Annotated in this window: 213 protein-coding genes and 4 tRNA genes (2 of these 217 running past the window's edge); 99 read left to right on the forward strand and 118 right to left on the reverse strand. The window is 39.6% G+C overall.

Features of this window, described 5'->3' with window-relative positions; genetic code table 11:
* On the reverse strand, positions 1-3,425 hold the 5' portion of the coding sequence (locus AAFN64_RS00940; protein WP_347758976.1) for an FG-GAP-like repeat-containing protein. The gene continues 3,790 nt to the left of window position 1, outside the view; 3,425 of the gene's 7,215 nt are visible here — the first part of the coding sequence; its start codon is at positions 3,423-3,425; the stop codon falls past the left edge of the window.
* 660 nt (positions 3,426-4,085) lie between these two features.
* On the opposite strand from AAFN64_RS00940, the gene AAFN64_RS00945 reads away from it, so the two are divergent.
* The gene (locus tag AAFN64_RS00945; RefSeq protein ID WP_300487843.1) at positions 4,086-4,301 is read left to right on the forward strand and encodes a hypothetical protein; all 216 of its coding nucleotides are present in this window, start codon (positions 4,086-4,088) and stop codon (positions 4,299-4,301) included.
* A 13-nt stretch (positions 4,302-4,314) separates the two neighbouring features.
* Here AAFN64_RS00945 and AAFN64_RS00950 read toward each other — a convergent pair whose 3' ends face one another.
* On the reverse strand, positions 4,315-4,905 hold the full coding sequence (locus AAFN64_RS00950; RefSeq protein WP_300487840.1) for a riboflavin synthase: 591 nt from the start codon (positions 4,903-4,905) through the stop codon (positions 4,315-4,317).
* Between the two features lie 58 nt (positions 4,906-4,963).
* Here AAFN64_RS00950 and pdxA point away from each other — a divergent pair, with 58 nt between their 5' ends.
* From pdxA to AAFN64_RS00990, 8 genes are all read left to right on the forward strand, one after another.
* Positions 4,964-6,013, forward strand: a complete 1,050-nt coding sequence (pdxA, locus tag AAFN64_RS00955) for a 4-hydroxythreonine-4-phosphate dehydrogenase PdxA (protein WP_347758978.1) — start codon at positions 4,964-4,966, stop codon at positions 6,011-6,013.
* A gap of 70 nt (positions 6,014-6,083) precedes the next feature.
* Positions 6,084-6,617, forward strand: a complete 534-nt coding sequence (locus AAFN64_RS00960; RefSeq protein WP_300487835.1) for a DUF177 domain-containing protein — start codon at positions 6,084-6,086, stop codon at positions 6,615-6,617.
* 9 nt (positions 6,618-6,626) lie between these two features.
* Entirely contained in the window at positions 6,627-6,821 is a 195-nt protein-coding gene (gene rpmF / locus AAFN64_RS00965; protein WP_136403440.1) for a 50S ribosomal protein L32, read from the forward strand.
* Positions 6,822-6,983: 162 nt separating this feature from the next.
* Positions 6,984-7,991 carry a beta-ketoacyl-ACP synthase III gene (locus AAFN64_RS00970; protein WP_347758981.1) on the forward strand — a complete coding sequence of 336 codons (1,008 nt, stop codon included), beginning with the start codon at positions 6,984-6,986 and terminating at the stop codon, positions 7,989-7,991.
* An 18-nt stretch (positions 7,992-8,009) separates the two neighbouring features.
* Positions 8,010-8,495 (forward strand): acetyl-CoA carboxylase biotin carboxyl carrier protein, encoded by a 486-nt coding sequence (accB, locus tag AAFN64_RS00975; protein ID WP_300487828.1) that lies wholly within the window; start codon positions 8,010-8,012, stop codon positions 8,493-8,495.
* A gap of 90 nt (positions 8,496-8,585) precedes the next feature.
* Positions 8,586-9,935 (forward strand): acetyl-CoA carboxylase biotin carboxylase subunit, encoded by a 1,350-nt coding sequence (gene accC / locus AAFN64_RS00980; protein ID WP_347758983.1) that lies wholly within the window; start codon positions 8,586-8,588, stop codon positions 9,933-9,935.
* A gap of 98 nt (positions 9,936-10,033) precedes the next feature.
* Positions 10,034-11,107 (forward strand): hypothetical protein, encoded by a 1,074-nt coding sequence (locus AAFN64_RS00985; protein ID WP_300487823.1) that lies wholly within the window; start codon positions 10,034-10,036, stop codon positions 11,105-11,107.
* Positions 11,107-11,682, forward strand: a complete 576-nt coding sequence (locus AAFN64_RS00990) for an outer membrane beta-barrel protein (protein WP_300487821.1) — start codon at positions 11,107-11,109, stop codon at positions 11,680-11,682. Before AAFN64_RS00985 ends, AAFN64_RS00990 begins: the two co-directional genes overlap by 1 nt.
* Positions 11,683-11,759: 77 nt before the next feature.
* Here AAFN64_RS00990 and AAFN64_RS00995 read toward each other — a convergent pair whose 3' ends face one another.
* The 5 genes from AAFN64_RS00995 to AAFN64_RS01015 all read right to left on the reverse strand — a co-directional run bounded on the left by AAFN64_RS00995 (position 11,760) and on the right by AAFN64_RS01015 (position 20,914).
* Entirely contained in the window at positions 11,760-12,956 is a 1,197-nt protein-coding gene (locus tag AAFN64_RS00995; protein ID WP_347758986.1) for a hypothetical protein, read from the reverse strand.
* Positions 12,957-13,083: 127 nt separating this feature from the next.
* The gene (locus AAFN64_RS01000) at positions 13,084-14,280 is read right to left on the reverse strand and encodes a C1 family peptidase (RefSeq protein ID WP_347758988.1); all 1,197 of its coding nucleotides are present in this window, start codon (positions 14,278-14,280) and stop codon (positions 13,084-13,086) included.
* A gap of 202 nt (positions 14,281-14,482) precedes the next feature.
* Positions 14,483-15,190, reverse strand: coding sequence for a hypothetical protein (locus AAFN64_RS01005; protein ID WP_347758990.1), 708 nt, complete (start codon positions 15,188-15,190; stop codon positions 14,483-14,485).
* Positions 15,191-15,523: 333 nt separating this feature from the next.
* Entirely contained in the window at positions 15,524-17,425 is a 1,902-nt protein-coding gene (locus AAFN64_RS01010; protein ID WP_347758992.1) for a S9 family peptidase, read from the reverse strand.
* A gap of 135 nt (positions 17,426-17,560) precedes the next feature.
* The gene (locus AAFN64_RS01015) at positions 17,561-20,914 is read right to left on the reverse strand and encodes a GEVED domain-containing protein (RefSeq protein WP_347758994.1); all 3,354 of its coding nucleotides are present in this window, start codon (positions 20,912-20,914) and stop codon (positions 17,561-17,563) included.
* A 259-nt stretch (positions 20,915-21,173) separates the two neighbouring features.
* On the opposite strand from AAFN64_RS01015, the gene AAFN64_RS01020 reads away from it, so the two are divergent.
* The 4 genes from AAFN64_RS01020 to mtgA are packed head-to-tail and all read left to right on the forward strand — an operon-like array spanning position 21,174 to position 25,255.
* Positions 21,174-22,676, forward strand: coding sequence for a dicarboxylate/amino acid:cation symporter (locus AAFN64_RS01020; protein ID WP_347758996.1), 1,503 nt, complete (start codon positions 21,174-21,176; stop codon positions 22,674-22,676).
* Between the two features lie 31 nt (positions 22,677-22,707).
* Positions 22,708-23,394, forward strand: a complete 687-nt coding sequence (locus AAFN64_RS01025) for a VTT domain-containing protein (protein WP_347758998.1) — start codon at positions 22,708-22,710, stop codon at positions 23,392-23,394.
* Positions 23,394-24,512 (forward strand): FAD-dependent oxidoreductase, encoded by a 1,119-nt coding sequence (locus AAFN64_RS01030; protein ID WP_347759000.1) that lies wholly within the window; start codon positions 23,394-23,396, stop codon positions 24,510-24,512. Before AAFN64_RS01025 ends, AAFN64_RS01030 begins: the two co-directional genes overlap by 1 nt.
* Positions 24,512-25,255, forward strand: a complete 744-nt coding sequence (gene mtgA, locus AAFN64_RS01035; protein ID WP_347759001.1) for a monofunctional biosynthetic peptidoglycan transglycosylase — start codon at positions 24,512-24,514, stop codon at positions 25,253-25,255. The genes AAFN64_RS01030 and mtgA overlap by 1 nt, the downstream gene beginning before the upstream one ends.
* A gap of 76 nt (positions 25,256-25,331) precedes the next feature.
* On the opposite strand, the gene AAFN64_RS01040 is transcribed toward mtgA, so the two are convergent.
* Positions 25,332-25,772, reverse strand: a complete 441-nt coding sequence (locus tag AAFN64_RS01040) for a DUF1842 domain-containing protein (protein WP_300487793.1) — start codon at positions 25,770-25,772, stop codon at positions 25,332-25,334.
* Between the two features lie 211 nt (positions 25,773-25,983).
* On the opposite strand from AAFN64_RS01040, the gene AAFN64_RS01045 reads away from it, so the two are divergent.
* Complete coding sequence (locus AAFN64_RS01045) at positions 25,984-26,787, forward strand: TIGR00266 family protein (protein WP_347759002.1); 804 nt, start codon at positions 25,984-25,986, stop codon at positions 26,785-26,787.
* Between the two features lie 92 nt (positions 26,788-26,879).
* On the opposite strand, the gene AAFN64_RS01050 is transcribed toward AAFN64_RS01045, so the two are convergent.
* From AAFN64_RS01050 to AAFN64_RS01095, 10 genes are all read right to left on the reverse strand, one after another.
* Positions 26,880-28,988 carry a prolyl oligopeptidase family serine peptidase gene (locus AAFN64_RS01050; RefSeq protein ID WP_347759885.1) on the reverse strand — a complete coding sequence of 703 codons (2,109 nt, stop codon included), beginning with the start codon at positions 28,986-28,988 and terminating at the stop codon, positions 26,880-26,882.
* A gap of 130 nt (positions 28,989-29,118) precedes the next feature.
* A complete protein-coding gene (locus AAFN64_RS01055; RefSeq protein WP_347759004.1) occupies positions 29,119-29,622 on the reverse strand; it encodes a DUF4625 domain-containing protein in 504 nt (167 codons plus the stop codon).
* Between the two features lie 62 nt (positions 29,623-29,684).
* Positions 29,685-30,005, reverse strand: a complete 321-nt coding sequence (locus AAFN64_RS01060) for a hypothetical protein (RefSeq protein ID WP_347759005.1) — start codon at positions 30,003-30,005, stop codon at positions 29,685-29,687.
* Positions 29,998-32,385, reverse strand: a complete 2,388-nt coding sequence (locus AAFN64_RS01065; RefSeq protein WP_347759006.1) for a TonB-dependent receptor — start codon at positions 32,383-32,385, stop codon at positions 29,998-30,000. Before AAFN64_RS01065 ends, AAFN64_RS01060 begins: the two co-directional genes overlap by 8 nt.
* 72 nt (positions 32,386-32,457) lie before the next feature.
* A complete protein-coding gene (locus AAFN64_RS01070) occupies positions 32,458-32,805 on the reverse strand; it encodes a hypothetical protein (RefSeq protein WP_300487778.1) in 348 nt (115 codons plus the stop codon).
* A 100-nt stretch (positions 32,806-32,905) separates the two neighbouring features.
* A complete protein-coding gene (locus AAFN64_RS01075) occupies positions 32,906-33,895 on the reverse strand; it encodes an aspartate-semialdehyde dehydrogenase (protein WP_300487775.1) in 990 nt (329 codons plus the stop codon).
* A 125-nt stretch (positions 33,896-34,020) separates the two neighbouring features.
* Positions 34,021-34,398 carry a large conductance mechanosensitive channel protein MscL gene (gene mscL / locus AAFN64_RS01080; RefSeq protein ID WP_300487773.1) on the reverse strand — a complete coding sequence of 126 codons (378 nt, stop codon included), beginning with the start codon at positions 34,396-34,398 and terminating at the stop codon, positions 34,021-34,023.
* 83 nt (positions 34,399-34,481) lie between these two features.
* Positions 34,482-36,914: a bifunctional UDP-N-acetylmuramoyl-tripeptide:D-alanyl-D-alanine ligase/alanine racemase gene (locus AAFN64_RS01085; protein WP_300487772.1), complete on the reverse strand. Its 2,433-nt coding sequence runs from the start codon at positions 36,912-36,914 to the stop codon at positions 34,482-34,484.
* A 49-nt stretch (positions 36,915-36,963) separates the two neighbouring features.
* Positions 36,964-37,203: a DUF6364 family protein gene (locus tag AAFN64_RS01090; RefSeq protein WP_347759007.1), complete on the reverse strand. Its 240-nt coding sequence runs from the start codon at positions 37,201-37,203 to the stop codon at positions 36,964-36,966.
* Between the two features lie 87 nt (positions 37,204-37,290).
* On the reverse strand, positions 37,291-37,914 hold the full coding sequence (locus tag AAFN64_RS01095; protein ID WP_300487770.1) for a thymidine kinase: 624 nt from the start codon (positions 37,912-37,914) through the stop codon (positions 37,291-37,293).
* Positions 37,915-38,018: 104 nt separating this feature from the next.
* On the opposite strand from AAFN64_RS01095, the gene AAFN64_RS01100 reads away from it, so the two are divergent.
* The 7 genes from AAFN64_RS01100 (at position 38,019) to AAFN64_RS01130 (ending at position 45,519) form a co-directional block, all read left to right on the forward strand.
* A complete protein-coding gene (locus AAFN64_RS01100; protein WP_347759008.1) occupies positions 38,019-39,041 on the forward strand; it encodes a hypothetical protein in 1,023 nt (340 codons plus the stop codon).
* Positions 39,042-39,113: 72 nt separating this feature from the next.
* The gene (gene rsmI / locus AAFN64_RS01105; RefSeq protein ID WP_347759009.1) at positions 39,114-39,791 is read left to right on the forward strand and encodes a 16S rRNA (cytidine(1402)-2'-O)-methyltransferase; all 678 of its coding nucleotides are present in this window, start codon (positions 39,114-39,116) and stop codon (positions 39,789-39,791) included.
* 6 nt (positions 39,792-39,797) lie between these two features.
* Positions 39,798-41,729 carry an AAA family ATPase gene (locus tag AAFN64_RS01110; RefSeq protein ID WP_347759010.1) on the forward strand — a complete coding sequence of 644 codons (1,932 nt, stop codon included), beginning with the start codon at positions 39,798-39,800 and terminating at the stop codon, positions 41,727-41,729.
* 10 nt (positions 41,730-41,739) lie between these two features.
* The gene (locus AAFN64_RS01115; protein ID WP_300487762.1) at positions 41,740-42,162 is read left to right on the forward strand and encodes an OsmC family protein; all 423 of its coding nucleotides are present in this window, start codon (positions 41,740-41,742) and stop codon (positions 42,160-42,162) included.
* 78 nt (positions 42,163-42,240) lie between these two features.
* Positions 42,241-43,938: a single-stranded-DNA-specific exonuclease RecJ gene (gene recJ, locus AAFN64_RS01120; RefSeq protein WP_347759011.1), complete on the forward strand. Its 1,698-nt coding sequence runs from the start codon at positions 42,241-42,243 to the stop codon at positions 43,936-43,938.
* A 66-nt stretch (positions 43,939-44,004) separates the two neighbouring features.
* Positions 44,005-45,018, forward strand: coding sequence for an LLM class flavin-dependent oxidoreductase (locus AAFN64_RS01125; protein WP_347759012.1), 1,014 nt, complete (start codon positions 44,005-44,007; stop codon positions 45,016-45,018).
* Between the two features lie 147 nt (positions 45,019-45,165).
* Entirely contained in the window at positions 45,166-45,519 is a 354-nt protein-coding gene (locus tag AAFN64_RS01130; RefSeq protein ID WP_300487754.1) for a hypothetical protein, read from the forward strand.
* On the opposite strand, the gene umuD is transcribed toward AAFN64_RS01130, so the two are convergent.
* The 25 genes from umuD to aspS all read right to left on the reverse strand — a co-directional run bounded on the left by umuD (position 45,516) and on the right by aspS (position 73,985).
* Complete coding sequence (gene umuD, locus AAFN64_RS01135; RefSeq protein ID WP_300487751.1) at positions 45,516-45,953, reverse strand: translesion error-prone DNA polymerase V autoproteolytic subunit; 438 nt, start codon at positions 45,951-45,953, stop codon at positions 45,516-45,518. The two genes, AAFN64_RS01130 and umuD, sit on opposite strands and share 4 nt — an antisense overlap.
* Entirely contained in the window at positions 45,944-47,212 is a 1,269-nt protein-coding gene (locus AAFN64_RS01140) for a Y-family DNA polymerase (protein WP_347759013.1), read from the reverse strand. Before AAFN64_RS01140 ends, umuD begins: the two co-directional genes overlap by 10 nt.
* Positions 47,213-47,257: 45 nt before the next feature.
* Entirely contained in the window at positions 47,258-47,650 is a 393-nt protein-coding gene (locus AAFN64_RS01145; protein ID WP_347759014.1) for a hypothetical protein, read from the reverse strand.
* A 16-nt stretch (positions 47,651-47,666) separates the two neighbouring features.
* The gene (locus AAFN64_RS01150; RefSeq protein ID WP_347759015.1) at positions 47,667-48,659 is read right to left on the reverse strand and encodes a hypothetical protein; all 993 of its coding nucleotides are present in this window, start codon (positions 48,657-48,659) and stop codon (positions 47,667-47,669) included.
* A 22-nt stretch (positions 48,660-48,681) separates the two neighbouring features.
* Complete coding sequence (locus AAFN64_RS01155; RefSeq protein WP_347759016.1) at positions 48,682-49,290, reverse strand: hypothetical protein; 609 nt, start codon at positions 49,288-49,290, stop codon at positions 48,682-48,684.
* Between the two features lie 94 nt (positions 49,291-49,384).
* On the reverse strand, positions 49,385-50,023 hold the full coding sequence (locus AAFN64_RS01160; RefSeq protein ID WP_347759017.1) for a hypothetical protein: 639 nt from the start codon (positions 50,021-50,023) through the stop codon (positions 49,385-49,387).
* 82 nt (positions 50,024-50,105) lie between these two features.
* On the reverse strand, positions 50,106-50,744 hold the full coding sequence (locus AAFN64_RS01165; RefSeq protein WP_347759018.1) for a hypothetical protein: 639 nt from the start codon (positions 50,742-50,744) through the stop codon (positions 50,106-50,108).
* Entirely contained in the window at positions 50,744-57,982 is a 7,239-nt protein-coding gene (locus tag AAFN64_RS01170) for an RHS repeat-associated core domain-containing protein (RefSeq protein ID WP_347759019.1), read from the reverse strand. The genes AAFN64_RS01165 and AAFN64_RS01170 overlap by 1 nt, the downstream gene beginning before the upstream one ends.
* Positions 57,983-58,051: 69 nt before the next feature.
* A complete protein-coding gene (locus AAFN64_RS01175; RefSeq protein WP_347759020.1) occupies positions 58,052-58,501 on the reverse strand; it encodes a T9SS type A sorting domain-containing protein in 450 nt (149 codons plus the stop codon).
* Between the two features lie 240 nt (positions 58,502-58,741).
* Positions 58,742-60,109: an NADH-quinone oxidoreductase subunit N gene (locus tag AAFN64_RS01180; RefSeq protein ID WP_347759021.1), complete on the reverse strand. Its 1,368-nt coding sequence runs from the start codon at positions 60,107-60,109 to the stop codon at positions 58,742-58,744.
* Between the two features lie 15 nt (positions 60,110-60,124).
* Positions 60,125-61,558, reverse strand: coding sequence for an NADH-quinone oxidoreductase subunit M (locus tag AAFN64_RS01185; protein ID WP_347759022.1), 1,434 nt, complete (start codon positions 61,556-61,558; stop codon positions 60,125-60,127).
* Positions 61,559-61,568: 10 nt separating this feature from the next.
* A complete protein-coding gene (gene nuoL / locus AAFN64_RS01190; RefSeq protein WP_300491719.1) occupies positions 61,569-63,455 on the reverse strand; it encodes an NADH-quinone oxidoreductase subunit L in 1,887 nt (628 codons plus the stop codon).
* 6 nt (positions 63,456-63,461) lie between these two features.
* The gene (gene nuoK, locus AAFN64_RS01195; protein ID WP_136403880.1) at positions 63,462-63,782 is read right to left on the reverse strand and encodes an NADH-quinone oxidoreductase subunit NuoK; all 321 of its coding nucleotides are present in this window, start codon (positions 63,780-63,782) and stop codon (positions 63,462-63,464) included.
* A gap of 6 nt (positions 63,783-63,788) precedes the next feature.
* On the reverse strand, positions 63,789-64,295 hold the full coding sequence (locus tag AAFN64_RS01200; protein WP_300491716.1) for an NADH-quinone oxidoreductase subunit J: 507 nt from the start codon (positions 64,293-64,295) through the stop codon (positions 63,789-63,791).
* Between the two features lie 2 nt (positions 64,296-64,297).
* Complete coding sequence (locus AAFN64_RS01205; protein ID WP_136403882.1) at positions 64,298-64,843, reverse strand: NADH-quinone oxidoreductase subunit I; 546 nt, start codon at positions 64,841-64,843, stop codon at positions 64,298-64,300.
* 15 nt (positions 64,844-64,858) lie between these two features.
* Complete coding sequence (nuoH, locus tag AAFN64_RS01210) at positions 64,859-65,890, reverse strand: NADH-quinone oxidoreductase subunit NuoH (protein ID WP_136403883.1); 1,032 nt, start codon at positions 65,888-65,890, stop codon at positions 64,859-64,861.
* A gap of 6 nt (positions 65,891-65,896) precedes the next feature.
* Entirely contained in the window at positions 65,897-66,925 is a 1,029-nt protein-coding gene (locus tag AAFN64_RS01215) for a 2Fe-2S iron-sulfur cluster-binding protein (protein ID WP_347759023.1), read from the reverse strand.
* Between the two features lie 16 nt (positions 66,926-66,941).
* Positions 66,942-68,309 carry an NADH-quinone oxidoreductase subunit NuoF gene (gene nuoF / locus AAFN64_RS01220; protein WP_300491709.1) on the reverse strand — a complete coding sequence of 456 codons (1,368 nt, stop codon included), beginning with the start codon at positions 68,307-68,309 and terminating at the stop codon, positions 66,942-66,944.
* Between the two features lie 4 nt (positions 68,310-68,313).
* Positions 68,314-68,844, reverse strand: coding sequence for an NAD(P)H-dependent oxidoreductase subunit E (locus tag AAFN64_RS01225; protein WP_347759024.1), 531 nt, complete (start codon positions 68,842-68,844; stop codon positions 68,314-68,316).
* 5 nt (positions 68,845-68,849) lie between these two features.
* Complete coding sequence (locus AAFN64_RS01230; protein ID WP_300491706.1) at positions 68,850-70,085, reverse strand: NADH-quinone oxidoreductase subunit D; 1,236 nt, start codon at positions 70,083-70,085, stop codon at positions 68,850-68,852.
* A 32-nt stretch (positions 70,086-70,117) separates the two neighbouring features.
* On the reverse strand, positions 70,118-70,639 hold the full coding sequence (locus tag AAFN64_RS01235; RefSeq protein ID WP_300491704.1) for an NADH-quinone oxidoreductase subunit C: 522 nt from the start codon (positions 70,637-70,639) through the stop codon (positions 70,118-70,120).
* A gap of 1 nt (position 70,640) precedes the next feature.
* Complete coding sequence (locus AAFN64_RS01240; protein ID WP_300491702.1) at positions 70,641-71,192, reverse strand: NADH-quinone oxidoreductase subunit B; 552 nt, start codon at positions 71,190-71,192, stop codon at positions 70,641-70,643.
* 64 nt (positions 71,193-71,256) lie between these two features.
* Positions 71,257-71,622 (reverse strand): NADH-quinone oxidoreductase subunit A, encoded by a 366-nt coding sequence (locus AAFN64_RS01245; RefSeq protein ID WP_136403890.1) that lies wholly within the window; start codon positions 71,620-71,622, stop codon positions 71,257-71,259.
* 237 nt (positions 71,623-71,859) lie between these two features.
* On the reverse strand, positions 71,860-72,060 hold the full coding sequence (locus tag AAFN64_RS01250; RefSeq protein WP_136403891.1) for a cold shock domain-containing protein: 201 nt from the start codon (positions 72,058-72,060) through the stop codon (positions 71,860-71,862).
* 173 nt (positions 72,061-72,233) lie between these two features.
* Positions 72,234-73,985, reverse strand: a complete 1,752-nt coding sequence (gene aspS / locus AAFN64_RS01255) for an aspartate--tRNA ligase (protein WP_347759025.1) — start codon at positions 73,983-73,985, stop codon at positions 72,234-72,236.
* 229 nt (positions 73,986-74,214) lie between these two features.
* Between aspS and AAFN64_RS01260 the strand changes: the two genes are divergently transcribed.
* Positions 74,215-74,562 carry a membrane-binding protein gene (locus tag AAFN64_RS01260; RefSeq protein WP_136403893.1) on the forward strand — a complete coding sequence of 116 codons (348 nt, stop codon included), beginning with the start codon at positions 74,215-74,217 and terminating at the stop codon, positions 74,560-74,562.
* Between the two features lie 126 nt (positions 74,563-74,688).
* On the opposite strand, the gene AAFN64_RS01265 is transcribed toward AAFN64_RS01260, so the two are convergent.
* The 4 genes from AAFN64_RS01265 to AAFN64_RS01280 are packed head-to-tail and all read right to left on the reverse strand — an operon-like array spanning position 74,689 to position 80,929.
* Positions 74,689-77,862, reverse strand: coding sequence for an efflux RND transporter permease subunit (locus tag AAFN64_RS01265; RefSeq protein ID WP_300491697.1), 3,174 nt, complete (start codon positions 77,860-77,862; stop codon positions 74,689-74,691).
* A gap of 48 nt (positions 77,863-77,910) precedes the next feature.
* Complete coding sequence (locus tag AAFN64_RS01270) at positions 77,911-78,975, reverse strand: efflux RND transporter periplasmic adaptor subunit (RefSeq protein WP_300491695.1); 1,065 nt, start codon at positions 78,973-78,975, stop codon at positions 77,911-77,913.
* 12 nt (positions 78,976-78,987) lie between these two features.
* Complete coding sequence (locus AAFN64_RS01275; RefSeq protein ID WP_347759026.1) at positions 78,988-80,322, reverse strand: TolC family protein; 1,335 nt, start codon at positions 80,320-80,322, stop codon at positions 78,988-78,990.
* A 7-nt stretch (positions 80,323-80,329) separates the two neighbouring features.
* Positions 80,330-80,929: a TetR/AcrR family transcriptional regulator gene (locus tag AAFN64_RS01280; protein WP_300491691.1), complete on the reverse strand. Its 600-nt coding sequence runs from the start codon at positions 80,927-80,929 to the stop codon at positions 80,330-80,332.
* 137 nt (positions 80,930-81,066) lie between these two features.
* Between AAFN64_RS01280 and AAFN64_RS01285 the strand changes: the two genes are divergently transcribed.
* Both AAFN64_RS01285 and AAFN64_RS01290 read left to right on the forward strand, forming a co-directional pair.
* Positions 81,067-82,041 (forward strand): polyprenyl synthetase family protein, encoded by a 975-nt coding sequence (locus tag AAFN64_RS01285; protein WP_347759027.1) that lies wholly within the window; start codon positions 81,067-81,069, stop codon positions 82,039-82,041.
* Between the two features lie 2 nt (positions 82,042-82,043).
* On the forward strand, positions 82,044-82,394 hold the full coding sequence (locus AAFN64_RS01290) for a hypothetical protein (protein WP_347759028.1): 351 nt from the start codon (positions 82,044-82,046) through the stop codon (positions 82,392-82,394).
* Here AAFN64_RS01290 and AAFN64_RS01295 read toward each other — a convergent pair.
* Positions 82,378-82,929 (reverse strand): hypothetical protein, encoded by a 552-nt coding sequence (locus AAFN64_RS01295; RefSeq protein ID WP_300491685.1) that lies wholly within the window; start codon positions 82,927-82,929, stop codon positions 82,378-82,380. The genes AAFN64_RS01290 and AAFN64_RS01295 overlap by 17 nt on opposite strands.
* Before the next feature lie 108 nt (positions 82,930-83,037).
* Between AAFN64_RS01295 and AAFN64_RS01300 the strand changes: the two genes are divergently transcribed.
* The 3 genes from AAFN64_RS01300 to AAFN64_RS01310 all read left to right on the forward strand — a co-directional run bounded on the left by AAFN64_RS01300 (position 83,038) and on the right by AAFN64_RS01310 (position 88,462).
* Complete coding sequence (locus AAFN64_RS01300) at positions 83,038-85,809, forward strand: 2-oxoglutarate dehydrogenase E1 component (RefSeq protein ID WP_347759029.1); 2,772 nt, start codon at positions 83,038-83,040, stop codon at positions 85,807-85,809.
* 55 nt (positions 85,810-85,864) lie between these two features.
* Entirely contained in the window at positions 85,865-87,085 is a 1,221-nt protein-coding gene (gene odhB / locus AAFN64_RS01305; RefSeq protein ID WP_347759030.1) for a 2-oxoglutarate dehydrogenase complex dihydrolipoyllysine-residue succinyltransferase, read from the forward strand.
* Positions 87,086-87,244: 159 nt separating this feature from the next.
* Positions 87,245-88,462, forward strand: coding sequence for a TCR/Tet family MFS transporter (locus AAFN64_RS01310; protein WP_347759031.1), 1,218 nt, complete (start codon positions 87,245-87,247; stop codon positions 88,460-88,462).
* 61 nt (positions 88,463-88,523) lie between these two features.
* On the opposite strand, the gene AAFN64_RS01315 is transcribed toward AAFN64_RS01310, so the two are convergent.
* The 4 genes from AAFN64_RS01315 to AAFN64_RS01330 all read right to left on the reverse strand — a co-directional run bounded on the left by AAFN64_RS01315 (position 88,524) and on the right by AAFN64_RS01330 (position 93,233).
* Positions 88,524-89,348, reverse strand: coding sequence for a hypothetical protein (locus AAFN64_RS01315; RefSeq protein ID WP_347759032.1), 825 nt, complete (start codon positions 89,346-89,348; stop codon positions 88,524-88,526).
* A 349-nt stretch (positions 89,349-89,697) separates the two neighbouring features.
* Entirely contained in the window at positions 89,698-91,041 is a 1,344-nt protein-coding gene (locus tag AAFN64_RS01320) for a T9SS type A sorting domain-containing protein (protein ID WP_347759033.1), read from the reverse strand.
* A 102-nt stretch (positions 91,042-91,143) separates the two neighbouring features.
* Positions 91,144-92,733, reverse strand: coding sequence for a T9SS type A sorting domain-containing protein (locus AAFN64_RS01325; RefSeq protein WP_347759034.1), 1,590 nt, complete (start codon positions 92,731-92,733; stop codon positions 91,144-91,146).
* A gap of 56 nt (positions 92,734-92,789) precedes the next feature.
* Entirely contained in the window at positions 92,790-93,233 is a 444-nt protein-coding gene (locus AAFN64_RS01330; protein WP_347759035.1) for a retropepsin-like aspartic protease, read from the reverse strand.
* Positions 93,234-93,299: 66 nt separating this feature from the next.
* On the opposite strand from AAFN64_RS01330, the gene AAFN64_RS01335 reads away from it, so the two are divergent.
* From AAFN64_RS01335 to AAFN64_RS01350, 4 genes are all read left to right on the forward strand, one after another.
* Entirely contained in the window at positions 93,300-94,067 is a 768-nt protein-coding gene (locus AAFN64_RS01335) for a TatD family hydrolase (protein ID WP_300491671.1), read from the forward strand.
* A 63-nt stretch (positions 94,068-94,130) separates the two neighbouring features.
* Positions 94,131-95,264, forward strand: coding sequence for a 1-acyl-sn-glycerol-3-phosphate acyltransferase (locus tag AAFN64_RS01340; protein WP_300491669.1), 1,134 nt, complete (start codon positions 94,131-94,133; stop codon positions 95,262-95,264).
* The gene (locus tag AAFN64_RS01345) at positions 95,257-96,285 is read left to right on the forward strand and encodes an asparaginase (protein WP_347759036.1); all 1,029 of its coding nucleotides are present in this window, start codon (positions 95,257-95,259) and stop codon (positions 96,283-96,285) included. The genes AAFN64_RS01340 and AAFN64_RS01345 overlap by 8 nt, the downstream gene beginning before the upstream one ends.
* Positions 96,286-96,348: 63 nt before the next feature.
* Positions 96,349-96,436 (forward strand) — tRNA-Ser (locus tag AAFN64_RS01350).
* Between the two features lie 199 nt (positions 96,437-96,635).
* On the opposite strand, the gene AAFN64_RS01355 is transcribed toward AAFN64_RS01350, so the two are convergent.
* The 19 genes from AAFN64_RS01355 to AAFN64_RS01445 form a co-directional block, all read right to left on the reverse strand.
* Entirely contained in the window at positions 96,636-97,259 is a 624-nt protein-coding gene (locus AAFN64_RS01355) for a DUF6705 family protein (RefSeq protein WP_347759037.1), read from the reverse strand.
* Between the two features lie 52 nt (positions 97,260-97,311).
* Positions 97,312-97,932: a DUF6705 family protein gene (locus AAFN64_RS01360; RefSeq protein ID WP_300485982.1), complete on the reverse strand. Its 621-nt coding sequence runs from the start codon at positions 97,930-97,932 to the stop codon at positions 97,312-97,314.
* A gap of 12 nt (positions 97,933-97,944) precedes the next feature.
* The gene (locus AAFN64_RS01365) at positions 97,945-99,456 is read right to left on the reverse strand and encodes a hypothetical protein (protein ID WP_347759038.1); all 1,512 of its coding nucleotides are present in this window, start codon (positions 99,454-99,456) and stop codon (positions 97,945-97,947) included.
* Between the two features lie 313 nt (positions 99,457-99,769).
* Positions 99,770-100,093: a hypothetical protein gene (locus AAFN64_RS01370; RefSeq protein WP_347759039.1), complete on the reverse strand. Its 324-nt coding sequence runs from the start codon at positions 100,091-100,093 to the stop codon at positions 99,770-99,772.
* A 77-nt stretch (positions 100,094-100,170) separates the two neighbouring features.
* Positions 100,171-100,689 carry a hypothetical protein gene (locus AAFN64_RS01375; RefSeq protein ID WP_347759040.1) on the reverse strand — a complete coding sequence of 173 codons (519 nt, stop codon included), beginning with the start codon at positions 100,687-100,689 and terminating at the stop codon, positions 100,171-100,173.
* Between the two features lie 153 nt (positions 100,690-100,842).
* Positions 100,843-101,592 carry a hypothetical protein gene (locus AAFN64_RS01380; protein WP_347759041.1) on the reverse strand — a complete coding sequence of 250 codons (750 nt, stop codon included), beginning with the start codon at positions 101,590-101,592 and terminating at the stop codon, positions 100,843-100,845.
* A gap of 2 nt (positions 101,593-101,594) precedes the next feature.
* Positions 101,595-102,269 (reverse strand): hypothetical protein, encoded by a 675-nt coding sequence (locus AAFN64_RS01385; RefSeq protein WP_347759042.1) that lies wholly within the window; start codon positions 102,267-102,269, stop codon positions 101,595-101,597.
* Positions 102,253-103,923: a hypothetical protein gene (locus AAFN64_RS01390; RefSeq protein ID WP_347759043.1), complete on the reverse strand. Its 1,671-nt coding sequence runs from the start codon at positions 103,921-103,923 to the stop codon at positions 102,253-102,255. The genes AAFN64_RS01385 and AAFN64_RS01390 overlap by 17 nt, the downstream gene beginning before the upstream one ends.
* Before the next feature lie 2 nt (positions 103,924-103,925).
* On the reverse strand, positions 103,926-104,540 hold the full coding sequence (locus tag AAFN64_RS01395; protein ID WP_347759044.1) for a hypothetical protein: 615 nt from the start codon (positions 104,538-104,540) through the stop codon (positions 103,926-103,928).
* Entirely contained in the window at positions 104,540-105,754 is a 1,215-nt protein-coding gene (locus tag AAFN64_RS01400; RefSeq protein ID WP_347759045.1) for an ankyrin repeat domain-containing protein, read from the reverse strand. The genes AAFN64_RS01395 and AAFN64_RS01400 overlap by 1 nt, the downstream gene beginning before the upstream one ends.
* 76 nt (positions 105,755-105,830) lie before the next feature.
* The gene (locus AAFN64_RS01405; RefSeq protein ID WP_347759046.1) at positions 105,831-106,376 is read right to left on the reverse strand and encodes a hypothetical protein; all 546 of its coding nucleotides are present in this window, start codon (positions 106,374-106,376) and stop codon (positions 105,831-105,833) included.
* Positions 106,377-106,826: 450 nt separating this feature from the next.
* Positions 106,827-107,591, reverse strand: a complete 765-nt coding sequence (locus AAFN64_RS01410) for a hypothetical protein (protein WP_347759047.1) — start codon at positions 107,589-107,591, stop codon at positions 106,827-106,829.
* 69 nt (positions 107,592-107,660) lie between these two features.
* A complete protein-coding gene (locus AAFN64_RS01415) occupies positions 107,661-108,251 on the reverse strand; it encodes a hypothetical protein (protein ID WP_347759048.1) in 591 nt (196 codons plus the stop codon).
* Positions 108,252-108,262: 11 nt separating this feature from the next.
* Positions 108,263-108,790: a hypothetical protein gene (locus tag AAFN64_RS01420; RefSeq protein WP_300486004.1), complete on the reverse strand. Its 528-nt coding sequence runs from the start codon at positions 108,788-108,790 to the stop codon at positions 108,263-108,265.
* Positions 108,791-108,884: 94 nt separating this feature from the next.
* Complete coding sequence (locus tag AAFN64_RS01425) at positions 108,885-109,352, reverse strand: hypothetical protein (RefSeq protein ID WP_347759049.1); 468 nt, start codon at positions 109,350-109,352, stop codon at positions 108,885-108,887.
* A gap of 70 nt (positions 109,353-109,422) precedes the next feature.
* Positions 109,423-110,157, reverse strand: a complete 735-nt coding sequence (locus AAFN64_RS01430; RefSeq protein ID WP_347759050.1) for an ATP-grasp domain-containing protein — start codon at positions 110,155-110,157, stop codon at positions 109,423-109,425.
* A gap of 54 nt (positions 110,158-110,211) precedes the next feature.
* On the reverse strand, positions 110,212-110,829 hold the full coding sequence (locus tag AAFN64_RS01435) for a class I SAM-dependent methyltransferase (protein ID WP_347759051.1): 618 nt from the start codon (positions 110,827-110,829) through the stop codon (positions 110,212-110,214).
* A gap of 79 nt (positions 110,830-110,908) precedes the next feature.
* Positions 110,909-111,337, reverse strand: coding sequence for a c-type cytochrome (locus AAFN64_RS01440; protein ID WP_347759052.1), 429 nt, complete (start codon positions 111,335-111,337; stop codon positions 110,909-110,911).
* A gap of 10 nt (positions 111,338-111,347) precedes the next feature.
* Positions 111,348-111,953: a hypothetical protein gene (locus AAFN64_RS01445; RefSeq protein WP_347759053.1), complete on the reverse strand. Its 606-nt coding sequence runs from the start codon at positions 111,951-111,953 to the stop codon at positions 111,348-111,350.
* A 406-nt stretch (positions 111,954-112,359) separates the two neighbouring features.
* Here AAFN64_RS01445 and AAFN64_RS01450 point away from each other — a divergent pair, with 406 nt between their 5' ends.
* The 11 genes from AAFN64_RS01450 (at position 112,360) to AAFN64_RS01500 (ending at position 124,406) form a co-directional block, all read left to right on the forward strand.
* Entirely contained in the window at positions 112,360-119,718 is a 7,359-nt protein-coding gene (locus tag AAFN64_RS01450) for an RHS repeat-associated core domain-containing protein (protein ID WP_347759054.1), read from the forward strand.
* A 1-nt stretch (position 119,719) separates the two neighbouring features.
* Positions 119,720-120,121 carry an SMI1/KNR4 family protein gene (locus AAFN64_RS01455; RefSeq protein WP_347759055.1) on the forward strand — a complete coding sequence of 134 codons (402 nt, stop codon included), beginning with the start codon at positions 119,720-119,722 and terminating at the stop codon, positions 120,119-120,121.
* 2 nt (positions 120,122-120,123) lie between these two features.
* Complete coding sequence (locus AAFN64_RS01460; RefSeq protein WP_347759056.1) at positions 120,124-120,489, forward strand: SMI1/KNR4 family protein; 366 nt, start codon at positions 120,124-120,126, stop codon at positions 120,487-120,489.
* A gap of 91 nt (positions 120,490-120,580) precedes the next feature.
* On the forward strand, positions 120,581-121,042 hold the full coding sequence (locus AAFN64_RS01465) for a hypothetical protein (protein WP_347759057.1): 462 nt from the start codon (positions 120,581-120,583) through the stop codon (positions 121,040-121,042).
* A 10-nt stretch (positions 121,043-121,052) separates the two neighbouring features.
* A complete protein-coding gene (locus AAFN64_RS01470) occupies positions 121,053-121,421 on the forward strand; it encodes a hypothetical protein (protein ID WP_347759058.1) in 369 nt (122 codons plus the stop codon).
* Positions 121,422-121,656: 235 nt separating this feature from the next.
* Entirely contained in the window at positions 121,657-122,097 is a 441-nt protein-coding gene (locus tag AAFN64_RS01475; protein ID WP_347759059.1) for a hypothetical protein, read from the forward strand.
* A 6-nt stretch (positions 122,098-122,103) separates the two neighbouring features.
* Positions 122,104-122,466: a hypothetical protein gene (locus AAFN64_RS01480; RefSeq protein WP_347759060.1), complete on the forward strand. Its 363-nt coding sequence runs from the start codon at positions 122,104-122,106 to the stop codon at positions 122,464-122,466.
* 80 nt (positions 122,467-122,546) lie between these two features.
* Positions 122,547-123,200, forward strand: coding sequence for a hypothetical protein (locus AAFN64_RS01485; protein WP_347759061.1), 654 nt, complete (start codon positions 122,547-122,549; stop codon positions 123,198-123,200).
* Between the two features lie 241 nt (positions 123,201-123,441).
* Positions 123,442-123,702, forward strand: a complete 261-nt coding sequence (locus tag AAFN64_RS01490) for a hypothetical protein (protein WP_347759062.1) — start codon at positions 123,442-123,444, stop codon at positions 123,700-123,702.
* Positions 123,703-123,707: 5 nt separating this feature from the next.
* The gene (locus AAFN64_RS01495; RefSeq protein WP_347759063.1) at positions 123,708-124,118 is read left to right on the forward strand and encodes a hypothetical protein; all 411 of its coding nucleotides are present in this window, start codon (positions 123,708-123,710) and stop codon (positions 124,116-124,118) included.
* A gap of 153 nt (positions 124,119-124,271) precedes the next feature.
* Complete coding sequence (locus tag AAFN64_RS01500; protein WP_347759064.1) at positions 124,272-124,406, forward strand: hypothetical protein; 135 nt, start codon at positions 124,272-124,274, stop codon at positions 124,404-124,406.
* A 45-nt stretch (positions 124,407-124,451) separates the two neighbouring features.
* On the opposite strand, the gene AAFN64_RS01505 is transcribed toward AAFN64_RS01500, so the two are convergent.
* The 4 genes from AAFN64_RS01505 to AAFN64_RS01520 form a co-directional block, all read right to left on the reverse strand.
* Positions 124,452-125,399 (reverse strand): tetratricopeptide repeat protein, encoded by a 948-nt coding sequence (locus tag AAFN64_RS01505; protein WP_347759065.1) that lies wholly within the window; start codon positions 125,397-125,399, stop codon positions 124,452-124,454.
* 267 nt (positions 125,400-125,666) lie between these two features.
* Positions 125,667-127,640: a tetratricopeptide repeat-containing sensor histidine kinase gene (locus AAFN64_RS01510; protein WP_300491075.1), complete on the reverse strand. Its 1,974-nt coding sequence runs from the start codon at positions 127,638-127,640 to the stop codon at positions 125,667-125,669.
* Positions 127,641-127,813: 173 nt separating this feature from the next.
* Positions 127,814-128,065 (reverse strand): hypothetical protein, encoded by a 252-nt coding sequence (locus AAFN64_RS01515; protein WP_300491072.1) that lies wholly within the window; start codon positions 128,063-128,065, stop codon positions 127,814-127,816.
* Positions 128,066-128,361: 296 nt separating this feature from the next.
* Positions 128,362-129,111 carry a LytTR family transcriptional regulator DNA-binding domain-containing protein gene (locus tag AAFN64_RS01520; RefSeq protein ID WP_347759066.1) on the reverse strand — a complete coding sequence of 250 codons (750 nt, stop codon included), beginning with the start codon at positions 129,109-129,111 and terminating at the stop codon, positions 128,362-128,364.
* Positions 129,112-129,172: 61 nt separating this feature from the next.
* Here AAFN64_RS01520 and AAFN64_RS01525 point away from each other — a divergent pair, with 61 nt between their 5' ends.
* Both AAFN64_RS01525 and AAFN64_RS01530 read left to right on the forward strand, forming a co-directional pair.
* On the forward strand, positions 129,173-129,847 hold the full coding sequence (locus AAFN64_RS01525) for a response regulator (RefSeq protein WP_300491066.1): 675 nt from the start codon (positions 129,173-129,175) through the stop codon (positions 129,845-129,847).
* 74 nt (positions 129,848-129,921) lie between these two features.
* Positions 129,922-130,626 carry a porin family protein gene (locus tag AAFN64_RS01530; protein WP_300491063.1) on the forward strand — a complete coding sequence of 235 codons (705 nt, stop codon included), beginning with the start codon at positions 129,922-129,924 and terminating at the stop codon, positions 130,624-130,626.
* On the opposite strand, the gene AAFN64_RS01535 is transcribed toward AAFN64_RS01530, so the two are convergent.
* From AAFN64_RS01535 to AAFN64_RS01560, 6 genes are all read right to left on the reverse strand, one after another.
* Entirely contained in the window at positions 130,621-131,235 is a 615-nt protein-coding gene (locus AAFN64_RS01535; RefSeq protein ID WP_300491060.1) for a hypothetical protein, read from the reverse strand. The two genes, AAFN64_RS01530 and AAFN64_RS01535, sit on opposite strands and share 6 nt — an antisense overlap.
* 27 nt (positions 131,236-131,262) lie before the next feature.
* Positions 131,263-132,726 (reverse strand): RNA polymerase factor sigma-54, encoded by a 1,464-nt coding sequence (gene rpoN / locus AAFN64_RS01540; RefSeq protein WP_300491058.1) that lies wholly within the window; start codon positions 132,724-132,726, stop codon positions 131,263-131,265.
* A 195-nt stretch (positions 132,727-132,921) separates the two neighbouring features.
* Positions 132,922-134,355, reverse strand: a complete 1,434-nt coding sequence (gene asnS, locus AAFN64_RS01545) for an asparagine--tRNA ligase (RefSeq protein WP_300491056.1) — start codon at positions 134,353-134,355, stop codon at positions 132,922-132,924.
* Between the two features lie 162 nt (positions 134,356-134,517).
* A complete protein-coding gene (frr, locus tag AAFN64_RS01550) occupies positions 134,518-135,081 on the reverse strand; it encodes a ribosome recycling factor (RefSeq protein WP_300491053.1) in 564 nt (187 codons plus the stop codon).
* A gap of 24 nt (positions 135,082-135,105) precedes the next feature.
* Entirely contained in the window at positions 135,106-135,813 is a 708-nt protein-coding gene (pyrH, locus tag AAFN64_RS01555) for a UMP kinase (protein ID WP_300491050.1), read from the reverse strand.
* A 109-nt stretch (positions 135,814-135,922) separates the two neighbouring features.
* The gene (locus tag AAFN64_RS01560; protein ID WP_300491047.1) at positions 135,923-136,702 is read right to left on the reverse strand and encodes a patatin-like phospholipase family protein; all 780 of its coding nucleotides are present in this window, start codon (positions 136,700-136,702) and stop codon (positions 135,923-135,925) included.
* Positions 136,703-136,813: 111 nt separating this feature from the next.
* Between AAFN64_RS01560 and AAFN64_RS01565 the strand changes: the two genes are divergently transcribed.
* Positions 136,814-137,413, forward strand: coding sequence for a thioredoxin family protein (locus tag AAFN64_RS01565; RefSeq protein WP_347759067.1), 600 nt, complete (start codon positions 136,814-136,816; stop codon positions 137,411-137,413).
* Between the two features lie 32 nt (positions 137,414-137,445).
* Here AAFN64_RS01565 and truB read toward each other — a convergent pair whose 3' ends face one another.
* From truB to AAFN64_RS01585, 4 genes are read right to left on the reverse strand one after another with little or no spacing between them, the layout of a single operon-like run.
* Positions 137,446-138,147, reverse strand: coding sequence for a tRNA pseudouridine(55) synthase TruB (gene truB / locus AAFN64_RS01570; RefSeq protein WP_300491042.1), 702 nt, complete (start codon positions 138,145-138,147; stop codon positions 137,446-137,448).
* Positions 138,147-138,965, reverse strand: coding sequence for an undecaprenyl-diphosphate phosphatase (locus AAFN64_RS01575; RefSeq protein WP_300491039.1), 819 nt, complete (start codon positions 138,963-138,965; stop codon positions 138,147-138,149). The genes truB and AAFN64_RS01575 overlap by 1 nt, the downstream gene beginning before the upstream one ends.
* Positions 138,965-139,225, reverse strand: a complete 261-nt coding sequence (locus AAFN64_RS01580) for a DUF3098 domain-containing protein (RefSeq protein ID WP_300491036.1) — start codon at positions 139,223-139,225, stop codon at positions 138,965-138,967. Before AAFN64_RS01580 ends, AAFN64_RS01575 begins: the two co-directional genes overlap by 1 nt.
* Before the next feature lie 22 nt (positions 139,226-139,247).
* Positions 139,248-140,123 carry a permease-like cell division protein FtsX gene (locus AAFN64_RS01585; protein ID WP_347759068.1) on the reverse strand — a complete coding sequence of 292 codons (876 nt, stop codon included), beginning with the start codon at positions 140,121-140,123 and terminating at the stop codon, positions 139,248-139,250.
* Between the two features lie 185 nt (positions 140,124-140,308).
* Here AAFN64_RS01585 and AAFN64_RS01590 point away from each other — a divergent pair, with 185 nt between their 5' ends.
* Both AAFN64_RS01590 and AAFN64_RS01595 read left to right on the forward strand, forming a co-directional pair.
* A complete protein-coding gene (locus tag AAFN64_RS01590; RefSeq protein ID WP_347759069.1) occupies positions 140,309-143,218 on the forward strand; it encodes a class I tRNA ligase family protein in 2,910 nt (969 codons plus the stop codon).
* Positions 143,219-143,316: 98 nt separating this feature from the next.
* A complete protein-coding gene (locus AAFN64_RS01595; RefSeq protein ID WP_347759070.1) occupies positions 143,317-144,012 on the forward strand; it encodes a zinc metallopeptidase in 696 nt (231 codons plus the stop codon).
* A 53-nt stretch (positions 144,013-144,065) separates the two neighbouring features.
* On the opposite strand, the gene AAFN64_RS01600 is transcribed toward AAFN64_RS01595, so the two are convergent.
* A complete protein-coding gene (locus tag AAFN64_RS01600) occupies positions 144,066-144,536 on the reverse strand; it encodes an Lrp/AsnC ligand binding domain-containing protein (protein WP_136403967.1) in 471 nt (156 codons plus the stop codon).
* Positions 144,537-144,622: 86 nt separating this feature from the next.
* Positions 144,623-145,975: a saccharopine dehydrogenase C-terminal domain-containing protein gene (locus tag AAFN64_RS01605; RefSeq protein WP_300491028.1), complete on the reverse strand. Its 1,353-nt coding sequence runs from the start codon at positions 145,973-145,975 to the stop codon at positions 144,623-144,625.
* A 129-nt stretch (positions 145,976-146,104) separates the two neighbouring features.
* On the opposite strand from AAFN64_RS01605, the gene AAFN64_RS01610 reads away from it, so the two are divergent.
* Positions 146,105-146,491, forward strand: coding sequence for a DUF423 domain-containing protein (locus AAFN64_RS01610; RefSeq protein ID WP_300491026.1), 387 nt, complete (start codon positions 146,105-146,107; stop codon positions 146,489-146,491).
* Positions 146,492-146,571: 80 nt separating this feature from the next.
* Complete coding sequence (gene pckA, locus AAFN64_RS01615; protein ID WP_300491024.1) at positions 146,572-148,185, forward strand: phosphoenolpyruvate carboxykinase (ATP); 1,614 nt, start codon at positions 146,572-146,574, stop codon at positions 148,183-148,185.
* 672 nt (positions 148,186-148,857) lie between these two features.
* Here pckA and AAFN64_RS01620 read toward each other — a convergent pair.
* On the reverse strand, positions 148,858-149,616 hold the full coding sequence (locus tag AAFN64_RS01620; RefSeq protein ID WP_136403971.1) for a uroporphyrinogen-III synthase: 759 nt from the start codon (positions 149,614-149,616) through the stop codon (positions 148,858-148,860).
* 20 nt (positions 149,617-149,636) lie between these two features.
* Positions 149,637-150,302, reverse strand: a complete 666-nt coding sequence (locus AAFN64_RS01625; RefSeq protein WP_300491023.1) for a DUF4271 domain-containing protein — start codon at positions 150,300-150,302, stop codon at positions 149,637-149,639.
* Between the two features lie 106 nt (positions 150,303-150,408).
* Between AAFN64_RS01625 and AAFN64_RS01630 the strand changes: the two genes are divergently transcribed.
* Genes AAFN64_RS01630 through AAFN64_RS01640 form a run of 3 tightly spaced genes read left to right on the forward strand, consistent with a single transcriptional unit; the run spans position 150,409 to position 152,874 of the window.
* Positions 150,409-151,131, forward strand: coding sequence for a polyprenol monophosphomannose synthase (locus tag AAFN64_RS01630; protein WP_300491021.1), 723 nt, complete (start codon positions 150,409-150,411; stop codon positions 151,129-151,131).
* 20 nt (positions 151,132-151,151) lie between these two features.
* Positions 151,152-152,492, forward strand: coding sequence for a dihydroorotase (locus tag AAFN64_RS01635; RefSeq protein ID WP_300491020.1), 1,341 nt, complete (start codon positions 151,152-151,154; stop codon positions 152,490-152,492).
* A 4-nt stretch (positions 152,493-152,496) separates the two neighbouring features.
* A complete protein-coding gene (locus AAFN64_RS01640; protein WP_347759071.1) occupies positions 152,497-152,874 on the forward strand; it encodes a DUF4296 domain-containing protein in 378 nt (125 codons plus the stop codon).
* Here AAFN64_RS01640 and AAFN64_RS01645 read toward each other — a convergent pair.
* A complete protein-coding gene (locus AAFN64_RS01645) occupies positions 152,852-153,865 on the reverse strand; it encodes an NAD-dependent epimerase/dehydratase family protein (protein ID WP_347759072.1) in 1,014 nt (337 codons plus the stop codon). The two genes, AAFN64_RS01640 and AAFN64_RS01645, sit on opposite strands and share 23 nt — an antisense overlap.
* Positions 153,866-153,988: 123 nt before the next feature.
* Between AAFN64_RS01645 and tyrS the strand changes: the two genes are divergently transcribed.
* Positions 153,989-155,281 carry a tyrosine--tRNA ligase gene (tyrS, locus tag AAFN64_RS01650; RefSeq protein ID WP_347759073.1) on the forward strand — a complete coding sequence of 431 codons (1,293 nt, stop codon included), beginning with the start codon at positions 153,989-153,991 and terminating at the stop codon, positions 155,279-155,281.
* Between the two features lie 31 nt (positions 155,282-155,312).
* Here the strand turns inward: tyrS and AAFN64_RS01655 are convergent, their stop codons facing one another.
* The 6 genes from AAFN64_RS01655 to AAFN64_RS01680 all read right to left on the reverse strand — a co-directional run bounded on the left by AAFN64_RS01655 (position 155,313) and on the right by AAFN64_RS01680 (position 163,025).
* Positions 155,313-156,293 (reverse strand): acyl transferase, encoded by a 981-nt coding sequence (locus AAFN64_RS01655; protein WP_347759074.1) that lies wholly within the window; start codon positions 156,291-156,293, stop codon positions 155,313-155,315.
* An 84-nt stretch (positions 156,294-156,377) separates the two neighbouring features.
* Positions 156,378-157,208, reverse strand: coding sequence for a T9SS type A sorting domain-containing protein (locus AAFN64_RS01660; protein WP_347759075.1), 831 nt, complete (start codon positions 157,206-157,208; stop codon positions 156,378-156,380).
* 136 nt (positions 157,209-157,344) lie between these two features.
* Positions 157,345-158,346 (reverse strand): T9SS type A sorting domain-containing protein, encoded by a 1,002-nt coding sequence (locus tag AAFN64_RS01665; protein ID WP_347759076.1) that lies wholly within the window; start codon positions 158,344-158,346, stop codon positions 157,345-157,347.
* A 111-nt stretch (positions 158,347-158,457) separates the two neighbouring features.
* Positions 158,458-158,784, reverse strand: coding sequence for a T9SS type A sorting domain-containing protein (locus AAFN64_RS01670; RefSeq protein WP_300490648.1), 327 nt, complete (start codon positions 158,782-158,784; stop codon positions 158,458-158,460).
* Positions 158,785-158,898: 114 nt separating this feature from the next.
* A complete protein-coding gene (locus AAFN64_RS01675; RefSeq protein ID WP_347759077.1) occupies positions 158,899-160,077 on the reverse strand; it encodes a hypothetical protein in 1,179 nt (392 codons plus the stop codon).
* A gap of 197 nt (positions 160,078-160,274) precedes the next feature.
* On the reverse strand, positions 160,275-163,025 hold the full coding sequence (locus AAFN64_RS01680) for a TonB-dependent receptor (RefSeq protein ID WP_347759078.1): 2,751 nt from the start codon (positions 163,023-163,025) through the stop codon (positions 160,275-160,277).
* A 196-nt stretch (positions 163,026-163,221) separates the two neighbouring features.
* Between AAFN64_RS01680 and AAFN64_RS01685 the strand changes: the two genes are divergently transcribed.
* Together AAFN64_RS01685 and AAFN64_RS01690 are read left to right on the forward strand one after the other, a co-directional pair.
* Positions 163,222-163,905 (forward strand): response regulator transcription factor, encoded by a 684-nt coding sequence (locus AAFN64_RS01685; RefSeq protein ID WP_300490640.1) that lies wholly within the window; start codon positions 163,222-163,224, stop codon positions 163,903-163,905.
* The gene (locus AAFN64_RS01690; protein WP_300490637.1) at positions 163,906-164,949 is read left to right on the forward strand and encodes an ATP-binding protein; all 1,044 of its coding nucleotides are present in this window, start codon (positions 163,906-163,908) and stop codon (positions 164,947-164,949) included.
* On the opposite strand, the gene AAFN64_RS01695 is transcribed toward AAFN64_RS01690, so the two are convergent.
* Positions 164,914-165,990 carry a glycosyltransferase gene (locus AAFN64_RS01695; protein WP_300490635.1) on the reverse strand — a complete coding sequence of 359 codons (1,077 nt, stop codon included), beginning with the start codon at positions 165,988-165,990 and terminating at the stop codon, positions 164,914-164,916. The genes AAFN64_RS01690 and AAFN64_RS01695 overlap by 36 nt on opposite strands.
* A 238-nt stretch (positions 165,991-166,228) precedes the next feature.
* Here AAFN64_RS01695 and trmB point away from each other — a divergent pair, with 238 nt between their 5' ends.
* Genes trmB through AAFN64_RS01710 form a run of 3 tightly spaced genes read left to right on the forward strand, consistent with a single transcriptional unit; the run spans position 166,229 to position 167,874 of the window.
* A complete protein-coding gene (trmB, locus tag AAFN64_RS01700; protein ID WP_300490633.1) occupies positions 166,229-166,903 on the forward strand; it encodes a tRNA (guanosine(46)-N7)-methyltransferase TrmB in 675 nt (224 codons plus the stop codon).
* Between the two features lie 12 nt (positions 166,904-166,915).
* Positions 166,916-167,542: a LysE family transporter gene (locus AAFN64_RS01705; RefSeq protein WP_300490630.1), complete on the forward strand. Its 627-nt coding sequence runs from the start codon at positions 166,916-166,918 to the stop codon at positions 167,540-167,542.
* On the forward strand, positions 167,542-167,874 hold the full coding sequence (locus AAFN64_RS01710; protein ID WP_300490627.1) for an MGMT family protein: 333 nt from the start codon (positions 167,542-167,544) through the stop codon (positions 167,872-167,874). The genes AAFN64_RS01705 and AAFN64_RS01710 overlap by 1 nt, the downstream gene beginning before the upstream one ends.
* A 2-nt stretch (positions 167,875-167,876) precedes the next feature.
* Here the strand turns inward: AAFN64_RS01710 and AAFN64_RS01715 are convergent, their stop codons facing one another.
* Both AAFN64_RS01715 and AAFN64_RS01720 read right to left on the reverse strand, forming a co-directional pair.
* Entirely contained in the window at positions 167,877-169,229 is a 1,353-nt protein-coding gene (locus AAFN64_RS01715; protein ID WP_347759079.1) for a HAMP domain-containing sensor histidine kinase, read from the reverse strand.
* An 11-nt stretch (positions 169,230-169,240) separates the two neighbouring features.
* On the reverse strand, positions 169,241-170,596 hold the full coding sequence (locus AAFN64_RS01720; protein WP_347759080.1) for a sigma-54 dependent transcriptional regulator: 1,356 nt from the start codon (positions 170,594-170,596) through the stop codon (positions 169,241-169,243).
* 147 nt (positions 170,597-170,743) lie between these two features.
* Here AAFN64_RS01720 and AAFN64_RS01725 point away from each other — a divergent pair, with 147 nt between their 5' ends.
* From AAFN64_RS01725 to AAFN64_RS01790, 14 genes are all read left to right on the forward strand, one after another.
* Positions 170,744-171,985: an efflux RND transporter periplasmic adaptor subunit gene (locus AAFN64_RS01725; protein WP_347759081.1), complete on the forward strand. Its 1,242-nt coding sequence runs from the start codon at positions 170,744-170,746 to the stop codon at positions 171,983-171,985.
* A gap of 122 nt (positions 171,986-172,107) precedes the next feature.
* Positions 172,108-172,821: an ABC transporter ATP-binding protein gene (locus AAFN64_RS01730; protein WP_136403996.1), complete on the forward strand. Its 714-nt coding sequence runs from the start codon at positions 172,108-172,110 to the stop codon at positions 172,819-172,821.
* A gap of 30 nt (positions 172,822-172,851) precedes the next feature.
* Positions 172,852-173,595 carry a head GIN domain-containing protein gene (locus tag AAFN64_RS01735; protein WP_347759082.1) on the forward strand — a complete coding sequence of 248 codons (744 nt, stop codon included), beginning with the start codon at positions 172,852-172,854 and terminating at the stop codon, positions 173,593-173,595.
* Between the two features lie 2 nt (positions 173,596-173,597).
* Entirely contained in the window at positions 173,598-176,000 is a 2,403-nt protein-coding gene (locus AAFN64_RS01740) for an ABC transporter permease (protein ID WP_347759083.1), read from the forward strand.
* A gap of 337 nt (positions 176,001-176,337) precedes the next feature.
* On the forward strand, positions 176,338-177,468 hold the full coding sequence (locus AAFN64_RS01745) for an Mrp/NBP35 family ATP-binding protein (protein ID WP_300490609.1): 1,131 nt from the start codon (positions 176,338-176,340) through the stop codon (positions 177,466-177,468).
* A 1-nt stretch (position 177,469) separates the two neighbouring features.
* Entirely contained in the window at positions 177,470-177,709 is a 240-nt protein-coding gene (locus tag AAFN64_RS01750; protein WP_256551594.1) for a NifU family protein, read from the forward strand.
* A gap of 172 nt (positions 177,710-177,881) precedes the next feature.
* Entirely contained in the window at positions 177,882-178,940 is a 1,059-nt protein-coding gene (locus AAFN64_RS01755) for an NAD(P)/FAD-dependent oxidoreductase (RefSeq protein WP_300490601.1), read from the forward strand.
* Between the two features lie 2 nt (positions 178,941-178,942).
* Entirely contained in the window at positions 178,943-179,272 is a 330-nt protein-coding gene (locus AAFN64_RS01760) for a 2Fe-2S iron-sulfur cluster-binding protein (RefSeq protein WP_300490598.1), read from the forward strand.
* A gap of 99 nt (positions 179,273-179,371) precedes the next feature.
* Positions 179,372-179,734 (forward strand): S-adenosylmethionine decarboxylase, encoded by a 363-nt coding sequence (locus tag AAFN64_RS01765; RefSeq protein ID WP_347759084.1) that lies wholly within the window; start codon positions 179,372-179,374, stop codon positions 179,732-179,734.
* Positions 179,735-179,737: 3 nt separating this feature from the next.
* Entirely contained in the window at positions 179,738-180,964 is a 1,227-nt protein-coding gene (locus AAFN64_RS01770; protein ID WP_347759085.1) for a DUF4178 domain-containing protein, read from the forward strand.
* Positions 180,965-181,177: 213 nt separating this feature from the next.
* A complete protein-coding gene (locus AAFN64_RS01775; protein WP_300490590.1) occupies positions 181,178-181,393 on the forward strand; it encodes a DUF350 domain-containing protein in 216 nt (71 codons plus the stop codon).
* Positions 181,386-182,903, forward strand: a complete 1,518-nt coding sequence (locus AAFN64_RS01780) for a polyamine aminopropyltransferase (protein WP_347759086.1) — start codon at positions 181,386-181,388, stop codon at positions 182,901-182,903. Before AAFN64_RS01775 ends, AAFN64_RS01780 begins: the two co-directional genes overlap by 8 nt.
* Positions 182,881-184,506: an FAD-dependent oxidoreductase gene (locus AAFN64_RS01785; RefSeq protein ID WP_347759087.1), complete on the forward strand. Its 1,626-nt coding sequence runs from the start codon at positions 182,881-182,883 to the stop codon at positions 184,504-184,506. The genes AAFN64_RS01780 and AAFN64_RS01785 overlap by 23 nt, the downstream gene beginning before the upstream one ends.
* A complete protein-coding gene (locus AAFN64_RS01790; RefSeq protein ID WP_347759088.1) occupies positions 184,484-185,500 on the forward strand; it encodes a hypothetical protein in 1,017 nt (338 codons plus the stop codon). The genes AAFN64_RS01785 and AAFN64_RS01790 overlap by 23 nt, the downstream gene beginning before the upstream one ends.
* Before the next feature lie 30 nt (positions 185,501-185,530).
* On the opposite strand, the gene AAFN64_RS01795 is transcribed toward AAFN64_RS01790, so the two are convergent.
* The 5 genes from AAFN64_RS01795 to AAFN64_RS01815 all read right to left on the reverse strand — a co-directional run bounded on the left by AAFN64_RS01795 (position 185,531) and on the right by AAFN64_RS01815 (position 189,687).
* A complete protein-coding gene (locus AAFN64_RS01795) occupies positions 185,531-186,316 on the reverse strand; it encodes a DUF3050 domain-containing protein (protein WP_347759089.1) in 786 nt (261 codons plus the stop codon).
* 164 nt (positions 186,317-186,480) lie between these two features.
* Positions 186,481-187,659, reverse strand: coding sequence for an acyl-CoA dehydrogenase family protein (locus AAFN64_RS01800; protein WP_300490575.1), 1,179 nt, complete (start codon positions 187,657-187,659; stop codon positions 186,481-186,483).
* A gap of 229 nt (positions 187,660-187,888) precedes the next feature.
* Complete coding sequence (locus tag AAFN64_RS01805) at positions 187,889-188,596, reverse strand: methyltransferase (RefSeq protein ID WP_347759090.1); 708 nt, start codon at positions 188,594-188,596, stop codon at positions 187,889-187,891.
* Between the two features lie 6 nt (positions 188,597-188,602).
* Positions 188,603-189,133 carry a ribosome maturation factor RimM gene (rimM, locus tag AAFN64_RS01810; protein WP_300490569.1) on the reverse strand — a complete coding sequence of 177 codons (531 nt, stop codon included), beginning with the start codon at positions 189,131-189,133 and terminating at the stop codon, positions 188,603-188,605.
* Positions 189,134-189,150: 17 nt separating this feature from the next.
* Positions 189,151-189,687 (reverse strand): 30S ribosomal protein S16, encoded by a 537-nt coding sequence (locus tag AAFN64_RS01815; protein WP_347759091.1) that lies wholly within the window; start codon positions 189,685-189,687, stop codon positions 189,151-189,153.
* 251 nt (positions 189,688-189,938) lie between these two features.
* Here AAFN64_RS01815 and AAFN64_RS01820 point away from each other — a divergent pair, with 251 nt between their 5' ends.
* The 6 genes from AAFN64_RS01820 to trxA all read left to right on the forward strand — a co-directional run bounded on the left by AAFN64_RS01820 (position 189,939) and on the right by trxA (position 199,882).
* Positions 189,939-190,622 (forward strand): DUF6252 family protein, encoded by a 684-nt coding sequence (locus AAFN64_RS01820; RefSeq protein ID WP_300490563.1) that lies wholly within the window; start codon positions 189,939-189,941, stop codon positions 190,620-190,622.
* 146 nt (positions 190,623-190,768) lie between these two features.
* Positions 190,769-192,127: a TolC family protein gene (locus AAFN64_RS01825; RefSeq protein WP_347759092.1), complete on the forward strand. Its 1,359-nt coding sequence runs from the start codon at positions 190,769-190,771 to the stop codon at positions 192,125-192,127.
* Positions 192,128-192,164: 37 nt separating this feature from the next.
* Positions 192,165-193,214: an HlyD family secretion protein gene (locus AAFN64_RS01830; RefSeq protein ID WP_347759093.1), complete on the forward strand. Its 1,050-nt coding sequence runs from the start codon at positions 192,165-192,167 to the stop codon at positions 193,212-193,214.
* 3 nt (positions 193,215-193,217) lie between these two features.
* The gene (locus tag AAFN64_RS01835; RefSeq protein WP_347759094.1) at positions 193,218-194,801 is read left to right on the forward strand and encodes an MFS transporter; all 1,584 of its coding nucleotides are present in this window, start codon (positions 193,218-193,220) and stop codon (positions 194,799-194,801) included.
* 101 nt (positions 194,802-194,902) lie between these two features.
* Entirely contained in the window at positions 194,903-199,405 is a 4,503-nt protein-coding gene (dnaE, locus tag AAFN64_RS01840; RefSeq protein ID WP_347759095.1) for a DNA polymerase III subunit alpha, read from the forward strand.
* A 159-nt stretch (positions 199,406-199,564) separates the two neighbouring features.
* Entirely contained in the window at positions 199,565-199,882 is a 318-nt protein-coding gene (trxA, locus tag AAFN64_RS01845; protein ID WP_136404020.1) for a thioredoxin, read from the forward strand.
* A 120-nt stretch (positions 199,883-200,002) separates the two neighbouring features.
* Here the strand turns inward: trxA and AAFN64_RS01850 are convergent, their stop codons facing one another.
* The 3 genes from AAFN64_RS01850 to AAFN64_RS01860 form a co-directional block, all read right to left on the reverse strand.
* On the reverse strand, positions 200,003-200,461 hold the full coding sequence (locus tag AAFN64_RS01850) for a hypothetical protein (RefSeq protein WP_347759096.1): 459 nt from the start codon (positions 200,459-200,461) through the stop codon (positions 200,003-200,005).
* Positions 200,462-200,839: 378 nt separating this feature from the next.
* Entirely contained in the window at positions 200,840-201,334 is a 495-nt protein-coding gene (locus AAFN64_RS01855; protein WP_347759097.1) for a hypothetical protein, read from the reverse strand.
* Entirely contained in the window at positions 201,331-202,191 is an 861-nt protein-coding gene (locus AAFN64_RS01860) for a hypothetical protein (protein ID WP_347759098.1), read from the reverse strand. Before AAFN64_RS01860 ends, AAFN64_RS01855 begins: the two co-directional genes overlap by 4 nt.
* A gap of 501 nt (positions 202,192-202,692) precedes the next feature.
* Between AAFN64_RS01860 and AAFN64_RS01865 the strand changes: the two genes are divergently transcribed.
* The 3 genes from AAFN64_RS01865 to AAFN64_RS01875 all read left to right on the forward strand — a co-directional run bounded on the left by AAFN64_RS01865 (position 202,693) and on the right by AAFN64_RS01875 (position 204,142).
* On the forward strand, positions 202,693-203,619 hold the full coding sequence (locus AAFN64_RS01865; RefSeq protein WP_347759099.1) for a DUF58 domain-containing protein: 927 nt from the start codon (positions 202,693-202,695) through the stop codon (positions 203,617-203,619).
* Between the two features lie 86 nt (positions 203,620-203,705).
* A tRNA-Asp gene (locus AAFN64_RS01870) sits at positions 203,706-203,782 on the forward strand.
* Positions 203,783-204,065: 283 nt separating this feature from the next.
* A tRNA-Asp gene (locus AAFN64_RS01875) sits at positions 204,066-204,142 on the forward strand.
* Positions 204,143-204,203: 61 nt separating this feature from the next.
* Here AAFN64_RS01875 and AAFN64_RS01880 read toward each other — a convergent pair.
* Both AAFN64_RS01880 and AAFN64_RS01885 read right to left on the reverse strand, forming a co-directional pair.
* On the reverse strand, positions 204,204-204,920 hold the full coding sequence (locus AAFN64_RS01880; RefSeq protein WP_347759100.1) for a S24 family peptidase: 717 nt from the start codon (positions 204,918-204,920) through the stop codon (positions 204,204-204,206).
* Between the two features lie 234 nt (positions 204,921-205,154).
* The gene (locus AAFN64_RS01885; RefSeq protein WP_347759101.1) at positions 205,155-205,319 is read right to left on the reverse strand and encodes a hypothetical protein; all 165 of its coding nucleotides are present in this window, start codon (positions 205,317-205,319) and stop codon (positions 205,155-205,157) included.
* Positions 205,320-205,510: 191 nt separating this feature from the next.
* Between AAFN64_RS01885 and AAFN64_RS01890 the strand changes: the two genes are divergently transcribed.
* From AAFN64_RS01890 to AAFN64_RS01905, 4 genes are all read left to right on the forward strand, one after another.
* Complete coding sequence (locus tag AAFN64_RS01890; protein ID WP_300485696.1) at positions 205,511-205,699, forward strand: hypothetical protein; 189 nt, start codon at positions 205,511-205,513, stop codon at positions 205,697-205,699.
* A gap of 413 nt (positions 205,700-206,112) precedes the next feature.
* A complete protein-coding gene (locus tag AAFN64_RS01895) occupies positions 206,113-207,582 on the forward strand; it encodes a tetratricopeptide repeat protein (RefSeq protein ID WP_347759102.1) in 1,470 nt (489 codons plus the stop codon).
* A gap of 10 nt (positions 207,583-207,592) precedes the next feature.
* Positions 207,593-209,056, forward strand: a complete 1,464-nt coding sequence (locus AAFN64_RS01900) for a tetratricopeptide repeat protein (protein ID WP_347759103.1) — start codon at positions 207,593-207,595, stop codon at positions 209,054-209,056.
* 113 nt (positions 209,057-209,169) lie between these two features.
* Entirely contained in the window at positions 209,170-210,612 is a 1,443-nt protein-coding gene (locus tag AAFN64_RS01905; RefSeq protein ID WP_347759104.1) for a T9SS type A sorting domain-containing protein, read from the forward strand.
* Between the two features lie 24 nt (positions 210,613-210,636).
* Here the strand turns inward: AAFN64_RS01905 and AAFN64_RS01910 are convergent, their stop codons facing one another.
* Positions 210,637-211,137 carry a DUF456 domain-containing protein gene (locus AAFN64_RS01910; protein WP_300485704.1) on the reverse strand — a complete coding sequence of 167 codons (501 nt, stop codon included), beginning with the start codon at positions 211,135-211,137 and terminating at the stop codon, positions 210,637-210,639.
* Positions 211,138-211,230: 93 nt separating this feature from the next.
* Between AAFN64_RS01910 and AAFN64_RS01915 the strand changes: the two genes are divergently transcribed.
* On the forward strand, positions 211,231-211,713 hold the full coding sequence (locus tag AAFN64_RS01915) for a hypothetical protein (RefSeq protein WP_347759105.1): 483 nt from the start codon (positions 211,231-211,233) through the stop codon (positions 211,711-211,713).
* Here the strand turns inward: AAFN64_RS01915 and AAFN64_RS01920 are convergent.
* Together AAFN64_RS01920 and AAFN64_RS01925 are read right to left on the reverse strand one after the other, a co-directional pair.
* Entirely contained in the window at positions 211,691-212,833 is a 1,143-nt protein-coding gene (locus AAFN64_RS01920) for a glycosyltransferase (RefSeq protein WP_347759106.1), read from the reverse strand. The two genes, AAFN64_RS01915 and AAFN64_RS01920, sit on opposite strands and share 23 nt — an antisense overlap.
* Positions 212,821-213,765, reverse strand: a complete 945-nt coding sequence (locus AAFN64_RS01925) for a hypothetical protein (protein ID WP_347759887.1) — start codon at positions 213,763-213,765, stop codon at positions 212,821-212,823. The genes AAFN64_RS01920 and AAFN64_RS01925 overlap by 13 nt, the downstream gene beginning before the upstream one ends.
* Positions 213,766-213,788: 23 nt before the next feature.
* Here AAFN64_RS01925 and ruvC point away from each other — a divergent pair, with 23 nt between their 5' ends.
* From ruvC to AAFN64_RS01960, 7 genes are all read left to right on the forward strand, one after another.
* Positions 213,789-214,343, forward strand: coding sequence for a crossover junction endodeoxyribonuclease RuvC (ruvC, locus tag AAFN64_RS01930; RefSeq protein WP_136402086.1), 555 nt, complete (start codon positions 213,789-213,791; stop codon positions 214,341-214,343).
* Between the two features lie 8 nt (positions 214,344-214,351).
* Complete coding sequence (gene hemW / locus AAFN64_RS01935) at positions 214,352-215,479, forward strand: radical SAM family heme chaperone HemW (RefSeq protein WP_347759107.1); 1,128 nt, start codon at positions 214,352-214,354, stop codon at positions 215,477-215,479.
* Positions 215,480-215,566: 87 nt separating this feature from the next.
* Entirely contained in the window at positions 215,567-216,334 is a 768-nt protein-coding gene (locus tag AAFN64_RS01940) for a cyclase family protein (protein WP_347759108.1), read from the forward strand.
* Positions 216,331-216,693 (forward strand): DUF4260 domain-containing protein, encoded by a 363-nt coding sequence (locus AAFN64_RS01945; protein WP_300485713.1) that lies wholly within the window; start codon positions 216,331-216,333, stop codon positions 216,691-216,693. The genes AAFN64_RS01940 and AAFN64_RS01945 overlap by 4 nt, the downstream gene beginning before the upstream one ends.
* A 1-nt stretch (position 216,694) precedes the next feature.
* Positions 216,695-217,066 carry an MmcQ/YjbR family DNA-binding protein gene (locus AAFN64_RS01950; protein WP_136402089.1) on the forward strand — a complete coding sequence of 124 codons (372 nt, stop codon included), beginning with the start codon at positions 216,695-216,697 and terminating at the stop codon, positions 217,064-217,066.
* Between the two features lie 81 nt (positions 217,067-217,147).
* A complete protein-coding gene (locus AAFN64_RS01955; protein WP_347759109.1) occupies positions 217,148-217,855 on the forward strand; it encodes a PH domain-containing protein in 708 nt (235 codons plus the stop codon).
* A gap of 12 nt (positions 217,856-217,867) precedes the next feature.
* The gene (locus AAFN64_RS01960) at positions 217,868-218,299 is read left to right on the forward strand and encodes a beta-hydroxyacyl-ACP dehydratase (RefSeq protein ID WP_300485718.1); all 432 of its coding nucleotides are present in this window, start codon (positions 217,868-217,870) and stop codon (positions 218,297-218,299) included.
* A gap of 35 nt (positions 218,300-218,334) precedes the next feature.
* On the opposite strand, the gene AAFN64_RS01965 is transcribed toward AAFN64_RS01960, so the two are convergent.
* From AAFN64_RS01965 to AAFN64_RS01975, 3 genes are all read right to left on the reverse strand, one after another.
* Positions 218,335-219,435: a DUF4407 domain-containing protein gene (locus AAFN64_RS01965; protein ID WP_347759110.1), complete on the reverse strand. Its 1,101-nt coding sequence runs from the start codon at positions 219,433-219,435 to the stop codon at positions 218,335-218,337.
* Positions 219,436-219,559: 124 nt separating this feature from the next.
* Positions 219,560-220,108, reverse strand: coding sequence for an rRNA adenine N-6-methyltransferase family protein (locus AAFN64_RS01970; RefSeq protein WP_347759111.1), 549 nt, complete (start codon positions 220,106-220,108; stop codon positions 219,560-219,562).
* 20 nt (positions 220,109-220,128) lie between these two features.
* Complete coding sequence (locus AAFN64_RS01975) at positions 220,129-221,517, reverse strand: dipeptidase (protein WP_300485724.1); 1,389 nt, start codon at positions 221,515-221,517, stop codon at positions 220,129-220,131.
* A gap of 139 nt (positions 221,518-221,656) precedes the next feature.
* On the opposite strand from AAFN64_RS01975, the gene AAFN64_RS01980 reads away from it, so the two are divergent.
* A tRNA-Leu gene (locus AAFN64_RS01980) sits at positions 221,657-221,737 on the forward strand.
* Positions 221,738-221,887: 150 nt separating this feature from the next.
* On the opposite strand, the gene AAFN64_RS01985 is transcribed toward AAFN64_RS01980, so the two are convergent.
* Complete coding sequence (locus tag AAFN64_RS01985; RefSeq protein WP_300485726.1) at positions 221,888-222,325, reverse strand: hypothetical protein; 438 nt, start codon at positions 222,323-222,325, stop codon at positions 221,888-221,890.
* A 93-nt stretch (positions 222,326-222,418) separates the two neighbouring features.
* Here AAFN64_RS01985 and AAFN64_RS01990 point away from each other — a divergent pair, with 93 nt between their 5' ends.
* The 5 genes from AAFN64_RS01990 (at position 222,419) to AAFN64_RS02010 (ending at position 229,733) form a co-directional block, all read left to right on the forward strand.
* The gene (locus AAFN64_RS01990; RefSeq protein WP_347759112.1) at positions 222,419-223,099 is read left to right on the forward strand and encodes a glycerophosphodiester phosphodiesterase family protein; all 681 of its coding nucleotides are present in this window, start codon (positions 222,419-222,421) and stop codon (positions 223,097-223,099) included.
* Positions 223,096-224,310, forward strand: a complete 1,215-nt coding sequence (locus AAFN64_RS01995; RefSeq protein WP_347759113.1) for an NAD(P)/FAD-dependent oxidoreductase — start codon at positions 223,096-223,098, stop codon at positions 224,308-224,310. Before AAFN64_RS01990 ends, AAFN64_RS01995 begins: the two co-directional genes overlap by 4 nt.
* A gap of 70 nt (positions 224,311-224,380) precedes the next feature.
* Positions 224,381-226,945 carry a LytTR family transcriptional regulator DNA-binding domain-containing protein gene (locus tag AAFN64_RS02000; protein WP_347759114.1) on the forward strand — a complete coding sequence of 855 codons (2,565 nt, stop codon included), beginning with the start codon at positions 224,381-224,383 and terminating at the stop codon, positions 226,943-226,945.
* Between the two features lie 182 nt (positions 226,946-227,127).
* Positions 227,128-228,279, forward strand: coding sequence for a T9SS type A sorting domain-containing protein (locus tag AAFN64_RS02005; protein ID WP_347759115.1), 1,152 nt, complete (start codon positions 227,128-227,130; stop codon positions 228,277-228,279).
* Positions 228,280-228,542: 263 nt separating this feature from the next.
* Positions 228,543-229,733 (forward strand): T9SS type A sorting domain-containing protein, encoded by a 1,191-nt coding sequence (locus AAFN64_RS02010; protein ID WP_347759116.1) that lies wholly within the window; start codon positions 228,543-228,545, stop codon positions 229,731-229,733.
* A gap of 71 nt (positions 229,734-229,804) precedes the next feature.
* Here the strand turns inward: AAFN64_RS02010 and AAFN64_RS02015 are convergent, their stop codons facing one another.
* Entirely contained in the window at positions 229,805-230,326 is a 522-nt protein-coding gene (locus tag AAFN64_RS02015) for a hypothetical protein (protein ID WP_300486290.1), read from the reverse strand.
* Positions 230,327-230,343: 17 nt separating this feature from the next.
* On the reverse strand, positions 230,344-230,686 hold the 3' portion of the coding sequence (locus AAFN64_RS02020) for an OmpA family protein (protein ID WP_347759117.1). 572 nt of this gene lie beyond the right edge of the window; the window shows 343 of its 915 coding nt (coding positions 573-915); the start codon falls outside the window, past its right edge; the stop codon is at positions 230,344-230,346.

Below are 230,686 nucleotides of genomic sequence, written 5' to 3' on the forward strand. Positions count from 1 at the left end.
CCGAAAACTTTTACAAGTGCTTTTTCATCGACACCCGAATAGATAAAAGTAGTGTTGAAATAATCAGTTGCTTTTGTTTTTCGTCCCCAAAGATCATATTCATTGGTTAGGGTTCTGCCATCAGGAGTTGTAATGCTTACGGGTAATCCATTCAGGTCGTTATAGGTATATATTGTATTCAGTCCTTCTATATCGGTACTTTTTGTGATAAAACGACCGCTCGTGTCATATTCTGTACTATTAATTCGGGGTGCCATCCCGTTTGCTGTCAGTGTTTTTTTGGTGATATTTCCGAACGTATCGTATTCATAACGTGTTGTCACATAATCGGTATTGTGTCCTTTGGTTTTGATTTCCGATACTAAATTATTGGCCGTATAGGTGTATATTTCTTCTGTGTTCATTTGACCATCGCCATAGGTTTCGGTATTCTTTTGGGTAGGACGACCAATGCTATACGGAGTTCCTTGTGGCTGGTTGAAATATTTCAAAGTAACCACCGCTTTTTTGTCAACCGTATTTCCTCGTTTGTTAACAGTGGTATTGGTTAACAGGTTATTGAAATCATCATAGGTGGCGACTATTTCGGTTGTGGTGCCTTTCAGACTGTTTATAGTAGTTGAGGTGTCTGTCTTAATTTTAAACACCTTATTGGGAAGCAGTGTACTGGAATACGTATTGGTCGATTTAATGATAAATGATGTCGGAGTAAAATGCGCCGATGGGATAGCCAATCCGGTAACGGTATAGCTTTCGGATAAAGCGCCGCGCTTGGAAATATCGAATTTCGAAATAGTGGAAATGACTGCATTATTGTCGTTATACCAATTGGTGTTCATGGTGGATCGGAAGCCTAAAAAACCCAATCCATCGACGTTATATACCGCGCCACAATATTTATAATCCTGTTTTTTATATTCGTTTTTACTTTGTCGCTCCAGTCGGGAGACTACCGAAATAGAAGGTGCATTGCTGATATCGGCATTCGGATAGTTTTCGATGTTGGGACTATCGTTATATACAAGGTCAAAAGTGTTGGTGTCCGGAGCTATCAGCGGATGGTAGGTGATGCGGTCTTGTACGCCATTACCAAGTGTTATTGAATTTAATTTGGTGTCTTTTGCGTTAGATTTGGCTGTTTTAAAATTAAAAATGTTGTTTTTAGAGATAAAACTGATATCCTGACTGTTGTTGATTTTGTCAAAGCTGATAAAAGCCGGAAGAGAATATCGGTCGACAGTTGACGAAGCAGGAGTTGAGGCACTACCGGCGGGAGCAAAATTGGTGCTGGTGTTTTTATAATATTGAACCGTAATAGAGGCTTTTCCGGAGTTACCACAGCCGATATTCTCCACATACAGTAAGTCTGTTTTTCCGTCTAAATTAAAATCGGTTGGAATAATATGACGGACAAAAGAGCAATCATTTTCCTGTGTACTCGGGTTATACGGAATGCTGTAATTGTGCTTGGATTTTATAAAGGATATGCCTGTCGAGGAATATTTAACAAAGTTATGACCGTTACCGGTTGGAAGTATAAAATCTGCTTTTCCATCGCCATTATAGTCACCCATAAGGATTGGGTAATTCAAATTAATACTACTATCAGCATAGGTAGATAATTGAATTAACCGGTTGTTGTCGTTAAGCGTATATATGGTCACTTTTCCGGAATCGAAAACCAGTATGTCCGATTTACCATCGCCATTATAATCCACAACTCGAATAATGCTATAGTCGGTCATTGCCAATTGTCCGGCATTATTCACAAAGTCATTCGTTAATCGCTTATCCAGATTCACAAAATAAGAACCTCCTCCTAAACGTACCCGATCATAAGTGTTATGTTCGTATGTTTGGGTATAGGAGATCGATTTTTCAACAGCAATAAGATCGGTAAGTCCGTCACCATTAAAATCGCCACTTAAAAAAACTTTAGGAATGTTTACAACGATTCGTTCCTCGGTCGGTTTGTTAGGAATTGATCTGAATTTTCGAAACAGGAACGAATCCTGAAAAGAAAGTTCTTTGCTATAATATTGTTCATTGTTGTAGTAAATAAGCTCTGGAAATACGTACGACTTGCGGTACTGAAAATACACCGGAGAAGCCGTTCCTGCCGCGTAGGTGCTGAAAGTTGTTGTATTGTCGGATGGATTGGTTTTAATTAATGTCCAGGCTTGTGTTTGCATTAATTTGTAGCCATAGGAAGAACTCCCGCCCAGCCATGAAACCGGGACGATTTCATCGAAAGATTCGGGTACGGGTATTTCTGATCCGATGTTATACTGGCTTTCCTGAAAGTCGGTAAACAGCCAGTATTTTTTTTGGGTATCCGATCCGGAAGTCGGATACAGAATAATATCTGTCTTCCCATCACCATTAAAATCTCCGGTAACAGTTGCCGCATTTTTGTAGCTTATATTGTTTACCGATAAGTTTGTTGTAATTGGATTGTAAGTAAGAGTGTCGGGTGTGTCATCATAGGTAAAAACAGTAGGATTCCGACTTTTAACAATGCCTCCGTATTCTGAGGACTCCGTAATACTGGCTAGCCTTTCATAACCTAATGAATTGATATCATGGGTTAAGGTGTATTTTCTATAATGATAATCGGAAAAATTGGTTGGGTGTATCAGTATATAATTTAGTATATAGGCTTCTGTAAAAGGAATTCCGCCGATATAGGCATTTTCGGAACGATTTCTTTTTTTATAATCAAAATAGATCGTATTGTATCCCGGATTCGAGCCAATAGCACCATAGCTTATTCTCATGATGCGGGAAATGTTTAAAAACTTGGCGTAAGAATAGTTGATGCGGATACCCTGAGGGTTTTCCCAATAGTCGATAGACCATTTTATTTCCGATCGCGATTCGAGGTGGTTGCCATACTGAGCTTTTGAACCGTCAGGGTATTCTACCAGAAAATACTGAGGGCCATAGGTAGCACCTAATGGAGAAACACCAAAAGAGGTCACTTTTGTAGTCGAAAAATTTTCGGTTTCATATACCGTTCCATTGGCGCCATAAGTGCCGGAGGTACCATTTTTAATCACTAACCGCTGACCATCGAGCGCAAAACGATCCAGGTGATCAAAGTCGACAGGATCAAAAATTCCGTCATGATATTTGGTGGATGGAATTCGGGTAATGGACGAGAGTCCGGAAACCGACCAGCCATAACCGGCGATATTATTTCCGCTCTGACTGTCGTACGACAAGCTGATTTGAGGGACAATATCCTTTATTCCGGGTAATACTTCGATAGGAATCGTATAGTTTGCTGCACCGGACAGGGACACTGATAGTCTTCCTGCGGTGATGCCCACTTCGGATATCCCCTTGTGTGGTGTTTGTGATGCAGCTGGAATAAGCATAAATAAGGCTGATAGCATAAGGAAAGGTGCAATTTTTTTTGCCATAATTGAATGGTATTGAATCGAAAAATCAACAGAAAATTCACTTAACAGGAGAGAGGGAAGATGTGTGATGAACACATAAATGTTTATGGTTCCGAACTGTTTCTTCGAAAGATTAAAAACTAAATAGCGAGGAGAATTATTTATTCCTGCATTTTTAAACAGTTGTTATGGAGTTGGGAATGGAAAATTAAAGTTGCCTTTTTAGATTGGCCAAAAAGTGATCTTTCTTTCCAGTTTAACGAACGTTTTGTCTCGGTTTTTTTGCGAGAATAAACTGATCATATAATGTCTAAAAAGTAAAAAAAGAAAATAGGTGTTAGAAGTATTAATGAAAATAGAGGTATTGTAGCATTTTTTTGAAAGGAAACACTTTAAAGCTAGAAGTGTCGTTTGTAAAATAATAGCTCTCCTGGGACATAAATAAGTCTTGTTGGGACAATTAGTCTAATTTTTGCAGATAAACAGAAAAAACGGAGTATTGGTCTATTTTTTTAAGGAAAAAGATTGTTTTGTTAAAAAAACTTGCTACATTCGTGTCCTGCAGAACTACTGGAAGAAAGGCCTTTTTTCTGTGTGAAATTTGCGATTATTTCAAATAGATTAACAATTTCTTGTAAAATATTTTTTATTCACGTTAAGAATATTTTTTATTTTTGCCAAATGAAAAACAGCTTTATAAAAATAGGAGTCTTTTCCTATTTCATTTTAAATACACTGTCAGCTATTGGAGCGCCGGTACCGCCGCCTCCGGAAAATGGTGCACCGCCACCTCCGGGAGCGCCTATAGACGAGCGCCTTTATTTACTGTTGGGTGTAGGGCTGTTATATGCATTTTACTATTACAAAAACTATCATACAAAAAAAGCGTCCGAATAATCGGACGCTTTTTTTATTGTCGCAGTTCGTGTAACCTACTGACATATTTTCCAATCACATCAAATTCCAGATTAATGGTAGTGCCAACTTTAAAATTCTTAAAGTTAGTGTGTTCCATAGTATACGGAATGATGGCAACGCTAAACTCGTTTTCTTTGGAGTTAACCACAGTAAGGCTTACACCATTAACGGTAACGGAGCCTTTTTCGATTGTGATGTTGCGTAATTTTGAATCATATTCAAACGTGAAATAATAACTGCCGTTCGCATCCTGAATATTTTTGCAGGTTCCGGTCTGGTCCACATGACCTTGAACGATATGGCCGTCCAGACGGTCGCCTAGTTTCATTCCTCTTTCCAAGTTGATCAAATCTCCTGTCTGCCAACTGCCTAAATTGGTTTTGTCAAGCGTCTCTTTTATGGCGGTTACTGTATAGGTGTCACCATCAATAGCGACCACGGTTAAGCAGACTCCATTGTGGGAAACACTTTGGTCAATTTTAAGTTCGTGGGTTATGGAAGATTGGACGTGAATATGAATATTGTCGTTTTCTTTTCGGATGTTCCGGATGGTTCCGAGAGTTTCGATAATTCCTGTAAACATAACTGATTTATTTTGCTAAATTTGCATATCCAAAATTAGTAATAAATAACTAGTCGGCATGGTGAAAAAAGCAGAAAATATAATTGTAGGAATTTCCATAGGGGATCTAAACGGGATTGGGAGCGAAGTAGTATTGAAAACGTTCGAGGATACCCGTATGCTGGAGCTATGTACACCGGTCATTTTTGCTAATGTGAAAATCCTTTCCTTTATAAAGAAAACATTACAGCTCAATGCAAACCTTCACGGGATTGATAAGATGGAGCAAATTGTTCCCGGAAAAATCAACGTATTGAATGTATGGCGGGAAGGTGTTAATCTTGAATTCGGTGTCAACGATGAAAACGTAGGGAAATATGCTATCCGATCGTTTACAGCGGCTACAAAAGCGCTAAAGGAAGGGTTGGTAGATGTGTTGGTAACGGCACCGATCAATAAATACAATATACAATCGGAAGAATTTCATTTTCCGGGACATACTGACTATCTGGATCAGGAACTGGAAGGTGATGCCTTGATGTTAATGGTTCAGGATGGTTTACGCGTAGGTTTGTTTACAGATCATATTCCGGTTAACGAAGTGTCGAACCATCTAACGGAAGCACTGATTCATAAAAAAATAGAAACCGTTCATAAAGCGCTGATTCAGGATTTTGGGATTACACGACCTAAAATTGCTGTTTTAGGATTAAATCCACATTGTGGTGATAACGGTGTTATCGGAAAAGAAGATGATGAGGTGATCAAACCGGCTCTGAAAAAACTATTTGACAGTGGAATTATGGTTTTCGGACCGTTTTCGGCCGATAGTTTTTTTGGATTAAGTCAATATGAAAAATACGATGCGGTTATTGCTAACTACCACGATCAGGGATTGGTTCCGTTTAAAACCTTGTCGTTTGGAAACGGAGTAAACTATACGGCCGGACTAAATAAAATCAGAACATCGCCCGATCATGGGACGGCTTATGAGATCGCCGGTAAAGGAGAAGCCGATTATAATTCGTTTAAAGAAGCGGTTTATCTGGCAATTGATGTGTATAATAACCGGAACGAACATAAAGAACTGGTTAAAAACCCTTTGAAAACCAAACAAAAACAGTTATAAACAAAAAAATGTTTACAACTCCTTTGAAATTCCAATAATTTTATATCTTTGCACGCTCAAAACTGTTGTTATGAATCATGATAAAGAATTTTTGATCCCTTTTGTTGGATTAAAGCAGGGAAAACACCAGTTTGAATATCATATAGATAAGAAGTTCTTTGAACACTTTGATTTTGATGACTATAATGGTGTCGATGTCAAAGTTGATGTGGTTCTGGACAAAAAAAGCACAATGCTTGAACTCGCTTTTAAACACAAAGGAACGGTAAATGTCCCATGTGATATAACAAACGAGGATTTTGATTTGCCAATTAAAGGTAAGATGAATTTAATTGTAAAATTCGGAGATACCTTTAATGATGAGAACGATGAGTTGCTGGTGTTACCTCATGGCGAATATCAAATCAACATTATGCAATACATTTATGAAGCAATCGTATTGTCGGTTCCAAGCAAAAGGATTCATCCCGGAGTAAAAGACGGAACGTTACAATCGGAAGCAATTGATCGCTTAAATGAATTAGCGCCAAAAGAACAACACAAAGAAGAAGAAAATACAGATCCCAGATGGGACAAATTAAAACAACTATTAACGGATAAATAATATAGTAAGATGGCACATCCTAAGAGAAAAACCTCGAAAACAAGAAGAGATAAGAGAAGAACGCATTATAAAGCGACGGTTCCTCAAATTGCTACATGTCCTGTAACAGGAGAGGCGCATTTGTATCACAGAGCTTACTGGCATGAAGGTAAAATGTACTACAGAGGTCAGGTTGTAATTGATAAGCAAGAAGCTGTTGCTTAATCGAAGAAAATAATAGAGAAAACTCTCACTATGTGGGAGTTTTTTTTGTTAAAAACCCTTTGAAACGAATTAAGTAGCGATAAAAAAGGCTTGGTTTCGGATTTTTTTTGTAATTTCCACCACTTTTTTCAGCTAAAATTTGAAAAAGAAAAAGTAACCCATATGACTAAAATTACAGCAGCCATTACAGCGGTTGGATCTTATGTTCCGGACTATGTTTTGTCGAATCAGGTTCTGGAAACTATGGTTGATACCAACGATGAATGGATTACCACTCGTACGGGAATTAAAGAAAGACGTATTCTCAAAGAAGAAGGACAAGGGACTTCTTTTATGGCAATTAGAGCCGCACAAAACCTGATTGAAAAATCGGGAATTGATCCTAAAGAAATTGATCTGGTATTGTTGGCAACAGCAACACCGGATATGCCGGTAGCCTCTACGGCAGTATATACCGCAACACAAATTGGAGCGACAAATGCTTTTGCCTACGATCTGCAGGCGGCTTGTTCCAGTTTTCTATACGGGCTTTCTACAGCCTCTGCTTACATCGAATCAGGACGTTATAAAAAAGTATTATTGATAGGGTCTGATAAAATGTCTTCTATCATTGATTATACCGACAGAGCGACTTGTATTATTTTTGGAGATGGTGCCGGTGCCGTATTGTTCGAACCGAATACCGAAGGTTTAGGTTTCCAGGATGAATATTTAAGAAGTGATGGCATTGGACGCGAATTCCTGAAAATTGAAGCCGGTGGTTCTATTTTACCTGCTTCGGAAGAAACGGTAAAAAATAAACAACACTTTGTACATCAGGATGGAACAACCGTTTTTAAATATGCGGTTTCCGGAATGGCTGACGTAAGTGAGAAAATAATGGAGCGTAATAAGCTTACAAAAGAAGATGTCAATTGGTTGGTAGCGCATCAGGCGAATAAACGTATCATTGATGCTACTGCAAACCGAATGGGATTAGACGAATCAAAAGTATTGATAAACATCCAGAAATACGGTAATACCACTTCTGCAACTTTACCTTTATTGTTGTCTGATTTCGAAGATTCTTTAAAAAAAGGAGATAATATAATTTTTGCCGCATTTGGTGGTGGCTTCACTTGGGGAGCTATCTATTTAAAATGGGCCTACAATAAACAAAAAACTAACTAAATCAAAATTCCGAACAAGATGGATATTAGAGAAATTCAAAACCTAATCAAATTTGTAGCGAAGTCTGGTGCTACTGAAGTAAAATTAGAGATGGATGATTTCAAGATCACCATTAAAACTACAGAAGCAGGAGCAGCAGAAACTACTTATGTTCAACATGTTCCAATGCAAGCGGCAGTTCCGCAAGCGGCAGCACCTCAGGCAGTAGCAGCACCTGCACCGGCAGCACCGGTAAGCACTCCGGCTGCTGATGACGATTCCAAATACCTGGTAGTTAAATCACCAATTATCGGAACATTATACCGTAAACCATCACCGGATAAAGCGCCTTTCGTAGAAGTAGGAAGCACTATCAATAAAGGAGATGTGGTTTGTGTGATCGAAGCCATGAAATTATTTAATGAAATCGAATCGGAAGTATCCGGTAAAATCGTTAAAGTATTAGTTGACGACGCTTCTCCAGTAGAATTCGACCAACCGTTATTTTTAGTAGACCCATCATAAGAAATTTTAAATGCTAAATTTTGAATGATGGTTTTTTTATGCCGCATTTAAAATGATTTAAAATTTAACCCGAATTTAAAATTTCAAGAGATGTTTAAAAAAATATTAATCGCAAACAGGGGAGAAATTGCGCTTCGCGTAATCAGAACCTGTAGAGAAATGGGCATCAAAACTGTGGCCGTATATTCGACTGCAGATGCGGAAAGCCTACATGTTAAATTTGCTGACGAAGCAGTTTGTATCGGTCCTCCGCCAAGTAATTTATCCTATCTGAAAATGTCTAACATTATTGCTGCTGCTGAGATCACCAATGCAGACGCAATTCACCCCGGATATGGATTCCTTTCGGAAAATGCTAAATTTTCCAAAATTTGTGAAGAGCACGGTATTAAATTTATCGGAGCTTCACCGGAAATGATCGAAAAAATGGGAGACAAAGCTACGGCTAAAGCAACCATGAAAGAAGCGGGAGTTCCTACTATTCCGGGATCAGAAGGTCTATTGGAATCGTATGAGCAAGCGGATAAATTAGCCAAAGAATTCGGATACCCTATCATGTTAAAAGCTACTGCCGGTGGTGGTGGAAAAGGGATGCGAGCAGTTTGGAAAAAAGAAGATTTACTAAAAGCATGGGAAAGCGCGCGTCAGGAAGCCGGTGCAGCCTTCGGAAACGATGGAATGTACATGGAAAAACTGATCGAAGAACCACGCCATATTGAAATACAAGTTGTAGGAGATTCCTATGGTAAAGCGTGTCACCTTTCAGAAAGAGACTGTTCGGTACAACGTCGTCACCAGAAATTAACAGAAGAAACGCCTTCTCCATTTATGACGGACGAATTACGTACGAAAATGGGAGATGCAGCGGTTAAAGCGGCCGAATATATTAAATATGAAGGCGCTGGTACGGTTGAGTTCCTGGTTGACAAACACCGTAACTTCTACTTCATGGAAATGAATACCCGTATTCAGGTAGAACACCCGATTACAGAGCAGGTAATTGATTACGATTTGATCCGTGAGCAAATTTTGGTTGCGGCTGGAGTGCCAATTTCCGGTAAAAACTATTTACCACAGTTACACTCTATCGAATGTCGTATCAATGCCGAAGATCCGTATAATGATTTCCGTCCGTCACCAGGAAGAATCACAACGTTGCATTCACCGGGAGGACACGGAGTGCGTCTGGATACACACGTGTATGCCGGATATACCATTCCGCCAAACTACGATTCGATGATCGCTAAGTTGATCACTACAGCTCAAACCCGAGAAGAAGCGATCAACAAAATGAAACGTGCTTTGGATGAATTCGTAATTGAAGGAATCAAAACGACAATTCCGTTCCACAGACAATTAATGGACGATCCGGATTATGTTGCTGGTAACTATACTACAAAATTCATGGAAGGTTTTGTAATGAAAGACCCGGTAGAATAAGCCCGAAAAACAAAATAATTAAAAATCTCACACACCAGTGAGATTTTTTGTTTTTATGCTTTCAGATACTCTATATTTGGCGCACAAAAACAAACCTTATGAAATTTAAAAAATTACTTTTAGGATTGACAGTTTTTGCTGCCATCCTGTATTCGTGTTCGTCCGATTCTTCTTCAGATTCGTCTGCTTCAACACCGGAATCGGTAGCTGATGCAAAGCAAAACATTACCAACACGTTTAATAGTTTTTATAACTGTTTGAATACGCTTGACGATGGAGAACTTTCGAATTTTATACTATATTCATTGTTCAATTCCGGAAACCAGGATTATAATGATTCCTGGATCAAAAATTTATCCAACAAATTTGAAGGACAATATGGTAAAATGTTCTTAAATAACAAACTGCAATTTGCCAATAGAGCCGGTGTATATGTATGGAATTCCACATCGCAAAGCTGGACCAAACAAGCGGCATCTAATATTATTACGTTAAGGTTTCCATCGCGTCAAAACCATTCAGGAAACGATGCGGAATTTAGCCTAAATGCATACAATGATACTTCGGTTTCTTATACTTCCGAAACATATTGGTTACCGACGTTGGTGAATTTTACATTAAAAAGAGATAATAATTTGGTGTTTTCGTTAAATGCATCCAACATTACTTTTAATGTAAATACAAACTTTAGTATGCCTACCAATGCTGATGTAGTGATTTATACGGCTCCGTATACACATAATTTTTCATGGAGAAGAAATTCGGCTGTGGATTTTCAGTTAAATTATACTTCCGCTACGCCACAGGGATGTACCAATTCGATTGTTACTAATGTGAAATTAAAACATTCGGATTATGGGAATATTACATCAATCAGTGATGTGAAAACGGCAAATGGAACAGTATCGGTGGGTGATCTTAAAATTGTTTATGCGGCCAATATTGAAGCGATTACGGCTTATGAAAACCCAACTCCGGCTCAAATCAACAACAATACGAATGCCGAAGTGTATTATAATAATGCTAAGATCGGTAACCTGATTTATGACGAGGTTAATGGTACTACAAAGATTTATATTGTTTATGCAGACGGAACCCGTGAGAATGTAGATGTTTATGTAGGTGATTTTGAAACAAAAATCAGAGCGATCTTTGAAAATTACCTGAATTAATGATCCTGAGAAATACGATATTGTTATTTGTATTACTGGGTTCGCTATGCTGTTTTTCGCAAAACGAGCCATTAAAAACAGTTGATACGGTACAATTTAGAAGCCGATTGGGAATAGGAATTTCGAACTTTATTAATTCTGCTTTTTCATCCGATAAGAATGCTTATAATCTCGAATACCGTTATGCATTAAATAAAAAATATGCACTTCGGGCCGGAGCAAGTTATGAAAAAGACGATAGTGAAGGCGGATTTACAGAAATAGGGTTAAAGATAGGTGCTGATAAAGTGTTTCGCCAAAACAAACACTGGACGTTCTATTTTGGAGCCGATATATTGAGTAGCTATTCCAATTTTAAAAACGTTAATAAAGATAATTATGCTGTTGGTATTGCGCCGCTCCTGGGTATCCAGTATAACATAGTGGATAATTTTTCGATATCGATCGAACCGATGTTGTATTTTAAATACAATATTGTGATTGATAACGCTACCTTTCTGGAAAACAAAAGGACCACTTGGTCGGAATCCGGATTTGGAAAAACGGGATATATTCAGCTTAATTTTCATTTTTAAATATAAACAGGCTATCTCACTTAATGGAGACAGCCTGTTTTCTTTTTTAGAGTAACCGGGATAATACGATCAGATTACTATCGGTTAAACGGTTCTTCGTTAATCCAGTGAAACCCACGTCCGGTAAGTAGAAAATCGGCTTTGGTTTTGTGTTTTAGCTGTATTTTTACCGAATCGGCGGTATGAAATAACAAACCGTCTTTGGTTTTTTCATAACGGAAATACTCCGTCTTGGGAACCGTTTTGTCGTTATCGGTTATTTCGCGTAATACGATGGATTTGGCCACCGTATCGATAGTCGATGTGAACTTCATTTCCCGATTGTTTGTGTAGCGGATTCCGGCTGCATCGCGGGTTTCAAAAACAAAATGCAAATAACCGGAATTGTTTTCCGAATCGGTCACTTCATAAAAACCATAGAGTGGCGGATTACTACTGTCTTGGTTGTGCATTTTCAGATAGGCGATTAGAAAAGCCGAAAATATTCCAACCGATAAAAGTAGTTTAAAACCGGTTTTGATATACTGCAATACTTTTTCCGATCGGGCATCGCCCAAATAGATAGTGTGTTCTTTTTGCGTTACGGCTTTGTCCAGAATAAAAAAGCGTATCAATCGGACACGTTCGTAATACAGGAGTATCAACGCCGCCAGCAACATATGAATGGAACTGATTTTAACCGGAATATCATAACAAAGGTTCATCATCACAATATTGGTGAGTACTCCGGTAAGGATTACAGTTCCTAAGGTGATCGTTTTACGGTTTAATAGTAAAAGACCGCCAAGTACTTCGGCCAGGCCGGTAAAAGCGGTGTAATAGGGCGAAAACTGCATAAAAGTCCATGCCAGTCCCATTGGCGACGATTCGCCGTAAGGCTGTGCCAGTCGGAAATATAAAATAGGGGGAAATTGAAACGGAAATACTTTACTAAATCCGTAAACCAACATATAAAACGCGAGATACAATCGCAATGTGACCTGAAAAAGGTAGCGTATGGTGGTATAGGTATTTTTATTGTTAAGCTGACTGAGCTGCATGGTTACCGGTAGCGCCAGAATCAAACTAAGACAGAGGTTCCAAAACGTAGTGATGTAGGCATAGGTGTTATCGCCGCTTCCGCTTCCGTTGGCTTCAAATGCATAGCCAATATGGAAGAGATTTTTGGCCGACCAGAATACCAAAGGATTCAGTACCAATGCAAATAGAAAACTGAACAGGTGGAAAATGAAATAAATAAATAAAAAATGCAGCAGATATTTCTTCAATGGCATGGCAATTCGTTTTTATAAATATAACTGTATTTTCATATAAATAGTATGCCATAAAAAAAGTCCCGAAGCGATTGCTTCGGGACTTGATTTTGATTTTGATTGATGATAGTAAGGTAAGTGAGGTATATTATAATTTTAGCTTTTTAGCAATGGCCGATGGAATCGCTCCTTTATGAACCATGATATCGGTAGTTTTGTATTTTACGAAATCTTTCGTCATATACAAATACCCTTTGTAATCGTTGGAAAGACCCCATGAGTTTTTCACGATATAGTATTCTTTACCGTTCTGATCTTTAGAAATTCCCACGATGTGCATTCCGTGATCATCGGTAGTTGTATAATTGTCAAATGCTTTCTGACGTAATTCTTCTGTGATTTTCATTTCCGGTTTCGGACCGTTAAACATATCCGCTTTTTCTTCCGGAGTCATATCCGAAAAGTTTTTCTCAGGAATAAAGGCTACACCATTTTTCCAGCTGAATCCTTTTTCACTAACGTCACCAGCCCACGCTACTGTATATCCTTTTTTTACAGCATTGTCGATGATTTCTGTTAACTCATCCATTTTTACGTTATATACCTGATCGAAAGCCCAGTTATCCGGTACTAATAAGGTGAATTTAGAATAGTAAGGATATTCCTGCAGGGAAGAAATTTCCACATAATCGTCCGGGTTAATACCCACTACCTCTTTAGCAAAAGATTGCGGCGTATATTTTTTTCCTTTATAGTCGAAAGAAGCCGGAACCTGACCTAAGTAAGCATCAATAACGGCAGTATAGGCTTTTTCCCAGTTTGGTGTTAACTCTCCATTTGGATTTTTAACTACAGCTGCCAATACACCCTCCATCACACCGCTCATTTCGGCAAATTTATTTTTATCGGTTCCGTAGTTTAATCCGGTATAAACGGTTTGCGGAACAGCACCATATTTACGGTACATATTCATTACATCGTGGAAAGCACCACCATCGCCTAAAGTAACGGCACCATGCATACGAACATACATTTTTCCTTTTTCTACATAAGCGTTACGGGCAGAGAAAATCTGAGATAATTCAACCGGCTGTTTTCCCATACGGATCATTTCCGACTCGATAAACGAGTTGGCCGAATAACTCCAACAGGTTCCGGATGAACCCTGGTTTTTGATAGATGTATTTTCCAGGTTAATAACATCGGTAAATTTGAATGATTCTTTACTGTTTGAACTCGCATTATTCTTTAACGCATTTACTAAGTTGTCCTGTGCGAATCCGGAACTTAAACCCATTAGTAAAGCCGAAGCCATTACAACTGGTTTAATAGAAAAATTGTACATAATTTAATTTTTTTGATTTCAATTAATTTGAGTCCGAAATTAGGATGTTGTTACACGGGAAACCAAATTTTAACACATATTTATGTTTTTGGTAACTTTAGTGAAAAGGATTTTCTTACGGGACGGATTTATTGATAAGGGAAATTGAGGGATCAATCAATTAAAAAAGGATAGGGAATAAAAAGGGGGAGGTTGGAATGGCTTATATTTTTAGATTCTTAATAAGCCGGAATTCAGTTTTCCGGATAGTAGAAGTCGCTTTAACCAAAGATTTGATTTCCTGAGTGAGTTCGGATAATCGGGTACAGGCTTTTGCCCGGTTGTTTTTTAGCAGTAGGTATTCAGAATAGGTCGTGATTACGGTATCATTGGCCTCGATGGCTTCTTTCTTTATCGCTTTTAATGCCAAAATAGATAAGGTTTTGTCCAGTACGGTGTACGCGTTTTTAAGGCCTTCAAGTAACGTAATCACGGACGAAAACAACTGGATCTGCGTGATATAAGAAAGGTAGGCTTGGTTGATATTATTTTCAATACTGCTATTGCCAACATTGTGAATCCTGTTGGCGCCTCGTATCTGGGATATAAAATCCGAAATCAGAAGTGCTTCCTGAGAGGTTTTTCCAAAATGCTCTTTAATAAAAGCTCCGATACAAGACAGGCGTTTGCGGATGGCATCGTCTCTTTTAATAAAGATTCGTTTCAGATTCTCCACCGCATCGGAATACAGTTGTTTTTTTTGATGGATAGTCGCATTCTGCGTTTTAATAATGGAAATGGTCATTTCTAGTTCAGAAATTACCGACTTACAATTTGCAGGCAGATAGGGACTATTATCTTTTAATAAAGTAAGCAGCTTTTCTGCATTTGTAACTTTAATAAAATAAATGGATTCAGAACATGATCGCATGATATAAATATTAAGTTAGTATTTAGATATAATGTTTTAAATGCCTTTGGAGCAAAACAATATTCCGGTGGGGGATCATGCCGGTAAAAAAAGGGGAGGTAAATGAGGTAATGTTCCGGTCAGGAATAGTGACGGATCATTATGATGTAAATATATAAAAAAATATCAAATGTAGTATTTTTGAGAAAGTACTATGTGTGATTGTAATATATAATTTATTGTGAATGAGCTTTTTCTGTAGAAAATACAAAAGGACAACCCTTATGGATCTGGATAGCCCGGTTGGGATTTTGTGGTATAAAAAAACCGGAGCACTGCTCCGGTTTTCTGTTATTATAAGGTTTCGTTTAACCATTTAAAAAATTCACGTTGCCATACCAGCGCGTTTTGTGGTTTGGTAACCCAGTGATTTTCTTCCGGGAATAACATAAAACGGCTTTTGATCCCTTTTAGCTGTGCTGCCTGGAAAGCTTCCTGCCCTTGTCCGATTGGAACGCGGTAGTCTTTTCCGCCCTGAATAATCAGGATAGGTGTATTCCAGTTGTTGATCAGTTTTATAGGATTGAATTGATTATAGGCTTTCTGAGCGACAGGATTATTGGTTTCCCAATACGCACCACCGTGATCCCAGTTGTTAAAGAATACTTCCTCGGTAGTTCCGTACATACTTTCAAGATTGTAGACACCACAGTGGGAGATAAACGTTTTGAAACGGTTTTTGTGAATTCCGGCCAGGTAAAATACCGAGTATCCGCCATAGCTGGCACCAACAGCACCCAATCGGGTTTTATCTACATAGGATTCTTTAGCAACATCATCAATAGCCGATAGGTAATCGTCCATTACTTGTCCGCCCCAGTCTTTACTGATGGCTTCATTCCATTGTACACCATGACCCGGCATACCGCGACGGTTTGGTGCTACGATAATATAACCCTGAGAAGCCATTAGTGAGAAATTCCAACGGAAGGAATAACTTTGCGTTAAAGCCGACTGTGGTCCACCCTGACAATATAATAAGGTAGGGTATTTTTTGTTTTTGTCGAAATTTGGAGGAAGGATCACCCAAACCAACATTTTTTTACCGTCGGTAGTGGTTACATAACGTCTTTCGGTTTTACTTAAAGTCAGTTTGCCGTAACTATCGTTGTTTACAGTCGTTAATTGCTTCCAGCTTTTTTTCTTAAGATCATAGGCATAGATTTCCGGCGCATGATTCATATCGGTACGGGTTACAATAGCCGTATTCCCATTGAAACCAATCAATTCGGTAACGTCAAAATCGCCATTGGTAATTTGAGTAACGCGTACGGCAATTTTTGTCAGACCCGGAAAATTCACTTCAAACAACTGACGTGTTCCGTCTACAGCGGCGATAAAATATACTTTTTTACCATCGGCACTCCATTTAAAACTATCTACGGTTCCGTCCCATGCTGCGGTTAAATTAATATCGATTCCTTTATGACGAACGATGATATCGTTTTTGTCGGCCTCATATCCGTCGCGTTTCATTTGCAACCAGCTTAGGTCACCCATAGGCGATAAAGTTGGATGCGTATCATATCCCGGATTGTTTTCCGTTAGGTTGCGAGTCGTTTTGGTTGCGATGTCATATTCGTACAAATCGGTATTCGTACTGATGGCATATGCGGTACCGGCTTTCTTTTTGCTTACATAAATAATCTTGGAACCATCGTGCGACCAGATATAATCCTCGTCTCCACCGAAAGGTTTTTGCGGAGCGTCGAACGGCTCGTCTTTCATAATGTCGATAGCGCGAGCTTTATCGGTGTTTTCGGCATAAAAAACGTGGTTATGACTTCCGTCATTCCAGGTATCCCAATGACGGTAATCCAGTCCGTCGTAAATTTGTGCTTCCGATTTTTTCAATTCCGGATAAAAATCTTTTCCAAGGACTTTGGCTACTTTTACCTCTTTGTGCGATACGATGTATTTTCCATCGGGCGAAACATTTTTATCGGCCACCAGATTTTTTACATCCGGAACCTCGGTAGGAATACCACCATTCACCGGAAGGATGTAGTATTTAGAATTCAGTTTGTTTTCGTCAATGGAAGGTGTGGCTACTTTGTAAACAATATTCTTCCCGTCTTTTGAAATCCCGATAGGGGAAAGACGTCCCAGTTTCCAGAGAATATCCGGATTCAGGGTTTCTTGTGCTGTGCTTGTCAGTCCCATCATACCCAGGGTTAAAATAAGTAGTTTTTTCATTCGTGAATTAATTTTAAAAAAAGAAAGCTTAAAAGTAAGCATTTTATTGAGATTAGACCGTTCCGACTGTAAAGTAAAAAGCGGCCCTATGAAGCGGCCGCTTTAGAAGGATTAATTAAGGGATAGCAAAAACGATTATTGTTTGATAAAACGTTTGCTGCTAACCGTGTCGTTATCTTGGATTTCAAGAATATAAGTTCCGGTAGCGATGGTGCTTATCGCAATGTTGTTGTTGCGGATGGAACCGTTAAGCACTTCCTGACCTAACAGGTTAAAGATTCTGAAAGTTGCCTTTTCGGATACATTGGTAATGTTTAGGATGTCACTGGCCGGATTCGGATATAGCTGTATATCGGTCACTGTAGTGTCTCTGCCAACATAGTTTTCTTTAGCCGAAGTCGTGATGTTTACGGTATAATCTTCTACTTCACCATAGGAGAACGCCTCACAGGAAGTTGGAACCCCGTTGTATTTCATCGAAACGCGCATTCTTGTTGCGCCATTCAGAGCTGTAGCCGGTACGGTAAAGGAACCTGATGCCGGAGTAGCGGTTGATGCCGCTCTGCTCCATACCAGTTCGCCACTGTCGGTAAAATCGCCATTCTGATTGTAATCAATCCAAACAGCAAAACCTTCAGAATAAGCCGTTCCGGTCCAGGTTGGTGTTACGGTAATCGTATTAGCAACACCTTTTACCAGATTGGTGCTAATACTGGTATAATCGGAATAACCGGTTCCACCTGTAGAGGCATTGTTGATTGTACCCAACTGAACGCGTCCGATATATTCGTCTGCCACGCTGTTTCCTTTGGAAGTACAATAGGTAACCGGAGTCGTTCCACCGGTTTGAAGGTTTACGGTATAATCTTCCACTTCACCATAGGAGAACGCTTCACAGGCTGTCGGAACCCCGTTGTATTTCATCGAAACACGCATTCTTGTTGCGCCTGTGATTGCAGTAGCGGGTATGGTAAAGGTTCCGGTAGCCGGAGTTGTTGTGGCAGCCGCGCGGCTCCATACTAACTCACCGGCATCGTCAAAATCTTTATCACCATTATAATCAATCCAAACGGCAAAACCTTCAGAATAGGTACTTCCGGTCCAGGTTGGCGTTACCGTGATCGTATAGGCGCTGCCTTTGGTCAGGTTGGTAGAAATACTGGTGAAATCAGTATATCCGGTTCCGCCGGTAGACGCATTGTTAATTGTACCCAACTGAACACGTCCGATATATTCATCGGCCACGCTATTTCCTTTGGACGTACAATAGCTCGCCGTCGCTGGTAAGGTCGTTACGGAAACAATATTACTTTCGGCCGAAATATTGCCGGCAGCATCTTTCGCTTTTATCGAAAAGGTATAGGTTATATTCGCCGTTAATCCGGTTACATTATAAGTAGTTGTTGTTACAGTACCTAATAAGGTAGTGCCACGATACACATCATAACCTGTTACACCTACGTTATCGGTCGATGCAGTCCAGGATAAATTGGTCGTTGTCTGCGTCGTTCCGGAAGCGGCTAAGCTTGTCGGTGCGGTTGGTGGCTGTATATCGCCTCCGGTTCCGCCGGTGATGGTAAAGTTCACGTTTGAAATATCAAAGAAGATATGGTTGGAACCTTTTACCATGATACGATTTTGTGTTCCCGGGTTGTTCGGTACGGTAATCGATTGCGTTCCGTCGTTTGGTGTTCCGGCCAGAATGGTAATCGGATACGTATTGCCGCCATCGGTCGATAAAAGAATATCCACATTGGCTGCGTTTACGCCATTGGCAGTTGTTCCGGCTACGTTCCAGGTTACGGTTTGCGCCGATCCGGCAGCCCATGATACCGCTGTGTTTGGTGCGCTTACGGTAAAAGGTCCTGCGGTAGCGTTTACGGTTACAACCATATCATCACTATTATTGGCAGGTCCTCCGGCTCGGTTGTCGCGAACCGTTAAACGGAAATTCATCGATCGGGCTACATTTGGTACAGCTTCCCATTTCCAGGAAGTTGCTCCGGTTTTAACGGTGCTCATTTGCGGAAAATAACGTACTCCGGATGTGGTTGGAATAAACGATTTAAATGCAGGCCCGGATGTAGCGGTTACGCTCGGATAGGTGGTCGTTGACGTTCCGGAATCCATTTGCTCCCAGCAATAGGTCAATGTGTCGCCATTGGCATCGGTTCCGGTTCCGGTTAGCATAAAAGGAGTGCCTTTCGGAATGGTATAATCGGCGCCGGCATTGGCTGTAGGAACGGAATTTCCGGTAGCCGTATTGGTCTGACAAGTTGTGGTCTTAATATAATTGGTTACCTGTTGGATACTCACCGCATGGAAAAACGGATCGCTATGTGCCTGTACATCGGTGGCTCCGGTAATACCGGCATAACCCATAATCGTTGTACCACTTCCCGGTTCGGTTTGTACGCCGGTTCCTTCGTTGCTAAAAGTAAAGGTGTGGTTAGCTCCAAATTGGTGACCCATTTCGTGTGCTACAAAGTCGATATCGAAATTATCGCCCGTCGGAACGGTACTGGTGGTAAAGCCACTGCCTTTATTCGATTTACAAACACATCCGATACATCCGGCATTTCCGTTGTTTCCGATAGCCGACATCAGGTGACCGACATCATAATTGGCTGCGCCGATAACACTGGTTAAAGTCGATTGTAACTCCGAGTTGTAATTGGCATCCGTACTGCCATAAGGATCGGAGCTGGCACTGGTATAAATCACGGCATCGGTATTGGCAATTAACACCATCCGAACGCCGAAATCCATTTCGAAAACACCGTTTACACGGGTCATGGTGTTGTTAATCGCAGCCAGAGCCAAGGCTTTGGTTCCGCCGTGATAGGAGGTATATTCGCCGGTTACCGACATTGCCAGGCGATAGGTGCGTAGTGTGCTATCATCGGCATTCGGACGAAGTGCTTCACCGGAATTGCCCACTTTCGAAATGGCATGATCCAGTACTTCACATTCAAATTTTGTAAAACCGGCTATTTTATCCGAACGTTTAAAAACGGAATACGTTTTCAGATCGGTCGAATAGGGTTCGATAAAAACCGTCTGCTTGTCGGCGGCTGTTCGCATGGCCTGTACACCCAATGGCGAAATACTAACGCGGATAATGGCAGAAGGATCGTCAATGCCTTGTCCGACATATGATTTTATTTCGGGATAACGGGCAGCAAGTTCCGGAGCCATTACCGAAGCTTCCGTCATACGGAAACGTTCCAGTTCGCCATCGGCATTCGGGAATGCGATGATGACATTTGATTTGGCATACGTCAGCGACCGGTCCGGTGCTTGTAAAAGTGCCGTTTTGAGCCCGTTAAGGTTCAGGTCAAAAAGATTTTTAACAGGAAGTGGTGCTCTTTTTTCGAAAGTAGTCATACTACTTTTTTTAGAAGACACTTTCCAGAAAGGGTTCCCGTTTTGGGCAAAGGAAACACTCGTAATTGCCAATAAAGCAAGTGAAAGTAATTTGCACTTCATAGGTTGTGAGTTTTTTAGGTTAAATTTTTCGAATAACAAATATATTTTAACATTTTTTGTTTGAATCAGTTAAAGATGATCATAAGTGAACCATATCTTAATCTTAACTTTTTGTAGGGGTAAAATGATTTGTTTGTGATTTTGCTAATTTGGAGCGGATAAAAGAGGTCGGAAGCGGATGATAAATTGCTTTTTATGAAAATAGCAACGGGCAGTTTGGAAAAATATACCTATTTTCACGGACTAAAATTGAATGCACGTGAAAAGTAACAACAAACTATTTATCGCAATTATCATCTCATTAGTACTGGGCGTCTTCCTGGGGTATTTGGTCAATTCATTAGGAAAAGGAAATACACTCCGGTATACACCTGCAAAAGAAGGTGCCGATGAACTGATATTTGAGACCAATGACGGGGTAACCCACCATCAAAAAGTTTTTGTTATAAAGGACAGTCTGGAATACAACCAACTTCATAAAACCTTGCCGGCAGACGTTATGGTCGTGGTGGCAAGCAGTAAAAAAGTAAACGTGGTACCGGAGGTGTTAAAAACCAACGAAACTTTAAAACTTGAAAAAACGCATAAATCGGTTAATGAATCCGTTACGTCTATTGATAATATCGATTCGTTTTCCGAAAAAATAAAATTACTGGGAACCATCTTTATTCGTCTGGTTCAGATGATTATCGCGCCGTTAGTGTTTTCGACCTTAGTGGTTGGAATTGCAAAAATGGGCGATATGAAAATGGTGGGACGCGTTGGAGCGAAAGCCATGGGATGGTTTATTTCGGCATCCCTGATGTCGTTATTATTAGGAATGGTATTGGTAAACTGGTTAGAACCGGGTAAAGGAACACCAATTAAAATGGAAGATGCTTCTTCGGCCGGGGAATTATTGGAAAAAACACAATCGTTTTCGCTGGAAGAATTCGTAAAACACGTGGTTCCGAAAAGTATTTTTGAAGCGATGGCAACCAACGAGATTTTACAGATTGTAATCTTCTCGGTTTTATTCGGGATTGCACTGGCTTCTCTGGGTGAGGCTGCCAAAGGAATCATTAAAATGCTGGATGTTGTTTCGCATGTGATCCTGAAAATGGTAACCTATATTATGTGGGTGGCGCCATTGGGTGTGTTCGGTGCTGTTGCGGCCGCTGTGGCAAGCTATGGTTTTGAAATCTTCGGATTATATGCCAAATACCTGTTGGATTTTAGTATCGGAATTGCCCTGTTATGGGTAGTATTACTCACCGTGGGTTATGTGATTTTAGGAAAACGTTTATGGGAGTTGTTACGACGAATCAAAAGCCCATTGTTAATTGCCTTTTCAACTACCAGTAGTGAGGCGGTTTTTCCAAAACTGGTTGAGGAATTGGAACGCTTTGGATGCCAGAAACGTATTGTGTCGTTTACCTTACCGTTAGGTTATTCGTTTAATCTGGACGGTAGTATGATGTATATGACCTTCGCGAGTATTTTTATCGCACAGGTATATGGAATTGATATGCCGATTGAAAAACAACTAACCATGTTACTGGTGCTAATGCTAACCAGTAAAGGAGTAGCCGGTGTACCGAGAGCATCACTGATTGTAGTGGTGGCGACCTGTGCCATGTTTGGTATTCCACCCGAAGGGATTGCATTGATATTACCAATTGACCATTTCTGTGATATGGCGCGAAGCATGACTAACGTTCTTGGAAATGCGTTGGCAACCACAGCCGTAGACAAATGGGAAACAGCGAATGGAACTAACTAACTAATATTTATATATAATTTACCCAAAAATTATGGAAGGCTTTAAATGGACAGAATTGTTGAATCCGGAGTTTTATATTAACCTGGAAATCGGCGGACACCATATTGGAATTTACGTTGTATTGTTTATCGTTTTTGCAGAAACAGGCTTGTTTGCCGGTTTCTTTTTACCGGGAGACAGTTTATTATTCCTTTCCGGAATCTACAGTGAAGTGCTAATGCGCGAATTAATGACTGTTCATGGTGATTTTGCCAATGTAGCCTTGCTATCCACACTTGTAGCGATTTCCGGAATCATCGGAAACATATTTGGATATTGGTTTGGCGCCAAAAGCGGACATTATCTGTATGCCAAAGAAGACAACTTCTGGTTTAAGAAAAAATACCTGATCCAGTCGCGTTTGTTTTTTGAAAAACACGGAGGACGCGCCATTATTTTTGCCCGTTTCCTACCAATCTTACGAACGTTTGCTCCTATTGTAGCGGGTATCGTTCAGATGGAGAAAAAGAAATTTATGTTTTTCAACATCGTGAGTTCGTTCCTATGGTCGTTTACCCTGATTTTCTCAGGACACTATCTGTACCGCTATTTATTGGACAACCACAATATGGATTTAAAAGCCAATATCGAATATATCGTAATTGCAATTATTATCCTTTCTACATCGCCACTTGCGATTAACTACCTGAAAAATAAAATCAAAGAAAGAAGAAGCTAATGCTTAGTCTGAGTTACTGGGAAATTAAAAACTGGTTTTCAAACGTCGACTATACGGTCGTGGGCAGTGGTATTGTCGGATTACATACGGCATTACGGCTGCGCGAACGATTTCCGAAAAGTAAGATCCTGGTACTCGAAAAAGGGTCGTTACCGCAAGGTGCGAGCACTAAAAATGCCGGTTTTGCGTGTTTCGGAAGTCTGTCGGAAATTATAGACGATCTGAAAAATCATACGGAAGACGAAGTCGTACAATTAATCGAAAAGCGCTGGCGCGGATTGCAATTGCTTCGTAAAAGACTCGGTGATCAAACGATAGATTTCCGTCCGTATGGTGGTTACGAATTGTTTTTAAAAGACGATGAGTCAGCCTATGCTGAATGTCTTCAGAAAATGCCATTTGTCAACGAAGTGCTGAAACCGCTTTTTAAAGCCGATGTTTTTTCAAAAGAAGTCGATCGTTTCGACTTTAAAGGGATTCAGGACTATCTGATCTTTAATCCGTTCGAAGGACAAATTGACACCGGAAACATGATGCAGGCTTTGTTAAAAGAAGCTGTGGCAAACGATATTCAAATCTTAAATTATCAAACCGTTACCGGTTATCTGGACAAAGGAAACAGCGTTGAGGTACACACCAACGATTTTATCGTAACAACCGGAAAGCTGTTTTTTGCGACCAATGGCTTTGCCGGAACCATCACCAATGGTGCGGTTCGACCGGCCAGAGCGCAGGTTTTAATTACCGAACCGATTCCAAATCTCGATATCCGCGGAACCTTTCATATCGACAGCGGGTATTATTATTTCCGGAATATCGGCGACAGAATTCTTTTTGGTGGCGGAAGAAACCTCGATTTTGAAGGCGAAACCACCACAACTTTTGGTCTGACGGAACAAATTCAAAACCGTTTGGAAGAATTGTTAAAAAATGTAATTTTGCCGAATCAGGAGTTTCAGGTTGCCCATCGCTGGAGCGGAATCATGGGAATGGGAACGCATAAAAAACCAATCGTAGAACAACGCTCTCAAAACGTCTTCTGTGGCGTACGCTTGGCCGGAATGGGAGTGGCTATCGGAAGCCTGATCGGACAGGAATTAGCAGATTTATTAGAATAATGGCGGTAAAAAAGACATCAAAAACAAACACCAAACCGAAACCAAAAGAAGGAAAAAGAAGTTTTGCGAATAAAGTAGCACGCTTTTGTCTTAAAGCATTCCTGTGGTTTTTTGCAATTTCTTTATTTTTTGTAATCCTGTTTAAATTCGTGCCGGTTCCGTTTACGCCGTTAATGGCTATACGAGGAATGGAAACCCGAACGGATGGTAAAGAAAAGGTTTGTAAACACGATTGGGTTCCGTTGGAAGATATTTCCGAAAACCTGCAAAAAGCAGTTATCGCCAGCGAAGACGGAACATTCTTGGATCATAAAGGTTTTGATTTTGGTGCCATGCAAAAAGCATTTAGCAGTAATCAGAAAGGCCGGAAACTAAAAGGCGGAAGTACCATTTCACAGCAAACCGCCAAAAATGTGTTTTTATGGCAGGGAAGAAGTTACCTGCGCAAAGGACTGGAAGCCTATTTTACGGTACTGATCGAACTCATTTGGGGTAAAGAACGCATCATGGAAGTCTACCTGAACAGTATCGAAATGGGCGACGGAATTTACGGCGCACAAGCGGCATCGGAACATTGGTATGGTAAAAGTGCCAAAAACCTGTCCAAATATGAAGCGGCCGGAATTGCAGCCATATTGCCAAGTCCGAGACGATTTAAAGCTTCCAATTCATCGGCCTATATCAACAAACGAAAAGATAAGATTGTCCGTGTAATGCGACATATTGGGAAGATCGAATACTAATAGAAAATAAAAAATCATACTATATAAAAAGGCTGTTTCATTTAGAAACAGCCTTTTTTTGATCTTGCAAAAGAGATTAATTGCTGGCAGCTAATTCGCCAACTTTGATAATGGACACGTTAGCATCGACTACTTCGTGCCAGTTACCTTTATCATCGGTATACATAAAATTCGCTTTTCCTGATTGCCAGTCCGATTCCAATACCATTCTTAGTTTGGTGTTTGGCAAAATAACCGGTCCGATTCCGGCATGCGGAGGGAATTTAATGTTTGGATATCCTTCGGCAGTTACCAAAATATGTGAGCTATTTGGCATAACTGTCATATACGTATAGTCACCACGTAAATCGGTAAACAATGTAAAAGGCGGATTAACCGTAGCATTGTGAACCACTCCTTTTCCGGTAACGGTTTGTGCAGGTGTGTTTACGGCAAAATGTACTTCGAAAGTTGGTGCTCCCAGGTTTGGAGAAGCAATCTTGTACGAAACGATGAATAAACCAGATTTTGATTCCATAATGAAATAGATTTGAGATTAGGATAACAAATTTCTGAGGTTAGGAGAAACTATTTTAACGTAGAAGTACGGAATCTTCTTTTTGCGTAAAATTACGTGCCAGGGTTTGACTGTTAGCTTTTTAGGTGTTTTGAAAGAGAACAATAAAAAAGGTTTTGTAACAATTGTAAAGGTCAGGCGTCTAATAAGAACAATCAAAAAACAAACAATTATGTACGCACATGAAATCGATTACCAGATTTTTGGTGAAGAAATGCAATACGTCGAAATAGAGCTGGATCCGCAGGAAGTAGTAGTTGCTGAGGCGGGAAGTTTTATGATGATGGACAACGGTATCAAAATGGAAACCATTTTTGGAGACGGATCGGAGCAACAGCAATCCGGAATTTTCGGAAAATTGCTTTCGGCCGGAAAAAGGGTTCTAACAGGTGAAAGTCTTTTTATGACCGCTTATACGAATCAGAACAACCGTAAAAGCAGAATCTGTTTTGCCTCTCCGTATCCCGGGAAAATTGTAGCGATCGACCTTACGAAATATCAGGGTAAATTTATTTGTCAGAAAGATTCCTTTCTATGTGCGGCCAAAGGAGTTTCTATCGGGATTGAATTTTCCCGCAAATTAGGAACCGGACTTTTTGGAGGGGAAGGGTTTATCATGCAAAAGATCGAAGGCGACGGAATGGCTTTTGTGCATTCCGGAGGAACTTTGGCACGACGCGAATTACAAGCCGGAGAAGTATTAAAAGTGGATACCGGATGTATTGTCGGTTTTACAAAAGACATCGATTACGACATTGAATTTATCGGTGGTATCAAGAATTCGATTTTTGGTGGTGAAGGTTTATTTTTTGCGACCCTTCGCGGACCGGGAGTGGTTTATGTACAATCATTACCGTTTAGCCGATTGGCCGACAGAATTATTGCTTCGGCTCCGAGAGCTGGCGGAAAAAGCAGAGAAGAGGGAAGCCTTTTAGGAGGTTTAGGGAACCTGCTGGACGGAGACAACCGTTTTTAAAAAAGCATTTTTTTCTAATTAATTGATTTTTATAAAAAGAAAGCGCCCTGCAATTGCGGGCGCTTTTTGAATTTTATAAGGGAATGGATCGCTTACTTTTTCAGATTAGGTAAACTTTTAATTCCCATATTATATAGCGTAAAAGCAAAGATATCGACACTTTCCTGAATCGAAGCGGCAACCGATTTTCCGGCACCGTGTCCTGCATTCACATCAATACGGATTAAAACCGGATTGCTTCCTGTTTGTTTTTCCTGTAGTTCGGCTGCAAATTTAAAGCTGTGCGCCGGAACCACACGGTCGTCATGATCACCGGTAGTAACCAGAGTCGCCGGATATTGTACGCCTTTTTTTACATTGTGAACCGGTGAATACCCTTTTAGGTAATCAAACATTTCTTTGTTGTCTTCCGCAGTTCCATAGTCGTATGCCCATCCGGCACCGGCTGTAAACGTATGGTAACGCAACATGTCCATTACACCAACGGCTGGTAAAGCTACTTTCATTAGGTCAGGACGTTGTGTCATTGTAGCACCTACTAATAATCCTCCGTTCGATCCACCGCGGATAGCAAGGAAATCTTTCGAAGTATATTTATTGGCAATCAAATATTCTGCTGCAGCGATAAAATCGTCAAATACATTTTGTTTTTGAAGCTTGGTACCGGCATCATGCCATTTTTTACCATATTCACCACCACCACGAAGGTTTGGAACGGCATAAATTCCGCCACTTTCCAACCAAACGGCATTCGAAATACTGAAACTAGGCGTAAGACTGGCATTAAATCCACCGTAACCATATAAGATCGTCGGATTTTTACCGTCTAATTTTGTTCCTTTTTTATAAGTAATGATCATTGGTATTTTAGTACCGTCTTTAGACGTATAGAAAACCTGTTTGGACGTATAATCCTCGCTGTTAAAATCTACTTTTGGTTTTTGATAGATTTCCGATTTTCCGGTTTTTGGATCGTAGGAATAAATCGTTCCCGGTGTCGTATAGTTGGTAAAGTAAAAATACAAGGTTTTTACCTCTTTTTTACCTCCAAATCCGGAAGCTGTTCCTACGCCCGGAAGTTGTACTTCGCGGATCAGTTTTCCGTTATAGTCATACTGTTTCGTAACCGATACGGCATCTTTCATATAATTGGCAAAGAAATAACCGGCTCCGATGCTTGGTGTCAATACATTTTCGGTTTCGGCGATAAAATCTTTCCAGTTTTCCGGTTTCGGATTGCTGATATCCGTAGTAACGATACGTCTGTTTGGCGCATTCAGGTTGGTCATGATATACAATTTTCCACCTTCGTTTTCCATGATATAACTATCGCTGTTAAAATTATCCAGAATGGTAATAAGCGGACTGTTCGGATTGGAAAGATCCTTAACATATAATTCGTTTCCGGATGTCGAATTGGCCGCCGTGATCACTAAATATTTGTCATCTTCGGTTACCGATCCGCCAACATAACGTCTTTTCTGATCCAGTCCGAAAACAACTTTATCGTCTTTTTGAGAGGTTCCCAGTTTGTGGTAATACAATTTATGCTGATCGGTTTTGGCCGATAGTTCACTTCCGGTTGGTTTGTCGTAGCTGGAATAGTAGAAACCGTCGTTTCCTTTCCACGATACACCGCTAAATTTAACGTCAAGTAAGGTGTCTTCAATTATTTTTTTAGTGATGGCATCCATGATGATCACTTTTCTCCAGTCGCTACCGCCTTCCGAGATGGAATAGGCCACTTTTGAACCGTCGCGGGAAAAATCAAGACCGCCTAAAGAGGTCGTTCCGTCTTTTGAGAAGGTATTCGGATCCAGGAACATTTCTTCTTTTCCGGAAGCATCTTTACGGTAGATCACGGATTGGTTTTGTAAACCGTTGTTTTTGGTATAATAGGTATAGTTTCCTTCTTTAAAAGGAGCACTAATTTTTTCGTAATTCCACAGTTTTTCCAAACGGGCTTTTAAAGCATCGCGAAAAGGAATCTGACTCAGGTATTTGTAAGTTACCTCATTTTCGGCCTTTACCCAGGCAGCTGTTTCGGCAGAACGATCGTCTTCCAGCCATCGGTAAGGATCTTTAACATTGGTGCCGAAATAGGTGTCATTCGTTTCGGTTTTACGGGTATCCGGGTATTTTAATTTTACCGGCCCCTTGGATGTTTGTGCATTCATGGTAAGACTACAAACCACAGCCATGGTTGTTATTGTTTTTTTCATCTATTTGGTTTTTGGTTTCTAACAAAAATAAGGAATCAATTGTTATAGTTTCGTTAAAATAAAAAAGTGCTGTGATAGCACAGCACTTTTTAGCAGAATCGGTTATTTTTTAGTTAATCGATTTATGATCATGTCCGTGATCACCACCATTGGCACCAATATAGATTTCAAGAAAAACCTGTTGTTGGTTACCGGCTTTGTCCAGACAGAAAACCCCTAAATGATAATGTCCGTCGGTAAACGGTTGTCCGTTTGCATCCAATGTCGGAATCGGGATATGTTGGTGAAATTCTTTAATACGCAATCCGGCCTCGATCGAAAAAGTCTGTTCATAATGGAAGTAACTGGCTGCTTCTGCACCGGCCATTTTTCCGTGTGTATGCCCGTCTTCTGCACTGTGAACTTCCACTTTATAAGAAGCCAACTCCACATTGTCGGTTAAAACGCCCTCCAGATGGATATCCGTTCCGGGTGTAAAACCTTCGTCAACCACGGGTTCTGTAATGGTAATCACCGGTTTTTCAGTGTCTTTATCGTCGTTGTCGCTACTACAAGAGGTGAAACTTAAAGCGGTAATAGTGGCAAATGCATATAGATATTTGATATTTTTCATGATATAATTTTAAAAAGTGTTTGATTTTATTTGATTTCGTTGTTGTGTTGTCACGGATAAAATCAAAACGCAGGCGGCCCTCTTAAAAAACAGGAAAATAAGGTTTGTGATCCGTATTTTTTAATAAGTCGAAATGGCTTTTCAATAGAAAATACCGGAATAAAAGGCGTAAAACTAAAAAAGCTAATCGCCGTAATTGCCGGTACTTTAAAAATATGCAGTTCACAATTATGGGTATTGTGCTTTTCGCCAAAGACAATCTTTTTCTCAGCGGTATAATGAAACGTGTGTTCCGTCCAGAAATAGTGAACCGCATTATTGATTTGCGGAAAAGCAAAAATCAGACACAGCAGTATAACAATATGTTGCTTGTATTTATTCATGTGTTGCTTTTCCAAAAGGGATACGGATTAATAACTGAATGTTACGTCCCATTTCCGGGATTTCCAACGCCCTGTAATAACTGTTGTGATTAAAATATTTGGTGTTAAATGCATTGTTTACCGATAGCTGGACATTGGCCAGAAAATTGCCTAGTTTGATGTCGCTTTTCAGTGCGCCGCCAAAAATCGAATAACCCGGTGTGATGAGTTCGTTTTGGGCAATTCGGTTTTGTTCCAAAGCGGTTCGGCCGTTCACGGATAAAACAGTATTGGTAAAGGCTTTTAACGGTTTAAACTGATAACCGATTTCCCAATAACCATTCGCCGGTGGCGTAAACGGCAACGGATAATCTTTGGAAGCATCGGAGGTAATCTGACGGTTGTAAAGGTATTCCAGTACGACTTCGGCTGTAATCCGGTCGAAGAAATGTTTTTCGATACTGATTTCAAATCCGGATAAAAGCGCTTCCGATTGCGAATATTGATAAATCTGTCCGCCGTGCGGTAAAATCGAAAATTGCCCGGACGGTTTTAGGAAAATATAATTGCTGAAATAATACAGATACGGACTAAAAGCCATTTTAAAACTGTTTCGGGCGTAACTCAGTTTGGTATCGAATGAAATTCCTTGTTCGGGTTTTAGCGTAGCATCGCCCATTTCATGTCGGAAAGCACCGTGATGAATTCCGTTGGCACTTAACTCGATAGCGGTTGGAAAACGGAAATTGCTACCCAATGTCGCCGTCAGATTCCAATTGGTATTTATGGTGTAACCCATTCCTACGGACGCATTAAAACTCGAGAAATTTTTGTCGATATCCTGACTTCTTTGCGCATAGAAGTTCGCAACGGTCTGACTTTGGCCATTTCCGGTCAGGTAGTCGTATAGTGTTTGATCAAAAAAACTGTCAATAGCGACTCTTGCCCAGTCAAATCGGATACCGGCATTGAGTTTTAGTTTGTCCGAAGCGGTATAATCATGGATCATATAAGCACCGATAGCGTTTCGTGTAAACTTCGGAAGCAGAAAACTATAACCGTCAATCGTATTGCTTTGGTACTGATTCTGTAGGCCTACCGTAGTTTGATGTGCGGTCGACCAGATGTATTTGTATTTTAACTGGGCATCCAGCGTACTAAGATTAAAATCCAATTCCAGATCCGGATTTACTTCCGGTGGTTGCTGATTGCTGTAATGCGTATGGAATTTACTCCATTCCTGGCGGTGGTTGTTCTGAAAACTAACCGAAGCATTTAACTGTGCATTTTCGAAATTCCACTGGTTGTTATTGATAATCTTAAAATGATTCACCCGTTGATACGGCAACCCGATATTGCGATCGTCGCCATCGTCCTGAACGGCGGCAATCGACGGAATACCATGTGCACCCGGAAAGAATCCCGATTTAAAATAGACATTACTGATGCTTATCGTGGATTTGAATTTTTCGCTCACATAACCGATTTGTCCGAAGAAATCCGTTTCCCGGCCGGCTGTGTTTTTTAACCGCTGATTGTATACCGGAATATGAGTGTTGAGATACAGAATTTCATCCGTTGGAACTTTATAATCCCCAAAATCCAATACCGTTCCTTTTAGTTTGTAAAAGAAATGATCCTTCCGGTATTTGATTCCTACGGAAGTTCCAATAGTATTGTTAACCGATTTAGCGATGGCTAATGCCTGACCGGAAAAGCTGTTTTTGGCCGGAACGGCATCGTTGTTAATACTGATCACGCCACCCATGGCATCACTTCCGTATTCGATCGCGCCTACGCCTTTAATGACTTCAACGTTTTCGGCATTAAAAGCGTCAATCTCCAATCCGTGATCGGCACCCCATTGTTGGCCTTCCTGTTTGACACCGTTTTCGGTTACGGCAATCCGGTTAAAACCCAAGCCGCGGATAATCGGTTTGGAGGTTCCGGCTCCGATTTCCATTGCATTCACACCGGGAAGTTTTTCCAACGATTTGGCCAGTGATCCGGCATAGGATTCCTGAATGTAGTTCTGATTGACCTTTTCGGAATTTTTTACACTTTGCGGTTGCCCGGCTTTGTTGATAACGACTTCTTTTAAGGCATTAAGATCCTGTTTCATTCGAAATGAAATGGAAATATCATCTTCAACCGTAAGCAGGGTGTCGATAGTAGTGTATCCTACATAGGATATAATAAGACGTTTTTTACCGGACGGAATATTTTTAATTTCAAATACGCCAACGGGATTGGTCGCAGTACTTTTGTCTGCGATATGAATATGCGCTCCGTTTAAAGGCTGTTTTTTTGCATTGGTAATGGTCCCTGAAATTTTATTCTGGGAAAAACCGGAAATTGCAGCCCATAGCAAGCAGAGAACAAGAAAAGATTTTTGTTGCATTTTTTCCTGATTCAGATAATATACGATAGCCCATAAAACCAAACGGATTATGAAGCGGAACTACTGGTATAATTATGCGAATACAGGGGGAGCCCGTAACGAAAAGAACGAACCGGAAAAAACAATCGGTTTTTCTGTTTTCGCTATGTGTTGCGTTAGGGTTTTGGAGGTATTGGTAAAGGTAAACGAAAAGAATTCGGTTGGCAGGTAACTGCTAAATGTAAATTCGCAGGCAAAACAATGATCGAAATCATGATGGGCATGCGTGAATTCTGTTTTGGATATATCGTATTTATGATGGCAGTGTTCGTGTGTAAATTCCTCTGCCAAATGTTCGAATGAATGAACCGACTGGAACAGTATTGCAAACAATACCGCCAGAATTAGAGAAAGGTTAAATATCGCCAGTTTCTTTTTCATTCCCTGCAAATATAGAAAACGAAAAAAAGAAAACCGTTTTATTTTAACAAAATTTAAGCTTTGCCAAAATAAAACGGTTAGTATTGTGATAAAACAGGGTTTATACTAAGTTGTTTGCCACCAGGTATTCAGCGATTTGAATCGTGTTGGTTGCGGCTCCTTTTCGAAGGTTATCGGCCACAATCCACATGTTTAAGGTATTCGGCTGACTTTCGTCACGACGGATACGCCCTACAAATACATCGTCTTTACCATGCGCATAAATGGGCATCGGATAGGTTTTGGTATCGATATTGTCCTGAACCACAACACCAGGTGTATGATGTAAAATAGTGCGAACCTCAGTTACGTCAAAATCATTTGCAAATTGGATGTTTACCGATTCGCTATGACCGCCCACTACCGGAATACGGATAGCAGTAGCCGTAACGGCAATCGTTTTATCGTTCATGATTTTTTGTGTTTCGCGAACCAGTTTCATTTCTTCTTTGGTATAACCGTTTTCCTCAAAAACATCACATTGCGGAATAGCATTGCGGTGAATCGGATACGGATAGGCCATTTCGCCCTGAATTCCGGCATACTCGTTTTCCAGTTGTTTTACCGCTTTAACACCTGTTCCGGTAATCGATTGGTAAGTCGAAACCACCACGCGTTTGATACCGTATTTCTGGTGTAACGGTGCCAATACCATTACCATTTGAATTGTCGAACAGTTTGGATTGGCAATAATTTTATCTTCTTTGGTTAATGTTGAAGCGTTAATCTCCGGAACCACCAGTTTTTTCGTAGGATCCATGCGCCATGCGGATGAATTGTCGATAACGGTTGTGCCCACTTCTGCAAATTTTGGAGCCCAGTCTAACGATGTTTGTCCGCCGGCAGAAAAAATGGCAATTTCAGGTTTCAGATCAACCGCTGTTTGTAATCCTACTACCGCATATGATTTCCCTTTAAATTCGATTTGTTTTCCGACCGACTTTTCGGAAGCGACAGGAATTAATTCGGTTACGGGGAAGTTTCTTTCTGCCAGTAATTGTAACATTACTTCGCCTACCATTCCGGTGGCTCCTACAACGGCTACTTTCATTTTAATAGAGGTGTTATATAGTTAATTTTTAGTAGAACAAATGTAAATAATAAAGCTGTTAAAAAAACAATAAATAAAAAAACCGTTCGGATTAGGAACGGTTTCATTTAGACTATAGAGGACGATTATTTTTTCAATAAATCGCGGATTTCAGCCAATAATTCTTCCTGAGTTGGTCCGGCCGGAGCAGCAGGAGCTGGTGCTTCTTTTTTCTTCGCGGAATTAATTCCTTTGATCAATAAAAATAACACAAAGGCTACGATCACAAAATTGATAACGGCCGATAAAAACATACCGTACTTGACGCCACCAAAAATGGTAAGCTCTTCGATTTTGGACAAATTAGCCGCTTCCAGTGCTGGTTTTAACAATAAAGGTGTAATCACATCATCGATAAACGAACTGACAATTTTACCGAAAGCACCGCCAATGATAACCCCGATTGCAAGATCTACAACGTTGCCTTTCATGGCAAATTCCTTAAATTCTGATAACATTCCCATACCTTATACTATTTTAGTTAAAAATTTACGTAACACTAAAGTACTAAAACCGATTAAAATTTTAACAATTTTAGTAGTATTTTTTATTCTTTATAGAAAATGCGTTTTACCCGTTGGGAAATGCTGGTCAGGATTTCGTAGGGTATGGTGCCAATCGTTTTGGCGATTTCGGTTACCCGTGGTTGTTCGCCAAAGAGGATCACACTATCGCCTTCTTTACAGTTAATATCGGTAATGTCCACCATTAACATGTCCATACAGATATTGCCGATAATAGGTGCTTTCTGGTTTTTGATCATCACATAACCTTTCTGATTGCCCCAACTTCGCGGAATACCGTCGGCATATCCGATCGGAATGGTTGCCGTTCGGGTTTGATGTGTTGCCATAAATTTCCGACTATAGCCCACACTGTCACCGGTTGGTACGTCTTTGATTTGTAGAATCACGGTTTTTAGGGTGCCAACGTTTTCCAACTGTTTCATCTCGTTTTCGTCGTTCCCTACGCCGTATAAACCAATGCCAAGGCGTACCATATCAAATTGATATTCTGGGAAATTGTAGATCCCAGAGGTGTTTAGGATATGACGTATCGGTTGGATTTGCAACGCGGTTATAATTTGTTGTGACCACTGATCAAAAGTGTGAATCTGATGTAAGGTGAAATCATTAAACTCCGGTCCGTCACTAGCCGAAAGGTGCGAGAAAATACTTTTTACCGAAACAAAATTATTGTGTTGTAACAGTTGAATCAGTTCGTTTAGGTTTCCGGCTTCAAATCCCAGTCGGTGCATACCGGTATCCAATTTGATATGAATCGGATAATTCGACAGGTTTTTTTGTTGTGCCAGTGTAATAAAACGCTTCAATACTTCGGGCGAATAGATTTCCGGTTCGAGATTATAGGCAACCATAGCCGAAAAAGCACTGTTTTCCGGATTCATTACGATAATAGGCATGTCGATGCCGGCGTTGCGCAATGCAATCCCTTCATCGGCAAAAGCTACGCCCAGATAATCCACTTTGTGATGGGCGAGTAATTTGGCAATTTCAAAACTACCGCTTCCGTATCCGAAAGCCTTTACCATGACCATTACTTTAGTGCCCGGTTTTAGTTTCGATTTGTAGAAGTTAAGGTTATGACTAATCGCATTTAGGTTGATTTCCAATACGGTTTCGTGCGTTTTTTCCTCTAGAAGGGTTACGATTTCTTCAAAGTGAAAATTCCGTGCGCCTTTCACCAAAATCGTTTCGTTTTCGAAAGCTGCCGGATTGTACTGATTCAGAAAATCGGAAGTGTTTTTAAATGGAATAAAACCTTTAAAATCGGATAAATAACGGCTAATGGTTTCGCCAATACCGATTACCCGTTCAATTTTATTTCGGGTTAACAAATGGGCTACTTTAGAATACAGTTCGTCCACCGGGAAACCACTTTGGAAAATATCCGAAAGAATGACCGTTTTCTTTTGATGTGTTTTATGTTGTTCGAGAAAGTCCAACGCGATTTTTAACGATTGGTAATCGGAGCTGTAACTGTCGTCGATAATGGTACAATTGTGAATTCCGTTTTTAACCTGTAAACGCATTTCCACCGGATACAGATTCGGAATGCGTTCCTGTATAACCGATTCGGTATAGCCCAGATATAATAAAGTCATCAAACAGTGGATGGTGTTTTCCACCGAAGCGGCATCCTGAAATGGGACTGTCACCGAAAAGTGCTGTTCCTGATGTGTGATGTCAAGTGAATTGCCTTGTTTTTGAATGACAACGTCGGCTTTGGGATCGTCAAAACTCCAGGAAAACGTTTTACGATTTATATCTAATAATGAATCGATAACGTCATTTTTCTGGTAAATCAGTACGTCTGCGTTTTGGAAAAGTTTGATTTTTTCGGTTATTTTCTGACGGCGATCGATAAAACCTTCGTCGTGTGCGGTTCCGATATTGGTTAGAATGCCGATTGTTGGTTTGATTATCGGTTCCAGTTTTTCCATTTCGCCGGTAGTGGAAATCCCGGCTTCGAAAATACCCAGATTGTGTTTTTCGTTAATCCCGATAACGGATAACGGTACGCCCACTTGTGAGTTGTAACTTTTCGGACTACGGATGATGGTATATTCTGGGCTTAGTAAAAAGTTAAGCCATTCTTTGACAATCGTTTTGCCATTACTGCCGGTTATACCAATCACTGGGATCTTGAATAACTTCCGGTAATAAGCGGCAAACTGTTGTAAACTTTGCAGGGTATCGGTTACGACCAGAAAATTGGCCTTTCCGCTAAGCTTTTCCGGGATATGATGGACTACAAAATTGGAAACGCCTTTTTCGATCAGGTTTTCGATATAATCATGACCATTGTGGTTATGACCCACCAAAGCAAAAAACAACGTTCCGGAACCGTTTTGTAACGAACGACTGTCGATAGAAACGTTGTCGATAGGGCAGTTTTCGTCATTCCCATACCATTTGGCAGCAATGACAGGGATTATGTTTTTGATAGTAAAACTCAAGGTGTACTTTATTTTTTATTAATTGAAACCAGAAATTCGGCTGCATTCATTACAGGAATCTTAGTTCTTTTTTATAATCGAAATCTTCCGGTAAAGCAGTTGGCTGTGACAGCTCTTTTACAAAGGGTGATATTTTGATTTCTTCGGAATTATCCCGGGGATTATTCGATGTTAACGATTGCAGATAGGACTCTATGATCCGGGACAAGCTTTTTTTGTTCCGGGAAGCATACTCTTTGGCTTTTTCGATAACCTCTTTGTCAAGTTTAAGCGTCAGTTTACGATCCATGGCTTCGGGTTTACTACGTATAAAATTAGGGAAATTATCCGTACAATCGTCAATATTAGCGTTTTTATAACACGAAGCGGAATGGGACTATTCGTTGTTTTTTTTGTTTTTGGAATTTCGCTCCTTTTCCTGCATTTCTTTCATGGCCGTAAAATAGGCAGCACGGCTCAATGGTTCGTATTCTTCGGTTTCACCAAGCAAGACAAGGTTGTCGTTTTGTGCTTTTCGGAAGCTGTAATTGGCCAGATTTCCGGTACGGGTACATACGGCGTGTACTTTGGTAACATATTCGGCGGTAGCCATTAGTGCAGGCATCGGACCAAAGGGATTGCCTTTAAAATCCATGTCCAGACCGGCAACGATTACGCGCACGCCGGCATTGGCCAGGTCGTTGCAAACCGCTACAATTTCATCGTCAAAAAACTGTGCTTCATCAATACCAACCACATCACAGCCATCGGCCAGAATACGGATATTCGCCGCAGCAGGAACGGGTGTCGAACGAATCTCATTCGAATCGTGCGAAACTACCATCTCATCGTGGTAACGGGTATCGATGGCCGGTTTAAAAATTTCGACGCGCTGTTTGGCGAACTGAGCCCTTTTTAAACGGCGTATCAATTCTTCCGTCTTACCGGAAAACATAGAGCCACATATGACTTCAATCCACCCAAATTGTTCTTTATGATTTACCGTATTTTCGAGAAACATTTTGTACTTTTCAAGCTGTAAACAGCGTTTTTTTCTGTTACTTTTGTAATGGAAACAAATTTATTAAAATAACCATCGTTTTACTCCATATAAAAGCAAAAGTTATGAAGAAAAAGTTAGAGGCCGAGTTGATCAGTATCGCGCATCGCATTTTGAAATTAAAAAACAAATCGGAAGTAATTCAGTTACACCAGGAAACGCAAAAGTTGTATGAAATCTTATCCGTATTGCGTTTTTACGAAGAAAATTTTGAAGAAGCGAAGCCAACGATCGGTCTGCCGGAACTGGAAGAAAAACTGGAGGAAACTTTTGAAAATAAGGAACCGGAAGTCGTAACCGTAGTTGAAGAGCCGAAAAAAGAAGAACCGGTTGTAACCGAAAATGAACCGGAGGTGGAAACGATTACTACGCCGGAAGAGACGCTGGAAGCCGTAATTACAGAAGCTTCGGTTTCGGAAGAAGAGAATACAGCTGTTGAAGAAGTTGTGGCGCAACCGGAAAAAGAGGAGGAAGAAGTGGAAGAAGAGCCCGTTGTTGCAGAAGCAGAAGCGGAAAAAGTAGTCGTAGGTCAGATTGACATTGACGAAAGTGATCTGGATGAAGAGGAACCACTGATCGAAGAAGAAAAAGCTGCTTTCCCGAAAGTAGCGGAGGAACCTGTTTTTGAACCGGTAAAAGAAGAACCGAAAAAAGAGGCGCAACAAATCACATTGGAGGATTTGTTAGGGCAACACACCTATAAAGAACCGGAATTTGTAAAAGTAGAAGATGTACCGGCTGAGGTAGAAAAAGTAGCCGACATCACTTTCGAACCGGTATTTGAGCCCAAGGTGGAGACACAATCAATGTCGATTGATGCGGAAAAAGATGCCTATAGTCGTAAAACCGATGCTATGGGGAAATCGATCTCGTTGGGATTAAACGACCGTATCGCTTTTGAAAAAAATCTTTTTGGTGGAAGCGGAGAAGACTTGAATCGCGTATTGTCGCAATTAAACAGTTTTGACAATTATCAGGACGCCCATAATTTTATTGAAGATCTGGTAAAACCGGACTACAATAACTGGGAAGGAAAAGAAGAATACGAAACACGCTTTATGGAGATCGTTGAGAAACGTTTTTCATAATCACGATACCAATTCATTACACCAATCGGTATAAACTGCGGTTTGTGCCGATTGGTGTTTAAATTTTACGCTATGTCTAAATTATATTTGGTCCCAACGCCAATCGGAAATCTGGAAGACATGACTTTCCGGGCGATCCGTATTTTAAAGGAAGTCGATTTGATTTTGGCGGAAGATACCCGTAACAGCGGAAAACTGCTTAAACATTTCGAGATCGCCACACCGATGCAAAGTCATCATATGCATAACGAACACAAGACGGTAGACTATATAATCCGAAGATTACAATCCGGAGAAACGATCGCGTTGATTTCGGATGCGGGAACACCGGCCATTTCCGATCCCGGATTTTTACTGACTCGTGCTTGTGTGGAAAACAAAATCGAAGTGGAATGTTTACCCGGAGCTACGGCTTTTGTACCGGCTTTGGTCAATAGCGGATTGCCAAATGACAAATTTATATTCGAAGGCTTTTTGCCGGATAAAAAAGGCCGTCAGACGCGTTATCTTGCATTAGCGGAAGAAACCCGTACGATGATTTTATATGTTTCGCCACATAAACTGGTGAAAACATTAGCCGAGTTTGTACAGTATTTCGGAGCCGACCGACCGGTTTCAGTATCGCGGGAATTGTCCAAATTACACGAAGAAACCGTACGCGGAACCGCCGAAGAAGTTTTACAACACTTTGAAGCCAAACCACCAAAAGGGGAAATTGTAGTGATTGTAGGCGGGAGATCTCTAAAATAATATTTTATGTACATTAATTTTAATCAAAAAATTAGAGAGGTAAAAGAGTTCTCTTCTGAAATAGCACAGTTCTATTTTGAATACCCTGATAATGGGATTCTATTTGATGTAAAAACGTCTTTAGGGGAATTTAAAAAAATCAATTTTTTTGTAGGGACAAACAATTCCGGAAAAAGTAGATTTCTAAGAGGTTTATTAAAAGTAGATAACAGGAATATTCTTCTCCGAAAAGATAAAGAAGTATTGATAAATTATATAAAATTATTTTATGAAAAAAACTTTCAGAAGAATCTTAATGATATCCTTGACGAATTAGAAAAGAGGGGATATAAACCTAATCTCTCTTATTGGGAACAGATAGAATCTTTCGTGAGAAAGTTAATACTCATTTGGGAAAATGAAAATTATAAAGATATATATGAAAATTATAAAGAGGATTTTGACAATATAAGAAAGTTGCAGGATGAACTTTATCGCTTAAAATATCAGTTTGATCTGGATGAATGGAGAATTACTCAAAATGTTCTTGATGGCTGTAATTTGTTGATGAAAATTGAGAATATAATTAAAACAACAGAGCTATTACAAACAACGGATAAATTTTACATTCCCATTTTAAGAAGTTTAACAAAAAATGACAATTTGCGTGATGATACTTTTGAAGCAATTTTAAAAGTGAATTATGCTATTAATAGTGGCGCTTTTACTGGACTAAATTTGCATGATTCTATAAGGGAAAAGAAAGCATCAAAAAAAGATATTAGAAGTGAGGTAAGGGAATTTGAGAAATTTTTAGCTAAAAATTTCTTTGAAAATAAAGAAGTTGAAATAACATCTACAATGGGTAATGAAAAAGCCATATTGTTTTCTGTTGATAATGAAGAATTTCCAATATATGATCTTGGAGATGGTATACAAATGTTGATATTGTTGTTGTTCCCAATTTTTACAGCTAAAAAAAATACTTGGGTTTTTATAGAAGAACCAGAAATGAATTTGCATCCGGGATTGCAAAGAGTTTTTATTGAGGCATTATTGAATGATGAGTATTTAAAAAGTAAAAGTTTGCGATATTTTTTTACAACTCACTCGAATCATTTTTTAGATTTATCAATAGAGCATGATGAGATTGCTATTTTTCAATTTGAAAAACTTGAACCAGGAAAATTTTTTATAAAGAATAATATTAAACCGAATAAAGACACTCTAAATTTATTGGGTGTTAATACTTCTTCAGTTTTTTTAGCCAATACCTCTATTTGGATTGAAGGACCAACAGATAGGAGGTATATGTCTAGGTATTTAAAAATGTATTGTGAAGAAGAGAAACTTTCTTATTTAAAAGAAGATATTGATTATGCCTTTTTTGAATATGGAGGTAATCTAATTGAGCATTACTTATTTGATGATAAATTTGAAGAAGACTATTCTGATGGCGAGGTAAGAGAAAAAATAAAGTCTTTTGCGTTGTCAAATAAAATTTATTTGATGGCTGATAATGATAATGTAAAGGATGGATCTGCGAAAGCAAGTAGAAGGGATAAGTTAGAAAAATTACAAGCAGATCATTTTAAGTATCAAAACACACAAGTGGTAGAAATAGAAAATCTATTGCCTGTTTTTATATTGAAAGACTTTTTAAAAACCTTAGTAAAAAAGGATTCTGAAAAGGTTGGAACGATTGAGTTTGAAAAAGCCAATTATAAGAAGGAAAGATTAGGGGAATTTTTTTATGAGTTGTTAATTAATAACGGATTTCTAGAAAAAGATATTTATAAGTTTAAAGCGCCATCAGGAACATTAAAGAATGAGTATAAAATCAAGTTGTGTGATTTTGTAACGAATAGAAATGATTTTACATTCAATGATTTTGTTGAGGAAAATGAAATTTTAAAAGAGATAGTATTAGGACTATATCAATTTATAAAACAAAAGTAAATTTAGCGATATGACACATCAGGTACGTACCAAATGGTTGGGGAAAATGCAATTTGAATCGACAAATCCCAGTGGTGATTTAATGACGATTGATGCCGGACCGGAAAATGGAGGAGAAGGAAAAGGACTGCGTCCAAAAGCATTGATGTTGTCGGCATTGGCCGGTTGTACCGGATTGGATGTGGCGTCACTTATCGAAAAAATGAAATTGGAAGTGGCCGATTTTACGATCGAAACGGAAGGGGAATTAACGGAAGAACACCCAAAAACCTACCATACCGTTCGGGTAGATTACCATTTTTACGGCAATAATCTGGAACCGAAAAAACTGGAAAAAGCGGTCAACCTTTCTGTTGAAAAATACTGTGGCGTGATGGAAATGTTCCGTCAGTTTGCCAAAGTTGAAATTAAAATACATTATCACTCCCTATAAAATCTAACACCTGACAGGTTTTCAAAACCTGTCAGGTGTAACTCACAGATAGATTTATAAACCATACAAAATACCACTATGCGCTGGACTCTCAAACCCAATCCGAATCCCCATAAAACAAAGCAACTGGCTGCCGAATTGGGCGTGACGCCATTAATTGCTTCTTTATTGGTGCAACGCGGTGTGGAAACCTTTGAGGAAGCGAGAGCCTTTTTCCGTCCGGCATTCGAACATTTACACGATCCGTACCTGATGCAGGATATGGATAAAGCCGTGGCACGTATCGAAACCGCCATAGCAGCCGGAGAAAACATTTTGGTATTTGGCGATTATGATGTCGACGGTACTACGGCGGTGGCACTAATGAGTTCCTACCTTAGAAGCTATTATCCGAATGTAGCCACCTATATTCCCGACCGGTATGCCGAAGGGTATGGGGTTTCGTTTATGGGAATTGATTTTGCAGAAGACAACGGATTCACATTGATCATCGCACTGGATTGTGGAATCAAATCGATTGATAAGGTCGAATATGCCACCCAAAAAGGCATCGATTTTATTATCTGTGATCACCATCGTCCGGGAGATGAATTGCCGGAAGCCATTGCCGTACTGGATCCGAAACGACAGGATTGTAACTATCCGTATAAGGAATTATGCGGATGCGGTGTTGGTTTTAAACTAATACAAGCCTTGTCGGCCAAGCGCGGACAGCGTTTACTGGATCTGATTCCCTATCTGGATTTGGTAGCGACGGCGATAGCAGCGGATATTGTTCCGATTACCGGAGAAAACCGGGTTTTGGCCAAATTCGGATTGGAAGTAATCAATAAGAATCCGCGTCCTGGAATCAAAGCACTGATTAAAAATGTCAAAAAGCAGGAATTAACGATCACCGATGTGGTTTTTATTATCGCACCGCGTATTAATGCGGCCGGAAGAATCAAACACGGAAACCATGCCGTAGCCTTATTGACCGAATTTGATCTGAAACAGGCGGAAGAATTTGCCGGTCAGATCGAAACCTTTAATGCCGACCGAAAAGATCTGGACAAACAGATCACCAAAGAAGCCTTAAAACAGATTGAAACCAATGGCGAACAGGAACGATTTACAACAGTTGTTTATCAGGAAGACTGGCATAAAGGCGTTATCGGAATTGTAGCTTCCCGACTGACGGAAGTGTATTATCGTCCGACGCTGGTTTTTACCAAAAGTGGCGATAAACTGGCAGCTTCGGCGCGATCGGTTAAAGATTTCGATGTTTATAATGCCTTGGAAGCCTGTTCCGATTATCTGGAACAATTCGGAGGGCATATGTATGCGGCCGGATTGACGCTAAAAGAAAGCGATTTGGAATCGTTTAAACAACAATTTGAAAAAGTCGTAGCCAATACCATTACGCCTGATTTACTGGTACCGGAAATCAGTATCGATGCCGAAATCGATTTTTCGGATATTGACGATAAACTCATCCGTATCCTAAAACAGTTTGAACCGTTTGGCCCTGAAAATATGACACCGGTTTTTATCACCCGCAATCTGACCGATACCGGTTATGGTAAAGCAATTGGTCAGGATGAAGAACATTTGCGATTGTTTGTTAAACAACAATCCGATGAACAAGGATATGCGGCGATTGGTTTTGGTCTGGCCAAAAAAATCGGACTTACACACAATCGAAAACACTTCGATGCGGTTTTTTCAATCGATGAAAACGAATGGAATGGCACTGTAAGTGTACAACTTCGCTTACGGGATATTAAAGTATCTTAATTAACAATTTGTTGGGTTTTCCGAAGAAAGTATTTCTCTACTTTTAGTTTTTATAAAAAACAAGAAATGATTTCAACTGAAAATCCGTTACACGGAGTTCACTATTCTATACTGGATTTAGCGGTAGTTTCCCAGGGAGACACCTATTCCGACACCTTCCGAAAATGCCGGGAACTGGCTCAAAAAGTGGAAGCTTTAGGCTATTCGCGTTTTTGGTTATCCGAGCATCACAATATGCAACATGTGGCGAGTTCGGCTACTTCTGTTCTGATTGGTAATATTGCCGAACATACGCAAACCCTACGCATTGGTTCCGGAGGAATTATGTTGCCCAACCATTCACCACTTGCCGTAGCGGAGCAATTTGGAACGCTTAGCACTTTATATCCCGGACGTATCGACCTTGGATTGGGACGCGCACCCGGAACCGATGGTGCGACTGCGATGGCCTTACGCAAAAATAATTACGACCTGAATTATGATTTTGAAGCGCATATACAGGAACTACAACGCTATTTAAGTGCCGAAAACAGTACGGCAAACGTTAGGGCTTTTCCAGGCGAAGGCATCGATATCCCGTTATGGATTTTAGGGTCGAGTATGGAAAGCGCTATTCTGGCGGGCAAATTAGGACTGCCTTATGCTTTTGCGGCTCATTTTGCACCGGCGCAGTTTTACCGTGCCATCGAACTATACCGACACTATTTTATACCCTCCGATTATTTGTCGGAGCCCTATATTCTGGCTTGTGTAAATGTGGTTGCCGCGGATAATGATGATGAAGCCAACTATTTAGCTACTTCACTTTATCAGGCCTTTACCGGAATCATTACCAATACACGTCGCCCGTTAATGCCTCCGGTGGACGATATGGACGATGTTTGGACAGCCGATGTTATGGAAGCGGTGATGCAAATGACGGCTTTTACATTTGCGGGAAACAAGACTACTTTACAGGAACATTTTGCAGCATTTATACAGGCTACAAAAGTCGACGAGATCATGGCCATTTCACAGATTTTTGATCAGAAAGCCAACTTGCGATCGTTTGAAATATTGGCAGACGTCTTCCAGAAATAATTACGGATAGCCTTAATAAAAATGGTTTTTTGGAATGCCCTTATATTGGTAGGTCCCCGGTATAAGGGTTGGCTATCCTGAAAAATAAAATAAGTTTATTTAGAATGAATATAAATAATTTTTTATATTTGTTTAAAATTAAAGGTGATGCAACAGATAGAACAACTTTATCATAATGATTTCGGAGTAGCATTTTACTGGATTAAAGACCAGCAGACATTACGTCATAAAGTACAGTTGGTCTTTAAGGAAACCGGATTTTACCTAACCCGGGAACAGATACAGGAATTTTCGGAACTGATCGATTTATCGTGTGAGAGTAGCTGTTGTTCGGACTGTGAAATGCGTGGTCGTTGCCATAAGTTTTTATTAAAAACGCCTTTTGAAGCCCTGGATCTTGCGGTGACGCGAAAAGAAGTATACCAGATCAAAGACCTGGTAGAAGGAACACTTTTCCAGTTAGATCTCAATAGCTATCTGGATGAATTGTGTAAAAACTAAACACTTTTCAATACATAAGTCACAATTCCCCAGATGATCAAATCATTATCTTCCGTTACTTTTATCGGATTATAATCGGTATTTTCCGGGATGAGGTAGATACAATCCTTTTCGATTTTAATCCGTTTTACGGTAAATTCTCCATCGATATAACAAACGGCGATTTTATTATTTTTCGGTTCCAGACTACGGTCGATTACCAGAATATCGCCATCGTCGATACCGGCACCCGTCATTGAGTTTCCTTTGGCCCGGGCATAAAAAGTAGCTTCCTGATTTTTAACGACCACTTTATCCAGACTGATTTTAGTACCGTCGAAATCGGCGGCAGGTGAGGGAAATCCTGCTTTGATACCATCGGCAATAAAAGGCAGTTCCATTGAAGAATCGCCTTCGGGAATAAAAAATTTCAGGGGAGTTTTGTCTAGTGGCATTGTATTTCCAGTATGTCTTTAATGTCGGTTGTATAGTTTGGTGACAGATGCTGTTGTTTCATTTTCCAGGTTCGTTGCAAATCCTGGTTTCCCAATCGGATTTTTCGATCGCCCGTTTTTCGATGATAGTTGTCCATTACCTCCATTAATTTCTGATGTTTCGGATTTTCCTCTTCAAACAAATGCAATTGCTTTTGATCCTGCGGCATCAATTGGGTTACGATTACACCGGCTTTCAGATAGACCGCATTGGGTTCGTATAACTTTTCGAGTACGTCGATGGCTTTGTTGGTAATTGTAATATTCGAATTGCTGGCAAACGGCAGGTTTTCCATCTGACTGAAATAGTAGCGTTTTGTATGGGTCTGATGTTTATCTTTTACCAAAAGCACCACCACGCTATAACAACAGGATTTCTGTTTGCGTAGTTTTTCGGCACAAATGGAAGCAAAAGTGGCAATCCGTTCGCGTATTTCCCGATAATCGGACAGTTTTTTTTCGAAACTACGGGTAATGGCGATACTTTTTTTCGAATCCTGTTGTGTTTCGAGTTCGAGTACCGGATTTCCCAGTAGTTCACTACGCAATCGAAGACCAACAACCCCCATTTCCCGTCGGATCCAGGCTTCGTGTTCGGGTAGTGTAAAATCGTAGGCCGTGAGGATTCGCTGTGCTTTTACTTTTTTGATCAAACGATAACCGATACCCCAAACATCCTCAATTTTGGTCCACTTTAGGGCTTTAAGGCGTTTTTCCTCGTTGTCGATTATGTAGACACCACCGGTTCGTTCCTGAAATTTTTTAGCAATTTTATTGGCTACTTTGGACAGTGCTTTGGTTGGTGCCATGCCGACGCATATCGGAATACTCAGCCACTTTTGCACTCGTTTTTTGATCTGGATTCCGTAATCGTGGTAATCGGCTATTGCCATACCGTCGAAATTCAAAAAAGCCTCGTCGATACTGTATTCTTCGACATGAGGTGTGAATTGTCGGAGGATATTCATCACGCGGCCGCTAAGGTCGCCGTATAACGGATAATTGGACGAAAACACTTTAATACCGAGTTGCTTTAACTGGTCCCGTACCTGGAATTCCGGAGCACCCATCGGAATACCGAGCGCTTTGGCTTCTTCACTGCGCGAGATAATGCAACCGTCATTGTTGGATAAAATCACGACGGGTTTACCCACGTATTGCGGTTGAAATACCCGCTCGCAGGAGGCGTAAAAGTTGTTACAATCGACCAAAGCATACATGGTGTAAAATTACGATTTTGGTCGTTAGGGAGACAAAATGAGGCGTTAAAAGTTGTGGTTCTCGTTAGAGACTATTTTTAAGCGGATAAGCTCTTTCTTTAGATATGTGATAAATTTTTGAACGAAGATCGTGTCCTCCCAAAAATCTTCGAGATTAATCTCATATACGATCGCTTCCTGCTGATAGATAACGCATTCTAGTTGATCATATGCTAGATCAAAACAAAAAGAATAGTTGTTGTATGTAAACCGGAAGTGAATAGAATACACTTTTTTATCGGCATATTTTCCTCTTAGTCCTTTATAAAAATAATGATCGGTAGTCATATCTTTTATGTCGGATCTGATAAATATTTTGTCCAACTCTTTTAGGCAACTTACTTGTAGTTCCGAAGTTTGACTAGGGTCAATATCAGGAAGGATCGCTAACATTTCCATTTGCTTTGGTTTAAAATTAGAAGGTTGGTTTTATGGGAACGGCATTCGATCTAATAATTCCGGAATAGGGGATCGCCGTTTTTTCAATAAAGCCGACCTCCTGCATTTTTTTATAAAAAGGAGCCAAAAAATTCTTTTCTAATTGTAGTTCTATAAAAAATATGTAGTCCTCCTGATAAATGGAAAAGCCACTCTGACCTTCAAAAACTTCAATAAGGTGATGTCTGGATTTCACAGTAAATTCATTTAGATTAAAAACAAAATACAGTATTTTTTTCTCACCGGGATTTAATTCCATCAGATTATCTTTTAAGTAATTAAAGTCAAGAATCCAATTCTTATTCTCCTTAAAGCCCAACTTTCGGTATATTTTTATTATTTCGGCATTCTTATAATCTTCCATTTCGTATTGTTTAACGAGAAACGGTTCCTCCAGTGGCGTCGGTATATAAGAGGGCATGCTTACACCATTTTCCGGATAAACACCGGTTAGGCTGTTTTTCACGCGTATACCCAATAGAATTTGCTCCGCCGTTCCGATATCTGTTAAAATTTCTTTTTCTCCGGGTTCCCGTGCGTATGTGTTAAGTGAATTAGAATCGAGAGGGAATACATAAGTTTTATCGGACGGGTTGCTTATTTCGATTTCTAAAAGAAAAGTGCCTTTACCCGGAATTTCTTTGTTTAGAATTTGTATTTGGATAGCATTTTTGTTCTGTGCTTTTACCGAAATACAACTAATTGAAAATAAAAATAGGAGGATAATTTTTTGGAAGCGTGTCTTCATTTTAAAAAGATGGATCAAATTGATTGAAATTAGTTTTAAATATAAAAAATATGCAATTAATAGATAATAAATAGGAAGTAATTGAGTCGTCCTAAAATCTGTCAACCTATTTTTGGACGACTCAGTTCGAAATCGATCCCCTATATCACCCAAATAATCTTCATCTACCCGCAAGCCAAAGTCACCTGCTTGTATTATAGTTGTCATTTTTCCTTGATCCATTGCTATATTTTTAATGCAAACATCAATCCATCTGCAAGCACTTTACAGCATCCGTTTTTACAAAATATAGGGTTTTTGACTTAAATAGCCATTGATTTTTTTCAATTACAAATTTTGTAAAATCTTTTGGATAGGGCGCTATCACTTTCCAATCGGTGATGGTATCCTTATTTTTTATATAGCCTCTGTAATTACAATAAATTGATTTAATTCTTCCAGCAGAAGTTACCGTTCTTACTTCAACATGAGCATAAATAGAATCATTTTTAATGGTATAATTACCTAGATATTCTTCTTTATGTAATTTATTCCAATCTCGAATTCGTTTGTAATATTCACATGTAAATGGTTTATTTCCAAATGTTTCAACACCATCTATATAGATTTTTTTATTGCGCCCGAATATAACAAGGTAAAGAGAAGAATATAGCTCATGACTACTTTTACCAAAATAAATATCATTTTGTCTATTGATTATTGCTGTATCTAATGTATTGTAAAATCCATTAAACCTTATTTTTGATGTGTCAGATTTATGTGTTTCTATAAAAGAAACCGGTTTAATAGGAAAGGGAACTTTATAGGCAGATCCCATAGATACCAAAGACATTATCAAGATTATTTTTTTCATAGCTATGGACTTTAATAATATAAATAATTTGAATGATAGCTTCCGGATTAACGATATATTTGGGACTTTAATTTAAAATCAAAGCAATACAAGGCTAATGTCGGGCTCTTTTTTTCTTTTTTTGAATTGGAAAAAGATGCTCAATATTAATATCAACAGGAATATCGTCTTTAGGTAAAGGCTTAAAAACATATTTCTGGTAGAGACCTTCCTGAACTCTTTTGAAGAAACGTTTATTAGCTTTACTATTAAACTTCATATTAATTTTAGGAAATGGTTTCGCTAATTTCAGATAAAGAGTATCACCGGTTGGGTCAAAATATCCGGTATAGTTTGCAAGTTGTTGCCTATGATCCATTCCTGGTGCTAAAAAAGTAAACAGACCTTCCAGATGGATGGTGTCACCACTAAAGTAATATTTTCCATAATCAAATGTGGATTCCCTGTTTTTTGTTGGAGTGATTACAATAGAATTATAAGTTGAAAACGTATTTTGTATAAAATAGCCTTTCTTTAAAAAGAGTATGGGGTCTTCATAAACATATCTTTTAAATGATTCAATACCATCATTTCCTTTAATGGTGTCGTATAGACTATAGACACCGTTTAATCGAATTTTATTTGTATCTGATAAGTTTTTGATTCCAAGTATATAAGATTCCTTTTTTTTAGGTATACTTCCATAAAAAATAAGGAAACCGATAGTGAATAATACGATAAATACATGTTTCATTAGTACTATAAATAAGATGGATGATAGCTCCCGAAGTAAGAATACATTCGAGATTTTAATTTAGAATCGAAGCAATACAAGGTTAATGTCGGACTCTTTTTTTCTTCTTTTGAATTGGAAAAAGATGCTCAATATTAATATCAACAGGAATATCGTCTTTAGGTAAAGGTTTAAAAACATATTTCTGGTAGAGACCTTCCTGAATTCTTTTGAAGAAACGTTTATTAAATTTCTTATTGAAATTCATATCAATTTTAGGAAATGGTTTCGCTAATTTCAGATAAAGAGTATCACCGGTTGGGTCAAAATATCCGGTATAGTTTGCAGGGTATTGTCTTCTATCCATTCCTGCAGTTAAAAAAGTAAATAAACCTTTCAGATGGATGGTATCACCACTAAAACAATATGCTCCATGATTGAATATCCATTTCTTACTTTTTATTAAGGCTATTAAAATAGAATCATATGTTGAAAAATTAGTTTGTATAAAATAGCCTTCCTTTAAAAAAAGTATAGGTTTATCATAAACATATCTCTTAAATGATTCAATACTATCAACACCTTTAAAAGTGTCATATAAGCTATAGACACCGTTTAACCGGATGTTATGGGTATCTGAAAAGGTTTTCGTTTTTAGTGAACATGAACCCCGTTTTTTTGGGTTGTTTCCATAAAAAACGAGTACACCAACAGCGAATAATACGATAAATATATGTTTCATTAGTAATATAAATAAGATGGATGATAACTCCCGAAGTAAGAATACATTCGGGATTTTAAATTAAAATCATAAAAAAACGGGGTTGATACAGGACCTATACCTATTGTCCTTTTCAGACTACCTCTGTGTATCCAGTTCTGAATACCGTGGAGTCTTTTTTCACTGTTATGACCGGCAAAAAAGCTTTGTCCTTTGTTTATGACTCCCCCATATAAGGTTCCGGCTCTTAGATGATGCATCTTTTCATAAGTATAATTATAAGTTTCTGGACTGCCAGATCCTTGAATAGTTTCGCCTGTCATCATTTCGCCTGTCATCATACTACCTCCTATAGCTAGTGTAAAGGCATCGTTTATTTTATAAGTGGCTAATAAACCACCGGTTCTATAACGATCCCCTTTATCACCGATGTGAGGCAAATAATCTTCGTCTATACGAATCCCAAAATCACCAATTTGAAAATTAATGGCACCGACTCGTTGCGCCGTATTTCCGGAAAACGTAGTGCTGGACAGACCAATGCCATAGTTTGCATGGCCGTCATTGTAACCGGCAAAACCTCCAATGCCATAATAAGAGCTGGCACCAGCGGCTTCCCCTAATGAACTCATACCGGAATTATAACCGGCACTTATACTGCTACTCCAAACAAAATCACCGAATTTTCCACTAGCGTTTAAACTTCCTCCGGCAGTGAAGCCGCTACTGCCAAAACCGATCATCGGAGAGATACTAAGATTGAAATTAGCGGATTGATAAATTGGGATATTGGGTAAAAAACGATTTAGTTGATTCATTCCAGCCGCAAGGAAGGCTTGTCCCACTGTGGTAATGCCTCCACCACCCAGACAACCTCCTGCAGCTCCCATACCTGCAGACATGGCAATTTGACCAAAGTTCATTTTTCCATCATGAACCAATAAATCGACTCCTACGTTTACTGCAGCAAAGATTACAGGGACAAACCAAACAATTTCCCCACTTGGATCGGTAAATTTTAGGGGATTATTCCAACAATAACCATAACGGTTATAGTTTTGGGTATTATAGGGATCCTGAACATAATTATCGGGCGACAGGAATCGGTGGAGTTTCGGGTCGTATATCCGTCCGTTCATATTGATAATCCCGACGCTTTGCAGGTGTTCGTGCCCGGTATAACCGCGATCCAACAGGGTTAATCCGGCCAGATTGTGATTCTGCCCATCCTGAACTTGTAACAGTTTTCCCCAGGGATCAAAAAGCCGTTTTTCGACAAAATTCCCGCTTTGGTTGGAGATGGCAACAATAGTTCCCTGATAATCCCGATGGAGGTAAAGGTATTCACTTGATGTCCCTTTGTCTTTAAAAACCACCGGAGCAGTATAGGCATTACCACCTACAAAAAATACAAAAGTAGCTTCGCGAGTTTGCTGGTTCGTGGTAATCTCCATCGAACCGTCGCCGGCATAATCTTTACGGAAAGGCTGTTGTTCGGGATCTTTCAATCCACCGTAATACATGGCATTTCGAAAATGATCGGATGTATAGGAAAAGGCTATTTTTTCGACTCCGGTTTCGGTAATAGTTGTTGGTTTTTGGGTGATACCGTATTTAACGTCCAACTGTCGTAAATCGGTTTTCGGATTATCAGTTTTACGAATTCGAATGTCATCAAACCAGACATTTCCACCACCATTATTGTCGATCCGGATGTTTAGTTTTTTAATGTTAGAAGGAACGTATACGGTTCGCTCCAGATATACCCATTGATTGGTGGTTTCGGTATACTTATCGGCAACGATAGTATAATATCCGGTTTCGGTTTCGGAGTTCATAAACAGAAAAATCTGCGATGAGGGTCCGTCACTATATACCCATCCGGAAAAGGTATAATAGGAGCCACTTGAATTATCAATCGGAATCCAACGATCGGAATGTAATGTTTTATCGGAGTCGGTTGGATTATGAATTTTTAGCGAATATTTTCCGGATTTGGCTTTGGAATCGTCGTAAGTCGGTTTGCCGAAGATACCCCATCCGAGTCCCAGATCATACCATCCCTTTTGTTCTTCCATCCCGTCATTAAAAATCCCTTCCCGGTTTTGATAGTAGGAAGCGTCCTCTATGTTCAGGTCAATGGACGTGTTTTGATAGACTTTATTGGCATCGGTATAGTTATACTGACCTAAATTATTTTCGGTAATACGACCACGGTCGTCATAGTGTTGTTTTTCGACAAGCTGTTTTTCAGCCAATAGATCATCGATATAGAAAGCTGTAGTCGTACCGATATCGTTACCGGTTCCGTCCTTCTCGATGTTTAACGTAATGTAAGGATAGTTCGAAACGGTATGCTCAAATTCAATAAAACCGTTTTGGGCGTAACCTTTAACCGATTCGCTTCGTAATCGACTGGTTGGATCGTATTCGGCAATTAAAACGCGTACTTTATGAGTGTTACCTTTGTCTACTTTAACTTTAACGAATAATTTATCACCAACTTTTGCCCGTGTTAAAAGTACTTTCTTAACCCCGGCATAAGCTCGTGTTGCGGTTACTTTTAGCTGGCCGTTCTCATTTATTGCATTGGCTCCGTGTTGTGTTTCGAATTCACCGGTTCCCGAACGAAAATCGTCACTGTGAAGGGTTATGGTTTCATTATTCCATTGAACCAGTCGCTCGAGCGTATCGTACTGAAAAGTAGCCGTATGGTTTACTAAGTTGTTTTTCCGCGAGGTAAGATTCCCGGTTTGGGTATCGAATTGTGTTATCAGATTAAGCATAGGCCGTCCAGCGGAGGTATTTCGGTTTGGATGATAGGTGTCGGATTTCAGGAGATAACCATAATCATCATACTGATTACTCAGATGTAATCCATTCCCAAAAACGCCCTTTGTGAGCTGATCTCTCGCATTTACGGTATGTTCGGTCCATAAAACCTGACCGTTGCTATCGTCGGATATCTGATAGCGATAGCCAAAACGATACCCATACCGAAAGGTTTTCGAACTGTTTTTTCCACTGGTATTTTCGGTTGCCGTTTGTTTCTCTTTTGCAATCCTACCAAAGGCATCGTAGGTGAATTCTTTTACAAAAGTGGCATGAGGGGTTTGCTGAGTTACTTTCCTGATCCGCTTATAGTGATCATGTTCGTACAGTATTTCATCGGTTACTTTTCCGGTAGTGTATTCTTCCCGGATAGTACTGTTTAAAGTATGATCGGTATTATAATAATATCGGGAGTAAAAAGAAGTACCGTTTTTAGGTTCTTCTTCGGTTAGCGTTAGCCTGCCAAAATCGTCGATAAAATTTTTTACGATTCCTTTAGGCGTGGTGGTAGTACGGACTTCCCCAAAAGGATAATAGGTATAGCGATATTCCCCGGCCGAAGGATCGGAAAGTCTTGACTTTCGTCCCCAATTGTCGTATTGGGTTGTAATCGTAGTCCCCTGAAAATCCGACTCTGTTACGGCTCCGCCAGCGTTATATTTATAGGTAACGGTACCACCGTTGTCGGTAGCGCTCATGGTATGTCCGTTGGCATTTTGAGTCGTGCTACTGGTTTTGTTTCCGTCGGAAGTAGTTACCGTTAGTCCGCTATAGGAAATACGGTTGGTTTTCCCGGTAGGTAATATGGTTTCGACTAAGCGATTATAGTCATCATAGGTATAGGAAGTCCATAAGGAAGGAGTGTCAACAAAAGGGTCGCTTTCCTTTACTTTTCGTCCCAGGAAATCGTATTGTATAGCGGTATAGCTCCATTGCCCATCGGATAATTTTATTCCTTTTTTGAGTTCTTGTCCCAGTGCATTGGACTGACTGATGGTACTGCCGCCATCGGCATCTAACTGTTGGGAGATATAGGATTGCTGATTTTTAGTATAGGTATAGTAGGTACTTTTTCCAAGATAGTTGGTTACCTGAACCGGTTTTCCCCAATTGTCATAACGGGTAGTTGTGGTTAGCTGATCCGGATTGGTTTGGGTAAGCAGGGTTCCATATAAGGGATGATAGGTATATTGGGTTGTTTGTCCGGTTATGGCTTTACTGGCGAGAACAAACCTTCCGGAGGGATCGTAGGTATATTCGGTAACTCGTGGCGACGTTGGAATTTCGGATCCCGGGGTACTAAGGGTCTTTTTCAGGATATTACCATAGGGATCATATTCGAAAGCCTCGGTGAGATAATAGCTCTCGACCAAAGGTTTTTTCCGGAGGGTAAGCAAAGTTCCGTTGGAATTGTAAGTATAAAGCGTTTCGGTGCTTTGTGAATCATCATATGCATTTGTCCGGGTAATGGTTTTTATTGGCCGACCTATATAATAGCTGTTTCCGACACCGTTTGGATTATTTTGGTATTCGGTTTCGGTGGTTGTTTCACCTTGTAAGGTCGAACCTGAAAAATGCCGTGTTCGCACGATTTCCGGTAAATAGAATACCGGCTGGTACTGATAGTCTTTTACCGATTTCACCGAAGTGAGATGATCGGTTGTGGTTTGCCGGGTAAGCAAAGGCGTATAGACTTTATTATTTGTGGTGATCGCATATTGGTTAGTCATACTACTGATCACATTCTCCGGGATATTGGATCCGGAGGCAAACGAAAAAGCGGCTCCGGAGCGTTGTAGCTGTGTATAGGTATTGATCAGTAATCCTCTTTTGGTTGGATCGTTCTGCATAACATTCCATATTCTGGAATTGGAAGGCTTTTGATACCAACTACTTCGGGCGGTTTTAGTAAATCCTAAAGCGCCAAGCCCGGTCATATTCACAGTATATCCATGATATCGGAAATCCTGATGACGGGTTACTTCACCGGTAGTCTGGGTTAATCGGGACACGGCCCAGAAAAAAGGCAATCGTTTGATTTCGATATTGGGATAGCGGACACTATTGGAAGAGGAATAGAACTCATCCGGATTTCCATAACCGGAATTATTTTCTGATGGTTCTAATGGCTGATAGTTGATTTCATGGATCAAAGCACCATTGGCAGTGGTTACTTTTTTAAGCAGATTGTCTTTTGCAACATCTTTGGTAAAATTGATATAAGTAACCTGATTGTAATGGTTTCGAACCATAAGGATTTCTTTGTTTATTCCTTGTCGGTATGTTGATACAATTGGAATAACCATATCCGGGGAATCACTGTGATGATCACAGGAAATGTAGAATTTACCCTGACATGGTGTTTCATAGTCGGGTGTAAAGCCACTGGCGCCTGTTTTTCCGATATTGTTGACAAAAGAGGTGATTTTCCAGTTGGTATTGTAATCGTTAATGGTCCATTTGGGCGCGTATTTATTGAGCCAGATCCGAACCAGATCCGATTTTCCATCACCGTTAGTATCCAAAGCGTAATAATTACTGTATTGTATACCATCTTTAAAATGCATGCCGGAATGCTGCCAGTAGTCGACAATACGGAAGGTTTCCATGGTGAAAAAGGAAGTGTGATCGGGTTTTGGATTGCTATAATAAATATCCCACCAATCATTGGCTTCGTTATACTTTCCACTGGCTCTTGGCAACATGACATCGGTTTTGCCATCACCGTTAAAATCGCCAAAAAGGATTTGTTTGGTTTCGGAATAGGTACTTAAGGTTCCTTTTCCCAATAACTCCGGTTCTACCCATGGTGCGGCTGTGAGTTGTTTAAAACCGACCACTTTATAGGTTCCATTAGCATTGATAATAAAAATATCCGATTTTCCATCGCCGTTAAAGTCGCCCACATATCTTTTTTTTCCGATCAATAAATCCGGATTTGATAGAATAACGGCACCCGGTGTTGGACCGGCGGATAAAGAATTACCCGTTAGCTGACTGGATATAGTAGGGTTTAAGTCAACCCAGTAAAATTGGCCACATTCGTATTCGGTATACTTTCGTTTCTCACCAACCTTACATATTTTATATAGTAGTACTTCTGATATCCCATCTCCGTTAAAATCACCTTCGAGAAATGCATTTTTTGTCGAAGTACAGGATTCAATCGGATTAAAACAGGACAGATGTATCGGAAAATCAAAGCGTTTGGTGTAGGATAAATTGAGATTACCATTTTGAAGATTGTATACTTTAAAGCCTTCCCCTTCCGAAAACTTAACGATCGATTGAAAGGGATTTAATTTATTGACAGAAAGTGTAGTGGCGGTAAAGGTATCCTGTTTGTCAAAAACGATTGGAGAATTAACAGGTGTCTGGCCAGTGGTCCCGAGAAAATTGTTTGTGAAAATCTGATTTTCGGTGGTAAAATCAAGTCGGCCGTCGCCATCAAAATCACCGCTTAGCACGATTGAATCGAAATCGAGGTTATTATGATAGGTAGTCAGTAATTCCGATCCAGGACCAAGCGTTTGTGTATTTTGATATTCGAAGGTTACTGGATTAGCGGGTTCCAAAGCACCGTTAAACTCCTGAATTTGGGATACTTTTTCATATCCTAGTTTCGGATCGGCGATATGGGTAAACTCATATTTCCGAAAGAGTTGACCGTTGCTTTTGACCTCGATATAAGATAGCAGTGCTTCTTTTTCGAGTTTTTGCCCTCTGGCATAAGCCGACTCTGTTCGTTTTGCTTTTTTATAATGAAATTGAATACTGTTTAGTGGATTCAGACTATGAGTATTGCCGCTAAACCGTATTTCGCTAAGGCATAAACTTTTAGCAAAAGGCTTGGTATAGTGATTGGTAATCAAATTTCCAAGCGGATCTTCATACCGACAGATATAAAATGCTGAAAGATCAGTACTGTTATTGTCATAATTACCATACCAGGAACGCGACCCATCGGGTGCAGTCACTATAAAATAGAGTCCGAATCCGCTTCGTTGTAATTCGATTTTAAGGTTGGATTGGGTTTCGGTTTGATAAACAGAACCGATTTGCCAGTATTCACCGGAAACCACCAAAAGACGTTGCCCGTCGAGTGCGAGTTTATCGGTGCTGTCAAAATGAAGCCCTTGACGGGAACCGTCAATATCGGTGCGATTTGAAACACGTGTGATGGCCGAAATGGAACTGATATTCCATCCTTGTCCGGCGATTCCTCCAAACTGACCACTTTGGTAAACAAGATTGATCACCGGCCCGGTGTTTTTAAGACTCGGCGGCATCGCAATGGGCAAGGTGTAAGTCGCTTGTCCGGAATTGGTTATTTCCAGTTTTCCCTGAGTATCGTGAAATGGTTGTTGCTGTTGTGAAAATACAATAGCATACCACAAAAGCATTGTTAATTGTATGGCTCTTTTCATACCATAAGTATCTTGTTTATGGGGAGCGTATTACAAATTTTTAGATTTCGGAGCAGTTGGATTGATAGACTATTTTTTGATAATAGTATAGGCCTGTTTTTCACTGTTATTATAGAGAATAATCAGACTATACATCCCATTGGGATAATCGGAGAAAGGGATTTGAAATTTGGTTTGTTTTTCCAGATTTGAAAACGTCCGGATATGTTGCCCGTTTATAGCATAAAGTGTAATAGAAGCCAGCTGTTGATTGTCTACCAAAGTCCAGTCAAGATGCAATTCATTGGTAACCGGATTTGGATAATAGCGCAGCGTCGATTTTTCTGAAAGCGTTGTCAATTCTTCCGAAGCAACGCGATCGACCGTATGTTTGGGTTCACAACTGATACATTTCAATTCTCGGATATTCTGATTTCCGGCGGAATCATAAGAAAAATAAATCGTTTGCGCTTTGATGTCGGTAAAGTTGCATAAAAAACAACTCAGAAAAGTCAATAATGGTAGAATAGTAGCCTTCATAAAGTTTAGATTTAATTAGTTTACGGAGGAAGATTCTTAATTGAACTTGAAATTAGGACTAAAAAAACAAAAATTATAGAATAGGAAATATTTTGGGAGCCTTACGACTTTATTTGGCTCTTGAATCGCAACAAAAAAGACAGGAAATTTGCTACAACTATGACTGTAAGACGTATCAATAAAAAAAGTCACCAGTTTCCCGGTGACTTTTTTAGTTAGTATAAATGAATGTGTAATAAACTATAGTAAATCCATTAGAAAAGAAGGGAATAAACCGATCGCGATATTCAGCCCGATAGCCAATACAGCTACCACGTAATATTCGAACGGAACCGGTTTTTTAGTTTCATTCGGTTCTTTGGTGTACATCGCGCTGATTACTTTAAAATAGTAATATACGCTGATGATGGAGTTAATGATACCGGCGATAACCAAAATCAGGTAACCGGCCTGTAGTGTTTGATTAAGGATAAAGAATTTAGCGAAGAATCCGGAGAAAATCGGAATACCGGCCATCGATAATAAGGATGCCGATAAAACAGCAGCCATTAAAGGATTATTTTTTCCAAGTCCGTTAAAGAATGTGATGCTTTCATCGTCTTTATCGTTACATACGTAAAGGATTACAGCGAAAGCAGCGATACCGGCAAGGGTATAAGCCGTCGCATAGTAAAACAAACTTCCGGTAGCGTTCGACAGGTTTAAAAGTGCCATCAGCATAAAACCGGCATGTGAAATACCCGAAAAGGCCAACATTCTTTTGATATTGTTCTGACGTAATGCCATGATATTACCAACTGTCATCGAGAAGATCGAAATGATCACGATAACCGTTTCATAGGCAAAATTCATATTACCGTTCATAGCCATGTTTAGCTTAAAGAAAGTCGCCATAGCCACTACTTTTGCCAACGTACTCATCGTAGCGGTCGTTAGGGCAGGAGCACCTTCGTATACATCCGGAGCCCAGAAATGGAATGGAACCGCTGCAATTTTAAACAACATTCCCACGGTAATCATACATACCCCGATATAAAACCAGTCGCCTGTTGCAGCCGAATTGGATGCTTCGTAGATCATATTCATGTCGAATGAAGCGACAGCACCATAAATCAAAGCAATACCAAAAAGGATCACACCTGAGGCAAACGATCCCATCAGGAAGTATTTCATACCAGCCTCATTACTTTTCAGACTCAAAGGCTTACTTCCGGCAAGGATATATAATGAAATGGATAAAATCTCAAGACCTAAGAAAAACATCGCCAGGTTTCCGAACGATACCATTGCGACAGCTCCTAATAAAAGGAAAATTTTGATCGCGATAAAATCAGAAACTTTAGACGGACGATTTTTGTAAAAATGATGACTCAGCGTAACCAGAAAAAGAGTTAGCAGAATAAACAGACTTGAAAAAGCCACCGTAAAACGGTTTACTACAATCATATTGTTGTAGTAGCTTTCAGTTACGTTAAATTCAGTCACGGTCATACCCAATATCGCCAACAAACCGGCAACGGTTATTGGAATAATGGCTTTTCGTAAGTTAAAAATTTCAGCTAGCAGGCAAACAACCCCTAATACTGCAATTGCTATTATTGTACTCATTATGCTGGACTAAATTTATTTAATATGTACTAAAATATCTTGTATACTTGGCGTAATCAAATCGATAATTGGTTTTGGATACAATCCGAAGAACAATAGGAAACCGATGATTAGCACAAAAACAATTCCTTCATTAAAGCTCACATCTGCAAATGGTTTTGCATTTGTTTCTCCTAACATGGCCTGTTGGAACATACGCAACATATAGAATGCTCCCAGGATGATGGTTGTTCCACCTACGATGGCAAAGGCCAGATTGGTTTGGAACAAACTGTATAATACGGTAAACTCACCCACAAAGTTAAACGTCCCCGGTAAGGCAACCGATGCCAATACCAGAATCATAAACATCGACGCGAATTTTGGTGATTGCGAACGGATACCACCCATGTCGGCAATGGTACGGGTTTCGAAACGACGGTAAATGATTTCGGCAGCAAAGAACAAACCTACGATTACAAAACCGTGTGCGATCATTTGCAATACGGCACCGCGTAAACCGTCTAGTGTTAACGTATAACATCCGGCAGCGATTAATCCTACGTGCGCCAAAGACGAATACGCTAATAATTTCTTTAAATCACGTTGTTTTAAGGCTACAACCGAACCGTAAATAACACCTGCAATACTTAAACCAACAATGGTGTATAGTAATTCCTGAGCGGCATTCGGCGCGATTGGCAACTGCCAACGGATTACGGAATATAATCCCATTTTAAGCATGATACCGGATAAAAGCATGGTTCCAACAGTTGGTGCTTTCTGGTATACATTGGCCTGCCATGTGTGGAATGGGATGATTGGAATTTTGATCGCATAAGCAAAGAAAAAGGCCAGGAAAATCCAGAACTCTTCTGTAGACGATAATTCCAATGCGTATAATTTATCCAATTGGAAGCTTCCGGCTTTTTGGTACAGGTAGATAAACCCAACCAACATAAATAATGAACCGGCAAACGTATAGATAAAGAATTTGATTACTGCTTTTTTGCGTTCAGCGGCATCGCCATTCCCCCAAAGTAATGCGATAAAATAAATCGGGATTAACGAAAGTTCCCAGAAAATATAATATAAGAAACCGTCGGATGCCAGGAAAGTACCCGTCATCGCAAAAGCCATAAACATTACTAAAGCGTAGAAGTTTTTGGCGTTGTTAAAATTGTTTCCGAAAGAAGACAGGATGATTAAAGGCGTTAACACGGTAGTTAAAAGTACCATAGCTAAAGCCAGTCCGTCTGCTTTCAGTGAGAAAAGGATATTTGGGTTGGTCATCCAGACTGCTGAAAAACCGCAATCGATTCCCTGATTATATTGATTTAAAACCATAAGGGAAGCGCCAAAAGCAACTGCGCTAAAAAGCAAAGCTACTTTGGATGCCGCTTTATTTCCTGAAAAATAAGTGACAACCGCTCCGAGTAATAAGATTAAGAGTACTATTGTTACGTCCATTTTTAATAGATTATCGTAAAAAGAATAAATAAAACACTACCGAACAAAGTCCGAATACAAAGGCGAATAAATAAAAACCGATATTTCCGTTTTGTAATTTTTTACCTTGTAAAGCCAATCCGTCGGCAACCGCTCCGAATCCGAAGATAATTTGCGACAATCCAGTCTCAATATAATCCCTAAGGAATTTTGATAACGAATAAATTGGTTTTACAATTACGGCCATATAGGCTTCGTCCACATAGTATTTGTTGTATAACACTTTGGCAAAACCGGTGATCTGATCGTCTTCTGCCGGAACTTCTGCTTTTTTGATGTATTTGGAATAGGCAATCCCAATTCCGATAAGCGCTCCCACAACTGCAAAAGCCATTAACATATATTCGGTTGTACCCAAATGATGTGCTTCGTGCGGTGCATGTGCAAAAATCGGTTCCAGATAATGATTTAACCAGCTGTTGCCCGGAAGACTAATAGCACCACCAACTACTGATAATACGCCTAAAACCATTAATGGGAAGGTGATCAGCATCGGACTTTCGTGTAAATGATGTTTTTGTTCTTCGGTACCTCTGAATTCTTTAAAGAATGTCAGGTATAACAAACGGAACATATAGAAAGCAGTCATAATAGATGCTACTGCTGCGATTACCCATAATACTTTATTTTCGTGGAAGGCTACCATCAGGATTTCGTCTTTAGAGAAGAAACCGGCAAATGGCGGAATACCCGAAATCGCAAGGGTTGCTAACAGGAAGGTTAAGAAAGTAACTTTCATCGCGCCTTTTAATCCCCCCATTCTACGCATATCCTGTTCGCCGTGTAAGGCGTGGATAACCGAACCGGAACCAAGGAATAAACAAGCTTTAAAGAAAGCGTGTGTGATTACGTGGAATACGGCTACCTCATAAGCTCCCAAACCTAAAGCCAGGAACATTAATCCCAATTGGGAAACGGTAGAGTAGGCCAATACTTTTTTGATATCGTTTTGTACCAATCCGATAGAAGCGGCTACCAACGAAGTGATGGCTCCTACCACGGCAATGATATTCTGAACATCCGGTGTTAGGTCGAATAAGAAATTCAAACGGGTAATCATAAAGATACCGGCTGTTACCATCGTTGCAGCGTGAATTAAAGCCGAAACAGGAGTTGGTCCTGCCATCGCATCCGGTAACCAGGTATACAATGGAATTTGCGCACTTTTACCGGAAGCTCCGATAAATAAACACAACGTAGCGATACTCAACCAACCGGCTACTTCAGGATTTGATCCCGTTAATACCGCTTGTTTGATTACGTTAAAATCCAATGAATTGAATAAATATCCGATGATAAAGATTCCAATCAGGAAACCTAAATCCCCGATACGGTTCATGATAAATGCTTTTTTAGCAGCGTCGTTATATTCCTGGTTTTTATGCCAGAACCCGATTAACAGGTAGGAACATAATCCAACGCCTTCCCATCCGATAAACATGATTAATAAGTTGCTTCCCACTACCAAAGTGATCATAAAGAAAATAAACAAATTCAGGTAAGCGAAAAACTTATGGATGTTTTCATCGTCATGCATATAACTGATCGAGTAGATATGGATCAACGATCCGATACCGGTAACGAACAGCAACCATAACAGGGATAACTGATCTAATAGTATATCGAAATTAATGCTGAATTTTCCAAGCGAAATCCAGTCGAATAGATGCACATTAATGGGCTGTTTGCTTCCGCTTACTTGTGCGAAGAAGTAGCAGGAAACAAAGAAGGAAACCACAACGGCTAACGTTCCCAGAACACCGGAACCGGTTTTACCGAGTTGTTTTCCAAAAAATATATTAGATAAAAACCCGACAAAAGGGGCCAATAATAAGAGTAAAACTAAACTTGTCTCCATTAGGGATTATCCTTTTAAATTCTTTAAATTGTCAATATCAATCGATCCAAGGTTACGGAAAATCGAAACCAGAATCGCTAAACCTACGGCAACTTCGGCAGCGGCCACAGCCATCGAGAAAAACACGAATACTTGTCCGGAAGCATCCTGATGGAAGGTAGAAAACGCAACCAATAGCAAATTCACGGCATTTAACATGATCTCGATAGACATAAACATGATGATGGCATTTCTACGCAAAAGGATTCCAAAAACACCTATGCTGAATAGTAGAGCCGATAAATATAAGTAGGTTTCTACACCTATTTCTTTTAAAATATGTTCCATATCAATTTAGGCTTTTTCTTTTTCTTTTTTTGAAATTAATACCGCACCGATCATGGCTACCAATAGTAATACCGAAGCAAACTCGAACGGAACCATGTATTCGTTTAACAACACCTGACCTAATACTTTAATCGACTGGAAGTCGGTACCCGAATTGTAATAACTTTCTACAACCGGTTTGGTTTTTAGTAAAGCAGCCAATAATACCAACGCAACCAAACAGAAGGCAATGGTAGCGGCAATGATAATCAGTTTTGGTTTGTGTTTTTCGTGTTCTTTGTTCAGGTTCATCAACATGATGGTAAACAACATCAGGATCATGATGGCACCGGAATATACGATAACGTGCACAATCGCAAGGAACTGCGCATTTAGTAACAGGTAATGTCCTGCAATCGAAAAGAAACAGATAACCAGGTAAATCGCACTGTGGATCGGGTTTCTGCTAAAGATCGTAAGCAGTGCCGTACCTAGTGTAATGGTCGATAGTATATAAAATAAAACTTCAATCATAATTAACTTGCCTTATTCTGGTTAGTATTTTGGATAGCCATTTCCAACGGCATTACCAATTTGTCTTTTCCGTAGATAAAATCTTCACGGTTGCTGTTCGATTTCACGATAACCTTCGATTTTGTAAGGTAAATCGCTTGTTTCGGACAAGCCTCTTCACATAATCCGCAGAAAATACAACGCAACATATTGATTTCGTAAATCGAAGCGTATTTTTCTTCGCGGTATAAATGTTTTTCTTCCGGTTTACGCTCTTCGGCTTTCATTGTGATTGCCTCAGCCGGACAGGAAAGCGCACAAAGTCCGCAGGCAGTACAACGCTCACGACCTTCGTCATCGCGCATTAACATATGCTGACCGCGATATACCGGGCTAAATTCCCGTTTTTGTTCCGGGTATTTAATCGTAACTTTTCTTTTAAACAAGTGGCGGATCGTAATGACTAAACCTTTTGCGATCGCAACCAGGTAAAGGCTTTCCCAAAAAGTCATCTTTTTGTTGGAAACCTCTTTTTTTCTTCCTGATAATGAAACTGTATCTAATGACATTTCTGTATTATTTTATTATTGGAAAAGTAATATTACTGCTCCCGTTATAACAATGTTTACAATGGCCAGAGGAATTAACATCTTCCATCCCAAATTCATCAACTGGTCATATCGGAATCTCGGGATTGTCCATCGGATCCACATATAAAAGAAGATGAAGAAACAGATTTTGGCAAACAAGACTACCATTCCGATAACGTTGGCAATATTTACACCCCAGTTTTCAACAGCCCAGTCCATTCCCGGGTAGTTGTAGGCTCCGAAATACAATACGGCCAGAATCGTTGAAGAGATAAACATACTCGCATATTCGGCGAATAAATAGAATCCCATTTTCATAGACGAATATTCCGTATGGTAACCACCGATCAACTCGGCCTCACACTCGGCAAGGTCAAATGGTGTTCTGTTGGTTTCGGCAAACGAACACACTAAAAAGATCAGAAATCCAAGCGGTTGGTAGAAAATATTCCAGTTCATACCGGATTGTTGTGCTGCGATTTCGCGTAAGCTCAACGTTCCGGACATCATCACCAAAGCAATGATTGCCAGTCCCATTGCTACCTCGTACGAGATCATTTGCGATCCGGCACGCATAGCACTCATCAGGGAGAATTTATTGTTTGACGCCCATCCACCAATCATAATACCGTATACACTCACCGACAAAACGCCGAAGATAAACAGCATCGCTACGTCGATATCGGTAGCCTGAAGGATAATATCACGTCCGAACAAATGCAATTTGTCACCCCACGGAATTACCGCACTTGTAATTAAGGCCATACTCATCGAAATGGCAGGTCCGATTACAAACAGGAATTTATTAGGGGTATTCGGTAAGAATTCTTCTTTTGAAAACAATTTCAGACCATCGGCAAGCGGTTGCAGGATTCCTCCTTTACCGGCACGGTTGGGTCCGACACGATCCTGAAGCCAGGCCGCGATTTTACGTTCGGCCAAAGTAGAATACATGGCCATTAGCATGGTTAAAGCGAAAACCGCAATAATAATGACACTTTTTTCTATAATTATCGTACTCTCCATGGCGTATTATGATTTAGAATTTTCGGTGTTCTTTAGCGGAACTTCCACCATACTGATTTTCTTTCTGTCCTGATCGCGACCCAAAAGAATTTGTTTTTCGGTTTCGATCGTTACTTTGTCCAGTTTACGGGTGTAGTTGTTCTGGTTGATTACGGAGAATTTCTCGAATTTACGAGGTCCTTCGATTACCCAGTCTTTTACATCTTTATGGTCAAAACGACAGCTGTTACAGATAAACTCTTCCACTTCGTGGTATTCATCTTTACGGGCTGTTACACGCTGAATTTCGTTTCCGAACATCCAAACGGTTGTTTTTCCACAACATTTATCACAGTCTCTATGTGCATTGAATGGTTTGTTAAACCAAACTCTCGATTTAAAACGGAAGGTTTTGTCCGTCAACGCTCCAACCGGACATACGTCGATCATGTTTCCGGAGAATTCATTGTCGACTGCTTTTGAAATACAGGTTGAAATTTGCGAATGATCCCCACGGTTTACAACACCGTGTACACGTCCGTCGGTTAACTGATCGGCTGTCATCACACAACGGTAGCACAGGATGCAACGGTTCATGTGTAACTGAATATTCTCACCGATGTTTTCCGGTTCGAACGTTCTTTTTTCTTCGATAAAACGGGTTTCGGATTTTCCGTTATTAAAACTTAGGTTTTGCAGATCACATTCACCAGCCTGATCACAAACCGGACAATCCAGCGGGTGATTGATTAATAAGAATTCGGTAACCGATTTACGGGCTTCCACAACTCTTGGTGAAGAGATACTTTTTACTTCCATACCGTCCATAACACCAGTTACGCACGATGCCATCAATTTAGGCATTGGCGTAGGATTGGCATCACTACCTTTGGAAACTTCTACTAAACAGCAACGGCATTTTCCTCCGCTTCCTTTTAATTTGGAGTAATAACACATTGCCGGCGGAACGGATTCTCCTCCAATCATTCGGGCAGCCTGCAGGATAGTGGTTCCTGGTTCTACTTCTATTTCGTGACCGTCTATAGTAACTTTCATAGTGCGATTCTTGACTTTATACTGTTTGTTTTGCAATTAAGTGGCGTACCTTTTCGAAAGGTTCTTCCACAAAGTGATCTCTGTTTTTGATCTTTTCCGGGAAACGAACGTGGTATTCGAACTCGTCTCTGAAGTGACGAATTGCGGCAGCCACCGGCCATGCAGCGGCATCACCCAACGGACAGATTGTGTTTCCTTCGATTTTGCTCTGAATGTCCCAAAGCAGGTCGATATCTTCCATACGTCCGTGACCGTTTTCGATTCGGTGTAATACTTTTTCCAACCATCCGGTACCTTCACGACATGGCGAACACTGTCCGCAGCTTTCGTGGTGGTAGAAACGGGAAAAATTCCAGGTATTTCGTACGATACAAGTCGTGTCGTTATAGACAATAAATCCGCCGGAACCCAACATTGAACCGGTAGCAAAACCACCGTCGCTCAACGATTCGTACGACATTAAACGGTCGTCTCCGTTTGCGGTTTTATAGATTAAATGTGCGGGTAAAATTGGCACGGAAGAACCTCCCGGAACCAATGCTTTAAGCGGTCTGTCGTTCATCATTCCACCTAAATACTCGTCGGAATTCATAAATTCCTCCACACTTAATCCCAATTCGATTTCGTATACACCCGGGTTTTTGATATGTCCGGAAGCCGAAATCAATTTTGTTCCTGTAGAACGTCCGATTCCGATAGTAGCATACTCTGCTCCGGAATTATTAACGATCCATGGCACAGCTGCAATGGATTCTACGTTGTTTACTACAGTAGGATTGGCCCATAAACCGCTAACCGCCGGGAATGGTGGTTTGATTCGTGGGTTTCCTCTTTTTCCTTCCAATGATTCGATCAAAGCAGTTTCCTCACCACAGATATAGGCTCCGGCACCACAATGCACATGAAGGTCCAAAGAGAAATCGGTACCTAAGATGTTTTTTCCTAACCATCCGGCCGCATAGGCTTCTTTGATGGCTCTTTCCAGGATTTTAAATACCCACATATATTCCCCACGGATATAGATATAGGACAGATTCGCACCCAATGCATAGCTGGACGTGATCATACCTTCAATTAATAAGTGTGGGATATATTCCATCAGGAAACGGTCTTTAAAAGTACCCGGTTCCGATTCGTCGGCATTACAAACCAGGTGTCTTGGTTTACCCGATTTTTTATCGATAAAACTCCATTTTAGTCCAACGGGGAAACCCGCTCCACCACGACCTCGTAATCCGGAAGTTTTTACTTCTTCGGTTACTTCGTCTGGAGTTAATGTTTTCAGTGCTTTTTCAACAGAAGCATAACCCCCGTTCTGGCGGTACACTTCGTAGGTTTTGATACCTGGAATGTTTATCTTGTCTAATAATATCTTTCTTCCCATGGTATTATTTATCGTGTAAGTTGATTTTTCCTTCTCTGCATTCCGCGATGATGGTATCTACCTTTTCTTTGGTCAGGTGCTCTTTGTAGAAATCACCAATCTGCATCATCGGAGCGTATCCGCAGGCACCAAGACATTCCACACCTACAACGGTAAACATACCATCCGGAGTGGTTTCTCCTTCTTTGATACCCAGTTTTTCGCAGGTATAATCCATCAGATCTTCGGCACCGCGAACGGCACAACAGGAAGTACGGCAAAACTCGAACATGTATTTTCCGATTGGTTTTTGGTTGTACATCGTATAAAACGATACTACCTCATATACTTCAATCGGTTGGATGTTTAGGATTTCGGCCACTTTATCCATTAACGGATAACTTAACCAGTTTTCGTGTGCATCCTGTACTTCGTGTAATACCGGCAATAAAGCCGATTTTCTTTTGTCGTCCGGATAATGGCCGATTAACTCGTTAATACGCGTCATCAGTTCCGGCGTGATATTTATTTCTTGTTTATACTGTGTATTTTCCATAATCCTTATGCGTCTAATTCACCTGCAATTACGTTAAGACTTGACAAAGTTGCGATGGCATCCGAAAGCATTTGTCCTCTAACCATATCGTTATACGCCTGGTAATAGATAAAACAAGGTCTTCTGAAATGCAAGCGATATGGGGTACGGCTACCGTCGGTGATCAAATAGAAACCAACTTCTCCGTTACCGCCTTCTACCGGATGGTATACTTCGGTTAACGGAACCGGAACTTCACCCATCACAATTTTAAAGTGGTAGATAAGCGCTTCCATATTGTGGTATACTTCGTCTTTTGGAGGTAGATAATAATCCGGAACATCAGCGTGGAAAGGTCCTTCCGGAAGTTTTGCCAACGCCTGACGGATAATACTTAAACTTTCCCATACCTCGGCATTACGCACGCAGAAACGATCGTACGTATCACCGTGTTTTCCTACAGGGATATTAAATTCAAAATCTTCGTAAGAGCTGTACGGCTGCATTACACGAACGTCATAATCGACACCGGCAGCACGTAGGTTAGGACCTGTAAAACCATAGCTAATCGCTTTTTCGGCTGAAATAGCTCCAACTCCGATGGTACGATCCATAAAGATACGGTTACGGGTTAGCAGGTTTTCAAACTCAGTCCATATAGGAGGGAACTCTTCCAAAAAGGCATCGATCTTTTTAAAAGCTTCCGGGCTCCATTCTCTTTCAAAACCTCCGATACGACCCATGTTTGTTGTTAAACGGGCACCGCAGATTTCTTCGTAAATTTCATAGATTTTTTCACGGAACTGGAATACATATAAGAAACCGGTTAAGGCTCCGGTATCCACACCCATAACCGAACTACAGATAATATGATCGGCAATACGGGCTAACTCCATTATAATAACACGTAGGTATTGTACGCGTTTTGGAACTTCAATTCCAAGTGCTTTTTCCAAAGTCATCCACCAACCCATATTATTAATAGGAGCGGAGCAATAGTTCATACGATCGGTTAAAACCGTAATCTGGTAGAACGGTCTGTTCTCGGCAATTTTCTCGAAAGCACGGTGGATATAACCCACAGTTCCTTCGCCGTCCAGGATCCGTTCTCCGTCCATTAGGAGGATATTTTGGAAAATACCGTGTGTCGCCGGGTGCGTTGGCCCCAGGTTTAATATGGAAAGTTCGCTGCCGTCTTCATTGCGTCTCTTTTCGATTTCTTTCGCATATCGGTGTTCCGGTGATAATAATAGATCTGACATTTTAGCTGTAAAATATTTTTTTCAGGTTACTATTAGCAATTTTGGGATGTTCTACCGAAGAATCGGTCGTCTTTATCCGTTCGTCCGCTGTCTTCCATAGGGAATTCTTTTCGAAGCGGGAACGAGGTCATTTCATCCATATTAAGGATACGTTTCAATTGCGGATGGCCTTTGAAAATAATCCCGTAAAAATCATAGGTTTCTCTTTCCTGCCAGTTGGAGCTTAGGAATAATCCGGAAACCGTATCGATTTCGGGTTTATCGCCATCCAAATAGCATTTGATACGGATACGAACATTGTCCATCCAGTTGTGCATGTGGTATACCACGGCAAACTGGCGTTCTTTTTCGTAATCCGGGTAATGAATACCACACAAATCGGTTAGGAAATTAAAACGTAAAGTAGCATCATCTCTTAGAAATTTCATAACTTCTACGATAGAGTCTGATGCTACTTCAAATGTGAAAATATCATGTTGTTGAAAGAAATCGGTTACTTTTAAACCGAAGTTTTCAATTAGTTTTTTTTGTATTACAGAGGTTTCTAAAGCCATTTTACTTGATGTTATAAGAACCTAATAAATCTTTATATTCGTCGGAGCCTCTTCGTCTTACCGATTCGCTTTTAACGATTTCCTGAAGTCGCATAATACCATCCAGAATTTGTTCCGGTCTTGGCGGACATCCGGGAACATATACGTCAACCGGGATTACTTTATCGATTCCCTGAAGTACGGAATACGTGTCGAATACACCACCTGAAGAAGCGCAGGCACCCACAGCAATAACCCATTTTGGTTCGGACATTTGCTCGTATACCTGACGTAAGATAGGTGCCATTTTTTTAGCGATAGTGCCCATAACCAAAAGCATATCGGCTTGTCTTGGTGAGAAACTCATACGTTCCGATCCGAAACGTGCCACATCGTAGTGAGCGGCCATAGTAGCCATAAATTCAATACCACAGCATGAAGTTGCAAAAGGCAAAGGCCATAGCGAGTTGGCTCTGGCTAATCCGACAACGGAATCCAATTTGGTAGCAAAGAAACCTTCACCGGCATATCCTTCCGGTGCGTCTACCGTATTATATTTTGAAGTATCACTCATCGTTTTATTATTTTAAACTTTAAGTATCCCAAGTATTTTGAGACAGATTAAAATTCTGAATTCTTTATTCCCATTCCAATCCTTTCTTCTTGATTACGTAGAAGAAACCTACGACAAGAAGCGTCATGAAAATACCCATTTTCATAAAACCTTCAACACCCATAGCTTTGAAATTCACAGCCCATGGATACATGAAGATTACTTCAACATCAAAAAGAACAAATAATATGGCGACTAAAAAGTATTTAACGGAGAAAGGAATACGGGCGTTTCCTACAGATTCGATACCGCACTCGAAGTTTTTGTCCTTGTTTTGAGAGTGTCTTTTAGGACCTAATAGCCCTGAAATTATGATCGTTGTAACCACAAACCCGATAGCTAGTAGTGATTGCATCACTATTGGAATGTAATCAATTTGATTTGTTTGCATGATTTTAGTTCTCTTAATTCTGGAAATAATTCACAAATATACACTCCTAAACGGGATAAGCAACCTTATTTTTTAATCAATTTACCGTTGTTTTCTGTCATAAATGCAAAACATATTTAGACTAAATATAAATAACAAAATTTTGAGGAACTATTTTTAGAGAAAGTGAAAATATAAAAAAGCCGCTCGGTTATGAGCGGCTTAGTCCATTTAGGTAACCAAAAATTAATATATATATTAGTCTTCGATAACTACTACTTTAGCAGCTACTTTACCTTTTCTTCCGTCTTCTTCTTCGTAAGAAACTTTGTCGCCTTCGTTTAAAGTTTCAACTTTAATTCCTGTAGCGTGAACAAAAATGTCTTTTCCAGTTTCTTCGTCAGTAATAAATCCATAACCTTTGGATTCATTAAAAAATTTTACTTTGCCTGTTCGCATAGTGTAATAATAAAAAATAATTAATAATACTCAAAGATATACTTTTTTTTAACACAAGCAAGTTTTTGATGAAAAAAAACAAACAAAAATGTTTAAATTTTGAAGACTTTAAATTAGTGTTAATTTTTTTTAAAATCGATAAAAAAAAGCGGATGTTACTCCGCTTTACAATATTATTTAAGGTCTAATTTTATCGATAATTCTTCAAGTTGCTTGTTGTCGATCGCTGCAGGAGCATCAATCATTACGTCTCTACCGGAATTATTTTTCGGAAAAGCAATAAAATCGCGAATCGTTTCCTGTCCGCCTAAAATAGAAACCAGTCGGTCAAGACCAAATGCCAGTCCGCCATGTGGTGGTGCGCCATATTGGAACGCGTCCATTAGGAATCCGAATTGTGCTTTTGCCTCTTCATCGGAGAATCCTAAATGTTGGAACATTAATTTTTGGGTTTCTTTATCGTGGATACGAATTGATCCACCACCAATCTCATTTCCGTTCAATACCATATCGTAGGCGTTTGCTCTCACTTTACCCGGATCGGTGTCTAATAAATGCATGTCTTCCGGTTTTGGAGAGGTAAACGGGTGGTGCATCGCGTGGAAACGAGCACTTTCTTCGTCCCATTCCAAAAGTGGGAAATCTACTACCCATAACGGCGCGAACTCATCGGATTTACGCAATCCCAAACGGGTTGCTACTTCCATACGTAAGGCGCTTAACTGTGTACGGGTTTTGTGAGCCGGACCGGATAAAACCAGAATTAGGTCACCCGGTTTTGCGTTGGTCGCTTTCGCCCAGTTGGCCAAGTCGTCCTGATCGTAGAATTTATCTACCGATGATTTTAAAGAACCGTCGGCTTCGTATTTACAGTAAACCATACCGGACGCACCAATCTGTGGGCGTTTTACCCAATCAATCAGGTTGTCGATCTCTTTACGGGTATAGCTTGCAGCACCGGGAACGGCGATACCAACTACTAATTCGGCTGAGTTAAATACGGCAAATTCTTTATGTTGTGCTACGTCGTTCAATTCTCCGAATTCCATTCCGAAACGGATATCCGGTTTGTCGTTACCGTAGGTTTTCATGGCATGATCGTAGGTCATTCGTGGGAATTTGTCTACTTCAATACCTTTTATTTCTTTTAATAAATGACGGGTTAGTCCTTCGAAAGTATCCAGGATGTCTTCCTGTTCTACGAAAGCCATTTCACAGTCAATTTGTGTAAATTCCGGTTGTCTGTCAGCTCTTAAATCCTCGTCGCGGAAACATTTTACAATCTGGAAATATTTATCCATACCACCTACCATTAACAACTGTTTAAAGGTTTGCGGCGATTGTGGTAAGGCATAAAACTGACCTTCGTTCATACGGGATGGGACAACGAAATCACGTGCGCCTTCCGGAGTCGACTTAATTAAATACGGTGTTTCCACTTCACAGAAGTCTTGTGCCGACAAGTAGTTACGTACTTCCTGTGCCACTTTATGACGGAACAACAAATTGTTTTTTACCGGATTACGACGAATATCCAGATAACGGAACTTCATACGGATATCTTCACCACCATCGGTTTCATCTTCGATTGTAAACGGAGGGGTTAAAGCGGTATTCAAAACATTTAGTTCGTTAACCAAAATTTCGATATCACCGGTTGGCATATTTGGATTTTTGGATTCGCGTTCAATCACGGTTCCTTTTACCTGAACTACAAATTCACGGCCTAATGTTTTTGCTTTTTCAAAAACTTCCGGACTCGTTCTGTTGGCATCAAAAATTAATTGTGTTATTCCGTAACGGTCGCGTAAGTCCACCCATATCATAAAACCTTTATCACGTGTTTTTTGCACCCATCCGGCTAAAGTAACTTCTTTGTTGCTATCGGAAGCTCGTAACGCTCCACAATTATGACTTCTGTACATTTCTTAAAAATTTATGCGCAAATTTAGGTTTTTTGTTTCAAGTTTAAAGTCAATAGGTTAAAGTTTCTGTGGAATAAAATCAGGAAAAGGAATCCGAATTGCCCTAAAATAGGCTTCCAATGTTAAATTTAACTGCAATGTTACGAAATTGTTAAGTGAAAGTTTTGAAATTGTAAATACATTTTTTAAATTTGATTTAGAATTGATTAACTATTTAAAAACTAAAGCTATGAAAAAGAACTTAATTGCCGGACTGTTGCTGTTTTCTGGAGTGATTTTCGCTCAAAATGTAGAACCTAAATATGAGATTGTCGGTAATTTAGTCAAGGCGACCTATTATTATGATAATGGTCAGTTGAAACAGGAAGGCTTTTACAAAGATGCAAAACCGCATGGAAAATGGGCTTCGTTTAACGAAGACGGATCCAAGCAGGCGATAGGAGAATATGCAGACGGACAAAAAACCGGAAAATGGTTTTTCTGGAATAAAGCGACGCTAAGCGAAGTAGATTATTCCAACAGCAGAATTTCTGATATCAAAAACTGGAAACAGGAAGCGTTAGTAAACAGAAATTAATTACGGTTTGACCTTCAAAAAAAATTAATACTGTTCGCAGGACCTTAATAGGGTTCGCTTCTAAATGAGGAATGGCGGTTATGAAATTTCATAACCGCCATTCTTAGTTTAAATTGCTTTGTTTGTTTACATTTTATGGGTTGGTGTAAAACCGTCTTCACTTATTTCGTTCGGAACATAGTCTTCCACCATCAACTGAGCATAATCGGTTGATTTGCCTTTGGAGAATTTGTGAACAATTTTTTCCATGATATCATAGATTACCGGAACGATAACCAATGTCAGGAATAACGAACTGATCAAACCTCCAATGATAACCCAGGCCAAACCGTTTTTCCACTCAGCACCGGCACCTGAAGCCAATGCGATCGGTAACATACCAAACACCATCGCAATAGTCGTCATCAAAATCGGACGGAGACGCGCGTGGTTCGCCTGGATCAATGCATCGTGAATTGATTCACCGGCAGCACGACGTTGGTTGGTAAAGTCGACCAACATAATCGCATTCTTACACACCAATCCAATCAACATGATGATCCCCAAAATGGTAAAGATATTCAACGAGTTGTTGGTTAAACCTAAGGCCAGTAACGCACCGATAAACGATAACGGAACCGAGAACAATACCACAAACGGGTGAACATAACTGTCGTAAAGTCCCACCATTACCAAGTAAACCAAGATAATCGCCGCTAATAATGCAAATCCTAAGGTACCAAAACCTTCGGTTTGGTTTTCCATATCACCACCCCAAACGTAGTTTACTCCGGTTGGTTTGTGTAATTTTTCAAAAGCCGACTGCCATTCCGCAGCAACAGTACCTGTAGGACGACCTACGGTTTGTCCTTGTACGGTAACCGAAGCACTCTTATCACGACGCTCTAACTGACTCGGTCCGGATCCTTCTTTTACCGTCGCGAATTGTGATAATTTGATTTGTTCTCCTTTATTATTAACGAAAATAAGGTTACTTACATCGTTGATATTCTTTCTGTCGAAAGCGTTGTAACGGATATTGATATCGTATTCGTATTCTCCGGCACGGTATTTACCATCGGTATTACCACTAAAAGCCGTTTGCATCGTCATACCCACCGTTTGTAATGTTAGCCCTAAAGCCGCCATTTTATCACGATCTACCTGAACGTTTACCTCCGGGTTTCCGGTTTCAACGGATAATTTAATTTCCGAAGCTCCTTTAATTTTATACAATTCTTTTTCGGCTGCTTTGGCAAAAACCATCGCGCTGTCTAAAGTTGTACCGGTAACTACCAACGCCAATGGCGCTTCTTCGGCAGTACCCATGATACTCATACCTACGGTTTTGATTTTCGGACCAACCAAAACGTTTTGCATTTTAAGTTTGGTCTTCGCCGCATATACATACGAGTCATCCTCACGTTGATCCTGATCTACTAATTTTACACGGATCTCCGATTTATAAGCGGTCGCCTGTGTACCACCAAAACCTTCACTGGTTTGACCTACGGTAGTGATCAAGCTTTTTACTTCTTTTTGTTTTTTAAGGAAATCCTCCGCTTTTTGCGTCATAAAGTTGGTTTGCTCTAATGAAGCATCTTTTGGCATTTCAATTTGCACTAAGAATTCACCGGCATCCGAACGGGCGAAGAACTCACCACCCACATATCCACCAGCAACCATATATAAAGATGCGAAGAATAAACCGGCAACAATCCCCAATGTTGTTTTCTTATGACCCAAACACCAAACCAGAATATCACTTACCCAGTTGGTAAAACGAGTTAAGATACTTTCGAATCCTAAAATGATACGTCCGAATAAGTTTTTACCTTCAATGTGCTCCAATTTACCGAAACGAGACGATAACCAAGGTACAATAGTAAAGGATGAAAGCAATGATAATAAGGTAGAGATAATTACGGTTACACAGAACTGCGTAATAATGTTCGATACCAATCCGGTACTCATCGCGATCGGTAAGAATACCACCACGATTACCAACGTAATCGAAACTACCGTTCCACCGATTTCGGCTGTTGCATCGTATGCGGCGCGAACCCGGTTTTTACCCATCTCCATGTGCCTATATATATTTTCCAATACCACAATTGCGTCATCCACAAGAATACCTACTACAAGTGAAAGACCTAATAAACTCATTAAGTTTAGGGTATAATCCAGGAATACGAATCCGATAAACGTCGCGATTAACGAAGCCGGAATCGATACCATTACGATCAAGGAGTTACGTACACTGTGAAGGAAAAACAACATTACCAATGCTACCAGGATAACCGCAAGAATCAAATCGTGGATAACCGAATCGGCTGCCTGAAGTGTAAACACCGAGCTATCGTTGGCGATATCCAACTGTAAATCCTGTGCTTTGTAGTCTACTTTTAATTGTCCTAATAATTTTTGGATGTGCTCACTTACCTCTACGGCATTCGCATCCGATTGTTTGATTACCTGAAGGATGATCGCATTTTTCTCATCTACACGGGCAATTTTTTCCACGTCTTTTTGTGTATCCTGTACATCGGCGATATCCATAAGGCGAATTTGAACGCCTTTATTATCGGATACAATCAGATTTCGCAATTCTTCTACCGTTTTATATTTACCGGCCAAACGGATCAGGATCTTTTGATCACGGGTTTGGATGTTTCCGGTAGGGAAATCCAAATTGGAAGTAAGAATTCCTTGTTGTACTTGTGGAACCGATAAACCATAGCCTTTCATTTTGTTGGCATCCATGTTTACCTGAATCTCACGTTCCTGACCACCAATTAAACGAATCTGTGCCACACCATTTACACGGGATAAAATCGGACTGATCTTTTTGTCGATCAAATCGAAGAACTGTGCTTCGTCCATTTTGGCATTGGCTGCAATGGTCATAATCGGTAAATCACTCAGGGAGAATTTACTCAATGACGGTTGTTTCACGTCGTCCGGAAGGTCACTCAACACTGCGTTGATCTTACGTTGTGCGTCATTTAAAGCATAATCCACATTGGCATTATTGTTTAACTGGATCGCTACAACGGATAAACTTTCGTACGATTTGGAGTCAATTTTTTTAATGTTCTCCAAAGAGGAAATCGCATCCTCAATTTTTTTGGTCACCGTATTTTCCACCTCACCAGGAGAAGCACCGGGATAGATGGTCGAAATACTGATTACGTTATTTTCGAATTTCGGGATCAACTCGTAACCCAAAAGGCCGTAGCTGAATAGTCCCCCTAATGTCAAAATCGTAAAGAGAACGACAATTAGTGACGGGCGTTTTATGGATATTTCTGCTAATTTCATATGTTTCTTTAAGTTTTAAGTCTTATGTTGTCTCGAAGCAACACCTAACTATTTTAAAACCGTAACTTTTGCACCATCAGTTAAGTTGATCTGACCACTGGTGATCACAATATCCCCATTGCTTAATCCGTTAAGGATTTCCACTTTTTCTCCGATGATTCTTCCGGCGGTTACATTTTTCATTTTCGCCGTTCCGTCTTTTTGCATTACAAAAACCTGATTGGCGCTCACACTTCCTACGAATGCATTACGCGGTGCAATCATTAATGGCGTTTTGTCGCTTGATGGTGAGAATAAAGCCGTTCCATACATACCTGCTTTCAGGTCGTTTCCGGCATTGTTAGCGATTTCGATCTCTACCGGAAAGTTCAGACTGCTATCGGCTTTAGGTGCGATAAATGTGATTTTTCCGTTGAATTCTTTATCCGGATAAACGCTGGCTTTTACTTTAATCGGAGAACCGATTTTAAGTCCGGCGATCTGATCTTCACTTACCGTTACTTTTAATTTTAAAGTCGATACGTTTACCAGTTCGAACAATTGAGTTCCCGGCGAAACTACCGATCCCGGTTCGATAAAACGTTTGTTTACGATTCCGTTGATAGACGATTTGATACTGGCATCACCCAATGTGATTCGGGCTTGTTGTAAATGCGCTTTGGCATTGGCAAGCGCCAGTTTTGCCTGATCCAGCTGTTGTTTGGTAACCCCGCCGGTTTTATAAGCGCTTTCAAAACGTTGTGCGTCGGTAGCGGCATTCTGATACGATGCTTCCGCATTCTGTAAATCCACGTTGATTTTATCGGCTTTGATTATCGCTAAAGTCTGTCCGATACGTACCGGTGTTCCTTCATCCACCAAAACTTTGGTTACACGTCCGGAATTTTCGGCCGAAAAATTCAATTCCTGAGACGGATAGAAATTTCCGTTTGCTACGAAATCCATAGCTACCGGCTGTGTTTTTATCGTGTCAATTTTTACCACAACCGTAGCATTGGTTTCGGCAACCACGGCTGTTTTCTCTTCATTCTTTGCTTTATTGCTGCTTAACACATAAGCGATCAGGCCTAAAGAACCTAATATAACGACTGCTGTGATAATTTTTTTCTTCATGTTGATTGATGGTTATTGATTTAAAAGTGTTTTTAGTTCTCCTTTGGACTTGATGATCTGAATCTCGGCCATTTTGTATTCCAATAATGCAGAAGTATAGTTGTTTTTTGCTTCTGTTAATGCATTTTCAGAATCCAACAGGTCGGTTAAAGAAGCCAGTCCGTTAACGTAATTGTTTTTAGTGTTGCTGAAAACTTCCTGTGCCAGCGTCACATTTTCTTTTTGGTTGTTGATCGTGATCAAACTATTGTTCAATTGCGATTTGGCATTTTCAAATTCCAATCCTAAAGCCAATTGAGAGTCTTTAAGATCTTCTTCGATTTTTTGTAGGCTAATATCAGCTTGTCTTACTTTTGAACGTGTCGCAAAACCGGTAAAAACAGGAATTTTTAGGTTTAATCCGATCGCTGAGAAATCCGACCAGTACACACCGTCGGCTGGTTTGGCACCCAAAGGCATCACAGGACCTTGTCCGATATAGTTATAGTTGGCTGTAAGCGATAGCGTTGGGTAATGCTCGGCTACAAAAGACTCTTTCTGGTATTTTAAAAGTGTTTTTTGTTTTTCAAGCAATTGATATTCGGAACGATTCGTAACCGATGGTGTTTCGTTTATAAACGGTTTTACCTGAATATCCTCTTTTACGATTTCGATAGGCGTGGAAGCCGGTAAACCGATAAGGAACTTTAATGAGTTTTCCTGCATTTGTACCCCATTGACCAATTGCTGTCTTGTTGAGTTTAAGTTGATCAATTTAACATTTACACGATCCAAATCGATTTTTTTAGCCAATCCGTTTTTAAACTGACCGTCGATGATGTTACGCACTTTGGTTGTATTGTCCAATGTGCTGTCGATCGTATTTAGTTTTTGTTTTTGAACAAACACCTGATAGTAGGCATTGGCTACTTTTTCGATCACCTGCTCTTCGGTTAACTGTGCATTTACCTGATAGAACTCACGTGTTGATTTGGCCGCTTTTAAACCCGTAAAAACCGAATAGTCGAAAATATTCTGAGTTAAGGAAGCACCACCAACCGAATTCCATTTTTGTCCTAACGGCGCTAAAATAGTCGTACCCGGTTGTCCGAAGAAATCACCCGGTAAGGCATTTAACTGTAAGATAGGATTATAGGTAAGGCTTCCGTTCAAACTGATTTGCGGTAAGGCACGGGAACGCACTTCGGCTATTTTGTGATTACTGTTTTCCACTTCCAGCTTGGCCTTTTTGGCGTCGGCTTTATTTTCCAAAGCATATTTCAGCGCGTCTTTTAATGACAAACGCTGTACCTGAGCCTGGGAGACAATGGCAAAAAATAATAACGCAATTGTTATTCTTGTTTTCATATGATGTTTATTGATTAATGAGTAATTTTTCTAAGATTTCAATCCCTTTCGGAGTGGCAATACCGCGAACGTGATATTCCAGCAGTTTTTCATCCAGTTCCTTACGGGTGTACATTTTTTCCGGAAACAATTCAATGTCCATCGTGCTCATGGCGCTGGCATAGTAAATACGTCCAATAAAATCTACATCGATTTCCTGACGGAATAATCCAGCTGCTTTACCGCGGTTCAGGTTGTCGATCACACAAGTGTCCATTTTTTCAAATTGCATCGATTTTAAACAATCGTGGATTTTAGGATAGTATTTCTGTAACTGGAATATGGTCGAGGAGTTTTCCTCTTTTATATTGTGCTGAACATAATCTTTGATGTCGAATAATTCTTCGATCGGATTTTTGCCCAGTGTGCAGATCTGATCAATACCCGACGATATTTTTTCAAACAAATAGGTAGTCGCCGCTTTCACTAATTCCACTTTTGTGGCATAGTGTTCGTAAATGGTTTTTTTTGAAATACCCATTTCAGAAGCGATATCATCCATCGTCACACTTTTAAAGCCAAGATTCAGGAACATGTCGGATGCTTTCTCTAAAATTTCGTTTTTCATGGTCAAAAAATTTCGGCAAATGTATAAAGGAAACTTTTAATACTAAAAAAGTTTCCAAAGTTTTTACGATATTTTAACATAAATTTTTTGCTTTGACGGCGCGGATATTTGCGCTATTTTAGCCGAAAATATCAGGTATGCACCCAGTAAGTTATTATCAGACGCTCATTGCAGAACACTTTTCAAAACTTTCGATCGAAAAAGAACCGAGGAATTTATACGACCCGATTGTCTATATTTTATCGTTGGGAGGTAAGCGAATGCGGCCGGTTTTAACGCTGATGGCGGCAGAAATTTTCGATACCGATGCGAATCGGGCGATGGCGGCGGCAACCGCAGTGGAGCTGTTTCATAATTTTTCGTTGATTCACGATGATATTATGGATGATGCGCCTTTGCGAAGAGGAAATGAAACGGTACACGAAAAGTGGGACATCAATACCGGAATTTTATCGGGTGATGCGATGCTGATTCTGGCCTACCAATATTTCGAACAATACGAACCCCGTATTTTTTCGGCTCTTGCGAAATTATTCAGCAAAACCGCTTTGGAAGTTTGCGAAGGACAACAATGGGATGTCGATTTCGAACAACGTGACGATGTGACCATTCCGGAATACCTGAAAATGATTGAATACAAAACCGCAGTGTTGGTTGGAGCAGCCATGAAAATGGGGGCGATAGTAGCGGAAGCAACTGTTGAAAATGCCGATCTGATATACGATTTTGGATTAAATCTCGGAATTGCCTTCCAGTTACAGGACGATTATCTGGATGCTTTTGGTGATCCGCTGACTTTTGGAAAACAGGTTGGTGGTGATATTATCGAAAACAAAAAGACCTATTTGTATTTAAAAGCACTTGAATTTGCCAACGACGGAACCAAAGCCGAGTTGCAACATTTATTTTCGATTCAGCCGGTAGATAATAGCGATAAAATTGCGTCGGTTAAAACTATTTTTATCGAAACGGGAGCGGCCAAAGTAACGCAGGAAGCGATCGAGGGCTATACGTTAAAAGCATTCGAAACCCTGGAAAAAATGAATATTTCGGCGGAGAAAAAACAGGAACTAAAAGATTTCGGGATAAACCTGATGAAACGACAAGTATAATCATGTTTGTAGCACCTTTAAATACCGATTTATTGCTTTCGGAAGCACAAAAAGAAGCGTTGTACCTGAAATTGGTGGAGCAGATCAATAAAGATTTTGCGCTGGCGAATGAAAGCCTTGATTTTGATGTTTCGATTGCGCCAATCGACTTGAAAGTGCGGTTACATGATAAAATTTACCAGTTAATCCAGTTTAAATTTGCCGAATACCTAAACCTGTTGTACATCATCGATGTGCCGGAAGAACAGGTTAAAAGTCTGGACGGTTCCGATTTGGTGGAATTGGCCGAACAGGTTGCTTTTCTGGTCTTAAAACGCGAATGGCAAAAAGTCTGGTTTAGAAATAAATTCTGACAAAAGGTAAAAATGCCTCGCTATACACATTATTACTTTCCTTAAACAAAACATTGTAGCGAACCCCTATGGTAAAGTTCTGTACACGATACCCTGCGCCCAGAAATAATGCGGTATTCCAGAAATCATCTTCAATATGTGGGTTAAATTGCGTATAGGTATTATTCACGCGAAGTTGCTCGAGTTCGGCAGATAATTGTATTTCCGGTAGTGGGTTAAAAAGGGTGATAATGCTCGCGCCGTAGATATACGAATCGTAGTAGTTTTTTTGTTTGACATAACTCCCGCTAAGACCGATTCCGGCAGCGAAATATTCGTTCACCTGATAGACGGCACTTGGAGCAACGTTAATATTTGTAAAATTATTCCCAAAGTTTAGTCCTAAACCGCCTCCAAACCGCACGCGTTGCCAGAAATCACTTTTTTGAGCCGTTTGTTGATAAACTTGTGCTTTTAATGTAGAAGTCATCATTAAATAAAAGACACAACTCAAAAAGATTGTTAAAAAACTGTTGATGCTTGATTTGATGTTCATTTTTAGGAATATTTTATGACATAAAAGTATGAAAAACATTGAAAGATTATTACAATTGTCGTACTTTTGCGAAAAATTTTCTAACAAAAAAGGTCTTTAGACAAAGTTATGGATAGGTTTTCCTTTTTAAACGCGGCACACACTGCATTTTTTGCAGATTTATACGATCAATATTTACAAAATCCAGATAGCGTTGAACCAAGTTGGAGGAGCTTCTTCCAAGGGTTTGATTTTGCTAGCGAATATAGCGAAGGTCCGGTAGAGCAACTGGCAGCAGTAGCAAATGGACAAGCGGATTGTTCTATTGTTTCGGACAAACTACAAAAAGAATTTAACGTTTTAAAATTGATTGATGGTTATCGCACCCGTGGGCATTTGTTTACCAAAACAAACCCGGTTCGCGACAGACGAATTTTTACGCCGTCACTGGCAATTGAAAATTTCGGACTAACTACAGCCGATCTGACAACCGTTTTCGATGCAGCGCGGGTAGTAAACCTTAACCCATGTACGCTTCAGGAAATTTTAAACCACCTGAATAAAGTATACTGCGAGTCTATCGGAGTAGAATATATGTATATCCGTGATCCGGAAGTGATCGAGTGGATTCAGAAAAGACTGGATATTAACGACAATCACCCAAGTTTTAATGCAGATCAGAAAAAACGAATCCTTAAAAAATTAAACGAAGCGGTTTCTTTTGAAAACTTCCTTCATACCAAATACGTAGGACAAAAACGTTTCTCTCTGGAAGGATGTGAGTCGGCGATCCCGGCATTGGATGCTTTGATCGAGACGGCTGCCGAAAAAGGAGTAGAGCAGTTTGTAATGGGAATGGCACACCGTGGCCGTTTGAACGTGTTGGCCAATGTTTTCGGAAAAGCAACTCAAGATATTTTCTCGGAATTTGACGGAAAAGATTATGATGATGACGCGTTGTTCGACGGAGACGTAAAATACCACTTGGGATTAACGGCAAACCGTACGACACAAACCGGAAAAAATATCAATATTAACCTGGCGCCAAACCCGTCGCACCTGGAAACAGTTGGAGCGGTAATCGAAGGTATCGCCAGAGCCAAACAAGACCGTTATTTCCCGAACGATACGGCAAAAGTATTGCCAATCGCCGTTCATGGTGATGCCGCAGTAGCCGGACAGGGAATTGTATACGAAATCGTTCAGATGGCAAAACTGGACGGATATAAAACCAACGGAACGATTCACTTAGTGATCAATAACCAGGTTGGATTTACAACGAATTATTTAGATGCACGTTCGTCTACTTACTGTACGGATATTGCCAAAGTAACCTTATCGCCGGTATTACACGTAAATGCAGATGATGCAGAAGCAGTAGTTCACGCGATGTTATTCGCCTTGGATTACCGCATGGAATTTGGATCGGATGTATTTATCGATCTTTTAGGATACAGAAAATACGGGCATAACGAAGGGGATGAGCCTCGTTTTACACAGCCACAATTATATAAGATCATCTCAAAACACAAAAATGCAAGAGATATCTATGCTGAGAAATTAAAAGCGGAAAATGTAATCGACAGTAACTATGTGGGTGCATTGGAAGCCGAATATAAAGCGGGATTGGAAGAAAATCTGGAAGCTTCCCGTAAAAAAGATTTAACGATCATCACACCGTTTATGCAGGATGAATGGAAAGGATTTGAGCAGGTGAGTGATGAAGGAATGTTACAAAAATTCGATACGAAAGTAGACAAAGCGGTATTGACCGACATTGCCAAAGTCGTAACCGAATTACCGTCTGATAAGAAGTTTATCAGCAAAATCCAGAAACTGATTAACGACAGAAAAAACATGTTCTTCGAAACGGACAAGTTAGACTGGGCAATGGGTGAAATGTTAGCCTATGGTTCCCTGTTAACCGAAGGATACGATGTACGTATCTCCGGTCAGGACGTAGAACGAGGAACCTTCTCACACCGTCATGCGGTTGTAAAAGTGGAGGATTCGGAAGAAGAAGTGGTATTGTTAAACCAGTTAAAAGATCAAAAAGGAAAATTCTATATCTATAACTCATTATTGTCGGAATACGGAGTTGTAGGTTTTGATTACGGATATGCTTTAGCAAGCCCGAATACCTTAACAATCTGGGAAGCACAGTTCGGAGATTTCTCGAACGGAGCACAAATCATGATTGATCAGTATATTTCGGCTGCGGAAGACAAATGGAACAACCAAAACGGATTGGTGCTATTATTGCCGCACGGATACGAAAACCAGGGTGCAGAACACTCTTCAGCACGTATGGAGCGTTATTTACAGCTGTGTGCAAAACACAATATGTATGTAGCGGATTGTACTACTCCGGCGAACTTCTTCCACTTGTTGCGTAGACAAATGGTAACCAAGTTCCGTAAACCGTTGATTGTATTCACACCGAAAAGTTTATTGCGTCATCCATTAGCAGTTTCTTCAATTGAGGAATTTGCAACCGGAAACTTCCAGGAAGTGATCGACGACGTAACGGTAAACCCGAACGATGTAAAATCGGTTGTTTTCTGTACCGGTAAATTCTACTACGACCTATTGGCTGAAAGAGAAGAAAAAGGAAGAAACGATGTGGCTTTGGTACGAATCGAACAATTATTCCCGTTACCGGTAGAACAATTAAAAGCGGTATTGGCGAAATATCCGAATGCAGACGATTTCGTTTGGGCACAGGAAGAGCCGAAAAACATGGGAGCTTACGGATATATGCTAATGAATTTTAACGAAGTGAAATTCCGTTTAGCATCGCCAAAAGCATACAGTGCGCCGGCAGCAGGAAGTTATACCCGTTCCAAAAAACGTCACGCCAATGCAATTGCGATGGTTTTTGACAAAAATTTATTCAATTAAATTGTACATTTGAAATTCAGATAAAAATAACAACACCTTATAAAATTATATACCGATGATTTTAGAAATGAAAGTCCCTTCACCGGGGGAATCGATCACAGAAGTTGAAATCGCAACGTGGTTGGTAAAAGACGGAGATTATGTAGAAAAAGATCAGGCTATTGCAGAGGTTGATTCCGATAAGGCAACCCTGGAGTTACCAGCGGAAGCGAGTGGTATTATTACCCTTAAAGCGGAAGAAGGTGATGCCGTTGCAGTAGGTCAGGTAGTTTGTTTAATCGATACAGGAGCCGCAAAACCGGAAGGTGGCGCAGCAGCACCTGCAAAAGAAGAAAAAGTGGCGGAAGCTCCTAAAGCGGAAGCTCCAAAAGCAGCTGCGGCACCGGCAGCTACTACGTATGCTACGGGAACACCATCTCCGGCAGCACGAAAAATTCTTGATGAGAAAAACATTCAGCCTGCAGAAATCGTTGGTACAGGTAAAGGTGGAAGAATTACAAAAGATGATGCGGTAAATGCAGTTCCATCTATGGGTACGCCTACAGGTGGAAGCAGAGGATCGGAAAGAACAAAATTATCCATGTTGCGTCGTAAAGTAGCGGAAAGATTGGTTTCTGCTAAAAACGAAACAGCAATGTTGACGACGTTCAACGAAGTGGATATGAGTGCGATCTATGCTTTACGCGAAGAGTATAAAGAAGCTTTCAAAGCAAAACACGGATTGGGATTAGGATTCATGTCTTTCTTTACAAAAGCGGTTACAAGAGCGTTACAACTATATCCGGATGTAAACTCAATGATCGACGGACAAGAGAAAATTTCTTACGATTTCTGTGATATTTCCGTAGCGGTTTCTGGTCCGAAAGGATTAATGGTACCGGTTGTGCGTAGTGCAGAATTGTTGACCTTCAGAGGTGTGGAGGCAGAAATCAAACGTTTGGCGATTCGTGCCCGTGACGGACAAATCACAGTAGATGAAATGACAGGTGGTACGTTTACTATTTCAAACGGAGGTGTATTTGGAAGTATGTTATCAACACCAATCATCAACCCACCGCAATCCGGTATTTTAGGAATGCACAATGTGGTAGAACGCGCGGTAGTTAAAAACGGTCAGATCGTTATTGCTCCTGTGATGTTTGTTGCCTTGTCATACGATCATAGAATTATTGATGGCCGTGAATCTGTTGGATTCTTAGTGGCTGTAAAAGAAGCGTTGGAAAACCCGGTAGAAATCTTAATGGATAACAATCCTAAAAAAGCGTTAGAGCTATAATTGAGATCTTCCGACACGATATAAAACCACGCATTTTGCGTGGTTTTTTTATGCCTGTAATCTAACCTATTTAAAAAAGATTAAGTAACCTTTAAAAGAAAAAATACGAACAGAAGCAAAAAAGAATATTTTTGTGACGGATTAAGTAAGAAAAAATAAATGAAACAGAAACAAAAATCGGCAGCGATTGGTTTTATATTTATAACCATGCTCATCGATATTACCGGTTGGGGGATTATTATTCCCGTAATCCCAAAACTGATCGAAGAGTTAATACACGGAGACGTTAGTGTGGCTTCCAAATACGGCGGATGGTTGACATTTGCCTATGCTTTTACCCAATTTATCTTTGCTCCGGTAATCGGAAACCTAAGTGATAAATATGGACGAAGACCCATTATATTGGTTTCCCTTTTGGGATTCGCACTGGATTATCTGTTGCTTTCGTTTGCCCCAACCATCACCTGGTTGTTTATAGGGCGGATTTTGGCCGGTATTACCGGAGCGAGTATTACCACAGCCTCGGCTTATATTGCCGATATCAGTACCACTGAAGACCGGGCGAAAAACTTCGGAATGATTGGAGCGGCTTTTGGTCTCGGCTTTATCATCGGACCGGTAATTGGTGGTGTATTGGGACAATATGGTGCGCGGGTTCCGTTTTATGCGGCCGCTGTTTTGTGTGCGATCAACTTCCTGTACGGAATATTTGTCCTTCCGGAATCGTTAGCCAAAGAAAACCGTCGTGCTTTCGACTGGAAAAGAGCGAATCCGGTGGGATCGTTGTTAAACCTGAAAAAATACCCGTCGTTAATCGGATTGGTGGTATCCATGACGATATTATACATTGCGGCACACGCCGTTCACAGTAATTGGAGTTTCTTTACGATGTACCGTTTCCATTGGGACGAAAAAATGGTTGGAATTTCATTAGGAGCCATCGGATTACTGGTTGGTTTGGTTCAGGGAGGTTTAATCCGATGGATCAATCCAAAACTTGGAAATGAGAAAAGTATTTATGTTGGAATGTTACTATATACCATCGGAATGTTCTTGTTTGCCTTTGCCTATGAAGGCTGGATGATGTTGATGTTCCTGGTACCGTATTGTCTGGGAGGTATCGCCGGTCCGGCATTACAATCGGTTATCACGAGTCATGTGCCACCAACGGAGCAAGGTGAATTACAAGGAACCTTAACGAGTTTGATGAGTGTAACGTCCATTATTGGCCCGCCTTTAATGACCAATACGTTTTACTTTTTTACCCACGACGAAGCGCCGTTCCAATTTCCGGGTGCGCCCTTTTTGTTGGGAGGAACTCTAATGTTGATCAGTACGATAATATCCTATTCCGTATTCCGGAAAGGAAAATTATAAATAGTATATGTTTACAATAAAAAAAACCTGTCAGATGTATTCTGACAGGTTTTTTGTTTTTTCAGGCTTCAATTTTCTGAAGCATATTAAGCGATGCTTCCAAACTGAGATTGTGGTAATCGGGATTGTAATTGTCCCAGATTTTCCAGGTGTTATGTTGTTTTTTGATAAAATACGTCTGTAAATTCACCTTGTTGTAGGTATTACTGATTGTCCCGGTAGCGTCGCGCCATTCCAGATTCCAGCGTTCTTTAGTGGAAATTACGGTCAGCGTATCGTCGATGCGTGTAATCCGGAAATCGTAGATTTCAAATTTCGACCGATTGTCATCGTTGTTTAAAAAGAGGTTCAGTTTGGCATATTTTTCCAGTAATCCGGTGATGCGTTGGGTTAACGGACCGTCTTCAAAAATAAAATCGGATAACCGACTCAGGTTTACTTCGGGTAGTTTCAGCAGGCATCGAAATTCATCTTCGCAAAACTGATGGATAAGATGTTCAAAATAGGCGGTATGTTCATCATTAGTATCGAATAACGAAATGGGATTGGTTCTTTCTTTGTGGTTTGCGATAAAACTATTTAACGAAGCATAACCGATAAAAATAGCCAGTTTGTCCAATGTTTTCAGAAAACGCAAATCGGAGTTTTCTTTTGTCTCGTAGTCATTGGTGAAAATACGGTGTAGCGTGGTACTCGAAATAGTGGTCCCCAGTTCGTTTTTCCGATTTCCCTGTAAGTATTCCGACCGCGATAAGGTATCGGCTATAATCTCCGAAAGGATGATATACTGGGCTCGTTTCCATGATTTGACACTAGATAAGGTACTGTTAAGAACGGAAGGATGGGTTTGAATTCCTTTTTTGAGTTGCTCAATAATCAGTTTCATTTTTTAGTTAGTTAAGATTGGGTTAGATTTTAATTTATTTTGGGTTTAGTGTCATTGAATAAAATAAATTAGTTTGAGCTATTTTGTTGGTTAATTAGTGGTTGATTTAACAAAATATATGTAAATATAAATATATTTAACGAATTTGTTTGAAGTTTTATTTTTGTCTTTCCGGCGTGAAATAATTTAATATTTAGTCGATTGAGAAATGAAAATGGATGTGAAGAGAGACGAAATAGTCGCAATGAATAAAAAGAAGGACCTGTTACCGGATAGCTGTTTTAGTGTATAATAAAAAAAAACGGAACCTTTTGAGTTCCGTTTTTAATGACAATGTAATTTCAATTCTTTATTCTTTGATGACTTTAAAAGTTTTGCTTTGATCATTAGCAGAGACACGAACCAGGTATATTCCTTTGGAAAGATTGGAAAAATCAACTTCGTAAAGATTGGAATTTACGTTGCGGTCGAAAACGATCTGACCTAACAAATTCGAAATCGTTATTCCGGTAAAAGCCTCCGGATTCGAAACAGTAAGACTATTCGTCACCGGGTTGGGATAAAGATGTAATTTTTGAAAAATAAAATCGACATCACTTAAGACTACGGTTGTAGTAATGGAAAATGGAGGGCACCCGGATTGTAACGGAATAATCGTTATTGTATGATTACCTGCGGCTACGTTTTCAAAAATGGGACTGCTTTGCACGGATCCATTGTCTATTTGATAGTGGAAATTGCCAGGATTATCTATTGTAACGGTAACTGTCTGATTGTTTGCGGTTGCTGTTGCCATCAGTGTAGCGGGTGGTGATAAGGTTGCTGTTGCTGTCGACTGACAACCGGTGGTGCTATTAGTCACCGTTACAGTATATGTGCCAGGAGTAGTTGTGCTAAATGTACTTCCGGTAGCTCCACTAACAGGATCATTGCCCAAAAACCACTCAAAATCGTATTCTGCATCGGATAATTGACTGTCAAAAGTGTGAGGTGTACTGGTTTGAGTGTCTGGATTAAAGCAGAGCGCTGCGTCGTGTAGCTCGACTTCTGGTGTTGGAAGTGCTATAAGGTTTAACCAGCCATAGTAGTAACAACGTCCAACATTGCTATATACTTTTACACTGATAAGAGTTTGATGTGGAGTGGTATTCGTATAACTTTCCGGATTGGTTATCAGTTGAGCTGGATCACCGAGAAAATTGGAAGCCTTATAATAGGAGACAGCATAAAAGGAATCGTCCAGACCGGTTAAAATAAGATCGCTATGAGCCGTAAGATCAAATGTTGCGAACCCGTCATTGTCGGTATCGCAAACCAATAAATCGGGTATCGGGGTTACTAGCGGTATGCCGGTAATGATATCAAGACGTGGTGTCCAGTTACTACTTTCCGATTCGGAACATTTTGCGCGTACATAAAAATCGTAGGAAGTACATTGTTCAAGATTGGTAAAGGTAAAGGGATTGGAAGCGGTAATTGTTCCGGTAGAAGAAGCCGTTGGTGCGGGACTTCCGCCTGGAAGTATGATAATTTCCCATTGTGTTTCACTTCCGGCGGACATCGTTAGAAGTGATACAGAATAGGGTGTGTTTTCAGAGGGAAGTACAATCGAAGGTGCCGGACAATTTTGTCCTGACACAAAATTGAGGGTGAGTATAAAAAGTAATACCGTTAAATAGTAGTTCTGTTTCATAATTACTGGTTTTCAGTAGGTTTGTTTTTTCAAAGCTATTAAAAAACTTACAAAATATATAGTGTATTTTAAAAAAAGCCTCCGTTATGGGAGGCTTGTTCTTTATTCTTTTACGATTTTAAAAGTCTTGCTTTGGCTATTTATGGAGATTCGAACCATATAAATTCCTTTGGAAAGATTCGAAAAATCAATTTCGTGTAAAGTGGAATTTACTTTGCGGTCGAAAACGATCTGACCTAACAAATTCGAAATCGTTATTCCGGTAAATGCTTCCGGATTTGAAACAGTAAGATTATTAGTCACCGGGTTAGGATAATAGGCTAATTTCTTAAAGTTAAAATCTTCGTTGCTTAGTGCTGCTAATTGAACCGTTACCGGCAGACGATCCGGGCTTTCAATACCATTAATGGTTTGCGAAGCATAATAAGTGGTATTATGCGTTAAAACAGTAGTCAGTGGTAGACGTGTTTCGGTAGTTGTTGTTAAACCGGGAGCCGAAGCATTTGCATACCAATTAATGTTTTGTCCGTTAACAGCCAAGTTGGCTAACGTTTGTCCTTGCGTGAATGTTTGTGTCGATTGTCCACGAGGTGCCGAAGGTGTCGTTACCTGTACGGTTAGGTACAAAGGCGAGCAACTGGAATTAACAGGGATAACAGCGATACTATGAAAGCCTAAGGCTACGTTTTCAAAGATATTGCTCAGTTGAGCCGGTTCATTATCGATCTGATATTGGTAATTTCCGGGTCCTGTAGTATTGATTGTAATTGTTTGATCATCTATGGTAGCATTGGCATTTACAGCACTGGAATAGGTTAATAAAGTTGAAGCCATGGCCGAACAACCTGTAATGATGTTTTGTACGGAAACAGCATAGGTGCCTTCGGTTGTGGCAGAAAATGAATTCCCCGTTGCTCCGGCGATGATCACACCATCTTTGGACCATTGAAATGTATATCCGTTGCCTGATAAATTGGTGTTAATGGTGTAAGGGGTTGCTGTACTGTTTGCCTGGTTGTAACAGATTTGTCCGTTGGCTGGCAAATAAACATGAGGAGCTTGTGTCACTCTGATGTAAAAATAGGCAATCGCAAAACATCCTGAAGTGTTGTTTTCAACCCGAACATAAATCTGCATTTGTTGCTGATTAATATTTACATAGTTTGTTGGTGAGGCCAAAGCAGACGTATTAGTATAGGCATCCGTTATGGTTTCAAAATAACTTACGGTATATTCGGAAGGATTAAGTCCGTATAATACGGCATAATTATTCGAAGTTAAGTCAAATGTTGCAAAACCGGTCGTGCTTGCGTCACAGGCTTCCAGATCCGGAATATCGGAATTAAGTCCTAAAACGGTCGAAAATGACATTGCAGCCGACCAATTGCTACTCTGTGTTGGAGAACAAACGGCTTTTATATAAGCATTATAAGAAGTGCATCCGATAAGATTGGTCACAACATAAGGATTGCTGGTTACGATAGTTCCGACTGTGTTGCTGTTTGGAGGAGCCGTTCCGGCAGGTGTGATATAGACTTCCCATTGTGTTGTGCCGGAACCGGTCCAGTTGATAACAGCCGAATTCGAAGTAATATTGGTCACCGCGATGTTGCCCGGTACAGGACAAACTTGCCCCATAACGACAGTCGTTAAAAGTGATACGAGTAAGGAGAATAAGTAGTTTTTTGTCATGATGTCAAATAGTTGCTAATTTGACTCTAAAACTACTAAAAAATTGCGAATAGCGATTATTTTTTCTTCAAATAAAGATAATGGTTATAGTAATCGATAATTCCTTTGCCTTTTAATAGGATATCTGCACCAATTATCCCGTGAACGGGTTTCGCTTTGTACTGTTGTAGCGCAAGATTTACATGGCTCATGTCAAAAATGACTACTGAAAAATCATCCGTTTTCCAACGCGAAAGTTGTAGCAAATTGCCCGAAGCCATTTGTGTATGCATACCGGTAGCACCGGCACCGGAAGCTTTTGTTGGCGAATCTTCCGCGGATAGCAGAAAATGATCAATGCTTTCAAAACCGATACAACTGTTGGAAGCACCGGTGTCTAAAATAAAATCACCGGAAATCCCGTTGATTTTTGCTTTGACCAACAAATGTTGTGTTTTCGATACTTTAAAAGGGATCTTGGTATAGCCGTTGTCTTTTAAAACGCCCTGTAAATTTTCCATAAATCAAATGTAGCTTAAAAAACGAACAACTTTGTACCTTTGCAACTTTAAAAAGACAAGATTAGGATGACTTTAACAGATACCCATACGCATTTATATTCGGAAGAATTTGACCAGGATCGGGATGAAATGATAACAAGAGCCATTGCAGCAGGCGTGACCCGGTTTTTTGTACCGTCGATCGATTCGACGTATACGGAAAAAATGTATGCGTTGGAAAAAGCCTATCCGGGACATATATACCTCATGATGGGTTTGCATCCATGCTATGTAAAGGAAAATTATAAAGAAGAACTGGCGCATGTGGAAGCAGCATTGGCGCAACGGGAGTTTAAAGCCATTGGGGAAATCGGGATCGATTTGTATTGGGACAAAACAACACTGGAGATTCAAAAAATAGCCTTCCGTCACCAGATTCAGCTGGCTAAAAAATACAAATTGCCGATTAACATTCATTGTCGGGAGGCATTCGATGAAATTTTTGAAGTACTCGAATTGGAAAAATCAGACGAGCTATTCGGGATTTTTCATTGCTTTAGCGGAACCTACGAACAGGCTTTGCAGGCAATTTCCTATAATATGAAGTTGGGAATTGGTGGTGTTGTAACCTTTAAAAACGGTAAAATTGATCAATTTTTAAATCAAATTGACTTAAAACATCTTGTGTTGGAAACCGATTCGCCTTATCTGGCACCGGTTCCGTATCGCGGTAAACGGAACGAAAGTGGCTATACCCGATTGGTGGCCGAAAAACTGGCAGAACTATACCAACTCCCGGTTGCCGAAATCGCCCGAATCACTACGGAGAACTCCAAAGCAATTTTTGGGATTTAACAAAGAATTTCCCTTCAATTAATAAAATTTTCGTTCATTTGTGGATTGTTAAATTTATAACTAATGTCAAAATTTGATCATATACGCCAGTTTTATGATTCTGAAGTAAATGAAGCACTGCAAAGTATCATGCATCATCCGATGATGAAGGCTTTGATGAGCTTTACGTTTCCCGATGTAGATGAAGCGGTATGGATGGAGCAATTAAAAAGGACACATTCTATCAGGGACTTTCAGGTGAATTTTATTTATCAGTCGGTACAAAGAGTGTTGGAAAAAAGCTCCGATGGCTTAACCACTTCCGGTTTCGAGAAACTGGATCCGAATACGGCTTATCTGTTCATTTCGAACCATAGGGATATCATTCTGGATACTTCTTTATTGAATGTCAGCCTTTTTGACCATGGAATGGTTATGACTGCCTCGGCGATTGGAGATAATCTGGTACAAAAGTCCTTTTTATTATCCCTTTCCAAATTAAATCGTAACTTTTTGGTACAACGCGGATTATCGCCAAGAGAATTATTGCAAAGTTCCAAGCTGATGTCGGAATTTATGTATCATTTGCTGACAAAAGAGAATCGTTCGGTATGGATTGCCCAGCGCGAAGGACGTACAAAAGACGGTAATGATGCAACACATCCCGGTGTATTGAAAATGTTGGCGATGGCCTGTGAAGGAAAAGACGTAATTCCCTTTTTTAAGAAATTAAAAATAGTACCGGTTTCGATTTCTTATGAATACGACCCTACAGATGCGTTAAAAATGCCTCAATTAATGGCTGAAGCTAACGATGAGGTATATATAAAAGAAAAAAACGAAGATTTTATAACGCTGATTAGCGGCATTATCGGACAGAAAAAAAGAATTCACATCCATGTTGGTGATATATTGGATACGGAATTGGATAAGATTGGTGCCGAATTTGATAATTCCAACAAACAGATCCAGGCATTGGCACAGGTAATCGACGATTCGATTCTGTCGACCTACAGATTGTGGCCAACCAATTTTATTGCCTACGATTTACTACATAAAACGGATCAGTTTTCGGATAAATACACGCAAAAAGAGAAGCAACTTTTCGAACGAAGACTGGAAATGAAATTAGGTGCAGAAGTAAAAACACTGCGTGATGGTTTCCTGGCAATGTATGCCAATCCGGTTATCAATAAAATGAAATACGAAAATGTCTAACCGACCGAACATTCTGTTAATCTATACAGGCGGTACCATTGGTATGGTGAAAGATGCCGAAACCGGTGCGCTTAAAGCCTTTGATTTTGACGAATTGTTATTACGTATCCCGGAATTAAAGCTGTTAGATTGCGATATTGCAACGTTTTCGTTTAAAGAACCGATCGATTCGTCTAATATGAACCCACAAAAATGGGTCGCTATGGCGAATGCAATCGAAACGAACTACGATAAATTTGACGGTTTTGTGGTGTTGCACGGTTCGGATACGATGTCGTATTCGGCTTCAGCATTGAGTTTTATGCTCGAAAATCTGGGTAAACCGGTAGTGTTTACCGGTTCGCAATTGCCAATAGGAGATTTAAGAACCGATGCGAAAGAAAACCTGATTACAGCAATACAAATTGCGACCCTAAAAAATAAAAACAAACCGTTGATCACGGAAGTATGCTTGTATTTCGAATACAAATTATACCGTGGGAACCGGACAACCAAAATAAGCGCAGAACATTTCAATGCGTTTGCATCGCCCAATTATCCGGCCATTGCCGAATCGGGTGTGCATTTAAAAGTGAACGAAGAGCTACTGTTCCATAAAAGCGGAACTAAAAAACTGAAAGTCAACACAACCTTCGACGATCATGTGGTGATCATCAAAATGTTTCCGGGGATCAACGAAAGCGTATTACAGGCGGTTTTGCATATTCCAAACCTAAAAGGCGTTGTACTGGAAACCTACGGATCCGGGAATGCGCCAACGGAAGACTGGTTTATTGCAACGCTGGAAAAAGCCATCGAAAAAGGACTTCATGTAGTCAATGTGACCCAATGTTCGGGCGGAAGTGTCAATATGGATAAATACGAAACCGGATTGGAGCTTAAAAAAATAGGCGTTATTTCGGGTCGGGATATCACTACCGAAGCCGCGATAGCCAAGCTAATGTACCTGTTGGGACAACAGGTTTCCCCATCGGTTTTTAAAACCATATTCGAAACGGCGATTCGCGGTGAAATGAGCTAAAAATTTTTCAGAAAAGCATTGAAAAAACAAAATAAAAGTCGTTAATTCGCAGTCTGAAAATTTAGAGAGGTGGCCGAGTGGTCGAAGGCGCACGCCTGGAAAGTGTGTATACTCCAAAAGAGTATCGAGGGTTCGAATCCCTTCCTCTCTGCAAGATAACCAAGAGCCATACTGAACTTACAGTATGGCTTTTTTGTTTTGGAACAACATAGGTGCAACATTCAAGTTTATAATCATCTTTCTGTTATCAAGACTTAGAGACCGAAGCATTGAAATCGGTTATATGTATTTAACAACAAAGGGATTATGTTAAATACCTTTGTTGTTAAACCTATGTTTTTTATCAGGTCTTAATTAACTTTTGTAAGTGTGATATTGGTCGGAATGTTAAATGTTGTTGATTGGTTTGTACCATATATCCCCATCGGCAGTTTAATTCTCCAAGTAGCCGTATTGAAGTTGGATTGATTGATATTCATTTTAAATTCTCCCTCTATACCGAGCGGGCGAGCCTGACTGAATGGTTGGCTTATGTCGTAAATCTGTCCGCTCATTTCATAAGGTCTTATAGGAGAGTTTCCCATTATAATAGTAGGCCATGGTGTACTCGAATTCCCGATGTTGATTTCTGATGTGTAAATGGTTTGCTCATTTGCCGAGCCGTAATTTTGAACCAGCTTATAATGACCACGTAATTCATCTACATAGGCTTTTGGTGGATCGTCAGGATAAACAGGTTTTTGCGCTACTTTCCACAATCGTAATACAAATGTTTGATTACCATTTTGGTAAATCCATCTGCCAATAAATGGTGCAAAATAATTATTTACATCTTTATAATAGTACGTAAGCAAAGGACTCTTTTTAAAGCTGGAATTATAGTATTCTTTCAGTTCTTCAACTTTTGGTGGAGGTGCTTGCGCAGATAGAGAAAAAACAAAAAAGAATATACTAATGCTAAATGTTTTTTTCATAGATAATACATTCTAGCGATGTGTGTAATGGTCTGAAACAGATTACGTTTCATTAATTAACTTTTGTAAGTGTGATGTTGGTCGGTATTGTGAATGTCGCCGCGCTGGCAGAACTATGAAGTCCGGATGGAAGTGTCACATTCCATTGTGCATTGTTTATACTGGCAGGATTAATACTTATTTTAAGTATGCCTTTTAAGCCAAGCGGATTGTCATCGGTATAGGGTATATTTACGTCATAAATAGTGCCATCCAAGAGATACTGTTGTAATGGTGCGCCAAATATAATCGTTACCCACGGGGTTATTGAATTTCCTGCATTGATTTGGGATGTATATATGATTTGTTCATTGGCTGTACCATAATTTTGAACCAGCTTATAATGGCCTATTAATTCATCCATAAAATATTTTGAATTATTCTCGGATTGATAAAGTGCTTTTTCCTGTTTTGTAAACTGTACAACAAAGGTTCGGCTACCGCTCTGGTAAATCCATTTACCAATAAATGGCGCAAAGTAGTTGTTTACATCCTTATAGTAATAAGTAAATAAAGCACTCTTTTTAAAATTGGGATTGAAATACTGGCTAATCGCTTCAACCTTTTCTTGCTGTGCTTGTGCAGATAAAGAAAAAATAAAAAGTAATACGCTAATGCTGAATATTTTTTTCATGATCGATTCGTTTTAATTGGAACACGGTTTTTTAATAACATTAGAGTTTTTGCTATCAAGTTCCAGTTTTTGAAAATTTGAAAATGTGGCATCAACTTCAAATAAATTAAGTCCCAACTTGGCTTCTTTTATAAACTCTAAAAATGATTTTTTATCATCTTCGACATTCGAATTTACTTTGATGGTTCCATTGGTTCCGTAGTATTTTTGAAATATTTTTTCCATTTCAGCGATTTTTTTCATGTCCAGTACAGTTCCTTGCGCGTTAGTGCGTGGATATCTAAAACTGTCAATGCAAAGTGTACAATCAATTGTAAGAGCATACCTCGTTCCATCTGCTGTCATTACATAGAACACAAAATCATCTGTATCTATTTTATTATTTTGTACCAATCGACTTAACGCAGCCATGTCGTCCCATGAGAATATCGAATAGGTGCCGTTTCCATTGCCGCCGTATGCATCATGTGTATGTGCCAACATAACGTATTTTTGACTTGGGTTTAGATTAATATCAATCATACCGCCAATACCCTGCGGAATGGTCTGTGTAGGATTAGATGTTTGTGCTGTTGCTGATTTATCAATAAATATGCCGTTTTCTTGATTTTGAGATGTTGTTCCTGCAAGGTTGACAAGCTCCTGTTTTAAGCCTGAAAACTTTTCTAACTGCTTGGTAATCGTTTTGCATCCAGAAGGTGTAATCGCTGTTTCCAAGTCTTCCAAAACCGGGGTTGTTGTTACGGGTGGGTTATTGCCGCCACCGCTATTGCCACTTCCGCCGCCTGAATGTCCAACACCTGGCTCAGTTCCGATCGTACCGCCATTACCGCCACCATATCCTGAACCCGCGCCAGCACCGCCAGCACCCGTCATGCTACAATCTACAGACGTAACTGTATAAAGGTGACTAGGGTCGTTACAATTTGCTGTTGCGACATGCGGTTCTGTCGAACCACCTGCTGTCCATGCTTGATTACACATCAATACGTTTGCCGTTACGCAATGAAGCTCCCTTGCGGTTGGTGTAATATCATATTCGATCTGCGTGATATTGACCGTTCCTTTAAAGTGGAAAGAGCCATGTTCCTCGCTTGGGGTTAATGGGGTTGTTGGCGTGTATTTGACAAGATACGCATTCGCCTGATTAAGTGAATCCATGCGGATTACAAGGTTCTCGAAAAAATCAGGATTATTAATTTCGCGTTTGATCTGAAATGTATAGGTAGTATAGGCGCCGTCCTGTATCACTTTGGACATATCAGGCATAATAGAAAAACCGTATGTTTCCTCCATGCCGGTTTTGGCTGTGCTACCTTTTTTTTGTTTTCCTTTGTTCAGTTTTGAAAGGGCTGTAATAAACTGTTCTTCATTCAACAGCATATCAAAAGTGCTGTTTCGTATGCTTATTTTTTCCTGATAGCTTTCTTTGCTGATAGCATCACGTTCCAGTTCGCACCCAAACAGGATAAACACCGTCAAAATCATCACAGGAAAACAAGCATATAATTTTCTATGGTTCATTGTCTTGAATTATTAATAGTCGCAAATATTGTATTTTTCCAGATGAAAATATTTGCGTTTTCCCGTAAATTGGTGCAATCTGTGTAAAAATACGTATAAATACGCATGCGTTTTACGGATTTTTCAAGTTTTCGTTACGGTTCTCAGGTGCCTGTTTTTTGATTAAAGGGATGCTTTTGAAGCCTTTTTACAAGATGTTTTAAGTAATAAATGCCAAAATAGATTTTATAAAATTTACGACTTCGGTGCCGGATATACAAATCGGAATGCTTCCGGAGTATAGGAACCTCCGATTTCCAAATTTCCGATCGTATTATTGCGGCTTTTTGAGTACCAAAAAATCAGTTGCGGTAACTTCAATTGGTGTTTTAAATTCAATCCAATGTTCCCGGTTGTCGGTTTCACCATCATCCATAATTCTATACGACGAATAGCCATTATTCATAAAAGGAAGTTCAATCCATTCGTAATCCGACAAACGCCCCAAATTTTTTTTTTCGATAGTCTCGAGCCAGTTTAGTGCGGTATCAATCTCTTTCTTTTGCTTTAAAATGGCTGCTTTGTTGGCATTGCCTTCGCGTAATTGCGCTACCAATTGGACTTGTTTTTCTTTTAATACTTGTATCGCGTAATTCATAAAGGCCTTATTTGTTGCTAAGTTGAAATAAATGAAAATAGGATTGGGACATTCAAATGCCACGGATTTTATAAAATCTACTTCTTCGGTACCGGATATATAAAATCAGGAATGTTATTTCGTAAATCCTGATCAGGATCGGCGGTTTCATCGTCCGGATAGCCAATAAACGGGCTTCTTTTTCCGAAACCAAAATACCATTCTTCTGTTTTGATCAACCGATATTCGGATAGAAAATCGGCTTCATTTTTTTCTGTAACAGCAGACTTTCGATTCGTCCAAAATAGGGTGTAATCGCCTAAGGCACTTTCTACATGAAATTGCGCATTTTCAAAATCGATATTCCGAAGGATATGTTCCATTTTCAGGATAAAATCATTCCAGTCGGAGGTGTCCAATCCGAAATATTTATAGGTCGCGGCAAATCCCAATAGGATATTTTCATAATAATACGGAACTTCATAGTCGCCAAAACTAAACATATTGGTGTTGATAAACGGGTAGGTGTTGTCTTTTTCCAATGTTTTGATAAAATCGACCGACTTGTGATAATCCCGGTCAATTTTAATATAGCCGTAAATTGAAGTATATTCCATTTTTAGTGTTTTTTGTTGTAGTACTATTTCAACAGACAAGTTGCTAAAAGTACAATTTTAAAAAAAATAATTCCGTTCAACAGATCGAAGAACGGAATTAATAAGGCATCCTTTTGACGGATTTCTTTAAACAACTTTTATTTTTCGATGAAATTAGTCGCCTTTGCTCGCAGAAACGATGCTTTCGATAAATTCATCTAACTGTTCGATTTTTTCACTTTCGCCATTTTCTTCGTATTTGACGCGCATCGGACGTAAAATATTAAGGAATTTGTCGAAAATATGTTCCTGAATGATAGGCGAATCGACTACTTTGTAGATACTGCGTAACATCCAGATACGGTTGTATTCCGTACGCGCCATCACGACATAAAAACCTTGTGCCATTTCGACCGACCAATCGCGCAATTCTGTCAGAATTGCTGCCGCACCGAATTGACCTGAAGAAATAGTGCCAAAAAAAGTCTCGATTTCTTCGAACAATTTGGTCGATGCTTCGTCATTTTGTTGTTGGAAAAACTCCTTAAGCGATTGTGCTGCGGTTTGCGCATTGATATACACGTTTCCGGAGGCGTATAAAAAACCGGAAAGGTCAATTTCGCCTTGATAGATTCCGTCGATAAAGATCGCAAGTCCTCGCAAATGATGTCCGATGTCTTCGTGAGACAGATAGTCGCCATAACCCGGCAACACGTCCATAAAACGTTCGAGCGTACTATCCCAATCTTCGAATGTCGCCCAATTTTCGATCAGGAAAACGGCGCAGGTGCGTTCGATTATCTCGTGATCCAAATCAGCACTGGTGATCGAATTGTTACGGTAACTATCAAGGAAAAGATCGATTCCGTTGATATAACCCAGATAGGAATCGCTTTTAAGCAATTGTAGTATTTGTTCTCTCATGTTTATTCTTTAGTTTTTTTGACGATTTCTTCCATTAAGGCGCGTTGTAGTTGCTCTTTCGGTAAATCTTTCGGAATGGCAAACAATCCGTAGATCACATTACCGTATTTTTTGCTACTTGGGAAATCCTCTTCAAGGTCGATTATGGTACGTATCGTATACGCTTCTTCGATTAGAAAGGGTAAATCACCTTCATAGACCTTTGCAATACGAATCCCATTGCTTTTTGTACCCGCCGCATTCGCCATGTGTTCGGCGATTGCATTGCCTTCGTATAAACTGTTCATGTTAACCAGTACGAAAAGTTTATCTACGGCCAAATCGAAACGCATCAGTTGGTAATTCGATTTTTCCGGGTTAGGAAGTACGAGCTTGTAATCGGATGCTTTGACCAAACTGTCGTTCGTGTCCCATACGGATACCTTGTAATTTCCTGCCGGAATTTCCTTGATAAGCGATTCGCTAGGTTTGATTTTTTGGTCGATGGTGTATATTTTCTCCAGTTTCCCGTCGGGCATTATCTGTTCAAAAGTTACGGATCGCAATTCGGTTCCCGTGTTCATAAATTTAACAGCCTGGGTTGGTCCGGTTGGTCCGTTTTGAATGTAATAAATAGCATAGGCGATGGCTATTAAGGCGATAAATGCTACGCAGCCAATTTTAAAAAATTTTTTCATAGTCTCCGAAATCGTTTAATGCCCATTCCGTATCGGTGGGCCTGTTAAAATAGTGTTGTGTAATAAAAGTTTCTCTCAGGTAATCCCCGACCTCTGAGTTTCCGGAAACCTGTTTCCATCGGTCGGATTTACTGTTTGTTGCGACACAACGGGCAATTAGTTTGTGTTCGCCGTCAATTTGTGCCAATATAAAACAATCGTCCAACGTCTTGCGTCCGTTTTCCGGATTGGCGGCAGATAGGTAGCACGCCCAGATTTCCCCGTAATGTTCGTGGTCGTATTGTACGATTTTATACAGATGACGCGGTATCGGTTGTTCGTTTTTAGATATTTGTTCTTCCCATCCGAAATCGAATTCCGGTAGGAAACTCCATTTGAGATACGTCATAGCATGCAATTGGCCTACCAGCGAAGCGTCGTTAGAACGAAGTGCTTCAGTTTCGATTTTGATAAAATCATCTAAAAGACTTTTAACGCTGTCCATTTTGGCGCGTCTGTCATTTTTGTGATACTCGTAAAAAGCCCATTGATCGCTAAGTACTTCATTCAAGACGTTCCAACCTTGTCTTTTCGACAAATCGATCGCATATTGCCATGACGCTTCCACCAGGTCCATACGTTTTGCAAGACCCGCCCAATAGGCTGTAGACACCAAGGCATTCCAACAGGCTTCGGGATCGTTGTACTCTTCGTCGAAACGCTTTGCAGCGATCCAATGCTGATCACCGGTGTATTGTTTGCCTTCGATCAGCGTCGTAGCTTCATACAACGGATGGTTGGCTACTTCATCCGGTAAAAAGCCTTCGTGATCGCGTACCGAATTAATGGAGAGACTCACGCCCCACATCAAGTCGTTAGAGTTACCGTAGTAGTATTGGTATTTCTTAAAAGGCATTTTGTCACAGTCCAATCCGTGTGGCATACAGGCATACTTCCATAAATGCCAATACCATTTTTCCATTTGGTTTCTATTTTTGCGTTCCAGATCGTAAGCACGTTGCGTTAGTACACTACGCACGTAGGCATTCCAGATACCATAGTCTTCCTCCTGAAATTCGGGTAGGAATTTCTTGTTGTCAATTAGCTGAGCAAAAAGATCAAAAGCTTTTTTGTGTTCGGGCGTGTCGTAATAATGGTTCCAGAAATCACAGAAAAAAGCGTCATGATTTTTCTTTGCTTTTTTAAAGCGTTCCAGGTTTTCCTCATCCAACAGATAAGACTTGAGAAAATCGAGATCACCTTCTCCTAAATAATCAAAAAGCGGCTTCGACAGACTGATAGCCTCATTAAGGTCGGATTTTAAAGCCTTGATTTCTTTGGCCGTTTCCATCTGTTGCAGGTATGCCATTGGAATCATCGCTTTTAGGTTCGGCGCCAGGGTATTGGCGGTTACGTTTTTGTAAAACCCGGTATAAGCCTTCACCACAGGTTCGTTTTTTAAAGACGTCATACGAGGTGAAAGCGATACGGCTAAAGTTTTGTAAGAGGCCCGGTCGAATGCAAAAGGTGCTAAAAACCAATATCCGTTCTCAAAGATGCGCATCTGTTCGAGTGAACCCTCTTTTCTGTTGAATTCGATTTTTAAGGCTTTTTGGGTATCCTGACCTTCGTAAAGTCGGTTTAGATCAGCCTGTAAGCTATTAAGTGCTTTCATTTTTAAGTCGATTGGTGAAATTGACGTATTAAACGCGTCTTAGGCGAATAGAACAGATTGTACGAACCATAGACTCCACTGTCATAAAGAGCAGCGATAAATTCCATAAGCTCGCCGTTTTCATCTTTAAAAATATCGAGTGAATAATCGGTTTTGCGCACATGGTCTTTTTCGTAGGTGGTTTGATCCCAAATGGGTTCTCCGCCTTTATAAATGCTTTCGCTTTTTACCGATTTGTCGACTTCGAAATAGGTCGGTTTGTCCTCGTATCCGTAAAAATTATCGTGCATTTCATCGGCACACCATTTAAGAAACTTCTCGTCGAAGTCTGAGATTGGCGTTTCACTATACGATACGATTTCGTATTTGTTGTCAGCGGTAAGCCTAAAATCGGCATAATCCAGAAAAACCGGTGTCACAATAAAATGGAACACAAGATCGGTGAATTCCGGTTTTATAATAGATCCAGGAATACTGTATTGCGGTAACAAAATTCGTTGCTCGAAATGTTTCGGTTCGGCAAGGACGTCTGCGGGTTTCGGAAAAGAAATGATTACTTTACTCATGTCTTCCGGTTTTGCAATCTTTCTAAGCCCGATAGGTTTTGACTTTGCCATTATTTTGCTTTTGCTTTTTTCGGTGTTAGAAGTGCTGCCATTTCGGTGTCTTTCCAATGTTCGGCGACTTCTTTTGCGGTGGTTCCGACAGGAAGTGCGACTACCTGTTTGGTACTTCCGATCGTGGTGTCGAGACCAGCTTTAACCAGGATTTTTGCCATTTCGGCAGGTCCGCCTATATCGCCCAGATAATGTCCTGCTGTCCATCCGTTTTCATCAACTACATTGATGTCTTGTTCCGGGTGAAGTTTAAAAAATGCTTTTAACCCGTCAAGGCGTTTGCTGCGTGCGACGTAATGTAAAGGTGTGATTCCCTGATCGTTTTTGACGTCGAAAGAGGCGCCTTTTTTTGCCAATAGTTTCATTGCTTCCGGTTCTCCGGCTGAACAAGCCATGATCATCGGAGTATTACCATTGTTGCCACGAATGTTTACATCCACTCCTTTTTTGATAAGATCTTTGGCCAGATAGATACAGTTTACATAGTTGCGATGCTCGGTTGGTCCCCAGGAATATCCGGAGATGTCATACTGATCCATAAGCGAAAGCACACGCCCTTTTTCGTTTGCGCCGCCATTATACGGTTTTATATAGCGGAAACAGCCGTTTTCGATCAGGTATTTTACATAGACACCGGAATTGGTTCCTTCCGATTCCCAATGTCCTACTTTGGCTTGTCCCAAACGCATCAAAACGTTAAGTAAAGGCGAAAATCCGGAATCGTCCAGCGTGTTTACGTCGGCACCAGATTCAATAAGTCGCCATCCAAACGCATAACTACCGAGCGATGCGGCTACATTTAACGGCGTTTTCTGTTCGTGATCTCTGGTTTCTAATAGTGATCTTTTGACTGCCGATATGTGCATAATTTCGTAGAAGTCGTTTGCTGCAGCGATGTGCATTAGGGTTCCCTTACTTGAAGTCACCACATCGATTTTAGCACCGTGTTCGATCAGATCCAGAATGATATCTTTATGTTTGTATGCTGCCGCTAAGTGGATCGGATAAAACGATTGGTTGTCCGCCACATTCGGGTTAGCACCGTGTTGCAGCAAAAGTTGTACGATTTCACGATGGCCGTAGGCCGCCGCGCAATGTAAAGCGCCTGAATTTGGTCCCATGGCACTGGCATCGGCACCTTTGGCCAGCATTTGCTTTACGGTTTCGATATCGCCTGCTTCCGCCGCGATTACAAGTTCTTTGTTAATGTCCATATTTGGTTGTTTTGGTTGAATAGGAACCTTGGACAGTATGTCGCCCAAGGCTCAAAAAAAGTATGAGATATTTAATTTATTTTGCTATGGTTGCTTTTGCCGCTTCGTACATTAATTTAACGTCGTCTGCGCTGTAATCTGTGAATTGATCCGGAGATTGATCGAAGGTCATTCCTTCCTGGATAATTACGGAAGATGTGCCAGTCGTTACGCCATATGTGAACGCAAGTTTACCTTCCTTGTTTTGTTTCACGAAACCGGTCGGGTCTTCGGTTACAAATTTGTCGAAGCCTGGATTCATTTCTTTATCGCTTGTGATTTCCTTGATCATCCCTACCGATTCTTCTGCATTTCCTTCATGGGTCGAAAAAGTGAGCTTAAACAATTTTCCACCGTATACGAAAACTTCGCCTTCTGTTGTGCTTTTAATCACTTTTGCGTCTTTTGGTGCTTTTGTAACAACAGGAATTCCGTAGCTGCTCAAATCAAGAGCAACGAATTCAGCGAATACCAGTGGTTTTTCCGGAGCTGCAGTTGCCGTTTCCTCTGTTACTGCTGCATTTTCGGATTTGTTACCGTTGCAGCTGTAAGTAGTGAAGGCAAGCGTCGCGAAGGCTGCCACAAGTAGGAATTTTTTGTTTTTCATATTTATTGATTTTTGTTGGTTTTACTCGTTGTGGATTCGCTTTTTAAAGGGGTGCGAAAATCTTTATGCGAATCATGTGGAACCAGTGTCTATTGTCAATTGAATACGATCAATCTAACTCATAATCACCCGCATTGTTTTCAATAAAATCGAAGATTTCTTGTTCCTCTTTTTCAATTTTTTGTAGTTCTGTATTGAAATAGATCGGAAATTTCTTTCGAAAGTACAATTTAAAATCAATTAAACAAATAGTTGTATATAAAATGATTGTTAAATTTCACAAAAACGTGTATTTTTTTAACACTGTAACTGTTTTGTGAACGCCTGATTCTGAATGTAAAACTCTTAAAAAACCAGAAGTACTTTAGCCTTTATTCAATTCTTGATTCCTTAATCGGTCTTTGAATGGTAGCCTTTCCATTAATGCTACTTTTTCATTTTTTCAAAAGTAAAACCGATATTGTCAATCTGTGTTTCAAAACGAGATCCATCAAATCCATAAATCAGACTTTTATATAGAAAGTGAACGTTTTCTCCGTCTAAATAATGGTGGTGAATATATTCATCTTGTATATTGATAAGGGTATCACGAACGGTAAGTTCTCCTTCCTCTTTTGTATCATAGTCCATAACCTTTGCCAGACAACTAAAACTGAGGAAATTGTCGTCATAGCGACTCACTATAAGATGTATCTTATTGCCAAGCGGCATAAAATTGGTCATATTGTAATTAATCCGTAGTTGTCCGGTTTCCCTGGTGGAAAGCCATTCTCCAAGAAGTTGATTCGGATGGATATCGGATGCCTTGTAAAAACCGCCTTGTTTTAAGGCTGTATATACGACTACGAAAACCAGCTTTAAATCATTTCCTTTTTGAGGATCGTTAAAAATAAGATTGTCTTTTATGAACTTTTGGATCGCGGCCTTGTCATATGGAGCGAATCCTGCTAACGATGCTATCTTTTTTGCGATTTGGTCGCTGGTGAATTCTTTTTCAACAAGAATCTTTTGTAGAATGGTAGCAAAAGTCTCACTATTTTGATCATTTATAAAACGGTCAAGGTCAAATCCGTCATTCTTGATGCCTCCGCCTCCGATTTTATAGGTTCCGAAAAATTCCTTTTCCAATTGCGCGCACTCTTCTCTGAATAGCAGTCTAAAATCATTTTCAGAAAGTAAGTAGAGCTTCATGAGTCTAATCAATCGGGCACTTGTAAAATATAATTGTGTTTTAAAAGTAATGTATTCCAAAATTTGCGATTAAATGTTAACGTTGTCAATTTTGTTTTTTAAAGCCATTATCGTTGGGCCTGTCGGATCGAAAACGGCTACTAATTTGAAGATTTCTTGTATGATAATTATATTTTGAACATCTTGTTTTAAAAGGATTTCAAAATGGTCGTTGATAAAATTACAATTCTCAAGAACAATCCCGGATAACTCGCGATATTGGAGTCCTCTTTCCCGTTCGATGGTTAGAATTGCGAGTAATAACGCTATTCGGTTTGGAACGGTTTTCGTAAGGTCATCAATAGTATAGTGATCATAATAAACACCATTATGGGTATACGAAAGATAACCCCCCATTATGGCTTCGGTAAACAATTCCAGTTGTGAAGTCGTCCAGTTTTTTAGATCGGCTTCCAGTGCGCTCCATTCCTGAGCCGTAAAACAGTGTTCGAATACGGAAAGAATAGCCGTTGTTCCATGTTCTTCCGACCAATAATCACTATCCTTATGTTCGCCTTCCAATACGATGCGATAGACTGCTAAGACAGCCGGATTGTCACTCTGTGTGGTACAGTTTGCCGCGTATTTTTGTCTGAAAAAATCAAAATCGGGTTGTGACATCAGTTCTCATTTTACTGTATTTGATCAATGTATTCAGTATTGGAAAGTTGTAAATCGGTTTCCGATAGATTTAAGGAGATCAAAACGCTATCGATCGGGATTTCGTAATAGGGCGCATCTTCCCATTTTTTAAAAGCGGGCGGATCGTTTTTTACCTGTTGAAAAGCCCGTTCGAGAATACTGTTTAAAGCCGTTGCATCCGAATACTGCTCTTTAAAGGATTCCAATTGCCGCATATAGGTGATCAGATACGAAGTACTGATATCGGTTAAATCAACTCCGTGGATCATATCGGTACATTTTGACCGTTCCGGAAACGAAAGCACCGAAAACAAATCGACACCCCATTCGACGTAATCATTAGGATCATTTTTGGTGATCAAAGCATCTAATTCGGAAATGATATCGGTGATAACATCCAGGTCCAGTTCACTCAGGTACCCGATTTCGGAATAAGATTCCGGCGTAATTCCAAAAGTAATGTCCCGTTTTAAATTGGGATATTTTTTGCCGACTACAATACTTTTGATCGTATTCATTCGCTATGACTTTTTGCGATTACTAATATATAAATATTGTATTGATATTCAGTAGCAATAAAAAAATGTAACATTAAAAAGGAGGGGCGTGAAATTATCGAATCGTTTGGTCGATTTCAGTAACCACACCTTTTTTTACCGATTCTATAACGATGGAAAACGGATCATGGTGATCAATTATCCATTCTCCGTTTTTAAAAATAAAGGAAATATACGGTCCTAAGATGACATTTTGCTGGATAAACAAATTGTCGCCTTCCTGTGGCGCATAGTCAAAATCAAAACAGTTTTCGCAATTGAGATTTAAAGCAATCCATTCGGCATCCAATCCGTTTCCGATGGAATCGCTGGGTGTAATATAACGCCCGAGCATGGCACAGTCCTTATATTCTTCAACAAAACGGAATAACTGCCAGATATAGATCAGTGGAATAGTGTCGTTCTTTTTGTTTTTAACCGGTATAAGTTGATCACCAGATTTTTTATAGACTTCTTTTTCCCGGAATTTTATAGTTCCTGATTCGCAACTGTATAATTTGATTCCTTTTGTAAAGTCGCACATATTTTAGAAAACTATTTAGAATGATAAAAATAGGACATAATTTGAATTCGGAATTCAGATAACGCCCAATCTAAAAGTTCAGATAATCGATTGTATCGGTTAATTCGGACCATCTGGCGGATAGAAACTTAGCATAATTGGTCGCCGAAATCCCATAACTGCCTAAAGAATGGCCATCGTTGACTTCGACGAGAATCGTAGCATTGTTTTCATCTACACCAAAATCCAGGGCATAGGCACGTGGTTGTGATTTAAAATCGGCAATGGCAGCTTTAACAATTTCCAGATCCAGTGTCTTGTTCCAGTCTCCTTTATAATGTCTGATATCCAGTATTTCCTGATACCGAATAAAACAACGGAATTCGGCTTTAAAAGAAATCAGTTCCGAACATAAAACAGAAGTAGGTTTATCGGTATTGAGTAATCCAACAAAGTCAAGTTCGGTTTTAAAAACCTTTCCCGGAAACTTTTTTGTTTCCGTTTCCGGCTTTATAAAAACGGGAAACCGCTTTTCCTGTAAAACATCTTCTAAAGTAGATTTCCAAATGGTCCTTTTCAGATAGTGTTGAAGCTCGACAGGATAATCGATTTCTGTTGTTTTTCTAGGTATATTGATCATTTCCAGACGTTTTCGAACATTTCCGATTCCACCCACAAGAATGTGTTCCGGGTTCGTATCTTCGATATGGTTGACATCATGGAATTTTTCAATTTCAAAGCCAAAATGTTTAAAGCCTTCGTAAGCAATAAACGCATTTACATTGTAAAATTCACCATCGTTATGGGTTTGTATAAAGGCTTTCATGGTGTTGAATTTCTGGAATTATAGTGTTATTTTTTCGATGTTGCGTTTGAAGTTTTAGTTTTTCCGGCATTTTACAAAAAAGAATGGGAAATTTTCCTGAACGGTTATGATATCGAATAAACCGAATGAATCAAACTCCCGGTGAACCGATTCCAGATCATAGAAAAACATATTCACACCGTCGATTATTTCATAGCGATCCGGCCCAAGATGTTTTCCGGTTCCATAGGTAGCGGCTTCTTTGGTGATCATCGTAAAAATCATATAACCGCCTTCTTGCAATTGATCATAACAATCGCGGATTAGTTTTTTTCGTTCTTCCGTATCCAGAAGATGGATCAATGCATAGCAAAATATCCCGTCGTATTTTTGATTGTCAAACGGCATATCGGTTACCGATCCATGAAAAATTTTTATAGCATCACCGTAGTGTTTTTGAGCCATTTCGATTGCCGTTTTTGAGATTTCAATTCCGGTTACGGTCATGCCGTTTTCCTTGAAAATCTGAGCATTCCGACCATAACCGATTCCGGGAATAAGAATATGCTGTAGCGATTGCTCTGCAAAGAATTCGTTGGCCATAATGGTAGATTGCGCGGGTGTAAAACCCCACATTTCTTTTTTGTCGACAAAACTGGCTTCCCAGAATTCGGGTTTTTCCGGTGCTTTCATAATACTATATCAATTTTAAGTTTATTATGATATTTGGGTGGTCTGTATCCTTAAATATAGAGATTTCTTGAAAAGAATATTAATAATCAATATAGGAATAAATTTTTTCGAGGTCACTGTTTTTAATTTTTTTTGACAGGCTACGATGGTAATCAATACCAAACAAATCTAGTTTTGTACTGTCGATCTTTACGTTTTGATGATCAAACCATTTGTGAAAAATAATGGAGTCCGTATGGTATAAAGCAGGACCAGTCATTATAGCATGTAGTTTATGACATGCAGCACAGGTATTATTAAAAAGATTTTTTCCTTCGCGTGCTTCTTCTGACAAGTTTGGAGTTCCACAATAGGAATAGGTTTTAACAGGCTGATTTGAACAAGCCGTGGTCAGTTGTTCTTCAGTCAAACAATTCCTGTATAATAAATAAAATGAAGTGATAGTAAATGTCAAAAAAGCAATAGACCAAAACAAAATTGTACCAATCGATTTTTTAAATAGTATCATAATTATTTGTTTAAGGCTTCGAAAACTTTCGGATTAAGGACGCAATTACTCCATTTTTAGAAACCTGAAGCGTAGTCGTTTGCGGAGTTAGGAAATAGGATTGCATAGTGATTTGATCTTCCTCGTCGGCAAAACAACGTAAAACATAATGCGTCAAGAGGCACTTTTTATAATCGTTATAAAAATAAAAAGTAGCAACAGAAAAGTTACTGTCATATACACCATTTAAAAACTGAATACGTTGTTGATAGGAATAGGAATTTTGATCCCATCGTTCAAACTTTTCGAAGAGATCTTCGTTTAGTAAAAAATAATCCCGATCGATAAAAAAAGACTTGCTTTTTACAGCATTATCCAGAAGCTGAACAATATTCCGGGAATACAGAATGCTTCCTTTTTGATTCTCAAAATAGTCAATCCGAATGTCATTTTCCATAGCGGTTTCAAGCAATAACTGTTCGCAAAGGGTAACGACTTTTTTAAAAACAGCCATTTTATGGTCACTGATTTCAAAATCTTCCGTAAACGAAAATCGTTGGAATATCCCGTCTTTAGTAGAAAAACCACCGCTGTAATTGTTGATAAAACCCAGAAGGTAAAAAATTTTAAGATTCATAAAATGGGTGGATAGTCAGATTTAGTTCTGGTTATTCTTTTGTGTAATTTCAGTTAAATAGTGCGAATCGTCTTGCCATTATGCTAAGAATGCAAGATACTACTTTTGTTATTTTTCTATCGCTTTTACAATATTTAATGATCAATTTATTTTTGTAAAAAAACAAAACAAAATGTTCATTAAACTGGAAAAAAAGACCTCTTTGAGGTCAATCTAAAAAAGAGAGATTAATTTTCTATTACCAACTCCATGCTAACAGTTTAAAAAAACAAATAATTCTTCCTCCATTAATAGTTTTTCAATTTTCGAAAAAACAGTCGAAACCATAAACATTACCGTGTTTTTCAGACACATTTTTAAATGAATTGTTTCAGCTGTTTTTTCCGATTCAATATGATCTTCATTTATGGAAAAAAAAATCACGTTATTCTTTATTCTATCCGCCTTACTTACCGGGATTTCGGCCTTATCACAAACGCCTCCTGATGGAGTAGCTGTACCGGAAATTAGTACTGTTGCCAACATTAACAAACAAGCTCTAATTGATGAGGTTCAATTAGCAAACGATGAAAGACAATCGGTAAGACCGGATTTTTTCTCCCGACGTACTTCCGAAGTAGGCTTCACCGAAGGGAAACTATCGGTTTCGCTATCCGGAGCCGCAAACTATACAATACCACTTTATTTGCCTCCTGGAATTAATGGAGTTGTACCTAAAATCGGAATCAACTATAATAGTCAGTCCGGTGTTGGAATGCTGGGATATGGGTGGAATCTTACCGGTTTATCCTCAATTTCAAGGATACCTTCTACTAAATTTCATGATGATAAGATTGAAATTATTAATTATAATCTTTCGGATAATTATGCATTAGACGGTCAGCGACTGCTACTAAAAAGTGGTGTGCATGGTAGGGATGGAGCCGTATATGAAACAGAAAATTATTCGAATACCAAGGTCACCCTCGTTGGCGGTATTGAAGGAGCGCCAGATAAAGGCCCGGATTATTTTATTGTGGAATACGCCGATGGTTCCAAAGCCTATTATGGATATATACACGGGAATACTTCAAATTCCAGATCACAAACGGATTATTCCATTACCTATTGGGAAAACCCTCAGGGATTGCGAATCAATTATTACTATACCAATTGGATTTCCAATACGACCATCCTGAATAGTATTAAGTACGGATCGGCAGGTACGGACACGCCAATAAATGAGGTTGTTTTTATCTATAAAAACAGATTGAAGCCGGAAGAATTTCATATTGCCGGACTTCAGAAAATCAATGACAAAATTATAAGTGAAATTCAGGTTAAAGGAGATGGTGTCGCCCTACGTAATTATGTTTTTGAGCATACCGTAAGCGCTCTTGGACATGAAAAACTGGTCAGTATACAGGAAAAAACAGGAGATAATACAAGAAGTTATCCTAAAATGATTTTTCAATATGTTGATAATTTAACCACTTTTCCAAAGCAAATAGAATTTGTAAAAACCATTCAAACAACTATTCCTTTCGCCGATATCAAGCGAACCATAACCGGAGATTTTGATGGTGATGGGGAAATGGAAATACTTACAGGAAATGCTGATGTCCGGAATCAATCCATCGGGATTTATAAATTAAATGAGTCGGATAAAGGGATTAATCTGCTTACTCAGACGAGTCCGGTAACGATCAGCACCGTTTTTTCCACCGTAAATTTTCTGGATAGTAATTTTAAAAAGAAGAATAGGCAAGGTTGGTGTACGGTTGAAGGAGGACATGACGCGGTAGTTAAAGTATATTCATACAATAGCAGTACTGGTGGCGCCGATTTAGAATACCAGAAAAGCTTTAGATCTATTATTTCGCAATATGGAAATAAAGATATGCATCCGTACTCCGGTGATTTTTCGCTTTCGGGCGATTTTAATGGTGATGGATTAACGGACTTGTTATTCCTTAAAAACAATGGTGACGGAACATTGGCAACCCAGTTTGTGGATTTAGACGGAAGGATAGCGTCTGGTTTGACCTATAATTCCGGGACATTGAGGATTGGAAATGTGACAGGTACTTTTGCTAATGGGATGCCGATTGTAAAAGGAAGCTTCCAATTTAAAACAGGAGATTTTGATGGTGATGGTAAAACCGATCTAATTATTTTCAGAGGAGATCCGTATAACGTCATGGATATTTATTCGTTGCGAAACAATGTTTTTGTAAAAATATACAGTTGGACGACCAATATGCCGGGATATCTGGGAAGTCCATCTACCCTGACAGGACATCCGGCAAGAGGTATCCGGATGTTCCCGATTACCATAGGTGATTATAATGGTGATGGTAAGAGTGATATATTTTTTCCGGCATTGGGGAAAGTGTTAATGGCGACAGGCGGGATGCAATTTATAGAGGAATTATTGCCCTCCTATGACGGGTCGGAAGCGTATAAAGAGCAATTTTTGGCACTAGACTTTAATAATGACGGAAAAGACGACATCTTAAAACTTTCCCCGGTATTGGTAAAGAAACCAACCAGTATCTCCTATACGATCTGGACGGATAACCAAGGTTCACATCAATGTTGCCCGGTTCAGAACTATTACAACTATTATGGACTTAAAATAGAGCATTATTCCAGAATGGGAAATGCCGGGTCAAGGTGGTCCGGTCAGTCTTTTCAGCGAATGATGAATGGTAGCGGTATTCCGTATGCCGATACGAACAGGTTTGATAGACTGTTGATGACACTTTTAACCCGAAAAAGCAAGACAGACAACGGTAAAACCGAAATCGCAATATTGGGCGGGAATGGTGTTTCGTTTTTCTCCAACAATAGCTTTTTAGATGACGAATATCTGCTTAGAAACATTCATACCAATGGTGTAAACCAATCGATTAGCTATGCCAATTTAAAACCGGGAAACGGCGTATATTTTGCGGGGAACGACATCGAAATATTTCCAAATTATACGATTAATACTGCTGAAAAATTCAAAGTCGTTTCGAAAATACAAAAAAGCGGACTCGCATATCATAAAAGTCAGGAGTACCGTTATCAGGGGGCTGTAGCCCATGCAGAGGGATTGGGATTCTTTGGGTTCCAGTCGACGTTGAAGACAAATTGGTATGATGATCCGTCCAAAATCATCTCCTATATAACGAAGTTCGATATGAATAAAAGAGGAGCCGTAATTCAGGATTTTTCGGTTCCCGGACTGGTTTCACCTGCTTTAACCTTAGCAGCTACTGATTCCTTTATCAGCAAAAGTAATACGCTATATAACAACGAAGACTTCTATGATGAAGAACCGTTATCATCCAATAAGGTATACAAACTGAGAAAAACAGGGGTTAAAAATTATAACGGACTAACCGGAGTTAACAGTGAAACGACAACAGTTTATAATGCCACCGGTAGTCCCACTAAGGTAACCACCAAGGTGAAAAACGGAGCCACTCTCGAACGGGCTACAGTGGAAGATTATACGTACGACCCGCTAACAACCAGTCCTTATATGGTAGACCGGCCAAGGAGTAAAAGTACTACCGCGACCCTTGCAGATAATGATGAGGTGAGCAGTGAAGAGCAGTATTTTTATGAAAAGAACCTGTTAAAACAGCTAAGACGAAAAGGACATAATACCGGATATGTTACCGAAGATAACGAATATGACAGCTATGGTAATCTAACCCAAAAAACAATGTCGGCTATAGGAATGGCGCCAAGAGTTAGCAAATGGGAATATGACACACCGACACATCGTTTTGTAAGCAAAAAAACGGATATTTTGGGGAATCAAACCACCTATGCCTATCAAACCGGTAGTGGTTTAATGCTAACAGAAACAATACTTAACAGTACTAACCCCATGACCACAACTTATATCTATGACAAGTGGGGAAAAACAATCAAAAAAACCGATTATCTGGGGAAGAGTGAAAAATATATTTATGTAAAAACGCGTGGCAGTGGAGTGCTTAAAACTACAGTAGGTGATGATGGCAGTAGTAGTACCAGCCAAATTGACGCTTATGGAAGGGAAGTGCGAAAAGGGACAAAAACAATCAACGGTAAATGGTCGTATGTCGATCTGAAGTACGATATTGATGACAGGCTTATCTCCGAAAGCCATCCTTATTTTAGCGATGCGAATGCTACGGTATGGAATGAAATGAAGTATGATATATATGGCAGACTAATTCAGACCGTTACATTAAAAACGGCAAGTACCCAGGGTAAAGTTGTAAAGTATACCTATTCAGGCTTAACAACAATTGAAGACGACGGTATAAAAACCAAACAGTCTGTGTACAATGCATTAGGTCAGGTTGTTTCGTTAACGGAAACACCAGGCGGGACAATTGCCTATAGCTATTATGCACACGGTAATCTGAAAGAGTCGGTTTACGAAGGAGGAAGAATTAAACTGGAGTATGATGGCTGGGGTAACAAAACAAAACTGGAAGACCCCTCTGCAGGGATTTATAGGTACCAATACAATGCATTTGCGGAACTCACCAAAGAGATAACACCAAAAGGGACTTTTTCCAGGATGAGAGATGATGTCGGTAGAGTTATTTCGGTGAAAGAAGCCGAAACAGGAACGGTTTCGCATCATACAAAATATTATTACAATAATGATAATACGTTTTACAAATCGATTCGTGAGGAAATTTTAACCGGTAATGCAACCAACGAATTATATTATGAATACGATACCTATAAAAGAGTAAAAAAAATAAGTCAGATAACCCCTTATGCGACTTTTAAGAAAGAATTTACCTACGACGCATTCGGAAGAATAGGAAAAGAAAAGTACACTGCAATTTCGCTGACCAATAATAAAACCAGTAGCAGGGCATTTATCTATTATTATTTGGCAGGGCAGCGCACTCAAATAGTTGATGAGGCTACTAACAACCCGGTTTGGTATGCCAATACAGTTGATGCAAGCGGACAGCTGACCAGTGAAAACAGCGGTTTTTGGATCACTAGAAATAGTACGTATGATCTATATGGTTTCCCGAAAGAAGTGGTAACAACTCGTATGGTTACCAATCCGAATACCGGGCCTTTTGAACCGGTTGATGTGTCCCAAGACGTATTGCGTTTAAAAACAACATTCGAAATACAAAGACAGAACTTAATCGGTAAAAGCAACAGCCTGTTTGACACCTACGAACCGTTTGAATACGACAATCAGGACCGATTGGTACAATGGAATAAAGAAACCATAACCCTTCACAGTGACGATTTTCGTTCGGGAACTGGTGAATTCGAAACACAACACGGAGCCAATGCAATAAATGAGAACGGCCAGCTAAAAGTAACCGCAACACGAGCTTATGCCGGGGTTAAGAAAGTACTTTTAACACGGGCAAAAGTTGGTGATAAATTATTCGTTAAAGTTAAAGTAGACAAAGGCAACACCCATAAAGTACGTGTTTTAATTGCCGAATACGATCCAACCAGTCGATTACGAAGCGAATCGGTTAAAGGTTACGCTCAAAACGGTTTTATTGAACTTGAGCATACCGTTTCGAACTATCCTTACATTACGTTAAACATCGAGAAGGACGGAACCGGTAACGATATCGGTACGACTACAGCTTTCTATATCGATGATCTATTGGCTGAAAAACAGCTTGTCGAAAAACAACACTATGACGATCGTGGTCGTATTACTGAAAATAATTTAGGTCAGTATAACTATACCGATGCCAATAAAGTCTATCAAAACACTTCCATAGACCTGAACATAGAGGACACTTCCTATTATCAAAACCGGGAAGGGATTTTTAACGACGGCATGGAAGAACAAAAAGGATGGTCGGATTTGGGTATCGGATGGAGCATCTTCGGCAAACCGACTTACGACGATTCCAAAGCCAAATCCGGAAAATATTCTTTAAAAATCCATAATCCAACCGATAAACCACATACCCTTCATGCGGATCGTTGGATTCCGATTGACAACCCGCATGGCGCCTCCTATACGTTTTCCGGTTGGGTATATAGCAACGGGCCCAGTTCACGAATTCTTCTATTTATGAACTCCGAAACCGAAACCGGGTATTATACTATCGTGGCCGATAAGTATACCGAAGTAACCCACCAATGGGTGTATCTGGAGCGAACCGTCTATGTTCCTTCTAACATTAAAAAACTAAACATCCGGGTCGACAATAATGGTCGTGGAAATGTCTGGTTTGACGATATCCGGATTCGTAAAACGGATAATCCGAAAACCGATTTACGACAGTTGGACGTTAAATACGGTGTCTCCCAAAAACCTACAACTATTACCGAAACCGGTGTTGAAAAAATCGATTTCAAATACAATGATACTAGCTATCGAACCGCGATGTTTTACGGTGGACTCCAAACGAATATCACGCAACGAAAGTTCCGAAAAGATTATTCCGGCGATGGTTCGATGGAAATTACTACAAACCAGCAAACAGGTGAATCTACGTTTGTATTCTTTGTGGGAGGTGATGCCTATAGTGCACCGGCAGTATTTAAAGATAACGGGACCACTTCAGAATTTCTGTATTTAGAACGGGATTATCAGGGCAGTATCGTAGCTGTTTTGAATCAGTCGGGTGCCATTGTCGAAAAACGCCTTTTTGATCCGTGGGGTGCTATTGTAAAAGTACAGGACGGACAAGGCCGCAATTTGGCCGGATTAACTGTTTTGGACAGGGGCTATACGGGACACGAGCATATTCAAAGTGTCGGGATTATTAATATGAACGGCCGTTTATATGATCCGAAATTGCACCGTTTCCTGTCGCCAGATACTTATATTCAGAATCCTTATAATACCCAAAATTATAACCGTTACGGGTATGTACTGAATAATCCGACCAAATATACCGATCCAACCGGGGAATTCTGGATGCAAGTCATAGGGTATATTGTTTCGGCCTATATACACGGAGCACAGGCAACCGGCGAGGCGAATCCGTATAAATGGGGTTCAACCGAGGCCTACAATGCGATTTTAGGCCCAACATCATCGGCAATTTCCTATGCCGCTACGGAATATGCGAACTCTTATATTGATAACTATAATAATCATCCAACCCTAAACTATTATGGGGAGGTTATTAACCAGAATGAGCATCCGTATGTACCGGTAGCTGTAATTCAGATGCCGACACAGCATCATTTTCTGGGAGTAAACATGACGGCACTTTCGGATGGTAATTTCTTTGATCGGTTGGTATATGGTTCGTTTAATACGGTTAATATCCCGGTACAATATTTGATGGGAAGAAGCGTTCAGGATGGTAGTATGCGTAACCTAAACGGAACGCCTACCGCCACAGAGGAGGGTGTTTTAGCTTTTGGTTCGTTACCTTTATGGTTTATAGGAGGTAATGCCGGCGCAACGCAAGCTGAGGCAAGTACCAAGTTGTTAGAGCAAACAGGGCAAGTTGTTAAGACGAGTACGAGCTTTGCAGAAGGTTCATTCTCTGTATTTAATTGGAAAGGATACCCTGCGGGTAGCATTAAGCCAACAGGACCGTTTAGACTATTAGAAGGTGCGGAATATACTTCTGCCCGAAATTTAGCTAACTCAACTAATGCAACTATGCGTAGGGCTAACCCTGAAATGTTTAAGGGGTTACAAATACACGAAATACACCCTGTAAAATTTGGTGGCAGCCCAACAGATCTTTCAAACAAAATTTTCTTGACACCAGAGCAACACCGTCTCTACAATACATTTTGGTTTAAACTTCAAAATTCAATTAAATAAGATGAAAAAGAATATTGAAAAAGAAATTGAACTGTTGAATAAAAATGATGCACCTGATAATGCCATTTATTCAGCATTATTAAAAAAAATAGATTTTGAGATTGATAAAGACTTTCTTGAATTTATAAAAATGTATGATGGCGCAGAAGGTAATATTGGAAACAATAATTATATCTCATTTTGGAATACGGAACAATTAATAACTCTTAATCCATATTATGAATACAATAAAGATTGTGAAGAATTATTCTTTTTTGGGACTGATGGTTCTAACTTAGGATATGCTTTTGAGAAAAAAAATGGACAGATTATTAGTATTGATTTTTTAGATATTTCTCAAATTCAACCTGATGTTATCGCTGACACATTTGAACTGTTTTTAAGCGAATTGTCAAATAACTAAGAATGGCAACAATAGATAGAAATGCAGCACCAACAAAACAAGAAATAGAAACCTTTTTAAAGGAGGTAGATTTCAATTTATCTAAAGGGTTTATGGATTTCTTTAAGGAAACAAATGGTGCGAATATTAGCACAGACAAAAAATATGTTCTTTTATGGGCACTTACTGATATGGTACAACTGAATAAGGAATATAATGTAGAAGAATATGCTCCTGAATTTTTTATTTTTGGTTCTGATGGAAGTGATACTGCTTTTGTGATAGAGAAAAGCACCGGAGATATTTACGACATGCCATTTATTGGCATGTCTAAAGAAGAGGCTGTTTTTAAAAATAAGACTTTTGCAGAGTTTATAGAGAGTTTATAAAAGTTGTCTCACCCTGAAAAGTTGACGAACTACTAATCGATTTTTTTTAGGGCGAGTGTCCTTTAATAAAAGAAGTGTTCAGGATGGTAGTATGCGTAACTTAAACGGAACGCCTACCGCTACGGAAGAGGGGGTTCTAGCTTTTGGTTCGTTACCTTTATGGTTTATAGGAGGTAATGCCGGCGCAACGCAAGCAGAGGCAGGTACCAAGTTGTTGGAGCAAACTGGGCAAGTTGCTAAGGGAGGAATACAGTTAACTAAAAAGACTTTTGGGCATACATTCACTACTCACGGAGATGATATGACAAACTTTTTGATTAACAGGGCAAAAGGTTCTGGTATGGCACAAGGTCAATTCTTGAACAATCAAAAAGCAGCTCAATTTATTTTAGACAACGTAGGTAAAACAGCAAATGGAGCTGTGAATATTCCTATTCCTAAAGGTTTTCCGGCAAGAGTTATTATGCCAGACGGAATATTTAAAGCAGCTACTCATATACGACTTGTTCCTAGCGGTGGCGGAGTTAAAACAGCTTATCCATTAATACCTTAATTTTGGCCTTATGATACTGAAAAAAGAAATAATCGAACAACTTAGCAAGGAGTTATCATTGCCTTATACAGGTATAGAACAGGATTGGGATATAGAAATGGCAGATTCCAACAGAATTGATGATTTCCTTGAATTTTATCATCAGAATGATTTGTCTACTGATAAAAAAGTAGCTGTAATATCTCTTATTCTTGCTTCTTATGAAGATTTTCTAAATGAGAATGATTTAGAAATTGATGATAGATGGAACAAAATCAAATTTATATTAGAGTCTGAAAGGCTGATTTTTAATGACTTGATAAAATATTGGTCATTGAGTAACGAAGTAGAAGAAGATAATCTTTTTCGAATAACACTTCTTATGAGGAATATAAAATAGGATGAACTTGTTTATTAAATTATTACAGTTTGTTTTTGTTGCACTCGTTACGAATGTAAAAGTAATGAGTGCAGCCATTACTTTTCCGAATATTCAGGAGAGAACAAATTCAAATTTATTTCAGACACAGATAGCAAAGACGGATGGTCCCATCGTGAAAAAAGTTGACGAACTACTAATCGATTTTTTTTAGGGCGAGTGTCCTTTAATAAAAAGAAGCGTTCAGGATGGTAGCATGCGTAACCTAAACGGAACGCCTACCGCCACAGAGGAGGGGGTTTTAGCTTTTGGTTCGTTACCTTTATGGTTCATAGGAGGTAATGCCGGCGCGACGCAAGCAGAGGCAAGTACCAAGTTGTTTGGGGAAACTGGGCAAGTTGCGAAGACAGGAACGTCTGTTTTGGGTAAGTATCCCGACTACATAAACCTTGCTTCAGAGTTAGGAGCTAAGAGGTTTAATGTTCCCGCGAGTATTTGGAATAAAATGACTCCGGTCCAGCAATGGGCAGCAAATCAAAAGTTCCTCGATAGAATGATAATGCGAGGCGATAAAATAATTTTATCTAATCCAGTATTAGATGTCAATAAAGTTTCTGGTGCATTTCGACTGGAATTAGATTATTTAATAGGAAAAGGTTATAGACTAAATAGTACTGGTACTCAACTGATAAAATAATTCGCCATGAACACAAGTATCTTAATTAAAAGCATTCTAAGCCTTCCTGAAAAGTTCCATGTTTTAGGAAATGCTTCAATCTATTCCTTGTTAAAGGAAACAGGATATTTTGAAATAAATAGTCAAATTAATGAAGCTACCATTCTTGATGAGCTTAATAAACATCCTGAGTATATCAACTACTGGCTGAATTGGTCGGATGATAAACGGACTACCTCGGGATGGTATTTCAAACAGAATGAAAATGGGAAATATGTTGTTGGGTATTTTCCTGTAAGTGAGCAATCAAGGCTAATGGAATACTCCGATTTAAAAGACGCATGTGCAGCTTTTATAAAACGAGAAATTGAAGAAATCAGAAATAGCTAATGAACTTACTATTTGAAATACAAATTATTAAACCTTAGCAACAAGAATGGGAATAAATAGATAAAGCAATAAAAAAGAAAGTGATTAGAGATTGGCAAAATGCCTTTCCTCAACTATCTTTTTATGCTCAGAATAAATTATATAAGATAGTAGGGCCGATAATCATTGGTTTAGAGTTGATTAAATCGCCCTTTACAGATGCCTTCAGTCCGTATTTTGTAATATACCCACTTTGGAAAGAAGATATAAAATGTAGTCTTGATTATCCCATCCTTTTAAAGGATTTCAAAAATAAAAAAGACATTCAATATGATATACCTTATGAAAAACACAGTATATTTTTTGATGATGTGTTGGAAAGTATAAATAGGTATAGTCCATTGTCATTTGAGGGAAATATTTCTTCAAAAAAAATAATGGCTGTATTGGATGAATATTCCAAAGCGCAACCATTGAGTGCTGCTCCTAACTCATACTTACAGGCAGCCCTTCAGGCAGCAAAATTTAAAATTGCGTTATTCATTGGAGTTGTAGAAGCCCAAAGCGTATTGGAACAAATTAACAAAAGAAAGTGGGATTTGAACCACTTTAAAGCATGTGGTGTAGATTTTAATGAATGGCTTCAAAATTTGGAGACAATGATATCCAATAGGAATGATTTTTTGAAACAGATAGAGGCAAATAAGCAGGGTAAGAAGATAGCAAAGTTACAGAGCTCGGAACTTGTTGGGTAAAATAGGAATTGACTACTAGCGTAGTTACAGTAAGTAAGGCAGGGCATAGGGAGGACGCTGTTGAGTACACGAAAACACCACGGAGGAGGGTGTTTTAGCTTTTGGTTCGTTACCGCTATGGTTTATAGGAGGTAATGCCGGCGCGACATAAGCAGAGGCAGGTACCAAATTGTTAGAGCAAACAGGGCAAGTTGCTAAGGAGGTACCTACAATTGTGGGTGAAGGAATGAAGCGAGTTAGCATGGAAGCTACTAAGCATTTTGGCTCCGTTATTCTAAACAACATGCCAAAATTTACAGGATCATCACATCAAGTAACAAGTCAAATGATGACATATAACCGCCAATGGTTATTGCAACAAATGAGAAGCGGAAGACCAATTATAGATATTGGATTAGATCCTACCAGCGGAGCACCAAGTATCTTTTATCAAATGGAGCAAAACATGATGAAGAATTATTTAAAACTTCATCCAAATGCATTTCAAATAATAAAACCATAAACCCAATGATTGACGGAACAAAATATATAGAAGTAGTAAAAATGTTTTTTTCTTTTCTGATAACTGAATTTGGATTTAGACTATCAAAAGAAACAGAGAACGGGAATGCTTTTTATGATGTAGAATACAGAGATGTAAGGAGTGTCGTTTCTATATCTTATGAAAATATCGAAGATTATTTGCAAGTGATAGTCTTTAAGTTGAAAAATGGAAAACTTCCCGATTATGATGACATGACACATATACTGCATTTGAATGAACTGAATAAAAGAGTTCTTTCCGAAATTGATAAAAATGAAATAGAAAAAAATAATGAAGTATTTGATAAATTTGAAGGGAATGACGTGTTAGAACGGAAACTATTAAAATCGGCTAAGGAGCTGAGATTGGCTTTAAAGCATTGGGATAAAGTTTAGGCGTGCTGTACGGAAGGTTGCTAAGATGGGAATACAGTTAACTAAAAAGCCTTTTAGGCATACAGTCTCGTTCTGAAAAAATTAACGAACTAAAAGTCGCCTTATTTAAGGGCAAGTATTTTTTAACAGGGAAGAAGCGTTCAGGATGGTAGCATGCGTAACCTAAATGGAACGCCTACCGCCACAGAGGAGGATGCTTTAGCTTTTGGTTCGTTACCGCTATGGTTTATAGGAGGTAATGCCGGCGCAACGCAAGCAGAGGCAAGTACTAAGATTGTCTCCTCCTAAAAAAGTGACGAACTACTAGTCGATCTATTTTAGAAGGAGTATGATTTAATTCCAATTATTCTTTTGCATGATTTCAGTTAAATACTGCAATTTGTCTTCCCATAAATCGTCCGATTGCATTTGTTCCCGGAATTGCAAGATACTACTTCTGGCATTAACAACCGCATCCCGGTACCAAGGGAATTCTTCGGCTGTGGCGAGTAATTTGACGACACCTTTTAGACTTTCTCCGCTTCGGATATACCAAAAAGCATGCTGACTTCTAAAATACGGACAGTAGTAAAACTCTTCCGCAACGCTATTCCAGATGGTTTCATCAGCCTCCGGAACCGACAGTATGGCGACAGCATAAACCGATGAGTTGATAATATCATTTTTAAAATCGACCAATTGTAGCACATTTATCTCATCACTTTTCCATTCGTTTCGCAAACTGTTTTCTAAAAGTTGCTGATAGATTTGATGCGCCTCCTCATGTTGGCCGGTTAAGTGAAAGGAATCCGCTAAAGCAATTTTTGCTTTTTTGTTGTCTCTATCCTGTTCCAGAGCCTTTTGTGCCAGTGCAATACTTTCTTCGAAGTTTAACAATATAAAATGACACTTCGCTAAGGATGCCAATATTTCAGGATCGCTATAATCTGCTTCGTTTAAATTGGCCGCGACAAATTGCAATGCTTTTTCGGGATAACGGTCAATCACAAAGCGTTCGATTACCTGCGCTTTCGGGATCCGGTGAAAATAAATCGAATCGAGTGCTGCAAAAATAACACCGCGTTTATCCCATGCCGATTGTATTCCTTTCCATTGGTTATAAGCACCTTCAAAAGCATGGGAAGGAGGAATTACATTCCCTTTTTGATCTTTGAATTCATATTCGACATCGCCATCCGTAACGCCTATATAGCGTTTTAAAGCGTCTTCAAAGTCGATAGTGAAGGCTTTGTCTTCTACAATAGGAGTGCTTTTGCCAAATAATCCTTTAAAAAATGACATGTAATTGTTATTTTAGTTGATCAAATAATAATTTTTTATAGCGATAGCTAAAAAGTATTGCTAAAGACAAATATATTGAAACTAATAATCTGTTTTACTGTTGGATATGATTTTACAAAATTTAAGTATTTTCTTATAAAAATTAAAATATTGTTTGTTTTGTAACAATGTGAATTGGAGTAAAAGATATTTCCTTCCTTGTTTTTCATTCAAAAAAAGAGGATGTGATGGAAGCCGACAGTAATATTACAATACTATCAGTACGATTTAGAGTGAGAAAATAGCTTCGATCTGTGTTCCTTTTCCAATACTGGATTTGATATTTAACTCGCCTTTTAGTGCCGTTATACGTTCGGTCATGTTTTTTATACCGATTCCTTTTTTGGCAACTTTTAGGTCAAAACCAGCACCATCATCACTTACGATTAGTTGTAGTTTACCGGTTTCGGTAAGTGTAATGGTTACAAACGCATTTTTGGCATTCGCATATTTGTTGATGTTCAGGATGCCTTCCTGTACGATACGGTAGATGTTGATCTTGGTTGTATTTGGAACCGTATTCCAGTCGATGTTTTCGTCAATTTCATAGTGGAAATCCGTGGTGTTAATATTTTCCTGATTCTTGATCAGAAAACTTAGCAGTTCGGTAAAATTGCGCTCTTCAAAATAGGAGTTTTTGGTTAGGTCGTGCGAAATTGTACGGATTTCCTTTTCAATATTCTGAAGTTCCAGAATGTATTCTTTTCGTTTTTCCGTTGCCTTTTCATCGGCTTTATTATTAAAAAATCCAAGGTTCATCCGAACACCATAGATCTTATTCATAATATTATCGTGCAATTCCATGGCAATCCGGGTCTTTTCCTCTTCTTTGGCGGTATTGACTTTTTCCTGTTGTTCTACAAGCAGGTGGTAGATTTCTTCGTTGGCTTCCTGTTGTTGTTGGATTAGCTGAAGTTCTTTGTTTTTGGCTTTTAAATGGCGAATAATTCCTAAAGCGGTTACCACAAAAATAAAAAAGGCCGCACCAAGTAATATATACAGATTTCGTTTGGTTAAAACTTCGTTTTCTTCTTCCAATCGTTCCGTTTCGTAGGCAATACGGGCATACTTGTTACGGGTTGCACGTTCCTTTTTCTGTAAACTGTCGCTCACGGCAATATATTCATCGGAATACTGCTGACTTCTACTGGTGTCAATTTTGGACAGGAGTTTTAAACAACGCAATAGTTCGTAATAACTTTTGGTGTCATTAGCAAGCTGGTAACTTTCTTTAAGCGTTACGATCGACTGCAAAGTGTCTTTTTGGATGAGGTAAAATTCGCCCAACTGTACCTTGCTATACGCAACACCGGCCTGATTTCCCAGGCTGTCACGAAGATGAATCGATTCGTAAAACATCTCTTTCAGATCTTTAAAATCACCGGCTTTCATTTTGGAATACGCAAGATTACTAAGTGTCGCGGCATAATATTCCGGGAAAAGTTTACGAAGGTCTTTAATCGCGATAATCTTCTGGAATTGTTTGATCGCTTTTTGATGCTCTCCGATTTTATCGTACATATAACCGATATTGTTCAGTGTTGGGATATAATATCCAAGAATCACTTTTGGATCGGTTTCTTTAAGTTTGAGTTTGTCGTATTCCTTTAAAGCCAGTTCGTGGTATTTCAGGGCGCCATTAAAATCGTTTAATCCCTGAAGGGAATTGGCAAGAATGTTATAAGCACTATAAGTAAGCTTATAATTCCCGGATTTGTTGAGCAATTGTAACGATTTGCTGGCCTCGATTTCACTTTCGATGTAGTTGCCCTCACTGTAAAGGATACCGCCTTTATACAATAGCATACGACCAACGTTTTCGGTGTCTTTTATGCGACGGTATATTTTTTCGGCCTGAAGATAGTAATAGAAGGCACTATCTTTTTTTATCGGTTCATAGCAATCGCCAATATAATAAAGTGCTTTTGCAGTGGCAACGCTATCTTTGGCATCATTAGCCAGGTTAAAGGCTTCTTCACTGATGATTCTGGAGGTGTGAAAATCATTGAGACGATAAAATTCATCTGCCAACTGAAAATGAAAATTCCGTGTGATGGAATCGTTTTTGCGAAGCGAAATTTCGTGAAAAATCGAATCCAGTACTGCTTTCTTTTTCGATAGGGATTTCTGATTGTTGTTCGCGTCTTTAAACAGCGCATTTATTTTTTTATCCGAAACAGCAATGTCACTTTTTTTGTTCATCTCACAGGAGAACATCAGAAAACAAAGGATCAGACAAAATATAAATTTCGATGTCGGGGCGTTCAAAATCGTTGCGAATTAGGGATTGTTCAAAAATAATATAAAAAACCTAGGCAATATAAGTTAATATCGCAACTTATATTGCCTAGGCCGAAAAAATGTTTCGTTTTGTATTATCTTTTTGGAGGGTTAAGTGTACCACCTCCGTTATCGTCAAGATTAGGACTAATAGGCTCTGTATTCGAGTTTGGAGTATAGCTCGGAAGCATACTTGTAGAATCGGCAGCAGTACCACGCATCATATCGTCATTAGTATTGAATTTTCGGGCACTGGTTTCTTGTGTTACATCATACTCATCCGTTGAACATGAAAATGTTAATCCGCCAACAATGATAAGTGTCAAAATAAAAAGAGCTTTTTTCATAAAAAAATATTTTAATGTTAAGAAATGGGGTCGCTACAACATTTTTGTGGTGTAGTGGTATTTGATTTGTTTTTTTGCTGAAAGTTGGGATTACTTACCAGTATTACTAAAGATGTCATGTGTCCATGTTCCCTCATCTTAGTAATTGTTTAAAGCTTTAAATTGTTCCGTCATTATTACAGTTACAAAATTAGATAAGGAACAAGCTGTTTTGGTAATCATTAATCGTGTATTTAGTGGTTGTAAGGCGTTTGTTAGTGGATGCATCATTTTTACGTGTAAACAATAGGTTTTTGCTAAGATGAAATTCGCCTTATAATGGTATCGATGTTATCTTTATACGATTTGGAGAAAGGTATGGAAATTTCATTATTATTTAAATAACATTTCAATTTTCCCAAATGTATACGGGAAACATAATTAATATTTACTATCGAACTGTTGTGTACCCTTAGAAAGTAGAAAGGAAGTAAACTTTCAAAATGTTTTAGCGTTTTGTAGGCACTCACTTTCTGACCGGAGCTAAGGTAAATATCGGTGGTATTATTGTCGGCTTTTAAATGCGTAATGTCTTTTAAATGGACAAATTGATAATCACCGTACGATTTTACACAAATAGTTTCTGGTTCTTTAACCGGATTTTTTTTCTGAAAGCGAAGCAGGCATTTTCGTAACTCGCTCTGGCTTAAAGGTTTTAAAAGGTAATCCGAAACCCCTTTTTTAATGGCTTCAAATGCATGACTTTCATCAGAAGTAAGTACCACAAAATAGGGTAATTCTTCCAGAAATTCGTTTAGTTCGGATAAAATAGCGAACGACAAATCCGAATCCGGTTTTTTAGAAGCAATTTCAATGAACACCAGTTTTGGTTTTAATTCCAATATCCGGTTAATGGCTTCTTCTTTAGTCTTAATCACACCAAGGCAAAGAAAGTCTTCAAAATCTTCAAAAACTTCCAAAATGTTCTTGGCTACCTTCTCATCGTCATCGATTAGCAAAAACGGATAATGCACAACTTTAATTTTAGTGCAAGCTATTGCTTTCATCTGAAATTGTTTTACGGATATTCCGTACTTTTTCGTTAGATTTGTAATAGAAAAAAATTGTATGGCCAAAGAAATAAATATTCTGTTAGTAGATGATCATCCAATGACGTTAGATGGTTATATCAACCTGCTTTCCGAATTTAATACCGAAGAACTGACGCTTAATTTTACAACGGCTCATAATTGTACAGCAGCCTATACGACTATTATGAACTTTTCCCGGTTAAAAAAGGATATCGACTTTGCTTACCTGGATATTAGTTTGCCGCCTTATAAAGAAATGAACATCGAATCCGGAGTGGATTTGGCACTGTTGATTCGCGAGAAATTTCCAAAGTGTAAAATTGCGCTGTTAACGATGCACAACGAACCGGTACTGATCGATAAGATTATGAACAAGGTAAATCCGGAGGCTTTTATTTCGAAATGTGACGTCAACTTTGAAATGTTTCCAAACGTATTCGAAAAAATCTACGGAGGCGAAACCTTTGCCAGTCATACGATTTCCAATGCCTTGAAAGAGCTAATGATGAAAAACATCAAATGGGATTCGATCGATAGTCAGATCCTGTTGTTGATTTCTCAAGGTGTAAAAACGGCCGATCTTCCAAACTATATTCCGTTGTCGATGAGTGCACTGGAAAAACGTAAAGCCAATATCAAAAGTCAGTTGCTGCGTTCCAAAGGCGGCGACAAGGAGTTGATCGAAGAAGCCAAAAAGATCGGACTGATTTAAACGGTTAAAAGATTCCGGACAATAAATAAAAGTAAAGCTAGTTTTTACTACTTTAGTACAGAAATAAGTAAAGTATGATTAAAGTTGGCCTGCTATATCTCTTATTAATCCTTCCCGTTGGTCTTTGGGCACAAACCGAAGAAACGGTCAAAAAAGAAGAAGAAAAGAAAGTTGTCGTAGTAGACTCGCTATACCGGGAAGACCAGTTTTATATCAGTATTGCTTATAATTTAGTGCGAAACAGTCCGCGTGGCTTTTCGCAAAACTCTTTTTCACTGGGACTTAGTGCCGGTATTCTCCGCGATATTCCACTAAACGATAAACGTACTTTTGCCATAGCGCCGGGTATTGGTTATTCATTTAACAGTCTTCGTCAAAACATGAAAATTGAAGAAATAGACGGTATTGCCAATTACTCCATCAGTTCCGATTTCGAAAAAAATAAACTGGAAATGCATTATCTGGACATTCCGATAGAAGTGCGTTGGCGTACATCGACACCGGAAAGTCATAAATTCTGGAGGATCTATTCCGGATTTAAGTTTAGTTACCTGCTCTATAGTAAATCGGTGTATACCGGAAGTACCGAAAAAATCAAAGTATTTAATAATTCCGATCTGAATAAAATCCAATACGGACCTTATGTTGGAATTGGATATAATACGTTTAATGCTTACGCGTATTATGGATTAAACCCATTGTTTAAATCGGGTGAGATCGATGGTGAAAGAATTAAAATGAATGTTTTTAGCTTTCTGGTGATTTTCTACATTCTATAACCAGAAATACCACAATCCGATTTGCGGTAAAGCGCCAACCAGTATTCCGATGACAATCTCTTTCATCGAATGGGCGTTCATATACAAACGGGACGACGCGACAATTCCGATACTGCATATTGAAAAAGCAATCAGGTTTACAAACCGGATATGGTAATGCATCGAAATCCCAATGATAAAAAGAGTTATGCCAACAATGCCAACCATATGCAAACTGGCTTTAAAATGGAAGAGTAGTAGGACTAAAGCGATAACTGAACTGATCAAAGCGCCCAAAAAGAAAAAATACAACTCCGGTATCGGAAGCATGGTGAGCGAATGTTCGATCAGTACCAGAAAAAACATAGCCTGGAAAGCCAGAGGTAAGCGCCGTTCTTTTTTCTCCGATAACATAATCCCCGAGCGAATTAATCCGAGTGATTTTAATAGAAAATAAGTCGACACCGGTAAAAATAACGTCAGAATAACCACCTGAAACAGGATCAGGTAGATTTCATGCGGATAAAAATAATTCCGGGTAACAAAAAAATAAAACAACGCGGCATAAACCGAAATAAACAGCGGATGTAACAAATAAGAAAATAACGGGAAAATCTTTTTGAAATCCATGGTGTCGCTTGGTTTTATGACGGGCAATTATATTTTTTTTCGCATACGCGCTACCGGAATATCCAGTTGTTCGCGGTATTTGGCAATCGTTCTTCGGGCAATCGGATAGCCTTTTTCTTTTAATATTTCCGCCAGTTTATCGTCTGGAAGTGGCTTACTTTTGTCTTCCTCTTCGATTACATTCTGCAAAATCTTTTTGATTTCGATGGTCGAAACATCTTCACCCTGATCGTTTTTCATTGCTTCCGAAAAGAATTCCTTGATCAGTTTTGTGCCGTAAGGTGTTTCAACATATTTACTGTTGGCCACACGGGAAACGGTCGAAATATCCAAACCAACCATATCAGCGATGTCTTTTAAGATCATCGGTTTTAGCTTGGTTTCATCACCATCAAGAAAATATTCCTGTTGGTAATGCATGATCGCGTTCATCGTCACAAATAAGGTTTCGTTACGCTGTTTGATGGCGTCGATAAACCATTTGGCCGAATCCAGTTTTTGTTTGATAAACTGCACGGCATCTTTTTGGGAATTCGATTTTTCACGCGATTCCTTATAGGTTTGCAGCATTTCCTGATAATCTTTGGAAACGTGTAATTCCGGTGCATTTCTTCCGTTTAGGGAAAGTTCCAGTTCACCGTCGATTAGGCGGATCGAAAAATCCGGAACCACATGTTCTACGGTACGGGAATTCGTATCGAACGAACCACCCGGTTTCGGGTTTAGTTTTTCAATTTCGTCGATCGCCTTGCGGAGTTGTTCCTGCGAGATATCGTATTTCTGAAGTAATTTGTCGTAATGTTTTTTGGTAAACGCATCAAACTGGTTTTCGAGTATGTCGATCGCAAGTTCGATGGCTTCGGTTGGCGTTTTATGGCGAAGTTGTAATAACAAACATTCCTGTAGATCGCGTGCGCCAACGCCCGACGGTTCCAATTCGTGGATAATATTTAGAATGCGCTCCACATTTTGCTCGTCGGTATAAATTCCCTGCGTAAAAGCCATATCGTCTACGATATCCTGAATATCACGTCGGATATATCCCATGTCATCAATACTTCCGACTAAAAACTCGGCAATTTCGCGTTCGCTGTCGGAAAGAATAAACGTATTTAACTGGTTGATTAAATCCTGATGAAAACTCACCGGTGCGGCAAACGGAAGACTGCGATCTTCATCGTCGTCGCTATAATTATTGGCTTGTAATTTATAATCGGGCGTTTCATCGTTACTCAAATACTCGTCGATATTGATCTCGTCGGCATCAATGCGTTCGTTGTCATAATCGTCGTATTCGTCATAGCTATCATCTTCATAATCATCATGCTCCAAAGTATCCTCTTTTCCGGTTTCCAAAGCCGGATTTTCCACAAGTTCTTCCTTAAGACGTTGTTCAAAAGCCTGTGTAGGCAATTGAATCAACTTCATCAGTTGGATTTGCTGAGGCGATAGCTTTTGCGATAATTTGAGCTGTAAATGTTGTTTAAGCATTTTTGTATTGTGTATTCGGTTTTGGGTTAATCCAGAGCTGTGGGATACAGCTATAATAAAGTAACCTTTGCCAAATTATTATTTTCAAAAATAAAAAAAATTCGGCAAAGGTTAGTATAAGTTTAGCAGGTACTGCGATGTGAAACCGAAATTAACACATTTTCAGTGTGACCTGACTGATAAACGATTCCAGAATTAGAATTCAGCGTTTTGCGGAGTTCTTGGGAATGGAATTACATCACGGATATTTGACATTCCGGTTACGAACAATACCAGTCTTTCGAAACCAAGTCCGAAACCACTGTGAACGGCCGTTCCGAAGCGACGGGTATCCAGATACCACCACAATTCTTTTTCATCGATTCCAAGGTCGGCGATCTTTTGTAATAAGACATCCAGACGCTCTTCCCGTTGTGATCCACCTACGATTTCTCCGATTCCAGGGAATAGGATGTCCATAGCGCGAACCGTTTTTCCATCTTCGTTCAAACGCATATAGAATGCTTTGATTTTTGCTGGGTAATCAAATAAAATTACCGGACATTTAAAGTGTTTCTCTACAAGGTAACGCTCGTGCTCACTTTGTAAATCGGCACCCCATTCGTCGATGATATAGTTGAATTTTTTGTTTTTATTTGGTTTGGAGCTTTTTAGGATATCAATAGCTTCCGTATAGCTTACGCGTTTGAAGTTATTGTCCATTACAAAGCTTAATTTTTCCAATAACGGCATTTCGCTTCTTTCGGCCTGTGGTTTTGATTTCTCCTCATCCAGTAAACGTTGCTCTAAGAATTTCAGATCATCACCACATTTGTCCACCGTGTATTTGATCACATATTTGATAAAATCTTCGGCCAGATCCATGTTATCCGCCAGGTTGTTAAACGCTACTTCCGGTTCGATCATCCAGAACTCGGCCAAATGGCGCGAAGTATTCGAATTTTCAGCTCTGAAAGTTGGTCCGAAAGTATAGATCTGACCTAAAGCCATCGCATAGGTTTCTCCTTCCAGCTGACCGGATACGGTTAAATTGGTTTCCTTTCCGAAGAAATCTTCTTTAAAGTTAACCTGACCTTCTTCCGTTCTTGGTGTACCGTCAAAAGGCAATGCGGTAACGCGGAACATTTCTCCGGCACCTTCAGCATCCGATCCGGTGATGATAGGCGTATTTACATAGAAAAATCCTTTTTCCTGAAAATATTGGTGTACGGCAAATGATAAAGTCGAACGTACGCGCATAATCGCTCCGAAAGCATTGGTTCGGATTCGTAAATGAGCATTTTCACGTAAAAACTCCAACGAGTGTTTTTTCGGTTGCATCGGATATTTTTCCGGATCGGAATCGCCTAAGATTTCCAGTTTGGTTACCTGGATTTCCACCGTTTGTCCCGCACCCTGGCTTTCTACCAATGTACCGGTAACACTCACGGCTGCACCGGTAGTGATTCGTTTTAGGATGTCATCCGGAGTATTTTCAAAATCAACAACACACTGAATATTATTTATCGTAGAACCGTCATTCAACGCGATAAACTGATTATTTCTAAATGTTCTAACCCAACCTTTTGCTTTTACTTCATGCAATGTCTTCGTACCGTTTAGCAGGTCCTTAACTTTAGTGTGCTTCATTGTAATGATTTTTATATTGATTTTAAGTGAAAAAAAAATTTGCAATGCCCGCAAAGGTAATAAAAAGCCTGTCAAAAAGATAGCTTCTTATTTTAATTTAAAATGAAAATAGGTTTGCAAATCCGTTCTAATAAAAAATCCGCTGTTGAGCGGATCTTTTACTTATACTTTCATGATTTCGGCTTCTTTTGCAACCAAAGCCTCGTCAATCTTTTTAATGTAAATGTCCGTTAATTTCTGAACGTCTTCTTCGGCACTTTTACAGATATCCTCGGACGTTCCGTCTTTTTCTAATTTTTTGATATCGGTATTCGCTTCTTTACGGGAATTTCGGATACTGATTTTGGCATCTTCCGCTTCTGCTTTTGCTTGTTTTACCAGGTCGCGACGACGCTCTTCGGTTAGTGCAGGAACGCTGATGATGATATTGTCACCATTATTCATCGGATTAAAACCAAGATTGGCAATCATAATCGCTTTTTCGATAGGCTGTAACATGTTTTTCTCCCATGGCGTAACGGTAATCGTACGCGCATCCGGTGTATTTACATTGGCAACCTGCGAAAGTGGCGTCTGAGATCCGTAATAATCTACAAAAACACCACCTAACATCTGAGGTGTTGCTTTTCCGGCACGGATGTTCAGAAATGCTTTTTCAAGGTGATCCATAGAACCGTTCATGGATTCTTTTGTACTATCTAAAATAAAATTAATTTCTTCGGTCATGATACTAATTTTTATAATTCAAAATTAAATATTTACTGTTGTTCCAACAGTTTCTCCTTCACAAACTTTTAATAAATTACCTTCTTTGTTCATGTCGAAAACAATAATTGGCAATTCGTTTTCCTGACTTAACGTGAAAGCGGTAGTGTCCATTACATTCAATCCTTTTTTCAATACATCGTCAAAAGAAATATAATCGAATTTCACGGCATTGGCATCTTTTTCCGGATCGGCAGTATATACACCGTCTACGCGGGTACCTTTCAGGATTACATCGGCATTAATTTCCACACCTCTTAAAACAGCTGCGGTATCGGTTGTAAAATACGGGTTACCGGTTCCGGCACCGAAGATTACGATTCGTCCTTTTTCAAGATGACGTACCGCTCTTCTTTTGATATACGGTTCGGCAATAGCCTCAATTTTCAAAGCAGTTTGTAAACGGGTTTGCATTCCGGCTTCTTCCAAAGCGCCTTGTAGCGCCATTCCGTTGATAACGGTCGCCAGCATTCCCATATAATCCCCCTGAACTCTATCCATTCCGTTACTGGCTCCGGCTACACCTCTGAAAATATTTCCACCTCCAATAACAACAGCGATTTCAACACCTTTGTCATGGATTTGTTTGATTTCAGCAGCATATTCGGCTAACCTTTTCGGATCAATACCATATTGGCGTTCTCCCATTAAAGCTTCACCACTTAGTTTCAAAAGAATTCTTTTGTATTTCATTGCAAGTTTTGTTTAGTGGTGCAAATATAGTTATTATCTGTTTTTTTAAAACGAAGTCCGTAAATATTTCTTAAACAAGCCGGGAGCGCCCAAAGAATAAGGATTGGATTTATAATTTCAATTCGAGATAGGATTTCTTTGCGGCCTCATATCCGATATTAAAAATCGCTTCCATCCGGATTTTGTTGGTTTCGAAAGTGCTAAAAATGGATAATTCTTCCGGTTCGATTACCCAGTCACAGTTGTTAAATTTCTGCATATTCGAATTGGCTGAAAGCAGATCGAAAGCACGGGTAGTCACCGCTTTTATAGACGAGAGGTCTTTGGCTTCGATTTTCTGAATCGGACTCACATAGACACCAATCAGTGTATCGCAGCGACCTTGCAGTACATCGGTTGGGAAATGATTTAAAATACCACCGTCACTATAAATATTGCCTTTAATTTCATAGGGTGACATTACGCCCGGGAAAGAGGAGGAAGCAAGAATGGCATCGACAATCTTGGTGTCGGGGCTAAAAATTTTTAGTTTCCCTTTTACCATATCGGTAGCCGTAATATGGGTTTGTATTTTCAGATCGCCTAAAGTAGCGTCTTCAAAAATGGAACTGAAATACTTTTTAAAGGATTCCGAATCGATCAACCCGGCTTTTTTTAACGTAAAGTGTTTCCAGTGGAAAAAATAAATCGACTTAAAAAATTCCAAAATCTCTTCGGGTGATTTCCCCCAGGCATATAAGGTTCCGATAATCGAACCGGCACTGGTTCCGGCAATATGGATTGGCCGTATGTTTTTTTCTTCTAAAAATTTTATCGCTCCGGCATGCGCCAGTCCTTTGGTTCCGCCACCGGAAAGGATCAGTCCGATTGACTTCGTTTGTAAATCCATCTTTATTGTAAAAAGATAAAGTTACACTTTTTGTCCATTGGATTGTTACTTTTGTTACTTTTTAATGCGGGCATTTGCGCTAACTTTGCACCGCATACTAAACAAAGTGAAATGGAAATGTATATTGAAGAAAGTCTGAAAAGAAGTCATTCGTATCAGGAATATAGAGACTTGGTGACGAAATTGCTAAAAGAAGGAAAATCGACCGGAGCGGAACAATCGGATGATTTATTGCATTATAGTGAATTAAATGAAGTCCGAATGAACCGTTTGGAGAAAACAATACCGGTTCCGAATGTTATTGGTGAAGGATTGAAAAACATCGAAAAAAAATACATTTGGTTGGTGCTTACGGAAGGTTGGTGCGGTGATGCGGCTCAGATTGTACCGGTATTGCATAAAATGGAATTGCAGGCACCCAATATTGAAATGAAATTGGTATTCCGGGATGAAAATGAGGAATTGATGCAAAAATTCCTGACCAACGGAGGAAAAGCCATTCCGAAACTAATCGTTCTGGATGCGGAAACAAAGGAGGTAAAAGCCGATTGGGGACCACGTCCGCACGGAGCGAAACAGTTGATACTGGATTATAAAGCACAACACGGTGTAATCGACGAAACAGCGAAAACCGATTTGCAAAAATGGTATTTAAAAGACAAAGGGTTGTCGACCCAAAAAGAATTGCTTGATCTGATGCAAGGATTATAATAACGAAAAAGGTACTCAATTGAGTACCTTTTTTATTTTGGTGTAACCGAATCTTCGAAATCGGTGACTATCATAGCGCCTTCAACGGAATAATCTCCGATTTTAGTGCGTCGTAATGCAGTTAAGTGCGCTCCGGATTGTAACGCGATTCCATAATCATACGCCAATGAACGGATATAGGTTCCTTTGCTGCAAACCACCCGGAAATCCACTTCGGGAAGTGCAATACGGGTAATTTCAAACTCATGGATAACCGTTTTTCGGGCAGCGATTTCAACTTCTTCGCCTTTACGGGCATGTTCGTACAAGCGTTTTCCATCCTTTTTTATGGCAGAAAAGACCGGTGGTTTCTGGTCGATTTCTCCTAAAAATTGAGGAATGGTTTTATATAGTAATTCCTCGGTGATATGGTCGGTTGGGAAAGTAGCATCGATTTCGGTTTCCAGATCGTATGACGGCGTTGTGGCGCCAATATGAAAGGTTCCGGTGTATTCTTTGATCATTCCCTGTAATTCCGGAATGCGTTTGGTGAATTTACCGGTACATACGATTAGTAATCCCGTGGCCAACGGATCGAGCGTTCCGGCATGGCCAACCTTGATTTTTTTTAAACCCAGGTGTTTTTTTAACGACCATTTAATTTTGTTTACGGCCTGAAAAGACGACCATTGTAACGGTTTATCAATTAGAAGAACTTGGCCTTCCTGATATTGTTCTGCGGTTAAGGGATCCATTATTTAGCGGAATAAAAATAGAGTAACAAACCAATTCCAACTACAATCCGGTACCAACCCCAAAATTTAAAACCGTATTTGGTAAGCACATTAATAAACGTTTTTACAGCAACTAAAGCGACGATAAAAGCCACAACATTTCCGATGATAAAAAAAGTAATGTGATCCTGATCTTGTAAAATCATTTCATAACCTTTCATTTCGGTGGCGGTTCCTTTTCCCCATGTTTTTACAAAAATGGAATAAACCGTCACAGCCAACATGGTTGGAACAGCCAGAAAGAACGAAAACTCAGCGGCAGCTTTTCGGCTTAAACCCTGTGCCATTCCTCCGATTATCGAAGCAGCCGAACGCGAAGTTCCGGGCATCATCGCCAGACATTGCCAAAAGCCTATTGCAATACCATTCTTGATTGTAATATCTTTTTCGTCTAATACCGTTGGGTTTTTAAACCATTTGTCGGCAAATAATAAAACGACTCCACCGATAACCAAAACAGACGATATGGCAATCTGATTTCCTAAAACGGCTTCAATTTTATCGTCGAAAAAGTATCCCAAAACCAAGGCCGGGATTACGGCAAACGCCAGTTTAAAGTAAAAAGTAAGATTGGTGAAATCGAAAAACTTTTTCCAGTATAACACTACAATAGAAAGAATAGCGCCAAACTGAATGGAAACCTGGAACATTTTTAGGAATTCCGATTCTTCCATACCCATTAAAGCGGCCGTAAAGCCCATATGTGCGGTAGAAGATATCGGTAAATATTCGGTTAGTCCTTCGACTATGGCAATGATAAGTGCTTGTAATAAATCCATTAATCGTTCAGGCTATTGTCCTTTTTTGGGTTTTTTAAAATGGCGTAAATGGTAATTCCAAAACCGATTAGTACAACGGTTGGCGCCAGTTTGATACGTCTGAAATCAAAAATATCGGTACTGAATACATTCGGATCGTTACTGCCACCGCCGGACATTAGTATAAAGCCTAGGGCGATTACGGCCAGTCCGATAAAAAGGATTTTATAGTTGCTGCTTTCAAAAAGAAAGTCATGTTTGTGCTTGTTTTCGTTTTCCATCATGGTATTGAATTGATGATTTTTAATATAAATCGTCGGTTCTTAAATTTAAAAAGCGTTGTGTTGCAAAAAACGTACTGATCCAGGTAATGATAATTCCTACTACTAGTACGCCGGCCAAAACAATTCCGGTCGACAGGTAATCGGTTGCGATACCAAGGCTTGGGAACATTCCGTCAACATAATAAACCAGCCCGATTAAAGCGATAATTGCCAATCCGGAACCGATTAATCCCAGTTTGATACTTCTCCAGATAAACGGCTTGCGGATAAACGATTTTGTCGCGCCAACCATCTGCATGGTTTTAATAATAAAACGGTTCGAATGAATCGAAAGGCGAAGTGAACTGTTGATCAGTAACATCGCTACAAAAGCCAGTACGCCACTAACGATTAAAATCCAAAACGTAATTTTCTTTACGTTTTCATTTACCAGATCCACTAATTGTTTGTCGTAGATTACCTCGGTAACCATTGGGTTTTTACGGATATTGCTTTCGATTTCCTTAATACTGTCGGAAACCACATAATTTCCTTTTAGGTGGATGTCATATGAATTCTGAAGCGGGTTAAAGCCCAAGAATTCCATAAAATCCTCGCCAATAATATCTTTGTGTTTTTTAGCTGCGTCGTCTTTGGAAACAAAGGACTGGTCTTTTACATAATTTGAAGCGGTTAGCTGGGTGCCGAACGCTTTTAAAATACTGTCGTTTGCCTGGTCGTTAAAATAAACCGACATCGGGATATTTTCTTTAAAATCGTTGGAAATCTTTTCAGAATTGATAACAAAAAGCCCCAATGCTCCCAACAGGAACAACACTAGGAAAATACTTAAAATAACCGAAAAATAGGAAGAAATAAGTCTGCGTTTTTGATACTTTTCAAAAGATGTAGCCATAGAATCTGATTTAAGCCGTAAAAATAAGAAAGAAAATTGTTTTTAAGGTTTATAACGCTCAAAGTTTTAACTTTCTTATAATATAATGTAAATTTGCCTGCCCGAAAATGATACCCTATATTCGGGATTCAAAAAAGGAATACTAAAACAGGAAGATTATCCGGTAATTATAGCAATTCAGAGCAATGAAGTACAATCCAAATCAAATTGAAGCCAAATGGCAAAAGTACTGGTCCGAAAACCAGACCTTTAAAGCAGCGAACGATTCCGCGAAGCCAAAGTATTTTGTGTTAGACATGTTTCCGTATCCATCGGGAGCGGGACTGCATGTTGGACATCCGCTGGGCTATATCGCGTCTGATATTTATGCGCGCTACAAACGCCACAAAGGATTCAATGTGTTACATCCGCAGGGATATGACAGCTTCGGATTGCCGGCCGAGCAATATGCCATTCAAACCGGGCAGCATCCTGAAAAAACAACCAAAGAAAACATCGCCCGTTACCGCGAACAATTGGATAAAATCGGATTTTCATTCGACTGGAGCCGCGAAGTGCGTACTTCCAATCCGGACTATTACAAATGGACGCAATGGATTTTTATCCAATTATTCAATTCCTGGTATAACAACGACAGCGACAAAGCCGAAGATATCAGTACGCTAACCGCTATTTTTGAAAAAGAAGGAAATGCGACAGTAAATGCGGTATGCGATGATGCCATCGTACCCTTTACAGCGGCACAATGGAATGCTTTTACGAAAGAAGAAAAAGAAAAAATCTTGTTGCAATACCGATTGACCTACCTGGCGGAAACCGAAGTAAACTGGTGTCCGGCGTTGGGAACGGTATTGGCGAATGATGAAATTATAAACGGTGTATCCGAACGTGGTGGTCACCCGGTGATTCGTAAAAAGATGACCCAGTGGAGTATGCGTATTTCGGCTTATGCCGAGCGTTTGCTACAAGGATTGGAAACCATCGACTGGAGCGAAAGTATTAAGGAAAGTCAGCGGAACTGGATCGGGAAATCGGTTGGAGCTGCGGTGACGTTTAACTTAAAAGGACACGACGAAAAAGTAGATGTTTTTACGACGCGTCCTGATACAATCTTTGGTGTTACGTTTATGACGTTAGCACCGGAACACGAATTGGTTGCTAAAATCACGACACCGGAACAAAAACAAGCGGTGGATACGTATATCGAAGCCACGGCAAAACGTAGTGAAAGAGATCGTATGGCCGATGTTAAAACCATTTCGGGCGTATTTACCGGAGCCTATGCCGAACATCCGTTTACCAAAGAACCGATCCCGGTTTGGATTGGCGATTATGTATTGGCGGGTTACGGAACCGGAGCGGTAATGGCGGTGCCATGTGGTGACGAACGGGATTATGCGTTTGCGAACCACTTTAATATTCCAATTAAGAATATCTTCGAAGGCGTGGATATTTCGGAAGAAGCCTATTCAGACAAAGAAAATACCATTATAGCCGATTCGGATTTTCTGAACGGTTTAAATTATAAAAAAGCAACCCAAAAAGCGATTGAAGCTTTGGAACAATTGGGACAAGGAAAAGGCAAAACCAACTACCGTTTGCGCGATGCGGTATTCTCCAGACAACGTTATTGGGGCGAACCGTTCCCGGTATATTATGTAAACGATTTGCCGCAAATGATCGAAACGGAGCATTTGCCGATCGTATTACCGGAAGTGGAAAAATACCTGCCAACCGAAGACGGGCAACCGCCATTAGGAAACGCAACGGTTTGGGCCTGGGACACTGCCAACCATAAAGTGGTGAGCAATGATTTGATTGATCATGTAACGGTATTTCCATTGGAATTAAACACCATGCCAGGTTGGGCGGGAAGCTCGTGGTATTGGATGCGTTATATGGATGCGCACAATAGTGAAGCTTTTGCTTCGGAAGATGCCTTGAAATATTGGGAAAATGTCGACTTGTATATCGGAGGAAGCGAACACGCAACCGGTCACTTGTTGTATTCCCGTTTTTGGAATAAATTCTTAAAAGACAAAGGATTTGCACCCACGGAAGAGCCATTTAAAAAGTTGATCAATCAAGGGATGATTTTGGGAACCAGTGCGTTTGTATATCGTTTTACGATTGGAACAGACGTATTGTTCGCATCCAAGAATTTTATTGTTGAAAAAGATGGGCAGCCGGGTGTTTATGTAACATTCGACAGCGCTCAAAATAAATATGTGATCACGCAACAGGAATCGGATTTTGTACCGGTATTAAAGATCCATGCCGATGTGAATCTGGTAAATGCTTCGGATGAGTTGGATATCGATGCGTTTAAAAACCACGCGTTATATCAGGATTATAAAAATTCCCAGTTTATTGCGAACGAAAACGGTAAATATATCGTAGGTCGCGAAGTGGAGAAAATGTCCAAATCGAAATACAATGTGGTAAACCCGGATGACATTTGCGAACAATACGGAGCCGATACGTTGCGTTTGTACGAAATGTTCTTAGGTCCATTGGAACAGGCAAAACCGTGGAATACGGCCGGTATTACCGGAGTTTCCGGATTTTTGAAAAAATTATGGCGTTTGTATTTTGACGATAACGGACTGATTGTAACGGATAACGAACCGAGCAAAGAAGCCTTAAAAACATTACATAAAACGATTAAAAAGGTACAGGAAGATATCGAGAATTTCTCGTTTAATACATCTGTATCCGGATTTATGATCGCAGTAAACGAATTGTCTGCGGCCAAATGTAACGAACGCGCTATTTTAGAGCCGTTAGCGATTCTGATTTCACCTTATGCGCCGCATATCGCAGAAGAATTATGGCAGGCATTAGGCAATGAAGGTTCGATTTCGCAGGTGTCCTTCCCGGAATTCGATGCGAAACACTTAGTGGAGAGCAGTAAAGAATATCCGGTATCTTTTAATGGTAAAATGCGATTTAAAATCGAATTGCCAATGGATCTGACAGCAGCCGAAATCGAAAAAATCATTTTGGAAGACGAACGTACGATTGCACAGCTAAACGGGAACGCACCGAAAAAAGTGGTGATTGTACCGGGCAAGATTATCAATTTAGTAGGATAATTCACCTGACAAAATAGCATATTTTGTTAACGGAACGCTAATTGGCGCACAGTTTGCTATTCTTTTTGGTATATTAGAAAACTAAAAAGAGAGAGAACATGTTAGGATATTATGTTTTATTAGGAGCGATAGCTTTAGTAAGCTGGATTGTTAGTAACAGGCTAAAGAGTAAATTCGAAGAATACTCGAAAATACATTTGCGCAACGGGATGTCCGGAGCGGAAATAGCCGAAAAAATGCTGGCAGACAACGGAATTTACGATGTAAAAGTGATTTCGACTCCGGGACGTTTAACCGACCACTATAATCCGGTTGATAAAACGGTAAACCTGAGTGAAGCAGTATACAATCAACGGAATGCGGCAGCGGCAGCAGTAGCGGCTCACGAATGTGGACACGCGGTACAACACGCCACGGCCTATAGTATGTTGCAAATGCGTTCCAAAATGGTGCCGATTGTTAACGTAGCATCCGGAATGTCGCAATGGTTAATCATCGGTGGTTTGATTCTGGGCGCGGCGGCCAAAGTAGGATTCGGATTTTACATCGCTATTTTGGGATTGGTCTTAATGGGCGTTGCAACGGCATTTAGTTTTATCACGTTACCGGTGGAATACGATGCCAGTAACCGAGCGCTAGCCTGGTTGAAAAACAAAAACATGTTAAGTCAGCAGGAGTATGCCGGAGCCGAAGATGCCTTAAAATGGGCGGCCAGAACCTATGTGGTAGCGGCTATCGGTGCATTGGCATCCTTATTATACTGGGCTTTCCAGGTTTTTGGAAGAAGAGACTAAACACGATTTAATACGATAAAAAAATCCGGTGCGAAAGCACCGGATTTTTTGTTTTATAACTGTATTTGACGTTCGATTTGCTGATCCAGGGAGATAAACGTTTCCGTTCGGGAAACGCCTTCAATAGCCTGGATTTTTTTGTTGAGCAATTGCATCAGGTGTTCGTTATCATGACAAATCAATTTGATCAAAATACTCCAGTTTCCGGTAGTATAATGACATTCCAATACTTCCGGTATCTTTTTTAATTCCCGAACGGCTTCCGGATTTCGGGATGCTTTGTCCAGATAAATACCCACAAAGGCCATTGTGCTGTATCCTAATATCTTGTGACTTACGGTAAAACGGGAACCGGTTATCACACCAGCCTGTTCCAGTTTTCGCAATCGTTGGTGAATGGCTGCACCGGAAATTCCAATCTTACTGGCAATTTGTAATATCGGTTTTCGGGCATCTTCCATTAGGTAGCGCAAGATCTCCTTATCGATACCGTCCATTTCAACTTGTAAGGAATTAAGCTTCATTTGAAATAAATTTATAGCTAAAGTTACAAAATGAAATAGAAATTGAAATAAAAAAAGCCTGATTTTCGAAAATCAGGCTTTTGCTATTATTTGTATCCTTTGTACGGAACGTCTTTTTCTTTAAAAATAACACCGTATTCTTCCAGTTCTTTTAAAATCGGAAGGTAAACCTCCTTGTTTAACGGAAGTTGTACACCTGGTGTTGTAATATTCCCGTTTAGGATTTGTAACGTAGCCATGGCTACCGGTAATCCAACGGTTTTTGCCATGGAAGTATAGGTCTGATCGTCGCCAATACATACCATTGTAGCGTCAATTTGTTTCTTTTCGCCGTTTACTTCATAGCCAAATTTGTGATACATCACGATCATATCTTTGTCATCCGGTTCCAAAGTCCAGCTATCGGTTAAGATTTTTTCAAGAATCTGAGCCGGAGAAGCATTTTTCAATCCGATGATTTTGTTGGCATTAAACAAATCCAATTCCAGTAATTTGTCCCAAACCACATCATCCTGATCGATTTTTAAAATATGACGCAATTTGATTTCCACGGAATCCGTAGGGTGATACGGTAAAAACAAATTCACAAACTCACGGTAATTCATCGTTTCAGAATTATCGATCGCATACGAATCGTCGGTCATTCCCAACTGTACAAACATATCCCAGGCTCTGGAATATCCTACGCGTCGGATCGTTCCACGGAAAACCGTCAAAGCATTGTCCAATCCGTAAACGCTTCTGTATTTTAAAGAATCGCGGTTGGCATAGCCTTCAAAGCGACCGTAACCTTCCACTTCCAAAAATTCGGTTCTTCTAAAAAGTTTGTGGTACGGGATGTATTTATAGGTGCCTTCCTGAATAAACTTCGCAGCGCCACCCTGTCCGGCCAAAACTACGTTACGCGGATTCCAGGTGAATTTATAATTCCATAAGTTGGTGTCCGATTCCGGAGCTACCAATCCGCCGCAAAACGATTCGAAAAGAATTACATTTCCGTTTTTTTCGCGGATTTCATCCAGTACTTTCATCGCGCTCATATGATCGATTCCCGGATCCAATCCGATTTCGTTCATAAAAACAAGATTATTGGCAATCGCGGCTTCGTTTAGTTCCTGCATCGCATCCGAAATATAAGATGCGGTAACCATATGTTTTTTATAGGTAATACAGTCTTTGGCTACTTCAATATGTAAAAAAGCCGGAAGCATAGAAATTACGATATCGGCTTTCTGAATTTCCGCTTTGCGTTGTGCTTCGTTGTGGATGTCGAATGCAATAGCAGTGGCTCTGGGATGGTTGTTGGTTTTCTTTTGTGCTAATTCTAAAGATAAATCGCCGATGGTAAGGTGTAAATTTTCCTGCTCCGATTTATCCAGTAAATATTTTATGAGCGACGAAGCCGAGCGACCGGCTCCGATAATTAAAATATGTCTCATGCTGGTTGTTTGTTTTAAAAAGTCTACGAAAATAAGAATTTGTTATTTTCTTTAAAAATATAAAAGATGATTAATGTCATTATTTAACTTTTTAAAATAATGCTACCTTTGATAGGAAATAAATACACGATGGATAGAAAAACAATTGCAGCGGCTGCTATAATGGGAGCTGTCGCTATAATATTAGGAGCTTTTGGGGCACACGGACTAAAAAAAGTACTGGATGAAACACAATTGGCCACTTTCGAAACGGGTGTAAAGTACCAGATGTACCACGCCTTATTCCTATTATTTGTAGGAATGACAACATTGACAACCGAAAGGGCCAAAAAGACCATTTGTTACCTTACGGTTATCGGAGTGTTGTTTTTTTCGGGATCTATTTATTTGCTGGCGACGAGTACGGCAACCGGGATAGATTTTAAATTTTTAGGACCGATAACCCCAATTGGCGGGCTTTTGATGATCCTGGCCTGGTTGCTCCTTTTTGTACAGGTAATCAGGAAAAAAGCATAATATTTATTAAAAAAAAATTATTCTAAAATTAAATTTTTACTTTTGCGTTCTTAAATAACAAAACAACACATTTTTAAGTTATGAATGTTACGAATATAATTTCATTAGAAAAATACGGGATCAAGGATACGGTTGAGATTATTTATAATCCGTCTTACGATCACCTATATAATGAAGAATTAAATACGGAGCTGGAAGGATTCGAGAAGGGGCAGTTGACAGAACTTGGTGCCGTTAACGTTATGACGGGTGTATTTACGGGAAGATCTCCTAAAGATAAATACATTGTTAAAGACGATATTACAAAAGATACCATTTGGTGGACATCAGAAAAAGCGGTTAACGATAACAAACCAATTTCTCAGGATACCTGGAATGCTTTAAAGGAGACTACAGTAAGCCAGCTTTCCGGAAAGAAATTATATGTTGTAGATGCTTTTTGTGGCGCGAATGAAAACACACGATTAAAAGTGCGTTTTATCATGGAAGTGGCATGGCAGGCACATTTTGTGAAAAATATGTTTATCCGTCCAACGGAAGCGGAACTTGAAAACTTTGGAGAACCGGATTTCGTAGTAATGAATGGTTCTAAAGCTACTTTCAAGGATTATGCGGCACACGGATTAAACTCGGAAGTATATATCGCTTTTAATCTTACCGAAAAAATTCAGTTAATTGGTGGTACCTGGTATGGTGGCGAAATGAAAAAAGGGTTATTCTCGATGATGAACTACTACCTTCCGTTACAGGGAATCGCTTCAATGCACTGTTCTGCTAACAAAGGAAAAGAAGGTGATGTAGCGGTATTCTTTGGATTATCCGGAACAGGAAAAACTACGTTGTCAACGGATCCGAAACGTGAATTGATCGGAGACGATGAGCACGGATGGGATAACGAAGGTGTATTTAACTTCGAAGGAGGTTGTTATGCGAAAACAATCGACCTAAGCAGAGAAAATGAACCGGATATTTTTAATGCAATCCGCAAAGATGCATTGTTAGAAAATGTTACGGTAGATGCCGATGGTAAAATTGACTTTAAAGATGGTTCTGTAACACAAAATACACGTGTTTCGTATCCAATCTATCATATTGATAATATTGTAAAACCGGTATCTAAAGCCGGACATGCTTCGAAAGTAATCTTCCTTACGGCTGATGCATTTGGAGTAATGCCGCCGGTATCCAAATTAACGCCGGAACAAACCAAATACTTCTTCTTGTCTGGATTTACGGCAAAATTGGCTGGAACGGAGCGTGGTGTAACACAACCGGAGCCAACTTTCTCAGCTTGTTTTGGAAAAGCATTCTTATGTTTGCATCCAACGAAATACGGAGAAGAACTGGTTAAGAAAATGGAAGAGCACAATGCAACGGCTTATATGGTAAATACAGGATGGAATGGAACCGGAAAACGTATTTCTATTAAAGATACCCGTGCGATTATCGATAGAATCCTTGACGGATCGATCGAGAAAGCGGAAACGGCTATCGTTCCAATCTTCAATCTGGAAGTTCCTACAGCATTGGCAGAAGTTAATACGGAGATTCTTGATCCTAGAAATACCTATGCAGATGCATCGGAATGGACAGCAAAAGCTACGGATCTTGCCGGATTGTTTATTAAAAACTTTGTACAGTATACTGATAATGAAGAAGGTCAGAATTTAGTTAAGGCTGGTCCGCAACTATAATTCATCCTACATATAGAATATAGAAAAGCTATCTCGAAAGAGGTGGCTTTTTTGTTATGGGTAAATTTGAGTCTTAATTGACCGTATTTGACTGTGGTTTTAGGATGTTAGCTGGTGTCAAAAACATTAATTTTAGGTTGTTAATGTGTTATGTTAACAATTTGTGTAATCCGTAATAAAAATGTAAAAAAACCGTAATTTTTATTTTCAATTCCGCAGTATTTTTAAGTGGTTGTTTAAGTAAAAGTATTTTTAATTTTAACAGTTGCTGGAGAGTAAGCAGTAGGCGGGGCTATGTTGTTGAAATCCAGTTCTGTTGAAATTGAAAGTCAGAATTTAAAAAGTGGAATTAGTACAATTACCAGAACACGAACTGAAAAATAATGACGCTGTAGTTAGCGTAGTTAAGCAAAAGGGATAAGATTTTTCCTTGATTGCGGATTTAAGAATTTCGGTTTTTGTATGATATTGTTTCCAGTAGCCGATAATCAGTTTTGCTGATATTGGTGATAAGAAAAAAGAATCACATCATAAAAGTAATCCATTTGCTGATTTCTTAAAATGATGGGGTTATAATAGAATAGTCGGATCTATCCTTTATATATTCGATTTTGTTTTTTTGAGAGTTTAAAAGAAAAAAGCTTCCTTGAAGGAAGCTTTTTTTATTTCGAATTATTTGTCTTTGGATTCTTTGTTGGCTTTGGTGATGTATTTTTCTAAAGCCATGGTCATCGATGGTGTCTCTGGTGTTGGAGCCATGATGTCTACGCGTAAACCATGTTCAATGGCTTCTTTTTGTGTGGTACTTCCAAAAACAGCAATACGTGTGTTGTTTTGTTGGAAATCCGGGAAATTTTTAAATAAAGATTTAATTCCGGTTGGACTAAAGAAAGCCAATACGTCATAATAAACATCCTTTAAGTCGGAAAGGTCACTCATAACAGTTCTGTAGAATGTTCCTGGTGTCCAGTCAACTTTTAAATTGTTTAATGTTTGCGGTATGTCGGCGTTTAACTGATCCGATGAAGGAAGTAGGAATTTTTCATCTTTGTATTTTTTAACCAACGGCGATAGGTCGACAAAGTCTTTTTGACCCACATAGATTTTTCGTTTTCTGTAAACGACATATTTTTGTAAATAGAAAGCGATGGCTTCTGACTGGCAAAAATACTTTAAGTCTTCAGGAACTTTATAACGCATTTCCTCAGCAACTCTGAAAAAGTGATCAACGGAGTTTTTGCTGGTTAGGATGATAGCTGAATAATTGTTTAAATCAATTTTTTGCTGTCTTACCTCTTTAGCAGGAACGCCCTCTACGTGAATAAATGGTCTAAAGTCGACTTTGATTTTAAGCTTTTGTTGCAGCTCAAAATACGGTGAATTTTCTACTTTAGGTTCTGGTTGCGAAACCAAGATTGTTTTCACTTTCATATTAAAATAATTGTAATGCTCTAACTTTTCGTAAACCAATAATACATGAAATAATAGGGGGCTATTTCAAGAGTGCAAAGATACAAAATAAAATAGAACAGCTTGCTTAGTATGGAATTTTGATAAATCTTTAAAGTTAGCGCGTAAGTTGATATGTTTATTATTAAAATAGTAATGATAATCCCTAAAATCAGGTTTTTTGATGGAAAATCGTTATAAAAAAGGACTAAATTGAGGGGTAGAACGAGTAATCCGATGTAGGTTCGATAGTTAACTTTTTGTAAATTAAATTGCTCATTAAACTCTTCAATGTTAAATGAAGTGGCGATGATCTTTTCGATCAGGTATTTGGAAAGGATAAATACCCCCAAAAGCGTGATAATCTGAATGTAGGAAATCCAGTTGGTTTTGGTGGTATAACCGTAATAACTCAGGATGATTTGAATCAGGAATGCAAAGGAGATTAATTGTACCAGAAACATAGAAATGGTAAACCAGCTTTGCATGTTTCCGCTATCCTTGTAAATCTTAATATATTTATCGGATATTCCCAGTCGGATAAATTCGTTAAAACGGACTTCAAATATGGTTTTGTTAATAGCCAGTAAAACAAAGCACAGTACAAATAGTACGGTTGCCCAGTCTTTGTTTTCAACGACTCTTTCGGTAAATAATAGATCCATCATAATGCCTGTAAAAGTACTAATTTTTAAGTGGAATATTTTTATTATACTTTTATTATGAAACAACCATTGGAAATAGTGTATTTTTGCAGGCAAATTTAGTTAAAAAATGAGCTTAGGCATAGTTGTTATTCCTACATACAATGAGATCGAAAATATAGAGGGCATCATCAAAGCTGTTTTCGAATTGGACGTTTCATTTGATGTGCTGATTGTCGACGACAATTCGCCGGATGGAACTGCGGCTAAGGTAAAAGAACTTCAGGAATTGTTCCCGAATCGCTTGTTTTTGGAAAACCGACTTAAAAAGTCAGGACTCGGAACGGCTTATGTGCACGGATTTAAATGGGCATTAGCACGGAATTACGAGTATATTTTCGAAATGGATGCCGATTTCTCCCATAACCCCAAAGATCTTGAACGTTTGTATAAAGCCTGTGTCGATGGTGCCGGAATGGCTATTGGCTCGCGTTATGTAACCGGTGTTAATGTGGTAAACTGGCCGTTAAACCGTGTACTGTTGTCCTATTTCGCTTCGGTATATGTCGACCTGATTACCGGTATGAAAATCCACGATGCAACGGCAGGATTTATTTGTTACAGACGAGAAGTGTTGGAAGAAATCAATCTGGATAAAATTAAATTTGTAGGGTACGCCTTTCAGATCGAAATGAAATACAGAACCTTTGTCAAAAAAATGAAAATAGTAGAAGTGCCTATTATTTTTACCGATCGGACCAAAGGACAGTCAAAAATGAGCAATGCTATTATAAAAGAAGCTATTTTTGGCGTAATTACATTGCGATTCAAAAAAATGATAAACCGATTATAGATTATAGATAGAAAAGTACGATGAGCAAGATATTGATAAAGAATGCGAAGATTGTTAATGAAGGAGTTATCTTTGAAGGAGATGTGCTGGTTGAAGATAAATATATCAAGGAGGTTGCAGCGAGTATCAGCCCGAAATCTTCCGACTGTATTATTATAGATGCAGAAGGAAACTATCTTATTCCGGGTGCGATCGATGATCAGGTGCATTTTCGCGAACCGGGATTGACGCATAAAGGCAATATTGCATCCGAATCCAGAGCTGCGGTAGCGGGAGGAATAACCTCGTTTATTGAACAGCCCAATACGGTTCCGAATGCAGTAACTCAGGAATTATTAGAACAAAAATATCAGATTGCTGCTGAAACTTCGTATGCGAATTATTCGTTTATGATGGGTGGAACCAACGACAATCTGGAAGAAATTCTGAAAACGAATCCCAGAAATGTAGCGGGAATTAAATTGTTTTTAGGATCATCTACCGGAAATATGTTGGTGGATAATGAAGAGACGTTAGAAAAAATCTTTTTAAGTACGCCATTGTTGATTGCCGTTCATTGTGAAGACGAAGGAACGATTAAAGCCAATCTTGAAAAATATAAAGAAGAATACGGGGATGATATTCCGGTAAAATTCCATCACCTGATCCGTAGCGAGGAAGCGTGCTATATTTCGTCGTCAAAAGCAATTGAGCTGGCGAAAAAAACTGGCGCGCGTTTGCATATCTTCCACGTGTCGACGGCTAAGGAAACGGAATTGTTTACCAATAAGATTCCATTGGAAGATAAAAAGATCACGGCTGAAGTATGTGTACATCATTTATGGTTTACAGATGCCGATTATGAGAAAAAAGGAAATCTGATTAAATGGAATCCGGCGGTAAAAACAGCAAAAGATCGCGATGAGTTATGGAAAGCGTTGCTGGACGATCGTATTGATGTAATTGCAACCGACCATGCGCCTCATACGCTTGAGGAAAAACAAAATCCGTATACCAGTGCTCCGTCCGGAGGGCCATTAGTACAGCATGCTGTTGTGGCGATGTTTGAAGCCTATCATCAGGGGAAGATTTCACTGGAAAAGATTGTTGAAAAAATGGCGCATAATCCGGCAAAAATCTTTAAAATTGAAAAAAGAGGATTTATCCGTGAAGGGTATTATGCCGATTTGGTTCTGGTAAATGCCGGACAACCGTGGACGGTTAAAAAAGAAAATATACTATATAAATGTGGTTGGTCGCCGTTTGAAGGAGCTAATTTTAAATCGAGAATTACCCATACGTTGGTAAACGGACAGTTGGTTTATGTAAATTCAAAAGTAAAAGACATCCGTTGTGGCGAACGTTTGTTATTTGATAGATAAAAGTATGAAAAAGATCGTATTACTTATTGGTTTGCTGAGTGTTGTTGTTGCCTGTGATAAACAGATAATGGAAAAACCAGCGAATTTGATTCCGGAAGATAAGATGGTGGAAATATTAACGGATATAGCCATTTATCAGGCAATAGACGGTTATGATCCACAGAAACTAACAACCAATAATGTGAAGTTAAACGATTTTATTTTTAATAAATATAAAGTCAATGCCAAGGTAATTGAAACGAGCAATAAATACTATGCTTCCGATGTGGAAGGGTATAAAAAGTTATATTCAAAAGTAATCGATAATTTGCAAGAGCAGCGAGAAGTAGCCGGTGTGGAAATTGAAAAAACAACAGGAGTTAAGCCTGTCGATGATCAGTAATATAACGTTTCGCTAAATCAGAAAGATACGACTCCATAGGAGTAAAGGAATAGTCCAGTTGTTGGGCTATTTTTTTTGGGCTAAATGTTTCACGGGAATGTGCCGATTTGGCCGTTGCTTTGGTAAAACTTCTTTTTCGGAAAAAAACGGTCGAAAACAACCAATCCAATCGCCAGGCAATCGCGGTGGCAAATGGGCCGGCATAAAACGAAGGTCTTTTTTTAGACATACCGTCGGCAATTGCGAATAGGATTTTTTCTAAGGAAAGATTTTCGGCTACCAATGTAAAACGTTCTCTTGAAACGGAGCTGTTCATTAGTGTGATCATAATTTTTACGACATCTTCCACGGCGATAATACCGGTTAATCCTTTGGAATAAAACGGGAAGCCGGAAGCGATTTGTTTAAAAATCTGTCCGCTACCATTGTTCCAAAATCCACTGCCAAAAATAATTCCGGGATTTACAACCACAACATCCAATCCTTCCTGTGAGGCGCGCCAAACTTCCATTTCGGCACCAAACTTGGTAATGGCATAATCACCATGAAGTTTTTCCGGATTCCAGTCGGTTTCTTCGGTAATAACCGATTGACCTTCCGGTGCATCACCTAATGCAGCAATGGAGCTCACATAACACAGTTTTTTTACGTTAAAGGCAATGGCGCAATTAACGATATTCGCTGTTCCTTCGATATTTGTTTTTCGTAGATTTTCTTCGTCTTTCGGATCGAACGAAATCAACGCGGCACAATGGTATACATAGTCGACATCCTTAAAGGCTTTTTCCAGTCTTGGGATATCGGTAATGTCCGCTTGAAACCATTCGATTCGATCAAAGGATTCCAGTTGTTGGTGTGTCTCGAAAAGTCTTCGGGTTGTCGCAATATTGGCTTCCGTACGGAAAATGGCACGAACACTTTCTCCTTTTCGAAGTAATTCCAAAAGAAGATAAGCTCCCACTAATCCGGTTCCGCCTGTAACAAGTATCATAGTTGCAAATGTACTAATTATCGTCACGGATAAAAGTAAGAAATATTTTAAAATAAAAAATTGTCAAAAAACAGGGTGTTTCAAATGCTTTAATTCGACTATCTTTGTGCAAATTGAAAAAAAATGAAGAATTTTATTGAAGAAGTGACTTGGAGAGGAATGCTCCACGACGTTATGCCAGGCACGGAAGAACATTTGTTGGAGCAGATGCGGGTAGCGTATGTGGGAATTGACCCAACAGCGGATTCATTGCATATTGGACATTTGGTAGGCGTAATGATGCTGAAACATTTTCAGTTAAGCGGACACAAGCCTTTGGCGTTGGTTGGCGGTGCGACTGGAATGATCGGAGATCCGTCGGGTAAATCGAACGAACGAAACCTGTTGGATGAAACCACATTACGACACAATCAGAATGCGATCAAGGCGCAGTTAGCCCGTTTTCTGGATTTTACCTCAGATGCGCCAAATGCAGCAGAATTAGTGAATAACTATGACTGGATGAAAGAATTCTCGTTTTTGGATTTTATCCGTGATGTAGGAAAACACATTACTGTAAACTACATGATGGCTAAAGACTCCGTAAAAAAACGGCTTTCATCGGAATCGGCTGAAGGAATGTCTTTTACCGAATTTACGTATCAGTTGGTTCAGGGGTATGACTTTTTACATTTGTACAAAGCGAAAAATTGTACGCTTCAAATGGGAGGAAGTGACCAATGGGGTAATATTACCACCGGAACAGAATTGGTGCGCCGAAAAGAGAGTGGAAAAGCGTATGCGCTAACGTGTCCGTTAATTACAAAAGCCGACGGAACCAAATTTGGTAAATCCGAAGGAGGAAACATTTGGCTGGATGCCGAAAGAACGTCGCCATATAAATTTTACCAATACTGGTTGAACACGTCCGATACGGATGCAGAAAAATATATTAAGATCTTTACCTTTTTATCAAAAGAGGAAATTGAAGGCTTGATCGAGCAACATAGAGGTGAGCCGGATTTACGTGCATTACAAAAACGTCTGGCGGAAGAAATTACCATTATGGTACATTCTAAAGCCGATTTGGAAAATGCGATCAAAGCGTCGAATATTTTGTTTGGAAACTCCACATCGGAGGATCTGAAAGATTTGGATGCCAAAACGTTTTTGGGAGTTTTTGAAGGTGTGCCACAAGCCGAAATACCGCAATCGGAAATCGAATCCGGAGTGGGTATTATCGAAGCGTTATCGGGTAAATCCGGATTTTTGGCTTCCAATAGCGAAGCGCGTCGGGCTTTAAAAGAAAACTCGATTGCTGTGAACAAAGAAAAAGTAACCGAAGACTACCAAATCACAAGTAAAGACCTGATCAACGGACAGTTTGTGCTGTTGCAAAGAGGGAAAAAGAATTATTTTGTGATTCGTGCTGTATAAAAAAAGGGAGTTTTAAACTCCCTTTTTTATTTTATAAAACCATCAGATTGCAACCCCGTATATCGGAATTGTCAAATCGTCCGAGTACTTCAAAAGAATGGTTTGCGTATTTTTTGCCTAAATCCTGTGTGGCAATAAACGAACAAGAGTTGATGTTGGCCAGGTCGATCACATTAATACCGCCGGTTTTGCCGGTTTCGATATAAGACAATGCATCTTCCGTATCGCGAATCAGAATATCCATCCAGGGCGGGCATTCGAAAACGCCATCGCCTAACGAATACGCTTGCGAAAGCAATTCGGTCATTCCATATTCGGAGTGGATTTTAGAAACGCCAAAACCGTTGCATAAAATGTCGTGCAATTCTTCGCGGATAATCTCTTTTCGGCGACCTTTCATTCCGCCGGTTTCCATGATGATCGTGTTTTTTAGATCGAACGATTGCATTTCGATCAGATCCAATAGGGCGTAGGTAACGCCAATCAAGATTACGTTCTGACCTTCGTTATCGAGTTTGATCAACTTGGTTGTCAGTTCGTCATAATTGTTCAGGTAAAAGCCGCTATCGGGTTGGTTAGAGCGTTCTATAAGATCTTCGAACATATAGATAAGGGATGAGCCTTCGCGTTCCAGATAGGAGGGTAAAAGTGCTAAAACAACATAACCTTCAATATTGCCGTAGAATTGCGAAAAACCTAGTCGGAAACTTTCTTCGTAATACTGCAAATCGGTTACCAGATGCCGACTTGTACTCATTCCGGTTGTTCCGCTGCTTGTAAAGGTAGTCTGAACCGGATCGGTGCTACTTAGAACCTCGTGACTTTTAAAAAACTGAATCGGTAAAAACGGAATGTCTTGTATTTGTTTGACATTGGTTTTGTCCTTTTTTAAAAGGGTACAAAAATCCCGATAGACACTGTTGTTGTCGAACTGATGGCGAAAAACTTTGAGCGTGGTTTTTTCAAATTCCTTTTTAGAGGCAATCTGAAAGATATCGGCAGAAGTGATCAAGAGTATAACTTTTTGAGCAAAAATACAAAATAAAAAAGCACCAACGAATGTTGGTGCCGGATAAGGTTAAGAATATGGAGGCTGTTATTTGATGATCAATTTTTGAGTTGCGGTTTTTCCTTCTTCTGTAATTTTTAAAAGATAGATTCCGGTATTCAGATTGGAAAGTTGAATCGGGTTATTGTTTTCGGATTTTAGATTTTGAACCTGTTTACCAAGAATGTCGTAAATCTCAATTGTCTTGTCGGCGCCTGAAACGGAAGTAATATATAGGTTGTCGTTAGTTCCGGCAGGGTTTGGATATAGCTTTAAACCGTCGATCTGGTGATCAGTTAGTCCCATTGTGGTGTTGTTTACGATTGAAAAATCATCATAGTAAATAAAACCACCAACGCTGGTTGCCGATTGTCTGTAAGTACGAGCCTGGAAGCGGAAATGCGTGGCATTGGCCGGAGCAGTTAGGGTAAAGCTTACCTGTACCCATTGTGCGCTATTGCTGGAATAGGTTGTTGGGTGTAATACATCTCTATGGTCGGTTAATTCCGATTCGTTTCCATTGGAAATGTTAACCCAGGAATGCCAGGCGCGGCTACGTGCTTTGGTATCGTTATCCAGAAACCAGTAAGAAATAGTATAGTTGTTTCCTGGAGTAACCGGAGTCAGGTTGTCTGGGCTTACCGTTTGTGTGTCGTCTTGTGATTGATGTTTTACAGCAGATGCACCACTTTTAAAGATGCTGGTTTCGCGTGTAATAAAATTGTTTGCCGAAAAAGTTTCGGTGTTTACGGATGAAAATCCGTTTGGAGTTGTGTTGTTGGTCCAGGTTTCAAAATTCCCGTTTGGAATTAAGTTCGTTTGGGCGTTAGCGGTTACGCTCAATGCGATGCTAAATAAAGCCAGGTAAATTTGTCTCATGGTTTTTTGTTGGCAAGATAGTAACCTGATGTTGGCTTTTGATCATCTTAAAGTAAAGGGTAGTTTAAGTTTTGAGATTAGGACATAAAAAAAGCGTCAACATTGTTGACGCTTTTCTATATATTGTAAAGGAAAATTATTTGATAACTAATTTTCTAGTAGCAGTTTTTCCTTCTTCAGTAATTTTAACGATATAAACACCAGCGTTTAAGTTAGAAACGTTGATAGCTGCTTCGTTTTCAACTTGAGTGTTGATTACTTGTTTTCCTAATACATCATATACAGCAACTGATTTTACAGCAGAAGCATCAGATGAGATATAGAAGTTGTTTCCAGATACCGGGTTAGGGTATACTTTTAAACCAGCGATAGCGTTGTCTGCTAAACTAGCTGTAGCTTGAGGAGTAACCTGAGCCCAAGTAGTACCGATTCTCATTTCGTCTAATTCAACATTTCCTGTACTGTTAGTAGCGTTTCCAGCTTGTCTGATAATTAAACCATTGATGTTAGTTGGAGCTGCAGTTGTTCCTGTAGCGTTAGTAACGGTAGCAGCTGGTTGAGCAGCACCTGGAGTAGGGTTTACCCAAAGGCTAGCGCTGTTAGCAGCGATGTCGTATTTAATAACGATAAAAATAGGCGTGTTGATAGGGTAATCAGTAGCAGAATATGTTGGAGCTGCAGTACCACCACTATTATTTAAAACACCTAAGTTTACTGTGTTAGCAGTTGCTCCTTGACGAATATATAAACGTCCTTGGAAAGCAGTTGTACTTGATGAAGCTACTGAAGTACAAGAGAAGAAATAATCTCCTGTAGCAGTGTTAGCGTGCATAGAAGTCGTGTTCTGTACATTGATGATTGTTGAATAATAAGCAGCACCTGTAATTGCAGAAGTAGTAGCTTTATTCATATCTTCAGTGTTTGCGGCAATGATGGAAATTTTGTTTCCTACTGAAGCAGCTAAACCTGGATATGTTAAACTTCCTGATAATGTTGTGATTTGTCCTGCAGTACCACCATGGCTAGTCCATCCGTTTGATGTAGCTGCACCAGAGAAGTTGAATGGCTCATATACAAACTGAGCGAATGAAGCTGCCGATGTAAAAAGCGCTAATGATAAAATGTAAAGTTTTTTCATGTTTTGAATTGTTTTTTAAAAAGTGGACAACAAAGTTAAGAAGTATTTCGCGATAAATGAAAACTTTTAATGTAAAATTATGGTTAAATGTAAGAAATAACCCTTTGTTAACTATTTGATAATAAGCTTTCTTGTTGCGGAAGCTTCGCCTTCTTTGATTTTGATGATGTAAACACCCGTATTTAAATTGGCTATGTTTAGTTCTTTTGAGTTTAAAGTAGCTTGTAAAATGCGCTTACCTAACACGTCAAAAATCTCAACTTCCTTATCTTGTGCTGATTTGGAAGTGATGTATATCTTGTCTCCATTGGTTGGGTTTGGATAAATATTCAGACCTTCGATAGTCGTACCCGAAGAACCTTTTGATTCCTGCGCAAATAAATTGGCGGAAAACAGAAAAAAGGCAACTAAAATAATATAAAAGTAATTTTTCTTCATAGGTGTAAATATGGCATAAAGATATAAAAAAAAGTTCAAAATTTATGCCAAAAAAAATATCCCTCTTGTTAAAAGAGAGATATTTTTCTGAAAAAGACTATAATTATATTTTGATTAGAATCCTACAGTCCATCCGGTTGCCCAGCTTGGAGCAGCAGTTCCGTTTCCAGCTCCTGTTGCAGTAGCAGACTCGGTGAATACTCCGGCTACGTCAATTGCGCTACCGTCAGTTTTCTTACCTTTTGCGTTCGATCCGATTCCTTCGAATTTCGTGTTAGTTCCTTTTAAAGTAGTACCTACGAAAGAGATTGTTTGATCGTGCTCTACGTCATATCCAACTTTGAAATCTTTTAGAACTACGTTATTGAACATACCTTTAGTACCTCTTCTTAATTTTAAAGCTTGGTTTTCAGGGTAAGCAGTTGCGTCAGCAGAACTACCAGGTCCGATTAATGTCAAGTTAGTGATCGTTGGGTTAGAAACCGGGTTAGCGTCAAAGTTGAACTCATAGTTATCAGCCTCAATACCTCTGTTTCCTTTTCCGAAAGCAAGTTTACCATACCAGTTTGTGTTAGTACCGTTCCATCCTTCAGTCCAGTCAAATTGATCATCCTCGTTTCCGATAGAGATTAAGTTTGAAGTGTTTACTGTTCCACCGAAGAATTCGAATCCGTCATCAGCACCGTGGTACACTTCTACGTTTTCAACTACAGTTCCGTTACCAACTCCGAAGAAAGAAATACCATTGAATTCTTTTTCAGTGTTGAAAGCAGCACCAGAATATTCAACTCTTAAATATTGGATTACACCAGAATTATCATTTGCAACAGTACCACCGTATGTTAAATCAGCAACTTCTGATTGTGCAGTAACCGTTCCTCTGTTGATAGGTGCTTTTCCACAAATTACTAAACCTCCCCAGTCACCAGCATTTTTAGTTGTCAAACCACTAGTCATAACTACAGGGTTTGCAGCTGTTCCTAAAATGTTGATTTTACCACCTTGTGCTACTGCGATATAAGCAGATGTTCCTCCAGTACCTTCAATTCTTGTTCCAGCAGGAATTGTTAAAGTAGCACCGCTATTTACTTGGATTTTTCCAGTAAGCTTGTAAGTTGCTCCGGCAACTAAAGTTACTACACCGTCGTTGATAACACCTTTAAAATCGTTTGCATTAGCTACGAAAGAAGAAGAAGGTCCGCTTGGTGTGCTCTCGTCAGATGATGAACAACTTGCTAAAGTTCCAGCTGTTACTGCGAAAATCACAAATAATTTTACGATTGATTTTTTCATTTTTTTTCTGAATAATTTTTTAGTTATGTTTGATGCAAAAGTGCTTCGTTTTTTTGAAAAGCGGGTTAAGCCATTGTCACGGTTGGATTAACATATAAAGAAGTAATTATTAAGTAAATGTTTCGTTTGTTAAGTCAACTTTACTTCAAAAAAGAAGGAGCGATAATTCGCTCCTTCAGGTGTGTTTTGATGTTGTATTAAAACTGATAGTTCACATTGAAACTCAGATTCATTCCTTTAGTATACGTTAACAACGTAACGTCGCCATTGTTGTTTTCCTGTACACGTTCGATTTTAGGATTTAAAATGTTTTTAGCCATTAGTCCGATACCTAAGTTTTTATTGATTTTTGATTTTACAATAAAATCTAAAGTTCCTACAGCTTTGTCTACCTGATCACCACGTAAGTTTGTTCCTAAAGCATAGATACGATCCGAGAAATACGAGTAGGCTAAAGTAGTGGAGATGTTCGATTCTTTGTTGTTCCATTCTTTAAAGAACGATACGTCTGCATTTAACAATAAAGGCGATGCTCCGGTAAAGGCACTTTTCGATTTTGTAAAGTCAACATTGTAACGAGTCTCTTTGTCTACTTTTGGACCGTTTAAGTCCTGAGTGGTATACATATAAGAAGCGTTGATTCCGGCCGTTAATTTTTTACTGTTGTTTTCACCCGATTGGAAGATTAATTTACGGAATTCTGCTTCGGCTCCGGCAACATAACCGCGATCTCCTGTGTTTACAAATGAAATATCGTTTGTAGAAGAAGCGATTGTTACTTCGTTAATTGGATTTAAGATATATTTTCCGAAAGCGGTAAAGGAAATCAACTCTTCGCTTTTAGGGAACATTTCCCATTTCAAGTCTAAATTGTAGTTATCGGAAGGATATAAATCCGGGTTACCTACTTTTACTTCTGTTACATCTTCATAGATAAATAAAGCTCTTTCTTTAAACTGTGGTAAAGTGTAGGTTTTGCTCATTCCCAAACGAAGGTTTTGTTTTTCGTTTAGCTCATATTTCATGATCAAGTTTGGAAGGAACGTTGTTTTTTTGAATTCATCTTTGTCTCCAACTGGATCCAACTGTGTTTTCCAGTCAACTTTTTGTGAGATATATTCAGCGCGTAAACCTAAAACAGCTGTTAATTTAGTGCTGAATTTATATTCGGTGTTTAAATAACCACCGTGGATGATTTGTTCTCCGGTATATTTTTGCGGATCAAGTGCGTTCGCGATTTCGGCATTACCAACAAACGTACTGATTTCAAAATAACCATTGTTTAGATTTTGTTGGTTATAAAACATATCCAGGTTTTCAGGATCTACGATAGTTGTAGTGTAAGGACCAAACGTTTTAAAGTTGAACTGCGTTGCTTTGAAGTCTCTGTTTTTAAAACGACCGTTATAACCTGCTGTGAATTTTCCTTTAAAATCACCATCGCTGGTTTTATTGAATTTGTAATCAACGGAAGCGGTAGCAACTGTTTCGTATTCTTTTAATCGTTGGAAATAACGGTGGTTGTCCGGTTTTGACTGACTGATGATGGTGTAACCGGTATCGTTTTTTCGTAATGTGTTGTACATCCTGTCAGGAGTATCTCCAGTGATGTTGTTTTGTGCAACACCCCAATTGAATTTGGAACGATCACTAATAGTGTGCTCGCCTAATAATTGGTTTACGAATAAAGTGTTTTTTACATATTCCGAACGGCGAATCAATCCGTTACCAGCGTCGGCAAGATCGGCGATATAACCGAAATACTCGTCTTTAACCTGGCTGGATGTGTTGATAAATAAAGAGTTGAAACTTACTTTGTGATTGTTGTTGATTTTATAACCTACGTTTACCAAACCAGTTGTGTTGGTGGTGTAACCCATAGAAGAGAAGGTCTTGAAGTTTCTGTTAACCAAACTTCCGTCACCGTTTACGCTACCTTTAGCGCTACCGTCGCGTTTTGAGGTGTATTCGTTTCCGAATGATCCGGTGGCGAAAATACTCAATTTGCTTTCCGAACCGATGTCGAATGATTTACCTCCTGAGATTCCAAAAGAACCGGCTACCGGAGTTTTTCCTTCAAATTGTAAGGTGTTGAAATCGTAAGTGGAGATCGTTTTAGGGTTAGCCGGATTGCTAAAACCAAAACTGTTTGGGCCTTTTGCAAGACGGAAGTTGTCTTCGGCCAAAGCATTTGTGTTGGCGTTGGAACCGATGTCCAGACGCAAAAATCCTTTGCCTTTATAATCTTTGGAAACGATATCAACGTTACCTCCGGCAAAATCGCCCGATGTTTTTCCATTATATACTTTGTCAATCGATACATATTCTACGATATCGGTTGGGAAAATATCCAATCGGATGTTTTTCTTTTCCGGATCGTTCGAAGGAATAGGTAGGCCGTTCATCGTAGTCGAATTGTAACGGTCACCCAAACCTCTTACATAAATGTTTCCGGTACCTTCCTGTTTGGTAATACCGGTAGTTTTGGTAACTGCAGTAGCCACGTCGCTCACTCCTTTACGGGAAAGTTCCTGTGCTCCGATACTTTGTTTTATTTCGATGGCTTTTTTCTGTTCTACTAAAAGCGCACTTTCTTTCTGACGGTTGGTTTCGATTTTTAAAACTACATCTTCCAACTGTACACCGGCAGTACCAAGAGCTTTATCAATTGTCTTCGTTTCGCCCGAAGCAATTTTAAAAGGCACTTCTACGGTTTGGTATCCTAAAAAAGCAATCATTAGAATATGGTTTCCTTCCGGAACACTCAAACTAAATGTTCCTTTTTCGTCGGTATTTGCGCCAATTGTTGTACCTTTAATCGTTACGCTGGCAAAAGGAAGTGGCTCATTGTTCATCTCCTTGTCTGTTATCGTACCTTTAACAGTTCCTTTTTGAGCAAAGGCGAAGACTGTGAACAATAATGTTGTTAGTAATAACTTAATTTTCATTGTGTTGTTGTTTACGTGTTGTATTAAATTTTGCGCAAAGGAACCCTTTCGAAGTTAACCTGAAGTTAGTAACCTGTTATCGTTTTGTTGGGAATGTATTACGAAATCGTTAACAGATTAAATAATCGTTAACACATATAATCGTTTTGTATTATCTTTACCTTTACAACCCGAAAACACACATAGAGTGTCCATTATGAAGAAAAAAGACATTAAGATTTTATTGGTTGATGATGAGCAGGATATCCTCGAAATCGTAGGATATAATCTATCACAGGAAGGTTATCAGATCGTAACGGCAAGCAATGGTAAAGAGGCCATTTTAAAAGCTAAAAAAGAAATGCCACAGTTGATCATTATGGATGTGATGATGCCCGAAATGGATGGGATGGAAGCGTGCGAAAACATCCGTAAAATCCCGGAACTGGCCAATGTGATCATAACATTCCTGACCGCAAGAAGTGAAGATTATTCACAAGTGGCAGGGTTCGATGCCGGAGCCGACGATTACATCGCCAAACCGATTAAACCGAAAGTTCTGGTGAGTAAGGTTAAAGCCTTATTGCGTCGCTTAAAAGAAGAAGAGCAACAAGGTGATGTATTACGGGTAGGTGAAATCGAAATCAACCGCGAAGAATACAAAATTGTAAAAGAAGGAGAAGAAATTATCCTGCCGCGTAAAGAATTTGAATTGTTCTACCTTTTGGCTTCCAAACCTGGAAAAGTATTTAAAAGGGAAGAAATTCTCGATAAAGTATGGGGTAACGAAGTAGTGGTTGGCGGACGAACAATTGACGTTCATATCCGAAAACTAAGAGAAAAAATCGGAGACGATCTATTTAAAACCATCAAAGGAGTCGGTTACAAATTAGAAATATAAATGTCCATAAGCTTTAAAAAATCATACAGATTTGCAGTCAAATCTGCGCTCTATATTACCCTTTTTTCCACCTTATTAATCGCAGGATTGACGTATTGGTTTTACGAACTAAACTATAAATTCTGTATTGTTTTTGCTTTAGGCGTTTACTTTTTTTCCTTTTTCGTACTGCAATACCGCGTAGAGCGCTTTATCTACCGCCGGGTTAAAAAAATCTACGACGACGTGTCGTTGCTGGATTCAACCACACTCAGAAGTCAGCCGGTTACAACCGATATGGCAACACTGATGAACGAAGTACAGAAATTTGCAAAAGACAAAAAAATAGAAATTGAAACTTTAAAAATTCGTGAGGAATACCGTCGGGAGTTCCTGGGGAATGTTTCTCACGAATTAAAAACACCGTTGTTCACCGTTCAGGGCTATCTGCTTACCTTACTGGACGGGGCGATGAACGATAAAACCATCCGCAAAAAATACCTGCAACGCGCCGAAAAAGGTGTCGAACGATTGATCTATATCGTAAAAGATCTGGATATGATCACCAAACTCGAAACCGGCGATCTAAATCTGGAGTTTACCGAATTCAATATTGTCGATGTCATTCAGAATGTTTTGGATCTTCTGGAAATGCGTGCCGATCAGAAAAACATTATGTTGATGTTTGATCGGAAATACAGCAAGCCGGTAAAGGTTTTTGCCGATAAAGAACGTATCCAGCAGGTGGTGACCAATCTTGTCGAAAATTCCATCAAATACGGAAAAGAAAACGGAACAACCGAAATCAGTATCGAGGATTTGGTCAATAACAAAGTGATAATTCGCGTAACCGATAATGGGGAAGGAATTCAAAAGCAGTTTATTTCCCGATTATTCGAACGATTTTTCCGTGTGGACAAAAGTGGTGCGCGCTCCGAAGGTGGTTCCGGTTTGGGATTGGCCATCGTAAAACATATTATCGAAGCGCACGACGAACGTATTTATGTGGAAAGTAAAATCGGTGTCGGATCAGAGTTTTCCTTTACGCTCGAAAAGACAAAATAACTGACGCCAGGTGATTTCCTGAGTGATGTTCTTAAGTCCTTTGTACAAGTCCACCTGATTCAAATCGCCAACTTTAAATTCCTCCTGTCGGGAATATGGAACCAGTCCTTTTTTCTTTAATTTTTTAGCCAGGTATTCCTGCTCATATTGACCTGGAGTTGGGATAAAAAAGGCTTTTTTGCCCAAATGTGCCAAATCCATGATAGTCGTATATCCGGAACGACTCAACACCATTTTACTCTGGTTAAAGGCCATTTCCAGTTCTTCGGTATTCATAAAATTATAGCAGGTAAAATTCAGACGTCGCGAGATGGTTTGTTCTTCTTCGATTACACCACGGACAAAAAGGATTTTACCTTCAAAATATTTCAGTTCCAGTTTTAATTTGTCTTCCAGTAATGTCCGTTGCGGTTCCGGTCCAGACAGAATAACCATCAGATCATATAAGGGCTCGACGGTCTTTTTGTGCAAACGACTTAACGGGCCAATATATTTTACATTGGTTACCGGTGTTTCCGTATGCCCCAGTTTCCCGGAAAGATTCGGACTTCCGGCGATATCCGGAACCCAGCATTCTCTGTATTTTCGGATAAACTGATGGTGGATTTTAGTCGTAATCCAGGAAGTGTTTCCGGTTAAAACATTCAATTGATGTGTGATAAAAACCGAAGGAACTTTGGAAGAAAAAACACCCAGTCGGTTGTCGGAAATAATCCCGTCGATTGCCTCTTCCTGAATCCAACGTTCTACCATTTTCCGTTCGTCCCGCATGGCGCGGTACATATTCGGAATCTGACTGATCATTTTCCATTTAAAATTAGCTCCGTTTTGAGCATACTGGATTTTATAAGAAGGAAGTTGTAAGGCTTGCAGGTGCGGAAATTCTTTTTCTAAAAGCGACAACGCAACACCATCGGAAGCAATCACCGGCTGAAATCCGTGATTTTCCAAAGCCTCAATAACCGGGATGCAACGCGTGGCATGCCCAAGGCCCCAATTTAATGGAGCGACTAAAATTCTTTTTTTTCGTTCTTTATGCATTGTACTAAATATTCCAAAAGTTTTTCATTTTACCCCGCGGGCAATCCAAAAGACACAAATCAACCCCTGAAATAACAGGTCTTTATAAAAACCTGCGATGCATAACGGGAAGCGTAAACCAATCCGGTTATCCGGATATAAATAAGATCGTTTTTGATAACTTATTTAATAACTGCAAAGTAAAACTATTTTAGTTCTTGGATATTTCCGTAATTTTACCAAAATTTTAAGTTTAGTCGTGGGAAGTAAAAATAAATTAAAAAGATTTAAGGAGAACGAGACATTTGGGAACGTATTTCAGCCAACTCGGGAAGAGGTGGTATCGGATACTTTTCCGTTTAAAGGCAAATGGAAACAGGAGGTTTTTAAAAATGATAACCCGTTGGTGTTGGAATTGGGATGTGGAAAAGGGGAATACTCCGTTGGATTGGCTACGCGTTACCCTGATAAAAATTTTATCGGGATTGATATAAAAGGGGCACGATTTTGGCGGGGAGCAAAAACAGCTGTAGAAAACGGTTTGTCGAATGTAGCCTTTATACGAACGCAGATTGAATTGCTGGAATATGTATTCGCAGAATCAGAAGTAGACGAAATCTGGATTACATTCCCGGATCCGCAAATCAAATACAAGCGTACAAAGCACCGTATGACGAACTCGGAATTCTTACAACGCTATAAAAAAATCCTGAAAAAAGACGGGATCATGAACCTGAAAACCGATAGCGAATTTATGCACGGTTATACGTTGGGATTATTACATGGCGAAGGCCACGAAGTGTTGTATGCCAATCATAATGTTTACAAAAACGAAGGAGCGCCGGAAGTGGTAACTGCCATTCAGACGTTTTACGAACAACAATATTTAGAACAAAATAAAGCGATAACTTATATCCAATTCAAAATAAAATAGATGAATTATTTCATGCCCCTCATACTTGGTTTTACAGTGGCTTCGATTGGGATCACACCACCCGGTCTGCTCAATATGACGGCTGCAAAACTAAGTGTGCGGGATGGCAGAAATAAAGCCCTGATGTTTGCATTGGGCGCTACGTTTACCGTACTTTTTCAAACCTATCTGGCGGTATTGTTTGCAAAATTTATCGATCGTAATCCGGAAATCATCAACCTGTTACAGGAAGTTGGTCTTGTGATTTTTGTATTGTTAACACTCTATTTTTTTACGATTGCCAACAAACCGAAGAAACCCAAGGAAGAGCTTAAAATGAAAAGCAAAACCAGTCGTTTCTTTTTGGGAATGCTACTGTCGGCACTCAATCTTTTTCCGATTCCGTATTATGTCTTTATCAGCGTATGGCTATCGCGAAACGGATATTTCTTTTTTAACCAATCCTATATTTCCCTGTTTGTATTGGGAGCCGTTATCGGATCGTTTCTGGTGTTTTACCTTTATATCCTGTTTTTTAAGAAAAAAGAAGGCGAAAAACCGTCCTTTCTAATTACCAATATCAATTATATTATCGGATCCATAACCGGACTGGTTTCTGTCGTCACCTTAATTAAGTTGATCAATAATTATTTGGGATAATGAAAGCCGAAAATGAAAATTTCTTCGAACGGGTGTACGAAGTGGCACGTCAAATTCCGTACGGAAGAGTGACTTCCTATGGTGCGATTGCCAAAACCCTGGGCGCGGCGCGTTCGGCACGTATGGTCGGCTGGGCGATGAATGCAGCACACGGAAAAGACGATGTTCCGGCACATCGTGTGGTAAATCGCGTGGGAATGCTCACCGGTAAACACCATTTCGACGGAACCAATCTGATGCAACAACTACTCGAAAGCGAAGGTGTTAAAGTGAAAAACAATCAGGTGGTGCACTTCGAAAAACTATTCTGGCAACCGGAAATACAATTGTAATACTACGAATTTTCTCCTTCAATCAGACTAATAACAAACGTTGTATGCGCGCTGTCGCGTTGGTAATTGAGATAACCGCCATGGGCTTCGATGATGTTTTTGGATAATGTCAAACCAATACCGGCACCTTCTTTCCGCGTGGTAAAAAACGGAAGGAAAATTTTATCCTGAATCTCTTTTTCAATTCCGGAACCACTATCGGAAATCACAATAAACAAACGGTTATTCGCCACCGATGCGGATAGTTCAATTACTTTCGAATCCGTCGAATCTCCGGTTAGCGCATACATACTATTGGTAAGCAGGTTTAGGATAACCTGTTCCAATTGGTTACGGTCGACATAAAGCCAACGGTCAAAATCAATGTTATTATGGACGCTAATCCCAAGGGATTTAAACAACGGCATCATGGTGTCGATACAAGATTGTACGAGCGATTGTAAAGCGGTTTTTTCCTTTTGAGGTGAGGGTAACATCGCCAGTTTCCGGTAATTGTCGACAAAGAATTGAAGATGATCACTTCGGTTGATGATCGTCGAAAGACTTAACCGAATATCGTCCAGATCTTCGGAACTTAAATCGTCCTGATCCACAATTTCCTGTAAATTCTGCGATAGCGAACGAATCGGTGTCAGCGAGTTTAATAATTCATGCGAAATCACCTTCATCAGATTGATCCAGGCTTCTTTCTCTTTTTTCTCGATTACCTTCTGAATGGAATCCAGAAAAATAATATAATATTCGGTATTGTAACTCTTACTTAAAGACGCCTGTAAGCGGAACGTCTGAAACTCCGCATCGGCATTTGCACGAATTTGCACGGATGTTTTCACTTCCTGAAAGTCAAATTGCTCGATAGCCGAACAAAACGATGGAATCTGCTTTTTCAGATAATGCCATTTGGAAACCTTTGGTACCGTAAACTGGTTTGAAAAATAATCGTTCATCAAAAAAATACCCCATTCCGATTCCTTTTTTTCAAGGATTAAAACACCGCTGTCGATATTGTTTAAAATGGTTCGGTACACAAGTTCCTTGGACGTTTGCTCGTTTCCCCGTTCTTTTAGCGTTTCGTAAAGCTGGTACAATTTGCTGTAATTTCCGGTTTTATACGCATCGGAATAACTGGCCGAATAATCCTGCTGTAAAATAGCGGTGATGGTTTTATCGTAAAATAAAAAAGCATTTCGGATAAAATAATACATTTCCAGTAGTACTAAGACCCCGAAAAAAACAAAACCAAATAACGTATAGTAAAGCTGTTTCTGAAACAGCAAAATACAACTTCCGAGAAGTACCAGCAATAGCAGTAACCGGATAAAAAAAGCATTGTATATTTTCCAGGATTGTGTCATAAGCGGCGGATTTAATCGTTGGTTGCAATCCCGAATTTTTCGATTCGGCGGTATAAAGCCGCTCGGGAAAGTCCCAATTCTTCGGCTGTTTTGCTAATGTTATACTGATGTTTGTGTAACGTTTTTTCGATGGTTCGTTTTTCAAGATCCGACAATTGCAGGTCTTCTGCTACCTCATCCGGTTCGGAAATGGACGTCAGATCCAGATCGGAAGCGGTGATAGTCGCCTCTTCACAAAGGATTACAGCCCTTTCGATCCGGTTTTCCATCTCGCGGATATTACCGTTCCAACGATGTTTTTCCATGTTTTCCAGTGCTTTCTCCTGAAATTGTAACCCATCCCGACCATATTTTGCGGCCAATTGTCCCAATAAAAAGTGCGCAAGCGGAATAATATCCTCGTTTCGTTCGCGCAATGACGGCAATGGAATCGTCATGGTATTGATCCGATAGAATAAATCTTCCCGGAAGTTTTTTGCCGCTACTTCCTGTTTCAGGTCGAGGTTGGTCGCCGTGATGATACGCACATTTAAAGGTCGGCTTTTGGCTTCACCCAATCGGGTAACGGTTTTATTCTGGATCACTTGTAATAACTTGGATTGCAAATGCAACGGAACATTCCCGATTTCGTCCAGAAAAATCGTTCCGCCTTGTGCGGCTTCAAAACGTCCGGCAGTATCGGATTTGGCATCGGTAAAAGCACCTTTCGCATAACCGAACAATTCACTTTCGAAGATGTTTTCGTTTAGAGAACCGAGGTCAACCGCGATAAACGGTTGGTCTTTCCGGCCCGAATGCCGGTGAATATAATCGGCGAAAACATATTTTCCGGTTCCATTTTCACCAAGGATAAGTACATTGGCATCCGTTTTGGCGACTTTGTCTGCAATAGCATAGGCCTGTTTGATTTTGGGAGCATTACCCATAAAAACCGATTGACCGACTTGAAGTTGTGGGGGATTCTTTTTCTGGTCTTTCCGACTTTGGGCTACGGCATTGTTGATCACCGTAAGTAATTTATCGTTGTCCCACGGTTTCATCACATAATCGAAAGCACCGGATTTAAGTCCCTCGACAGCCGTTTCCACTTTTCCAAAAGCGGTCATCAGAACGACTACCGTGTTCGGAGCAAGCAATTTTATTTCCTTTAACCAATGAATACCTTCGCGTCCGTCTTCAAAACCGATACGGTAATTCATATCCAGAAGTACCACATCAATAGGATTATCGGCAAGTAATTGGACTAATTTTTTTGGAGAATTGGCGGTATGAATGGTTTCAAAATGTTTTTTTAACAGCAGTTTTGCGGCCAAAAGAATATCATCCTGATCGTCGATAATTAAAATCTGTGCTTGTTTTTTTTTCATGGTTGTTCGGTTTCGGACAAAAAAGTGTCCGATATTGAACACTTCAAAATTAGGGCGAATTATAAAACAATTGATAATCAGTAGGTTCTTGATTTTTAAAACAATGGCACGAAATTGTCTTTGTGTATGGTATCAAAAAATCAAAAAATGGATACTGTTATCACTCGTAAAAATAGAAAAAATAGCTATCGTATAGGGATAGTGCTGCTTTTTTTGACCGTTAGCTATTTTGCCTATTCCATGATCACAAAAGAAAAAAGTCTGAATATAAAGCGGGATGAAGTTAGCATCAAAACCGTGAGTAAAGCCTACTTTGAAGATTTTATTATGTTTCAGGCGAAAGCCGAACCGTTAAACTCTATTTTAATCAACATCATTGAAGGCGGTTCGGTTCAGGAAATTTTTGTGGAAAATGGAGGTCATGTCGAAAAAGGACAGGCATTGGCCAAATTATTTAACCCAAATACGGAATTAAGCTACCTGACACAGGAGACGTCGATGATCGAACAAATCAATAACCTTAACAAAGCGCGACTGGATATCCGAAATCAGGAATTAAACCTGGCAAAAGACCTGATCGCCATCGAACACGATTACAATACGGCCAAACAATTATACGATCTTAACGAACGACTGTTTAAAAAAGGAATCATCGCCAAAAACGAATGGGAAACCACACGGGAAGGCTTCCGTTACCAACAGGAGCGCAAAAATATTATCCAGCAAAGTATTCAAAAAGAAAAACAAACCAACCAAGTCCAGATTCAGCAAATCAATCGTTCGATTGCGACAATGGAAAAAAGCCTTGACATTTTGCGAGGGAATAAAAAGAACTTCTTGATTACGGCACCCTTATCCGGACGACTTTCTTCGTTCGAGCCGATTTTAGGTAAAAACTATCAGGCCGGAGAAAGCATTGGGAAAATTGATGTGATGCAAGGGTATAAACTGGTTGCAAAAGTCGACGAATTTTACCTGGAGCGCGTATCGGTTGGACAAAAAGGAACGATCGAATACAAAGGGAAACAGTTCCCGGTACATATTGCCAAAGTAATCCCGGAAGTTAAAGAAGGTAAATTTCAGGTCGAGCTGAATTTTGAAAACGCCAAAGAGCTGGATTTAAAACAGGGCTTAAGCTTTGGCGTTAAATTAACCCTTTCCGAAAGTGTGAAAACGCTGGTATTGCCCAAAGGAAGTTTTAATCAGGAAACCTCCGGAAACTGGATCTTTGTAGTCAATGGTGATAAAGCCATCCGACGTACGATCAAGCTGGGACGTGAAAATCCGCTGTATTTTGAAGTGCTGGAAGGATTAAAAGATGGTGAAAACGTAATCACCTCTTCCTATCAGGATTATAAAGAAGTGGCGGTTTTACAATTTGACAAGTAAAATAATGGAATTAATAATAACTTTAACCGAACCATTTTTAAGTCGGATAAACAAAAGAACAAAATATAAAAACCCGGAAACGGGAAATCGAAAAAATCAATCAATCTAAAAAACGAACAGTTATGATCAGCATTCAAAATCTTTCTAAAGTTTTCCGGACGGAAGAAGTGGAAACAGCCGCATTAAATCAGATTGCGCTGCAAATTAACGAAGGGGATTTTATCTCCGTAATGGGACCTTCGGGTTGCGGGAAATCAACCCTGCTTAATATTATCGGACTTTTGGATGGTATCACCAGTGGGAGCTATAAGCTGTTAGGTCAGGAAATCAACGGACTAAAGGAAAATGAAAAAGCGAAGTTGCGCAAACAGCAAATCGGGTTTATTTTCCAGAACTTTAACCTGATCGACGAGTTGTCGGTATATGACAATATCGAATTGCCGCTTATTTACAATAATGTGGGTAGTGCGGAACGCAAAAAACGAGTGGAAGCCATTGCCGAACGTCTTTCGCTTTCCCATCGCCTAAAACATTATCCGCAACAACTTTCGGGCGGACAACAGCAACGGGTAGCCGTAGCGCGGGCTTTGATCACCAATCCAAAAATCATTTTGGCCGATGAGCCAACCGGAAATCTGGACAGCCGTAACGGAAATGAAGTAATGGAATTGCTAACCGATTTACACGCGAATGGTGCGACGATCATGATGGTAACCCACTCCGATTACGATGCATCCTTTTCACAACGTACCATTCATATGAAAGATGGCGTGATTCTCAGCGAAAAACAAAACGCCCGAAATGTAGATGTTTTGGTCGATGCCAAAGAAAATTAAAAACAACCACAACTTTAAAAAAGAAAAACCATGATACGAATTGTAATTGCCATAACCATAAGTCTTATCGGATTTGTATGCCAGGCACAGGTAAGCGAAAATAGAACCGTAGCCGATTTTACAACCATAGAAGGCCATACCGGAGTTGAAATACGCTATACGCAAAGTAAAACAACCGGAGTAAAAGTAACCTCCGATACGGCCGATAAAGTGCAACAGATCACGACCGAAGTAGAGAAAGGGGTCTTGAAAATAAAGATAAAATCCAACAAAGGAACCAATAATTTCGAAATGGCACGGGTTGACGTTTCCGGTCCGAATGTTGCCAATTTTAAATTGGCTTCCGGTGCCAAAATGACCTTCGAAAATGAAGTGGAAACAGCGAATGTGCAAATCACCCTTACGTCGGGAACGCGTCTGGATGGAAACATCAAATCAAAAAACGTACAATTGGACATCAATTCCGGATCGGCTTTTAAAGGTGCTATTCAGACAACGACGCTAAAGGCATCCTTAGCAAGTGCCGGAAAAGCAACGATAACGGGAAAAGCAAGCGAATTAAAAGTGGTAGCAAAATCGGCATCGGTTTTTAAAGCCGGTGATCTGGACGTAAAATATGCTATCGTTGAAGCGGCAAATGCCTCGAAAGTAACGGTACATGTAACCGAAAAACTGGATGCATCCGCCAGTTCGGTAGCTGCTATTGAATATTCCGGCAAACCGAAAGCGCTTACGACAGACAAAAATTCATTAGGAACCATTACAGCTAAATAACAATGATACAAAACTGGTTAAAAGTGTTTGTGTATCATTTTAAGCAACACAAACTGTTTTCAATACTCAATATATTGGGATTAAGCATCGGGATTTCCGGATTAATCTTTGCCATTTTGTATTGGAATGAAGAGCACGCGTATAACGAATGGAACCCGGAAAAAGACAAGGTTTATGAAGTGATTAATGATGTGGCCGATGCCGGTAAATGGGCGTGGAATGTAGCGCCAACCGGTCCGATGCTGGAGGCATCATCCAAAAATATCGAAAGTTACTGTTATTATACAGCCTGGTATTCGGAAGAAATTCTGAACTACAATGGAAAAAAAGAAATGATCAAGAAAATTGGCGCTGCCGAAAGTAATTTCTTCTCGTATTTCCCTTTTGAATTTATAGCCGGAAACGCGAAAACAGCCATACAGGATCAAAATAGTATCGCATTGTCGGAAGACGTTGCCAAGTTGTTTTTTAAAGATGAAAATCCGATAGGGAAACAAATGATCTACGATGGCAAACCGTATGCGGTACGAGGCGTATACCGTATTCCGGGTAAGTCGTCGATGGCACCCGACGTGATGTTGTATTTAAAAATGGATAAAAACAGCGAAAGTTGGGGTGATTTTAATTACGGATTAATGTTAAAAATTAAGAGTCCGGACAAAGTAGACGCGGTCTGTAAAGAAATTGAAAAAATTTACTACGAACATCGCATCCGGAAAAACGCTGCCGAAATGGGAATTACGGAACAGGAGTTTATTAAAAAATACGGAGTTATCAAGGTTTCCATGACGCCATTGTCAAAAGCACGACTTAGTGACTTAACCAGCGGTTTGGTAGAAGGAAAAGGGAATTACCAGTTTTTGATGATCATGATGGGGCTTTCAATTCTGATTCTGGTACTTTCTATTGTGAATTATATCAATCTGGCCACGGCAAATGCGATTAAAAGAGCGAAAGAAATCGGTATCCGAAAAATTATCGGAGCGACTAAAAAACAAATCGTATGGCAGTTTGTTTTCGAAACTATATTAGTGGTTTTCGGGGCCTTGATTTTGTCGATGATGATCGTGGAGCTTGCTCTGCCGTTTTATAATTCGTTCTTAGAAAAAGACCTCCAAATGATCGGAAGTCAGTTCTATTTGCAATTGTTGTTGATTGTGGTCGTGGTTATCGCATTGGCGGGTATCTTTCCGGCAATATATGTGTCGAATTTTGAAACCTTAAAAGTACTGAAAGGTAATTTCGGACGAAGTAAAAACGGAATATGGCTTCGAAACGGAATGTTGATCCTTCAGTTTGCCATTGCGACATTTTTTATTATCGGATCGTATATCGTATACCAACAGGTACGCTATATGAGTAGTAAGGAATTGGGCTATAAAGGCGACCAGATTGTAACGATTCCGTATCGTGCAAAAAGAGACGGAACCGATTACGAACGCTACAAAACATTTCAACAGGAATTGCAAAAAATAAAAGGCGTTAAGGGAGTAGGAGCCGGAACCTTTAATTTTTCAGGCAGAGGTGCTACGTCTTCAACAGGCTTTACACATAACGACAACAACATTCAGGCACAAAATATGGGAATCGACTTTGATTTACTGAATATGTTGAATATAAAACTGCTTCAGGGGCGAATGCTTTCACCGGAGTTGGCTTCCGATACCGTTAGTACAATGTTGATCAATAAAGTAACATGGGATAAGATGGGTGAAAAAGATCCGATTGGAAAAGAAATCGAATGGAACGGCCAAAAATTAAAAGTGGTTGGAATAGTCGACAATTTCCATTTGTATGGATTACAGCGGGAAATACCGCCAATGGTTTTCTTTCACATTAAAACGGTTCCGTGGATGCAAACCAATATCAATAAAATATATGTAAAAGTCGATGCACAAAACATGGATCAGACGATTGCCGGTTTGGAGAAATTCTGGACGCAGAAAGTCGACACCGAATATCCGTTTAAATACGATTTTGTAGATAAAGAATACGCCCGGACCTATGAAACCTATATAAAACAACGCAATTTATTTTCGCTGCTCAATATTGTAGTGATCACTATAGCATTGTTCGGATTGTTTGCGTTGGCATCGTATTCGATCGAAAGACGTATAAAAGAAATCGCGATCCGAAGAACATTGGGTGCCGAAACCGGAATGCTACTTAAAAACCTGTCGACACAATACATCATTTTTTGTATTATCGGTTTTATTCTGGCAGCGATGCCGGCGTATTACCTGCTTAATAAATGGCTGGAAGACTTTGCTTTCCGGATTTCGATAACCACCTTGCCGTTTATTATTGGTTTTGTGGTCTTATTATCGCTCACATTGCTTATCGTGCTTTCGAAAGCCTATCAGGCAACAAGGATCGATATTCTGAAATACCTGAAATACGAATAATCCACTTTGATTTTTACTACCTTTTGCTGCAATCGGACATGTTTCGGTTGCAGCTTTTTTTTGAAGTAACAGCGGAAAAACTCAGATTGACTACCCGAAAATTGAATTTTAAAATGGATTTTCGAAATTAAATCGGAAATTCTTTAAAAAATAAGCAGCTGGAAACCGGTTTGAATTCCCGTTATTGTCCCGGATTAGGGGTTTTGAAACCGGAAGTGTAAAGCGAAGCTATTGCGCAATAAACAAATACAATTCTTTATCTTTATTTTAAGAACTTTTCATCTTATCTTTGTAACATAAAGTCAGTCTTAATAAACGACTTAAAGCGAATAAAATAATGAAATTAGACAGGAAAGAAATTCTTAAAGCATTGGAAGCGATTTCCATAGCGGGAGAAGGTAAAAATATGGTAGAAAGCGGTGCGGTACAAAACGTAATCACTTTCGGAGATGAAGTAGTAGTGGATTTATTATTGCACACCCCGGCGTTGCATATCAAAAAACGCGCTGAGGTGGACATTATGAAAGTGATCCATGAAAAAATATACGATAAGGCAAAAGTAAAAGTCAATATAAAAGTTGAAGCTCCGGAAAAACCGGAAATCAAAGGTAAATCGATTCCAGGAATCAGCAATATTATCGCTGTTTCATCTGGAAAAGGTGGCGTTGGAAAATCGACTATTACGGCAAATCTGGCGGTAACGCTGGCGAATATGGGCTTTAAGGTTGGTGTTTTGGATGCGGATATTTACGGACCTTCCATGCCGATTATGTTTGATGTGGAAAAAGCACGTCCGATTTCGGTTGAGGTGGACGGAAAATCCAAAATGAAACCCATCCAGAGTTACGGTGTGGAAATCTTATCTATCGGTTTCTTTACCAGTCCGGATCAGGCGGTAATCTGGAGAGGTCCAATGGCTTCGAAAGCTTTAAATCAGATGATTTTTGATGCCGATTGGGGCGAACTGGATTTTATGTTACTGGATTTACCACCGGGAACAGGAGATATTCACCTGTCGATCATGCAATCGCTTCCAATTACCGGAGCGGTGGTGGTAAGTACGCCTCAGGCAGTGGCTTTGGCCGATGCTAAAAAAGGAGTATCGATGTTCCAGGCCGAAAGCATCAATGTACCGGTTTTGGGAATCATTGAAAACATGGCCTATTTTACACCGGATGAATTACCGGACAATAAATATTATATCTTCGGAAAAGAAGGTGCGAAAAATCTTGCAGAAGACTTACAGGTACCCTTCTTAGGAGAAGTGCCAATTGTACAAAGCATTCGCGAAGCAGGCGATTACGGTCGTCCGGCCGCTTTGCAAACGGCATCGCCAATCGAAAAAGCATTTGAAGAACTGGCGCGTTCCGTAGTACAGGAAGTAGTAAGCAGAAATGAAAGTCTGCCGCCTACAGAAGCAATAAAAATTACCACGATGGCTGGATGTTCAGCTGTAAAAAAGAAATAAAATGACAACAGAAGAAATCAAACTAAACGTTGAAAGAGCACTGGAAGAAATTCGTCCGTTCTTAAATTCGGATGGTGGCGATATTACGCTTATCGAAATTGAAGACGATAAGCATGTAAAAGTTCGCCTTGAAGGTGCCTGCACAGCTTGTAGCGTAAACCAAATGACGTTACGCGCTGGTGTGGAAACTACGATCAAAAAATATGTGCCGCAGATCGAAACTGTGGTTAACGTAGCATAAATTCAGGATACAGTACCCGGCTTTTGAGATACAGAAGCCGGGACTTTTTTTGTCTTCAGGATATTTCCTGACAGGCAGTATAATGCCTTCCATCGTTAGATTTCTTGATATTTGTCATAGAACAAGAAAATAATTCGAGGGACATTTGTGTCCTTAATTAATCCATTACGTAATGATTGAAACAGATATACTAATTATTGGTGCAGGTCCCACAGGACTTTTTGCCGTTTTCGAAGCCGGACTTTTAAAATTAAAATGCCATATTATCGATGGTCTTCCGCAACCGGGAGGACAATTAACCGAGTTATATCCTAAAAAACCTATTTTCGATATTCCGGGATTTCCGTCGGTATTGGCAGGTGATTTGGTCGATAATCTTATGGAACAGATCAAACAGTTCCAACCGGGATTTACGCTAAATGAAAAAGCGGAAACTATAGAAAAACTGGAAGACGGAACGTTTATTGTAACCACCGATAAGGGTACGCAACACCACGCAAAAGCAGTCGCTATTGCCGGTGGATTGGGAAGTTTTGAACCGAGAAAACCAATCCTGAAAGATTTGGAGTTTTACGAGCAGGAAGATAAGGGTGTAGAGTATTTTGTAAAAGATCCGGAAAAATTCCGCAATAAAAAAGTAGTAATTTCCGGAGGAGGAGATTCGGCTTTGGACTGGAGTATCTTTTTATCGAATGTAGCCTCGGAAGTAACGCTGGTACACCGTCGAAACGAATTCCGTGGTGCTTTGGACTCGGTTGAAAAAGTTCAGGAATTGAAAAAAGCAGGTAAAATTCGTTTGATCACACCAGCTGAAGTTGTTGGTTTTAAAGGATCCGAACGTATTGAATCGGTAGATATCGAAATCAATGGCGCACGTATGAATGTAGAAACCGATTATTTTATCCCGTTATTCGGATTAACACCAAAATTGGGCGCTATTGCCAATTGGGGACTTGAGATCGAGAAAAATGCGATTAAAGTAAACAATGCGCTGGATTATCAGACCAATATCGAAGGAATTTATGCCATTGGCGATATCAATACCTATCCGGGTAAATTAAAACTGATTTTATGTGGTTTCCACGAAGCCACTTTAATGTGTCAGAGTGTTTATAACAAACTGAATCCGGGTAAAAAATACGTATTAAAATATACCACCGTAAGTGGTGTCGACGGTTTTGACGGTACCCGTAAGGAAGCCGAAAAAGCGGTTGTAAAATCAATTGAATAGCCATGTCTCAGGATGTAACGATAATCATTACAGACCGTGAAGGAGCGGTTCATGAGGTGCAGGCGCCTACAGATATGAATATGAATATCATGGAGCTGGTACGTGCCTACGAACTGGCGCCGGAAGGAACCATCGGTATTTGCGGCGGAATGGCCATGTGTGCATCCTGCCAGTGTTATATACTCAACGATGTGGGCCTACCGGAAATGAACGATGATGAAGAGGCGATGTTATCGGAAGCTTTTAATGTAAAAGATAACAGTAGGCTTGGATGTCAGATTCACATCACGGAAGCAATAAACGGACTAGAACTGGAGTTGGCTCCGGAATAATAAAAAAGCGAAGATTTTTCTTCGCTTTTTTTGTAACATTTTGAGAAGTCTGCCGTATAATTACTACACGCGATAAATTTCCCGAATGGGGTATAATTAATGACACAAACTTCGTATTCTCCCGGATTACATCAACTTCTAACACTTTCTGTTTCGGATAGCCGTAAGCTTATCACAGCAGAAGATTTTATTATTTTTACCGAAACGATACTGGAAAAATACCAACTCGAAAAAGTAGGTATAGTAACACACACTTTTGACAATAGTAGTTTTACGATTGCTGTCTGTTTAAAAGAGTCGCATATCTGTATTCATACCTGGCCGGAATACAACCAACTCACCATGGATATTTATTTGTGTAATTATCTTCAGGACAATTCGGCAAAAGTGAAAAACATGGCAAATGATTATATCGCCTATTTTCAGGCGGATGTTATTAAAAATTTTGAAATTAACAGATAAGGAATGAGAATTACGTGCTATCAGTGTGATACCCCTACAGATATTGAAGTGCCGTTTCCGGTGAAACAATTTGTCTGTTCCAATTGTTTCAGTATTTATAAAGCAACCGAAACCGGTGACTTTACGTTTAAAGATAAATACAAATACGACAAACAGATCGGTGGTCTTACACTGGGACTAAAAGGGACACTGGAAGAAGAAGAGTATACTGTTACGGGCGTTGTTGTTAAAGAATATATGAATTACTATTGGACAGAGTATGTTCTGGCCTCAACGACAGGGAAGTTTTTATATTTATCGGAAGTAAGTGGACACTGGATTTTGTTACGAGAAATTCCGGATGATTTTGCAAAAGGGCATCCCAAAATAATCGATTATAATGACAAGGTTTTTAAGCTGTATGATATTGCAAGACCGAGAATAGCAGCAGCGGCCGGTTTTTTTGATATTGATTTGCCAACAGGACTGATAACGATGGCTGAACTTATCGCACCACCGTATATGATCTCTTTTGAAAAGTTAGAAAAAGAAGAACGGACGGTTTTTTTAGGTGAACATATTTCAAAGAATCAGATAAAACGTATTTTTAAGCCTACGAAAGAATTGCCTAACCGGATTGGTATCGGATTGGTGCAACCCTATTTTTTTAATGTCCGACAACTGGCTTTGATATTGTGTTCGGTAACCTTGTTGATTCTGTTAACGCATTTGTATGTGTATCACGATAAGCAGGAAGAAGTAGTTTTTAGCAATGATATTTCTTTTAGCGAATACAATGACAAAGAGTATATTTCCCCGGCGTTTACACTTAATGGCGGCGCATCGCCACTAACCATTTCCGTACATTCCGGAGTGGATAATTCGTGGGCCAATGCACAGGTCGCTTTGGTAAATGAAGACACAAACGAAGAGATATATGCGAATAAAGATGTCGAATATTATCACGGTTATTCGGAAGGCGAAAGCTGGACCGAAGGCGATCAATCGGACGGCTTCAGTATCTGCGGTATAGGTGCCGGAAAATACCACCTGGCGATAACTGTTGTAAAAGCTCCGGAAGACCTGAATAATACCGGTATGAAAGTAACGGCAACCTGGAATAAAGCCTCCTATTGGAATATTTGGATGCTGGTTATTATTATGGCTGTGATTGTATTAATTGCCTACTTTGGAGAGCTGTATAACGAAATAAAACGATGGGACGATAGTCCGTATACTCCTTATGAATAATAGCGATGACAATGAAAAATAATATGCAAACCTATATAAAGCAAAATAAATGGCCACTGTTATTAGGGCTAGTCATTTATTTGGTGTATTTGCAATTTGTAATCGGAGGAAACCGGATCTGCGATTGTGCCACGGTTGAAAAATACGGTACGTCAGAATCGCGTACTCATCGTGTAAACCGATTTTATCATAAATAACCAAAAAATAAAAAATATGGATTTTATCAGTACAAAACTCATTTTAAACTCCTTGGTCTTTTCCGTGTTGGGATTACTGATCTTGTTAGGGTCTTATTTTGTAATCGAAAAATTGACACCTGAAAATACATGGAAAGAAATTTCCGAAAAGAATAATGTGGCGGTAGCAATTGTGCTGGCGGCCTTTATTATCGGGATTTCAATGATAGTAAGCGCAGCGATTCATGGGTAAAAAATTCCTTCGATTTGAATTTTTATTGCTTATCGCCGTTTTTACAATTGCAACCTGTGGCTTGGTATACGAACTCGTTGCCGGTACACTGGCGAGTTACCTGTTAGGTGATTCCGTAAAACAGTTTTCATTGATCATTGGTGTATACCTGTTTTCAATGGGAATTGGGTCGTATTTTTCAAAATTCATTACCAAAAAACTGTTGGACACCTTTGTCGAAATCGAAATATTGGTGGGCTTAGTCGGTGGTTTAAGTTCCGTGGTGCTGTTTCTGTTATTCGAAAGTGTCGATTATTTTCAGTTTATTCTGTATCTACTCGTATTTACTACGGGCTGTCTGGTTGGTCTGGAAATTCCGTTGCTAATGAATATCCTGAAAGACCGGGTGGCTTTCCGCGATCTGGTATCCAATGTGTTTACCTTCGATTATATAGGTGCTTTATTAGCTTCTATATTGTTCCCGTTGGTTTTGGTTCCGCAATTGGGTGTAATGCGGACCTCTTTGTTTTTTGGTATGATCAATATAGCAATTGCGATTGGTTTGTGTTTTCTGCTTAAAAAAGAATTAAACCGTCCGTTTGTTTTAAAAGTAAAAGCGATAGCCTCGTTTTTTCTATTGTTGGTTGTTTTTGTCTTTTCGGAAGCTATTCTGTCCTTTTCCGAAGGGAAATTGTACGGCGAAAATATTGTGTATACGAGTTCCACACCCTACCAACGAATTGTGTTAACACATAATAAAAGCGATTACCGTTTATACCTAAATAACAACCTTCAGTTTAGTTCTGCCGACGAATACCGGTATCACGAGGCTTTGGTACATCCGGTAATGGCCGCTGCCAAAAAGGTCGACCATGTATTGGTGTTAGGAGGAGGCGATGGGTTAGCCGTTAGGGAAATTCTGAAATACAAAGAGGTAAAGCGTATTACGTTGGTCGATTTGGATGAAGGAATGACAAAACTATTTAAAACCAATACGATCCTAACCGGATTTAATAAAAATTCCCTGACCGATCCAAAAGTAAAAGTGATCAATCAGGATGCCTATATCTGGGCTAAAAACTGTCCGGAAAAATTTGATGTGGCTATTATCGATTTTCCGGATCCGTCCAATTACAGTTTAGGAAAACTGTACTCCCTGAATTTTTACAGATCCTTACAGCATATTCTAAGTCCGGATGCTTTTATAGTGGTTCAGACTACATCGCCTTATTTTGCACCAAAGTCTTTTTGGTGTATCAATAAGACCATAAATGAAGTTTTTCCGCAAGTCGATGCCTATCATGCCTATGTGCCTTCGTTTGGTGAATGGGGCTATACAATTGCAGCACTTAATCCGTCGGCAGCATTCTCGACTGTAAACCGGAAAGCGGATGGATTACGCTTTTACAATTATCAGTTTGATAAACTTAATTTTTTTTCCAAAGATATGACTGCCAATACAGTGGAAATAAATCGTTTGGATAATCAGATCTTAGTGCGCTATTTCGATGAAGAGTGGGGAAAATTATAAGTCAAGACGTACTTTTTTAAAAGGAATCGCGGCTTCATTGCTATTGATTCCACTGGTGCAATCCTGTAAACAGAAAGCCACAGGACTGTTGTTGCGACTCACAGGAACGAACCATATTTTGGGGCATCGTCTTTGGGCGAAAAACTTTCCGAAGCCGGTTCGGGAAATTCATATTCCGTATCTGATTGTAGGTGGCGGAATTGCTGGCCTTAGTGCGGCGAGACAACTCCATAAAAAAGGAATAACCGATTTTTTAGTAGTTGAGCTGGAAGACCATTTGGGAGGGAATTCGTCCAATGGCGAAAACCGGTACTCGAAATACCCGTTGGGAGCGCACTATCTTCCGTTGCCCAATTTTCAGGATAAAGAACTGTTGCAATTTCTGGGAGAAACCAAAATAATTACCGGTTATGATACCAAAGGTTTTCCGGTATTCGATGAGGAACAGTTGACGTTTTCGCCTCAGGAACGGTTGTATTATAAAAATAGCTGGCAGGAAGGTCTCGTTCCGCGATTGGGAGCTACTCAGGCGGAAGAAGAGCAGTTCCGTCGGTTTTTTGACAAAATGGAGTTTTTTAGAAAAGCAAAAGGTTTGGACGGAGCCTATCTGTTTGATATCCCGTTGGTGTTGTCTTCAACAGATAGTGAGACGCGGTTGTTAGATACGATTACGATGCAGGAATGGATGGATCGCAACGGATTTACGACGGAGGCTTTACGGAATTATATTGACTATTGTTGTCGGGACGATTATGGTTTGGGAATCGCCTATGTTTCGGCTTGGGCGGGGATTCATTATTTCTGTGGCAGGAAGCACGATGCAACATCCGATAAAAAAGAAAATGTGCTAACCTGGGCGGAAGGAAATGCAAGACTGGCATCGCATTTGAAAAAATACACCGATCAGAAAACATTGAAAAAGCATTTGGTGTATCAGGCCGAAATTAAAAATGATTCCGTAGTGATAGCTGCATTCGATAGTGAAAAGCAGGAGTCGGTTACCATTGTAGCTGATCGGGTAATTCTGGCTACGCCTCAATTTGTAAATCAGTATTTACTGACCGGTAGGCAGGAGTTTTCAAAAGCATTTCATTATGCGCCCTGGTTGCTGGCTACAGTAACGGTGACAGAATTAATCGACAACCACAGTTATCCGTTGTGTTGGGACAATGTTATATACGATGCTAAAGGATTGGGATATATTTATGATCAGCATCAATCCTTACAGCAACTACAGCCTAAAAAAGTAATTACATATTATCATAGTTTTTCGTCGGCAAACATACCACAAAGCCGAAGAGAGCTATATAAGCAGGATAAGGAATATTGGAAGCGGCAGGTGCTTTCCGATTTGAGTAAAGCCCATCCGGATATTGAGCAATATGTCGAAGCGATTGATATCCACCTTTTAGGACATGGGATGATTAGTCCTGTTCCCGGATTTTTATTCGGAAAAGAAAAAGAACAGGCCGGACAATCTATTGGCAACAGAATTTATTTTGCCCATTCGGATCTGGCCGGAATTTCCATTTTTGAAGAAGCTTTTCATCAGGGTATTAATGCCGTTAATAAAATGATACATGATGCAACCCTGGATTCATAAAGCCAAATCAGATAGCCTGTTTATCCTATTGCCTCCCTTTTTGGTGCTGGCGGTAATTGTGTTTTTTCAGAAAGAAATCCTTTGGGCCGAACAACACTATTCGTTTTATACCTGGTTGTTCCTGATCGTATTTATTGATGTCGCGCATGTTTATGCCACCTTGTTTAAAACCTATTTTGTCGCCTCTGAATTTCAAAAGCGGAAAAAATTATTAATCGGATTACCGATACTCTGCCTGATAATAGGGATGGTCTTGTTTTCCTTTGGGGAAGCCTTTTTCTGGTCGGTATTGGCCTATGTGGCTGTCTTTCATTTTATCCGACAGCAATATGGTTTTATGCGATTGTATTCCAGAAACGAAGCCAGAGAAAAGTACAGCCGCTATTTCGACAGTCTGGTAATTTATACGGCAACCGGATATCCGATGTTGTACTGGTTTTTATCCCCATCGCGAAATTTTAACTGGTTTATGCCACGGGAATTTCTGCAGTTTCAGAATGCTACGCTGTTGGAAACACTACAGTTTGGCTATGTTTTGGTACTTGTAGCCTATGTCGTGCGAACGGTTTATAAAGCTGTAAAAGAGCGTTACTTTAATATTCCGAAGAACACCGTGATTGTCGGAACGGCTTTGTCCTGGTATTTCGGGATTGTATATTTTAATAATGATTTGATTTTTACAGCGCTAAACGTCGTTTCGCATGGAATACCTTATATGGCATTGGTCTATTTAAAAGAAATTGAATCTAAAAATGAAAGTAGCACCGGAATATTGCAGGGGCTTAAAAATTATAAAAAGATAGCATTGTATATCGGTATTTTGCTGAGTATAGCTTTTGCCGAAGAATACCTCTGGGAAGTCACGGTCTGGCAGGAACATTTTTCGGCTGTCCGATTCGATCTTACCACATTGCATTTTCTTTTGGTACCCTTGTTGGTTGTGCCGCAGTTTACACATTATATATTGGACGGATTTATATGGAAATCCAAATAAAAAAACATCCTGAAAAGGATGTTTTTTGTTTTATGTGGTTGCCAGGTTTTTCTGGCGGATATTTTCTTCAATCGCATTCCATAGTCCGATGCGTTTTTCGAGTGCCAATATAGAAACACTTTCCACTTCGCTCCATTTCTCGGAGTCCTCACCGCAAAGTTCGCTGATCATCTGCATTGCCATTGGACCGTGATCATCTGCGTCTAATTCGATATGACGTTCAAAATAATAAATCAGCTTGGAAAGATCGGTAGCCGGGAAATTCTCCTGAAAATGTTTTAGAATGGCGGTAAACATACCCGGAATCAGATCTTCGCGTCCGAAGGTAAAAGCAGCGGCAATTTCATGTGGTTTTCCCTGTTCGATTACGCGGAACGTAAAGTCGAGAAAAGCCTTGATATTGGGATGTAAGCTACTTTGTTTGATCGATACAAAAATATTCTGAGTGTTCACTACGTTGTCCAGAAATTCGTATACCGGTGTCGTATTGGCGTGACAATCGTTCATCGCATCGATATACATTTCGAAATGACTCAGTCGTTTTCCGTCCAATGAAATATCGGATTCTTCTGCGAGTACAATCTCATTGATCAAATAACGGGTTTCCGGATTTTTAGTAGCAAACCATGGTGTCGTCGTACAGGTTAGTTTGGATTGTAATGCTTTTAGCAATGACATAAAATCCCAAACGGCATACACATGTCCTTCAAGAAAACAATGCAGGTCGTCTATATTTTGAATCTGGCTGTATAAAGGATGGCTCAAAAGGATATCCTTTTGAGGTTGGATTTTTTTATTGATGGATTTTATATTCATTGGTAAAAGTTTAGTACAAAAATAAACAAGCTAGCGGTTATGCGAATAGCTTTTAACATTGATTTACGTATAAAGCGATCAATAGGTTTTATAATAGCTTGTTTTTTATCATAAAAAAAGAGCTTGTATAAAGCTCTTTTTAAATATATAGGGATTTTAGAATCCTATTTGAATGCGTTTAATCCGGTTACATCCATACCTGTGATCAATAAGTGAATATCGTGTGTACCTTCGTAAGTTACAACCGATTCTAAGTTCATCATATGACGCATGATCGAATATTCACCTGTGATTCCCATACCACCTAACATCTGACGTGCATCACGAGCAATGGTTAAAGCCATATCCACGTTGTTACGTTTCGCCATAGAGATCTGAGCCGATGTAGCTCTTCCTTCGTTACGCAATACACCCAATCTCCAGGTTAATAATTGTGCCTTAGTGATTTCAGTGATCATTTCAGCTAATTTCTTTTGTTGCAATTGTGTCGCTCCGATTGGTTTGTCAAACTGGATACGCTCTTTTGAATAACGTAAAGCCGTATCGTAGCAATCCATAGCAGCACCGATAGCACCCCATGCAATTCCGTAACGTGCCGAGTCAAGACATCCTAGTGGTGCTCCTAATCCGGATTTGTTTGGTAATAAGTTTTCTTTTGGAACTTTTACGTTGTCAAAAATCAATTCACCGGTAGCCGAAGCACGAAGTGACCATTTATTGTGCGTTTCAGGAGTTGTAAAACCTTCCATACCTCTTTCAACGATTAATCCGTGGATTCTTCCTTGTTCGTCTTTAGCCCAAACCACAGCGATATCGGCAAATGGCGCATTGGAAATCCACATTTTAGCACCGTTTAGTAAATAGTGATCGCCCATATCTTTAAAGTTGGTCACTAAACCACCCGGGTTCGAACCGTAATCCGGCTCTGTTAATCCGAAACAACCGATAAATTCTCCGGTAGCTAATTTCGGAAGGTATTTCATACGTTGCTCTTCGTTACCGTATTTCCAGATTGGATACATTACCAATGAAGATTGTACAGAAGAAGTTGAACGTACACCAGAATCACCTCTTTCAATTTCCTGCATGATTAAACCGTAAGAGATCTGATCCAATCCGGCACCACCATATTCTACAGGAATATAAGGACCGAAACCACCGATTTCTGCCAAACCATTGATGATTTGTTTTGGGAATTCTGCTTTTTGAGCATATTCTTCGATAATTGGAGATACGTCACGTTTTACCCAGGCACGGGCAGCATCACGTACTAATTTATGTTCGTCTGATAATAAATCGTCTAATAGGTAATAATCAGGAGCTTGAAATAAGTCTGGTTTCATTGTTTATAAATTTTGGTTCACAAAAGTAAGCAAACAAAATCAACTTTTCAACACTATAGAACGCTATAATATCGAATTGTCCTAAATTTTAGAGGTATAATTCCACCGATTTAAAAATATTTTTGTTTTGAAAATGGGAAAAATTTAAAAAACAGTAAAATAGCCAAAACGGATACATTTTGTTATAAATATAACAAATAATCAGATGGAGGAAAGATGAAAAGATGTTTTATAACTTCAGGTAAAAATCTTTAGTCAGTGCGGTGTATTCCGGAGTATATTGATGGCGGGCGATTTCAATAATAAGCTCGTCCGTTTCCGGCTGATTTTCCGGATTTCGGGAAAAAGCGATCAGGCTTCGTTTGGTTTCAGTTGTAGGTGTGCCTTTAACCCGTGTGATTTTAAAAGGAAACAATTCGCATTCCTGAGCTAGTCCGATAAAACGTTCTTCTTCTTTAAACGGAATGATCACGGCAAAAACACCATTATCCGACAATAAAACCGAGGCGGCTTCAACCAAATCTTCAAACGGCATGGCATCTTCAAATCGGGCCAAATCGCGTTGTTCGTTTTGAGAATAGTAGGTATCGGTATAAAAAGGCGGATTGGAAACAATCAGGTTGTATTCGTCTTCGATTTCTTCTGCAAATTCATCCAAAGCGGCATGATAGCAAAACAAACGATCGTTCCACGGACTGTTTTCGAAATTTTCGACGGCTTGTTCGTAGGCTTCCTCGTCAATTTCCATGGCGTCGACCTGTTCGGCGGTACTGCGTTGTGCCAGCATTAATGCAATTAAACCGGTTCCGGCGCCAATGTCCAAAATGCTATACGGATGATGGTTAAGCGGAGTCCAGGCGCCTAATAAAACGCCATCGGTACCCACTTTCATCGCGCAGCGGTCCTGTGCTATGGTAAATTGCTTAAACTGAAACATAAGGTTTTAATTGTTCAGGTAGAGATCAACCAGACCTTCCGGAGTATTCAGTACCACTTTTTTGTTGGCTCGGTCGATCGCAACGATAAAATCGTCAATCATCGGAATTAAAATCTCGATTCCGTTATGTTCGATTTCAAACAAAGGTTGTGCGGTGCTGTCGTTAATAGAAACGATTTTTCCGATAATCCCCAAACGGGTATCTTCCACATCGAAGCCAATGACCTCGTGGAAATAAAATTTATTGCCTTCCAGTTTTGGTAAGGCACTTAAAGGTAGGTATAAAGGGCAGCCAAGCAATTTGTCGGCCTCTTCCTCGCTAGCTACATCTTCAAAACGGATTCTAAGAAAATCGTTTTTGTGTAGCGAACAGCTTTCAATAAAAAAAGGAACCAGATTATTGTTGAATTCAACAAAAACTGATTCCAATTCTTCGTACATTTCCGGTTCGTCCGTGTCTAAATAAGCCAGGACTTCCCCTTTGAAGCTGAATTTTTTAGCGATTTTACCTAAATAGAAGCATTCTTCTTTACGCATAGGAATCGCGGAGTAAATTAAGCTTGAGTTTCTTCGTTGTTTTCTTCAACAGCAGGAGCGTCTTCAGCAACTTCTTCAGCAGCAACAGCCTCAGCAGCTTTAGCAGCTTCTTCAGCAGCAGCCAAACGCTTAGCGTTTACTTCTTGCTCTGCTTTTAACGCTTTCGCTTTAGCATCAGCCTGAACTTTGCTTAAACCGTCTTTTTTAGCGTCAACTTTAGAAGTTTTTTCCTCTAACCAAGTAGCTAATTTAGCGTCAGCTTGCTCTTGAGTTAAAGCACCTTTACGAACACCTCCGTCTAGGTGGTGTTTTAATAAAGCACCTTTGTAAGAAAGGATAGCTCTTGCAGTGTCAGTTGGCTGAGCACCGTTGTGTAACCATTGTACAGCACTGTCAAGGTTTAAGTCGATAGTAGCTGGGTTAGTGTTTGGATTGTAAGTTCCGATTTTTTCTAGGAATTTACCATCTCTTTTTGCGCGAGCATCAGCTGCAACAATCCAGTAAAAAGGTTTCCCTTTTTTACCATGTCTTTGTAATCTAATTTTTACTGACATAATCTTGTGATTAAATTTTGAGGTACACGACCTCTGTTAAATAAGGGTGCAAATATATAAAACTTTTAAATACAAACGAATACAAAACACATAAAATCCTTAGGTCCTGATAGGGACAAAACGGGAGCTATCGTTTTGAAAACAAGATAACTTAGGTGTTTTTGTGATTTTTTATGATTTTATTAGCTTATTATCGATAAAAAACTATTTTTGTAGAAATAAAAGAACCCAAATATTAATTTGAATTTAAAATGAAAAAAATACTTTCTCTTGTAGTTCTTATGGCAGCATTCACTTCTTGTGAGGAGAATGTACAGTTTAATAATCCGTCTCTTCAGGGTGAAAAGAACTATGGTTTATGGAGAGCTGCGGATGCACATGCTACCATTGGTGCAGATGGATCGGTTACAATCGAAGGGATCACGGTAGATGAGCAGGTGATTTTAAGAACATCTTCTTTTCAAAACGGGACGTATCCATTAGGAACGACAAACCAAAGTAACAGAGCCAGCTTTATTTCGACTATGAACGGAATGGAAGATATCTATACTACAGGAGTTTTTAGCGGACCAGCAAGTAAAATTGCTTTAGAAAACGGAGGAACTGGATATACCAATACTACTTCTGCTTTTACATCGGGTGGTTCCGGAACCGGATTACAGGTTGCAATTCAAACGACAGCCGGAGCAGTGAGTACGGTAGCAATCCACTTAAGAGGTACCGGATATGTACCGGGCGATATCGTTACTATTGTAGGGGGTGATAATCTGGCAAAATTCCGAGTGGTTAACGTTCAGGGAAGCGATGGAGAAATCAAGATTGAAAGCATTCAGGATGGAACCATTACCGGAAGCTTTAAATTTAATGCGAAAAACGATAACGACAGTATCGTAAACTACCAAAAAGGAGTATTCTACAGAATTCCGATTTACTAAATCGAAATAAAAAATAAACAAAGCCACCTTTCGAGGTGGTTTTTTTATGAATTATAAATGTCTGAAATAAATAAATATTTGGCTTTTTAAGATTTTAACACTCGGTAAAAACACGCCAACTTTGCCTCATATTTATTGATGGACTTATGCATCGCAACACGCTGGTTTTTTTAAACCACAAAAAGAAGAGTATTTCAGGCAACCTACTCACTATCATTTTGCTGCTTTCGGGCACAGTAACGATAAACGCCCAACAAATTACCCGGTTAAAGCTACACGACGCCTGGCAAATAGCCGAAAAAAACAACCGGTTTATTCAAAAAACTCATATCGACGAACAGATTTCCGGCGAAACGGTCAAAACCAAAAAAGAACTCCGGTTACCCGAAGTGGAATTGCATTCCCTGTATTTCAGAATTACCAATCTGACGGAGTTTCAAAGCGGCTTTCTTCAGGGGAAACAGGTCACTAAAACCATCCCGGAAATTTACGACGTGTCGGCAGCATTCCGAATGCCGTTATATGCCGGAAATAAAATCAATCATACGGTAAAAATAGCCGAAAAAGAATCGGAGTTGATGGCTTTAAAATCCGAAAAAACGACCAATGACGTAAAGTTGCAGGTTGTAGCTTCATTTTTAGGAATCTATAAAATGATGGCACTTAAGGAAATAATTGCCGAAAGTATCAAAGAGGAACAGGAGCGTTTAAAAGAAGTACAGTCGTTTAAAAAACACGGAACGGTAACCAAAAATGAGGTTTTGCGTGCCGAATTGCAATTATCCGATCGGGAACTGGATGCGCTCACCAATCGCAAAAATATTGCGATAGCCTTGCACGACCTAAAAACCATAATGCAACTTCCGGAAGGTCAACTGATAGAACCCGATACGACGCAGTTACTCTCCGGATTGCAGCACATCGAAAGTTACGATTACTTTTTAAAAGCCGCTTTGGACAATGAAGAGATGAAAATGGTCCAAAAGGAGGTTGAAATCAGAAATCTGGAGAAAAAAGTGGTAAAATCCAACTATTATCCGGTGATCAGTTTGTTCGGAAATTACAGTTTTAAATATCCGAACTATATGTTTTTTCCGCCGGATCCGTATCTCTACTCATTGGGACAAGTTGGAATTGAAGCCACGTTTAATCTTTCCACTTTACATAAAAACAAAGCAAAATCCCGTATTGCCGATCGGCAATCGGAACGCCAAAAAATGGAAGCTGGCATTGTAAAAGATGCGGTCGAAGATAAAATCTTTGCCGATTATACGCACTATCAGGAAAGTCTCGCCCGGATTCCGGTGACGGAAAAAGCATTGGCATTGGCTGTCGAAAACTACCGGATTGTCAAGTTAAAATACCTGAATCAACTGGTTTTGATCACCGAAATGATCGATGCCGATAATGCATTGCTGGAAGCCCGGTATAAAAATACAGCCACCAAAATTGAAGCCGCGATGAAGTATTACGAGTTACTACATACGGCCGACCGATTGCACTAATTATTCCAACTCAATATTCTAATTCAATTTTTACAAGATGGGAACACAAAAGGCGCCAGGAGCACATCGTTCTTTTCATACATTGATCACCGTAATAGCCGGTTGCATCGTTTTTTGCGGAATCGTTCTGGGAATCTGGTTCCTGATTTTCTATAACAACCACGAAGAAACCAACGATGCTCAAGTTGATCAATATGTTACACCGGTCATGGCGCGGGTAACTGGTTTTGTGCAGGAAGTGCGCTACGAAGAAAATCAGTTTGTCCATAAAGGGGATACGCTGATCGTAATCGACAACCGGGAATACAAGTCTCATCTCGACCGTGCGTTGGCCGATGTTGACCATGCGCGTCAGGATATAAAAGTAATCGAAAACAGCGTGGCCACCGTTTCGAATAAAACCGCGGAACAGGAAGCACAGCTCGAAGCGGCACGTACGGAAGTCTGGAAAACCGGACAGGATTACCAGCGTTATAAGGCCTTATTAAAGGAAGAAGCTGCGACCGAACAACAAGTGGAGCAGGTAAAAGCCGCCTACGAAACAGCTCAAGCACGTTATAACGAAATTCAGAAAACCATCCGGACAACGGCTTTAAATGCGAAAGAAACCCGGTCGAAATTACCAACGGCAGCAGCGGTGGTACAATCCAATCAGGCGATGGCAGACAATGCCTCACTTTTCCTGTCGTACACTGTAATAACGGCTCCGTATGATGGTTGGGTGGGTCGGAAAACGATACAGCCGGGACAAATGGTCAAAGAAGGACAAACATTAGTCTCGATTGTTAGTAAGGAAAAATGGGTAACGGCAAACTTTAAAGAAACGCAATTACAATACCTTACCATTGGTCAGGAAGTTGAATTAAAAGCCGATGCGGTGCGCGGGCGTGTTTTCCGCGGAACGGTGGAATCGTTATCACCGGCCAGTGGTGCGCGTTTTTCCCTGTTGCCGCCCGACAATGCGACGGGTAACTTCGTAAAAATCGAACAGCGGATTCCGGTTCGGATCAAACTGGCTGAAACCGATGATCAAACCGAGTTTTTACGGGCGGGGATGAATGTGATTGTAATAGCCGAACACCAATAGGCGATGTCGCAAAATAGTGTTTTTAAGCCTTGGGTTCCCAATTGGGCGATCATCCTGATTCTGATTCTGTGCATGTTGCATTCCATGGTATTGTTAGGGGTATATACCGCGAATGTGACCTATTCGGCTAGTTTTTTGGATGTGGATGTGGAAGATCTACAGTTTTCGCTATGTGTAACCTACGGAACCTTTCTGGCCACGATTATGATCGAAAGCCGACTGTTTAAATTTTTTCCGACCAAAAAGTATTTTGTAACGATTTACAGCCTGGCGGCAATCACGTTTATCTTGTCGGCCTATACCGATAATTATTCCGTATTTATTATGCTACGGATGGTTGAGGGGGTATTAATGGCTTTACCGTGGATTCCGTTACGTCAATTGCTGATCACTCGGTTTAAATCCAAAAATGCAGTGATCATAGGGTTTAGCTGTAATTATGGAGCCTTGTTGCTGGCATCGCCTTTTATTATGAATATAGCGGTTTGGTTGCTCGAAAATTACGACTGGACGTATATGGCCTATGGCTCGGCTATATTTCAGGTGCTTTGTGTGGCCTTGGTCATGCTGACGTTTAATAACAATCGTTTTCATAAAAAAATCCCGCTGTATCAGGTCGACTGGGCGAGTTATATCTTGGTGTTAACGGCTATTTTATGCGGATCGTTTTTCTTTATTTACGGAGAACGGAAATACTGGTTTGATTCGCCGCAAATTATTCTATCGTTGATCGTAACTTTAGTAACCGGCGGATTGTTTGTGATCCGACAACAATTGGTAAAAAGGCCTTGTTTTGATATGAATGTGTTCCGGTATGCGAACCTTCGAACCGGTTTTTTTCTTTTTGTGATTTTTTATATTGCCCGGGCAACCCTTACGATTTGTCATAGTGCAATGTTTACCGTTTGGAACTGGGAACCGTCGCGTGTGGCACAGGTACAATACCTCAATGTGATCGGAAATGTGATCGGAATGGTATTGGCGGGCGTTTTTCTGGCAAAAGGTGTGGCGACACGGCTTATTTTTAGTCTTGGGTTTCTGATTTTTGCGATCTATCATTTTTGGTTTACCTTTTTATTTGTGCCGGATGTAGCCTTATCGGATATTCTTATTCCGTATATGTTACAAGGTGTGGCGGTGGGCATTTTATTTGTACCGTTGGTGCTGTTTACGGTATCGTCGGTTCCGACACATTATGCGCCTTTTTCCGGAACGGTTGGCGTAAGTGGTCGTTTTTGGGGAAGTACGATCGGTTTTTGTATCCTGCAAAATGCGCAGGTATTTTTACAGCGATCGCATTTTACAAAACTCCGTCAGTTTGTATTGTCCGAAAGTCCCGAAACCGGCGAACGATTGGCAAAACTGACCCAAAGTTTTATGGCAAAAGGATTTACCGCTGACGAAGCCTATAAATTAGCCGTCCAACAGTTGATTCAGACCGTTTCCAAACAATCGGTATTACTGTCGGATATGGAAATTTTTACCGTAATCGGATACGGACTCTTGTTTTTAGTAGTCTTATTATTACTCAATAGTCATCTAAAACAAACCTTCGATCTGTTTAAAAACCGCGTATGGGGTAGTTAACGGCTGTTAACAAATTCTGTTATATTCTTTCTCTAAAAAGCAGTACATTTGAAAATTACTTTTTTAAAATACTACAGATTTTAAAATACTGATTTTTAGCTATGTACTTGATATTTGATACCGAAACAACTGGTTTACCGCGAAGCTGGTCGGCACCTATTACCGATACCGACAACTGGCCGCGTTGTATCCAGATTGCGTGGCAGCTGCACGATGAAATGGGGAACCTGGTCGAACATCAGGACTATCTGGTAAAGCCCGAAGGGTTTAATATTCCGTACGACGCCGAACGGATTCACGGTATCTCGACCGAGTTAGCCATGGAACAGGGCGTGGCACTGATGGAAGTGCTCGAAAAATTTAATATTGCGCTGTCAAAAGCCAAATATATTGTAGGTCAGAATATTGGTTTCGACGTAAACATTATGGGATGTGAATTCCATCGAATGAACGTGGGAAGTGATATGGCACAAATGCCAATTCTGGATACCTGTACCGAAGTGACCGCCGAATTACTAAAATTGCCCGGAGGTAGAGGAGGACGCTACAAACTGCCTACGCTAACGGAGTTGCACCAATACCTTTTTGGAGTGCCTTTTTCCGAAGCGCACAATGCGACTGCCGACGTAGAGGCGACGACACGCTGTTTCCTTGAACTGATCAAACGGGAAGTGTTTACCAAAGAAGAACTGGATGTTGATCCGGAGTACTTCTTTAACTTCCGTCAGAGCAATCCGGGTGAAATCAAACTGATCGGTTTAAAGCACATCAACCTGAAAGCGGCTTCCGACGAAATCCGGAAGCGTTTACAACAGCAAGAAGGGGAAAACCGTCAAACCGTTTCAGAAGAAGGTAAAAAAGAGCTTAAAGATGCGGCGTTCGCCCATTTGCACAATCATACCCAATTTTCGGTATTACAGTCAACGATCGGGATTAACGACCTGGTAAAAGAAGCTGTAAAATTTAAAATGCCGGCTGTCGCGATGACCGATACCGGAAACATGATGGGAGCTTTTCAGTTTGTGAGTGCGGTGTTAAACCACAACAAAGCAGCGGCGGCCAAAAATAAAGAAGCCGAAGAAAAAGGAGAAGAACCAACCGAAACGGAAGTAAAACCGATTGTAGGTTGTGAATTCTATATTTGCGAAAATCATAAAGATAAAACCAAAAAAGACAACGGCTATCAGGTGGTTTTCCTGGCTAAAAATAAAAAAGGCTACCACAACCTGGCTAAAATGTCGTCGATAGCCTATACTAGTGGATTTTATTATGTGCCAAGGATCGACAAAACGGTAGTCGAACAATACAAAGAAGATATTATCGTGTTAACCGGTAACCTTTACGGAGAAGTACCGAGTAAAATTTTAAATATTGGAGAAAACCAGGCCGAAGAAGCTTTGATCTGGTGGAAAGAACAATTTGGTGCCGATTTTTACATTGAGGTGATGCGCCACAATCAGGAAGATGAAAACCGGGTAAACCAAACCTTGATTTCATTTTCGAAAAAACACGACATCAAACTCGTTGCAACCAACAATACCTATTATGCGGCCAAAGAAGATGCCAATGCCCACGATATTTTACTTTGTGTAAAAGACGGGGAAAAGCAGGCTACGCCAATTGGTAGAGGACGTGGTTATCGCTACGGATTACCGAATCAGGAATACTATTTCAAATCGGGAGACGAAATGAAAAAGCTTTTCGCCGATCTGCCGGAAGCGATTGTCTCGATTCAGGAGATTGTTGATAAGATTGAACCGTATTCCCTTTACCGCGACGTACTACTTCCGAAATTCGATATCCCGGAAGAATTCCAGGTGGCCGAAGACGAAGAAGATGGTGGAAAACGAGGTGAAAATAAATTTCTACGTCACCTGACGTATGTTGGAGCGGCAAAACGCTACGAAGAAATAACCGATGACATCCGAGAACGACTGGATTTCGAATTATTAACGATTGAAAAAACGGGTTATCCGGGTTACTTTTTGATCGTACAGGATTTTATTGCCGAAGCCCGAAACCTTGATGTATCCGTAGGCCCGGGTCGTGGATCGGCAGCGGGATCGGCGGTAGCATATTGTCTTGGAATTACCAATATTGACCCGATTAAATACGACCTCCTTTTTGAGCGTTTCCTAAATCCTGACCGTGTATCCATGCCCGATATCGATATCGATTTCGACGACGAGGGTCGTGGTCGTGTTATGGAATACGTAATCAATAAATACGGATCGAATCAGGTGGCTCAGATCATTACCTATGGTAAAATGGCAACCAAATCGGCGATTCGGGATACGGCGCGGGTATTGGATTTACCGTTATTTGAAGCCGATCGTATTGCGAAGCTGATTCCGGGAATGATGCCGTCCAAATGGAACCTGGCGCGTTTCCTGGCGGAAGAAGAAGATCAGGTTAAAAAAGCCCTGAAATCATCGGATGAATTTGACCGTGTTAAAGAGTTGATCGCGATTGCAAAAGAACAGGATCTGGCTGGTGAAACCATTCAACAGGCTAAAATGCTGGAAGGATCGTTGCGAAATACAGGGATTCACGCTTGTGGGGTAATTATCACGCCGGACGATATCACGAATTTCGTACCGGTTACCACGGCTAAAGATTCCGATTTATATGTAACCCAGTTTGACAACTCCGTAGCCGAAAGTGCCGGATTGTTAAAAATGGACTTCCTGGGTCTGAAGACCCTTACATTGATTAAAGACACCGTAAAATTGGTGAAATACCGAACCGGAACCGAACTGGATCCGGAGAATTTCCCGATCGACGATGTAAAAACATACGAACTGTTCCAGCGTGGTGAAACCGTAGGAATCTTCCAATACGAGTCACCCGGGATGCAGAAATACATGAAGGAGCTAAAACCAACCGTTTTTGCCGACCTTATTGCGATGAATGCCTTGTATCGTCCCGGACCGTTGGAATATATCCCGTCGTTTATCCGCCGTAAAAACGGAGACGAACCGATCGAATACGATTTGGATGCCTGCGAAGAATACTTAGGGGAAACCTATGGTATTACGGTATATCAGGAGCAGGTGATGCTACTGTCACAAAAACTGGCGAACTTCTCCAAAGGTGATGCCGACGTATTGCGTAAGGCGATGGGTAAAAAACAAAAAGAGGTACTGGATAAAATGAAATCCAAATTTATCGATCAGGCGGTAGCCAATGGGCACGACGCGGTAAAACTGGATAAGATTTGGAAAGACTGGGAAGCATTTGCGAGTTACGCCTTTAACAAATCCCACTCGACCTGTTATGCCTGGATTGCGTATCAGACGGCCTATTTAAAAGCGCATTACCCGGCCGAATATATGGCGGCGGTACTGTCGAATAACATGAACGATATCAAACAGGTATCCTTCTTTATGGAAGAATGTAAGCGAATGGGATTACAGGTATTGGGACCAGATGTAAACGAATCCTATTATAAATTTACAGTAAATGAAGACTATGCTGTTCGTTTCGGAATGGGAGCGATCAAAGGTGTTGGAGGAGGTGCCGTAAACACGATTGTCGATTGTCGAAAAGACGGTAAATACCGATCGATATTCGACCTGGCAAAGCGAATCGATTTACGGGCGGCCAATAAAAAAGCCTTTGAAAACCTGGCACTGGCCGGAGGATTCGACTGTTTTGCTATAACCCACCGGGCGCAGTATTTTCATACGGATGGGGATAACCTGACGTTTTTGGAAAAAGCAATTCGCTATGGAGCAAAATTTCAGGAAAATGAAAACTCATCACAGGTAAGTCTTTTTGGAGAAGCCAGTGATGTACAGATTCCGGAACCGGTAGTACCGCCATGTGAAGAATGGAGTACGATGGAAAAGCTGGCGAAGGAAAAAGAAGTAGTAGGGATTTATATTTCGGGTCATCCATTGGACGATTATAAATTTGAAGTGAAATATTTCTGTAATGCGAGTCTGGATACCTTAAAAAACATGGAGCAGCATGTTGGGAAAAACCTGAGCTTTGGAGGAATTGTAACCGGAGTAGAACACCGCGTGGCCAAAAACGGAATGGGATTTGCCAGTTTTAACCTTGAAGGCTATGATGAGAGTTACCGATTTTCGATGTTCCGGGAAGATTATCTGAAATACCGTCATTTTCTGGTAGCCAACTACTTTATGTATTTTAAAATTAATATCAAAGAAGGTTGGGTGAATAAAGAAGGCAAACGTACAGAACCGAGAATTCAGTTTTTGGATATCAAACCGTTACAGGATGTATTGGCGTCTTTTGCTAAAAAACTGATCATCCAGATGAATATAACGGAGTTACAGCAAAATCTGATTGCCGAATTGCAGGAGATTTTCCAGATGAACCGCGGCGATCACAGTGTGACTTTTGAAGTGATGGAACTTGAGAAAGTTAAGCGTGTTGTAGAAGCGCCGCCGGTGGTTGAAGATGATGCTGCTGCCGATGAGGTTTTGGAGGAGGCCGAAATAGATATCCCGGAAGAAAAAGAAGAAATCCGGGTGGTAACCAAATTAAGTATGCCGAGTCGGAAGTTAAAAGTGAATATTTCGGGCGAATTGTTACAGGAACTCGAAAAGATGCAACTAAATTTCAGACTGAATTAAGAACAGATCTTTCATTTTCGAATATCCGATTTGAATTTCCTTAAAAAAATGTGAAATCGATTTTAACAATTCGGACATAATGAAAACTGATTTTAAGGCATTTTAAAAGTGAAAATAAAAAGCTACTTTTGTAACTAATAAATCCTAAAAGAAAATAAAATGGCACAAGCAATAACAGATGCTACTTTCGAAGAATTAGTATTGAAATCAGATAAACCGGTTTTGGTTGACTTTTGGGCGGCATGGTGTGGTCCTTGTAGAATGGTAGCTCCGATCATTGATCAATTGAGTGAAGAATATGCAGGAAAAGCCGTTATCGGGAAAGTTGATGTAGATGCTAACCAGGAGTTTGCAGCGAAATATGGTGTACGTAACATTCCTACAGTTTTGGTTTTCCAAAACGGAGAAGTAGTGGGACGTCAGGTAGGAGTTGCTCCAAAGCAAACCTATAGCGATGCAATCGACGCATTATTATAATAATCATTATAATTGTTTGATATAAAAGGCCCTGCAAATTGCAGGGCCTTTTATATTTTAAGCAACACCTGACAGGTTTTAAAAACCTGTCAGGTAAGGAACAATGACTCCTATATTTTATTAAAACGAGAGTTTAAAGCCAATTCCATTGGAATTAGCCGTAAACCGCATTTCATACGAATCGTTACTTCCTACTGTTTTTAGATTTTCGTTATAGAGTTCAATACTTTTCTTTAATTTCTTTGATCTTCCGGAAAGGACCGGGATTGAAATTAGGGTAGCGGCTAATCCTACATAAGTAAGTGGTGTCGGATATTTGACATCAGCTGTAGCGCCATAAAGCACATCGCCAGCAGTCAACCCGATACCAAATCCCAATAATAATCCTCCGACAGTGGTCTTGGTACGGGTTTCTTTATATAATTGCAATGCTTCGGTATTGGACTGAAGTAATTCCCGTATTTCTTTGTTTTTAAGTTTTTTTTCGTCCTTAAATACCGTGCTTCCTTTCACGGATAATTCCTGTGAAAAGGCTATACTGCTGATCAATAATGCTAAAATTGCAATTGTTTTTGTCATAATTTTTATTCTGTTTATATGGGTTTTGAAAATTTTGTGATTTACTTATCTTTATAGAGTAAAAGTTAGGATCGTATACTATTTTAGTCATGGTAAATATAGGAAATTACTTTCAATTTTATTTATTCAGGAATCATTAGCCCTTACTTTAATGCTGTGTGTATATTTTATAACTTGCAGGAGAGTTATTTACTAAAGAGTTGTATCTGGTTTTCTCCTTCATTATATCTGGGATAATCTCTCCTTTACGATATTCCTCTAGTGTGTCCCATTTATTTTCCATGTTTTGTCGGTGGATCTGTATCACCATTATGCAACGCATGATTTAACCCACTAACTATTGATTATATCTTTTACCTTTCATGCACACTCGAAAAACTAATCATTTTTTTTAAAAATAGTAATATCTTCTTTACCACCACTTTTAAACCCTACTTTTATAATATTTGGAGAGTCAGGAAATTTTTTGGAATCAAATAAAAGACAAAGTTTATCGGTTTCTATACTTCCACTAGCCTCAAAATATTTACAATAATATTTAATAAACTTACTATAAGTAGGTGTTGTCCTTGCAGATAAACTAACTTCTTTAGTTTTGTTATTTCTAATAATTATAAGAAATTCATAGAATGATTTATTTTTTTCTGTTGATTTATTTGTCTTAAATCTATATGATGTCCAAGCTTCAACAATTTCATATTCTTCTGAGTCAATAATAACTTTCTTTTTTGAAGAAACATATGTATTTTTTAGTAAATTATTTTTCTTAGCATCATTTATATTTTTTGCAGGACTTGCATAATCACTTATACCGAAAATCCCATCGCAAGAGTTCAATTGAAAAATCAGCAAAATCAACAATAGCTTTTTCATTTATTTAGTAAATTATAGTTTGTAAAATGAGAATTATAAAGTAGTGGTTGAATAAAGAAATTTACATTCGGGATAGGATATTTTAGTCCTAATCTTAAAATACTAGAAGTAAAAGAATTATTATACATTGCATTTAATCCCATTGATAGCACATCAGTACAACTGTTTCCTATTAAGTAATAGTTGCTTTTTGCAATAGCCTCTGCAGCAGTAATTCCTCTATTTATTTGTGAACGAGTTGCTCTATAAACACCTGTAATATCATACCTTTTGCCTTGATGATGTAGTGAATAATCATCATTAATAGCTTCAATACTTTTATAATCACCAATAGTATATGCACTTTTTCCATAAACTCCACCATTTTGTCCGCCTTCAGTACCATCTTTTGAAACATAATGTTGTGTTCCATCCTTATTTTCAAAAGCTAGTGCATCGTGACCAGCACCATTAGCGGCTTCATAGTCGTGAAGTGAGGTCACATCATACTTTTTAGCAAATCCTCCGTGCAACGCGTGATTGAGTCCACTCACCACTAACCCAGTTGTGGCACCCTGCCAGAAATTTCCACCAGTTAACGCGGCTCCGGTACCACCGGAAACCGAACCAAAGGCAATCATTCCGAGGTTGCCACCGCCGAGAATCCCGTTAAGCCCTTGTGTTTGAGGAACAAATTTTCCGGCTTCATTCGTATATCCGCTACCGCCATAAAAACTGGCTGCGACACTACTAATGGCCCCGGCAGCAAAACTAGATAAAAAATTACCACCCTGCATACTAGCCATACTACCCTGAAAGGTTCCGTGGGCGAGTGCCTGTGCCGTAATTCGTAAACCGACTTGCGTGATGGAACTCATCGCCTGTCCGATACCAAAAGTCACGACTCCGCTAATGGTACCAATGACAGCCGATTGGATAAGTCCCTCCGGTGTAAAGGGGACGTCAGTCAGTAATGCTGTTACCGTATAGGTTGTGGTAGCAATAGCAGCACTAATCAGAACAGCAGCAGCAAGTCCAATTATTTCCCCACTTGGATCGGTAAATTTTAAAGGGTTATTCCAGCAATAGCCATAACGGCTCTATAATCGAATTCGACGGACTCGAAATGTCCGTCTTTGATAGAAAGACGATAAATTATTGGATTATTAAAGTATTAAAATTTTGTTTTAAAAAAGTATACGATACCCGTTAAAACAGGATTTGACTTATATTCGGGCTAAAGTGACTGTTTGTCTTTTGTTGTTCGATACGTCTTTTAAGGCTGTGAAAAGTAAAAAGGGTTTGATTTTGTGTCCTATTTTAAAAAGAAGCTTTTTTAAAATAGAAAAGCATTCAATTATCTCATTATCTTTGGAAGTATGAAGATTGACCATCAAATTGCAAAAATATCGAGTTTTCAGCATCTGGAGCTTTTGGCCAACCAGATTGTAGAGGGCTTTATTTCCGGGATGCATAAAAGCCCGTTTCATGGATTTTCGGCCGAATTTGCCGAACATAAAGTCTATAATCCCGGTGAAAGTACCCGACATATTGACTGGAAGTTATTTGCTAAAACCGATCGTTTGTATACCAAGCGTTTCGAAGAAGAAACCAACCTGAGATGCCATCTGATTCTGGATAATTCCTCGTCCATGCATTACCCGGAGTTAGGAAAAGAACAGCTGTTTTACGAGAATAAGATCGGATTTTCGGTATTGGCGTCCGCGGTATTGATGAACCTGCTTAAAAAGCAGCGTGACGCCGTAGGATTAAGCGTTTATTCGGACACCTACGAATATTACGCGCCGGAAAAAGGTAGTGAACGCCATCACCGGATGTTGCTCAATGTACTGGAAAATGTTTTACAAGCGCCAAAATCGTCAAAAAATACCGATACCATCACCTTTTTGCATCAGATTGCAGAAAAAATTCATAGACGATCAATGGTGATTTTATTTACGGATATGTTTCAGGGAGAAGATGACGAACGTTTGTTTAAAGCCTTGCAACACCTAAAACACAATAAACATAAAGTGGTCTTGTTTCATATAATTGATAAAAAAACAGAATTTCGATTTGATTTTGACAATGCACCGCGGAAATTTATTGACCTTGAAACCGGAGAACAGATCAATCTTTTTGCCGAAAATGTTAAAAATGATTACGAAGAGCGGGTTCAGGATTACTTTACAAAAGTAGCAAATACCTGTACGCAGTATAAAATTAAGTATGTTCCGGTTTCGGTAGATGAAAAATTTGAAAAAATTATGACAACCTACCTTGTTGAAAAACAAAAGTTTGGATAAATACTTGAAATAAATTCTGAATTTTTTTTAGAAATTGTTTGGAGAAATGGAAAAGGGTTGTATATTTGCAACCGCAATAAAGCACTGGTTTGGTAGTTCAGTTGGTTAGAATACATGCCTGTCACGCATGGGGTCGCGGGTTCGAGTCCCGTCCAGACCGCCAGTAAAGAGGAAGCCTTTCGAAAAGAAAGGCTTTTTTGCCCTCTTAAAATATTTAAGATTAGTTGTGTTGTTTAGGTACGCAAGTACCAGGTTTAGTAGTTAGACCAATGAAAAGCTTTCCTATGTTTCTGAGTGCTCAGATTCGGGAGGGCTTTTTTGATTTTATACGTCTCAGTTATTGTAAATGCTGGTGTTCAAGGGGTTATAAAAAACATGATTTTTTCTTTAAAAAAAGTTTGCAAATCACTAAAAACGTTCTATATTTGCAACCGCAATAAAGCACTGGTTTGGTAGTTCAGTTGGTTAGAATACATGCCTGTCACGCATGGGGTCGCGGGTTCGAGTCCCGTCCAGACCGCCAGTAAAAAAAGCCTCTCATATCGAGAGGCTTTTTTATTTTATATGGGTTTACTTTGAAATGATTATTCGATATGAATAACACCTACAGCGATAGCCATCGCATTAATTTCCTTCCTGTGTAACTGAAAAGGTAGGAATTCCGGATTTTCGGAAACGGCCAAAATATGGTCATCGTCTTTTCCTTCCAAAACTCTTTTAATTAATATGCCTTGTGTGGTACTTATGATATAAATATGATTCCATTGTAGAAAGCTGTCAAGTGGAATTCTTTTGCAGGCGATCATATCGCCGCTATTGTATTTGGGAAGCATGGCATTTCCTTTTACGCTGACTAAGAAATCGACATCTTTAAAAGTTGGAATATGGTATTTTTCAAGAATATGTTCCGAAGCAATAAAAGCTTTGTATTTGATTTTGCTAAAAGCAGTTTCGGTGATCAATGGGATTAATGCTGCATTTTTGAGTGATATGCTGTCGAAACTAGCGTCGCTATGAGGTAATGGATAGCTGTTGTTGTTTTCGTTTGTAATGGCATTTGGATCGGAGTTATTGTATAGGTTGTCTTTTCGGAACATTTTTCCATTGCCCATTAGGAGCCATTCGGGTGAAATATCGGGAAAAGCTTTTAAAATGTTGTTTAGTGTATCGTCTTTCAGGCTTGCGGTTCGTTTAATCGCAGTCTGAATGGAATTGTTTGACATATGGATTTTCTTTTCAAAACCACTAATGGAAAGGCCGTAATACCGGATTATTTCTTTGACACGTTCTATAGGCTTCATATAAACAAGATTAAATTCAGGCAATGGTTTGTTTTGGAGGAGGGCTATTTTGTTTTGAATAAGCTAAAAATAGTAGTTTCCTTTAAGGAAACAAAGGTGTTAATATGTAAAGTTATAAAAAATAAATAAAACAGTTTGCTGCTGGTCAACGAATAACTTCTTTTTTAAGAATATAACATATGGTCATTTGAAGTGAAAAAAGGTGAGAATAAAAGTTTTCTTTTTTGAAACTTTCTACGTCAAAAGAATGGCTACTATGGTAATAGCGATAGTATTAATTTTCTTTTTGTGTAACTGAAAAGGTTGAAATTCCGGGTTCTCGGATACGATCTCAATAGGGTTGTCATCTTTTAAATCGCTAACACGTTTTATGGCAGTCTGAATGGAATTGTTGGACATTTGGATCTTTTTTTTAAAACACGGATGGAAAGATTGTGGTAGTAGATTATTTCTGTACTGCATTCTGTTGGTTTTATATAAGAATTGTTTTAAACGATATTCTTGCTTTTTTTAGAATATTGCTTTATATTTAGAATGAAGTTCGTATACGGGCTTTATTGTTTGAAGCAAAAAAATCAATATATAAAGTTATGGAAAAAAGCAAGTATAATAAATATAATGTTCTGGTAATTAACAGACTTTCAGAAAAATATGGATTTACAGGGTATTATATTCGACAGTGTCTAAGAGGAGATAGAAAAAATTTAACGGCTGATCAATTGAGAAAAGAGTATAATATGCTCAGTAAGGCTATTACGAAGTTGTTGAAAGAAAGCTAAATAGGTGAAAAAACATTGTGATAGGATTGATGCTATAAAATAAAAGGTGCTTTTATAGTGCGGATACGTTGTGGTTGCTCAGTTTTAATTTTATAAATATCAAAATGTTTTTTGTGATTTTAAAGTGTAAATTCAAAATAAATACATTAAAATGTAACAATTGTCTTTAAAAAGTGTATTTTTACCCTTTAAGTGTTAAATAATCTCATCAAGTGTTATATAATATTGCAGACTACATAGCTGTACAGCTATGAAACCTACAGTCTATGCAATAGACCGTTTATCCCCCCGGATTTCCTAAATAAAGGAATTGCATTTAAGAACATTTCTTCCCTCAAACCGATCGCGAAATGACTCCGATAAGTCCAAAGTTATTGTAGTCTGGTATAAAAACAACTTAGAGCTGATTTTGTATGAAGTGTTACCTTTTCTTTTTAGGGTTCCTTGGTTTTTTGCCGTTGGCTTATAGTCAGTCAAAAGAGGCGGAATTCGACAATATGTTTCAAAAAACATTGCGTTTGGATGCAATGGCTTCGCCGGAGGCATTAATCGAAGGAATAAAAGCAATTACGTATGCCGAACAAATCAACTATAAACCCGGAATTGTAAAAGGAACATTTTGGATCTGTGAACATTATATTCAAAATGGGAACGATGCTCAGGCCTTATTATTTGCTGTAAAGGCAGAAAAAAGTGATGCTTTTTCCGATGTTACTAACAGGGTCAAATTGAAACGTATCAAAGCCAAAAGCCTGATTCGGATGGGTTTTTACGAAGAAGCTGAAAAAACACTGAATGACGCTTTGTGTTATGTCATAAAACTACAGGAAAACAAACATAGTTGCTGGTTAAAAGGAGCAATTTATGCCGATATGGGGACTAATTATGCCGAAAATGAGGAAACGCAACATCGTGCAATAGAATACTATCAGAAAAGTCTGCAATTGTTTCAAAAAATGGATGACTCCGATCAGCTCAAATCACAATATACCTTTTGGGTATTGGTGAAAATAGCATCGTTATATAGAAGGCAACGCCAGCTGGCCAAAGCACAACAGTATTTAAAAAAAGCGACATCATATATCGATTTTCTGAAAAATGATATGGGAAAAGCAGAATATTTTTATAATCAGGGTATTGTTTGTAATGCCAACGATGATATAAAAAAAGCCAAACAATATTTCCAAAAAGCCCTGCAAATCGTAAAGCGGGAATGTAAAATAACCTGCAAAAAAGAACTGTATTATCAGCTGTTTAAAGTCTGTCAGAATTTGAATAACAAAGATAGCTGCCGCTATTACAGGCAACAATATATGTTGTATAGTGACAGTCTGCACCAAATGTATAAAAAAGATGCCAGTGTGGCGCTGCGTTTTTTTGAAGAAGAAAAACAATACGAAATAAAGGAACGCTCCTTTCATTATTTTTTGGGAGTACTCTTTTGTATGCTGATAATGCTTATTGGTAGCTCAAAATTATTCCGCGATCACAGGAAATTTAAAATATTAAAAAAAGAAAAAATAGCAATAGAGGAGCAATTGCTAAAAAGCGAAAGTAATCTGAACCTGTTAAAAAAGAAAAATAGTCCGTTAGCCAATACCACTATTGAACTTGATCGACTTGTTAGAGAAGGAAGTCCGGTTTTTCTGACAGAGTTTAAAAAACAATTTCCGGATTTTTACGATCGGTTGCTGCTGTATAATTTTGATATTGAGGTTGACATGAAGTTTTGTGCTTTGATGCGACTGGATTATACCACAGCACAAATGGCCGATTATACCAAAAGCTCGATCCGGGCAGTTGAATCAAAGAAATACAGAATCCGAAAAAAACTGGATATTCCACGGGATAAAAATATTTATGAATGGTTTCAGGAATTCTAAAATGAAAGAAATGAAAAAAGTGTTTTTATACTACATGATAATGGTGATGTCAGGATCTGCTTATGCTCAGGGTTATTCGAAAACACAAATTGATCAAATGATAGAAGAGATCAGTAAGAGGGCAAACAGTGAACCGGATAAAGTATTGCCGGCAAGTTTTGATTGTTATAATTATTCAAAAAATATTGGTTATAAAGAAGGGATGGCTAATAGTTTGTTGCTCACCGGTAAAGGCTTGTTGTCGTTGGGACAATACGATGCCGCTTTGGAATATGCCGCTAAAAGTGAGGCAATTGCAGGGAGGCAGCATTACAGTGAAATAATGTGTGAAGCCTGTCGGTTGGAAGCAGAATGCTATCGGTCGTTGGGAGTTGAATATCAGGTTTATAAAATGCTGCAAAAAGCCATGAGGTATACGGCAGATATTCAGGATCGAAATAAGCAATACCATGAAAGAGGATCTGTTTTTAGTGACATGGCACATTATTACGAACGAATGGAAAAGCAGGATTCGGCTTTGGTATATTATGAAAATAGCGATAATGTTTTTAGCATGATGAAAACCGGATACATCAAAAATAGGGAGCGTTCATTGGCGGCTTCCGGAATGGCTATGATTTGTATGGAGAAAGAACAATACGACCTGGCTGAGCTGTATCTTAAAAAAGCAGAAGATCTGGCTGGACATACAAACGGCACCGAAATGCAGTTGAAGATCTTTCGAAATAAAGGAAAACTTGAAGGGGCTAAAGGAAATAACGAAAAAGCTATTGCGTATTATAACGATGCGCTGATTTTGGCGAAACAATTGAAAAAAAAAGAAGTACAGGCGCTTATTTACCATAAGCTATCGTTGTTGTATGAAAAAACGGGAGAAGAAGAAAAAGCCATTCAGTGCTTTTTGGGGAGTCATAAAATAAGTGATCATCTGGAAAAAAACAAAATAAGTGTCCGGGAGTTACCGGTGAAATTAGTGGTTGAAAACACGGAACAACAATTTAAAAAAAATAGGACGGAAATTGTAGTAGCGCTGAGTTTTGGAATGCTCTTTATTTTGTTTTTAGTTGCGCGAATGATTTGGTATTATAAAAAAATGAAAGAAGGCCTATTGGCAATGAAACATACGGAAAACCAATTGAAACGTAAAAAAGCCTTTTTAGAAAAAGCAAAGCATATCGATGATGTAACGATCGAAAAAGTAGTGCAGTTAGGACTTAAAAATGACCCGCAGTTTTTAATACAGTTTGCCATTATACATCTGTCATTTTACGAACGGATGCTGGAGCTAAAACCATCCTTAAAAGAAGAAGAATTAAAAATAGGAGCCATGCGGAAATTAGGATTTTCTACAAAGGAAATCGCGATTATTACCGACGTCTCGGTACGGTCTGTGGAAGCACGGATATACCGGATCCGAAAAAAAATTAAAGAGGTTGTCGGCGAAGAAGAGCGACATTGGTTTGAAATGATATAATAAAAAGTATTGTTGAAGGATAAAATTGTTATAAATGTTTAAAGTGTGTTTTATTTTGATTTTTATGCTTTTATGTTTTTTATTTTTATATAAAATCGTAATAAAGTGTAAATATGATAAAAAAATATATGCTGTATTTACCGGTGCTTACCTTTGGCGCATTACAGGCGCAGGAATTTGTGATCCGGGAAATGCCAAGTCTGATGAACGTCCAATATAGTTCGGTAGCTTTTGCCGATGTAAATGGTGATGGTAATGCAGATTTGCTGCTGAGTGGTGCCGATGGCGGTTATGCCCTACGTTCCAATTTATATCTGAATGACGGACAGGGAAATTTTTCCGTATCCAACAATCCCGATTTAATGGTCATCCGGGAAGGTGCTACGGCCTTTGCCGATATCGATGGGGATGGCGATCAGGATTTACTGATTACCGGGATAACCGAAGTGGTAACGCCGGCCGGAAACTACGGAACCAGAGTAAAGTTGTACCGAAACAACGGAGCCGGTTTGTTTTCCGAAATTGCAAATCCGGGTTTGGAAGCCGTAAGTCAGAGTGCCGTCTTGTTCCGGGATATTGATAACGACGGTGATGTGGATCTGATTATGGCCGGACAAGGAGCGGGAGTGGCGGTTACTAATCTGTATCTTAACGATGGAAACGGCAATTTTACAGTAGCCAATGCCAATATACCTGCCAAAATGAATCTGATGTATTCGTCCATCGCAATGGCGGATATCGATAACGATGGCGATCCGGATTTGTTGCTAACCGGAATGGACGGAGCGGATAGTCAGATCAAAATGGCTTTATATAAAAACAATGGATTGGGCGTTTTTACCAAAGTAAATAACCCGGGAATTGAACCGATTTTTACCGGAGGAGCAGTTTTTGAAGATGTCGATAATGACGGAGATGTCGATCTGATGATGATGGGCGCAGATCCGTTATATGCAAAAGTTGGAAAATTATACCTAAACGACGGAAGCGGAAATTTTACATTAAAAGCGAATACCCCTTTTATCGGAGCGCAATACGGCGATGTGAAATTTGCCGATGTAAATAACGACGGTTTAAAAGATGTATTGATCACCGGATATAGAAACCCCAATACGCGTGCCGATTTATATATTAATAACGGAAATGCCGAATTTACAATGGCTACGGATATGCCTTTTATCGGAATGAATAACAGTGCGCTGGCTTTTGCAGATGTAGATAACGACAACGATATGGATCTGGTCATTACCGGTCAGAATTCGCCATTGGGAACCCTGACAAAATTATATATCAACCAAACCAATATGCTGTCGGTTGCTAATCCGAAGACGCAGGCTGTAAACATATATCCAAACCCGGCACAACATACGATTAACATACAAATCCCGGACGGAACGATGGTTGGTAAAATTGAAATATACGATAGCTTGGGGAAATTGGTCGTACAACAACAATCCGGACAATCGATAAGTGTTGAAAAATTATCCACGGGAGTATATACGGCTGTAATTTATACAGACAAAGGAATGCTAAGGCAGAAAATAGCCAAATATTAAAACCGGACAGGTTTAGTAGTAAATTTAAAACCAGATATCGCGATAATCCCATACTTTGGCCAGAAAAAGACCAAGGTAGACCATGCAAACCACAAACTTGATAAAAGTGGAAGCCAGGAAACCGATAAAAGAACCGGTAGCGGCTTTAACCGCCCGTTTGTGGTCTTTGTTGTCATAAATTAATTCGCCCACCAACGCGCCTACAAATGGCCCGATAATAAAACCCAGCGGAACTGGCGCAATAAGTCCAACGACCAACCCGATATTGGTTCCCCAAACACCATATTGGCTACCTCCAAATTTTTTGGTTCCTTTGGCGGGAATGACATAATCCAGTATAGCGACAGCAATTGCGACAAATAGTGTTATTCCCAAAATCCAATAGCTAAACGGGATGCCTTTGGTGAAGTAAAGTAATAACAATCCGACCCAACTAATCGGTGGTCCGGGTAAAACAGGAAGAAAACTACCGAGTATCCCAACCAGCATACAGATGAAACCCGTTATTAGTAAGAAGTATTCCATAATTTTTTTAGTACTTTTGACGACTTAAAGTTACGATTTATCATTGTAAGAAAGAACAACGGGATTTATAAACCGGTTTTAAGAAACAAAAAAATGAAAAAATACGGGCTCTTATTCTTTATATTAGTTGCGATCACTTCCTGTCAGTTTGCTGATAAAAAAGTACAATCGGAAGACGATTTGCTACAAAAAGAACTCAAAAAGATCGACTGGAAAAAAGTAGATGCTTTCCCAACCATCGATGCCTGTGAAGCGATTTCCGATGAAACCCAGCGGCGCCAATGTTTTTTTGAATACCTCACGCAGACCATTCAGGAAAAACTCAATATCGATACACTGGCGGTTTTATACCCCGAAATCGATACTATTGCGGTAAAAGTAACCGTATTTCCGGATGCGACAATCAAATTTGAACCGCAGTTTCCAAAAGACAGTGTGGCCTACGATAAAGTAAAAATAGACAGTATTCTACACAGCCGTCTGGTCGATTTTCCAAAGATCAATCCGGCGATAAAAAGAGGTATTCCGGTAAAAACACAATTTATACTTCCGGTTATTTTGAACGTGGAGAAGTAAATCGCCTCCCTTTCCACGAATAGGAACCACTAAGGGAAAATAAGGCAACAGCAACCGAAAAGAACGGATAGATAATACTACTGATCAATACGGAAGTCATTTTCATACGTAGCAAACGATTCGTTTGCCACATCAATATCCAGTCGACAGTAAATTTTAGAAGTGTAAAAGCCAACGGAAATAACCAGCTTATTTGCTCCGTAATGGCCAGTGCAACTACCGCCAACAGGCAGCAATTGGCCAGGAATACGATAATAGCCAGGCCTTTTGAAAAATCCGATTGATAAGCTCCGGATTTCGAAGCCCAACGTACATGTTGCAGAAAAACTGCTTTCCAGCTTTTTAGCGGTTTGGTTTGCACGATGGCGGCTTTGGTTTTCAGATAAAAAACCTTTTCCGGATCGTGTGCGATGGCTTTTTGTAATAAAAAAACATCATCGCCACTGGCAATATTCGTATTTCCTTTAAAACCATCGAGTTCGGGAAACAAACGACGATCGTAAGCCAGATGGGCACCATTACACATAAAGGCCTCGTTAAGTCCGAAACTGCCCAAAGTAGCGCCTTGTAAACTCAACAGATCCATTTGTTGGAAATGGGACAAGAATCCGGGATCTTTTCGCAGATTAACCGCTCCGGCGATCATTCCGGGGTTTTGTTGTTGAACGCAGTTGTCCAAGGTTGACAACCATTGCGAAGGAACGCAGCAGTCCGCATCGGTAGTTACAATCCAATCTTTTTTTGAAATGGAAACCGCACGTGTAATGGCATCTTTTTTCGGCGCATTAGTGGTACGGACATTGTCCAATATCGTCACATGAAAAGCGGTGTGTTCCATTCGCCAGTTATTGATCAGGCGAACGGATTCGTCTTCGGATGCATCGTCCACAAAAATAATTTCAAACAATTCTTTCGGATAATCCAATGTGACAAATGACGCTAATAAGTCCGGTAAATTCGTAGCCTCATTCCGGAAAGGAACCACAATCGAAAAAGAAGTTTGTGCTGTTTTAGAGCTACCATCAAAGGATTTTACTTTTGAAGAGCCGTAGATGAGTAAGCCGATAAAAAGCGCATAATCGATAAAAATCAGGCAAAAAAGGAGGATTAGGATTTCCATTGGGATTTAAAATTTAAAACAAAATAACTACCGATAACAACCGGAAGTACCACGTTTAAAAACCACATCAAGGTACTAATAAAAACGACAATCCATTCGTTCACACCCAATAAACCAAAAAAATACAACGCCACACTACCTTTTACCGCAAAATCCAGAAACTGAAACGTAGGAAGCGATGACGCCAGAAAATAAACACTGGTTATGGTCGCCATTAGTAAGGCATACGGCAGATTAACGTCGAATATAAGGAATAGAATATAATATTGGTGCGAAAAAACCAGATAACGACCAATGGCCAGTACTACATTTTTTCGATGTACGGATTTTGGAATTTCGTTTATTTTATGGATCAGTTTTTCAATAGAATAGCCTTTGAGGGTAATGCGTTTTGCCAAAAAAAGAACCAGGAATAAGACCAGTAGCGAACCGAACAGTATCAACACGGTTTGCGTCGTGATTACCTGAAAAGAAGCATTAAAATAAAGCAATCCGAAAAGCCCGAAAATCACGGTTAAAACCATCTGAATTCCATTACAGATCAGATTCAGAAATACAATTTTTTTAGTCTGCGATTTTTCAAAAAATAACGCTTTTCCGGCATATTCTCCGATACCGTTTGGTGTAAAAATAGCAGCTGTTAACGCGCCTAAAACCTGTTTTGAGGCTTCGCCAACGGAAACCGGACGGATTACGGAAACCAGATTCTGCCACTTTAAAATCTCCAGAAAACGATTTAAAAACGTAAGTAAGAGGATAAGGGCAATACTGCCAAAAGACTGTTTACTTTTTATTAAAGTGATGAATTTATCCCAGTCGAGTTGGTCATTTTGCAGCAATTGTTTGTAAATAAAATAAAAAGCGGCGCCTACAATCAAAAGTTTGACTACAAGAACGAGGAATTGTTTAGCTTTGTGGGATACAGAAATCATCGCTGCAAAATAACAAATTAAAATTGGCAAACGAACGCATCATATTAGGAATTGATCCCGGAACCACAATCATGGGATTCGGTTTGATAAAGGTTATCAATAAAAAAATGGAATTTCTGCAATTAAACGAATTGCAATTATCCAAATACGATGATCATTACACCAAACTACGAATCATTTTTGAGCGTACCATCGAGCTGATCGAAACCCATCATCCGGACGAAATCGCGATCGAAGCACCGTTTTTTGGAAAAAACGTCCAATCGATGTTAAAACTCGGACGGGCGCAGGGTGTGGCGATGGCAGCTGGTTTGTCCCGTCAGATTCCGATCACGGAATACGAACCAAAAAAAATCAAAATGGCCATAACCGGAAATGGAAATGCGAGTAAGGAACAGGTGGCTAAAATGCTACAACAACTGTTGGGATTAAAAGAATTACCGAAAAATCTGGATAGTACCGATGGTTTGGCGGCTGCAGTTTGTCATTTTTTTAACTCCGGAAAAGTGACCGTTGGTAAAAGTTATTCCGGTTGGGATGCTTTTGTAAAACAAAATGAAGATCGGGTAAAAAAATAACATTCGTTTTGGCAGGAATTTATATTCACATACCGTTTTGTAAGCAGGCGTGTCACTACTGCGATTTTCATTTTTCGACTTCTTTAAAAAAAAAGGACGAAATGATCGCGGCATTGGTTCGCGAACTGCAACTGCGACAAAAAGAGTTAGGTAATGAACCGGTGGAAACGATTTACTTTGGCGGAGGAACGCCAAGTATTTTGCCAATAACCGATATTCGTTTAGTAATCGATACGATCTACAAACTTTTTACCGTGGCCGACAACCCGGAGATTACGGTAGAGGCCAATCCCGACGACTTATCGGAAGAACGGATTATCGCTTTGTCGCAAAACGGAATCAACCGGTTAAGTATCGGAATCCAATCGTTTTTTGAACAGGATCTGAAATTGATGAACCGGGCGCATAATGCAACCGAAGCTTTGAAATGCCTTCAGATTGCGACACAGTATTTCGATAATATTTCAATAGATCTGATTTACGGAACACCGGGAATGGACAATCAGCGTTGGCTTGAAAACATTCAACAGGCGTTGGATTTGGGGATTCCGCATATTTCGAGTTATGCCTTAACCGTCGAACCCAAAACCGCTTTACAACAATTTATCAAAAAAGGCATTGTGCCACAACCGGACGATGCCGTAGCACACGAGCAGTTTTTATTGTTGGTTGATCAGTTGGAAGCAAGCGGATTTGTACACTACGAATTGTCCAATTTTGGAAAGGAAAACTACTTTTCGCGAAATAATTCGGCCTACTGGTTGGGAAAAAAATACCTTGGAATTGGTCCTTCGGCACATAGTTATGATGGTATCCATCGCAGTTGGAATATTGCGAACAATACGGTGTATATCAAAACCATCGCAGAAGACAAACTGCCGTTGGAAATCGAAGAATTAACACCAACCGATAGGTATAACGAATATGTGATGACCGGATTGCGAACCATCTGGGGCGTATCGATTGACCGTATTGAAGCCGAATTTGGCCCGGTTTATAAAGACTATCTTTTACAGGAAGCACAGCAATATCAGGATAGTGGAAAACTGGAACTGAAAAACAACATACTGCGAACAACCCGTGAAGGAAAATTCTTTAGTGACGGTATCGCGAGTGATCTGTTTTTTGTGGATTAAAAATACCGCTTAAAAAGGATTGTCCGGAAGTCAAATCCTGAGGGAAAAGGTTTATATTTGAAGATATAAATGACCTTAATCAGAACCATGAAAGCCATAATCCATCATAAAAATCGGGATTTTGAAGTCAATTTAGCACAACCTATCGACATTTCAATACCATTAACCAATACGGATCAGAACCCGATTGCCTGGTATATCGAAAAACCGGTAATCGAGCCGGTGCGTTTCGGCGATTGGATCGGAAAAGTTAGCGAAGGAAAATCATCGACCAATTTCAACAATATCTTTTTTAATCCGCACGGACATGGTACGCATACCGAATGTTTGGGGCATATTACCCGCGATTTTTACAGTATTAATCAGTCGTTGCAACAATTTTTCTTTATCGCCGAATTGGTTTCCATACAACCGGAACAACAAGGAGAGGATCGGGTAATTACAAAAGCGCAAATTGTAACGGCATTGGCGGATAAAAAGCCGGAAGCGATCGTAATCCGTACACTTCCGAATGCTACCGAAAAAAAATCCCATAACTATTCGAATACCAATCCACCTTATCTGGACGAAGCAGCCGCGACTTTTATCCGCGAAATAGGAATCGAACATTTATTGATCGATTTGCCAAGTGTCGACAAAGAACATGACGAAGGGAAACTATTGGCGCATAAAGCGTTCTGGAATGTGACAGATGTTGCTACACTGAATGCAGATGCCCGAACAAATGCGACGATTACGGAAATGATCTTTGTAATGGATACTATTTTTGATGGAAGTTACCTGCTAAATATACAAATCGCCTCTTTTGAGAACGATGCATCGCCAAGTAAACCAATACTGTATAAGATACAATGAAAAAACTAGTACAACTCGAAGAACTGGCTCAGTTTTTGGCGGGATTACTGCTGTTTTTGCAACTGGATTTTGCCTGGTGGTGGTTCCCATTACTGCTATTGGTTCCCGATTTATCAATGTTAGGGTATCTGTTTGGGAATAAAATAGGTGCCTGGAGTTATAATTTCGCACATCATAAGGCGGTAGCCATTATAGTCTATTTTATAGGAGTTTATACTGTAAATAAAAATCTGGAACTGGCTGGAATCATTTTGTTTTGTCATTCCAGTATGGATCGGGTTTTTGGCTATGGTTTAAAGTATATCGAAGGCTTTTCGAAAACACATTTGGGAATAATAGGAAAACATAAAACACAATAAAATGGATATACAGGCGTATTATGAGTATTGTTTGTCTAAAAAAGGCGTAACCGAACATTTTCCTTTCGATGAAGATACGCTGGTGTTTAAAGTAGGCGGAAAAATGTTTGCGCTTTCATCGTTAAAAGAATGGGAAAATGGAAGTCCGTCGATAAATTTAAAATGTGATCCGGAAAGGGCACAAGAATTGCGGGGACAATATGACGATATCAAACCGGGATATCATATGAGTAAAATACACTGGAATACCGTTACGGTAAACGGCGAATTACCGGATAAATTTGTCAGAGAACTGATCGCGCATTCGTATGATCTGATCTTTAACAGTCTGACAAAGAAAATACAAAGTGAAATTAATCAGTCCGAAAATTAGAAAAATTCAAAAGGACTTTGCAATTTTGTATTCCGAAAAATGAAACCAAATAAAACAGCATTACGCTGAAAGGATAACAATATGAAAGATCAAATTAAAAAGTTTTTAAACGAAGACCAGGATCCGAAAGCCATTGAGAAAATTACATCCAAATTACAGGATTTGCTGATGCGAAATGAAGAGGTAGGCTATATCGGCGTACAAAAAAAACCGGCGATCACCGTATTTCCGGACAGTATTGTACTGACGAACAAACGCATCATTATGTGTCGTCCGAAAAACCTGGGACTATCGATGGATTTTGTAGATTATAATTGGTATGATATCGCCGGAGCATTTGTAAAAGAAAATATTTTGGGTTCCGAATTCTCCTTTTCGACCAAAAGTGACCTGACGATCTCCATTGATTATATTCCAAAAACACAGGCGCGAAAATTATATACGTTTGCAAAAGAACAAATGGACGCCTTAAAAGAACCGGTAAATCCGGTACAAGCGGCGCCAGTGGTGGAACCAACACCAGTTGCGGAACCATTTGTAGAAGAAGTGGAAGTTGAAGAAGTAACCAGCTTCGCCGAAATAATGCCGGCTACTCCGGTTAGTTATCAGGAACCGGTTGTCGAAACGCCGGCACCGACACAAACGGCATCGGGTGATAAAAAATTAAGCGAGCTGACCAAAGAGGAGCTTTTTGAAAAACTTCAGAATTATAAAAAACTATTGGACAACGGACTGATTCTTCAGGGAGAATATGATACGTTGAAAAAAGAGATTTTAACCTATATGTAAAAATGATATAGTATGGAAAAAGGTAAAGACGTAGAAGCATTGATTCCACATCGGGCTCCGTTTCTGTTTGTAGATGAAATTCTTTCGGTAAGCGAAAAAGAAATCATTGGCGTGTATACTTTTAAAAAAGATACGGATGTATTTATAAAAGGTAGTTTTCCCGAAATCGAGTTTGTACCGGGAACGATACTTATCGAATCGATGGCACAATGCGGAGGCGCCGGCGTACGGTTATTAGGTGTTTCAAAAGGCGTTTTTGCCCTCGCACAGATCGAAAGTGCCCAGTTCTTTAAAGGCGTAACCTATGACGAACAGGTGCGATACGAAATTGCGATACAACGGATGAGCGAGAAAATCATCAAGCAATCCGGAATCGCTTATGTGGGCGATGCCAAAGTAGTAGAAGCTTCCTGGATGTCCATTCGGATTGATTCGGCCCAATAAAATAAAAAAGCTCCGTTACTAACGGAGCTTTTTTATTAGAGTGCTTTTTTCTGTTTTTCCGAAAAATTGTCGGCCTGCATTTCCAGCAATTCGATAGCCTTTTTCTTTTTGTATTCGTAGAGTTCGCGATCCTGTCGTATTTCAGCATACACATCGTCATAAATACCGGCATCGGTAGTGCGTTGCAATTCCCGTTGGTAATTGTTTTGTTCCAACAGCGTTTTAAGCGCCATTTCGGAATCTTCCAGTTTAAAATCGTATTCGCTTTTGGCGGCCAATAACTTCGCAATAATGGGTGACGTTTCGATTGCTAAAAACAACAGCATAATAAAAATTGAAGGCAGACTTGGTAGTTTGTTCAGTGCATTAATACGCGCCATCAAACCGTCGAAACCATCGATTACCGGTTGGGTATCGCTCACTTTTTTATCCAAATCGGCCTGTAAAGTCTTTGCTTTGGCTTCTTTTTCGGTGATCTTGGGCAGATTTACTTTCCGCAACGTATCCAATTCTTTTAAAGCCGCATCGTGTTTATCGCGTTTTTCTTTGTAAACCGGACCTTTACCTAGCTTTAAGGTTCCTTTGGTTCCTTCGGCTTCGGTGATGTAGGTTGAATAAAGATCGTTAACCTCTTTTTCTTTTTTAAGAATATCCGCTTTCAAGCCGTCAATTTCTGCCTTGTTTTTGGCTAAATCCGTTTGAAAATAATTGGAAACCTCCTTTTTGTTAGCCAATGCCATGGCATTTTTCTCTTTAAGCAACACGGTATTGATCTCCTTTTCGAATATTTTAATTTCAAGTGGTTTGGAGATAACAATAGCGATGATCATTGCCAGAATAATCCGTGGTGTTGCCTGTAGGAACTCGCTCCAGAAGCGATCGCGTTTCCGAATGGTAGAAACGATAAAACGATCCAGATTAAAAATAAGTAAACCCCAGACAATACCGAAGAAAACAGCCGTATACACATTGTCGAAAACGGTATACAGTGCGTAGGCACTTGCGATAAAAGCCATAACGGCAGTGAAAAATACGGTAGCTCCGATCCCGGCGTATTTGTTTTGTTCCCCGTTACTACAGGAGTCGAGGAGGTTTTTGTCTGCGCCGGAGCACAGCATAAAAAAACGTTTTAACATGATTGATGATTTTGATTGATGATGATGCAAATTTAACGCCAAAAAAGATATAATAGTGTAAAAGCTTGATATATTTTGGATTAAAGGTGAAAGTGACGTTGTAAAGAGCCGAAAAGACTACCGATTATTTGCGGCAGATAAAAACAAATGCAGGTGGGATGTTGAAAAAAGTAAAGCGGGTTTTTACTTTTGAGAAAACAGATTTTAGTTTCGATTGTAATTTTAAAGAATATTGAAACTGTATAAAAGCACCGGATTCCGAAAGGCAATATTTTGAGTTGATCAATATATTATGAACCATATTTTCCGGTAATACGGTAAGTGGGAGTGATGATACGATAAAATCGGCATGCGAACAATGATACTGGCGTAAATACGATTCGATTTTTTCGGCACTGTCGTTGATCACAATCAGACGGGGATCGTTGATTTGTTTTAAAGCTTCGGAAAACTCTTTGTTGACTTCAAAAACGAGTAATTTTCCTTCCGGATGTAGTCGTTCCAATAGTTTTAAGGTGAAAATACCAGTACCCGGACCATACTCTACGATACAACGCGCGGTTTTAAATCGGATCGGGCGTAGCATTTTTTTAGCCAAAAAGGAGGAACTCGGTGACAAAGCACCAATAGTTCCTCCTGATTTCAGGACTTCGGATATAAATTTTTTGTCCAAAGTAATATGTTGTAAATGTTCTATTTACTCAGTTCGGTAAAATATTTGTAGAACAATGGAATGGTTTCGATTCCTTTCAGGTAATTAAATACACCGAAATGCTCGTTTGGCGAATGGATGGCATCGCTATCCAATCCGAATCCCATTAAAATTGTTTTACTTTTCAATTCTTTTTCGAATAAAGCTACAATTGGAATACTTCCGCCGGAACGTACCGGAATCGGTTGTACGCCAAACGTATCGTTATACGCTTTGGCTGCCGCCTGATAACCAATACTGTCGATCGGTGTTACATAACCTTGTCCGCCGTGGTGTGGTTTTACAACAACTTTAACGGATTTAGGAGCAATGCTTTCGAAATGCTTCTGGAATAATTCGGTAATTTCTTTCCAATCCTGATTCGGTACCAAACGCATCGATATTTTGGCATGCGCCTTACTGGCGATAACGGTTTTAGCGCCTTCGCCGGTATACCCGCCCCAGATTCCGTTTACATCCAATGTTGGACGGATGGAATTTCGTTCGTTGGTTACATAACCGGTTTCTCCGTAAACATCGTCAATATCCAAAGCTTTTTTATAATTATCCAATGAAAAAGGTGCTTTTGCCATTTCGGCTCTTTCTTCGGTCGAAAGTTCCTGTACCTTATCATAGAATCCCGGAATGGTAATATGATTGTTTTCATCGTGAAGAGAAGCAATCATTTTGGCTAATATATTGATAGGATTGGCTACGGCTCCACCGTATAATCCGGAATGTAAATCGCGGTTTGGTCCGGTTACTTCCACTTCCACATAACTCAAACCTCTAAGGCCGGTTGTGATGGAAGGTTGTGTATTGGAAATCATCCCTGTATCGGAAATCAGAATTACGTCGTTGGCCAGTTTTTCCTGGTTGCGTTCTACAAACCATCCTAAGCTGGCAGAACCTACTTCTTCTTCACCTTCGATCATGAATTTAACGTTACACGGAAGTGTATTGGTTTGTACCATATACTCCAATGCTTTTACGTGCATGTACATCTGACCTTTATCGTCGCAGGCACCGCGGGCAAAAATAGCACCGTCGGGATGTAATTCAGTTGTTTTGATCACCGGTTCGAACGGAGGAGAAGTCCATAATTCGATCGGATCGGCTGGTTGTACGTCATAATGTCCGTATACTAAAACGGTAGGTAATTTCGGATCGATGATTTTTTCACCGTATACAATAGGGTAGCCCGGCGTTTCGCAAAGCTCTACAAAATCGCATCCGGCTTTTTCAAGACTTGCTTTAACGGCATTGGCAGTATCGATAACATCTTGGGAGTAAGCACTGTCGGCACTTACGGAAGGAATTTTTAATAAGTCAACTAATTCGTTTATAAAACGTTCTTTATTTTCCTGAACGTATTGTTTAATAGTATCCATTTATAATGCTAATATGATGAAAGCCAAATGTACAAAAAAAACTATCAAAATTTTTTTCATTTTTTTCTTGGATGGTAAGAAGTAATGCGTATATTTGCACCCACAATAACAAAGCAATTACGCTTTACGAAGTTGTCCTGCGGGTGTGGTGAAATTGGTAGACACGCCAGACTTAGGATCTGGTGCCTTCGGTGTGTAGGTTCGAGTCCTATCACCCGCACAAAAGCCTCTGAGAAATCAGAGGCTTTTTTTTATGCAAAAAAACTAGTACCTTGATAGGTGATGTCTGTTGAAAATATGTGCGTTAAGCATTTCTTACTTTGCTTTTTATTCGACTCCGTTTCGAGCTGTGATAAATAGCTGTAATCCTTTACATCGGTCGTAACGTATTACTGTAGGTAATTTTATACGGATTTTTGGTTTCGGCATTGTCTTTCATCACATAAATAAATTTGTATTGCTTTGCTTTTTTAGGCTCGATAATCACTTCTTTATTGCTCATTTTATCGGTAATTGTAGTAGCGAATGTATTGTCGATTCGCAGCGAATGTGCAATTCCATTTCCCAGATTGGTGATCGTGGTACCTTTATAAAGGGTTTTCTTTTCGTTTGAGATGGTCACCAGCTCACCTTTAAAGCCTTTTGTCAGAATAAGAACCGAAAAGTTTTCACCATTGGCATTCATATCGGACAAGAATTGCTTTTTCTGACTCTCGGAAACCGAACGGAAATCGTCGCGATATTGTACATTAGAAGTGCTGCACATCGTAAATAATAAGGTAAAAAGAAATAGGACAATCGTTCTCATAAAATCAAAATCAAAGGTTCATACTATAAAAGTAACGGGTTAAAAGGCAATTCTATTATATCTTTGCAGGATTAAATCTAATCGGAACCGGATATGATTCATAAAATAGGGCATAGAGGTGCTAAAGGTTTTCTGGCAGAAAATACGTTGGAATCGTTTAGCAAAGCACTGGATTTGGGTGCCAATGCGATCGAATTGGATGTGCATATTTGTGCCACCGGCGAAATTGTGGTAATCCATGATTTTACGGTCGACCGAACAACAAACGGTTTCGGAGAAGTACATCAGCTATCCCTTTCGGAATTAAAAAAGCTAAAGGTTGAAGCATTGTACACAATTCCTTTATTGGAAGAAGTATTGGATTTAGTAGCTGGAAAATGTTGGGTTAATGTAGAATTAAAAGGACATGGAACAGCCGAACCTGTCGCCGAATTAATACAACACTATGTGACCGAAAAAGGTTGGCGCTATAAGGATTTTGTAGTTTCCAGTTTCCAGAAAGAAGAATTAAAAAGAATAAAAAAAATAAACCCTGAAATTCCAATTGGAATACTCACGCAGGCCAGTGTAGAACAAGCGATTCATTGGGCAGAACAATTGTCGGCCCAGGCGATTCACCCGCATTTTTCATTGCTAACCGAAGACAACTGTAAGGAAGCACAAGCAAAAGGATATGCGATTTTTACCTGGACTGTTAATGAAGAAGATGATATCCGACGCGTAAAAGCATTGGGTGTTAACGGTGTCATTTCCGATTATCCGAATAGATTATGAATGCAAACTACGATGTTATCATTATAGGTGGTGGTGCGGCCGGATTTTTTACGGCTATCAACATTGCCGAAAACAATTCGAAACTAAAAATTGCCATTCTCGAGCGTGGTAAAGACGTGCTTTCTAAAGTTCGTGTTTCCGGCGGCGGGCGCTGTAATGTAACGCATGCCTGCTTTATTCCGAATGAACTGGTTAAATTTTATCCAAGAGGTGAAAAAGAACTAAAAGGACCTTTTCATCAGTTTTGTTCGGGCGATACGATCGAGTGGTTCGAACGCCATGGGGTGGAACTGAAAATCGAAGACGATGGAAGAATGTTTCCGGTAACCGATAGTTCGCAAACCATAATCGACTGTTTTCAACAGGCTGTGAAAAAACTGGGAATTGATGTATTGACTGGACAAAGTGTACAATCGCTTTTTCGAGGGGAAGACTATTGGAAAGTCGAAACGACACGCGACACGTTTAAAGCGTCAAAAATAGTAATGGCAACGGGTAGCAATCCAAAAATGTGGGAAATGATGGAAATCTTAGGGCATTCCATTGTGCCACCGGTACCGTCTCTTTTTACTTTTAATATTAAGGATCCCAGAATTAAGGATTTGATGGGAGTTTCGGCTCAGGCGACTGTCAAAGTAAAAGGCAGTAGGTTACAGGCTTCCGGTCCTTTATTGATCACACATTGGGGAATGAGTGGTCCCGGAATCTTACGACTTTCAGCCTGGGGCGCCCGCGAATTATTTGCTAAAAATTACCAGTTTGTTCTACAGGTAAACTGGTTAAATGATCTCGATTTTGAAGAAACGGCTGAACTACTTCGTGAACTCAAAATTGAACACGCTAAAAAGCTAATTACAAAAAAATCACCATTTGATTTCCCGAACCGTTTATGGGAAAGTCTTGTATTGGCTTCCGGAATTACGGAAGCAACCAAATGGGCCGATTTGTCCCGTAAGCAACTGGATAATCTTACCGAACAATTGGTAAACGGTCAGTATCATGTAAACGGGAAAAGCACCTTTAAAGAAGAATTTGTAACCGCCGGAGGAGTCGATTTAAAAGAGATTAATTTTAAAACGATGGAAAGTAAAATCCTGCCCGATTTGTATTTTGCAGGTGAAATTCTGGATATAGATGCGATTACTGGAGGGTTTAATTTTCAAAATGCCTGGACTGGCGGATTTCTTGTGGCTAAAAACTTCTCAAATTGACATTTTAATAATCAAAATTGTGAGAATTATTTTTATTTTTAACACATAAGATGTGTTAGAATAAAGATTTATGCCCCTAAAACCCGTTTGCAGGTTAATCCTGTTAGTATTTCTATTGCCTTACAGTATTGTAATGGCGCAAAATGTCACTTTAAAAAACTTTAAACAGAAAAATGGACTGCCCAGTAATGAGGTCTACGATATTTTTCAGGATAAAAATGGCGTCATGTGGTTTGCGACCGATCGGGGATTGGCCAATTACAATGGATCAAAATTTAAAAAGTTCGAACTCAAAGACGGATTAACCGATATTACGGTCTTCGATTTTTTTCCTCAGGAAAACGGCCAGGTATGGTGTACAACCTTTAATGGCAAACTGTTTTATTTTAAAAACGGATCCGAAAAATTTATACCCTATCGGTACAATAACGTTATTGAGAATTATTTAAAAGAAAAAAAACTATCCGGATCTTTAATCATTTCTTTAGCTGTTGATGCTCAAAACGCCTTACATTTTTTTATGGCTTCCGGTTTTTATCTTAAAATCGATCAGAAAGGCACTCTTACGTGTATCTCAAAAATCAAACTTCCAACGGAAGAACCGCGGTATTTTCACTATCAAAAAATTAATAAAAAACAGGGAATCGAATATTTTTCAGAACAAAAATCAGCGTTTCCACCGTATGTCGGGATAAAAGAATCCGTAAAAAGATTTTTCAGTTTTAAGGATGTTAAGGTCGTATACTCGGAAAGATCGGTGTGGATTTACCCAAAAAATAAAAATCCATTTCTTATTTCGGGTGAAAAATCCGAACCGCTGGAAAGTGGCGAATATGACGCTGATCATTTCTGGATCAGTTACAGAGGGAAGGGAATATTTGTATACGATACAAACGGAACTGTTGTAAAAAGAGGTCTTAATGGTCATTCCGTCTCAAGAGTTTTTAAAGATAATTTCAATTCGCGATGGTTTTCAACAGTTGATGGAGGTGTTTTTTACGAACAGGAAGAAAAAATAGCAAAGAATATACTAAAAGGAACGTATGTACATTCCTTAACCCGTAATGAGGATGGAGAACTGTTTATAGGTTGCTATAATGGCGATGTCTATAAAAGAAACAAAAAAGGAGTACTGGTATTGTTACATCGCGGATTGACAAATAAACCGGCAATTGTACAATATTATAAAGCTGAAAAATGTACCTATTATATGGTGGATGAGACACTTTATACGGACACGGGAAAAAAAATGATTTGTACCGGAGGCGTTTTAAAAGCATCGGATGATACGCCGGTACCGATTATCTCGCGCTTTGGCCTCTTGAATGTAATTGAAGATGTACAGGTTCGTAAAGTAGACACTTTAATGTTCCGAATACATGATGTTTCGGAACATGACGGGAATTATTATTGCGCTTCGATGAAAGGGATCAAAGTGAGTAAGGGTGGAAAAAAATACGTTGCGATAAATAATCGGCTACTCAATTACCGATTTGATGACATGGATTATGAACCGGAACGAAAAGTTTTTTATCTCGCCAGTTTGGGTGTCGGAGTGGTGGTTTACAATCCGCATACGGGTAAGACAATGTATATTGACAAATCAAAAGGATTGTCGGACGATTTGGTGACGGAAGTATATATAGAAGATAAAAATACCATTTGGGCTTGTACCAACTATGGACTCAACAGGATTACATTTGATAAAGATGGTACATTTAAGGTGCGCTATATTACAGCATCTGATGGTTTGTCGGAAAACCAGATCCGTGATGTCGAAATTGTAAACGATACCATATATGTGGCTACCGCTAATGGTTTGTGTAGTATCGCAAAAAACAATTTTGAAGCAATTTTTGACAAGAGAAAATACTTTCTGCGATTAAGTTCGATAGCGGTTAATAACACCGTTTTGGACACGCCAACAAAACAATTGGCATTGTCGTACGATAAAAACCAGCTCGATTTTTGGATTGAATCGGTTGCCTATGGTAGAAAAGAACAGGTATATCGGTACAAATTAAAAGGACTGCATGAGAATTGGAATTATACCAGCGATCGCAAAATTGCCTACGAATTTATTCCGCCGGGACATTATGAATTACAGGTACAGGTTTTGGAAGACAACCGTCTTTTTTCGGATGAGATGGTTCGTTTGCCTATTACGGTTCGGAATCCTTTCTGGACAACCTGGTGGTTTATTATTATAGTAATAGCAGGATTAACAGCATTGATCTATCTGTTTTTCAGGATTCGGGTGCTAACCTATAATAAAGATATTATCCGGGAACTATTGCGATTATGGGTGCGGAAGATCAAAAAGAAAGAAAAGTATTTTGTTTTTAAAGAACAAGGCAAGGAAATACGGATACCAACCAATACCATTTTATATGTCAAATCCTCCGGAAACTATATGGATATTGTTACCGAAGAAAAAGTATATGTCATGCGATGTAAAATAGGTGATTTTATCAGTAAAGTACCCGATCCGTTGGAGTTTTTAAGAGTGCATCGTTCGTATATCATACGAATTGACAAGGTGGAGCAGAAAACCAAAAAAACGGTATTTATCAAAAAACAGGAAATTCCGGTTGGAGAAACCTATCTCGAAGAACTGGATAAAATCGTTTTTTAATAAAGAGCTTTATGACGGATAAAAATGTCATCCCAAAAAAAATAGGGTTTGTAAAATAGAAAAATATAGAATATTGATTTCGTCACTATTTGGGATAGTATTCGTCACAAATCGCGATTTTACTGGTGTTTTTTGTGTTTGATGCCAATAGTTTTGTGGTATCAACTTTAAAAACCTAAAACATGAAAAAAATTATTTTTAATGTAAAATCCGGGGCATTAATGTGCTGTATGTTTGTATTAACGACCTTCTCGGCCAACGCACAAACGCTATCAATTGGGGGAACCAATGCACTTAGTGTAAATGTTACATCAGCAGGAAGTCCGGCTACGTATACGTACAATGTAACCATACCGTATTTTGCCAACGAATTAACAGGGACGTTTACCGTTACACAGGGAACAACTAATGTGCCGTATACTTGTGGCGCGACTTATTTTAAAGAGTTAATCGTAACAAATGCTAATGGTTATGTAAACTCAACAACCAATAGTAACACAGTAACAATTCCCGGGCCAAAGCCTGTAGGAACAAGCTACTATACGGTGAACGCATGGTGTCGAAATAGTGCAGTTGATTTACCGAGCATACACAAAGGAACGTACAATATCAGGATTGTTGTGACTAAAGAAACAGCACCAGCGGTTAATTTGAATTTTGCACCTTTCTGTAAATACACGCCAAATACAAATCCGCCGCAATACAGTGGTTTTATTGGATTTAATGTTACGGGTAACTATGCTAATGCGGGTAAACTTTATCTGAGAGTAACAAACCCTTTAAATACATGTCCTACCGCCGATTATAAGGTAACCTTGTTGCATGGTTCCGGAGCGGCTACGGCTACAATCGCTGCAGCCAATTTTTATAATTGTGCGGCTAATACTACGTATACGATTCAATTGGTTTATAAAACAACAAGTACATCGGGAGCTTCAATTATATATGTTGTTAATAGCGGTGAAATCGGATGGACGGATTATAGCTGGAAAAAAGGATTTAGAAATTGTTTGAATTTAGCGGAGCCACAACCTCAGGATCCGGTATTCGTGCAAAAGGCTACACAAAACATGTCGCTTGATACGGCCGACAGTAAAAAATATAATGTATATCCAAACCCAACCAACAGCGATCTGAATATCGCACCTGCCGATGGTAAAGAGATCCGTAGTGCTAAAGTGATTGATCCAAGCGGATTTGTATACGAATCCAGAGCTTTCCGCAACGGAAAAGGAGAACAGTCGATCAATCTGAGTCATTTAAAACCAGGTATCTATTTTGTAGAGATCGAAACCAACGAAGGTGTGTTTGTAGAAAAAGTAGTGAAAAACTAAATAACGTTAAAAACGATTTAGAGCTTGTCGTTTTTATCGCAAACCTGTCAGGATGTAAAATGCCTGACAGGTTTTTCTGTTTTGTAAAAAAAGGATTATTTATTATTGAAAAAGAATGTTTCAAAAAGTGGGATTTGTGTTTTTATATCACAAAAGTCAAATTACGTCACTATTTTATATGTAATTCATCACAAAATGCGATTTAAGTAATACTTTTTAAACTTTAAAAAGCATTTTTGCTTGAATAACTTTAAAAACATTTTATGAAAAAAACAACATTACTTCTTTGTGCATTTTTACTCTTTATGAGTACAAATCTGTTTGCGGCTTTAACGGCCAACATGCAATTTTATCCGGCATTGGGTACATCGATAACGGTATATCCAAACAGTACAGTTTATCCGGCTTATTATGAAGTTCGAATTACCGTTTCGTCCTATTCCAATACATTGTGCTCCGGTACCTATTCGTTAGCTTTAGAGCGTAGAGATATGACAACCGGTACCAGTCTTTGGGGAAGTGTAACGCCCGATTCGTTATTTCCTAATCCGGGAGTAGTAAGTTCTTATTCCGGAACCTGTATGATTCATCAGGTACACGGGACAAAATACGAATACCGCGTTAAGGTGGTTTTTAATCCAACGGGTAACGCAGGAACGACTTGTGCTACTATGGCCAATGAAGAAAAATATACCAGTATCGGTACTGTTGTGGTGAAAAAGAAAGCAGTTCCGGATTTTACAATAAACGGAATGACTGTTCCGGCTGATGGATCACCGATGAGTATTTGTGCATCGGTATTAAATTTGGATGCTGCTATTACGGCTAATGAGTCGGATTATTTCTTAGGAGTATCCGAATGTAACCGTTGGTGGGATAGAACCGGAAATTTAGAATGGGGCGGATGGTTTCCTGGTCAGGCTCCAAATGGTATCCCGGTACAAAGTACAATGCTTTTGAGTCCTAATTATTTTACGGCACCTACACCTACTCAGGTACAATCGAATCCGGCATTGGCAATCTTAAAAGGAGGAACCATTCAGAGTCCGGCGAATTTTGCAGGACAGGACCGTTATTATCGTATAAGTGTTTGTGTGGGCGAACCGGAATGGAATTGTAAAACAGCTCTGGTTCGGGTAGATCCGAATTGTAGAATGGCATCGGTAATAGAAATAGCCGATTCGGATGTTATGGATCAATTCCTTAGTGAAGAAAATACAGCCGGAATGAAGTTGTTCCCGAATCCGGTAAAAGACGTCGTAAATATTACTACCAAAGAAAAAGTGTCCGGTTATACTATATATGATTTAAGTAATACCATCGTAAAAATGGAGCAAAACAAAAAAGGTAGCGATCTTCAGCAATTGGATCTTAGTAATCTTAAACAGGGATTGTACGTTATTGAAATCACAACGGAAAAAGGCGTGGAAAGACATAAAATTATAAAAGAATAATAAGAATATAACACATAAAAAGCCTGTCGGAATATGATTCCGACAGGCTTTATTTTTTTACAGATTTGTGTTTATTCGCGTCCGCCGTCGAGTTTGTCCTGCCATTCTTTTAATTCCTGCCATTTTCCTTCGTACGCCATTCGGGCTTGTCGCGGCCATGTTGTCGGATTATGCATGGCAAAACGTTCGCCGGCCTTATGCAGAATCTCATTACAACGGTCTACCGAAGTTTCCGATAATGCTTTCCAGGAAAATATCCCCGAAGTGTTAAATAATTCTTCGATTTTAGGTCCGACACCTTCGATGATTTTCAGATCGTTTTCGGTAATTTTTTTACCCAGTACCGAAGCGGCCAACTCGGCATTAAAAGGTTCAATTATAGGGGTGGCGGCAAATCCTAAAGAGGAACCCTGACGTTTCAGGGCATCCAGTTCGGCTGCAAGTGTTGCGGATTTAGACCGGCAATTATCCAGGTCAATTTGTAATTGTTTGGAATTCTGATTACCCGTTGCGGATGATTTACCAAGTAAATAACCTAATAACGCACAGATTAGACCTGTTATGGCTGGGATGAGTATACATGGTGCATTCATATGTGGATGGTGTTAGATTAGTGAATCGTGATTACGGTACGTCTGTTTTTGGCCTGTCCTTCTTTGGTTGCATTGCTTTGCAACGGATTGTCCGGGCCTTTGGAATTGCTGTTGATTTTATCCGGAGCGACGCCATTTTGGATAAGGTAATTTTTAGCAAAATCAGCACGTTGTTGCCCTATATGGATATTGGTTTCGCGATTGCCGACATTGTCTGTATAACCGACGACATCCAGTTTCGCATTTTCCACATGATCGATATAATGAATCATATTCGCTATTTTCTGACGGTCGGTTTCGGTCAGGGCGATCTGCGTTTGACCGGTGTCAAAATAGAGTGTCAGCGGATCGGAATTTAAT

The sequence above is a fragment of the Flavobacterium sp. CAU 1735 genome (assembly GCF_039888695.1).
In the GTDB taxonomy this organism is placed as follows: domain Bacteria; phylum Bacteroidota; class Bacteroidia; order Flavobacteriales; family Flavobacteriaceae; genus Flavobacterium.

Bases quoted from the DNA above. Each gene is read 5' to 3' on its own strand.
- AAFN64_RS00945 (WP_300487843.1), top strand. From the start codon at position 4,086: ATGAAAAACAGCTTTATAAAAATAGGAGTCTTTTCCTATTTCATTTTA.
- AAFN64_RS00950 (WP_300487840.1), bottom strand. From the start codon at position 4,905: ATGTTTACAGGAATTATCGAAACTCTCGGAACCATCCGGAACATCCGA.
- pdxA (WP_347758978.1), top strand. From the start codon at position 4,964: ATGGTGAAAAAAGCAGAAAATATAATTGTAGGAATTTCCATAGGGGAT.
- AAFN64_RS00960 (WP_300487835.1), top strand. From the start codon at position 6,084: ATGAATCATGATAAAGAATTTTTGATCCCTTTTGTTGGATTAAAGCAG.
- rpmF (WP_136403440.1), top strand. From the start codon at position 6,627: ATGGCACATCCTAAGAGAAAAACCTCGAAAACAAGAAGAGATAAGAGA.
- AAFN64_RS00970 (WP_347758981.1), top strand. From the start codon at position 6,984: ATGACTAAAATTACAGCAGCCATTACAGCGGTTGGATCTTATGTTCCG.
- accB (WP_300487828.1), top strand. From the start codon at position 8,010: ATGGATATTAGAGAAATTCAAAACCTAATCAAATTTGTAGCGAAGTCT.
- accC (WP_347758983.1), top strand. From the start codon at position 8,586: ATGTTTAAAAAAATATTAATCGCAAACAGGGGAGAAATTGCGCTTCGC.
- AAFN64_RS00985 (WP_300487823.1), top strand. From the start codon at position 10,034: ATGAAATTTAAAAAATTACTTTTAGGATTGACAGTTTTTGCTGCCATC.
- AAFN64_RS00990 (WP_300487821.1), top strand. From the start codon at position 11,107: ATGATCCTGAGAAATACGATATTGTTATTTGTATTACTGGGTTCGCTA.
- AAFN64_RS00995 (WP_347758986.1), bottom strand. From the start codon at position 12,956: ATGCCATTGAAGAAATATCTGCTGCATTTTTTATTTATTTATTTCATT.
- AAFN64_RS01000 (WP_347758988.1), bottom strand. From the start codon at position 14,280: ATGTACAATTTTTCTATTAAACCAGTTGTAATGGCTTCGGCTTTACTA.
- AAFN64_RS01005 (WP_347758990.1), bottom strand. From the start codon at position 15,190: ATGCGATCATGTTCTGAATCCATTTATTTTATTAAAGTTACAAATGCA.
- AAFN64_RS01010 (WP_347758992.1), bottom strand. From the start codon at position 17,425: ATGAAAAAACTACTTATTTTAACCCTGGGTATGATGGGACTGACAAGC.
- AAFN64_RS01015 (WP_347758994.1), bottom strand. From the start codon at position 20,914: ATGAAGTGCAAATTACTTTCACTTGCTTTATTGGCAATTACGAGTGTT.
- AAFN64_RS01025 (WP_347758998.1), top strand. From the start codon at position 22,708: ATGGAAGGCTTTAAATGGACAGAATTGTTGAATCCGGAGTTTTATATT.
- AAFN64_RS01030 (WP_347759000.1), top strand. From the start codon at position 23,394: ATGCTTAGTCTGAGTTACTGGGAAATTAAAAACTGGTTTTCAAACGTC.
- mtgA (WP_347759001.1), top strand. From the start codon at position 24,512: ATGGCGGTAAAAAAGACATCAAAAACAAACACCAAACCGAAACCAAAA.
- AAFN64_RS01040 (WP_300487793.1), bottom strand. From the start codon at position 25,772: ATGGAATCAAAATCTGGTTTATTCATCGTTTCGTACAAGATTGCTTCT.
- AAFN64_RS01045 (WP_347759002.1), top strand. From the start codon at position 25,984: ATGTACGCACATGAAATCGATTACCAGATTTTTGGTGAAGAAATGCAA.
- AAFN64_RS01050 (WP_347759885.1), bottom strand. From the start codon at position 28,988: ATGGCTGTGGTTTGTAGTCTTACCATGAATGCACAAACATCCAAGGGG.
- AAFN64_RS01055 (WP_347759004.1), bottom strand. From the start codon at position 29,622: ATGAAAAATATCAAATATCTATATGCATTTGCCACTATTACCGCTTTA.
- AAFN64_RS01060 (WP_347759005.1), bottom strand. From the start codon at position 30,005: ATGAATAAATACAAGCAACATATTGTTATACTGCTGTGTCTGATTTTT.
- AAFN64_RS01065 (WP_347759006.1), bottom strand. From the start codon at position 32,385: ATGCAACAAAAATCTTTTCTTGTTCTCTGCTTGCTATGGGCTGCAATT.
- AAFN64_RS01070 (WP_300487778.1), bottom strand. From the start codon at position 32,805: ATGAAAAAGAAACTGGCGATATTTAACCTTTCTCTAATTCTGGCGGTA.
- AAFN64_RS01075 (WP_300487775.1), bottom strand. From the start codon at position 33,895: ATGAAAGTAGCCGTTGTAGGAGCCACCGGAATGGTAGGCGAAGTAATG.
- mscL (WP_300487773.1), bottom strand. From the start codon at position 34,398: ATGGGAATGTTATCAGAATTTAAGGAATTTGCCATGAAAGGCAACGTT.
- AAFN64_RS01090 (WP_347759007.1), bottom strand. From the start codon at position 37,203: ATGGATCGTAAACTGACGCTTAAACTTGACAAAGAGGTTATCGAAAAA.
- AAFN64_RS01095 (WP_300487770.1), bottom strand. From the start codon at position 37,914: ATGTTTCTCGAAAATACGGTAAATCATAAAGAACAATTTGGGTGGATT.
- AAFN64_RS01100 (WP_347759008.1), top strand. From the start codon at position 38,019: ATGAAGAAAAAGTTAGAGGCCGAGTTGATCAGTATCGCGCATCGCATT.
- rsmI (WP_347759009.1), top strand. From the start codon at position 39,114: ATGTCTAAATTATATTTGGTCCCAACGCCAATCGGAAATCTGGAAGAC.
- AAFN64_RS01110 (WP_347759010.1), top strand. From the start codon at position 39,798: ATGTACATTAATTTTAATCAAAAAATTAGAGAGGTAAAAGAGTTCTCT.
- AAFN64_RS01115 (WP_300487762.1), top strand. From the start codon at position 41,740: ATGACACATCAGGTACGTACCAAATGGTTGGGGAAAATGCAATTTGAA.
- recJ (WP_347759011.1), top strand. From the start codon at position 42,241: ATGCGCTGGACTCTCAAACCCAATCCGAATCCCCATAAAACAAAGCAA.
- AAFN64_RS01125 (WP_347759012.1), top strand. From the start codon at position 44,005: ATGATTTCAACTGAAAATCCGTTACACGGAGTTCACTATTCTATACTG.
- AAFN64_RS01130 (WP_300487754.1), top strand. From the start codon at position 45,166: ATGCAACAGATAGAACAACTTTATCATAATGATTTCGGAGTAGCATTT.
- umuD (WP_300487751.1), bottom strand. From the start codon at position 45,953: ATGCCACTAGACAAAACTCCCCTGAAATTTTTTATTCCCGAAGGCGAT.
- AAFN64_RS01140 (WP_347759013.1), bottom strand. From the start codon at position 47,212: ATGTATGCTTTGGTCGATTGTAACAACTTTTACGCCTCCTGCGAGCGG.
- AAFN64_RS01145 (WP_347759014.1), bottom strand. From the start codon at position 47,650: ATGGAAATGTTAGCGATCCTTCCTGATATTGACCCTAGTCAAACTTCG.
- AAFN64_RS01150 (WP_347759015.1), bottom strand. From the start codon at position 48,659: ATGGATCAAGGAAAAATGACAACTATAATACAAGCAGGTGACTTTGGC.
- AAFN64_RS01155 (WP_347759016.1), bottom strand. From the start codon at position 49,290: ATGAAAAAAATAATCTTGATAATGTCTTTGGTATCTATGGGATCTGCC.
- AAFN64_RS01160 (WP_347759017.1), bottom strand. From the start codon at position 50,023: ATGAAACATGTATTTATCGTATTATTCACTATCGGTTTCCTTATTTTT.
- AAFN64_RS01165 (WP_347759018.1), bottom strand. From the start codon at position 50,744: ATGAAACATATATTTATCGTATTATTCGCTGTTGGTGTACTCGTTTTT.
- AAFN64_RS01170 (WP_347759019.1), bottom strand. From the start codon at position 57,982: ATGAAAAGAGCCATACAATTAACAATGCTTTTGTGGTATGCTATTGTA.
- AAFN64_RS01175 (WP_347759020.1), bottom strand. From the start codon at position 58,501: ATGAAGGCTACTATTCTACCATTATTGACTTTTCTGAGTTGTTTTTTA.
- AAFN64_RS01180 (WP_347759021.1), bottom strand. From the start codon at position 60,109: ATGAGTACAATAATAGCAATTGCAGTATTAGGGGTTGTTTGCCTGCTA.
- AAFN64_RS01185 (WP_347759022.1), bottom strand. From the start codon at position 61,558: ATGGACGTAACAATAGTACTCTTAATCTTATTACTCGGAGCGGTTGTC.
- nuoL (WP_300491719.1), bottom strand. From the start codon at position 63,455: ATGGAGACAAGTTTAGTTTTACTCTTATTATTGGCCCCTTTTGTCGGG.
- nuoK (WP_136403880.1), bottom strand. From the start codon at position 63,782: ATGGAACATATTTTAAAAGAAATAGGTGTAGAAACCTACTTATATTTA.
- AAFN64_RS01200 (WP_300491716.1), bottom strand. From the start codon at position 64,295: ATGATTGAAGTTTTATTTTATATACTATCGACCATTACACTAGGTACG.
- AAFN64_RS01205 (WP_136403882.1), bottom strand. From the start codon at position 64,843: ATGTCATTAGATACAGTTTCATTATCAGGAAGAAAAAAAGAGGTTTCC.
- nuoH (WP_136403883.1), bottom strand. From the start codon at position 65,890: ATGGAGAGTACGATAATTATAGAAAAAAGTGTCATTATTATTGCGGTT.
- AAFN64_RS01215 (WP_347759023.1), bottom strand. From the start codon at position 66,925: ATGAAAGTTACTATAGACGGTCACGAAATAGAAGTAGAACCAGGAACC.
- nuoF (WP_300491709.1), bottom strand. From the start codon at position 68,309: ATGGGAAGAAAGATATTATTAGACAAGATAAACATTCCAGGTATCAAA.
- AAFN64_RS01225 (WP_347759024.1), bottom strand. From the start codon at position 68,844: ATGGAAAATACACAGTATAAACAAGAAATAAATATCACGCCGGAACTG.
- AAFN64_RS01230 (WP_300491706.1), bottom strand. From the start codon at position 70,085: ATGTCAGATCTATTATTATCACCGGAACACCGATATGCGAAAGAAATC.
- AAFN64_RS01235 (WP_300491704.1), bottom strand. From the start codon at position 70,639: ATGGCTTTAGAAACCTCTGTAATACAAAAAAAACTAATTGAAAACTTC.
- AAFN64_RS01240 (WP_300491702.1), bottom strand. From the start codon at position 71,192: ATGAGTGATACTTCAAAATATAATACGGTAGACGCACCGGAAGGATAT.
- AAFN64_RS01245 (WP_136403890.1), bottom strand. From the start codon at position 71,622: ATGCAAACAAATCAAATTGATTACATTCCAATAGTGATGCAATCACTA.
- AAFN64_RS01250 (WP_136403891.1), bottom strand. From the start codon at position 72,060: ATGCGAACAGGCAAAGTAAAATTTTTTAATGAATCCAAAGGTTATGGA.
- aspS (WP_347759025.1), bottom strand. From the start codon at position 73,985: ATGTACAGAAGTCATAATTGTGGAGCGTTACGAGCTTCCGATAGCAAC.
- AAFN64_RS01260 (WP_136403893.1), top strand. From the start codon at position 74,215: ATGAAAAAGAACTTAATTGCCGGACTGTTGCTGTTTTCTGGAGTGATT.
- AAFN64_RS01265 (WP_300491697.1), bottom strand. From the start codon at position 77,862: ATGAAATTAGCAGAAATATCCATAAAACGCCCGTCACTAATTGTCGTT.
- AAFN64_RS01270 (WP_300491695.1), bottom strand. From the start codon at position 78,975: ATGAAGAAAAAAATTATCACAGCAGTCGTTATATTAGGTTCTTTAGGC.
- AAFN64_RS01275 (WP_347759026.1), bottom strand. From the start codon at position 80,322: ATGAAAACAAGAATAACAATTGCGTTATTATTTTTTGCCATTGTCTCC.
- AAFN64_RS01280 (WP_300491691.1), bottom strand. From the start codon at position 80,929: ATGAAAAACGAAATTTTAGAGAAAGCATCCGACATGTTCCTGAATCTT.
- AAFN64_RS01285 (WP_347759027.1), top strand. From the start codon at position 81,067: ATGCACCCAGTAAGTTATTATCAGACGCTCATTGCAGAACACTTTTCA.
- AAFN64_RS01290 (WP_347759028.1), top strand. From the start codon at position 82,044: ATGTTTGTAGCACCTTTAAATACCGATTTATTGCTTTCGGAAGCACAA.
- AAFN64_RS01295 (WP_300491685.1), bottom strand. From the start codon at position 82,929: ATGAACATCAAATCAAGCATCAACAGTTTTTTAACAATCTTTTTGAGT.
- AAFN64_RS01300 (WP_347759029.1), top strand. From the start codon at position 83,038: ATGGATAGGTTTTCCTTTTTAAACGCGGCACACACTGCATTTTTTGCA.
- odhB (WP_347759030.1), top strand. From the start codon at position 85,865: ATGATTTTAGAAATGAAAGTCCCTTCACCGGGGGAATCGATCACAGAA.
- AAFN64_RS01310 (WP_347759031.1), top strand. From the start codon at position 87,245: ATGAAACAGAAACAAAAATCGGCAGCGATTGGTTTTATATTTATAACC.
- AAFN64_RS01315 (WP_347759032.1), bottom strand. From the start codon at position 89,348: ATGAAACTGATTATTGAGCAACTCAAAAAAGGAATTCAAACCCATCCT.
- AAFN64_RS01320 (WP_347759033.1), bottom strand. From the start codon at position 91,041: ATGAAACAGAACTACTATTTAACGGTATTACTTTTTATACTCACCCTC.
- AAFN64_RS01325 (WP_347759034.1), bottom strand. From the start codon at position 92,733: ATGACAAAAAACTACTTATTCTCCTTACTCGTATCACTTTTAACGACT.
- AAFN64_RS01330 (WP_347759035.1), bottom strand. From the start codon at position 93,233: ATGGAAAATTTACAGGGCGTTTTAAAAGACAACGGCTATACCAAGATC.
- AAFN64_RS01335 (WP_300491671.1), top strand. From the start codon at position 93,300: ATGACTTTAACAGATACCCATACGCATTTATATTCGGAAGAATTTGAC.
- AAFN64_RS01340 (WP_300491669.1), top strand. From the start codon at position 94,131: ATGTCAAAATTTGATCATATACGCCAGTTTTATGATTCTGAAGTAAAT.
- AAFN64_RS01345 (WP_347759036.1), top strand. From the start codon at position 95,257: ATGTCTAACCGACCGAACATTCTGTTAATCTATACAGGCGGTACCATT.
- AAFN64_RS01355 (WP_347759037.1), bottom strand. From the start codon at position 97,259: ATGAAAAAAACATTTAGCATTAGTATATTCTTTTTTGTTTTTTCTCTA.
- AAFN64_RS01360 (WP_300485982.1), bottom strand. From the start codon at position 97,932: ATGAAAAAAATATTCAGCATTAGCGTATTACTTTTTATTTTTTCTTTA.
- AAFN64_RS01365 (WP_347759038.1), bottom strand. From the start codon at position 99,456: ATGAACCATAGAAAATTATATGCTTGTTTTCCTGTGATGATTTTGACG.
- AAFN64_RS01370 (WP_347759039.1), bottom strand. From the start codon at position 100,093: ATGAATTACGCGATACAAGTATTAAAAGAAAAACAAGTCCAATTGGTA.
- AAFN64_RS01375 (WP_347759040.1), bottom strand. From the start codon at position 100,689: ATGGAATATACTTCAATTTACGGCTATATTAAAATTGACCGGGATTAT.
- AAFN64_RS01380 (WP_347759041.1), bottom strand. From the start codon at position 101,592: ATGAGAGAACAAATACTACAATTGCTTAAAAGCGATTCCTATCTGGGT.
- AAFN64_RS01385 (WP_347759042.1), bottom strand. From the start codon at position 102,269: ATGAAAAAATTTTTTAAAATTGGCTGCGTAGCATTTATCGCCTTAATA.
- AAFN64_RS01390 (WP_347759043.1), bottom strand. From the start codon at position 103,923: ATGAAAGCACTTAATAGCTTACAGGCTGATCTAAACCGACTTTACGAA.
- AAFN64_RS01395 (WP_347759044.1), bottom strand. From the start codon at position 104,540: ATGGCAAAGTCAAAACCTATCGGGCTTAGAAAGATTGCAAAACCGGAA.
- AAFN64_RS01400 (WP_347759045.1), bottom strand. From the start codon at position 105,754: ATGGACATTAACAAAGAACTTGTAATCGCGGCGGAAGCAGGCGATATC.
- AAFN64_RS01410 (WP_347759047.1), bottom strand. From the start codon at position 107,591: ATGAAGCTCTACTTACTTTCTGAAAATGATTTTAGACTGCTATTCAGA.
- AAFN64_RS01415 (WP_347759048.1), bottom strand. From the start codon at position 108,251: ATGTCACAACCCGATTTTGATTTTTTCAGACAAAAATACGCGGCAAAC.
- AAFN64_RS01420 (WP_300486004.1), bottom strand. From the start codon at position 108,790: ATGAATACGATCAAAAGTATTGTAGTCGGCAAAAAATATCCCAATTTA.
- AAFN64_RS01425 (WP_347759049.1), bottom strand. From the start codon at position 109,352: ATGTGCGACTTTACAAAAGGAATCAAATTATACAGTTGCGAATCAGGA.
- AAFN64_RS01430 (WP_347759050.1), bottom strand. From the start codon at position 110,157: ATGAAAGCCTTTATACAAACCCATAACGATGGTGAATTTTACAATGTA.
- AAFN64_RS01435 (WP_347759051.1), bottom strand. From the start codon at position 110,829: ATGAAAGCACCGGAAAAACCCGAATTCTGGGAAGCCAGTTTTGTCGAC.
- AAFN64_RS01440 (WP_347759052.1), bottom strand. From the start codon at position 111,337: ATGATACTATTTAAAAAATCGATTGGTACAATTTTGTTTTGGTCTATT.
- AAFN64_RS01445 (WP_347759053.1), bottom strand. From the start codon at position 111,953: ATGAATCTTAAAATTTTTTACCTTCTGGGTTTTATCAACAATTACAGC.
- AAFN64_RS01450 (WP_347759054.1), top strand. From the start codon at position 112,360: ATGGAAAAAAAAATCACGTTATTCTTTATTCTATCCGCCTTACTTACC.
- AAFN64_RS01455 (WP_347759055.1), top strand. From the start codon at position 119,720: ATGAAAAAGAATATTGAAAAAGAAATTGAACTGTTGAATAAAAATGAT.
- AAFN64_RS01460 (WP_347759056.1), top strand. From the start codon at position 120,124: ATGGCAACAATAGATAGAAATGCAGCACCAACAAAACAAGAAATAGAA.
- AAFN64_RS01465 (WP_347759057.1), top strand. From the start codon at position 120,581: ATGCGTAACTTAAACGGAACGCCTACCGCTACGGAAGAGGGGGTTCTA.
- AAFN64_RS01470 (WP_347759058.1), top strand. From the start codon at position 121,053: ATGATACTGAAAAAAGAAATAATCGAACAACTTAGCAAGGAGTTATCA.
- AAFN64_RS01475 (WP_347759059.1), top strand. From the start codon at position 121,657: ATGCGTAACCTAAACGGAACGCCTACCGCCACAGAGGAGGGGGTTTTA.
- AAFN64_RS01480 (WP_347759060.1), top strand. From the start codon at position 122,104: ATGAACACAAGTATCTTAATTAAAAGCATTCTAAGCCTTCCTGAAAAG.
- AAFN64_RS01490 (WP_347759062.1), top strand. From the start codon at position 123,442: ATGGAAGCTACTAAGCATTTTGGCTCCGTTATTCTAAACAACATGCCA.
- AAFN64_RS01495 (WP_347759063.1), top strand. From the start codon at position 123,708: ATGATTGACGGAACAAAATATATAGAAGTAGTAAAAATGTTTTTTTCT.
- AAFN64_RS01500 (WP_347759064.1), top strand. From the start codon at position 124,272: ATGCGTAACCTAAATGGAACGCCTACCGCCACAGAGGAGGATGCTTTA.
- AAFN64_RS01505 (WP_347759065.1), bottom strand. From the start codon at position 125,399: ATGTCATTTTTTAAAGGATTATTTGGCAAAAGCACTCCTATTGTAGAA.
- AAFN64_RS01510 (WP_300491075.1), bottom strand. From the start codon at position 127,640: ATGAACAAAAAAAGTGACATTGCTGTTTCGGATAAAAAAATAAATGCG.
- AAFN64_RS01515 (WP_300491072.1), bottom strand. From the start codon at position 128,065: ATGAAAAAAGCTCTTTTTATTTTGACACTTATCATTGTTGGCGGATTA.
- AAFN64_RS01520 (WP_347759066.1), bottom strand. From the start codon at position 129,111: ATGAAAGCAATAGCTTGCACTAAAATTAAAGTTGTGCATTATCCGTTT.
- AAFN64_RS01525 (WP_300491066.1), top strand. From the start codon at position 129,173: ATGGCCAAAGAAATAAATATTCTGTTAGTAGATGATCATCCAATGACG.
- AAFN64_RS01530 (WP_300491063.1), top strand. From the start codon at position 129,922: ATGATTAAAGTTGGCCTGCTATATCTCTTATTAATCCTTCCCGTTGGT.
- AAFN64_RS01535 (WP_300491060.1), bottom strand. From the start codon at position 131,235: ATGGATTTCAAAAAGATTTTCCCGTTATTTTCTTATTTGTTACATCCG.
- rpoN (WP_300491058.1), bottom strand. From the start codon at position 132,726: ATGCTTAAACAACATTTACAGCTCAAATTATCGCAAAAGCTATCGCCT.
- asnS (WP_300491056.1), bottom strand. From the start codon at position 134,355: ATGAAGCACACTAAAGTTAAGGACCTGCTAAACGGTACGAAGACATTG.
- frr (WP_300491053.1), bottom strand. From the start codon at position 135,081: ATGACCGAAGAAATTAATTTTATTTTAGATAGTACAAAAGAATCCATG.
- pyrH (WP_300491050.1), bottom strand. From the start codon at position 135,813: ATGAAATACAAAAGAATTCTTTTGAAACTAAGTGGTGAAGCTTTAATG.
- AAFN64_RS01560 (WP_300491047.1), bottom strand. From the start codon at position 136,702: ATGGATTTACAAACGAAGTCAATCGGACTGATCCTTTCCGGTGGCGGA.
- AAFN64_RS01565 (WP_347759067.1), top strand. From the start codon at position 136,814: ATGGAAATGTATATTGAAGAAAGTCTGAAAAGAAGTCATTCGTATCAG.
- truB (WP_300491042.1), bottom strand. From the start codon at position 138,147: ATGGATCCCTTAACCGCAGAACAATATCAGGAAGGCCAAGTTCTTCTA.
- AAFN64_RS01575 (WP_300491039.1), bottom strand. From the start codon at position 138,965: ATGGATTTATTACAAGCACTTATCATTGCCATAGTCGAAGGACTAACC.
- AAFN64_RS01580 (WP_300491036.1), bottom strand. From the start codon at position 139,225: ATGGAAAACGAAAACAAGCACAAACATGACTTTCTTTTTGAAAGCAGC.
- AAFN64_RS01585 (WP_347759068.1), bottom strand. From the start codon at position 140,123: ATGGCTACATCTTTTGAAAAGTATCAAAAACGCAGACTTATTTCTTCC.
- AAFN64_RS01590 (WP_347759069.1), top strand. From the start codon at position 140,309: ATGAAGTACAATCCAAATCAAATTGAAGCCAAATGGCAAAAGTACTGG.
- AAFN64_RS01595 (WP_347759070.1), top strand. From the start codon at position 143,317: ATGTTAGGATATTATGTTTTATTAGGAGCGATAGCTTTAGTAAGCTGG.
- AAFN64_RS01600 (WP_136403967.1), bottom strand. From the start codon at position 144,536: ATGAAGCTTAATTCCTTACAAGTTGAAATGGACGGTATCGATAAGGAG.
- AAFN64_RS01605 (WP_300491028.1), bottom strand. From the start codon at position 145,975: ATGAGACATATTTTAATTATCGGAGCCGGTCGCTCGGCTTCGTCGCTC.
- AAFN64_RS01610 (WP_300491026.1), top strand. From the start codon at position 146,105: ATGGATAGAAAAACAATTGCAGCGGCTGCTATAATGGGAGCTGTCGCT.
- pckA (WP_300491024.1), top strand. From the start codon at position 146,572: ATGAATGTTACGAATATAATTTCATTAGAAAAATACGGGATCAAGGAT.
- AAFN64_RS01620 (WP_136403971.1), bottom strand. From the start codon at position 149,616: ATGAAAGTGAAAACAATCTTGGTTTCGCAACCAGAACCTAAAGTAGAA.
- AAFN64_RS01625 (WP_300491023.1), bottom strand. From the start codon at position 150,302: ATGATGGATCTATTATTTACCGAAAGAGTCGTTGAAAACAAAGACTGG.
- AAFN64_RS01630 (WP_300491021.1), top strand. From the start codon at position 150,409: ATGAGCTTAGGCATAGTTGTTATTCCTACATACAATGAGATCGAAAAT.
- AAFN64_RS01635 (WP_300491020.1), top strand. From the start codon at position 151,152: ATGAGCAAGATATTGATAAAGAATGCGAAGATTGTTAATGAAGGAGTT.
- AAFN64_RS01640 (WP_347759071.1), top strand. From the start codon at position 152,497: ATGAAAAAGATCGTATTACTTATTGGTTTGCTGAGTGTTGTTGTTGCC.
- AAFN64_RS01645 (WP_347759072.1), bottom strand. From the start codon at position 153,865: ATGATACTTGTTACAGGCGGAACCGGATTAGTGGGAGCTTATCTTCTT.
- tyrS (WP_347759073.1), top strand. From the start codon at position 153,989: ATGAAGAATTTTATTGAAGAAGTGACTTGGAGAGGAATGCTCCACGAC.
- AAFN64_RS01660 (WP_347759075.1), bottom strand. From the start codon at position 157,208: ATGAGACAAATTTACCTGGCTTTATTTAGCATCGCATTGAGCGTAACC.
- AAFN64_RS01665 (WP_347759076.1), bottom strand. From the start codon at position 158,346: ATGAAAAAACTTTACATTTTATCATTAGCGCTTTTTACATCGGCAGCT.
- AAFN64_RS01670 (WP_300490648.1), bottom strand. From the start codon at position 158,784: ATGAAGAAAAATTACTTTTATATTATTTTAGTTGCCTTTTTTCTGTTT.
- AAFN64_RS01675 (WP_347759077.1), bottom strand. From the start codon at position 160,077: ATGAAAAAATCAATCGTAAAATTATTTGTGATTTTCGCAGTAACAGCT.
- AAFN64_RS01680 (WP_347759078.1), bottom strand. From the start codon at position 163,025: ATGAAAATTAAGTTATTACTAACAACATTATTGTTCACAGTCTTCGCC.
- AAFN64_RS01685 (WP_300490640.1), top strand. From the start codon at position 163,222: ATGAAGAAAAAAGACATTAAGATTTTATTGGTTGATGATGAGCAGGAT.
- AAFN64_RS01690 (WP_300490637.1), top strand. From the start codon at position 163,906: ATGTCCATAAGCTTTAAAAAATCATACAGATTTGCAGTCAAATCTGCG.
- AAFN64_RS01695 (WP_300490635.1), bottom strand. From the start codon at position 165,990: ATGCATAAAGAACGAAAAAAAAGAATTTTAGTCGCTCCATTAAATTGG.
- AAFN64_RS01705 (WP_300490630.1), top strand. From the start codon at position 166,916: ATGCCCCTCATACTTGGTTTTACAGTGGCTTCGATTGGGATCACACCA.
- AAFN64_RS01710 (WP_300490627.1), top strand. From the start codon at position 167,542: ATGAAAGCCGAAAATGAAAATTTCTTCGAACGGGTGTACGAAGTGGCA.
- AAFN64_RS01715 (WP_347759079.1), bottom strand. From the start codon at position 169,229: ATGACACAATCCTGGAAAATATACAATGCTTTTTTTATCCGGTTACTG.
- AAFN64_RS01720 (WP_347759080.1), bottom strand. From the start codon at position 170,596: ATGAAAAAAAAACAAGCACAGATTTTAATTATCGACGATCAGGATGAT.
- AAFN64_RS01725 (WP_347759081.1), top strand. From the start codon at position 170,744: ATGGATACTGTTATCACTCGTAAAAATAGAAAAAATAGCTATCGTATA.
- AAFN64_RS01730 (WP_136403996.1), top strand. From the start codon at position 172,108: ATGATCAGCATTCAAAATCTTTCTAAAGTTTTCCGGACGGAAGAAGTG.
- AAFN64_RS01735 (WP_347759082.1), top strand. From the start codon at position 172,852: ATGATACGAATTGTAATTGCCATAACCATAAGTCTTATCGGATTTGTA.
- AAFN64_RS01740 (WP_347759083.1), top strand. From the start codon at position 173,598: ATGATACAAAACTGGTTAAAAGTGTTTGTGTATCATTTTAAGCAACAC.
- AAFN64_RS01745 (WP_300490609.1), top strand. From the start codon at position 176,338: ATGAAATTAGACAGGAAAGAAATTCTTAAAGCATTGGAAGCGATTTCC.
- AAFN64_RS01750 (WP_256551594.1), top strand. From the start codon at position 177,470: ATGACAACAGAAGAAATCAAACTAAACGTTGAAAGAGCACTGGAAGAA.
- AAFN64_RS01755 (WP_300490601.1), top strand. From the start codon at position 177,882: ATGATTGAAACAGATATACTAATTATTGGTGCAGGTCCCACAGGACTT.
- AAFN64_RS01760 (WP_300490598.1), top strand. From the start codon at position 178,943: ATGTCTCAGGATGTAACGATAATCATTACAGACCGTGAAGGAGCGGTT.
- AAFN64_RS01765 (WP_347759084.1), top strand. From the start codon at position 179,372: ATGACACAAACTTCGTATTCTCCCGGATTACATCAACTTCTAACACTT.
- AAFN64_RS01770 (WP_347759085.1), top strand. From the start codon at position 179,738: ATGAGAATTACGTGCTATCAGTGTGATACCCCTACAGATATTGAAGTG.
- AAFN64_RS01775 (WP_300490590.1), top strand. From the start codon at position 181,178: ATGGATTTTATCAGTACAAAACTCATTTTAAACTCCTTGGTCTTTTCC.
- AAFN64_RS01780 (WP_347759086.1), top strand. From the start codon at position 181,386: ATGGGTAAAAAATTCCTTCGATTTGAATTTTTATTGCTTATCGCCGTT.
- AAFN64_RS01785 (WP_347759087.1), top strand. From the start codon at position 182,881: ATGAAGAGTGGGGAAAATTATAAGTCAAGACGTACTTTTTTAAAAGGA.
- AAFN64_RS01790 (WP_347759088.1), top strand. From the start codon at position 184,484: ATGATGCAACCCTGGATTCATAAAGCCAAATCAGATAGCCTGTTTATC.
- AAFN64_RS01795 (WP_347759089.1), bottom strand. From the start codon at position 186,316: ATGAATATAAAATCCATCAATAAAAAAATCCAACCTCAAAAGGATATC.
- AAFN64_RS01800 (WP_300490575.1), bottom strand. From the start codon at position 187,659: ATGAAACCAGACTTATTTCAAGCTCCTGATTATTACCTATTAGACGAT.
- AAFN64_RS01805 (WP_347759090.1), bottom strand. From the start codon at position 188,596: ATGTTTCAGTTTAAGCAATTTACCATAGCACAGGACCGCTGCGCGATG.
- rimM (WP_300490569.1), bottom strand. From the start codon at position 189,133: ATGCGTAAAGAAGAATGCTTCTATTTAGGTAAAATCGCTAAAAAATTC.
- AAFN64_RS01815 (WP_347759091.1), bottom strand. From the start codon at position 189,687: ATGTCAGTAAAAATTAGATTACAAAGACATGGTAAAAAAGGGAAACCT.
- AAFN64_RS01820 (WP_300490563.1), top strand. From the start codon at position 189,939: ATGAAAAAAATACTTTCTCTTGTAGTTCTTATGGCAGCATTCACTTCT.
- AAFN64_RS01825 (WP_347759092.1), top strand. From the start codon at position 190,769: ATGCATCGCAACACGCTGGTTTTTTTAAACCACAAAAAGAAGAGTATT.
- AAFN64_RS01830 (WP_347759093.1), top strand. From the start codon at position 192,165: ATGGGAACACAAAAGGCGCCAGGAGCACATCGTTCTTTTCATACATTG.
- AAFN64_RS01835 (WP_347759094.1), top strand. From the start codon at position 193,218: ATGTCGCAAAATAGTGTTTTTAAGCCTTGGGTTCCCAATTGGGCGATC.
- dnaE (WP_347759095.1), top strand. From the start codon at position 194,903: ATGTACTTGATATTTGATACCGAAACAACTGGTTTACCGCGAAGCTGG.
- trxA (WP_136404020.1), top strand. From the start codon at position 199,565: ATGGCACAAGCAATAACAGATGCTACTTTCGAAGAATTAGTATTGAAA.
- AAFN64_RS01850 (WP_347759096.1), bottom strand. From the start codon at position 200,461: ATGACAAAAACAATTGCAATTTTAGCATTATTGATCAGCAGTATAGCC.
- AAFN64_RS01855 (WP_347759097.1), bottom strand. From the start codon at position 201,334: ATGAAAAAGCTATTGTTGATTTTGCTGATTTTTCAATTGAACTCTTGC.
- AAFN64_RS01860 (WP_347759098.1), bottom strand. From the start codon at position 202,191: ATGAGTTCCATCACGCAAGTCGGTTTACGAATTACGGCACAGGCACTC.
- AAFN64_RS01865 (WP_347759099.1), top strand. From the start codon at position 202,693: ATGAAGATTGACCATCAAATTGCAAAAATATCGAGTTTTCAGCATCTG.
- AAFN64_RS01880 (WP_347759100.1), bottom strand. From the start codon at position 204,920: ATGAAGCCTATAGAACGTGTCAAAGAAATAATCCGGTATTACGGCCTT.
- AAFN64_RS01885 (WP_347759101.1), bottom strand. From the start codon at position 205,319: ATGTCCAACAATTCCATTCAGACTGCCATAAAACGTGTTAGCGATTTA.
- AAFN64_RS01890 (WP_300485696.1), top strand. From the start codon at position 205,511: ATGGAAAAAAGCAAGTATAATAAATATAATGTTCTGGTAATTAACAGA.
- AAFN64_RS01895 (WP_347759102.1), top strand. From the start codon at position 206,113: ATGAAGTGTTACCTTTTCTTTTTAGGGTTCCTTGGTTTTTTGCCGTTG.
- AAFN64_RS01900 (WP_347759103.1), top strand. From the start codon at position 207,593: ATGAAAAAAGTGTTTTTATACTACATGATAATGGTGATGTCAGGATCT.
- AAFN64_RS01905 (WP_347759104.1), top strand. From the start codon at position 209,170: ATGATAAAAAAATATATGCTGTATTTACCGGTGCTTACCTTTGGCGCA.
- AAFN64_RS01910 (WP_300485704.1), bottom strand. From the start codon at position 211,137: ATGGAATACTTCTTACTAATAACGGGTTTCATCTGTATGCTGGTTGGG.
- AAFN64_RS01915 (WP_347759105.1), top strand. From the start codon at position 211,231: ATGAAAAAATACGGGCTCTTATTCTTTATATTAGTTGCGATCACTTCC.
- AAFN64_RS01920 (WP_347759106.1), bottom strand. From the start codon at position 212,833: ATGGAAATCCTAATCCTCCTTTTTTGCCTGATTTTTATCGATTATGCG.
- AAFN64_RS01925 (WP_347759887.1), bottom strand. From the start codon at position 213,765: ATGATTTCTGTATCCCACAAAGCTAAACAATTCCTCGTTCTTGTAGTC.
- AAFN64_RS01940 (WP_347759108.1), top strand. From the start codon at position 215,567: ATGAAAGCCATAATCCATCATAAAAATCGGGATTTTGAAGTCAATTTA.
- AAFN64_RS01945 (WP_300485713.1), top strand. From the start codon at position 216,331: ATGAAAAAACTAGTACAACTCGAAGAACTGGCTCAGTTTTTGGCGGGA.
- AAFN64_RS01950 (WP_136402089.1), top strand. From the start codon at position 216,695: ATGGATATACAGGCGTATTATGAGTATTGTTTGTCTAAAAAAGGCGTA.
- AAFN64_RS01955 (WP_347759109.1), top strand. From the start codon at position 217,148: ATGAAAGATCAAATTAAAAAGTTTTTAAACGAAGACCAGGATCCGAAA.
- AAFN64_RS01960 (WP_300485718.1), top strand. From the start codon at position 217,868: ATGGAAAAAGGTAAAGACGTAGAAGCATTGATTCCACATCGGGCTCCG.
- AAFN64_RS01965 (WP_347759110.1), bottom strand. From the start codon at position 219,435: ATGTTAAAACGTTTTTTTATGCTGTGCTCCGGCGCAGACAAAAACCTC.
- AAFN64_RS01975 (WP_300485724.1), bottom strand. From the start codon at position 221,517: ATGGATACTATTAAACAATACGTTCAGGAAAATAAAGAACGTTTTATA.
- AAFN64_RS01985 (WP_300485726.1), bottom strand. From the start codon at position 222,325: ATGAGAACGATTGTCCTATTTCTTTTTACCTTATTATTTACGATGTGC.
- AAFN64_RS01990 (WP_347759112.1), top strand. From the start codon at position 222,419: ATGATTCATAAAATAGGGCATAGAGGTGCTAAAGGTTTTCTGGCAGAA.
- AAFN64_RS01995 (WP_347759113.1), top strand. From the start codon at position 223,096: ATGAATGCAAACTACGATGTTATCATTATAGGTGGTGGTGCGGCCGGA.
- AAFN64_RS02000 (WP_347759114.1), top strand. From the start codon at position 224,381: ATGCCCCTAAAACCCGTTTGCAGGTTAATCCTGTTAGTATTTCTATTG.
- AAFN64_RS02005 (WP_347759115.1), top strand. From the start codon at position 227,128: ATGAAAAAAATTATTTTTAATGTAAAATCCGGGGCATTAATGTGCTGT.
- AAFN64_RS02010 (WP_347759116.1), top strand. From the start codon at position 228,543: ATGAAAAAAACAACATTACTTCTTTGTGCATTTTTACTCTTTATGAGT.
- AAFN64_RS02015 (WP_300486290.1), bottom strand. From the start codon at position 230,326: ATGAATGCACCATGTATACTCATCCCAGCCATAACAGGTCTAATCTGT.